Genomic DNA, 223363 nt, shown 5'->3' with positions numbered 1-223363 from the left:
GGTCGGGCGTGGTCTGGATCGAGAAGATCACGCGGCCCCCGGAGATCGAGATCGGCGACAGCGCGGGGGATTGCGCGAGGCTCGGCGCCCCGTCCGGCGCCGGCGCCGCGTCGAGAGCCCTCCGAACGTCGTCTTCCGTCACCGCCATGTCGCGTCTCCATTCGTGTTTTCTTGGGCTATGGACCTTTCGCCGGCCGAAGGTCAATCAAGTCCGGCGGGTCGAGGAAAGGAATGGCATGCCAGACGTCGAAGCCCCCTTGGCGAGGGTCGCGGGGGTCGTCCTGATGGGCGGCGAGGGCCGGCGCATGGGACGCGCGGACAAGGCGCTGATCGCGCTTCACGGCCGCCCGATTTTGGCCCACGCGCTCGATCGCTTCCGTCCTCAGGTGGCGACGCTCGCGCTGTCCGCCAATGGCGACCCCGCCCGATTTGCGGCCTTCGGTTGGCCAGTGCTCGCTGACCCGGTCGACGGTCCCGGTGGCCCACTGGCCGGGGTACGCGCCGGCCTCGCCTGGGCGCGGACTCTCGCGGGCGTCACCCACCTCGCCACCATTCCGGGCGATGCCCCCTACCCGCCCGCGGACCTCGTGGCGCGCCTCGCGGCCGCGGGCGGCGAACGCCCGGCGGCGGCGGTCTCCCCCTCAGGGTTGGAGCCGCTGCACGCCTTGTGGCCGCTCGGCTGCGCGGAGGCGCTGGAACAGCTTGTCCAAGACGGCGTCGCCGCCCCGCGCCGGGCGCTGGCGGCGCTCCGAGCGATCGAGGTTCCCTTCGCCGACGGGAGCGGGTTTCGTGACGTCGACACGCCGGAAGATCTGGCGCGTCTCGCCGCTGGGATGCCGCAAACATAGGCTCGCCCACCACTTGAGCGTGTCGGACAACGGTGGAATGCTGCGCCGCGTTGGGGCCCTCGGACGGCCCGAAGCGTCAGCCTGAGTCGGAGACCGTCGTCATGTCGTCATCCCGGTTTGCATTCGCCGGCGCCGCGGCGCTTGCGCTCGCCTGCGCCCTGATCGCCGGCCCGGCGGCGGCGAAGGACTGGTCAAAGCTCAAGATCGGGACTGAAGGCGCCTACCCGCCCTTCAACGTCGTGGGCGCGGACGGGCAGGTCCAGGGCTTCGACATCGATATCGCGAAGGCGATCTGCGAGAAGATCAAGGCGGAATGCACCTTCGTGGCGCAAGATTGGGACGGCATCATCCCCGCGCTGCTCGCCAATAAGTACGACGCGATCTTCGCCTCCATGTCGATCACCGACGAGCGCAAGAAGACCATCGCGTTCTCGAAGCGCTACTACCAGACGCCGGCGCTGTTCGTGACTGACAAGCGCAACGCCTCGATGGGCACCTCCACCGACGCGATGAAGGGCAAGACGATCGGGGCGCAGTCCTCCACCGTCAGCGGCACCTACCTTCAGGACGTGTACGAGCCGGCCGGCGCGACCGTGAAGCTCTACGCCACCCAGGACGAGGCCAACCTCGATCTCGCCTCGGGCCGGCTCGACGCGGTGCTGGGGGACAAGACGGTGATGCTGCCCTGGCTGGAAAAGTCGGAAGCGGGCAAGTGCTGCCAGGTGATCGGGCAGGACATCCGCGACGAGAAGTACTTCGGCGAAGGCATCGGAGCCGGCCTCCGCAAGGAAGACGTCGAGCTGAAGGAGCTGATCGACAAGGGCATCGCCGAGATCCTCGCCGACGGCACCTACGAGAAGATCAACGCCAAGTACTTCCCGTTCAGCCTCTACTGACAGCCGCGGCGTGACCGACCTCTTCGCGCTGCTGTCGTTCGGATCCGAAGGCTGGGGCGACGACCTTGCGCGCGGCGTGGCCGTCACGGTCGCGCTTGCGATCGCCACGCTGCCGCTCGGCCTCGCGCTGGGCCTCGGCGTGGCGCTGCTCAAGAACGCCAAGGGCCGAGTGGCGCGCGGGCTCGGCGAGCTCTACACGACCGTGTTTCGCGGCCTGCCCGAGCTGTTGACGATCCTGATCGTCGCCTTCGGCGCCCCGCGGCTGATCGCGGCCCTCACGGGCGCGACCGTGGAGATCAACAGCTTCGTCGCGGGCGTCGTGGCGCTCGGCCTCGTGTTCGGGGCCTTCTCCAGCGAGGTGCTGCTGGCCGCCATCCGCGCGGTGCCGAAGGGGCAGAGCGAGTCGGCCGCGGCGCTCGGCTTGCCGCGCCGCCTCGCCTTCCGCCTCGTCGTGTTTCCCCAGCTGTGGCGGGTCGCCCTCCCCGGCCTCTCCAACACCTGGCTCGTTCTGCTCAAAGACACCTCGCTGGTCTCGGTGATCGCCCTCGCCGACCTCACCCGGCAGACCAACCTCGCGGTCAACGCGACCAAGCAGCCGTTCTTCTTCTATCTCGTCGCCTGCCTGCTCTATCTGGCGCTCTCGGGCCTCTCGACGGCGATCGCCCGCTGGCTCGAGGCGCGCGCCGACCGCGGCTTCGCCGCCGCAGGGCGCTGAGGCCATGGAGGCGGCCCTTGGCCACGCCCTCCTGACCATCTGGGGCGCGCTGGGCTTCGACGCCGAGCTGATGGCGCGCTACGGCCCGCGGGTCGTCGACGGCCTCTGGACGACGCTCGGCCTCGTCGCGGTGTCCTGCACAGTGGGCTTCCTCCTCGCCCTGCCGCTCGGCGTCGCTCTGGTCGAAGGGGGACGCATTACGCGGGCGCTGTGCCTCGCATTCTCCACCTTCTTCCGCGGCACGCCGCTGCTGGCGCAGGTGTTCCTCGTCTATTACGGCGCCGGCCAGTTTCGCGACGCGCTCGACGCTGTGGGCCTGTGGGGCGTGTTCCGCGACGCGTGGTGGTGCGTCGTCATCACCTTCACCCTCAACACGGCGGCCTATCAAGGCGAGATCATCCGCGGCGGCGTGCGATCGGTCGCCCGCGGCCAGAGCGAGGCCGCGGCGGCGCTCGGGCTCCGGCGCGGCCAGACCTACCTCACCGTGACCCTGCCGCAGGCCCTGGCGCAGGGGCTTCGGCCGCTCGGCAACGAACTGGTGCTGATGATCAAGGCGAGTTCGATCGCGAGCGTGGTGACGGTCTACGACGTGCTGGGCGCGACGAAATACGCGTTCAGCCGCTCTTACGACTTCGAGGTCTACCTCTGGGCCGCCCTGATCTATCTCGTGCTCGTCGAAACCGTCCGCCGGGTCTGGAACCTGCTGGAACGCCGCGCCACACGCCATCTTCGGCCGCGGGAGGCGTGAGCGGTCCGACAGGCCGGCTGATCTCGAGCGCTCTTCGTCATTCCCCAGTTTATCCGGGGAATCCAGGCCGCATCACTGAGCGTGAACTGGGAAAGAGCTGATGGCTGAACGCCCCGGATAAACCGGGGCATGACGGGCGCTCCTCATGCTGGGCCAGCGTCCCAGGAGGTCTCGACCGGCCCTTCGCTCAGGCGCGGTTCGCCACCGCGGCTTCCGAAAACGTCGCCATGCCCGAATGGCAGGCCGCCGCGGCCTTGATGACGGCGACCGCCAGCGCGCCGCCCGAGCCCTCGCCGAGCCGCATGCCAAGGTCGAGCAACGGCTTCAGCTCCAGGCGCTCCAGCAGGCGGCCATGGGCCGCCTCGGCCGAGCGATGGCCGGCGACGCAGTGGTCGAGGGCGCTCGCGTCGAGCGCATGCAGCACGCTGGCGGCGGCGGTCGCCACATAGCCGTCGATGACGACTGGTACGCGCTCCATCCGCGCCGCGACGATGGCCCCGGCGATCGCGGCGAGCTCCCGGCCGCCGACGCGCCGCAGCGCCTCCAGCGGATCGCCGAGATGGCCCTTGTGCGTCTCGAGAGCGGCGCGCACGGCCTCGGCCTTGCGCCCAAGGCCCGCTTCGTCCACGCCGGTGCCGCGGCCGACCCAATCCTCCGGCTCCCCGCCGTAAAGCGCGCAGGCGATGGCGGCGGCGACCGTGGTGTTGCCGATACCCATCTCGCCCACGACCAGCAGATCGATCCCGCCGGCGATCGCCTCCATGCCATAAGCCATGGTGGCCGCGCATTCCTGCTCGCTCATGGCGGCGCGCTCGGTGATGTCGGGGGTTGGCCGGTCGGAGGCGAGGTCGAACACCTTGAGGCCGATGTCGAAGCTCGCGCAGATCTGGTTGATCGCGGCCCCGCCGCCGGAAAAGGCGCCGAGCATCTGGCTCGTCACCTCGGCGGGATAGGCCGAAACGCCCTTCGCCGTCACGCCATGGGCACCGGCGAAGATTGCGACGAGCGGACGGGCGACGCGCGGCGGGGCCTTGCCCTGCCAAGCGGCGAGCCACTCCGCGATGTCCTCAAGCCGGCCGAGCGCGCCGGTGGGCTTCACCAGTTCCGCCTCGCGCGCGCGAACCGCCGCGACCGCCTCCGCGGCCGGTCCCGGCAGGCGACCGAGCAGCGCTCGAATATCGTCGAACGGCAGACCGCTCGCGGATGCGAGCCTCGCGGCGTCCGGGGAGCGGGTCATGGCAAGCGTCCTCGTCACGTCGCCGGCGTGGGGAAATCGCCGTCACCGGAGCGTCGCAGATAGCCGATCCCGCAGTGCACGCCAAGCGCGCTCCGCGCGCGGCCATGCTAGTGAGGCGCGACCGCAACCCTATTGTCGCCCGATGACCGCCGACCGTTCGATCTCCGTGATCCTCGCCGCGCGCGACGCCGCCGCCGATGCGCTTCGTTTCTTCACCCGCCTGCCCGTCCCGCACTCCTGGGGGTCGCCGGATTCCGCCGCGATCTTCGACGGGGTCGCGCGCGCCGCGCCTCTGGCCGGGTTGGTGGTCGGCGTTGTCGGCGGAGCCGTGCTTGCAGGGCTGACGGGGCTTGGCCTCTCGCCCTTCCCCGCGGCCACGCTTGCGGTCGCGGCCAGCGTCGCGCTGAGCGGCGCGCTGCACGAGGACGGGCTCGCCGACGTCGCCGACGGCTTCGGCGGGGGGCGCGACCGCGAGCGCAAGCTCGCGATCATGCGCGACAGCCGGCTGGGAAGTTTTGGCGCGACCGCGCTGATCCTGACGCTGCTCGCTCGCGTCTCGCTCGCGGCGGCCCTCGCGGAAGGGCTGGGGCCCGCCGCGGGCCTTGCGGTCGCCGCGGCCTCCACGATCGCGCGGCCCGCAGCCGTGCTGCCGACCGTGTTGCTGCCGCCCGCCCGCGCCGACGGCGCCGGCCACGCCGCGCGCCCGGCGCCGAGCGCGGTGGCCTTGGGCTGGGCGGTCGGCGCGGCGCTGGCCGCGATCCTTGCAGGGACAGGACCCGGCCTCGCCGCGGCCGCGGGCGCCGCGCTTGCGGCCTCAGCGCTGTCCGTCCTCGCCCGGCGCCAGATCGGCGGCGTCACCGGCGACGTTTGCGGCGCGGCGGCCGCTCTCGGCGAGGCGGCCGCCCTCACCGCGCTCGCCCTGACCCTTATGTGACGCGCCCATCGAAGGAATAACGCGCCGCAGTCTTGCGCCCGGCCGAGCGGTCGGCCATCGGTTAGGGCATGCTCGAGAGCCGTCCGATCAAAAGTCCCTGCATCTCCGTCTGCGTCATGGATCCTGCGACGGGCTGGTGCGAGGGCTGCCTGCGCACCCTGGCCGAAATCGGCGCCTGGTCGCGGCTCTCGGCCGACGCGCGGGAGACGGTGATGCGCGGCCTTCCCGCGCGCCGCAGGATCTTCGCCGAGAAGCGCGCTCCGACGGAGGCCGGTCGATGAGGGAGCGCAGCATCGGCGAAATCCTCGTCGTCGCCATTCTCGCGACGATTTTGGTGTTCGTCATCGCAGACCTCGCCGGCGGCTTCGGCGAATTCCCGAACGAGCGCTGGGCGTCCGCGGTGGCCCTGATCTGCGTCGCCGTCTGGATCGGCCCCGGCGTGCTGGCGCGCTGGCGCGGCAACGCCAGCAAGGCCGTTCAGGCCATCGCGCTCTGGCTCGCCATCGCTGTGGTGATCGCCCTCGCCTATGTCTACGGCCATGGTCTCCTGGTCGATATGGGCGTGCGGGTGTAGCGGCGCCCGCCGCTCAGGTCGCCAGATCGTAGATGAAGCGGACCGCCACGAACGCGAGGAAAAGACCGAAGGCGACGGTCAGCCTGCGCTTCGACAGCCCATGCGCCAGGCGAACGCCAAGCGGCGCGACGAGCACCGAAATCGGCGCCATCAGCGCGAACCCGATCAGCGACACGTACCCGATCGAGAGCGGCGGCAGCTGTGCGAGGTGCGGCAGACCGGCCACGGCGTAGCCGAGCGCGCCGGGGATCGCGATAAGCCCGCCAAGGCCCGCCGACGTGCCGATCGCCACGTGGATCGGCCGGCCGTGCAGCTTCAGGAACAGCGCACCGAGCGCCCCGCCGCCGATGCCGATCAGGGCTGAAAGCAGCGCGATGCCGAACCCCCAGATCGACGTCGCACGCCAGCCGGGAAGATCGGCGGCGAGCCTCCAGTCGTCGCGGCCGAACAGCAGATTGGCCGACATGCCGAGCCCGAACAGGGCGAAGACCAGCTTGAGCGCGTCGGAGCTGACGAAGGCCGCGACGGCGGCGCCGCTGACCGCTCCGAGCGTGACCGGTAGCAGCCACGCGCGAAGCGCCGGGCGATCCACCGACCCACGCGCGGCGTGCGCGCGGAAGGAGCGGATCGACGTGGGGATTATGATGGCGAGCGAGGTGCCGACGGCGAGCTGCATCTGGATGTCGTCGGGAACGCCCAAGTGGTCGAACAGCACCGCCAGAACGGGCACGATCACCGCGCCGCCGCCGACGCCGAAGACCCCGGCCAGGAGACCTGTCACGACGCCGCCGAGCGCGAGGCCCAGGACAAGCTCGACGATGTCGCCGATCGGCAGCGAAGCAAGAAGGTCCACGGCGGCGCTCCAGGAGGCGGATCGCAGCGTCGCCGCAAAAATTTCAGGCGGCTTCGCTCGCCCGCGCCATGGAGCCGCTCTCGTCAATGAGGTCAAGCGCAGCGCGCAGGACCTCGACGCCAGCGCCAGCCTTTGGCGCCTCCACGCTGAGATGGCGGCGGAACGCCCGCGCGCCCGGCTTGCCGGGGAACAGCCCCAGCATGTGGCGCGTGAAGTTCGACAGTCGGCCGCCCTTCGCGAGATGCGCCTCGATCGCCGGCGTCAGGCTCTCCGCCGCCTCCTTCGCGCTGGCGAAGGGAGCCGCCCGGCCGAACAGCAGCGGGTCGACGCCCAGCAGCAGCTCGGGGTTTTGGTAGGCTGCCCGGCCGAGCATCACGCCATCAAGCGCGACGCCGTCGCGGGGAGCGAGCAGCGCCTGCGCCGCCTCGAGGTCGGCGATGCCGCCATTGATGGCGATGAAGGCCTCCGGCCGCCGCGCCTTCAGCCGCAGCACGCGGCCGTAGTCGAGCGGCGGCACGTCGCGGTTCTCCTTGGGGCTGAGGCCCTTCAGCCAAGCCTTGCGCGCATGGACGATCAGCGCGTCGCAGCCGGCGGCGAGCACGGCGTCGGCAAGCGCGTCGAGCGCCTGCTCCGGATCCTGATCGTCGATCCCGATTCGGCACTTCACCGTAACCGGGACAGACACCGCGGCCTTCATCGCCGCGACGCAGTCGGCGACCCGCGCGGGCTCCGCCATCAGGCAGGCGCCGAAGCGGCCGTCCTGGACCCGGTCGGAAGGGCAGCCAACGTTCAGATTGACCTCGACGTAGCCGAAGTCCTCGCAGATCCGCGCGGCTTCGGCGAGTTCCGCAGGCTCCGACCCGCCGAGCTGGACCGCGACCGGCTGCTCGGCCGGCGAGAACCCGATCAGGCGCTCGCGGGGACCAAACCGCACCGCGCCGGTCGTGACCATCTCGGTATAGAGCAAGGCCTCACGCGTCAGGGCGCGGTGAAACAGCCGACAGTTGCGGTCGGTCCAGTCCATCATGGGCGCGACTGAAAAGCGGCGCGCTGCGGCGGTCGTCACGGCGTCAGGCTCGATCGTTCGGGAAAGATGGGCGCTTATAGCGCAGAACGCGCGCTCTGGGCGCCCTTACCAGACCTCGTCGGTCCAGACCCGAAAGTTCTTGAGCGAATTGGGCCCGAAGGCGTTTGTCAGCGCAACGTCCGCCGCGTCGCGGCCCCGCGCCATCACGATGCGGCCCACGCGCGGCTTGTTGTGCCGGGCGTCGAAGGTGTGCCAGCGGCCGCCGAGATAGGCCTCGAACCAGGCGCTGAAATCCATTGGCGCAGGGTCTTTTGGGACGCCGATGTCGCCAAGATAGCCCGTGGCGTAGCGCGCGGGAATGTTCATGCAGCGGCAAAGCGTGATGGCGAGGTGGGCGAAGTCCCGGCACACGCCCTGACGTTCGTTCCAGGCGTCGAACGCGGATTTGGTCGCGCGCGCATGGTGGTAGCCGAAGGTGATGTGATTGTGGACGAAGTCGACGATCGCCTGCACCCGGCCCCAGCCAAGAGGCGTGTTGCCAAACAGCGCCCAGGCGTCGTTCACGAGGCGATCGGTTTCGCAGTAGCGGCTGCCGAGCAGGAAGACGAGCGTGTCGTCCGGAAGCTCCTCCACCGCGTGCTGATAGGCGTCCCATGCGGCGACGTCAGGCTCGCCGCTGTCGAGCACCACGGCGTCGGTCGTCAGAGTGAAGTCGCCGGCCGGCGCGACCAGCCGGCCGCAGATGTTGCCGAAGCCGTCCAGATAGACGGAGATCGGCGTGTAGGGATAGGACGTCACCTGGTCCGGCTTGACCAAGTCCAGCTCCCGGCTCGGATGCACGTTCAGCATCACCATCATGGGGGTGGGCTGAGGAAAGTTATGCGTGATTTCGAAGCCGACGTTGATTTTCACCGCGCAGTCCCTCTCATCCGAGGCGCTCACCGGCTAACGTGCGGCAGGTCGCGCGAGCAAACGCCGCAGTGCGCTCATTCGTTGCACTGCAGCGTTGGAATTTGCGACGGTCAGCTCGCGGCCGCGTACTGGACCGGCGTGCGAACCGAGACCCCGGGCACATGGTCCGCGATGAGCCGTTCGCACAGTTCTCGCAGCGCGCCACGGCCGCCCAAGGCCGTCGTGACGAAACGCGCGGCGGCCTTGGCCTCTGCGCGGGCGTCGGCGGGAGCCGCCGGAAAGCCCACGGCCTTCAGGCACTCGAGATCGTTGACGTCGTTGCCGATGTAGACGGTCTGCTCGCGGGTCAGGCCGTTGGCGGCGAGCCAGCGGTCAAGCTCCGGCAGCTTGTCGTCGATGCCCTGAAGCACCTCGATCTTGAGCTTCGCGCCACGCGCGGCGACCACCGGATTGGGCTCCTTCGACAGGATCAGCGTGCGGATCGAGGTCAGCTTGCGCAGCCGCTCCAGGCCCATGCCGTCGGACCGGCTGGCGAAGACGGCCTCGCGGCCGTCCTGATCCACCAGCACCCGGTCGTCGGTGAAGACGCCGTCGAAGTCCATCACCAGCGCCGCAACGCCGGCGAACCCGCTCGGCGCGCCGGACGGGGCGGGCGAGCTCTCGCCCGCAGGCGCCCGACCGTAATCGTCCTCGATGCGCTCGATGTCGTCCTCGTCAAGCGGATCGCCGCGCTGCACTTCGATGAACACCAGGTCGACCTTTCCCGGGTTCTCGACGCGGTGCACGCAGTGCAGCGGAAGATGCACGGCGACGCCGGTCTTCACCGGGATGCGCTCGTCGTCGCGGGTGACGACCCCCTCGCCCTCGACGACGATCCAGTGCTCCTCGCGGTGCTGGTGCTTCTGCAGCGACAGGCGCGCGCCGGGCGACACCACGATCCGCTTCACCGCGTAGTTCTCGCCCCCGGCGATGACCTCCCACGTCCCCCAGGGCCGGGTGTCCTTCTCCCCGACCTCGTAGCGATTGGCCATGTCAGTCTCCTAAAAATTGCGCCCCAATGCGGCATGTCAAAAAGCGTTCAAAGCGTGACCGGCCGACGACCCGCCGCATCCCCTAATGCTGCGGCGCCGAACGGCCTTTGCGAACTAAGCGTCTCATGAAGCCTGCGGCAAGGCCGGATGACGGTTTCGGCGCTTCTGGAGCCTCCGGCACGATCCGGCCTGCGAGGGAGTGGCGGAGCGGGAGAGCCGATTCGCGCAGGTCCTGCCCCATCAGCAGGGCCTCGCTCAGCCCGAACAGCCCGTCGGCCGAGGGCGCCAGCGCGGCGTTGGTCGCGTCGACGCCGAGCGCCGCCGCCACTCTGCCGTAGAGCGCGAGATCGGGATGGCTGCGCAGCCGCAGCACGTCGGCCGGCGCGCGGGCCGCCATCCAGTCGACGGCGCCGGAGCCCGCCGGCGCCGCGTCCACGGCGAGCACCAGCGGCCGCGACGGCTCGCGAACCAGGTCCGCCTCGACATAGGCGGCGAACAGCGCCCGGAAGCCTGCGTCCGACAGCGCCGCGACCACCAGATGCGAGCCGCGGAACAGCCGCGAGGCCGCAAGCGCGAAGGGCAGGAAGACCGGCGGCTCGGGTTCGCCCTCCAGAGCGAGCGAGGCGACCCGCAGCTCCGCGCCCTCCGCTCCGAACGCCGCCGCGGCCTCCTGCGCGAGACCGAGCGCTGCGGCCGTGTCGCCGAGCGCCAGCACGCGCCGGCCTTCAAAGCGGCCGCTCATGCCGCGATGACCTCGAAGCGGTTCACGTCGACCATGCCGAAGTCGCTGATCTTCAGGTGCGGAATAACGGTCAGCGGCAGGAAGGCGACCTGCAGGAACGGCTCCGACAGCGTGCAGCCGAGGGCGACAGCCGCCGCCCGCAGGGCGACGAGCCGGTCGTGCACCGCCTCGTGCGGCTCGAGGCTCATCAGCCCCGCGACCGGGAGCGCGAGCTCGGCCTTCACATCACCCTCGGCGGCGACCACGAAGCCGCCGCCAAGCGCGATGACCCGATTGGCGGCGAGCGCCATGTCTTCGGCCGTCGCGCCCACGACGCAGATGTTGTGGCTGTCGTGGCCGACCGAGGAGGCGATGGCGCCGGCCTTCAGCTCGAAGCCCTTCACGAAGCCGCGGCCGATGTTGCGGTTGACGCCGTGCCGCGCGATCACCGCGACCGCGAGCGCGTCCTGCGCGAGATCGGGCCGCACGGCGCCGCCCTCGGCCGTGAGCTCCAGCGTCAGATGGTCGGTGACGATCTTGCCCGGGACGACGCCGATCACAGGGCGCGGCCCGCCCGCCCCCTTCAGCGTCAGTTCGTCCGCCGTCACCGGCTCAGCCTTCATGCTGTCGAGGCCGACAGGCTCGGGAACCGCGCGCGCGGCGAACAGCGCGTCCGTCACCACGCGGCCGCCGGCGATCACCGTGTGCACCCGGCAGTCTTCGTAGTCGGACAGCAGCACGAGGTCCGCGCGCTTGCCCGGGGCGACGAGCCCCCGGTCGCGCAGCCCGAAGGCGTTGGCGCCCGACCAGCTCGCCGCGCGGTAGACGTGGGCGGCGGGAACCCCTTGCGCGATGGTCCAGCGGATCATGTGGTCGAGGTGGCCTTCCGCCGCGATCTCGACCGGGTTGCGGTCGTCGGTGCAGAAGGCGACGAAGGCCGAGGTCTCGGGCGTCAGCAGGGGCCAGAGCGCATGCAGATCCTTGGCGATCGAACTCTCGCGGATCAGCACCGTCATGCCCTTGCGTAGCTTCTCCAGCCCCTCCTCATAGCTCGTCGCCTCGTGGTCGGTGCGGATGCCGGCCGCGAGATAGCCGTTGAGGTCCTTGCCGCGCACCAGCGGGGCGTGGCCGTCGATGTGGCCGTCCTGGAAGGCCGCGAGCTTGGCGAGGCAGCCGGGATCCGCGTTCAGCACGCCGGGGAAGTTCATGAACTCGGCGAGGCCGAGCGCTTTGGCCCGGGCGCGGAACGGCATGAGATCGTCGACGCCGAGCTGCGCGCCCGAGGTCTCGAGCGGCGACGCCGGCACGCAGGACGAGAGGTTGACGCGAATGTCCATCACCGTCGCCTCGGCCGCCCGCAGCGCGTAGTCGATCCCCTCCGCCCCCAGCACGTTGGCGATCTCGTGCGGGTCCCAGATGATCGTCGTCACGCCGTGCGGCAGCACGCAGCGGTCGAACTCGAGGGGCGTCAGCAGCGAGGATTCGATGTGGAGGTGAGTGTCGATGAAGCCGGGCACCACGGTCAGCCCGCGGCCGTCGATGACTTCCCGCCCCTCGTACTCGCCGAAGGTGCCGACGATCATGTCGCCGGCGATCGCGACGTCGCTCTCAAACAGCGTCGCGGTGACCACGTCGAGCACCCGCGCGCCCTTGATGACGATGTCGGCGAGTGTAAGCCCCCGCCCCTGCGCAATGCGGCGGGCGATGGCGTCGGCGGCAGTCGCTTCGGCGGTCATGGCGTCTCCTGAAGCCGGGAGCCGCGATCGTGGCCCGGCCTCGGCTTCAGCTCAAGGCGCCGGCCGACGCTTCAGCGCCGCCCTTCGCCGCGATTTTAGCTGTCGCGCATGCCCGACGGCCTGCATCAGAGACATGTGAGGGAGGGATCGGCTGTCCGACGACGTGGCCCGACCTACCGCCATGACGCCACGCAAGAGCGCCGCGTCGGCCGATCGCAACAACTGACGGCGTCCTTAAGGCTGACAGGCGGATGCGACGGTCCGTTCTGGAGACGTCAGACGGGCCTTAGGCCGTCAGCTTGCGAGCCGCAGCCCGTCGGCGGCTGCCCCGTAATTGACGGGCGCGTAGGCGGGCAAATGTCCGGCTTGCAGCGCGTCGAACCGTGCCTCGACGGCGGCGCAGGCCGCCGCCTTGTCGGAAAACATCTTGTCGTCGAGGTCATAGACTTCGGGGAGCGAGGCCAGGAAGCGAAAGCCCTCCTGAAGGCGGATCAGAAGCCCCGCGTGGCGGCCACGCACCTCAACCACAAACGCGTCGCCCATATCCGCCTCTTCACCGGCCGCCGCCTGTCGCGCGCGAACTCCGCCGTCGCCCTAAACGCGGCCGACGCGATTAGGTTCCTTCGATGGTGAACCCGATTTTCAGCGTCACCTGGTAGTGCGCGACCTTCCCATCCTCGACATGGCCGCGGGTCTCGACGACTTCGAACCAGCGGATATGGTGGACGGTCTTCGCCGCATCGGCGATGGCCCCGCTGATGGCGTCCTCGATCGAAGTGGCGGACGATCCGACGATCTCGATAATCTTGTAGGTCCGATCTGACATTCAGGTCCTCGTTCCGGCTGAGCCGCTCGGCGGCTTCGCTGTTTGCAGAGCTGGAACGTCCCGGACTTGGCGATCGATCCCTCGGCGGCGCATTTTGCCGCTGGCGCCGTCAGCGCGGGCTGGAGGTTTGAGCCACGCGCTGCGGCGAAGGACAGACGTTGGGCGTTGCGAAGGACGTGGCGTCGTAGGCCACCAGCTGACCCGGGGAGCCGTCGCCCAGCGGATCGAAGGCGAGCCGGCCCGTCTTATCCAGGCGGAAGATCGCGTCGGACGGGTAGTGCATGTAGGGCCCCTGCTCCAGCGAGCGCGCAACGTTGCCGGAGCTCATGTCGTAGCCATAGGCCGCCAACAGATCGGCCGTCCGGTAGAGCCCGGGTTCGAGGTAGCGCCGCAGAGTCCGCTGGCGCCGCCCCGGGCCAGAAGGGTCGGGGCCTGCGAGCGAGGCCGGCACGGAGCGCACGAGCGTCGCCGGATCGCGCCCGACGATCGAGGCGATGAGGCCCTTCCGGCCCGGCGCGGTCGCTCCTGCGAAGGCGACGTCACGCCCGCCGGTGAGGCTCAGCCCGCCCGTAGTCTCCCTAAGGACGAACTGCCCGGGGGCCCAGATCGCGGTCATCTCAGGCGTGCTGGTGTAGACCGTCGGCCGGCCGGCGCCGTCGAGCGCGCCCACCGCGTAGACGCCGTCGTTGAGCGCGAGCACGTTGACCAGCCCATCCGGGCCCGTGTTCCCGGACGCCGCGAACACTGGCACGTCAAGCCGCGCCAGCGCAGCCAGCGCGTCGCCCACGATGCGATAGGGGTTGCGCGGATCACCGTCGGCGATGAGCGCCGCCATCACCTCTCCCCGCCGCGCGCGTAGGTCCGCCGCAGACACCGCCTTGTCGGCCGGCAGCGCGCGGTTGACGTCGTCGAGATGGACCGGCAGCACGATGGAGGTGACGACAGCCGCCGGACGGGCGACCTTGCCGCTCGCGACGTCGCGCGCGAGGGCAGCGAAATCCCTCGCCAGGGTGAAGGCGTTGAAGACCGGATCGATCTGATAGGTCGTCACCGCGCCATGGCCGAGAGCGGCGATGGCGGCCACCACATCGCCGTGGCTGATGTTCGCGTCGGCGCTATCGGACGGCTCGCCAAGATCGTCGTCCAGATTGGCGGGGCGCCCGAAGCTGAAGCTGTCCAGCACGACGAAAGGCGCCGGCGAGGCGCAGGCCTTGCGGACCACGCCTTCCACCGCCGCATCCGCGTAGCGCCGCGGGTCGAAGCTCGGGCCGCGCCACGCCGGCGGCTGGCCGGCTTCCGCCGGCAGGGCATCGCGATAAGACCCAAATCGCTCGCCGCCGACCACGCCCCCCGCGAGCCCGAGCATCGCCGCGAGCGCGACGGTCAGAAGACCTGCCGATCGGAGACGCGGCCTGGAGGCCATACGCACGATCCCTCTCGTCAATCTCCGCGAATAGGTCCCAAGGATGTCGTGGGACGTCGCCGAGACGCAACGTACGACGGGAAGCGTCTCATAGTTTCCTTATGCTGCGAAGCAGCAATCGCAGGTGCTTTGGCGCCGTGAAGAAGATCTCGCGCGGACGGTCCAGGACCAAACGCCCAGCGTATCCAGGTCGCCAGTTTCTGACCCCAGGAGGCGTTTCCATGCGCAAGGCGATCGTCGCGGCGTCGTGTCTTCTCGCGACCGCAGCCGCCGCAGGCTCGGAGACGCTGGGCGGCTGGACCACCACCTCGGAGCCGGACGAGGGACCGGCCACGCTTGTGACGGCGCTCGCCGCCGCGCGCGGAGCCTCGCAGAACGATCCGTCCTTCATCATCGTGCGCTGCCTCGGCGGGCGCACCGAAGCGCTCGTCGGGACCGCAGGAGACTGGGGCCTGCCGCGCTCGTCGCTCGAGGTGGCGACGCAGTCGGACTCCGGCGCTCGAGAGACTTCGCGCTGGGACGTCTCCACGAACGGCAAGGCCGTGTTCCGTTCTGAAGGGGTCGAGGATTTCCTGCGCCGGCTGCCCGCTGAAGGCCGGCTGACGATCGAGGTGCGGGACCGCGCGGGCGACGTTCACGCCAACGCGTTTTCGCTCGAGGGCTTCGGCGACGTTCGGACGCGGGTCGCGGCCGCCTGCGGCTGGACGCCCTGAGATCAGCCGCCGTTGGCGCGGCCGCGTTTGGGAAACAGCTCGCGCAGCGCTTTTCCGACGAGCCGGAACTCCGCCTCCAGCCGCTGGATATGGGTGTGGCCGCGCACCGCGAGGTCACGCGCTTCGATGTTCCGCCACGACAGGCACAGCTCGTACATGCCGCGCGCGCCGATGTTCGCCGCGCCGCTGCGCAGCGCATGGGCCTGTTCCCGGAAGGCCGCCGTGTCGCGGTCTTCCACCGCCTGACGCAGCGCCTGCAGCACGATCTCGGCGTCCACGAGGAACTCGTCCACGAGGTCGCCGACGAAGGCTCGCCCTCCGAGCTGCTCGAGTTCGGTCAGCGTCCTGCGGTCCACGACGGTCCGGCGCGCGGGACGGAAGCCCGGGTGCCGGGCGAGCCGGGCGACGGTCTCGTCGTCGTGAGGCGGCTCCACCAGCGCCTCGGCCTCGGCGACGGCTTCGCCGGGTCCCTCGCCCGCCATCTCGGCGATCAGCGCCAGCAACTGGGCGGGCTCGATCGGCTTGGTGACGCAGGCGTCCATTCCCGCTTCCTCGCAGCGCCGCCGCGCCTCGGGCGTGGCGTCCGCCGTGAGGGCGATCACGGGCGTGCGCGGCTTTCCGATCGACGCAAAACGGAAGAGCTTGGTGCACTCGACGCCGTCGAGCACCGGCATGTTCACGTCCATCAGAACGATGTCGAACGTCCGCTCCGCGAGCGCGTCGAGCGCCAGTTCGCCGTTGTCGACGATGCGCGCCTCATGGCCGGCGCGCTCCAGCACCTTGCGAATGACCTTCTGGTTGACTCTGTTGTCCTCGGCCACGAGCACGGACAGACGGCGTGTCGGGACGACGTCGGGCGCGACGCTGCGCGGCCGCGGATCGCCCGCGACGCCGATGGTCGCGATCCGCACCATGGCCGCCAGCCCCGTCGGGGCCGGCAGGTCGCGCGCCGCGGAGGCGCAAACGAAGCGAAGGTCGAGCGGAGGCAATCCCTCGCCGAACCGACCGTCGATGATGACCGTCTCGAGATCGTCGCCGTCGAGGCCGGCCCGCAGCGCGGTCGCGATCGCCTCGGCGTCGGCCCCGCGCCCGTCGATCACGGCGGCCCGACGTCGCCCGGCGCGCTCGTGCTCCCGCAGGGCGCGGACCGCGTCGCGCACGCCGCCGCAGGCGTCGGCCGAAACGCCTGCCTGCGCCAACGCGGCCGCGAGCTTGGCGGCCCGGCCTTGATCGGTCGCCACGGCGACGACATGGCCGGCCCGCGGCGCGAGCTCCGCGCCCTTATCCGAGGCGAGGGCGAGATTGATCTCGAACCAGAAGACGCTGCCGGCCCCGACCTCGCTTTCCACGCCGATCGATCCGCCCTGCAGCTCGATCATCTGCTTGGAGATGGCGAGCCCGAGGCCCGTGCCGCCGTGGGAGTTGATGATGCTGGCGTCGGCCTGCGTGAAGGTCTCGAAGATTCGCGCCCTCGCCTCCGGAGCGATGCCGATGCCGGTGTCGGCGACCTCGAAACGGAGCCGGACGCCGCGCTCGTCGCGTGAGATCGCGTCGACCGCGATTGTGACGCCGCCCACCTCCGTGAACTTCACGGCGTTGCCGACGAGGTTGACGAGGACGTCCTTGAGCTGGCGCTCCTCGCCCTTCAGTCGGTAGGGCGTGCGCGGCGTGACGTGCAGCGCAAGGCGCAGACGCTTGTCGCGCGCTTGCGCCGTCAGCATGCCGCGCACCTCGGCGAGCACCCCGTGCAGGTCGAAGTCCACGGCCCGGCTCGGCATGCGGCCAGCTTCGATCCGGCTGAAGTTGAGCAGGTCGTCGATCAGCCGCAGCAGCGTGCGACCGGCGTCCCCCGCGGTCCGCGTCATGTCGCGTTGCTCGTCGTCCAGGGTCGTGCCGTCGAGCAAGTCCGTCATGCCGATGACGGCGTTGAGCGGCGTGCGCAGCTCGTGGCTGACGCTGGCGAGGAACAGGCTCTTGGCGCGGCTTGCGTCTTCGGCCGCCGACTTCGCGTTGGAGAGCTTGCGGATCAGCGTCGCGGCGTAGGCCGGCAGGATGAGCAGCCCGGCGAGCAGACCGAACGACAGCCTGAGATGATCGCCCCAGTAAGGCGTCGTCACGATGACCACCGAGAAACCGGCGATCGCGATTGCCGCGCCGATCGCGAGCATCCGCAGACCGAAGCGGAAGCCGTTGCCGAAGATCACCCAGAGATAGATCGGGTAGAGGATCGCGGTCGTCTCTCCGCCGACGTGCATGCAGTAGGAGATGCCGGTCAGGTCGAAGGTGATCGCGAGGACGCGCCGCGGCAGCGACGCCGCGGGACGCCACGCCAGATGGGCGACGAAGCCGAGGCCGCCGAGGAAGAAGGCCGCGGTGATCAGGAAGGCCTCGCCCAGCGGGTCGCCGTAGAGCGCAGTCTCCGCCAGGAGGTAGATCAGCACGCAGGTCGCGAGCGCGACGCGGTTCAGCGCGATCTCGTGCTCGCCCGCTTCGCTCGCCCTAAGCCGGCGCATCACGGCGGCGAGCGGCCCGGCGGGAGCGCCGTCCCTTGCCGCGCGCTTCGCCGGCCGGGCGATCATGCCGTCCGCGCGAGAAGGGTCTCGCGCCGCACAAGGGCGACGAAGTCGTCCACGGGCATGGGCCGGCCGAAGTAGTAGCCCTGCACTTCGTCGCAACCCTCGGCGCGGAGATGCGCGACCTGAGCCGCCGTCTCGACGCCTTCCGCGACCACGTCCAGCCCGAGGCTGTGGCCGAGGTTGATGATGGCTCGGACGATCGCGGCGTCGTTGACGTCGGCCTTGAGGTTGTGAACGAACGACTTGTCGATCTTCAGCCGGTTCACGGGGAAGTTCTTGACGTAGGCGAGCGAGGAGTAGCCGGTTCCGAAATCGTCGATCGAGAACGTCACGCCGTGCTCCTGCAGCGCCTTGATCTGCGCGACCACGAGGTCGGTGTCCTGCAGCAGGATGGTCTCGGTGAGCTCGAGCTCGAGCAGGGACGGCTCGAGCCCCGACGTCGCGATGGCGTCCATCACCACCTTCTGGACGTCCTGCTTGCGGAACTGGACCGCCGAGAGATTCACGGCGACCCGGAGCGGCGGCAACCCCGCCTTCCGCCAGGCCGCGGCCTGCTGGCAGGCGTGGTTCAGCACCCACTCGTTGATGGGGGTGATGAGGCCGGTTTCCTCGGCGCTTGGCAGAAAGTCGCCCGGCGGCACCAGGTCTCCGTTCTCGCGCCGCCAGCGGATCAGCGCCTCGGCCCCGAGGATGCGGCCGGACTCGAGATCGACCTGCGGCTGGAAATGCAGCACGAACTCGCCGCGCGCCAAGGCTCGGCGCAGGTCGCTCTCGAGCACGGTGATCGCCCGCGCCGACGTGTCCATGTCGGCTTCAAACACGCGGAAGCCGTCGCGGCCGTCGGCCTTGGCCCGGTACATCGCGATGTCGGCGCGCTTCAGCAACTCCTCGAAATCGAAGGCGCTGTCGGGAAACAGCGCGATGCCGATGCTGGCGGAGGTCGTCACCTCTTCGCCGTCGAAGACGAAGGGGGCCGCCAGAGCGGCGCGGACGCGGCGCGCCAGCTCCTTCGCGTCGTCCACATGGAGGACGTTGGTCTGCAGAATGGCGAACTCGTCTCCGCCGAGCCGCGCGACGGCGTCGGTCTCCCGCACCGTTCCGCGCAGGCGGTCGGATACCGACTTCAGCAGCCGGTCGCCGACGTGATGGCCCAGGACGTCGTTTATCGCCTTGAACCGGTCGAGATCGAAAAGATGCAGGGCGAACTTGGTGTCGTTCCGCCGCGCGTGGGCGATCTCGTGCCGCACGCGGTCCTGCAGAAGGGCGCGGTTGGGCAGGTCGGTCAGAGCGTCGTGGTGCGCGAGGTGGCGGAGGTGCCCCTCGGCGCGTTTCCGGTCGGTGATGTCGAGCGCAGTCGTCAGAACCGCGACGATCTCTCCGGCGCCGTCCCGCAACGGAGACTTGGTCGTGAGAAAGTACCGCCGCTCGCCGGAGCGCGTGACGAATTCCTCCTCGTAGCTCGGCAGAGCCGCGCCGCTCTCGCAGATCAGCCGGTCGAGCGACGCGCTGCGGCCGCCTTGCTCGGGGCCGAACATCTCGACCGCGGTGCGCCCCAGCAGTTCCGGCGGCTCGACCCCCTTCATGGCGGCCTGATAGGCGTTGACGAAGATGCAGCGGCCTGACCTATCGGTCGCGCTGATCAGGGCGGGCACCGTGTCGATGACCTGGGCCAGCCTCTCGGAGCTGTCGCGCAGGGCTTTCTCGTGATCGCGCTCGCTGGACCGCAGCTCGCGCTCGAGCGACAGGGCGCGACTGGCGATCAGCACCTGCTGCCGGCGCATCTTCAGAAGGTTGCGCGCGCGGGTCAGGAACTCGTGGTGGTCGACCGGGCTCTGCAGGAAGTCGGTCGCGCCGGCCTCCAGGGCGTTCAGTCGGAAACTCCGCTCCTCGTAGACCGTGAGGACGACGACGGGCACGTCCGCGCAGCCGTCCAAGGTCCGGAAGCGGCGGGTGAACTCCGCGCCGTCCAGTTCCGGCATCTTGTAGTCGGTGATGACGAGGTCGGGCGTGTTGCCCGCGAGCCAAGCCAGCGCTTCGACGGGAGCGCCGAACGAACGACCACCCCACTTTCGATCGAAGCGGCCAGCTTCGCGAAGATGTTCCGGTTCGTAATCCGATCGTCGACGATGACAACGAGCGCCATGAAGGACGTCCCATGCCTTCCCTTCGCACCGGGCCGCCCGCCGGGATGGTCGCGCGGGCCGAGTGATCGAGATAAGTAGTCGGTCTCAGCTTAAGGAAACGAGAATCACGATGCGACCGCAGACGTGGATCGAAGTCGAATTTCTATCTTCCGGACGGTTCGGAAGTCGATTCCTCTTTAGCGCCCGCTAAAGTTCCATGACAGCGCAAGCACTCGTCATCGGCGGGGGTCCCTCCGGCCTGATGGCGGCGGAAAGCCTCGCGGCGTCCGGTCTGCAGGTCCGAGTCATCGATCGAATGCCGTCGCTCGCGCGAAAGTTCCTGCTTGCCGGGCGGGGCGGACTGAATCTCACGCACTCCGAGCCGCTGGAGCGCCTGCTCGACCGGTATGGGCCTGCGCGTCCACGTCTGGAGCGCGCCCTCCGCGACTTCCCCCCGGACCGGCTCGTGCGCTGGTGCGAGGAGCTCGGGCTTGAAACCTTCGTGGGGTCGAGCGGCCGCGTCTTCCCGAAGACGCTGAAGGCGTCGCCGCTGTTGCGGGCCTGGCTGCGCAGGCTCGAAGCGCAAGGGGTCACCTTCGCGCCCCGGCGGCTGTGGACGGGCTGGTCGAGCGACGGCGCGCTGACCTTCGAAGGGCCCGAGGGCGCCGAAACCGCGCGGCCCGACGTCGTCGTGCTCGCGCTCGGCGGCGCGAGCTGGCCGCGGCTCGGCGCGGACGGGAGCTGGACCGGCGTGCTTGAGGCGGCCGGGGTCGGCGTCGCTCCGCTGGCGCCCGCGAACTGCGGCTTCCGCGTCGGCTGGTCGAGCTTCTTCCCCGAGCGCTTCGCGGGTCAGCCGCTGAAGCGCATCGCCTTGACGTTCAGCGGCGAGACCCGCCGTGGCGAAGCCCTGGTCACTGCCGACGGAATCGAAGGCGGGCTGATCTATGCCTTCTCCGCCGCCCTTCGGGACGCGATCGCCCGCGACGGCTCCACGACCGCGACGCTTGACCTGCGGCCGGACCTCACCGAAGCGGACCTCGCCGCCCGGCTCGGGGCGGGCCGCGGCGACCGCTCGCTGTCCACGCATCTGCGCAAGGCCGCCGGGCTGCCGCCAGTCTGCGTCGGGCTGTTGCGGGAGGGCGGCGACCTCCCCCATGAGCCGGCCGCGCTCGCGCGGCGGATCAAGGCGACGCCTCTCCGGCTGATCGCCCCGCAGGGGCTTGCCCGGGCGATCTCGACCGCCGGAGGCGTCCGGTTCGACGAGATCGACGAGCGCTTCATGCTGTCGCGGCGGCCCGGCGTGTTCGTGGCCGGCGAAATGCTGGACTGGGAGGCGCCGACCGGCGGCTATCTTCTGCAAGCGTGCTTCGCGACCGGTCACGCCGCCGCCGAAGGAGCCGCAGCATGGACGCGCTCGGGTGAGAAGCGGCCGGCGCTCGCCTCGCCGTGTCTCCCCTAGACCGCCGACCTTAGGTCCGTCTCGGCCCTCTCAGGCCTTCTTTCGCCAGCGCCCGTCGTCGTCCTGCTGCCAGTAGGTCAGCACATGGCCCGCCGCCTTCAGCGTCTTCCACTGCGCGCGCGCCGCGTCGAGCGCCTCCGGGTCGTGCCCGTCAAACAGCAAGAGCGCGCGCTCGTAAGGCGCGAGGTCCGGCGGGGGCGCCGCCCCGTCGACGAGCACGCGCACGGCGGCGCCGTTGGGATTGCCGTCCGAGGTCGTCAGCCAGATCGGCTCATCCGCTCCCTCGGCGTCGGCGCCGTGGGGCAGGAAGCTCTCGTCCGAATAGGTCCACAAGGCGTCGTCGAGCGCGGAAACCCGTTCTGGCGCGGAGGCTTGCACGACAACCTTCCACTTCCGCTCGAGGCACTTCTCAAGCAGCGCCGGCAGCGCCTTGTCCAAGGGCTGCCGCGTGAGATGGTAGAAGAAGATTTCGGTCACCTCAGCGTCCCCGGCCATCCCGCCGTCGCGTCGCTCGGCGGGGATGACGCTCGGCTCACTCCTCGTAATAGTCCCGCACCAGCCGGTCGAGCAGGCGCACCCCCCAGCCGGAGCCCCAGCTGCGGTTGATGTCGCTCGCGGGGCTGCCCATGCCGGTGCCGGCGATGTCGAGATGCGCCCAGGGCGTGTCGTTGACGTGGCGCTTCAGGAACTGGGCGGCCGTGATCGAGCCGCCGTGGCGGCCGCCGGTCTGTTTCATGTCGGCGAACTTCGAGTCGATCAGCTTGTCGAACTCGGGCCCAAGCGGCATGCGCCACACCTTCTCGCCAGTGGCGAGGCCCGTCTTGTACAGACGATCGGACAGCTCGTCGTCGTTCGAGAACAGGCCGGCGTTGTCGACGCCGAGAGCCACCAGGATCGCGCCGGTCAGCGTCGCGAGGTCGACCATGAACTTCGGCTTGAAGCGGTCCTGCACGTGCCAGAGCACGTCGGCCAGCACGAGCCGTCCTTCAGCGTCGGTGTTGATGATCTCGATGGTCTGCCCGGAGAGGCCGGTGATGATGTCGCCGGGGCGGTAGGCGCCGCCGTCCGGCATGTTCTCGACGCAGCCGATCGCGCCGACGACGTTGACCTTCGCCTTACGCGAAGCCAGCGCGTGCATGAGGCCGACGACGCAGGCGGCGCCCGCCATGTCGCCCTTCATGTCCTCCATGCCGGCCGAAGGCTTGATGGAGATGCCGCCGGTGTCGAAGATCACGCCCTTGCCGACGAAGGCGACCGGCTGGGCGTCTTTGTCCTTGGCCCCGTTCCAGCGCATGATGGCGACGCGGCTCTCCTGGCTAGAGCCCTGCCCCACGGCGAGCAGCGCGCCGAAGCCCGCCTTCCTAAGCTCCTTCTCGCCGAGGATCTCCACCTCGACGCCGAGCTTCTCCAACGCCTGCGCCCGCCGGGCGAACTCGCTCGGGGTCAGCACGTTCGGCGGCTCGTTCACGAGCGTGCGCGCGGTCTCCACGCCTTCGGCGAGGCCCTCCTTCAGCTTCCAAGCCTTCTTCGCCGCCGACTCGTCGGCGACCGCGAAGGTGGCCTTGGAGAGGCCGGCGGCCTCGTCGTCCTTCTTCTTGGTTTTGTACTGGTCGAAGGCGTAGCCGCGCAGGCGGAAGCCGAGAGCGACGTCGGAGACGGCTTCGGCGTCGATCCCGGAAACGGCGTCGAGCAGGACGGTGGCGGTCTCCGCGAAGGCCGGGAGCTTGCCGCGGATCTGCCCGCCGAGCTTGACCCAGTCGGTCGGCTCCTTGCCGTCGCCGAGGCCGATCACGATCAGGCGCTCCAGGCCGGGCAGCGCCGGCGAGAGCAGCTCGAAGGCGGCGCCCTGTCGGCCCTTGAAGCGCTCCGCGGCGGCGGCCGCGCTTAGGGCGCCGAGAATCGGCGCCAGGAACTCCGCCGTCGCGGCGCCGAAGGCGAGCTCCGGCCCGGCGAGCGCCACGACCACGCCGCTCGCTCCCGCGCTCAGCTTCTGGAAGCCGATCTTGATCGGCCCGCGGGCTTGATCGGAGCTCTTGGACATCGGAAGCGGCACTCCTTGACTGCGTTCGCGCGCGCTCGAAGACCGCGCCTGCGCTGGGTTGTCCTCATCTATACGACGCGACCTCCGCATGAAAGCGTCCGCGACCGCGTCGCGCAGGAGGCGCGCTTGCGTTTCGCTCCGTTACGGCTTTGAAGTGGCGCGGGACGCGTTCGTGACCGCAGCAGGTGCGGCCGCGCGGTCGATCGTGAGCGCATGCCTGTTCTGGAACGCTACATTTTCGGCCTGACGGCGAAGGCCTTCGTCGCCAGCCTCATCATCCTGACGGCGGTGATCTGGACGACGCAGGCGCTGCGCGAGTTGGACGTGGTGACCGCGCAGGGCCAGACGATCTGGATCTTCCTGCTGATCACCGGCCTCACCATTCCCTCCCTCTCCGTGATCCTCGCGCCGATCGCGCTGTTCGGCGCGGCCGTCTGGTCGCTGAACCGCCTGAACGCCGATTCCGAGCTGGTCGTGATGTCCGGCGCAGGCGTCGGCCCAGGCCGGCTGCTGCGGCCCTTGATGACGCTGACGCTGATGGTCTCGATCGTCGTCGGGCTGATGAGCGTCTGGGCGATTCCGGAATCGCTCAGGGCGCTTCGCTTCCAGCTGACGCAGGTGAGGGCCGACGTGGTCGCCAACATCCTGCGCGAGGGCCAGTTCACGCCAATCGAAGAGGGGCTCGTCGTCCACGTCCGGGAGCGCCGCGGCGGCGCGCTGCTCGGGATCTTCGTACAGGATACGCGCGACGCGCCCCAGGAGGTCACCTACCTCGCCGAGCGCGGCCAGATCGTCGAGGAGCAGGGCTCGACCTTCCTCGTCCTGGAGAACGGTTCGGTCCAGCGGCGCGAGGCGCCGGACAAGGACCCCGCGATCGTCGTGTTCCAGCGCTACGCCTTCGACCTCTCGCCTTTTACCGGCCTGAGCGAGGTCACATCCTATAAACCACGCGAGCGCTACACTTCGGAGCTCGTGACGCCGGACGTGAACGACGCGACCTATAAGGCCCAGCCCGGCCGGTTCCGCGCCGAACTTCACGAACGGTTCGTCAATCCCTTGTACCCGGTCGCGTTCATGTTGATCGCCTTCGCCGCCATCGGCCGTCCTAGGACAACGCGTCAGACACGGGCGTACGGCGTGCTGGGCGCGATCGCGGCCATGGCGGCGCTGCGGATCGCGGGCCTCGGAGCGACCAACCTGCTCGTCGCCACGCCTTACGCCGCGTTTGCGGTCTACGGGCTTCCGATCGGCGCCGGCGCTGCGGCTCTATGGCTCGCCTTCGGGCGAAGGCCGCGCTCTCCGGCGCCGCCCGTTTCTTCGCCCCTCGCCGCCCCGGCCGGCGCGTGACCAGCGCGTTCGCCTTTCCCGTCGGCCCGCTCACCGGGACGCTGTCGCGCTACTTCGCGCGCAAGGTCGCGCTGTCGATCGTCGGCGTCATCCTCGCCACGATCCTGCTCGTCTTCGTCGTCGATTTCGTCGAGCTTCTGCGCCGGGCGGGCGACGCCCGCGGCGGCGGGGCCTCAATCACGGCGATCGCCAACCTCTCGCTGCACCGGACGCCCGCGATCATCGAGCGCGTGCTGCCGTTCGCGACCCTGTTCGGCGCGATGGGGGCTTTCGTGATGCTCAGCCGCCGGCTCGAGTTGGTGGTGGCGCGGGCGAGCGGCGTCTCGGCCTGGCAGTTCCTGGCGCCGGCCGTCGCCGTGGCCGTCGCCGTCGGCGTGGTCTCGACGCTCGCGTTCAATCCGCTCGCCGCGCACATGCAGGATCGGGCCGAGCGCCTCGAGGCGCGCCTGTTTTCATCCACCGGTCGGTCCTCGGGGCAAGCTCGCTGGATCCGGCAACGCAGCATCGACGGCCAGGCGGTGATCCGCGCCAACAGCGCGGCGAGCTCTGGCGTGTCGCTCAACGGCGTCACCGTCTTCAGCTTCACGCCGGAGGGCCAGTTCCGGGAGCGCATCGAGGCGCGCAACGCCAAGCTGGTCGACGGCGCCTGGGATCTGGACGACGTGCGGGTGGTCGCGGTGGGCCGGGAGCCGCAATCCCTGGCGCGCTATCGGCTGCCGACGAATCTGTCCGCGGCGCAGGTCCGCGAGACGCTCGGCGCGAAGACCATGGTTGGGTTCTGGAACCTACCCGGCGCCATCGCTCTCGCGGAACGCGCGGGACTGTCGCCTCTGCGCCACAGGCTTGAACTCCAAGAACTTCTTGCCCGTCCGGCGCTCCTGACCGCCATGGTGCTTATCGCCGCGACCGTCGCGCTCCGGTTCTTCCGGTTCGGGGGGGTGGCCCGAACGATTCTCGGTGGCGTGGGTGCGGGCTTCGTGCTTTATGTCGTCACCGAATTCGCCGACGATTTGGGGGCGGCGGGCCTAGTGAATCCAGTCGCGGCGGCATGGCTTCCAGCCGTTGTTGGATGTCTCGTGGGCGCCACCGTGTTGTTGCATCAGGAGGACGGATGACGCCGGCGACGCGCCCCGCCCTTCCCACATCTGGCAGTTCATTCCGACCGATGCAGCTTCTCGGCCGTTTCCTCGTCGCCGCGCTTCTCAGCACGACCGCTCTCGCCGTCGCGACGCCCTCGTTCGCTCAGAACGCGAATGAGTTCATTCCGGCTCCGCCCAACGAGAAAAAAACGAGCAAGGGCGGCATCCCGAACTTCATGTCGTCCGGCGCGTCTTCGGGCGGCGCCGTCATCGACCGCTCCACGGCCGCCCGCCGCGATCCGAACGCGCGGATGCTGATGGAGGCGAAGGAGCTGGTCTACGACTTCAACAACGAGGTCGTGACCGCGGTCGGCTCAGTCGACATCTACTACCAGGGCCGGGCCGTACAGGCCGACCGGGTCGCCTATGACCAGAAGGCGAACCGCGTCCGCGCCACCGGCAACGTCAAGCTGACCGAGCGCGACGGCACGATCGTCTACACGAACTCGGCCGACCTCAGCGACGATCTGCGCGATGGATTCATCGAGTCGATCCGCGTGCAGACCACGGACAACGCGCGGCTCGCAGCCGCCCGCGGCCGTCGCGAAGGCGGCAAGCTGTCCGTGTTCGACCGCGCCGTCTACACCGCCTGCGAGCCGTGCCGGGACAATCCCGAGAAGCCGCCGCTCTGGCAGATCAAGGCGAAGCGCATCATCTTCCGCGAAGACGAGAAGATGGTCTATTACGAAGACGCCACGTTCGAGCTCTACGGCTACCCGATCGCCTGGCTGCCGTTCTTCTCGCACCCCGATCCGTCCGTGAAGCGGAAGTCCGGCTTCCTAGCGCCGAGCTACGGTCATTCGGGCGACATCGGCTATTCGATCGAGACGCCCTACTTCTGGGCGATCGCGCCGAACATGGACGCCACGATCGCTCCGATCATCACGTCCAAGCAGGGCGTGATGATGAAGGGCGAATTCCGCCATCGCCTGATCGACGGCGCCTACAAGATCCGCGCCGCCGGCATCCACCAGCTCGACAGCGACCAGTTCGACGACAAGCTCGACCCGTCGGACCCCAACAGCCTGACGATCGGGCCCGGCGACAAGGACAACCGCTGGACCTTCCAGTCGGACGGCGAGTTCGCGATCAACGACAAGTGGAAGTGGGGCTGGGACGTCGCGCTCTACTCCGACAAATGGGTGCGCGGCGACTACGACCTCTGGGGATCGAAGCGGGAGGCCACCTCGACGCTCTACCTCACGGGCCAGGGCGATCGCAGCTACTTCGATCTTCGCGGGTACCACTTCTACGGCATGACCCGCTTCGACCAGCAGGACCGGCTGCCGAACGTCGCGCCGGTTCTCGACTACAACTACGTGTTCGAGAACCCGGTCTACGGCGGCGAGTTGGCGTTCAACGTCAACGCCACCAGCCTCTACCGCGAGGACAACGAGTTCCGCCGCGGGCGGCTCGGCGTCGGCTCGTTCAGTGACGTGGCGCTGATCGGCGCCGCGGGGACCTACAGCCGCCTTTCCGTCGACACCGAGTGGCGCAAGCGCTACGTCGACCCCATCGGCCAGGTTTGGACGCCCTTCGCCTTCCTGCGCGGCGACCTCATCTATTCAAACCCGGACTCCTCCGCCCGGGTCGGGCCGTTCTTCGACGACGGCCAGGAGGCGTTCCTCCGCGGCATGGGGGGCGTTGGCCTCGAGTATCGCTATCCCTTCATCGCGATGAATAGCCTCGGCACGCATCAGATCGAGCCGATCGCGCAGATCATCCTGCGGCCGAACGAGACCCACATCGGCGACTTCGCCAACGAAGACGCCCAGAGCCTGATGTTCGACGACACCACGCTGTTCTCGTGGAACAAGTTCTCCGGCTTCGACCGCATCGAAGGCGGCAGCCGCGCGAACGTCGGCCTGTCCTACACGCTGACCACGGCCGGCGGGGCGTCGTTCAACGTGATGGGCGGCCAGTCCTACCATCTGTTCGGCAAGAACTCGTTCGCGAACGGCGACGAGGACGCAGCACGCACCGGGTTGCAGTCCGGTCTGGACACGACGCGCTCCGACTACGTCGCCGGCGCGAGCTTCGTGCCCGTGAAGAACTTCGGGCTGGCGACGCATTTCCGGTTCGACGAGAAGAGCTTCGCCGTTCGCTCGGCCGAACTCGAAGGCCGCGCGACGCTGGGCCGTTTCCAGGGCAACTTGTCCTACGGCCGCTACGACAAGCAGCGGGAGCTCGGCTACGACGACGTCCGTGAGGGGGTGCTCGCCGGCGCGCGCGTCTTCGTCACCAAGGATTTCTATGTCGGCGGCGGCGCCCGCTACAATTTCGACCGGAACGAGTTCGACAAGAGCCAGATCGGCTTCGGCGTCAACAACATCGAAGACTGCATCAATCTCGCGTTCGACTACATCCGCGAGTACGACATCGACACCAGCGCGAGGCGTCTCGACAGCATCGATCACAAGTTCCTGCTGAGGGTCGACTTCCGGACGCTGGGCTCTGCGAGCATCTCGACCAGCCGCTCGAACGACGTGTTCGACGGCGAGAACTGATCCGGCGCCTCACGACGGTTGACGGGCCGCCCGGCGGCGGGGAAAAAGACCGCCGCATGACAGCCGCGGCCGCGACTCCAAGCGTCCGCCCGACGAAACGGAACCCGACGTCCATGCTTTCGCATCCTCGTCCCCTGCGCTCCCGCCTTCGCCGGCTCGTTCTTCCCGCAGTCGTGGGCGCGGCGCTCTCCGGCGCCGCCCTGCCCGCCTCCGCCCAGTCGATCGCGGTCGTGGTGAACGGCCAGCCGATCCTGTCGAGCGAAGTGACGGGACGCGTCGCGCTGATGAACCTCGCCGGCGGCGGCAAGGGCGGCTCCGTGGCGGCCGCCCGCCAGGAGCTGATCGACGAGAAGTTGAAGCTCACCGAGGCTAAGCGCTACAACATGGTCGTGAGCGACGAGCAGGTCGAGGCCGCCTTCGCGTCGATCGCCCAGCGCACCAAGCTGTCGCCCGCCCAGTTCACCCAGGCGATCGGCCAGCGCGGCGTGCCCGCACGGACGCTGAAGGACCGGCTGAAGGCCGAGATCTCCTGGGCGCAGCTCGTGCGCCGCAAGTTCGCGGCGCAGATCGCAGCCCGTGAGAAGGACATCGTCTCGAGCGTCGGCGCCGGGGGCAAGCCGGACAACCGCGCGACGCAGTATACGCTGCGCCAGGTCGTGTTCGTGCTGCCGAAGAACGCCTCCGAGGCGCAGGTCAACCAGCGCCGCGCCGAGGCCAACGCCGCCCGCGGACGCTTCCCCGGCTGCGAACAGGCGGTTCAGTTCGCGTCCAGCCTGCGCGACGTCGCCGTGAAGGAGCCGATCACGCGCTCCACCGCGCAGCTCGGCAAGCCGATTTCGGACAACCTCGCCAAGGTAAAGGTCGGCGGACTAACCTCGCCGGAGCGCAGCGAGCAGGGCGTCGAGATGATCGCGATCTGCGAGCGCAAGGACATCGCCGACGACAGCATGATCCGGCGGCAGGCGGCCGAGGAGCTCGGCAGCAAGCAGGCCGAAGAGCAGTCCAAGAAGTACCTCGACCAGCTGAAGAGCCGCGCCATCATCGAAGTCCGCGGGTAGCATGACCGGTCTCGTCGACGTCCCGCTCGCTCTCAGCCAGGGCGAGCCGTCAGGCGTCGGCCCCGAGATCGCGCTCATGCTGTGGGCCGCGCGCAAGAGGCGCGACGTGCCCGCCTTCGTCGCGATCGGCGATCCGGCGCTGTTTGCGGCGCGCGCCAAGCTGATCGGACTCGACGCGCCCGTGGTCGAGGCGGAGCCCGAGGCCGCCCCAGCGCTGTTCGCGGACCGCTTCCCCGTCGCGCCGATCGGCGAGCGCTGCGTCGCGGAGCCCGGCCACCCCGACGTGCGCGACGCGGCGACGGTCATCGGAGCGATCCGTCACGGCGTCGAGCTCGTGCACGCCGGCCGTTGCGCCGCGCTGGTGACCGCCCCGATCGCAAAGGCGCCCCTGGTCGAGGCGGGTTTCCCTCACCCTGGCCACACCGAGTATCTCGGCGCGCTGGCCGAAAGCCTCTGGGGCGCGCCTTGCCGCGCCGTCATGCTGCTGTGGGCCGAGGAGATCGCGGTCGTCCCCGTCACCGTCCACATCCCCCTGAGCGAAGCGCCCAAGCGCCTCACCGAGGAGGAGATCGTCGAGACGGCACGGATCGTCGCGCGCGACATGCGTCGTCGCTTCCGCGTGGAGGAGCCGCGGCTCGCCGTCTCCGGGCTGAACCCGCACGCGGGCGAGAACGGCGTGTTGGGCCCTGAGGACGACGCGATCGTCGCGCCCGCCGTTCGGCGCCTGAAGGCCGAGGGCATCATGGCCACCGGCCCGCACCCGGCGGACACCCTTTTCCACGCCGCCGCCCGCGCCCGGTACGACGTCGCGATCTGCATGTACCACGACCAGGCGCTGATCCCGGTGAAGACGCTCGCCTTCGACCGCGCGGTGAACGTCACGCTCGGCCTGCCCTTCGTGCGCACCTCGCCTGACCACGGCACGGCCTTCGACATCGCCGGCACGGGCACGGCGAACCCCGAGAGCCTGGCCAGCGCGCTCACCCTCGCCCGCCGCCTGTCCCGCGAGCCCGCGCTCGCGTGAGCGCCATCGACGACCTGCCTCCCCTCCGTGAGGTGATCAGCCGGCACGAGCTGGCCGCCAAGAAGTCGCTCGGCCAGAATTTTCTGCTCGATCTGAACCTCACGGCCCGCATCGCCCGCACGGGCGGGCGGCTGGAGGGCGTGACCGTGGTCGAGGTCGGCCCCGGTCCCGGAGGCCTCACCCGAGGGCTGCTGGCGGAAGGCGCGAAGCGCGTCATCGCCATCGAGAAGGACACGCGGGCGCTCGGCGCGCTGGCGGAGATCGCCGCGCGCTATCCCGGCCGGCTGGACGTCATCTCCGGCGACGCCCTGGAGGTCGACATGGCGGCGCTGGCGGCGGACGGGCCGGCGCGCGTGGTCGCGAACCTGCCCTACAACGTCGCGACCCCGCTGCTTATCGGCTGGGTCGCCGCCGACCGCTGGCCGCCGTGGTGGGACGGGCTCACGCTAATGTTCCAGCGCGAGGTGGCGGAGCGCATCGTGGCTCAGCCCGGCGACGACGCCTATGGCCGCCTCGGCGTGCTTTGCGGCTGGCGCTGCGAGGCGCGGATCGCCTTCGACGTCGGCCCGCAGGCCTTCACGCCGCCGCCCAAGGTGACGTCTTCGGTGGTGCGGCTCACGCCACGCGAGACTCCTCTGCCCTGCCCTGTCCGCGCGCTTGAAGCCGTGACGCAGGCCGCCTTCGGCCAACGCCGCAAGATGCTGCGCCAGAGCCTCAAGAGCCTCGGCGACGCCGCGGCCCTGCTGGCCGCCGCCGGCGTCGAGCCCACGCGTCGGGCAGAGGAGATCCCCGTGGAGGGCTTCGTGGCGCTGGCGCGCGCCTTTGAGGCGACGCGGGGCTGAGCCTGCGCGCCACGTCTGAAATCGTATAGGGTCCGCCGATCCGCCACGTAGCAAGGGACCGCCTTGGCCCGTAAGATTCCCGCTCCCCCGAAAGCTTCAAAGTCCGCCCCGCCGCGCGGCCTGCCCACGCGCGAAGAGCTCGTCGCCTTCATCAAGGCCGAGGGCGGCAAGGTCGGGAAGCGCGAGATCGCCCGCGCCTTCCGCATCACCGGCGGGGCGCGGATCGAGCTGAAGCAGATGTTGGCCGAGCTCGAATCGGAGCGGGTGCTCGACCGGCGCGGCAAGCGGATCGGGACGGCGGGCCACCTGCCGTCGGTCGTGCTCGCCGACGTCACCGGCCGCGACCGCGACGGCGACCTGCTCGCCAAGCCCGCCGATTGGGACGAGGACGAGTTCGGCCCGGCTCCGGTGATCCTGGTCGACGTCCCGACCCGCGGCCGCAAGCCGGGCCTCGCGCCCGGCGTGGGCGACCGCATCCTGATGCGCGCCGAGCCGCTCGGCGACATCGACCCCGGCGGTCCGACGCACCAGGGCCGCGTCATCAAGATCCTGTCGAAGCCTTCGGCGCGCGTGCTCGGCATCTTCCGCGAGTTGCCGGACGGCTCCGGCCGGCTCGTTCCGGTCTCCAAACGTGACGCCGGCAAGGAGCTCGCGATCGCAGCCGACGCGACCGACGGCGCGAAGGACGGCGACCTGATCGCGGCCGAAATCGTCAAGCAGGGCCGCTACGGCCTTCCGGCGGCCCGGGTGCGAGAACGGCTGGGTTCGTTGAAGAGCGAGAAGGCGGTGAGCCTGATCGCGATCCACGCCCACGCGATCCCCCACGTCTTCCCCCGCGAGGCGCTCGCGGAGGCTGAGGCCGCGCGCGAAGCGACCATGAAGGGGCGCGAGGACTGGCGGCGGCTCCCGCTCGTCACCATCGACCCCGCCGACGCCAAGGACCACGACGATGCGGTCCACGCCGAGCCGGACCCCGACCCGAACAACGCCGGCGGCCACATCGTCACCGTCGCGATCGCCGACGTCGCGGCCTATGTCAGGCCGGGCTCCGCGCTGGACCTCCAGGCGCTCGACCGCGGCAATTCGGTCTATTTCCCGGACCGGGTCGTGCCGATGCTGCCCGAGCGCATCTCCAACGACCTCTGCTCGCTGCGGGAGAAGGAGAACCGGCCGGCGCTGGCGGTGCGGATGTACGTGGGCAAGGACGGGCGCAAGCTCCGCCACTCCTTCCACCGCATCATGATGAAGTCGGCGGCGAAGCTCTCCTACAGCCAGGCCCAGGCCGCGATCGACGGCGCGCCGGACGAAGCCACCGGCCCGCTGCTGGAGCCGGTGCTGAAGCCGCTTTGGGCCGCCTACGCCTCGCTGAAGGCGGCGCGCGACGCCCGCGGGCCACTCGACCTCGATCTTCCCGAGCGAAAGCTGGTGCTCAAGCCGGATGGGACGGTCGACCGCGTGATCGTGCCGCCGCGCCTCGACGCTCATAGGCTGATCGAGGAGTTCATGATCCAGGCCAACGTGGCCGCGGCCGAAACGCTGGAGACCAAGCGCACGCCGCTCGTCTACCGCGTTCACGACGCGCCCTCGATCGAAAAGCTCACGGCGCTGCGCGAGCTGCTGGCGACGCTCGACATTGAATTCGCCCAGTCCGGAAATCTCAGGCCCGCCGCCTTCAACAGGATCCTCGCCCGGGTTGAAGATTCCGAAAATGCCAGCCTCGTCAACGAGGTGGTGCTGCGCACCCAGGCGCAGGCGGAGTACGCCTCCGAAAATTACGGCCACTTCGGCCTGAACCTCCGCCGCTACGCGCACTTCACCTCGCCGATCCGGCGCTACGCCGACCTGATCGTGCACCGGGCGCTGATCCGCGCCCTCGAGCTCGGCTCCGACGGCCTGCCGGAGACGGCGACGCCCGAGACGCTGGGCGAGATCGGCGCGCGCATCTCGGCGGCCGAGCGCCGCGCCATGGCCGCCGAGCGAGAGACGGTCGATCGGCTGATCGCGCATTTCCTGGCGGACCGGGTCGGCGCGACCTTCACCGGCCGCATTGCGGGCGTCACCCGCTCCGGCCTGTTCGTGAAGCTTGATGAGACCGGCGCGGACGGCTTCGTGCCGATCGGCTCGCTCGGCAACGACTACTTCGTGCACGACGAGGCGGCGCGGGCGCTCACGGGCAGCGCCACCGGCGAGAGCTTCCGGCTGGGCGACACGGTCGAGGTGAAGCTGGTCGAAGCGGCCCCGGTCGCCGGCGCGCTCCGGTTTGAGATGTTGTCCGAAGGACGCGCGGCGCGTCCCGCCGGCCGCGGCAAGCGCGGCCTCCGCCGCGCCGCTGCGACGGCGCGACCCTCGAAAGCCGGCCCGAAAGGACCTAAGTCAGGGCCGAAGAAGCCGCCGTCGAAGTCGGGCAAAGGACGCCGTTCATGAGCGCACACGTAACGATCGCAGGCGGCGGCGCCGAGGAAAGCCGTCCGGTCGCCCGCTCGATGGGCCGCGGCCTGATGCTTCGCTGTCCCGCCTGCGGAGAGGGTCGCCTCTTCCGCGCGTACCTCAAGGTCGTCGACGCCTGCGAAAACTGCGGCGAGGAGCTGCATCACCAGCGCGCCGACGACGCCCCGCCCTACGTCGTCATCACCATCGTCGCCCACGTCGTGGTGGCGGGGCTGCTCGCGGTGGAGGTGGCGTACAAGCCCGAGGTCTGGGTGCATCTCGTGCTCTGGATGCCGCTGACGATCATCCTGTCGCTCGCTTTGCTGCCGCCGGTGAAGGGCGCGCTCGTGGGGCTGCAGTGGGCCCTGCGCATGCACGGCTTCGGCGGCGAGGACGACAGCGCCCATCTCGCGGATGGCGGGCTCAAGCCGGAGCGCCGCCCGTGAGCGACGGCGGCGCCGAGCAGATCGCCGAAGCCGCGCCCGCGAAGGCCTCCGCCCCCGCCTCGTTCCCAAGGACGCGGCGACCCTCATCCTGGTGGACCGGCAGGCGTCCGAGCCGAAGCTGCTGATGGGCAAGCGCCACGAGGGCGTGCGCTTCATGCCCGGCAAATACGTGTTCCCCGGCGGGCGCGTGGAGCCGGAGGACGGTCGCGTCAACATCGCCGGCGCCTACGCGCCGCACGTGGAGCGCCGGCTGCAGGCGGGCGTGCAACGTCCGTCGATCACCCGCGCCCGCGCCTACGGCCTCGCCGCCATCCGCGAGCTCGCGGAGGAGACCGGCCTGCTCATCGGCGAGACCGAGACCGGCGCCTTCGAACCCCGCGGCGAGGCCTGGAAGCCTTTCGCCGAGGCCGACGTGTTCCCCTCGCTCGAGGGGCTGCACTTCGTCGCCCGCGCCATCACGCCTCCCGGCCGGCCAAAGCGCTTCGACACCCGCTTCTTCGCGGGCGACGCCAGCCTGGTGACGGCGAAGGTGGACGGGATCGTCACGGCCGACGCCGAGTTGGTCGAGCTGGTGTGGGTCTCGCTCTCGGAGGCCCGCGAACTAAACCTGCCGGCGATCACCCGCATCGTGATCGACGATCTCGCCCGCCGGATGGACGAGGGCCTGGAGCGGGACCTGCCGGTGCCGTTCTACCGCCAGGGCTCCCAGTCCGAACGCGCATATCTGTAGGTCGGCGTCAGCCCGCGTCCCATCGAATGTCCCGAGGATAAGCCCGCCGGCCGAGATCGCTCTCCGTCGGCGGGCTTATGGGTTCCGGGACGTCGCCCGGAATGACGAAGGGATTCACCGCATCAGCGAGACCGAAACCGGCTTACAAATCAGCGGACGCCGTCGGCGCAGTTGTAGTCGTCTTTGGCGTTGGCGAGCGCTTTGGTCACCGTGCCGGAGACCGTTTTGTCCAGGACAACGCAGACGTCGTAGCTCAGCGTGCCGCCCGCGGGAAAGCCGTCGAAGGGCTGCGAGGTCGTCGGCGTGTCGTAAACCTGGTTGATCGACATGCCGTAGTAAGCCGTCGAACCCCAGGCCGTCTTCTTGCTCGTCGTGGTGGCGTTGGGGTTGTCGTAGGGCAGCTCATACTGCGCCGACTGGTAGGGCCACTCGTAGTCGCAGGGGATCTTCTGGTCCTGGAATGGGCAGCCGTTGCCGTTGTTGTAGGTCGTCGAGGTGATCCCGCGGCCGTCGGCGTAGCCCTGACGAGTGCGCGTGCTGCTGTAGGGCCGCGGCTCGACGAGCCCCATCTCGAACCCTCCCGCGGTCAGCACGGAGTAGCGCGACCCCTTATTGGTGGTTTCCCAGGTCCAGGTCGAGTTCCGAGTGAGCGGGGTTGTCAAGGTGCGGAACTGGTAGCGGTCGCCCCAGAGCACCTGCTTGATCGGGCCCGGCGTCGCGCCGTCGAAGTTCAGCACCCCGTACGGCCCGCGCAGGTCGAAGCTCGCGCGGTTCGCCCCCGGCAGGTTGTCGAGCATCACCTGCGTCCGGATGCGCGGATGGTCCTTGCCCTCCTCGAAGTACCAGGTGATCCGCACGGGCAGCTGGTAGAGCTTATAGGACGCCGCCGTGAGCGGCAGCTTGGGCGAATCGCCGCCCGTGTTCGGGTCGAGCGTCGTCGCGTTGATGGTGCCGTAGCGGGGATAGCTCACCTGATACTGGATCGCGGCCTTTTTCGGCGTCGAGGTCGACAGCGGGACCCGGGTCGCCGCGAACCCGCGGCCGAGCGGCGAGTCGTCCTTGCTGAAGATCTTGCCGGCGATCGTGTCCTGCGTGTTGTCCGAAAAATCGCGGTAGCGCTCGTGCGACACGAAATAGCCGAAGCCCTCCGCGGACGACGGCGGGTTGGCCCGCATCGTCTTCCAGACCCCGTTCGACAGGTACTCGTAGGTGAACTGCACGGCGTAGCCGCCGTGGCCGGCGTTGCCCTCGCCCTCGCGTTTCAGCGAGACGGAGCGCTTGCGGCCTTTTGAATCGAGCCAGCTGTAGCGGTCGACCTTGAAGCCGTTGACCGTCGTCTGCTGGATGAGAATGTTGGCCTTCGCTGGCGCCGCCGTCCCCAGACCGCAGGCGAGCGCCAGAGCGCCAGCCCCGGCGATGCGGAAGAATGTCATTGTCCTAGTCCCCCTGTGGTGCGCGGGTCACGGCCGCATGGACCCCGCCTCGGCGGCGCATGCGGCGGAGCCTCGGAAACAGCGTCCCCCCGACGCTGTTCGCCCTGCGCGATAAGTCCAATCTAGGTCCAAAAGCATCCCCGTGGTCAATCGCTATTTTCTGCCGCCGGGCTGCGCACGGGTCGCCGCCGGAGCGTGGGGAGTGGCGCTTCCGGCGCGCCTGTGCTTTCTGCGCCCGGCCATGACCGCCGTCGCAGACCCTCTCGCCGACTTCACGCCACGCGACCGCAGGATCGGCATCACGGTGGCGATCGCCTGCGTGTCGCTGGTCGGCGTCGGGCTCAGCCTGTCCATTCCGCTGCTGTCCTTCGCCATGGAACGCCGCGGCGCGAGCGGCGCCATGATTGGGCTGAACACCGCCATGGGCGGCTTGGCCACGGTCGCGGTCGCGCCGTTCATCCCGCGACTCGCCGCCGCGATCGGGGTGCGGCCGACGTTGCTCCTCGCCCTCGCCATCGGCGCCGCCGCCATCCTCGGCTTCGCGTTCATCCAGCCGTTCTGGGCCTGGTTTCCGCTGCGGTTCGCCTTCGGCGTCTCGCTAGCCATCATGTTCGTGCTGTCGGAGTTCTGGATCAACGCGCTGGCCCCCGCTCAGTCGCGGGGACTGGTGATGGGCGTCTACGTCACCGCGCTGTCGGTCGGCCTCGGCGCGGGTCCATTGATCCTGGCCGGCGTCGGCATGGATTCGCTCGCGCCGTACCTGACCTGCGCCGCCCTGTTCGTGGTCGCGGCCGGCCCGCTGCTGTTCGCAGGCTGCTCCGCCCCGCCGCTGGAGCGCGCCGAAAAGGGCCGCGGCGTCTTGTTCTTCCTCGCGCTCGCCCCCGTCGCCACGCTCTCCGCCTTCATTTTCGGCGCGGTGGAGACCGGCGCCTTCGCCTTCCTGCCGCTCTATGGCGTGAGCCTTGGCTTCGGCGCCACCACCGCGGCTCTGCTGGTGACCGCGATGGAGGTCGGCAACGTGCTGCTGCAGATCCCGCTCGGCCTGCTGAGCGACCGGATGGACCGCCGCAAGCTGCTGCTCGGGATCGGCGTCGTCGGCTTCCTCGGCGCCTTGGCGATTCCCTTGGCCGGAGCCTCGGCGGCGCTGCTCTACACAGTGGTCGCGCTCTGGGGCGGCGTCGTGTGCGGGCTCTACACCGTCGCCCTCGCCCACCTCGGCGCGCGGTTCTCGGGGACTGATCTGGCGACCGCCAACGCGGCCTTCGTGGTGACGTACTCGCTTGGGCTGATCGCGGGCCCCCCTGTGCTGGGCGTCGGCTTCGACCTGTGGCCGCCTTACGGCGCGCCGGCCGCGATCGCCGTGCTGATGGGCGTTTTCGCCCTCGTCGCGGCCTGGCGGGTGCGCGCGCCGTCTTGACACAAGGCCGCGCCTGAGTAGGTTGCGCCCTCACATTCAGACGCTGGCGTTTCGCGCGCCCGCCCGCACGAGGTCAACGCCATGGCGAAAGCCGCCAACATCAAGATCAAGCTGCTGAGCACCGCCGACACCGGCGTGTTCTATGTGACCAGCAAGAACTCCCGCACCAAGACCGAGAAGATGGTGCTCAAGAAGTACGATCCGGTCGCCAAGAAGCACGTCGAGTTCAAGGAGACCAAGATCAAGTGATCTTGGCCTGAAGCCGTTTCGAGGCTTTGCGACGAGGCGCCCTTCGGGGCGCCTTTTGCGTTTCCGGCGAGGGTTTTAGACGATCACGACGTCGTCGGCGGTCAGCGCGGCGTGGTTTGCGAGGACGGCGAACCTAACCGCATGATAGGTCGTTCCCGAACCGTCGCGGTCGAAGAACAGCCCGCCGCTGACGATGTCGTAGAGAATGCGATCGGCGCCGTCGTCCGCCGTCGCGCCGAGATGGAAAGCCGACGCGTCGAGTTCGCCCTTCGCCAGGCCGGAAAAGACGCGGCTATCGAGGGCGATCCTGTCCGCGCCTTCGAAGTCCGAAATTCGATCCGCCTCGCTCGACAGCGGGGCGCTGCTGAAGAGGAAGACGTCGGCCCCGGCGCCCCCCTTCAGCCGATCGCGGCCTCCGCCGCCGTCGAGAACGTTGGCGCCCGCGTTGCCGATCAGGAAGTCGCGCCCGTCGCCTCCCGTCGCGTCCAGATCGGCGGTCCCCTGCAGATCGACGCGCTCGACGTTCTCAGGCAGCGCGACGGAGACGAAAGACAGCACCCGGTCCTGGCCTTCGGCCTCACGCTCGACGAGCTGGTCGGCCGCGTCGCGCAGGATGTAGAGATCATCGCCCTTCCCGCCGTACAGCAGATCGCCGCCGCCTCCTCCGTCGATCGTGTCGTCGCCGATCCCGGCGTGGAGCCGATCCGCGCCGGCTGAGCCGCGGACATGATCGTCGTCGTCGATCCCGACCACGACGACGTCCGCCGTCGCCGTCTGTCCGCCGGCGAGCGTGTAGGTGAAACTTCCGGAGAGATAGGTGTTGGCGGCACCGGATCCTGGGGCGGCGAGGTTCTCCCCTGCGGCGGCGGTAAGCGACCCATCCGAATTCAGTCGCACGCTGATGCCCGAAGGAAGCTTCGTCCACTGGCCGACGCTGGCCGCAGCGCCGTTGACGGCGACGACTGCAAGCGGGCGATCGGGATCGACGTCCGCCCCGGCGCCGTTGTCGTCGAACACGTTCCCGCTGGTGTCCTTTTGCGTCAGGACGAACGAGTCGTCCTGCGCGATAGCCTGAAAGTCCGCCGGGACGACATCGATGGTGAAGAGCGCCGGACTGGCGCTTGAGTTGCCGTCGGAGACGGTCACGCCGAACTGTATGTGGGTGTGGAACGGCGAGTAGTGCGAAAACGCGACCTGACCCGCCGCCAGCTGCGCGCTTGTGAAACTTGAGGTCGTCACGCCGGCCACCGTTACGAAAACGCCATTGGCAGGATCGACCCGGAAGCTGACGTCCGCCTCTTCGGGATCAGTGAAGCCCAGTTCGTCGGGCCGGACCACGTGGGTTGAGCCAGCGCGCATGGTCGCATGCAGCGATCCGGTCATCGTGGGAGTGATGTTCTCCGAGACGATTGGGTCATAGCGAAAATTCGAGCGGGTCAAACTCGTGGCGTCGACGCCTTCGAGCCGAAGAATCGTCGTCAGGGAGGCGCCTTGGCCGGATGTCCCGTCCCGGTCGCCCTGGAGGAGCACGTCCTCCCCGCTCTGGACGAGTCTGAGGTGCCCTGTCCTGAAAAGGCTGTCTCCCTGCTGGTTCGGAAGCTGATTTTCAATCTGCGAGAGGAGGAAGATCCAGTCGCCGCCGTCGCCGGCCTGGAAGTCGGTGATGACGCGCTCGCCGTCGCCGGCGCCGATGGTCCAGAGCTGAATGCTGTCGCGGCCCTCCCCGAGCGAGAGCTTCAGGCCGCCGCCGCCGGTGAGATTGATGAAGTCGTCGCCCGACCCGGCGTCGATGATCTCAACCGCTCCCGCCCGGTCGGCGCCGCTCGTCCAGATCGTGTCGTCTCCACTTCCGCCGAAGACGGTGTCCGCGCCGGCGCCCCCCGCGAGAACGTCGTCGCCGGCTCCGCCTGATACGCTGTCGTCCCCAGCGCCCCCGTCCAGCGAATCCGCCCCGGCCCCGCCATAGAGGCGATCCCGTCCGCCGCCGCCGAGGAGCGTGTCGGCGCCTCGGAGGCCGAGAAGCGCCTCCGCGCCGTCCCCGCCCTGGATGCGGTCCGGCCCCTCCGTCCCCTCCATTCTCGTCGCCATCGCCGCCTCCGCTCCCGCCGCACCTTCGGCCTGGGAGATCGGACCGCGGAGGATTCCGTGCGGCAAGCGCGCCAAAAGCGCGCGCGCTACTTCGCGGGAAGGCGGCCGTCCGATCGCCTACCTCGTCGGCTCCGTCGCGGGCGGTAGATCGGCGGGCGGCGTCAGAACGAGTGGAGGCGCCCGGGGCGCGTCGCGGTCATCCAGTCGGGCGCGAGGCCCAGCCACTGCAGGCCCGCGACCGCGAGGCAGAGCGCCAGCACGACGCCGATCATGATCAGGCGCTGGGTCGACTGGCGGCGGCGCGCCATGAGCGCGAGTCGCGTGAAGAGCCGGATGAGGTCCATCCGCGATCGTTAGCAGACCTAAGGCCCGCGGACAGCCTCACGCTGCGTCGGCGACCACCCGGTTGCGGCCTTCGCTCTTCGCCCGGTAGAGCGCGACGTCGGCCCGCTTCAGCAGCGACGCCGCGTCGTCGACCGCGACGTCGAAGCTCGCGACGCCGATCGAGGCGGTGACGTCGATGGTCCGCGCGCCGCGCGCGATCCGGAACGGGTCGCCCGCCATCCGCCGCCGGATGCGCTCCGCGACCAGCTGGGCGACCTTTGCGTCGGTCTCCGGCATGACCACCACGAACTCTTCGCCGCCCAGGCGGCAGGCGAGATCGATCCCCCGCACGCTCGCCTTGAGGCGCGCCGCGAACTCGCGCAGCACCTCGTCGCCGGCGTCATGGCCATAGGTGTCGTTCACCCGTTTGAAGAAGTCGATGTCCACGACCAGCGCCGACAGCGGCCGGTCGCGCGCGGTCGCCTGGTCGAGCAGGCTCTGGAGATGCATCTCCATGTACCGGCGGTTGTGGAGCCCGGTCAGCCCGTCGGTGATGGCGAGCGCCATGCTTTCCAGCAGGTTCGAGCGCAGGCGCTCGGTGTAGCGCTTGCGGCGGATCTGAGTGCGGACGCGCGCCACGAGCTCGTTGGCGTCGAGCGGGCGCAGCAGGTAGTCGTTCACGCCGACCTCGAGCCCGCGGATCACCCGGGCCGTCTGGTCGGGATGCGCGACCAGCAGGATCGGCAGCATGCGGGTGCGCTCCAGCGACCGGATCTGCGCGCAGAGCCTCAGGGCGTCAAAATCGCGCAGCTCGAGCGCGACGATCATCAGGTCGAACTCGCCCTCCGCCGCCCGGAACAGCGCCTCGTGCGGCGAGGGCTCGGACGAGACCGACTGCCCGGAGGCGAGCGCCATCGCAATGCGGGAGTGCGAGCTGTCACGGTCGTCGACGAGCAGCACCCGGCCGTGGAGTCCGTCGTCCGCCATCGCCTCGACCAGCGCGTCGGTCATCCCGATCTCGCGCGTCGTCTGGGCGCGCAGACGGAGTTCGTCTCCGAGCATCTTGAGCCGGGCGAGCGAACGGATCCTGGCGAGCAGCGCGACGTCCGCCACCGGCTTCGTCAGGAAATCGTCGGCGCCGGCCTCGAGGCCGCGGACGCGGTCCGCAGGCTGGTCGAGCGCCGTCACCATGATCACCGGGATGTGGTGCGTCTTTGGGTCCGCCTTGAGCCGGCGGCAGACCTCGAACCCGTCGAGGCCCGGCATGACGACGTCGAGCAGGACGACGTCGCACTGGGCCCTGGCGCAGATCTCCAGCGCCTCGGTCCCGTTCGTGGCGGTCATCACCTCGAAATACTCGGCGGCCAGGCGCGCCTCGAGCAGCTTCAGGTTCGCAGGCACGTCGTCGACGACGAGGATCCGAGCGGTCACGTCTCAAGCTCCTCAGGAATCGCCGAGGTAATGGCGAACGGTCTCGAGGAACTTCGCGACGGAGATCGGCTTCGACAGATAGGCCTCGCAGCCGCCGCCGCGGATGCGCTCCTCGTCGCCCTTCATGGCGAAGGCGGTGACGGCGATCACGGGGATCGCCCGCGTGCGCTCGTCCTCCTTCAGCCAGCGCGTCACGTCGAGGCCCGAGACCTCCGGCAGCTGGATGTCCATGAGGATCAGGTCGGGGTGGTGCTCGCGCGCCAGTTCGAGCGCCTCGATTCCGTTGCGGGTCTCGAGCGTGGCGTAGCCATGCGCTTCGAGAAGATCGTGGAAGAGCTTCATATTGAGCTCGTTGTCCTCCACGATCAGGACGGTCTTCGGCATGATGGCCCTGTACTCCCCGCCCGCGCGACATTGCACGGGTTCGACGCCGTCCGGGCCGGCTCTCGTCTCGACGGACCGATGTCCTCGCGAAACGGCGACGGCCTCTTCATATTTCGCAAAATGCTACAGAAGATTCCTTGAGAAAACGCGAACGCTCAGCATGAAACAACCTCAGCATCCGACGGCGGACGCAGCTCTCGACCTCGCGGCCGCGGCGCTCGGCTTTCTCGCCTCAGACTCAGAGCGCCTCGGCCGGTTCCTCGCGCTGTCGGGCCTCGCGCCTGGCGACGTGCGCGCCGCCGCCGCCGATCCCGGCTTCCTGCCGGCCGTGCTCGACTACGTCTTGGCCGACGAGACGCTGCTTGTCGCCTTTGCGGCCTCGCAGGGGACGCCGCCCGAGCGCGTGTCCCGCGCCCGCGCGGCCCTCGGCGCCGTCCACTACGACCGATCCACCTGAGGACGCAACCATGGGCGCGCCTCCCGCCCCCTTCGCCTTCTGCCGGGACTGCCTGACGCTCGCTGGATCAGCGCCGCGGTGCCGCGCCTGCGGCAGCCCACGGATCGCGCGACACCCCGACCTCGGCCGGATGACCATCGCACATGTGGACTGCGACGCCTTCTTCGCGACCGTAGAAAAGCGCGACGATCCTAGCCTCGCAGACCTCCCGGTCATCATCGGCGGAGGAAAACGCGGCGTCGTCTCAACGGCTTGCTACGTCGCGCGCATCCACGGCGTGAAGTCCGCGATGCCGATGTTCAAGGCGCTCAAGCTCTGCCCGGACGCGGTGGTCATCAAGCCGAACTTCGGAAAGTATGTCGAGGCCAGCCGTGCGGTGCGGGCCAAGATGCAGGCGCTCACCCCGCTTGTCGAGCCGCTGTCGATCGACGAGGCCTTCCTCGATCTCTCCGGCACCGAGGCGCTGCACGGCGCTCCCGCGGCGCTGGTTCTGGCGCGCTTCGCGCAGGAGGTGGAGCGCGACGTCGGCATCTCGGTGTCGGTGGGCCTCGCCTCCAACAAGTTCCTCGCCAAGATCGCGTCCGATCTCGACAAGCCCCGCGGCTTCGCGGCGCTCTCCATCGAGGAGGCGCCGGCCTTCCTCGCGCCGCGGCCGGTGAGCTTCCTCTGGGGCGTCGGCCCGGCCTTCGCCGAGACGCTGACGCGCGACGGCCTGCGCACGATCGGCGACCTGCAGCGCGCGGAGCCGCGCGACCTCGCGCGCCGCTATGGCGACGGCGGCCTGCGCCTCTCGCGCCTCGCGTTCGGCCGGGACGACCGAAAGGTCACCCCGGACCGCGAGCGCAAGAGCGTCGGGGCGGAGACGACCTTCGACAGCGACGTCGCGCGTCTCGACGACCTCGCGCCTCACCTGTTCCGCCTGAGCGAGAAGGTGGCCGACCGCCTGCGGGCGGACGGGATCGCGGGCCAGACCGTGACGCTGAAGCTCAAGACCGGCGACTTCCGGCTGCGCACGCGCGCCCACGCCCTGTCCGCCCCGACGCGGCTCGCCGGCCGCATCTTCGAGACCGCGGAGGCGCTTCTGAGGCGTGAAGCGGACGGCACCCCGTTCCGCCTGATCGGCGTCGCGGTGTCGGAGCTCGCGCCGGAGGCGCTGGCCGACCCCCGCGATCTCGTCGACGACCGCACGGAGAAGCTCGCGGCGGTCGAGGCCGCGGTCGCGACCCTGCGCGCCCGCTTCGGCCGCGAGTCGGTCGAACGCGCCTTCGCCAAGCGCCCGCCGCGGGGATGACAGGCTCCCGAGCCGCTTCCTACTTGCAGGTCGTCGCTTTAAGGAACTTCAGCTCCTTGAGCTCGCCGTCGAGGACGAAGTCGCCATAGTCGATCTTCATCGCCCGGCTGACGCCATTGTCGTAGAGGTCGAAGCTCATGGCGTAGATCGGCGTCTGCTCGCCGCCGCTGTCCTTCTTGTCGTCGCCGTCAGGCGCCTTGCCCCGCTCGAAGTAGCTTACCGAAACCGGCCAGCGCGTCGCCTTCGCAAGCTCCGGCGTCTTGGCCGCGGCTTCGAGATTCGCGGGCTCCGCGGTCTCCGGCTTCCCGATCACGGTCAGCGTGTCGTAGACCTTGTCGCCGTCCTCGGAGCCGTCATAGACCGCAGCCGACAACAACTTGTCGCCGCGCTCGGCCGCCTCGAGGATCTTGCGCAGGTGCTCGGTCGGGAACAGCGTCTCCTCGCCGAAGCCCTTGTCGGACTTCTCGGGCTTCGAGATCGTCACCTTGAGCGCGTCGGCGCCGCGCTCGGCGCGCCCGTCGGTGTCCTTCTCGAGCTGTTGGTTGAGATAGTTCTGGGCGGTGAACCGGAAGCTCTTGGCCGCCCCGTCCTCCCAGGTGGCGGAGCGCAGATCGGAGACGTTGGTCTCCCCCTCGCTGTTGCCGATCTCCGTCACCTGCCGGAACGACAGAGCGTAGCCCTCGCAGGGCGCGCCGGTGAACTCGTAGACGATGCGGCCGCGGATCTGGTCGACGCTGGAGGAGCCTCGGGTCTCACGCAGCTTCAGCTCGTAGACCGCCCGGTGAGGCGCGAGCGTCGGTTCGGCGAGCGCCGGCGCGGCGGTCGCGAAGGTCGCAGCAGCGGCGGCGGCGAGAAACACGGGGCGGATGGGGTGGATCACGTGAGGACAGCCTCGCTCGATACGTCGTCATCATCATGCGGCGCCGCCGCGCGAACGCAACGGGCGGTTTGCGATATGCGCCGCCGTCATCGTCATCGCGGTCCAGCGTGGCGGAAATGGGTCTTATGTCCGCTTGCGGCGCAGCGCGCCTTGGGCCACACCGGCGCGAACCTCGCCTGATACGGAGATTTCGCCCCATGGCCGGACAGATCGAAGCCAAGCTCGCCGAACTCGGCGTCACGCTCCCCTCGCCCAATCCGCCGGCGGCGAACTACGTGCCCGCGGTCGTGTCCGGGTCCTACCTCTACGTTTCCGGACAGCTTCCAATCGACGCGAACGGCCTGACCCTGAAGGGCACCCTCGGCGCCGGCGTCTCGATCGAGGACGCGCAGGCCGCCGCGAAGCTCTGCGCCATCAACATCCTCGCCCAGGCCCGCGCCGTGCTCGGCGATCTCGACCGCGTGGTCCGGGTCGTGAAGCTCGTTGGCTTCGTCGCCTCCACGGCGGACTTCGGAGACCAGCCCAAGGTCGTCAACGGCGCCTCGGACTTCATGGTCGCGGCGCTGGGGGACAAGGGCCGCCACGCCCGCTCCGCCGTCGGCGTCGCCGCGCTTCCGTTCGGCGCGGCCGTCGAGGTCGAAGCGATCATCGAAATCGCCTGAGCGCACCGCCCGTGGCGTCGCGGCTTTCCTGGCTGGTCGCCCGGCCGATCGCCCATCGCGGCCTGCACGACAGGGCGGCGGGGGTGATCGAGAACACGTCGAGCGCGGTCCAGGCCGCGATCGACCACGGTTTCGGCGTCGAGATCGACGTGCAGGTGACGGCGGACGGCGAGGCGGTCGTGTTCCACGACTCCAAGCTGGACCGGCTGACGGAGGCCTCCGGGCTGGTCGCCGACCGGCCGCTCCGCGAGCTCGTGACCCTAGACGTCGGCGGCGGCGCGGACCGCATCTGGACCTTGGGGGAATGCCTCGATCTGGTCGGCGGCAAGGTCCCGCTGGTGGTCGAGGTGAAGGCCTCCCGCGGCGGCGACACGCGGCTGGCGCGCCGGGTGGCCGAGCTGCTGTCGGATCGCGGCGGACCGGTGGCGGCCAAGTCGTTCGACCCGCGCGTGCTTGTTCTGCTGCGGAGCCTCGCGCCGCGCACCCCACGCGGCGTCGTAGGCGACGCCTTCGATCCGGCGGACGCCAGCTGGGCGCATCTGTCGGGCGCGCAACGCTTCGTCGCCCGCAACATGCTGCACTGGCGCGCGACGAGGCCGGACTTCGTTTCCTGGAACGTGCGCGACCTGACGCGGCGCTCGGTGCGGCTCTCCCGCAGCTCCGGCGTGCCGGTGATGGCCTGGACTGTGCGCACGCCCGAGGACCAAGCCCGCGCGGCGCTCGGCGCCGACCAGATGGTGTTCGAAGGCTTTGTGCCGGCCCCCACTCTTGGAACGGGCGTCTCGGAGGCCTAGCTTCGTCCAGGACGGAGCCTCCCCGATGCCGATGGACACGACACTCAGCGCACGCGTCGCCGCGCGCATCGACGAGATCGACCCCGCGCTCTGGAACGCCGCGGCGTTGGAGTGCGGTCCCTACAATCCGTTCGTCGACCATCGCTTCCTAAAGGCGCTCGAGGACTCCGGCTCGGTTGCGGGCCGATCCGGCTGGGCGCCGGCCCATGTGGTGCTGGAGGACGGCGACGGAGTGGCGGGTCTCGCGCCCTGCTACCTGAAGAGCGACAGCCAGGGCGAGTACGTCTTCGACCACGCCTTCGCCGACGCCTACGAACGCGCCGGCGGCAGCTATTATCCGAAACTGCAGATCTCGGTCCCCTTCACCCCCGCCACGGGCCCGCGGCTCATGCCCGCGCCAGGGCGCGATCCCCTGATGGCGCGTGCGGGACTCGCGGCCGCGCTGCGCGGACTGATGCGCCAGACGGAGGCCTCGTCGATCCACGTCACCTTCACGACGCCGGAAGAGCAGGCCGGTCTCGTGAAGGAGGGTTTCCTTCCAAGGGTCGACAAGCAGTTTCACTGGCGGAACGAGGGCTACGGCTCCTACGAGGACTTCCTCGGCGACCTCGCCTCGCGCAAGCGCAAGCAGCTGAAGCGCGAGCGCCGGGACGCGCTGGCCGACGGCGTCGTGGTGCGGCACGTCACCGGCGCGGAGCTGACGGAGGCGCGCTGGGACGCGTTTTTCGCGTTCTACATGGACACGGGGTCGCGCAAATGGGGCCGCCCCTACCTCAACCGCCGCTTCTTCAGCCTGGTTGGCCAGGCCATGCCGGAAAAGATCCTGCTCGTGCTGGCAGAGGTCGACGGACGGCCGATCGCCGGCGCGTTGAACTTCATCGGCGGCGACGCGCTCTACGGCCGCTACTGGGGCGCGCTTGAAGAGCGGCCGTTCCTGCACTTCGAGCTCTGCTACCATCAGGCGATCGACGCCGCGATCGCCATGGGGCTCTCGCGCGTCGAGGCCGGCGCGCAAGGGGAGCACAAGCTCGCCCGCGGCTACCGCCCGGTGACGACCTACTCCGCCCACGCTTTCGCCGACCCGGGACTGCAGCGCGCGGTCGCCGACTACCTCGTGCGCGAGCGGGCGGCCATCCTGGCGATGCAGGAGGAGCTGGCGGAACAAGCGCCCTTCCGTCGCGGGGACGCGCCCTCGGCTTGACCTCGCCTGCAGGCTGCGATCCTGTGCCGGCGCTGATCACACGGAGAACCGGCATGGCCGACTACGATCCGGAAAACGTCTTCGCCAAGATCCTCAGGGACGAGATGCCGTCCCAAAAGGTCTACGAGGACGACGCGACGATCGCGATCATGGACGTCATGCCGCGGGCGGACGGCCATGTGCTGGTCATTCCCAAGGCCGCCTCGCGCAACGTGCTGGAGATGGACGCGGCCGACCTCGGGCCGCTGTTCGCCGCCGTTCAGAAGGTCGCGCTTGGCGTGAAGGCAGGCCTTGGCGCGGAAGGCGTCACCATCCAGCAGTTCAACGAGACCGCCGGCGGACAGGTGGTCTTCCACACCCACGTCCACATCCTGCCGCGCTGGACGGACATCCCCCTGAAGCCTCACACCGGCCAGATGGAGAAGCCCGAGGTGCTGGCGGCCCACGCCGAGCGCATCCGCGCCGCGCTGGAGAGCTGAGATTTCCGGCGCGCTCAGATGCCGAGCGCGGCGACGCCTGCGATCAGCGCGGCTTCGCCGACCGCGACGCCCAGGGTGAGCGATCGACGGGAGAGGCCGTAAGCCGCGAGCCCGCAGCCGACCGCGGCGAGGCGCAGCCACAGCGGCGCGAGCGCCAGCCCGCCCGCCGGCGCAAGAATGAGCTTCGCGACGAGCCCCGCGACCAGCGCGGTCGCGACCATCCGCACCCAGGCGAACAGGCCGCTGTCCTCATCGAGCCGGGCCGAAAGCACCACGCCCAGGACGCGCCAGAGATCGTTCCCGACGAACGAGAGCACGATGGCGAGGAGCAAATAGCCGGGATCGAGCGCCGGGCTCACGACCGCCGCCTCTTGTCGGCGAGGCGCTGCACGAGAAAGCCCGCGGTGCCCCCGATCACGCCGGTCCAAAGGATGTCGGACGCGGGCGCGACGAGGCCGATCACCGGCGCGAGCGCCAGCCCGAGCCCGAGCGCGACGCGCTCGCCCAGCGACTGCGCGCCGCGCTCCAGCGACAACAGGAAGTAGAGCGGGGTCAGCCCAAGCAGGCCGATCGAGAGCGCGCTCGGCAGAACGCCCGCGGCGGCGTGGCCGATGGCGGTCGAGATCGACGAGCCGACCACGAGCGCGTTGGCCAGCCCGAAGAAGAACGGCATCCGCGCGGGGCGCGGCAGGGTCGGCGTGAGCCTCAAGCCTTCGAACCAGGCCGTGACGGCGACGTAATGCGCCGCGAGCAGCCGAGCGCCCAGCGAGGTGCGCTCGCTCCGCAGAACGGGGAGCAGCGCGACCACCATCGGCAGCAGCCGGACGCCGGAGACGGTCACCGCGAGCGCGGCGCCCAGAAGACCCGCCCCGTTCGCGAGCGCGCCGGCGAGCACGACCTGCGCCGGCGCGGCCCAGATCAGCGCGGTCGACACCACCGCGATCCAGAGCGGCCAGCCGAAGTCGTGCGTCATGGCGCCGAAGCCGAGAAAGCTGAGAAACAGCACGATGCCGGGCGTGTTCACCGCGGCGACCGCGCCCTTCAGCGCCCAGTCGAGATCGCTGCGGCCGGAGGAGTCGACGACGTCGAGGTCGCCTTCCGCGCTCATGCCGGGCGCGCCCGGTCGCCGGAGCGTCCGGGGCGGAGGAGGTCGTCAGGCGCGAAAGGCATCGGCATGGCTCTGAACGGGTGAGGACCGCGCCGTCGCAAAACGAAGCGGCCGCGGACCTTTCGATCCGCGGCCGCTTCTAGCACGCTGCGCGACGCTTTGGCGCGCCCGTTGGCGGGTATCAGGTCCGCACGAGCGGCGGGGTCTTGGGCGCGGGAGCCTTGCCCTCGCCGTCCCCGGCCCGGCGCTTGCGCGGCGCCTTCGGGCCCGGTTCGTCCTCGCGGGCGATCGACTCCGGCTTCGGCGTCACCGGCCCGTCGGGGAACTCGAAGAGGAGACCAGGCTCGCCGCCCTCCTTCGCGCCGACCACCACGCGCACCGCTCCGCCGCCCTTGAGCTTGCCGAACAGGACCTCCTCGGCGAGAGGCGTCTTGATCGTCTCCTGGATCAGCCGCGCCAGCGGACGCGCGCCCATCTGCGGGTCGTAACCGCGCTCGGCCAGCCAGTCCGTCGCCTCCGGCGTCAGTTCGATCGTGATGTTGCGGTCGGCGAGCTGCGCCTCGAGCTGAAGCACAAACTTCTCGACGACGTGACGCACCACCTCCATCGGCAGGTTGCCGAAGGCGATGATCGAATCGAGCCGGTTGCGGAACTCCGGCGCGAACAGGCGGTTGATCGCCTCGGTGTCCTCGCCGGACCGCTTGCCGCGGCCGAAGCCGATCGGCTCCTTGGCGAGATCGGAGGCGCCCGCGTTCGTGGTCATGATCAGGATCACGTTGCGGAAGTCGACCTGCTTGCCGTTGTGGTCGGTCAGCTTCCCGTGATCCATCACCTGCAGCAGGATGTTGAACAGGTCGGGATGCGCCTTCTCGATCTCGTCCAGCAGCAGCACGCAGTGCGGCGTCTGGTCGATGCCGTCCGTCAGCAGGCCGCCCTGGTCGAAGCCCACGTAACCGGGAGGCGCGCCGATCAGGCGGCTGACCGTGTGCCGCTCCATGTACTCCGACATGTCGAAGCGCAGGAGCCGCACGCCCAGCAGCGAGGCGAGCTGCTTCGCGACCTCGGTCTTGCCGACGCCGGTCGGTCCCGAGAACAGGTAGCAGCCGATCGGCTTCTCCGGATCCCTGAGACCGGCGCGCGCGAGCTTGATCGTCGAGGACAGCGCCTCGATCGCCGCGTCCTGCCCGTAGACCACCCGCTTGAGGCTCGTGGTCAGCCCGCGCAGCACCTCGGCGTCGTCCTTGGAGACCGACTTCGGCGGGATCCGCGCCATGGTGGCGATCGTGGTCTCGATCTCCTTCACGCCGATCGTCTTCCGGCGCTTGGCCTCCGGCAGGATCATCTGGCTCGCGCCGGTCTCGTCGATCACGTCGATCGCCTTGTCCGGCAGCTTGCGGTCGTTGATGTAGCGGGCCGAGAGCTCCACCGCGGCCTTGATCGCTTCGTTGGTGTAGCGGACCTGATGGAAGGTCTCGTAATAGGGCTTGAGGCCCTTCAGGATCTCGATCGTGTCCGGGATCGAAGGCTCGGCCACGTCGATCTTCTGGAAGCGGCGGACGAGCGCCCGGTCCTTCTCGAAGTACTGGCGGTACTCCTTGTAGGTGGTCGAGCCCACGCAGCGCAGCGTGCCGGAGGCGAGCGCGGGCTTCAGCAGGTTGGAGGCGTCCATCGCCCCGCCCGAGGTCGCGCCCGCGCCGATGACCGTGTGGATCTCGTCGATGAACAGGATCGCGCCCGGCGTCTGCTCGAGCTCCTTCACGACCTGCTTCAGCCGCTCCTCGAAGTCGCCGCGGTAGCGGGTGCCGGCGAGCAGCGCGCCCATGTCGAGCGAGAACACGGTCGCGTCCTGCAGGACCTCGGGCACCTCGTCGCGTACGATCCGCAGCGCCAGACCTTCCGCGATCGCGGTCTTGCCGACGCCGGGGTCGCCCACCAGCAGCGGGTTGTTCTTGGTGCGCCGGCAGAGAATCTGGATGGTCCGCGTCACCTCGGCGTCGCGGCCGATCAGCGGATCGACCTTGCCCTCGCGCGCCTTCTTGTTGAGGTTCACGCAGTAAGCGTCGAGCGCGTCGGCCTTTTTCTTCTGGCCGCCCTGCTCTTCGCCGGGCCCGGACGCCTCCTCCTCGGAGCCGCGCACGGGGCGCGTCTCGCTGAGGCCCGGCCGCTTCGCGATGCCGTGGCTGATGTAGTTGACGGCGTCGTAGCGCGTCATGTCCTGCTCCTGCAGGAAGAACGCGGCGTGGCTCTCGCGCTCCGCGAAGATCGCGACGAGCACGTTCGCGCCCGTCACCTCCTCGCGGCCCGACGACGTGACGTGGATCACCGCGCGCTGGATGACGCGCTGGAAGCCGGCCGTGGGCTTGGAATCCTCGGACGTGTCGCCGACGAGGTTGTCCAGTTCGGCGTCCACGTACTCGACGAGGTTGCGGCGCAGGATCTCGAGGTCGACGTTGCACGCCCGCATGACCGCCGCGGCGTCCTGGTCGTCGACGAGCGACAGCAGGAGATGCTCCAGCGTCGCATATTCGTGATGGCGCTCATTCGCGAAGGCGAGCGCCCGGTGGAGAGACTGTTCGAGGCTGCGCGAGAAAGACGGCAACGGATCACCTCACTTCTTTTCCATGACGCACTGCAGAGGATGCTGATGCTTTCGCGCAAAATCCATCACCTGCGTCACTTTGGTTTCGGCCACCTCATAGGTGTAGACGCCGCACTCCCCCGCGCCGTGATTATGGACGTGCAACATGATGCGCGTCGCCGCTTCACGGTCTTTCGAAAAGAACTGCTCTAAAACGTGAACGACGAACTCCATCGGGGTGTAGTCGTCGTTCAAAATCAGCACGCGATAAAGGCTCGGGCGCTTGGTCTTCGGCCGCGTCTTGGTGACGACCGCGGCCCCGGGGCCGCCGTCGTCAGGCCGCCGCGGCCCGTTCGCGGCCCGAGGGCCGTCATGTCCGTCCAAATCTGCGCGGACAGAAATCAGAAGCGTCGTCGCGCCGTCGTTCATTTCACCGCCGTTCGCCTTCGGCTCGTCGCTCGCGACCCGGCGCGCCGCGCGGCGCGGCGCCGGGTCGCTTCGTCGATCCTAACCCAAATTTCAGGGGGCGCCAGATCGGACGCCGACCCGACGCTTCGTCAGGTATGATCGCCGCGGACAAAAAAAAGCCCGGCGCGGGCCGGGCTTTCATGCAGATGGGTCATGCCGGGGGCGCGAGCCCGCAGGCCGTCGACCCCTTGTAACGCGGCGGCTGCGACGTTACGCCCGCCGCCGACGCGTCACAGGTCCTATCACTTGGCCTTGGAGATCGCGGTCTCGATCGGCTTGTAGCTTTCCTTCGCGAGGTCGGCGTAGAGCTCGCCGATCTTCGTCATCCGCGAGACGTAGGTCTCATAGCTGGACTTGACGTAGTCGGTCTGCAGCTCGATCGCCTTGTCCAGCGTCTTCACGCCGAACAGCTTCTCGACGAAACCGGTGCTGTCCTCGAACGACTTCTTGGAGTAGTCGGCGACCTCGACCGCGATGGCCTGGAAGCCCTTGCTCACAGCGCCCAGGCTCTTGAGCGCGACGTCAACGTTCTCTTTGCTGATCTTCTGCACGTCGTCAAAATTGGCGGTCATTGTATTGCTCCCTCCGGGCGAGCGCGCCCGTCTCCGTTCAGCAATCGATTGGCCTTTGGGGCCTCCCTCGGCGCGGACGGCGTCCGCGAGCCGTGACGGACATATATGCACTGCAACATTTTTGTCAACGAACATGTTTGCGATGCACAATTATCAATCGATTTAACCCTCCCGTAACCGCGTCTGCTTAGCGTCGTTGACTGTGCCGTTCAGAGGACGGCGCGCCGCGCAGGTCCTGGATTCGTCCAGCGCCTCTCGGACAGCGATCACGCAGACGCGCCGCTCAGCGGTCCGATCTCGAGGCGCCCCGAGCTCCGTGCGGTAGGTGCGGCGACCTCCGGCCATCGGCTGGAGACGACGAGGACAGGGCGTCATGATTGCGAGTTGCGTAACCGGCCGTGGCGGCCGCATCGTCACCGGACTTCTGGCCGCGACGGTTTTCGCGGGAGCCACCTTCGCCGGCGTCGCGGACGCCGACGCGCGGTCGAAGCGGAAAGTGAAGGCGACGTCATCCCGTCCCGCCATCGCCCAGTCGATCTCCGCGCGAGCCAACTACGCCGCGCTGGTCGTGGACGCCAAGACCGGCCGCACGCTGTTCGAGAAAAACTCGGACTCGTTGCGCTTCCCCGCCTCGATCACCAAGGTCATGACGCTCTACCTCGTGTTCGAGGATCTCGAGCGTGGCCGGATCGAGCTCGACGGGCGCATCACCATGTCGTCGCGCTGCTCCATGATGCCTCCGACCAAGCTCGGCGTGCGCACCGGCGGCACGGTGCGCGTCGAGGACGGCATCAAGGCCCTCGTCACCAAGTCGGCGAACGACGTCGCCTGCGCCTTCGCCGAGAACCTCGAAGGCTCGGAGGCGGCGTTCGCGGAGCGGATGACGCGCAAGGCTCGCGCGCTCGGCATGAGCCAGAGCACCTTCCGCAACGCCTCCGGCCTGCCGAACCCGACCCACGTGACCACCGCGCGCGACCTCGTGACCTTGGGACGCGCGATCCAGGACCGGTTCCCGCGCTACTACGGCTACTTCGGAACGCGGGTGTTCACCTTCGCGGGCCGTTCGATGCCGAACCACAATCAGCTTCTCGGACGCGTCGAGGGCGTGGACGGCATCAAGACCGGCTACACCAACGCCTCCGGCTTCAACCTGCTGTCCTCGGTGAAGAGCAACGGCCGCTCGATCGTGGCGGTGGTGATGGGCGGGCGCTCCGGCGCCTCCCGCGACGCCCACATGCGCGAGTTGATCGCGCTCAACATGCCGAAGGCGAGCCCTGGCTCACGCACTGCGCCGCTCGTGGCTGAATCCGGCGAGCGCACCCCGGTCCGCGCGCGTCCTGCGGTGATCGCCGCCATCCCGATGCCGATCCCGGCTCCGGTCGTCGAGGCCGCCCCGGCGCCCGCCCCCGTCCCCGTGCCTGTCGCCGCGCCCGCCGTCCCGGTCGCAGCGCCCGCGCCGCGCGTCGCAGTCGCCGCCGCCACCACGACCCCTTCGGCCGCCCGCATCGTGCAGACGGAGCGCATCGTCGCTCCGGATACAGAGCCGGTCGTCGCAAGTTCGGTCGGGGCCACCACCACGCCGCAGACCCTGCGCTGGGTCGTCGGCGCGCCCGCGACCACCGGCAGCGTCGCCCGGGCCCGCGAGCTTCCCCAGGAGGCGAGCGCCTACGCCGAGACGCAGGCGTCCGCGCTTCCGACGCCCTCACCGCGCCCCGTGCGCGTGGCCTCCGCGTCGAACGACATCGAAGGCGCTCCGCAGGTCGCCCCGACCGCCGAGCGGCAGCCGGTGCGCAAGGGCTGGTTCATCCAGATCGGCGCGACCACGGCGCCCGACTCCGCGCAGGCCCTGCTGTCGGACGCCAAGTCCAAGGGCGGCCGCGCGCTGTCCTCGGCCGAGCCGTTCACCGAGGTCTACGCCAAGGGCGACACGACCTATTACCGGGCGCGCTTCGCCGGCTTCAACGAGCGCTCGGCCGACGCCGCCTGCAAGGCTCTCAAGCGCAGCTCCGTCAGCTGCTTCGCCGTCAAGAACTGAGCGGGGAGGTCAGCGATGTCGCGGCCCCATCAGCATATCCTTCGCGGCGTTGACGCGGGCGGCGAGCTCCGTCGTCCCCCCCTGGTCGGGATGGATTTTCTTCATCAGCGTCCGATGCGCACGGACGATTTCTTCCGGCCGCGCCCCCGGCTGCAGGCCAAGGATCTGATACGCCTCCTGTTCCGTCATTACGCCCGACCGACGGAACCCTCCCCGGCCGCGCCGCCCGTCCGCGTCGCGCTCCGCGCCCTCACTCCCGCCGGCCGCCCCGCGGTGACGATCACCTTCGGACGCGGCTGAGCGGCGCCGGGCTCCGGGCAAGGCGACGGCCCCGAGCCCGACGGCGCCGAGACCGAGCAGCGTCATGCCGAGCACGGGCTTGCCGGACAGCGTCATGGCGAAGCCGATCGCCCAGGCGGCGCCGGCGAGAAACCGCAGCGTCTTCCGAAGGCGCTGCACGTCGGCCGCCACGAACAGGCGGCCGAGCGCCACGAGCGCGGCGAGCGCCATCGCTCCCACAAGAACCCAGATCATCGACTCACGACTTCCATAGCTGCGGCGCACGCGTCGCCCGGCGCCACCAAAGCATGACCGGGCCGCGCCCCGCCATCGCGCAGGCGCCGTGGCGCGCCGCGCCGCATCCTGCTAACCCGCTCCCCGCGAACCGGGCCCGAGACCCGGAGAAGCCCGTGAGGAGCCCGATGTCCAGACCCGCCGTCGTCACCACCGTCGCCGAACTGCGCGCCCATCTGAAGCCCTGGCGGCAGGCGGGCGAACGGATCGCGCTGGTTCCGACCATGGGCGCGCTGCACGCCGGCCACATCTCGCTCGTGCGGATCGGCCAGGCCCGCGCCGAGCGCGTGGTGACGTCGATCTTCGTGAACCCCAAGCAGTTCGCCCCCACCGAGGACCTCGCCACCTATCCCCGCGATTTCGACGGCGACCTCGAAAAGCTCGCCGAGGCGGGCGTGGACCTCGTCTTCGCGCCGGAGGCGGCCGAGATGTATCCGGAAGGCGAGGCCACAGTGGTGACGGTCGGCGGGCCGTCCGCGGGCCTCGAGAGCGATGCGCGGCCGCACTTCTTCGCGGGCGTCGCGACCGTCGTGACGAAACTCCTGATCCAGTGCGCGCCGGACGTGGCGATCTTCGGCGAGAAGGACTTTCAGCAACTCGCCGTCATCCGGACGTTAACCCGCGATCTCGCTTTGCCGACCGAAATCGTGGCGGGCGCGACCATGCGGGAGCCCGACGGCCTCGCGATGTCCTCCCGCAACCTTTACCTCAACAAGGATGATCGCAGGCGGGCGACCGCGCTGTCCGCAGCCCTCGCCGCGGCGGGGGAGGCGATCGAGGACGGCGCGCCGGCGGACGCCGCCCTCCTCTCCGCCCGCCGGGCGATCGAAGCCGCCGGCTTCACGATCGACTATGTCGAGCTCCGCGATGCCGAGACGCTCTCGGCCTCGACGCGGCCCGGCAAACCGCGGCGGCTGCTGGCCGCGGCGCGGATCGGCGGCGTCCGGCTGATCGACAACATCGCGGTCGCCGCCGCCGAGTGAGGCGAAGTTTCAGACCAACGACGACTTCGAGCGCTTGGCGTCGACGCTCCAGGGGCCGGGACCGGCGAAGACGATGTAGAGGAAGACGAAGCAGAACATGATCGCCAGCTCGCCCTTGTTGACGATCGGATAGAAGCTCTGCGGCGCGTGCGCGAGGAAGTAGGCGACGGCCATCTGGCCCGAGAGAATGAACGCCACCGGCCGCGTGAAGAGTCCGATCGCCAGCAGCACGCCGCCGACGAGTTCGAGGATGCCAGCCGTCAGGCTCACCATCGACAGTGGGTTAGGATAGGGCGTGGGGAAGCCCAGCAGCTTGACCGTCCCATGCTGAAGGAACAGCAGCGCGGACATGATGCGCAGGACGCTGAGGACTTGCGGGCGCCAGGCGGTGAGAGCGTTCATCGGGAGCTCCTGTGATCGATGCGCCCGAGGATAAAGCCATCGCGCCGCCCGGCGAACCAGCGAGGGCGCAAACACCTTCTTCCGAACGTGCAATGACGCGCATCCCGAAGGCTGGCTGGGTTATTCGCCCCGGCGCCACGCCCGCCAGTTGGTCTCGTCGTCTACGTCCGACAGCCGTCCCAGAAATCCCACGGAAGCCCCTGCGTTCGCCCGCGTATCGGCGAGCGCGTGCTCCGTCGACCACCGGACGTTTCCAAACAGCTTCGGGACTCGCGGTCGCCCGCGCGCCCCAACCAGCCAGTAGCCGCCGTCGTCCGCAGGACCGAACACGATCTCGTGCGTCCCCAGCGCGCGGAACGCCTGCGCGACATGGCGGCGCCGCACGCCGGGGATGTCCGATCCGACGATGACCGTCGGGGCGCCGCGGTTGAGATCGAGCAACCGCTGCATCCGGGCGCCGAGGTCGCCCGACCCCTGCCCGACGCGCGCGATGTCCGCGGGCCAGAACCAGGTCGCCGCCGCCACGTCCGGCGCGACCGCCAGAACCGTGCGCCAGCGCGGGTCCCGGCCGACCCGCCGCAGCAGCGCCGCCGTCGCCGTGCGGTAGAAGCGTACGGCTTCCGGCGCGCCGATGGTGCGCGCAAGCCGGGTCTTCACGCGGCCCGCCACCGGCGCCTTCACCATCACGAACAGCGTCGGACGCGCCCGAGGCTCAGCCATAGAGCCTCGCGATCCGCGCAGGCGACGCCCCGCCGAGATAGAGCGCGAGACAGAGGGCGTTCCGCGCCATGCGACGGAGATAGCCGTCCCGGCGGTAGCGCGCGGCGCTCGTCACCGCGCGGACGGGCAGGATAGTCAGCTGCCGCCGGCCGATGCGGCGAGCGAGGTCGACGTCCTCCATCAGGGGGAAATCGGCGTAGCCGCCGAGGCGATCGTAGAAGGCGCGCGAGATCAGCAGCCCCTGATCGCCGTAGGGCAAGGCGAGCAGCCGAACGCGCCAGCGCACCGCACTCTCCAGCCTCCTCGCGGCAGGCGCGTCATCGTCCAAAGCGAAGGCGAACGCTGCGGCCCCATTGTCGCCAGCGTGGATCGCGAAGCGCGCGGCGGCCGCGCTCCAGCCGGCTTCCAGATGTGTGTCGGCGTGGAGGAACAGCAGCCAGTCGCCGGTCGCGAGCCCGGCGCCCCGCCGAAGCTGCGCCCCGCGGCCCCGCGACCCGACGCTCACCCGACAGCCGAACGCCTCCGCCACCTCGCGCGTGCGGTCCGACGAGCCGCCGTCGCTGACGACGACCTCGGCGATCGCATGCCCCCCCTCCTCCAGGCTCGCGAGCGTGGCCGGCAGTTCGCCCTCGGCGTTCAAGGCCGGGATGACCACCGAAAGCCTCACGGCTCGCCCTCGGGCGGCGCGAGCCTGACGATCTCGTCGGCGTAGGCGTGCGCGAGATGATGCTGATGCAGGCTGCAGAGGACCGTGAGTCCGCGTTCCCGCGTGAGGTCCTTCAGCAGCGCGAGCACCCCCGCGGCGGAGTCGGGATCGAGACTCGCCACCGGCTCGTCCGCGAGCAGCACGGCGGTGTCCTGCACCAGCGCGCGCGCGATCGCCACCCTCTGCCGCTGTCCGCCGGACAGTTCGTCCGCTCGGGCCCCGGCCCGGTCGCCAAGCCCGACCCGGTCGAGCGCCGCCATAGCGGAGCGGGCGTCGGCGGGCCGCGGACGGCCAAGCGCGACGCGCCACAGCGGCGTGCTCGCAAGCACGCCGCCGAGCGCGTTGTCCAAAGCCGAGCGGCGCCGAACGAGGTTGAAATCCTGGAATACGAAGCCGATGCGCGCCCGCGCCTCCCTCAAGGCCCGGCCCGACAGCGCGTGCATCGGGCGGCCATCGACGTAGGCTTCGCCGGCGTCGGGCGCGACCAAACGCGCGAGGCAGCGCAACAGCGTGGTCTTGCCCGCGCCGCTCGGCCCAAGAAGCGCGACGAAGCTTCCGCGCGGCGCGGTGAGCGAGGCGTTCCGCAGCGCCGCGCGGCCGTCGTAGACCTTCGAGAGCCGGCGCACGACGACGCCGCCGGTCACGCCAGCCTCCGGCGGGCCAAAGCGCTGAAGGCGTCGATCGCCGTCACCATGACGAGGATGACAAGGATGATCGCGAACACGCGGGGCGAATCGAGCAGGTCCACGGCGTTCTTCAACTCCTGTCCCAAACCGCCGGCGCCGACGACGCCGAGCACGGTCGAGGCCCGAACGTTGAACTCCAGGATGTAGAGCGCGGTGGAGGTGAGCCCCGGCGCCACGTCCGGCAGGAGCGCGTGCAGCGCGACCTTAAGGCGCGAGGCCCCGGTGAGCGTCGCCGCCTCGACCGGGCCGGGGGCCGCTTGCTCGATCGTCTCCGACCAAAGCTTCGCGATCGAGCCCGCGGAATGCATGGCGATGCCCAGCAGACCCGCGAACGGCCCCAGACCGACGGCCGCCACGAACAGGAGGGCGAAGACGAAACTGTCGACCCCCCGCAGCATGTTCAGCAGCGCTCGCGCCGGCGCGTAGACGATAGCGCCCGGCGCCGTGGTGCGGGCGGCGAGCAGGCAGAGCGGCGCGGCGACAAGCGCGCCGAGAAGCGTGCCGAGCGTCGCCATGGCGAGCGTCTCGCCGGCCCGGCGTAGAAGGGTTGCCCCATCCTCGAAGTTGGGCGGCCAGGCCCGGGCGCCCCAGGCGGCGAGCCGAGGCAGCCCCTGCCAGAGGCGCGAGAGGTCGACCTCGGCGACCCGCCACATCAGCGCGAGCGCCGCGATTGCAAGCGCCGCCGCGAGGAGACGGCCCAGCGCCCGACCCCGGTCAGACGGCACGGCTCACTCAGGCCCTCGCGGCTTCAGCTTGCCGACGGCGACGCCGGCGTCTTCGATCAGCTTGTAATCGGCGTGCCCGGCGGCGACCCAGCCGGTGTAATGGGGCGGCATCACCGCCTTCGCCTGTTCCTCGTCGATGGCGGTGACAGCCTTGCGCAGCGTCTCGACGCGGGCTGGGTCGAAGCTCTTGCGGACCACCAGCGGATCGTTCGGCAGCGGTTCCGAGGTCCAGACCACCTTTACCTGATCAGGCTTGAGCAGCCCACGCTCCTGCATCGCGCGCAGGTTTCGGTCGTAGTCGGTGGCGAGGTCGACCTGTCCGTTCGCGACCGCGATTTCGTTCGCCGGATGAGAGGCGCCGTCGCGGTATTTGAAGAAGGTCTTGGGGTCGATCCCCTTCGTCTTGAGCCACCAGGTCGGGATCAACCAGCCGGAGGTGGAGCCGACGTCGGCGAAAGAGATGCTGAGGCCCTTCGCGTCGTCCGGCCAAGTCTCGATCTGAAGGTCCGGACGACCGACGACGATGGCGTGGTAGGTCGGCTTGCCGTCGTACTTCACCGTCGCGATCGCTTGGGCGTCGCCTTCGCGGTTGGCGAGGACGTAGCCCCAGGGGCCCATCCAGGCGACGTCAGCCTGCCCGGTCGCGAGCGCGGTCGCAATGCCAGCCCAATCCGTGGTGACGACCAGCTCGTAGTCCACCCCGAGCGTCTTCGCGAGATAGGCGAAGAACGGCTCGTAAGCCTTTCGCGTGTCTCCGGGGGTCGGCTGGAACGGGCCGACAGCGAAGCGCAGGGGTTCCGCGCCGGCCGGAGCCGCGCTCGCGGCGAGAAGGAGCGCCGCGACCGCGAGGCGTCGAACTGCAGCGCGCACGAGCGGCTCCCTCAGGTTGCGGGCAAATCGATCGGACACGTGTAGCATCCCTCCCATGGCTTTCGTATCTCAGGACATGACGATCTCCCCCGATACGACGTCGGACGGGCCCCTGTTTCTGTTCGGCGGCCCTTATTCGAACCTCGAGGCGACCGCCGCCGCGCTGTCCGAAGCGGCGCGCCTGGGCGTGCCGCCGCATCGCGTGGTCTGCACCGGCGACGTCGTGGCCTATGGCGCGGACGCGAAGGCCTGCGTGGATCTCGTCCGCGGCGCAGGGATCCACGTCGTCATGGGCAACTGCGAGGAGCAGCTGGCGGCGGGCGAGGAGGACTGCGGCTGCGGCTTCGCGCCGGGCAGCGCCTGCGACCGGCTCTCCGCAGCCTGGTTCGCCCATGCCTCGCGCGAACTCGGGCCGGACGACCGCGCGTGGATGGCCGCCCTGCCCCGCCGGCTCGACGTCCAGGTCGGCGGGCTCACCCTCGCCGTAATCCACGGATCGCTCGACCACATCGCGCGCTTCGTCTTCCCCTCGACGCCGGCCCGGGTGAAAGCGCTGGATCTCGAGGCGTCCGGCGTCGACGGGATCGTCGCGGGCCACTCCGGCCTGCCCTTCAGCCAAGTGATCGAAGGCCGGCTCTGGCACAACCCCGGCGCGGTCGGGATGCCGGCGAACGACGGCTGCGCGGAGGTCTGGTTCAGCCTGCTGACGCCCGGCGCCGAACCGCGAAGCGTCGTCATCGAACACCGGCGGCTGGAGTACGGCTGGGCCGTCGCGGCGGCCAAGATGCGCGCCGCCGGGCTGCCCGAAGGCTACGCCGCGGCGCTCGGAAGCGGCCTTTGGCCGAGCTGCGACGCTCTGCCTCCTTCAGAGGCCAGGCGGACGGGCCGCAGGGTCGACCCGGGCGGCTTCGTGTGGCGCCGCGACGCGGACGACGCGCCGGCGTGGCCGGTCTCGACCGCGGCTCCTCGGCTCGCGCCCGAAAAATTTCAGGACGGCGCCTCGACCGCGCGCGGGGAGCCCCGCGCCACGGTCGAGCTTTCCAGCTTGCGTACGCTCTGGATGAACACCGGCACGCGCTGCAATCTCGCCTGCGCGAACTGCTACATCGAGTCGACGCCGCGCAACGACCGGCTGGTCTATCTCACGGCTGCGGAGGCCAGCGCCTTTCTCGACGAGGCGGCGCGCGACCACCCCGAGCTCGCCGAAGTCGGCTTTACCGGCGGCGAACCGTTTATGAACCCCGACCTGATGGCGATGGTCGAGGACGCGCTCGCCCGCGGTCATCGCGCGCTCGTGCTGACGAACGCCATGCGGCCGATGCAGCGGCTGAAAGGGCCCCTGCTTGCTCTGAAGGAGCGCTACGGCCGGCGGCTGACCCTGCGGGTCTCGCTCGACCACTACGATCCCGCCCTGCACGAGCTCGAGCGGGGGCCGCGAAGCTTCCAGCCGACGCTCGACGGGATGAAATGGCTGGCCGATCACGGGTTTGCGCTCTCGGTCGCCGGGCGCCTGTTCTCCGGCGAGGCCGAAGGCGTGGTGCGGGCTGGCTTCGCCCGGCTGTTCGACGAGCACGGCGTCCCCATCGACGCCGCCGACCCTGTCGCCCTGACGCTGTTTCCGGAAATGGACGCCGGCGCCGACGTTCCCGAGATCACGACCGCCTGCTGGGGCCTGCTGGGCGTCGATCCGCGGAGCCTGATGTGCTCCTCATCCCGCATGGTGGTGAAGCGCAAGGGCGCGGACCGTCCCGCCGTGCTCGCCTGCACCCTCCTCGCCTATGACGAGCGCTTCGAGCTCGGCGCGACTCTGAGCGAGGCCAGCCGGCCCGTCGCGCTCAACCATCCGCACTGCGCCACCTTTTGCGTACTGGGCGGCGGGGCGTGCAGCGCAGGCTGAGCGCTCGCAATCGCCGCCGAAGACGGCCACATAGGACAGAGATGCGCCGTCCGAGCGCGATTCCGCCGTCCGAGGAGACCGCCATGGCCCGCCGCCCGACAGACCCCCGAGACGCCGCCGAGGCGGCGTTCAAGCCGAAGACCCCTGCGGCCCCGCCGGCGCCCAAAGCCGTCGCGATTCCCGGCGCCCGCGAACAGGTCACGCTCAGGCTGGACCAGGACGTGCTGCTCCACTTCCAGGAAGACGGCGCCGGCTGGCAGGACCGCATCAACGCGGCGCTGCGGGACTATGTCCAGACCCACGGGGGCTTCGGCGGCGACGAGCGCTCGATCCCGGTCGATCAGCTCTCGAGCGCGAACGATGACGGCGCCGGCTGACGCACGGCGCGACCGGGACGTCGCCGTCGTTGACGACGCCATCCACGCCGCTATGAATGCCGGACGGCCCGCGGCGCGACCCGGACAGGCCGCCGAACGCCGCAACGTCGCACGGCCCCGTAGCTCAGCCGGATAGAGCACCAGCCTTCTAAGCTGATGGTCGCTGGTTCGAATCCAGCCGGGGTCGCCAACAACTTCTTGGGATTCTTCGCGCCGGACGTTCCCCACGTTCCTCGCGCGTTCCTCGGTCCTGTTCAGGACCCGTTCCCGGCCGGCTTGGCGCGCAGCTCAGCGCGAAGCCGGGACACGCGACGGGCGGCGTCCAGCGCGCCCCTGTCGTAGATCTTCGCCGTGATCGCGGGGTCGGAATGCGCCGCCTGCTTGGCGAGATCGGAGAAGTCGGCGCCGGCCATCCGGCCCTCGGTGATCCCTCCAGACCGGCTATCGCGATTCCACACGTCGGTCGGAACTCCGGCCGCCGTGGCGATCTCGCGCCAGCGCTTCGGGAAGCTCGTCTCCACGTATGGCTTGCCGGACCGCTCGTCGATGATCAGCGGGCCGATTCGCTGCTCCATCGGCGTGAGCTCGATCTCGGCGAGCACCAGAGGGCAGAGCGTCAGGTCGAGCTCGACCTCGAGGCCGCGTTTCGTCGTCTCGAACCGTACGACGAGATCCTCGCCGATGTGCCGCCAGCACAGTCCGTCTTCCCACACACGGCCGCTCGCGACGATTCGGCCGTTGGCCTCCTCCCCTGCCTCCAGCGGCCGCCACTGGCCGATGACGTTCGACTGGCGGAACATGCCGTCGAACTGCAGCGCCTGGGCGAAGGCGACCGATCGCGCGCCCATCTCATGAGCCTTAGCGATGATCGCGACCGCCTGGTGATAGGTGGGCCGCGACTTCCGGCGGGACGGCGTCTTAAACCTCATCTTCGACAGCACGAGATCCAGACGCTCGCACTCGGGCACGCCGATCGACACCCCGTAACCGACGACGATCCGCAGCATGCGCATCAGCCCATGGGCTGATCGAACGCGCGGAGGTCCATAGACCACGGGCTCGCCCGGCTTCGCCTTGCCGATCGGCTTCGGCTTGGTCGCCGCCTCGTGCCAGCGGTGGATGTCGGCGCGGGTCACCATCGCGAGCCGCCGATCGCCGGCGCCGGCCTCAAGGCGCCGGCAGTCGTCGGTGTAGAGCCGCCGCGTGTTCCACTTCACGGCCCTGTAGGGGCTTTCGGGGTCGGACTGATAGCGCCGGACGAGGTCCGCGAGCGTGACGACGGGGCGCGTGCCCCGCTGACGCTCGTCGAGCCAGCGCAGCATGTCGGCGGTCAGCCGCTGCGCCTCCCCCGCTATGAGCGCGCGGCCTGTTTCGGTCGCGTCATCCCCAGCAATCGGGACGCTTGCGGGCTGGTAACCGGCGGCCAAGGCGGCGCGGGTTGGAAACCAGTAGTAGCGCCGGGCCCCTGATGCGTTCTCGCGCACCTTGAGGCCCGGCGCTTGCGCTCGGGGCGGTCGTTCCATCTCAGAAGGCATCCAGGTTCTCCTCGCCGTCGACGTGTGACGGCGAGGCGAGGCTACCGACGCCGTAGCGCCTGTCCAGAAAGGCCCGGACCGCGGGCCAGTAGCGGCGCCCCACGAGCTCGTCGCGCCGAGGGAATCCGAGCGGCTCGAGCGCGGCCGCCATCAGCCGGAACTTCTCGGAGCCGAGCGAGAGCCGGCGCGCGATCTCCGCATCGCAGGGGAAGAGCCCCTGACGAGTGACGGGGTCATCTGCCGGCGATCGATCCCGCTGCATCTCAGCCGCGTTGCTCATGGCGCACCGTCTGCGCTGGAGAGCTCGAGGAGCTTCGCAACGTCCCGTTCGTCTTGCTGGTGCGGCCGTTCGCCGGAGCGATTGAACCACTCCACCTTGCCGCGGACCATTCGGCCGGCAATCAGCGTTGTACGGCAGGCGCGGCAATACGTGCGTCCAGGGACGACCCGCTCACCGCACACTTCGCGCTCAAGCCAGGGTGTAGCGGTGGTCCATCGCGGCGTACGGCACTGACCGAACCTCGCTTCAAGGAACAGGACCGTCATGCGGAGCCCCGCGGGTCGAGTTCGCTGTGCGCCGAGGTGTTTGCCTCCGAAGCGACAGCGTGCGCCTCATCGATCTGGGCGCGCCCGAAGCGGGCCATCTCCCTGCGCGTCACGCTACCGGAGCCTCGTTCCAACGCGATCACGGCGAAGCCGGACGGCTGCCCGTCCGGCGCAGGCCCGAGCGCCTCGATCATGGCGTAAAAGTCGAGGCCGGGCGGCAGCGTCTCGTCTGCTAGGACAGCGCGGGGCTGAGCGCGCGAGGGGAATGGGATGACGTCAGCCATCCGCCCTGCCCCGCGCCACGATCTCCTCGAGCCCGGCGAGCGCCGCCCGCAGCACTCCATCGCCGCAGTCGTCGACCCCCTCAACTTCGGGCACCGCCCAGCGCAGGCCGGCGAGCACGCCCGCCAGCGTCGTCGGCACAGGCGCCTCCTTCTGCCGCGCGTGCAGCTCATCCAAGGTCGCTTCCAGCGCCTCCAAAGCTTGCGGATCCCCGCGACGCGCCTTCAGGTCCTCGACGGTGCGAGCGTGCCGATCGAGCAGGTCCGCGAGCGGGTCGACATCGGGAGTGGCGTCGGTACACGGCGCCATCCAGCAAGGCGTTCCGCCGGGAACGTCGTCCATCCGGCGCGGATCTGGCCCGTGCAAGCCTCGCAACGCCCGCTCCACCCGGGTGTGCGGGTCTACGAAGTCGGGCATCGAGCTCCGCCCTCCGAGATCGCCGCGGTCAGCTCCGGTGACGCGCTCCAGCACCCTGATGATGCTGTAGAGGCAGGACATCGCGGCGACGTAGGCCTTCTTGCGCTCGCCACGCCGGAATTCCTTGTACCCAGGCTCGATCATCGACAGAAATTCAGCGGCGATCGTCACCTGAAACATCGCGCCTTCGAGACTGGACGCGAGCTGATGCGCAGCGGCGTGCTGCAGGGCTTCGGCGCGGTGGTGAAGGATGGTCTCGGTGCCGTCGTTGAACGGCGCGAACTCGCCGACCGACGCGAGCTCGGACTCCGTGATCGCCGCGTTCAGCTTCGCGAACGTCCGGCCCATCTGCTCGACGACGCAGATCGGCGCCGCCGGCGCAGCGAGTGAGCTCGCCGCAACCTGATGGTCGGCTGAAGGGGACGACGGAGCCTCCCCTCGCCCGCGCTGCTGGGCCGCGCCGAGCTTCCCCGCCGCGCGTTCGAGAACGTCAGCTGCGGACATCGTCAGCCTCCGTCAGCATGGAGGCAGGGGCGAAGACGCCACGGCAGCCGCACACCGCCGCATCGGCGAGGTCGCGGTTTGAACGGGCATCGTCGCGGTGGCGATTGATGCCCCCTAGCGCGCCGGCGAGCGTTGCCCATAGACCACCGTTGCTGCGGTGATCAGAGGCGCGCGGCCGGCTCTGCAGCTTAGCGCCGGCGGCGACGCACGTGCCGAGCTGATCGACGGCGGAGAGAAGGCGGAAGGCGGTCGACATGGCGCGCTCCATCGCGGTGATGGAGTCAGATGCGCAAAATTGCGCTTAACCGTCAAGCGCTATTTTGCGCATATCCGCCGGGAAGGCCTTCATGAACGTACCTTCCGATCACCAGATAGCCTAAGAGCCCCTGGCGATCCGGGCGGTTTGGCAGATAGATGCTTTGGTTGGCGTCAGCTGGAGCGGCGTCCTCCAACGGAACGAGCCACGCCTTCCCAAGCGGGTCCTCTCGAAACTCGAGGATCGTGCTGAAATGATGATCTTGTGTGTCTTGAACGAACGTTACGAACTTCTGCCCGATAGCAGGCTTTAAGTTCATCCCCCACGTACGAAGACAGATAACAATTGTGAGATTTGGGAATCCCGAACCGAGCTCGTCCGATAGAACCTGAAAGCCAACTACATCTTGCCCTGCATACTCAGTGAAGACCGGAACCGTGACTTCAAAAATCTTATCCTCAAGCTCATAAGCAGACGGATGAGGACTGATGGGATCGATCATTCCGATTATCGGCACGCTCCTGATGCGATAAGCGGTTTCAATTCCGGCCACCAACCCGAATGACGATTCGTCAGTGTCGATATCGGCGATCTCGCCCGCAAGAATCTTCATTGAGTAGAGTTCATTGGCCGCGGCGATAAGCCTTTGGACAGTTGTAGCAGAAAGGCTTTCGTTCACAGAATTTCCGGAAAGAAATCTGTTGACCGTGGATGGGGCAAGGTCGGCTGAGCGCGCTAATGTCGTGGGCTTAATTGCCAAACGGTCCGACACTTGTCGAATCCACGCTCGGAGGCCCTCAGGGTCGAGGGATTGCGGCTTCAATCTACCTGTGCGCGGTAAGGAAATCGGTTTCTCGCTCATGTGCGCAAATATGCGCGATGCGCCAGCGTTTCGACAGGCGCAATATCGCGCTTGCCGCGCCGATTTAAATGCGCAATATTGCGCATCATGTTCAGCCAAGCACGTGCCATCTCGCAATTCGAGGATCGCCTCAAGCAGGCGGGTATCTCTGTTCGCCGGGCCTGCCGAGAAGCGGGCATCGCCCCTTCCACCTGGACCCGTTGGAAGTCTGGGACCACGTCGCCGACCTTGGCGACGTGGGAAAAGGTTGAGGATGCGGCCGAAGCTCTCATCGCCGGCGCCTCACAAGAAGTGGCGTCGGCAGACGGCCATGATCAGGCGACGGCGCCGTGACCGGCCTCGATCCGGTTTGCGACGCGGTCGAGCATGACGGGGCACATTCCGTCGAGCTCGAAGACGGCGCGATCGGCCATGTCGCGGAGGGATCTGACGATCCTGCTGCTGACGACGGGGCGGCCCTCCAACCCTGCGACCGCGAGCCCGGTGACGATCACCTCGAGCGTCGCGATCGCCTGAGCGAGTTCCCGAATGTCCCGTTCGGTGTCCGGCCGGTTGGCCGTGGCGCTGTGCATGTTCTGTCCTTCTCGACCGCCGCCGCCGTCCTGGCAGATGTCCGGCGCGGTCGTCTCCTCGTTGGGTGTCTCTGATGTCCTGCGTCGACCTCGCCGCGCCCGGCGCTCCCCGTTCGTCATCGTCTCCGTCTCCGGTCCACACAGGATCGGAGAGAACGATGCGACAGTCCGGGGTCATCTTCCGACACTTTGGGGCGACAGCCCGCCGCATGCTGGACGGGGAGCGGGTCTGCGCCTTCCTTCGCGCGATCTATCCCGAGAAGACCGCGGCGAACGTCGCCGCGGACACGGGCGTCCCGGCCCGCACGGTCGAGAAGTGGCTGGAGCGGCTGTCCTCGCCGTCCTGGCCGCACGGCCTTCGCCTGGTCGCCGCTTACGGGCCCGAGTTTCTCTGCGCCGTCATGGACACGCCGCCGGCGTGGCTGACGGAAGCGGGACGCGCCGCGGCCCGGGCGCAGCTCGAGGCTCAGATCGCCGAGATCGAAGCCCTCCGGGAGGAGCTCGCATGATCGGGCGCCTCGTTCAGCTCTGGCGGCTCTGGCGCGCAGCGCGCTGCCGGGCGACCGCCGAGCGCCTGATCCGCGACGCCATGGACGAAGCGCGCCGCCTTCGCGCTCGGGCCGATAAGCACGAGCAGCTGGCTTTCGAGATCGAGCGGCGCGACCGGAGGACGGGTCGTTGACCGAGCTCGCGGTTGGGGCGATCCGGGCGGACTCCTCCGCGCAGCCCCGCGCCGCGCTGAACTACGATGTGGTGAACGCCTACGCCCAAGACATGGCGGAGGGGGCAGTATTCCCGCCGCTGGTCGTGTTCCGCGAGCAGGCCGACGGCGTGGTTGTCTATTGGCTGGCCGACGGCTTCCATCGCCACGCCGCGGCGGGGCAGGCGCGACTGTCGATGGTGGAGGTCGACATCCGCAAGGGCGGGCTCCGCGACGCGGTCTTGTTCTCCGTCGGCGCCAACGCACAGCACGGCCTTCAGCGATCGATCGAAGATAAGCGGCGCGCTGTGCGGCGCCTGCTGGACGATGGGGAGTGGTCCCTTCTCTCGGACCGAGAGATCGCACGCCGTTGCCGCGTTACCCATCCCTTCGTCTCGAAGCTACGGGCAGAGTTCGCGCCGCGGGTGGAAACGTTACCGGCTGATCCTCTTGAGATTGGCAGTCGGGAGGGACGGGAGCCAGCGGCTGCGAAAGAGGCAGAGGTACACCCCGACGCGCCCCCGACGCACCGGGGAAATGTGCGCCAAGCCGCACCCCTCAAGCCTGAAGCCCGCCGGCCCGCGGCCGACCTGATCGCCGACATCCTCGCCCTTGGGGAAGCCGTCGAGGTCGACGCCGCTCAGGCGCGGGCGGCCGCGGGGAAGCTTCTGGCTTGGGCCGAGCTCGCCGAAGGCGGGGTGGATCGCGCCGCTGCGCCCGGAACCTGCGTCGCCGTGACGACAACGCAGGCCCCCTCGCTTTCGGTAGGGGCTCAGCCGGTGTTCGCGCTCGAGCCCGTCTCCCCGCTGAGCGGAGGGAATCGCCCCGCGCGGCGCCAGAAGGGCTCCTACACGGAGCAGTTCGAGGAGTTCTGGCTTCAGTACCCGCTGAACCGGGGCAAGAAGCCGGCCGCCGCCGCCTATGCGAAGGCAATCGCGAACGGAGCGTCTCCCATGGAGATGCTGCAGGGGGCGATGCGCTACGCCGCGGAGTGCGCGGCCAATGGCACCCCAGACAACAAGATCAAGCATGCCCAGGGCTGGTTGAACGACGAGCGCTGGACAGATGCGCCGCAACGGCTGTCTCGGCCGGGCGGCGACCGCCCGCTCTCACGCGTGCAGAGCGCGCTTGAGGGCCTCGCAGCCTTCGGAGAACCCTAATGTCTCACAGCATTACCCTGACTGGTGGAGACGGCAAGCTTCCCAAGAAGCCGTATATCGACGTTTTGTTCGAGCGCGTGTCTGGCATGCTCGATACCGTGACCGGGCCCTATAACGCCGCGGGCGAATGGTGCTTGGTTTCCTCGCACCTTTCGAAGAGCCAGCTTCCGAAGGCCAAGGAGACGTTGGCCTTCCTGGTCGAAGCCAACGAGACGTTCTCGTTCCTGCGGCCGCAGTATGAGGAAGCCACTCGTCCCGCGACGGTGGAGGACATCAAGAGCGAGATGCAGGTGCTCATCGGGTCGAGGGCCAACGGCGGCGTCGGCGACGTGCGCATCTTCGGCCGGATGCTTGGAGAGGACGTCGGGGCGGCTCAGCCGCCAGTCGGCGCGCTCGAGAAGGCCTGCAACACCCTGCGCCGCACGCACGTCCACATGCCCGCCATTGCGGAAGTGCTGGGCCAGATCAGGGTCGAGCAGAAGATGCTCGAAGCCTGGGGCTACATGGCCTCGAAGCTGCCGGAGCGGATCGAGCGCCTTCGCGACCTGATCGAGAAGACCGAGGCGGACCTCGCCCGAAGCGGGGACCGCGTCCCCCTCCCTGAAGCGGCGGAGTAATCCGAGCCGCCGGCGCCACGAGCGCCCACGACAAAGCCCCGCCCAGGTGGATCTGGACGGGGCTAAGGCATCACCTGACTTGCCACTGATAGTAGTGCAGTTCGGTAGCGCTCGCAAGATCTAGATAGCCAGCCCGCTTAAAGGGACGATCGCCGGGAACATGACCGGCGTGGGCGCTGCTGGAGGGCACCAGCTTAATGAAGCTTCGCGGCGTCGAGCCTGTTCTGGAATGGGGCAGGCACGCCGCGGGCAGGACGCTGGGCGCATAGCACCAGCACGGGACGCGCGGTCGGTGGATCGGCTGCGACGCCCTCGCCGCCAGGATGAAGCAGCAAGCGGGCCGACCGCCTGACCCCGGCCCTCCGAGAGGGGCTTGCTGATCCACTGTGACGCAGATCTTTTGCGACCGCTTTTCCCGGGGACGGGCGAAGTGTGTCCGCAGCTTAGCTGCCCTTCTCTATCCTCTGCCCAAGCACCCGAAGCCTGTGGCGCTCCACCTTGCACAGCGAGGCGGAGCCGAGCGGCGCGAGCGATAGCTCGCTCTTCCTATCCTCGACCGATCGCTGCGGCCGATCAGCCTCTGCTGAATCGCTGGCGTCTTGCCCGACCTGACGACGGGAAGGAAGAGCGGCGGCCTTCCTCGATCACCCTCGAGCTCGTGTGGTCGATCACCGGTCTCTTGAGCCATGTTTCAGCCAAACGACGAGGACCTTTTTCGGGTTCTCATACGGGGTCGCCACCACTATCCGCACCGCCTCTCTTGATCTCAGGGCCGCCTAGATCGACCATCAGCGCATTAGCCAAAGAAGCGGCCGATTGAATGCATGAAATCGAACGAGGGCCGATCCTGGCTTTGGCCGTTATCCTCGCTGCTGTCGCGGCGTTCGTGCTGATCGTTGTCGCCTCCAAGCCGGGAGACTTCTTGTACGCCATCGAGGCCGCTCTCGGGCCTCGCGCTCTAATCCAAGCGGCCGTGTTTGCGTCGGTCGGCTTCGGCGTCGTTCTGATCGTCGCCCCAATCATTCTGCGGAAGCGCGCATGGCCGATCTGGCTGCTCGCGCCTGTCGGACTGGGCCCCGCCGCATGGTTCGTTCAACAGGTACTGCGTCATCCGTAATGACGGCGGATGGCTCACTGCAGTCAGATGGCTTCCGCGCCTGAGCGAGGGCTTCAATTTGCCCCTTGCGGTAGATCGTATTGGGTCCAGAACTGACACCCAACATCGGTAGAGTCTCAGGCGTTTGCCGCCCATAGGAAGACAAGGGTCGCGAGCGCGCCAAGAACGCTCCGGCCCGCATGAAGCCCTCCCCACCGGACGATCAACGCGCGCATGTCAGGCTCGGCAGATGCCGACTGCGTGGCCATCAGCCGGGCATTGGTAGGCATGATGCCGAGCAGCGTGTACGGCCAGTTTGCGACGAGCAGGATGGCCCCCAGGATCCAAAGCCATTGTCCCGACAGCCACCAGGCGGCCAGGCCCAACAGAAACCCGATGACCGCCAGCGGCGCCTGCATTGCTAGCCCCCGCTTGTAGGAAGGCTTCCATTCCGCCAGCAGCGCATCGTCCTGCAGAAGCAGCCGCGCCGGCTGCTCCGCGACGTTGATATAGACCGCCGCCCCGGTGAAGAGCGAGGCGACGACCAGTGCCAGATGACCCACGAGCATGGGCGGAGGCTATACGCCTGCGGCGAGTTCACAAGCAGCATCGCTACAGGCGAGACATCGTTTGGATCGTGCGGCTGAGTTCGTGAGGCTGCACCTGTTGCCGTGGCGCCCTCGACCGTTCTCGCGGTCGCGGGCGAGAGTGACGCGATGATCGGCAGCAACCCGCCCGCCCCTTTGAACGAGACGGAGACGCGCGCCCTCCGCCTTCTCCTCGCCGGCCGTATCGCCGAGCTGCGCGATCGAACGGTGCTGGTGCATCTGAGAGAGCGCGGGCTTGTGCGCCTGTCACCTGAAGGCTGGGAGATCACGCTGACCGGTCATCTGAGCTACGTGCAAGCCTTGTTCGACGCGCTCTGACGGGCGGCGGGCCGTGAAGAGAGCCGTGGCCAGCCAGTGGCAGGATGACAAGTTCGGCGCTGCTTCCGACCTGCATGGTCGTCCCGGCTTGCTCATGGCGCAGACCGTTCACGACGCGCAAAGTCCCGGCGAATTCCCTGCATCATTTTGCAGGTATCCGAATTCAGGTCTTCCTCGGTCACCTGATCGTCGGGGTCGAGCAGCATATTGCTGCCGTCGACTTCATCAGGACCCAAGACATAACCTGCCGGGGCCTCAAGGACGTAGCGCTTTGGCCGATTGTCAGGAGGCTTCGCCAATCAATCCTCCGTCTCGGCATAGGCCAAAGCGGCCAAAAACTGGACGATCTCTTCCTTAATCGCGACGAAGTCCTCGCGTTGGTCAGGGGTGAATATCACCGCATTTTCGTCCGCCATCGCGTCAAAGGCGCCGCCGCGCGGAGGATTCTTGCCGGGGAAATCGAACGCGATAAACCCGTTTCCCTTTACCGCATCACGGAACTCGACGGCTGTGACCCAGCGAGCAACGATGTACCGATCGCCTTGGATCCCCTGCTGCAGGAACGAGCCCACGCTCTGGATCTTGGAAATTGTGATCAACCTGTAGTCGAAAGAGATCGTGCCGTTCTTGCCCTGCGCAGTGCCCATGGTCGCCCCCCATCCCTTCGGCGAAGCTCGCATGCACGCTCGGGGAGCCGCAAGGTCACGGGAAGTACAGCCGCCCCCCGATCAACAGCGCGGCGACCAAGGCCGCCGCTGCGACTCCCCAAACGCCGCCTGCGGAGATCTCACAAAAGATCAGCCGTATGAAGATGTGATTGCGGTCGCGCCGGAACTTGGAGGGCATCGTATCGGTCTCCTCACCAAAATCGGTGATCGAGCCGACGACAGGGGTATGGGGACCCACGAGGCCGGATGAGTCAAATCGGAGGAACGACCGGTCGTCGTTCGAAACTTGTTCGAAACCGGTTCGAACGATCGACCTCCAGCTTTATCCACAGAGAAAGCGGCGCGCCACCACTTGTGGCCACGTCCTGAGCCCCGAGCAAGGTCGGCGTCCGCAGCGGCGTCGCGCAAGATCATGGTCTGCCGTTCTAGCTCGCCTGGGTCGGGGCCGGCGCATCTTGATAGGCTATCGACCCACCCTCGTGCGCGGTAAGGTCGCTGCCGAGCCCCATCCCCGAGGAACATCATGGACGACTTCGAAGCTCTGCTGGAGCGCCTTCAGACGGCTCAAAGCGAACTGCTTACCGCCGCGGCGAAGGCCGGAGGGCTCCCTTCTGAGAACGCGCTTCGGAAGATCGCGGATCTCGAAGTTGCGATCGGGGCGGTCGAGGGGGTCATCGAGGGACGGTAACGCGGACGAAGCGAGTACCTGGGCTTGGATCAACGGCGTCGGCAACTTCTACAGGACGCAGGATGGTTGATAGCGGCGATGGCCCACTCGGTCGGATTTTTACGTTGGCCGAGGCAGCCAATTATCTGAAGTCGACCCCACGCAGAGTGGCAAAGATAGCTCGAGGCCAAGGTCTTTGCTCGCTATCGGGCAGGGAAATGCTTTTCAGCGAAAGTGACGTTCGCGCGATCTGGGACGCGATGCGCTGTCCGGCGTCGAATGACGCAGTGGTTCTCCGCGGCAGGCCTGCCGCTTCTAGTTTTCCAAGCTTGCTGTCGCTGGTCCCCAGTCGCGCGAAAAAAACGCACGAGCCGTTCACTGCCGAGCGCGCTAAGGCGCGCGTCAAAGCCCGGAGCGTCAATGAGCAAAAGGGCAAAGCCTAGCCCGGCCCGAGCATCACGGCGCGGATCGCCCAATTCTTCGCGCGCCACCTAAATTGTGCAGCGCCCGCCTGTCCTGTCATGTCCGGCTCCTGCTCTCGCTCCACGCACCTAGAACCCATGCGAACGAGCAAGATCAAGGTGCGCCGTTGTCCCAATTGCTGCCGGATGGGGTGTCGGCTGAACGGCTTAGACCCGGTGCTGTAAGGTAGCCCCTCACGGAGAAAGGCTATGTCGAAGTCGGTATCGAAATCTGAAATGAGCGATCTGGTTTGGTCGATGCCGATGCTGCGAGTCGCCGAACAGTTCGACGTCTCGAGCAGCTATCTGAAGCGCCTCTGCACTCAGCACGGCATTCCCACGCCGCCCCAGGGCTACTGGAACAAGGTCGCTCACGGGAAGCGTGTAACGAAGCGACCACGACTGCAGCGGCACTCCAAAGACGAGATCATCGTTATCCAAGGCGGCTCACACCAGTCATCGAGGGCCGCTGATCCAGATGGTCTTTCGCTTGAGGCGGCTCTTCTCCGTGTACCGAAACTCGCCAGTCTGCGGGAATCGCGCCTGCCCCATCCGTTCGTCCGAGAAGCAATCCAAAGCGACGAAGCGTTCGCCAAGGAACGGCGCCGCGACCCGGCCTCTAGACAGGTCGAAGGGGCGAATACGTCGAGTCCGGATTCCAACCGTCGTCGATATATGATTCTGAACGCCCTGATTAAGGGCCTAGAGGCGATGGGCTTCCGGGTAGATCGCGAGCGCCTTGGCTATAGCGCCAACTATCCCTCGGGCGGCCGAAGCTCGATCGACTTCTCGCTTTATGAGCGGTCCCGTCAGACGTGGATCTCAGACCCTCCGCCGCAAACGGCCCTCGACAAAATGCTCTGGCGAGAACGGCGTCTTCAACTCGTTCCGACCGGCCACTTACTCCTCCAGCTGATCGCTCATCCAAGAGGTCAAGCTCCCCTGAAGTGGGAGGAGCCCAAGCGCCTGCTGGACGAGCGCCTCCCCGAAATCTTGGCTTCGTTCGAGGTACATCGCCATGCCGACATTATGCAGGCGCAGCGAGACGCCGAACGGGCCGCGCGCGTAGCTGAACGTCAGCAAGCCCTGAAGGCGGAACAGGACCGTCGCGAAGAGGAGGACGAGGCCTGGAGGCGGTTCGAAGAACGAGCGAATGCCTGGGTTAAGGTCTCTAAACTGCGCCAATTCCTGGCGGCAATCGATATGATGAAGCTCGACGATACCGAAATTGTCGATGAGAGAACTGTCGCGGATTGGCGCGCCTGGGCGCGACGCCGCGTGGAAGCCACAGATCCCTTGAAAACTGGGTCGCAGGGGTTTCGAGGGCTGCTTTCATCCATCGCCGCCGTCGATTAGTTTGACGAACCGCTCTGCGATCAGCGCATCGCATGCGGATCGGGAGCTTCATAAGCGGCCACGGCCGCCAAGGCGGGCACCCAAAACGCCTCGGCGACGCGCTTGTGCTCTTGGGCATGGATCTCAAAGTCCGGGTCGCCGCCATCTATCGCGAAGTTCGCGTGAGTGACGATTTCGCGCGCGAGGGCCAACAGGTCAAAAACGTCTGCGATCCGTACGCCGCCGGCGCGCGGTGGCTTCAGAAGCAGGTGGGCAATTTCGCGGTTTCGCAGCTGCTGAAGCGTCGCCCGAACCTCGCCGAGAGTTTGCCCGGCTTCCAGACGGTCATAGCTCTCAATCGCGAGGTCGAGCGCCTGCCGACACGATTTCTCTTGGTGATCAGCGAACTGCTGATCGGGAAGCCATCTGCGCGCGGCTCCGATAAGGCGCGCCTGAGTGCCCTCCTCCTTCAGCCGACGCATCAGGACAGGAATCGACGCGACGTCTGATTTGGCCCCCGACGGACGCTCCATGATTTTGGCTACGGTGAGCGCCAAGAAAATGAGAGAGGATTGACGGATGACATTGAAGGTCGTCGACCCTTCGGTGCGGACCTTTCCTAGGGTGCCGACCGCCTTGTTAGCGGCCTCAAGTGAAGCCTGGACCTCGATTCCCTTCTTGATCTCGCGCCGAAGCAGCCGAGCCATCGCGACAAGGGAGTCTTGGGCCATTTTACCACTCCTTCTGCTTTGGAGGCTCGAAAACGCGCGCCGTTCCACGGCGGATGGTCGAGGCGCGTCTGGCGTTAGCCGCCGGAGCTTTCGCCGCCGGCCTTCGCCTTGTCTCGGCCGAAGTATGAATGGCCGAGGAGGGAATGGTCGAAAACCATGCGCCGCGGCCGGGCAGCCGGGGGCGCCAGGCTATAACGCGCCTGCAGGATCATCAGATCGCGCAGCGACGTGCGACACGCGATAACGACGACCGGAGGAATAGTTTTGGGGGGAGAGCCGGCCGCTGGCCGGCATCAGCCACCTTCTCATTTTGAAGCTTAATCGATACACCGCACCATCATCCAAGCCGGCTGTCGTTTGTCTTCGAAGCAGACGGCGAAGGTCCATCTGGGAGCTTCCGGAGCACCGTTACGGGGTCGAGGCGATGCCCTTCTGCCGCGGTGAACAGCAGCGCGCCGTAATGCCGGTCGGCCCCGAACGCGTTCACCGCCTTGGCGTCCTTTGAAGCCGGCGCGGGGGCGTCCTCCAGGGTTGCCTCCCGGATGCCGCCTCGGCAGAGGATCTGCTTGACCTCGAATGACCAGGAGCGATCACCGCCCGGCGTCGAAATCCACAGATCGCAGCGGCCCCGTCGGTACGGACGGCCCCGCCCACTTCCCCGCTTCTGGGAGGAGTACTCAGCTAGGGCCAAATAGCCTATTCGGGTCGCTGCACCGGCCAAGACGCCCACGCTAGCCGTCTCGTTGTGGAGCAGCGGATCGTCTCCGTCTAAGGCGTCTGCGAACTGCCTTCGGATGCGGGGGACACGGTTCAGCCACGGGTGCCAGAGCTTGAACTCCAAGCTTCGCTGATCGCCTTTCAGCCATGTAGTTTTCAATGGCGGCCCATTCCACGAGAGGCTAGGAGCACTTAGGGCGAAAGCGTCACGGTCGCCCTTACCTTTGCACTCCGCGGAGCGTCAGCCCAACACCTTTGCAGCCCTCTCGAGAGATGACGGTTGAGATAGAGCCTTCGAGCAAGAGACCCATCGGGAATTGGGCTCCCGGTTTGTCGAGATCCGCGAGTGTGTCGCCCTCGGAGAGATAGCGAAACCGACCGTTCGCGCAGTCGACCTCACGCTTTGCGAATGACACCCCCGATGGACCTTCGCGCCTTGATCTTATCTGAACAGTACTCCCGGTCTTGCGAGCATCCAGGATCCAATAATTGGCCCTGGGGTCGCTCGGAACGATCACGCTGGTGCCCTTCGGCGTCGCTGGAGCTACAGGGGCTGGCGCAATAGGCGCAGCCGGAGAGCTTTTTGTCGGTGTCGGGCTTGCCTCTGGCGCTGGTGCGGCGATCTGAGGGGCTGATGCCGGTCCTTCGGGGCGCTTTGCGAGGGCGCCAATCAGAAAGATTGCCCCGAAGATGCCGGCAACCCAGAGGAAGCCGCGCGTCCTTTTGTTCGCGGTGGACGCCGGTTCAGCAAGCGGGGGAGCCGTAACTTTTGCTGTGCGATCGAACGGGTGTCCGCACTTGATACAGACGCTCGCATGGTTGCTAACGAGGTGCCCGCAGGCTGGGCATTTTTCTAATGCGATATCGGCCATTTGTGCCCACCACCATCACTCAACGCGGACCACCTCTACCATGCGATACACCCAAGTTCGCGGTGATGGTCGCCAAGTGGGTCCCTTCAAACCGAGACGCCGCGCATGGTATCGGACGGTCGCAAGCAGTGGCGCCCGGAGAACCACCTATTCGCACGACCACAATCGCGATCGCCGCGGCGTTCCTGGCGACGTCCGAGCCGGCGGGCACTGCCCAGGAACGGACCGGCCCGGCTTCTGTGATCGACGGCGACACGATCCGCGTGGATGGCGAGCGCATTCGCCTGCGCTCCGAGGCCGGGCCGATCGACGCGCCGGAGCTTCGGACGGCGAAGTGCCAGCTTGAGCTGTTCCGGGCGGAGGCTGCGCGCGACCGGCTGAAGGCGCTGCTGAAGGACCGCGAGCCAGAGATCCGTCAGACTGGGACCGACAAGTACGGGCGCCCCGTCGCCATCGTGCGCGTCGACGGGAAGGACGTTGGGGCGATCCTGGTGCGCGAAGGACACGCCAAGCCTTGGCCCACACTGCGGCGGGCTGATCGGCCGGAGTGGTGCGGACCAGAGCGATGATGTCGGACAAGGAGGATGCTCGGGAGGACGACGCGCAGATCGCGGCGGTTCGAGCAAAGCGAGCCCTCAAGGCTCTCGACCTCGCCGTGGCGGGCGGCGCCGTGAGCGGACCTGCAGTCTTCTATCCGCCCGCGCCCGAGTATGGAGCCCTGGAGACTGATCCAGCCGCAGAGCGCCACCGCGGGGACGCTGCGAAGGGGCTGACGTGAGCACGCTCGAACGAGCCATCCAGATCGCGACCGAGGCGCACGCCGGGCAGGTCGACAAGGCCGGCGCGCCGTACATCATGCATTCGATGCGGGTCGCCTTCGCCTGCCCCGTCGGCGACGCCCGGATCGTCGCCGTCCTTCACGACGTCGTCGAGGACACACCCTGGACGCTGGAGGGGCTGCGCGCGGAGGGCTTCAGCGAAGCGGTGCTGGCCGGCGTGGACGCCGTCACGCGGCGGGAGGGCGAAACCTACATGGAGTTCGTCGACCGGGCCGCGAAGGATCCGATCGGCCGGATCGTGAAGCGCGCCGACCTGCTCGACAACATGGACACGACGCGCCTCGGCGAGATCACCGAGAGCGACAGGTCGCGCCTCGAACGCTACGCCAGGGCGCTGGACCGGATGGGCGCCTCCGCCTGAACAATCGGCCTAAACTGCAGCCGGCCACGCTCTCGTCTTCCCAACAAAATCTGACTGAACACTGTCGTACACTGTCGGCGACTCGCGTCTTGCAACGCCTGCGATTTACGGCAAGGCCGCGACGCCGCTCTACAGACAGGCGTAGATCCTCGTCGCCGTCGGAGATGTGGTCCGCATGGGGGCGCTTTGAAGGGAATGGCCGCCGGCTCGCGAGAGATCATTCGAACCTTTCGTCCCGCTCTCGATCCTCCGCAGTCTCTCGTTCCCGCGCCCTCGCAACCTCACGCGCGAGTCGGGCCTTAGCGTCGGCCACGATCGGCATCAGGCTCGCCGAGACAACAGTCTCCAGGTTGTCGAGCAAGCAAGCGTTCGCCTCCATCAGGGCTGCGCGCGAGCCGCTCCAGCTCATAGGCCGGAACCGCTCTACGAACACCGCCAGTACGCTTCCGGGGTCCGGCGCATGGGCGAGCAGAGCCTTTGCCTGCTCCGACCAGACCGTGGGCCCGCTCTCTTCGGCGCGGTGTGCGAACGCGACGAAGGAGGCCGCAAGAGTATAGCGTCCCTGGCGGTCTTGGTTGCACCAAGTAATGAGCTCATCGCACGGGATCTCGTCAGCCGCGTTCGACCGGCGATTAAACACATCGGCACCCGCCCGGTGCTCCTGGTCATCTCCTTCAAACAGGGCGTCTAGAACAGTCGTTGGCTGGACCGCTAGTAGGGCTCTCAACAAGTCACTGTTGTCGAACGAGTAGGTCTCGTAAGCCGCGACGGCCCGCTTCAGCCGGCCGGTGATCTCCGTCGCGAGGGGCGCGGCTTCTGGACCTGCAAGGCAGGCTCGCACGACCGCGGCCAGCTCGCGGGCTGCAAGCTGGTTGCCCCTCCGGAACCTGATGCGCCCCAGAAGATCTCGACCGGCCTCTAGGAGCTCAGGCTCATGCTGTCTCTGGGCCGAGCGGTCCGAGTAGAGGCGCATGTAGAGAATATTGAGAGCTACCTCGAACCCTTCCGGCTTGTCGGCGATAAGGAGGAGCAGATCTCTCAGTTCGCCGCCTCCAACTTGGTCGGTCGTTCGACCAAGCGCCAGGTTCCCATACATCCAGACCGGCACCTGATCCGAGTTGAGCGCCTGCTTTAACCGCTCGACACCGCGCGCGTCGATTTCCACCGCTGAGTGCAGTAGCGGAACGAACGGGATCAGGATCATCTGGTCGGAAGCGACGTCGAGGAGATCTTGCGCAAGGCCTCTGTCCTGCTCCCAAACTTCGGCAAGAAATCCTCGGAGCACCTGAACGTTGCGGTGCTCCGGCGGGATCTGCCCGAGACCCTCTATGAGCCTTGACCATGTCGCGCGGCTGTTCTCGGCTGCGCCTGCGAGCCCACGACCGAACGCCCAGGCCCTGGTCCCGCCACGGAGAAGGTCAGGCAATAGACCTGCGAACACCGTCTCGTCAGCGGCGACCGCCGCGCCAAGCTCGGTGGCGATCGCTTCAGGGCGCTCGAACTCGCCCGTGTTGTCGTCTTCGAGGTCAATGTCATCCAGATCAAGACCGCCCGACCTGTCGCCTAGCACAATCGCCCGGACCCGTTCCGCGAGGTTGGATGGCTTAAGCGCAGCTTCCAGAGCGGAAAGGCGACACAAGCTGTCCGGGCCCATCCGGTCCCTATCGAAACTCATAATCTGCCGGCACGCGACCCAGCCCTCTCGCCAGAACCCATCTGCGGCAAACCAGTGGGATACGCCCTCCAAGTCGTCAAACATATGGGCCCAGGTCCACAGCCCGCGGAAGTTTCGCGCCAGCAGACCGCCCAACTCGCGCTTGAGCACCCCCTCGGTGAACGCCAATCGTACGATTAGCGCCAGCGCGGCGCCGTACCACTGGGAGACGTCCTCGTCACTCCCGGGCCGGTAACCGTAATCCCGTGACCGCCCCCCGAACTCGAACCGATGGACGGAGCTGAAGTGCGTCGCTTCCAGAACTTCGTCCAGGGCGGCCAAGCCCAGCGAACGCTGCTTTACCTCGCCGGATCGGATCAGTCGCTCGATGACCCCGAGGCGCTGCTCGATGGTGGCATGCGTCCCTGACAAGTGGATCGTGAAGAGCGAGACGAACGTGTCGGAAGCGTCTTTAGCCTCCCGCTCGTCCGGGCTCTGCGTCGCCGTCAGTACCAGCAGGGAGGCGCTTCGTTCGAATAGGGGCGGGTCATAGGCCAGCGAGCGCAGCAACGACCGATATTGTCTCAAGACGGTCACGGCCACCTCGGGATTGCCGCCGCCCACCCGCTCCAGCGCCGAGAGCGCGGCCCCGGGCGACACTGGGGCGACGTTCTTGAACATCGCTCGGCCGAGGTCGTTGAGAGCCGTGGCGTCTCCCAGCAGGCCACCGGCCGCGAGCCATCGCTCGACGATGGCGATAGCGCGGGGGTGCTCGTGTAGGAACGCCAGCCGCCGCGAGAAAGACCGCGCGAGCCGATCCGCTCCGCCCATCACGAGCTGCTGATCGATAAGGTCGTACGGCGTGTCCTCGAGGGCGCGTGCCGCGAGCCGGTTCGCGATGGCGTGCGGCAGCACGGCCCGCCAAGCGCTGCGCTGCTGGACGAGGTCCCGTCGTAGCAACTCGCCCACGTGTCGGTAGAGCTCCCGTGGCGCTTGGTCCGCGAGCACCGCGAGGCGCGGCAGCTCCGCCTCATCGCCCGCCAGCGCCTCGCCTTGAAAGGAGTAGACCAGCGAGCAGGCTTGAGCCGCCAGGAGCAGAGCGTCGTTGGCGTCGTGCCTTTGGCGAAACAAGCGCTGGAAGAGCTCGTCGTCCGAGAGACCCGCAATCGTCTCGGACTGCTCGACCGTCCCGGCAAGGGCGACGGCGATCCGGGCGTTACCACCGGACGCCTCGGCGATAGTGCGCGCGTCAACCTCGGACACGTGCGGGAAGCGGCGTCGGATCAGCTTCTCGATCAGCTCGGGCGAGGATGTGTCCAGGGTGACGACCTGCGTCCCCTCGGGCTGGTCGTCGCGCACGTCGTACTCGACCGTGAGGACGCTGACCGTGCTGCCTGGTGCCGCGCACAGATCCGAGAGCCTGCGGTGGAGATCTGGAGGACAGTTGTCGACTATCAGAATGGCGCGCGTGCGGTTCGCGATCAGGTCGGAGGCGAGGCCGGTTGGCTGCGGGTCGGGGTTATCCGACAGGTTGGTGTAGACCGCGAGCGACGGCGGCAGGGGGCGCGAGCCGATGCCCGCGTCGAAGAGAGCCTGGACAAAGCGGGTTTTCCCTACCCCCGACAAGCCGACTAAGCGCACAATCTTGCGAGGTTGGGCAAGCTCGTCGCGCATCTCGTCGATGGCGTCGGCGACGGGCTGCGCGGGCGCGTCGCGGTGTGCGCCAAGGTGGAGGCGCAGCTTGTCGTCAAGCAGGTACTCGGCCTCGACGTCCTCCGCCGCGCCGCTCCACGGCCCGTAAGGACGCCAGCCGGCGAGGGCGCGGCCTACCCTCTCCTTGACCCATGTAATCAGCCCGGGGTGCTGTCGCACCCAACTCGCAAGCCGTGTGCGATCGTAGAAGTCAGTGTGGAGCTGGGCGGCATCCGCGACCCCGGTCAGGGCCTCGCGCATGGCGTTTCGCCGGTTGCGAAGGGCGATGTCGGCCGTTGACCCGTGCGAGCTGATGATGACATAGGCGCCCGCCTCGTTGGCGAGTTCCTGGATGACGGGCCGGATCGCACCATCCGGCCGCATCTCCGCGAGGATGGCCGCCCGCGGCATGTCTGGTGTCTTGACCTGGAACCCGGTGGAGAACCTAGAGATGTAGCCGTCGGTGGAGGTGTCCGCGGGCAAAGCGACCCGTACGTCGAGGCCACCGTCCGCGGCGGTCTGATTGCCGCCCCAGGTCACCGCAGCGGTCGACATTCCCCGGCTCGCTAGCTCGGCCTCGCACAAGCGGCCGACGAGCTCGCGTAGATCAACATCGTTGAGCAAGGCAATCTCGTCAGGGCTAATGTCAAACATCGCTCGTCGCGTACTCGTGTCATGGCGGGCGTGCTCATGCGCGTTCCTTACCCTTTATCACGTTAGTTTTTCCGGCCTACAGCCGGACGCTCCGCGTTGCCGCTATGGTCAGCCCGCGGAGTCTAGCGCTTTTCCGACGGCCGGTGCCGCGATTTCCCCTGCTCAACACCCGGCCTTAACCGCGGGCCGCCACGCTCTCGTTCATGACGAGACGCCCGCGGCCGCCACGCCGGGCGGCGGACTCCGGCACGCGGCGCTCGCGGGCATCCCGGAGCATTGATCCGAGAAGGAAGCCGCCCCCTACGACGCCTGGGGGCGCGATCCTCGTCAAGCCACCACGAAGTCTGAGGCTGAGAGCGTCGTCGGCGCCGAGGCGAGCGTCGCGAACTTGACCGCCGCGACGCCGCCGAGACCGTCCCGGTCGAAGAACAGCGAACCGCTCGTCGTGTCGTAGATGATCCGGTCGTCGGCTTCGGTGGCCGCGGCAAGCCCCGCGCCAGCCTGGAATTGGCCTGCAGCGAGGGCCGTTCCCGCGGTCAGTCCCCTGAACACGGCGTCGTCGAGCTGGACGAGGTCATAGACCGTCGAGAAGTCGCTGATCACATCGGCGTTGGTCGCGCCGAGGCTCTGGTCGAAGACGAAGACGTCGCGGCCGGCGCCGCCCGTCAGTAGGTCGACGCCCGCGCCTCCGCTTAACGTGTCGTCGCCGTCGCCCCCGAGCAGCGTGTCGGCGCCCGCCATCCCGTACAGCGTGTCCGCGCGCGCGCCGCCGTCGAGCACGTTGGCGTATTTCCCGCCGGTCAGCGTGTCGAGGTACTTGCCGCCGGTCAGGTTCTCGATCGAGACATAGACGTCGCCCGCCGCTTCGCCGCTGTTCAGCGAAGGCGTCGTCAGGTTCGCGACAACGTTGCCCGTGGCCCCGGCGTAGGAGGCGGTGTCCAAGCCCGCGCCGCCGTCGAGACTGTCGGCTCCGGCCCCTCCGAGCACCGTGTCGGCGCCAGCTCCGCCGGATAGGGTGTCATCGCCCCCGAGCCCGCTCAGGGTGTTGGCGTATTTCGTGCCGACGATGACGTTGGCCGCGGCGTTGCCCACGCCGTTTGCCGCCAGGCCCGTCAGCGTGAGGTTCTCGAGCGTGGTCCCGAGCGTGTAGCTGACCGAGGCGTAGACAAGGTCGATCTCCACCCCCGCCGCTTCCCCGCCAATCACGTCACCGACGTCATCGATGTAGTAGGTGTCCGCGCCCGCGCCGCCATAGAGGCGGTCTGCGCCCGTTCCGCCGTCGAGCGTGTCAGCGCCGTCGCCGCCGTAGAGCGAATCGACTCCGCCGCCGCCCGAGAGCGCGTCCGCGCCCGACAGCCCCTCGATCTTGTTCGCGCCGGCGTTGCCGGTCAGCACGTCCGCGCTGGCCGTGCCCTGCAGGTTCTCCACGCCGATCAGCACGTCGCCCTCGGCTGTCCCGCCGGACGCGGCGCCGGTCGCGAGGTTTACGGTCACTCCGGAAGTGCTGTCGGCGTAGCTGACGAGGTCCACGCCGCCGCCGCCGTCCAGCCGGTCGCCGCCGAGGCCGCCGATCAGCGTGTCGGCGCCTTCTCCGCCTTCCAGCGTGTCCGCCGCGCCGTCGTCGCTGGTCGGACCGATCGCGGCCTGCCAACTGACCCCGTCCAGCCAGAGCTCCGCGAAGTTGGCGATCGATCCGCCGATCAAGATGTCGTTTCCGCCGAGCCCGCGAAGCAGGTCGGCGCCGTTCAATCCCATCAGCGCGTTGGCGGCGCTCCCGCCTTCCAGCGTGTCGGCAAAATTGGTCCCGCTCGCGCCCTCGACCCCTACGATTGAATCTCCCGCAGCGTTGGCGCCGCTGAAACCGCCGGTCGTGAGGCTGACGCCGACCCCGTCGCTGCCGCTCGCCGCGTAGACGATCCAGTCGCGACCGGCGCCGCCGTCGATGCTGTCGGACCCTGTGGATCCGTTGGAGATGTAGTCGTTGCCGGCGTCGCCCCTGATGGCGATCGCTTTGCTGCTGAGGACGCCGATTACGTCGTCGCCGTCGCCGCCGTTCAAGGTGTCGGCCGGTCCGGCGTCATAGTTCCCTCCGAAAATCTGGTCGTCCCCGGCGTCGCCGAAGACCACGTTGACGCCCCGGCCGTAGGCGCGGATCACGTCGTCGCCGTCACCGGCGTGCGCCTCGAACGAGCCGTCGGACGCAGCCGAGAGCGTGTCGTTTCCACCCAGGCCATTCACGATGAACAGGTCGCCCGCCGCGATTGAGGGACGGGTCCAGTTATTCGGATTGTCGTCGAGCGTCGCCGAATAGGTCGTCATGCGCATCCCCCCGAAGTCGGCGCGCATGGTTCTGATGCACGCTGCGCGTGCAAACTACCTGCATTACGAGCGATCAACAGATCGGTAAAAACCCGGACGGCCTAGGCGTCGTCGTTCCGCAGCAGCTCCATCTGATAGGTCTCCGTCGCAGGCGCGACCTCAACCGGCCGATGTCTTGGCGTGAGCCCCGCGCTTTGCGTCAGCAACTGATTTGGATCAGCCGCGTTACCGCTCTACCTTGAGCGGAGAACGGTGCATGCCCATACCCTATGCCCTTGTAGCGGAAGACGAAGTCATCTGCCGCATGGACGTCGCAGACGTGCTCACTCAAGCTGGCTACCAGGTGCTTGAGGCTGGCGGTTCCGACGAGGCCATGGGCCTACTGTCCGAACATCACGCATCGGTCATACTAATGCTCACCGATGTCGACATGCCCGGCTCGATGAATGGTCTCGCACTCGCGCACAAGGTCCATGAGAACTGGGCGCACATCGACATCGTCGTGTGCTCGGGCCGTCATCAACCGAAGGATGGCGAGCTCCCGCCACCAGCCGTCTTTCTGGGCAAGCCGATCGACCGAATGAGCCTGCTCGAGCTCGCGCAGAAGGTCGTGAAGACCCCAAGGCCCGGGGTCACACCGCTCTAGCAACGGGCAGTTCGTCGACCCGATCGCAGCGCGGCGAGCGCATCTCGAACTTGGTCGCCCACGGCTTCTTCACGGCTTCTTCACGCCTGCAGCCGCCGGCATGGCGACCCGCGCCGGAATTGGCGCTGGTCGCGCCGGTCGCCGCCATCACCAGCGCGTCCGTATCCCGGTCCCAGCTGCCGACCTGCGCTTTGGGACGTCTTCGGCGCGCATCCGTCGTACGTCAAAAGCTGCGAGCACTTGTCCAATAGAATGCTACAGCACGTGCAATGTCGGCACGGCGGCCCACGGGCCGCGGGCGGGGTTTGTACGGATGGCGCCGTGGCTCCTCTCGAGCCTAGAACGTTCGGCCGGTCAGACGGAGAAGGGCCCCCGAACCTCTGAGCTGTCTGAGGAAATCGCCATCCTCGCGGGCACTGATGGCGGGCCGGAACAGGAATCGGACTGGGTTAGAGATGCCATATCGAGTGAGCTGCGGACCGTCGGTCGGCCGCGCGACAATCATCGAGCACTCGGCGAAGGCAGCGCTCGATCGGGTGCGCACGCTTCAGGAAGATGGCCAGTCGAACATCGTCGTCAGCCATCTCGAAAAGGGCGAACTAACAATTGCGGACCTCAAGGCGGCTGCCTCTAAGGATTTGCCGCAAGATCCTGTCTGAAATCGGCGGGCACGACGACGCTTGCGACTTCTCGTAAGGCCTAGGCGTCGTCGTTTCGCAAGAGTTCCATCTGGTAGGTCGCTGTCGCCGGCGCGATCTCGTCCAAGCCTCCGTCCTGGCGTGAGCCGCGCGCCACCACGATCAGGGCGTCGTCCGGGAGCGGCCGCTGCAGCGCCTTCGCCTCGGCCCAATCCGCGCGCAGCCAGACGTCGATCTCCTCCGCGGTCGTGAGGATCACCGGCATGGCCTTCGGATGGATCGGCGCGACGACGGCGTTCGGCTCGGTCGTGAGGAAGCCGTAGGCGTCGACCGTGACCTCGCCCTCGGCCTTCTTCCGCACGCTCGTCCAGGTCGTCCAGATCCCGGCGAACACGGCGAGCGGCCGGCTCTCGTCGCGGGCGAACCAGACGACCTCCTTCTTCCCGCCCGGCAGCGTGTCGTATTCGCTGAAGCTCGAGAACGGCACGACGCAGCGGTTCGCCGGGCCCAGCCAGCGGCGCCAGTGCGGCGAGGCCGTGTTGCGGATGTTCGTGACGCCAGGATCGGTCGTCCGTCCCTTCAGTGCGAACACCGGTGACGGCATGCCCCAACGCGCCAGCGCGAGCTCGCGGCCGTCGGCGCCCTCACGGACGATCGGCGCGGGATAGTCGGGGAAGATGCCCGGCATCGGCGGCAGGTTGCCGGTGCGGTCGACCATCGCGCGCGTCAGTTCGCGGATCGCCGCCTGGCCCTTGGTGAGAGAGTAGAGATTGCACATGCGATCCAGCCTGCAGCGGGCGGCGTCCTATTTCCAGACCCGCTTTCGACCCTTCGGCAAGCCGGCGCGCGTCCGGTCCCATTGGGCCTTCGCCTCCTCAATCGGGATGTCCCGAGCATAGGGCTCGCGCGGCGGGTGCTGATCCAAGACCCGCATCACCTGCTTCAGCTCGATCGTGTCACCTTCCTCCAAGCGAACTTCGCTCTTGGCGCAGGCGAACGCCGCACGAGCGATCTCGGGGTTCGGAGACGCGGCGAGCAGCCGGTGAAGAGCGCCCTTGGACCAGTGCTCGACCGTGTACTGCATCGCGGCGAGTTGCGAACGACGGTCGGCCGCACCGCTCGAAACGGCGGTCTCGCCACCAGGCGCCGGCGGGACGAAGACAACCGCGACGCGACGAGAGCCGCAGGCGGGGCACATCAGGCGCTCGCTCATCCGCGCGATCGGGAAGTTCGGCCCGCGGGTCCAGACGACGGAGGCGAGGTCCAGTTCAGCTTCGCGTTGGCACTCGCGGATCGACTTCAACCCGTCGCGCTTGCCGAGCGCGCAGCGGACCTGAAGGCGCCACCCGGCGCGCAGGGCCTCTCCGAGCGTCTCGACGCTCACCCGGCGGCGCCGGCCTTAACGCCTTCAACCACGTCCTCGGGCACGTCGCCGAAGACGCCCAGGATCACGGCGTCCTCCCAGTCGCCCATGCGGGCATCGCCGGTCCGCGAGAAGGCGACCCCTCCCCCGTCGGGAGCTTCAGCGTAGCGCTGCGCTTTGCGCTTGGTCGATTCGGCGCTCTGCGCCTGAAACGGCTGGTCCGCCTCCTTCTTTCCCTTCCCGTTGCGCCTGAAACCGAGCACGACGTGAATTGTCGTCGTGGCGTCTTTCTCGATGCCCATGTCATTCTCCGCCGCGATCCGAGCCGCGTTTGAAAAATGGATCCCATGAGAACGAAAAAAGAACAAGAGTGGGCGTTGTGGTGGCCGCTCGTTGCCGGTTTCGTCGGCATGGCCGTCATCACAGCATCTCTCATGGCGCTGATGCTGTGGGCGCTGAGGGGCTGAAACGCAAAAAAACGCCCGCCCCGGCCGAAGCCGAGACGGGCGCTGCGATCGTTCGCCTTGGCAGTCAGACGACGGAGAACGCCGAGACGTCGGCCGCGGTGAATTCGGGCGCGCCGCGAAGCGTGGCGAGCAGGACGGCCTGGCCCGAACCCGAGCCGTCGGCGTCGAAGAACAGGCGGCCGTTGCTCTCGGCGTAGATGAAGCGCGCGTCCCCGGTGGTCGCGATCCCGCGGGCGTTCGATTCAAACGACGTCGCGTCGAAGGTCGCGAGGCCGAAGCCTGCGAGGTCGATCTGGATGCGGTCGACGCCCGCCTCGAAGTCCGTGATGACGTCTCCCGCATCACCAGCGTCGGTGAAGGCGAAGACGTCCGCGCCGGCCCCGCCCGTCAGCACGTCCTTGCCCACGCCGCCGGCGAGGGTGTCGTCGCCGGCGCCGCCGTAGAGCCGATCGACCCCGTCGAGGCCGGAAAGCAGGTTGTTCTGATCGTTGCCGACGAGCTTGTTGTCGCCGTTGTTGCCGAGGCCCTTGACGGCCTGACCGATGAGGCGGAGCTCCTCAACGTTGTCCGTCAGCTGGAACGAGCCCTTAGACAGGACCACGTCGTAGCCCTCGTCGGCGAGTTCGACGACGACGTCCTTGTACGTGCTCACGACGTAGACGTCGTCACCTTCGCCGCCAACCAGGCGGTCAATCCCGCCGCGGCCGTCGAGGCGGTCGTCGCCGGCGCCGCCCAACAGCGTGTCGGCGCCGCTCGCGCCGAAGAGCTTGTTGTCGAGCTCGTTGCCGGTAAGCGTGAGGCCGGTCGCGCCAACCGCCACGATCTTCTCGACGTTCGCGGGCAGGGCGTAGTCGACTGTCGTGTACACCGCGTCATAACCTTCGCCGCCGAGCTCGGTGATCACGTCGTCCGCGCTGTCGACGTAGTAGAGGTCGTCGCCCAAATCACCGATCATCTCGTGCGCCCCGTCGCCCAGAACGCCGAGCACGTCAGACGACGCAGTGCCTGTGATCGCCGCCGAACCGCTACCCACCTGGTCTCCGAACGTGAAAATGTAATTTCCTGCGCCTTCCAGATAACCAGCCACTCTGATCCAGTACGTCTCGCCCGCTGTAGCCCCGAACGAAACTATAGAGTCGTTATAATGCCCAACTTGCCCGGAATCATCATTATAAGTAATTTGCTGTAACGATGAAAGAGATTTACTACCGTCCGTCGATCTGTACGCAACCAACGTTGTGTCAAAGTCTGACCCAAATGTATTAAACGCAACAGATCCCGTCGCATCTGCAGTGTATACAAACCATACGTTATAATCGTAGGAAAATGTCCCACCGTAGTATTCGTCTGTGTCATCAGGCGCGCCTGGCTCTCCGCTCTGCGGCGTCGCCTCGATGGTGCTCCCCGCGTAGGAGAAGCCGTCGCCAGTCACAATGACGGCATTCTCAAAATCGTCGTTCAAAGGGCGAGCCAATGTGCATCCTCCGGCACAGATCCAGCATCCACGATGCGTAACATCCCTTTATGACTCATGATTGCCGGCTTAGCATCAGCAAATGTCCTTACGGGAAGTAGTTCCCGCTTCTATCTATCGGTGTTGCTTGCAAGTCACTTTCAATATTAATGCTTCTTTAACTGTTCGTACGCAAGGCAGGAATGAAGTGGACAGGCCTTGCGGGAAGTGAGCGCCCTCTTCCACAACTGTCACCTTCTCGTATGGTCTTCCGTAACCGGAAGAAAGGTCATTAGGTCCCGAAGAGCCCGACCCCCATGGAGGTTGCGAGCAGAACGCCGGCGACGAGCGCCCCCAGCGAGAACGCGATCGCGAGTAGGACCCAGTTGCCGCGGGGGACTCTGCCCTCCACCGATCCGGGCGACGTCAAATGCAGCGTCGCGCCTAGCAGCTTCACGAACACGATGAACGTCACGAAGTCCGACGTCAGCATCCACTCCGGGCGGTCGAGCCAGCGCTGCGTGATGGCCCAGACGCCCAGCATGATATCGCCCGCCCACGCCACCCAAATGCCAAGCACCAGCTGCTCGCCGTCCCGGATCGGACGCGCCACCATGGCCTCTAGGAAGCCGGGAAGGTAGGCGAGCAACACGCCGACCGAGACGACGAGCAGGATGACGCGCGTCATCGCGTAGAGGGGGAGGAAGTCGACGATCGCGGCGAGCGCCCAGAAGCCGGCGATGACGCCCGCGCCCTGCCAGAACGTCGGGCTGCGGGCGAGGCGCCCGACGTAGCGCGCGGCGCCGGCCGCCGAGAACCGCAGTCTTGTGATCATGCTCACCGCTTGTCTCCGGCGACGATGCGTGCGGCCGCCTTAGCGGCCTCGATGGTTCGCGCGGAGCCGATGACGGCCTGGCGCGAGGTGGCGGTGACGTAGAGGCTCGAGAGCGCCTGTCGCTCGCGTGCGGTCGCCATGGCTTCGCTCGCTTCTTCGAAGCTGCGGCCGCGGGCGCTGAAGGCCGAGAGGAGCATGCGGATGACCCCCTTCATGAGGGAACTCGCTGCTGAAGGATCGCCTCCACGCGGCGGGAGTGCTCTTCGAAGCGCCGACTGTGCTCGTCGAAGGCCGCCGCGCGGAGAGCGGCGAGATGCGACAGGGCGGCCGTCGCCTTGGTGTTCTCGTCGAGCGCTTCGGCGTTCGCCTCCATCGCGCGGGTGCTCGCGTTAAGCGCCTCGACGAGCGCCCTCACCTCTTCTTCGCGCCGCGTGAGCAGCGCCTCGCGCCCCCGCCAGAGGATGCCGATCACCGTGAGGAGGATCAGGACGACTACGCCCCATGGGCCCTGCTGGAGAAGCCAGGGGAAGACTGCTGGGTCCACGAGCGGTCAGGCCACCTTGGCCGCTTCGGCGACCGCAGCGGCCGTCACGACCGCCGCCTTCGCCTCCGGCAGGCGCGCGGTGATCTTGTCGACTAGCGCAGCGTCCGACTGCTTCAGGCCGGTGACCGACTTCGGGTTGACCGCCTTGGTGCCTTCCAGGACCTCCTTGAGGATCTGCCCCGTGACCTCGGGTCCGATCGCTGAGCCGGCGAGAGCACGGCGGGCCAGAGCCGCCTTCAGCAGATTCTCGATCGTCCGATAGAGCGAGAGCGCGAGCTTCTCGTCCTTGATCGCCTTAAGGGTTTCGAGCGCCTTCGCGCCGGCGTAGGCGAGCAGCGCGGCGCCGATCGTGACGGCGGCCTCGACCGCGTAGGGCCGCAGTCCGGCCCAGACGTCGTTCAGAAATTCCATGGCTCAGGCCTCGGAAGGGTTGGCGAGCAGCGCCGCGGCGCGCTTGCGGAACAGGTCGCCGACGGCCTTCGCGCCGACGACGGAGGGATCGAAGGCAAGGCGGGAGATGTCCCACTTGCCGCGCTGGGTGATGCCGAGCGTCCCCTGCACTTCGGCGTGGCTGAGCACGGTCCGCGGCGTAATGGGGACGTCGTAGCGTCGGCAGAGGTCGGCGAGGACGGCCGGTAGTTCGTCCCACTGCGCCCGCGTCATGGGGTGCGGGCCAGCCTTGAACGGGCTCTCAACCGCTCCGGCCATGCAGCACAGCGAGACGCCGATGAACCCGCTGTTGCACTTCAGCGTGTGGGCCGCGTAGCCGCTCTTGAGCCCGCGGGCGTCGTTAAGGTCGATCGACGGCGTCCCGCGCACCAGCTTCCCGTCGGCCTCGATCAGCAGGTGATAATGCGAACGGTCTAATGCAGATGCCCTGTGAGCGCCGGCTGTCCAGTGGACTACGATCCCCTTGATCAAGGCCGCCGGCATCCAGGATGCCGGCACAGAAGAGGGCTTTGTCGCCGACGTGCCAGGAGGGGGACTTGGCGCGTCGGCGGGCGCCGGTGCGCCTTTCACTAGAGCAGCCAAGGTCGCCAGCTGCGACAGGCGACCGAAGTCGCCGTCCACTCCGTCGCGGTTCGGGCCGGCCGTGCCGATGGTGTAGCCGAGCGCCTTCAACCGACGCTGGACGTCTTCAACGCTCATGGCAGTCTCCGGACATGAAAAAGCCCCGCGCGAGGACGGGGCGATGGGGTTGATGCGATATCGCTTGCGCAGCACTGCGCTGAATGCGATTAATGCGTTATGAGACATGAACCCCATACGCAAATAATCGCTACGGCCTCCGGCGAGAAGCTCGTTGTCCTAACGAAAGCCGACTATGACAGGCTCATCGCCGCGGTTTTTGAGGCCCAAGAACACATTCGAGATATCGCGGCGTTTGACGCTGCGGTCTCTCAGCCAACTGCTAAGGTCATCGAGGTCGAGCGAGATGCCGCACTCGCGATTTTCATCCGCGCTCGGCGCAAGCAGTACGGGCTGACCCAAACGGAACTGGCCGCAGCATCGGGGGTCGGACAAGGCTTCGTGTCCGACATCGAATCCGGTAGGCGCCGGCCGTCAGCAGAGGTGCTGGCGAAGCTGGCTGCGGCGCTGTTTTTTGATCCAGCAGCCCTGGACGAGACATCGCCGGGCGCCGGCCGGTGACGGACATTCAATCTGCCGACTGGTTCCGCTGCGACGAGCCGCTTGAGTTCGAGGTCCTGAGCAAGGGCGAAGATGCGGAGCGCCGCCGGTCATTCGGCGCCCGGTGCATGCGGATCGTGCCGGCTGGCCAGAAGTGCTGGGAGCATTCCCCTCAGGGTGCTGCCCCTCAGTCGTTGACGAAGCCGTTGTCAGGCAGAGACTCGTCGTAGGGCTCCACGGCCATCACTCGTCGCAGGGCATGAGCGCCCGGCCGTGGAACATCATCACGAACGAGATCGGCGAGGCGTTGGGCGTGACCACGTTGAGGTAGAGGTGGTCCGCCTCAAGATCGATGCCCAAACCGCCATTGAGGTTGGCGAACGTCTTCCGGCTGCGTAGGTCCGATGTCATGCCGGAAAGCGTCGTCGTCGTCGGCAGCACCTCAATGCCGCCACCGCCTGCGCCGCCGGTGTTCGAGTAGACGCCAAACGTCAGCGCCCCAGGCGTGCCGACCACGTTCACGATGTCGATGTCGGTCACGACGTAGCGTCGATACGGCGACATGCGGATCCACTGATCCCCGGCCGCGTTGCCGTTGACCCGCTGGGGCGCGTAGTCCGCGTCTGGGAACCAGATCGGCCCCATTTGCGTCGCGGGCGCCGACACGTAGCGTGGCGCGCCCTGCTTGCCGGACGGGTTCGTGATAAAGATCGGATAGACGCCGCGCGGGATGTGGCTGACGAAGACGCCGTCATGGAGGAAGGCCTGGCCGTTCGCCGCCGCCTCCAGTTCCTCGCGCGAGATGTCCGAGGAAGAGCCGCCGCCAGAGCCGCCGAGGCCGGGGTTGAAGACTTTCATCCGGGCCTCCTCAGAGCGACATGTTGAAGCCGGCGGCCTGAAGGCGCGGCTTGAGAGCGGCGTGGGAGACGTCGACCACGTCGATGCCGAGATCGAGGGCGAGTGCGATGGCGATACCGGCGACCTCGCCCTGCATCATCTTGATCGTCTCGATCCGGAGATCCGTCGACATGATGTAGCTCTCGGCGCCGTTCCAGCCGAGCAGACCGTTCACGCAGTGCTGCTTGTGCGGCTTGAAGAACCGCCACGGAACGAGCCACGTGCTGGTCTGGTGGGGCTCCGGGCCGCCTTCCTTCCAAGAGATCGCCGTCTCCGGGTCCCAGTACCAGAAGTGCTGGTGGCTGTCGGCGTTGTAGCCGGCGTGGCAAGTCGGGTCCGGCGGGATCCTCTGAAAATTGTTCCACGTCGCGGTGTAGATGCCGCGGGCACGACGGCAGGACCGGATGTAGGGCTGCGGCGGCCAGCCGGGGACGCGCCAGTAGTTCGTCTGATAGACCTCCCCCGGCAGCGCGTACTTGTTGAGGTTCGTTTTGAGCTGGGCGCTGGTCAGCGGGCTTGAGTAGGCCGCGAAGATCTTGCCCGCGGTCGCGAGGAACATCTGATCCTTGAACCAGCGGGCTTGGTTCGGCGTCCGCAGCAGCGGGTATTTCCGCGCCAGCAGGATCTCGTTCATGTTCGTCGGGTTGGTCGTGTGGAGAGAGTCGTCTTCGGGGCGCGTGTCGCACGGATGGCTCGACGCGATGTGCCCGATGTTCGTCGCGTTCCGCTGCAACAGCTCGCTGATGAAGTCGGTGTAGTTCTCCATCCGCCAGCCCAGGGCGAGGAGCGGCGCCTCAAGCGTCGACCAAGGGCGGCGGTTCGCCTTGGTCGACATCATGAAGCGCCAGTTGAAGCCCATGGTCGTGAGCGAGCCGTAGCCGTCCGGCAGGCTCGGGCGATGGGTGCGCGAGCGGTTGAGGTTGCCGTTCGGGAGGCGAATCGGGAAGTCCACCTTCAGGTTGTCCGTGACCGCGAAGACGGCGTTGCCCGAGTTCTCCTCGTCCCACTGCAGACGGTCGATGCGGCCGTACTCATGGGGAATGCCGACGTCGTCATGCGATGCAAGCCAGCTCTCGTAGGAGTAGTCCGTCCACTGCTTGCAGAGGACGGTGTCGCCGTTGCTCAGGCTGACGCTCTTGACCCGCTTCGTCACCGGGTCCTTGTCGACGCCCGTGATGTCAACCGACTTCACGACCGTGATGTTCGGATGGTTGATCAGCGTCGTGTTGATGACGTGGAGCACCCAGAGCGGAGAGACGTTCCGCGGCAGGCCGTTCGCGGGGTGCAGGCCCGCGGGCGCGTTCGTCCCGTCCCAGACGGCGCCCTGGCTCTCGGCGTAATCCTTCACGTCGAGCCAGAACTTGTTGGCGCGCCCCGCTGGCGGTCGGCCGGAGTAGTCCACCTGAAGCACGCCGGCGACGCACATGCCGCCGAGTTCGTTCGTCCACTCCTGGACGTAGACCTCGTAGCCCTTCTCCGCGATCGTGCGGCCGGCGATGAGGCCCGCGATCTGTCCGCCGCAGATGAAGGCGTCGACTGTGATGGTCGCCATGGATCAGGCCCCCGCAAGCGCTGCGACGAAGGCGGCGTCGGCGTCCACGAGGCCGTCGCGCTGCGTCTTGGTGAGGAAGGGCAGAAGACCGCCGCCGTAGACCGGGCCCGGCCAGAACGACACGGCCGCGTTGTTGGTCGAGGAGCCGGCGCCGAGCTTGAAGGTGTAGGCGTCGGTGTAATCGAGAGGCGACGAGACGACGAAGTCGGCTTTCTTGTGAGTCGCGATCGTGTTGATCGCGTCGTTGCGACTGGCGAAGACGTGGCCGCCGCCGCCCGCCGTGTGCTCGGGGTTGTAGTAGATGTCCGCGTAGGCTTGCCCCGACCCGGCCATGTTGGCGGAGAAGTCGGTGATGCGCATGCGGGTGCCGTTAAGGTGGTTCAGGGAGAACCGCAGGCGCTGCGACCCGGCCGCGATCTGCGCGGAGGTGTGGGTCTCCGGCCCGATCTCGACATAGCCCGTGTGGTCGCCGGGGGTGACGCCGGCCGAGAAGCCGACATTGGTCTCGATGTAGTCGTCGGTCCCGTCGAAGGCCCAGTTCGACCACGGCACATGCGTCGGGGAGCCGAACGCGCTCGCGATGGCGCCGGGGCGCGCCCAGTCGAGGAGGCTGTCGGTGAGGTTCGGGGCGCGCGCCGTGAGCAGTGTGGCGCCGGCCGCCCGCGCCTTCTGGATGATGCCAAGGAGCCAGAGCGTCCGGAAGCGGTTGCGGATCGCGGTCTGCTGCGCCGTCGTCATGCTGCCGGAGTAGCGGGCGAGGTGCTCTTCCGCCGCCTGCGCCGCGCCGGCCGTAAAGATCGGGTTGTCCGGCGTCGTCGTCGTGAAGTGGCAGGAGAACCGCGCGCCATCCTTGTTGGAGATGATGCTGAAGGCGCCCGGCACGAAGTCGTTCGGGCTCTCCGCCTCGATGTAGCCGAGCCGGCCGATCCTCCACTTCGCGTCCGACATCGCGGCGATCGACTTGTCGCCGTCAACGATGCCGATCTCGGCGTCAGAGTCCTCGGACAGATTCTGGATGAAGACGCTGTAGACCTCGGGGGCGCTGGGGATGATGACCCTCCCCGTGGTCCCGATCGTCTCCTTGACGATGTCGTGGGGGTAAAGGTCAGGGCCAGCAGCCATTTGCTTGATCCATGCTTCGAGGTCGGCTGAGGACAGCGTGCGGGGGGCTCCGCCGGCGTCGCGCGTGAAGAAGTCGAGATTGGCGGGGTCGGCGACGGGCGTGGCGGAGGCGAAGCCGCCGTCCGTGATGTCGTCGACCGCGACGTAGAGGACCGCGAGCACGCCGTTCGTGACGCCCTGGCCGTTCGCGGCGTAGCGTCGGACAGCGACCGTGCCCGCGGGCAGCGCGACCTCAGCCTTGGTCGCGTCGGTCGAGATCGTGGTCGCGTACTCCTGGAAGCCGTCCGCGACGCTGATGATGTGCGTCTCGCCGAGCTGCAGGGTGCTGATGCCGACGAGGTCTTTGTCGAAGGCCCGCACGCGAAGGTTCGCGCGGTTGAACGCTACGTCGTCAACGAGGCGGATCACGCCCATGCGGACGCGGTAGACGCGGCCCGGGACGATGTAGTCGAGCCCGATGGGCCCAGCGCCGTTGGCGCCGGTGATCGCGAGACCCCTGCCCCGCACGGTCGGCGCGATCACGAAGTTCGGGCCGCCGTCGAGTACCTTGCCGGCAGTCGCCGGAGCGATCGTCGGCTGGTAGGTCCAAGTGTGCGGCTCTTCGGCGGGGCGCGCGAGGATGCGATTCCGGAACAGCGCGTCGAGGAGTGCCGCGTTGCTGAGGATGTCCGCCTGACGCGGAGTGCCGGCGCCGGGGTTCAGGCAGCAGTAGCGCGGGCCGTCCGCGATCAGTTCGTAGCGCTTACCGACCTGAAAATCGCCGGCGCGGAGCGCGGCGCCGTTCATGTCGGTCACCGACCGATCAAAGGTGTCTCCGTTGATACGGGCGACGACCGGGCCGGTGTTTTCGATCGTCGGGACGTAGATCAGCCGGGCGTTGTTGTTGCGCAGGTCTGTGTCACTGATCGGGAGGCCAGACGTCGTGCCGATGATGACGTTGGCCTCGGTGTTCGCCGCGAGCGCAAGGCGGCGAGTCTGCGCGATTGAGGGCTCGCGGGCGGTGTAGAGCCCGGTCGCGCCGGACATCAGCACCCACCGCGACCCGGAATAACGGGCGCTGTAGACGCGTCCGGGCTGCAGATCGTCGGCCGTGAGCGCGGTGTCGCCCTGGCCCCGCAGATCCTTCGCGCCGAGGTTCGAGACGTTGAGCGTCGGCGACGCGGTGTTCGCGGCCAGGACCCGGAAGTAGATGAGCGCGCCGACCCTGAGAGAAGCGAGAGCCGGCGTCGGGTTGATGACGAGCGTGTCCGCCGTTCCGCTGCCATCCACGACGGCGAACGGCACGACGCCCGCCAAGGCCTCGACGGCGGTCACCCGCGCGATCAACGAGGTGATGTCCAGACCGCCGGTGATGTCGTCGGTGACGTCCTTCACGAACAGCGAGATGACGCCGGTCGACTGGCCGTTCGAGATGATGCGGGTCCCGGCGCGGCCGTAAACCGCGGTCGGCGCGATCGTGTAGTCGAGCGCCGTCATCCCCGTTGGAATGGGCGCGCCGTCCTTGCCGATGAACGCAAACAGCGAGCGCGGGCCCTGACTGGTCACAGGGTTCGGGTCGGTCTTCAGATCGACGTCGCTGATCGCATTGCCGTTGCCATTCAGGTTGAACCAGCGGAGCTTCACCGGCTGCGCGGTCGAGGGATTGGCGAGCCGGACGTAGCGGGTGGAGACGAGGTAGGTGCGCCCGTCCTCGATCTCGAAGTCGGTCGCCTGGACGAGGTCCCGCCAGCCGGTCTGATCGTCGATGTCCTCCGGCCGGATCCGCCAGTAGGACCCGAGCGCGGTCGTCGTCTCCTTCACGCCGAATGCCGGCGGCGGGAGTGCAACAGCCTTGCCGGCCGTCTGGTTCGAGAACAGCGCAGGCGCGTCGCCGGGACGGGCGAAGGCTCTCCCCTTCATGTCACTCAGCGGTGTGATGGCCGCGAGCGCTGCGGTGGCGTTCCCCGCAGCGGCGGAGTACAAGGTGTCCTTCTCGGTCGTAAAGGCGGCCGTGGTCTGGTCGAGAACCGTTTTGCGGCCCTGGAAGACCAAGTTGAGGCCACTCTGGATCGCGGCCAGCAAGCCCGTCCACGTGAAGTAGCCGATCGCGCTCGAGTTCTGGCTGTCGAGGATCGGGAAGCGGTCGCCGGCGGCCGGGTTCGCCTTGACCGACCCGGCGAGGAGGTTCGTCCGGGTGTCAAACGCTTCGCCGATCCGCGCCCGCAGGCTCGCCCACGAAATCCTGCCCATAACGAAGCCGGTGGCGGCGTCGAGCAGCGCGAGGATGTCGCTGTCGGCCGGCGAGGTCTTGGGAGGGGAATTTGCGATCGCAGCCGCGACGTTCTGGGCGTCGGTGACGTCGGCGCCGGCCTCGACGGCGTCCAGCTTGGCCTTGTCCGCCGAAGCCATGAAACCCGCAGCATTCGTAGTCGCCGCCCCGTGGCTGTGAGCAGCAGCGGCCTTGCCGTCTAGCGCGCCCTGTAGTCCGGATACCGTCGAGATCTCCTGGACGCCCGTGTGCGTGCCGCGGTCCCGCAGCTGTGCGTCAGTGGAGTTCGCGGTGGCGGCGGTAGCGATGCCCGCGAGCTTGTTCGCAAGCGGCGTGATCTGTCCCTGCAGCCCGGAGTCGTTCAGGCCGCGCGTCACGACCTCGGACGCGATCCGGTCCTCAAGCTTCTTCAGCGTGTCGCCGGACGTGGAGGCGCCACCGAGTAGCGCGGCGACGGCGGCGGCGACGGCGGCTGGGATATCGCTTGCGCGGACGACGCCGGCTCCGGGGTTCAAGCAGCGCCAGCGCGCCCCGCCGTCCGCCACGAACAGGTACAGTTTGCCGACCTGGAAATCGCCGGCGACCAGACTGCCGTTGTTCATGTCGCGGACCGGACGGTCCGTCGTGTCGCCGTTGATCCGCGCGAGCACCGCCCCGGTGTTCACCGCCGCCGGCACATAGATCAGCAGGCCGTTGTTCGAGAGGAGATCCGTCGGCGTGATTGCCGGCCCAGAGGTCGTCCCGATGATCAGGTCGCCAGTGGCTGCAGGATCGAGCGTGATCCGCCTGGGCTGAGAAAGACCAACCGAAGCGGCGCTATAGGCGCCAAGTGCGCCGGTGACGAGGTCCCATCGCGTGCCGGTGTACCGGGCGGCGTAGACCCGCCCTGCCTGCAGGTCGTTGGCGACGAGGCTTCCGCCCGTCATGCCGCGAAGGTCCTTCACGCCGAGGCCGGACACGTTGATCGTGACAGCGCCGGTGTTCGGGCCGTTGACCCTGAAGTAGACGAACGACCCGACCTTCAGCGACGGCAGTGCTGGCGTCGGGTTGAGGATCAGCGCATCGACGGTGCCTGCCGCATCTGCGACAGCGTAGGGAAACAGGCCGGCGATGGCCTCAAGCGCCGCGATGCGGGCGGAGAAGTCCGCGAGCTGCGCCACGGCGGAAGCCGCGAGCGTCATGCCGGCATCGACCCAGGCCGATGCGCCCTTCACCCAGATCTTGTTGTTCGCCGCCGTGCTGTCGGCGTAGACGAGCGCGAGCCGACCCACCGCGCCCGTCGCGTAGTCCGCGTCCATCGCGGCCTTGGTCGCATAGAGCGTGGCACTCCCGATGACGACGCCGTTCGCGATCAGATTGACGGCCTGCTCGATTACGCCGCCGAGCGCGCGAGCGTCGGCCTTCCACACCTTCCGCGGCCCGGACGAAGGCAGGTTCGGGGTCTCAAAGTCCCGAAACGTCAGCTGGAAGCTGTCGATGATCGACGCCATGAGGCGGGCTCCACGCAAAAAGCCGCCACGGCGTGCCGGGCGGCTTGGTCAGGTCGGAATGGGGGTTAGTTCAGTCGCGGAAGGCGATCATCCGGAACGACAGCGTGACGCTCGAGATGGCGACGATCGCTGGGAACAGGATCTGCACGGGCACCTGGCCCGCGGTGGTGACACGCGCGGTGGAGATGATGACGTAACCGGCGGGCACCGCACCCTCCGGCCAGAGCAGCACGCGGTCGGCGACCTTGGCCGCGGGGACTGCGACGTTCAGCGAGCGCGCTGCCAAGGACACGCTGACGACCGTGTTGAACGTGACGGAGGAGACGCCGTAATCGATCCTCGGCGTGGCGCTCGCAGCAGCCTTAGCCTCAGCTTTGGCGTCGGCCGCCATGGCCGCAGTCCCCGCGACCGCGCTACCGACGGACTGCGTGGCCTTCTGGACCTCGTCGACCCCGTCCGTCCAGTCGCGCACCTCCCCCATCATGACGAGATCCCCGCCTTGAAGTTGTCCAGGAAGTCCCCGGCGACGGCCGTGGTGATGACGAACCCAGGCCGCGAGGCGGCAAGCAGATCGCTCCCAAGCGAGCCGGTGACGATCGTCGCTCCCGCAACTTTCAGGGTGAGCGCGGCGCCCGCCTTCTCAAGTCGGACCTCGGATCCAACCGCCGGAATCGCCGCTGACTGACTGGCGATCGTGACGTTCGATCCGCCGGCGACCCGCTTCATCAGCTCCCACATCGTGCCGCGGTAGCGCGCCCAGATGTAATTCGAGCTGTCGACGACGATCGCGACGATGCCGTTGGTGGAGGCGGCCGCCGCAAGCCATTCCGCGGACACCCACATGTTCGGCGCGAAGGTGTCGGGCGCCGCGTAAAGCGTGGTTCCGGAGATCGCCGCCTGAACCTTGCCGCTCACGACCTGAGCCGATCCGGCCGTGCCGCCGATCCGGGTCCAGTTCGCAGGAGCGACCGTCGTCAGCGCACCGTCGGAGTAGGCGAACGCGTCGCTGAAGGTCTGGCCCGGGATGGTCACCACTAGCGGACCAGCCGGAGCGACAGAGGCGATGCCCGAACCGTTCAGGGCGTCGCCGTAGTAGTGCTTCACCTGCGGCGTCAGCGTCTCCGCGAACGTGCGCACGTCGCCCGCAAGGCCCGCCTGAACGTCCAAGGTCGGCATGTTCGCGACGGGGGTGCCGGGCACGCCGCCACGGAGGCGCAAGAACCGAGTGTGCGTGTCGTTCGTCTTGCCGCGCTGCGAGATCTCGACCGTCGAGCCCGAGAGCGAACTGACCTTCAGGTTCTCCGGCGTGCCGGGCGCAACGTTGTCTGAGATGATCGTGATGGTAGCGGTGGGAGACCAATCTCCGTCGTCGCCGCCACCGCCAACGTAAGCGGTCTGGACTTCGTAGTTGCCGTCCTCGACCGCATCGCTCAGGACCTGCAGTACGGCGTCGTCGGGCGCGGTCATATTCCGCCAAGTGCTCGCCCCAACCTTGCGGAAGCGGCCGGTCAGCGAGAGGTTCGGCCATCCCTCGACGGGAGGAGAGGTCGCGCTGATCTTGGCGACCAACGTCCCGCCGATGGTCTCGCGTATAACCGCGACCGTCGGCTGCGGCGGCTTCGGAAGGTCATCCGCGTCGTCGCTGTTGTCCGGGATCGCCGGGCGCCGGCCTTCCTTGCTCGTGTCCCAGTCGTAGCGCGCCGGATCCACGCTCTGGAACTCCACCCGATACGAGCCGTTCGTGAACATCTCGTCGTGGAAATCGGTGATCTCGCACGGCACCATCCGGGTCGACGCGCGGCGCCCGTAGTTCAGCATGAAGAATCGTCGGCCGCGCAGGTTCTCGCCATAGGGGCGCAAGACCATCGTCCCGCGGATCTTGCAGCGCGCCTTGTCGAACTCGATCTGGGCGAGCCGCCGTCCCTGCGTCCAGGACTGGCACCACTCCGCCTCGACGTCGCGCGCGACCGGCTGCGCGCCGGCGTCGATCTCCGCTTGGTTGACCCAAGGGTCCGCCGCGACCTTGCCGTAGTTGTGGTCCGGCGAGTTGATCTGGACGTTGAGCTGCGTGATGCGCTCGTCGGCCATCCGGCCGCGCCGGATGTCGATGTCGTAGATGTGGAGGTCTTCGATGACCACCGCGGGCTCATAGTACCAGCCGGCGTAGACGACGATCGCGCCGTCGCCGCGCTCCGCGAGCCACCCGTCGCACGAGCGCAGCATCGCGCCGACCACGCCGCTGCGGGCGGTCTTCGTGTCGAAGTGGCCGCCGATCGTGTAGCGGGGCTCAACCGTCCCGTCGCCGCGCAGCACCTCCTCGTCGCACTTGTCCATCGCCGCGCGCCAGTAGGCGGCGACCGGCGCGTAGACCCGGCCCACGGGGCGGCCATAGCCGGCGGGGCAGTGGCAGTAGAAGTTGAGCAAGCAGACGAACGGGTTGCGCGTCCACTTCCACGTCGTCGGGTCCGTCTCGATCTGGGTCGGATCGCGCGGATCCCAGCAGCGCTGCCAGCGAGCGACGACGCTGAGCCGCGGGAGGCCGAACGGCAGGCGCTTCGTGTACTGCTTCTCGGACGGGGTGTCCGTCAGCAGAAGCGCCGAGGCGATGGTGTCGCCACGATGGTCGGGCGTCCAAGCGTTCGGCAGCGCCGAGACCATCTGGCTGTACGGCGTCTCGGTCCGGAGACCCCTGCGCCAGAAGATCTGAACGATGAGATCGGGCGGGATATAGCCGCGGTAGCGGCCCTTCCCGTAGTTCACCGGGCCGTCGACCTGCCCGGCGTCGAAGGTCACGATGTCGTCGTGCAGGTAGAAGGTCTCGTAGCCGTCGATCTCGCCCTGGTGGAAAGCGATGACGTCGTAGGACTTCGCCCCCTTGCTCTTGTAGGCCGCATAGGCGCCGCCGTTGCGGTCGCGCCCGTAGCCGTAGATCGCAGGCGGCAGCGCCTGCTTCATCGACTGCTTGCCGTCGGCGGGCTCCGGCACTTTCGGCTTCTCGGCGAGCAGCAGCTGCGCGCCTAGAAGGACGCCCGAGAGGATGGTCGAGCCGACGAAGCCGGCCAACGTCGTGCCGAGGAACGCGGCGCCGGCGGTCGCCGATGACACGCCGATCGTCGCGAGGACGGCCGCTCCAATCGCCTGGGGCATCTGTCAGACGTCCCACACGAGATGCGGCTGCACGCGGATGCGCGAGGCGTCGAGTTCAACGAGGCCTTCGCGGGTCCGGATGGACCAGCGCGAGGCGGTTCGAATGCAGCCAAAGGTCAGGTCACCGCCCTTGGCGCGCGGCACGCGCACCAGACCGATGGCGCCGAGGCGCGCTGCGGCCGCAGTCGTCAGAGCGAGGCCGGCTCGCGCCGCCTCCGAGCTCACATAGGCGTCTACCCCGCCCTCTCGCTGAAGGAAGCGATAGGCGGACACGGGGCCGGAGACGCGGCCCAGTAGCGGTTCAAGCGCGAAGTCCGGGCGGACCACGGCGACCCAGCGCGCGAGGAACAGCAGGCAGTGGCTGTCCTGCCAAAAGCGCACGTCCTCGCTCACCTCGTCGAGATACTCGTCGAGGCGTTCTTCGGTGATCGGCATGGGCATCTAGAACTTCGGGAAGACCTTGACGCTGCCCTGCTCGAGCCCGCCGATTTCCGAGAAGAAGGCGTCCGTCGGGTGCAGCTGCCGGTGCTGAGCGTCGCTCCACGAGTACAACTGCGAGCTCGACCGGGTGATCTGCTGAGAGCCGACCTTCAGGGACAGCGTCTGGCTCCCGCTGCTCAGCTCGCCGTCCTCCATCGATCCGCCGCTGTCGCGCGCGCCGAACTCGCCGGCCTCGCCGTTCCAGATCCAGGTCGCGCCGCCGATCATCTGGAGCTTGTGGTCGTAGGTGACACGGCCGATGAACACCTCGGCGCCCTCGGCGAGATCGGCCTCGACGTCGAACATCTCGGCGATGTCGCTCGGCACGCCTGGCAGGGTGAACGAGACCTCGTCGGAGACCCCGTTGATGGTCTGCTTGAGCGCCGGGATCGGCCCGAGGCCGGGGAAGCAGGTGTAGTAGGCGCCGTCCACATCCTCGACGCCGTCGGCCGGCAGATAGACCCCGATGTTCGCGGACGTCAGCCGGCTGATCGAGCCGTCGGTCCAGACGATCCTCGCCACCACATCGAAGCCGCTCACGTTCGCATACGCCTCGATCGGAGCCGGCTCCGGCGGGGGCAGCGCGCTCATACCGTCGCGCCCGAGAGGACGCGCAGCTCCTCGAGGAAGGTCACGGACGAGAAGGAGACGATGTCCTCCTCGTAGCTCATGCCGTTCGGGTCAGCGAGGCGCATGAGGCAGCGTGGGTTGTCGAAATCGAGCTCTGTCCCGGCTGCGGTGGGCTCGCGCAGCGGCGGGTTGATCTCGATCGTGTAGTCATAGCCGACGACCTGCCCGCTCACGACGACGTCAGCCATCGCGTTAACCCCGGCGACCTCGTAAAGCCGCGCTTCGGCGACCGGATGGACGATCGTGAAGGGTTCGGCGCCTTGCAGCGGCTGCGCCCCCAGGATCCGCACCTGAATTTCGGTCGCGCCGTGGGCGGCCGCCGCGGTCAGCGACGCGCCGATGGTCTGTCCGGCGTAGCCTGCGCCGTCGCTGAAGAACGTGCCGTCGCTGTGCGGGATCTGATCGGCCGGCACGCCAAGCGCCTGGGCGAACCACAGGCGACGGAGCACCGGCACGACCATGACGCCGGAGCCGTTGCGTTGGCGGGCCCGCAGCGCCCGCCATGCGCGGTACTCCTGCTCCGTCTCCAGCCAGATGTCGGCGTAGGTCAACTTCCACAGCCCGCCGCGGCCCACGCCGAAGCGGTCCGGCGTGTCGTTCGCGAGCGATCGGAGCCCCTCGATCGACCCGCCGACAACGTCGCACTGCATCTTCCCGCACTCGAACAGGTCGATCGGATAGACGTCGCGGCCGGCCATCAGTTCGTGTGCCCGTGCTTGCGGTAGAAGGCCTGCGTCGAGGGGTAGGACTGGTTCGAGACCTGGACCGCCTTCGCCCCGGCCCGGGCGCTCTCGCTCTTCGCGACTGGCTTCGCCGTCTGGACCATCTTCGCCTGCAGCAGCTTGTTATCGAGTTCGAGCCGCACGACCGTCTCCGAGCCGCCATAGGACGGCGCGGGCGGAGGCGGAGCGGACGGAACGGAGCCGAGGACGCTCCACCCGTTGTCGTTCGCGAGGTCGTAGTTGTCGTTCCCAACGTAGCCGCCGTCCGCGAAGCCCGGCATGCCGTTCCGCAACGCCTCCAGCGCCCCGACACCGATCCGGCTCGTGCTGGCCGCGTCGAAGACGTATTCGCCGCGGTGGACGACGCCAGCCGGCTCATGCTTCCCGCCGTGGCCGGTGTAGCCGCCCTCGTCGAAGCCGAAGATCGAACCGACCACGCCGAGAATCCCACCGATGCCGCCACCTCCCCCGCCGCCGGCGGACCCGATGCCGCCGAGGATCGTGTTGAGCACCGAGCCGAACATCCCGAGGAAGCCCTGCCCGATCTGGCCGGCCCCCTGGACGATCGAGCCGAGCGCGCCAGTGAATCCAGTGCTGAACGTGTTCGCCGCGCCCTCGGCGGACGTGGCGAGCAGGTTGGTCGAGGCGCCGAGCTTCGACGCGTCGGCGGCGACGCCCTCCGGGCTGATGGTCGTGTTTGCGAACTGGGTGAAGCTGTTGCCGAGCGTCCCGAGCCCGTCGTTCGCTGTGCCGGCGGTCTGCGCCAGAGTGGCGAGGTTGTCGTTCGCAGCAGCCGCGCCGGGCATCGCCGCGCCGCCGGCGGTGAGCGTCGCCTGCGCCGGCGTGCTGTAGGCCTCGCGCAACCAGCCCGGAGCGTTCGCCCCGCGGCCGCCCGCGCCCCAGACGCCGGGCGAGCCAAAGCCGACGTGCATGCTGCCCGGCTGCATGTAGCCGGGGCCGGCGCCGAAGCCGGTCACGCCGTTCGCGCGCGCCTGCCGCACGATGTCCTGGTAGACCGGCACGTCCGCCGGGTTGTTCCAGTCCAACCGCCGGCCGTTCTGCGAGAAGAACACGTCCGCGGCGTTGCCGTGGTCGTGGCGCGTCGAGCCGACCCGCGGCCCGCCTGAGCCAATGCCCGCTTGTCCGCCGGAGAAGACCTCCATCTGGATGCCCTTCTGGGGCAGGAAGGAGAAGGCGTTTACGAGCTTCGGGTCGAGCGGCTGGTTCCGGGTCGCGCTCTGGTTCGCGTATTTCAGCCAACCGCCGGCGTCGAAGGCCTGCGCCACCCGCGCGTTGACGCCGTTGTCGTTCGTCGCGGCGCCGGTGATCGCCGCGAGCGGGGCCTTCGTGACATCGCCGCCGGCGCCGAGGCCGAGGAGGCCGCCGACACCTGGCGCGGTTGCGCCGACGGTAGTGACGAACAGCGCCGAGGCGGCGGAGGAGCCGTCTCGCTTCCCGCCGAACACCCCCTTCAGGCCTAGGCTGTCACCGACCATCGAGAAGGCTTGGTCGTAGAGGTTGTCCCAAGCCTTCTTCGACGCGTCGTCGAGCAGCCGGCGACCAGCGGCCGCGAAGGATTTGCCGATCCCCTCGCCCGAACGGAGGCTGTCGCCGAGCGTGGACCAAGCGTCCTTGCCGACCTCCTTCATCTCGCGCAGCGCGTCGTTGATCTCGAGCTGCTGGCGAAAGTAGTCCGCGGCCGCGACCCGCACGCCGTCGATCTCGATCGCCTGCCGGCCGGCTTCCGTCGGCGCGCCGTTGTGCAGCAGCCCGGCATCCGTCAGCTGGCGATCGATGTTGGCGTCGCCGTCCGTCATGAACAGGCGGCGACGGTCGTCGCTGATGCTCTGCGCGAGGTTCGCCTGCCGCCGGACCTGCGCGAGCCGCGCGAGCTCGTCGGCCTCGCGGCGGATGCTCTCGGTCGTCTCGGCGGAGACGCGGTTGTAGTCGCCCGTCAGCTCGAACGCGCGCTGCCGCGCCTCGTTGGTCAATTCCATCACCGTGCGGAGGCGGTCATTCTCCTGAGCGGATTGCCCGATCGACTCGGCCTCAAGCTCCGCGGCGGCCAAGCGCTGGCGCGACGCCTCGTTCTGCCCTGCCGCGTAGTCTCGATCGGCCTTCGCCGCGTCTTCCATCACCCGGGCGGCCGCGGCCCGCGCCTCGGCCTCGCCGTCGAACGCGCGCTCGAGATCTCCAGCGACCTGGACACGAGCACGCGCAGCCTCGATCTCCGCGCGCTGAGCGGGCGTGCGCGCGTTGATGGCGGCGAGGTCCAGCTCCCGAAGCCGCCGCGCCTTCTCGGCGGGCGGCAGATAGCTTTCGATCGCGGCGGTGACGCGGGCCAGAGCCTCCCTGTTGACGTTCAGGTCGGCCGCGCCGCGCGCGATGGCCGGATCACTGATGGAGGCCGCCAGCTTGGCCTGCTTTTCCAGAAGGTCCTGGTAGTCGGAGGGCCCGCTAACTATCCCCCGTGCGATCCCGCCGGCCTCAATCGCCTTCTGATTGGCCGCGTCCTGAAGGTTCTTCTCGAGATCGGCCTGGCGCTTCCGGATGCGCTCCTCGGCGTCGCGGATCGTCTGCTGATCCAGATCATTGCCGCCGGCGCCGCCGCTGAACCAACCCATGATCGGGTTGTCGCGGCGGTACTGCATCCTCCCCCGCGCGGCGTCGATCATCCGGCGGTCATCCGCTTCGGACGGCTGCTGAGCAATCCCTGCCAGCCACCTGCCATAGGCGTCCGTCGCGTCATCGATGTTCTTCTTGACGGTGTCCCACACCGTGCTCTGCTCGCGCAGTTTGTTGGTCGGCTCCGCCATCGCGGAAGAGAACTGACGGAACATCTCCGCGGCGGCGCCCGTCCGATCGCCCATGCGGTCCAGCCGCTGAATGGTCTGGAGAGACCGATCGTCGAGGAAGGCGAGCTTCTCGTTCAGCTCCTGCGCGCCCTTCGCCGAGTTGGCGAACGCCCGCGTGATCTCTTCCCCTGCCGCCGCGACATCCTGGTGGGAAACCGCCGCGAAGGCTTCAACGATGTCCCCGGACAGCTGCTCTGCAAGCTGCGGGCCAACGTTGCCGGTCGCCATGAGAGCGGCGACGCGCTCGCGAGCGACGCGTACCGAGACGTTCCCTGCCGCGGCCGCCCGCTGGGCGGCGGCCTCAGCTTCCGCGACCGTCGTTCCGGTCAGGCGCCCGAGCCCCTGAAGCGACTGCTCAAGCTGCTTGGCGGAGGTGCTCGCTCGATCGAACGCATAGGCCGCGTAGACGCCGAACGCGACCGCCGCGGCGCCGGAGACAGTCAGCGGGGTCACCATCGCCCACACCGATGCAGCCACCTCCTTCAGCGCCTTCATCGCCCCGCCGGGGGCGGACTGCAGGATCTGGAAGGTCTGCCCGGACTGTGTCGCGATGACCTGCAGGATGCTCGACCCCGACATCAGCATCGTCACGCCGTCGTTCACTTGGAACGACAGGTTCTGCCACTGATGCCCGAGCAGCCCGACACCTTTGGACGCGTCGGTCGCCGTCTTGCCCATGCTCGAGATGCGCCGGGAAGCTTCGATGTTGGCGAGGTTTTGTCCGCCCATCGCCCCGAGGCGATCCCAACCTCCAGATCGATAGGACGCCTGGGCGGAAGCCGCTCGCTGCGCCTCCCGCGCGGTTTCGGCCAATGCAGCCCCCGCCTGACGGGCCGCTGCCGTCGTCCCATTGAGGACGCCGATCTGTTCCGCGAACGCGCTCTTGGTCCGCGCGAGTGCGGCGGCCCTCTCGCCGTCGGAAATGGCGCCGACCCGATGGGCGCGATTTATCTCGTCGAGATCGCTTCGATACCGCTCCTGCGCTGCGAACAAAGGGGAAAAGCGCGCGCGCAGCTGGTCGAGCTGCGTGCCGTAAGCCTGGACGTCTTCCCCGCGCTGCGCGCCACCGAAATCGGACCGGACGCCCACCATGTTGTCGATGCGCGACTGAACCGTCGGGGCCTTCTGCACCCCCGCAGCCATCTCGTCGAACTTTTGCCGGGCGCGCCCCGCAGCTGCCGCCAGCTCGTCGGTCGTGATGACGCCCATGCTCGCCATGGTGCGGTAATCGGCAATCTCGGCGGTCAGCTTGGCCTGAGCAGCCGCGAGAGGGTTTAGTTCGGATCGCAACTGGGATGCGGCGGTCTCCATCCGCACAAGTTCGCGCTCAAAGGCGGCTCCCGAGTCGGACGCCGCCTTCGTGGTGTTGAGGATCAGGCCGAGTTCGCGATTAAGGGAGGCGTGGACCTGTACATGCGCCTGATCCAGCGGAGAGTTGGTCGCGGCGCCGGCCGTTTCCAGCGCGCGCTGCATCCGCTCAATGTTCTTTGCTGCGGCGTCCGCGCTCACAGCGCCAACGTCCATCGCCTTGATTGTGCGGTTCAGGTCCTGTTCGAAGCGCAGGTAAGCTTTTGCGACGCCATCAACGCGAGCCTGGGAGCTCGCCCACGCGCGCTGCGAAGCCTCCTGCTTACGGGTCGAGACGTCGGTCGCCGCCCCCGACTGATCAGCCGCCTTTGCGAGTCCCAAGTGTGCCGACTTGACGGCATCCATGTCTGCCCGGAGCTTGTCCAGACCGACCGAGCGCCCACGCACGGTCAACTCGCGGATGGCCGTGAGGGACATCGACATGGTGCTATCCGGTTGTGGAATCTTGACGCCTCACGCAGCATGGCGGCCATCGCCACCACCTGCTCGCGGGCGCATCGATGTTCAGGTCATAGCTCTAAATTTTGCCGCCGCTTCAGCACCGGCCCACTGAATTGATTAGAGCAACATTATTCAATTTTAGTTTCGTGCATCAGTCGACAGCACTATATTTTACACGATATGACGTATTTTTCTGATCATAAGGGGGATGCGACTTGAGCGTGTTTTTAATGATCGTCGGAATCCTAGGATGGGTAGCAGGGGCCCTGATTTTGCTAACTGCGCAGGGCGCAATTCATGAAGGAATCGCGATAGTTTCTATGGGACTCTCCACTCTAACTATCGGCATCAGCGCAATACTAGGGTGGCTATCCAAGATCTCTGGGCAGCTGCAGTCGATCGAAATCAGTGCGAACGATGTCCGCATGGCTCTGGTGTCCCCCGAAGATTACACGCCTTCGCAAGCCACTCACCCCGAGCCTCAGAACGGTTACATCGTTCCCCGGCCTGATCTTAAGGATCCGCGATACCGTACTTTCTAGCCGCTACCAAACGCCAAGAAAATGAAAGGCGTTGCTGCGACCATTTTAGGAATCGGCGGGGCCCTCCATCTTCTCCGCGATTTTGGTCAGTAGGTCGCGGATCGCCGCCCCGTCCTTGATCGACACTGCGCCGCCGATGTCGTCCTTGCCCTTCGGCTTCCGCCGCTCGAGGAACTCGTCGTCCATCGCCCGGATCATGCGCTCGAACCGGTCGAACTCGTGGGTCGTCGCGATGCCGCTGCGGATGGCAAACCGGTCGATCGCCTCGAACGGAATGCGGCCCTCCCCCATCCCGATCGAGCGGCTCGGGCTCAGCCGGAAGAACGCGTCGAAGAAGAACGCGCTTTCCGGCCACAGATCGGGCTTGTTGAGGTAGTCGGCCGGGAGCGGCCGGCCCTTCTTCTCAAGTTTCGCGATGGCCTTGCCTTCGCCGGACCACTTCAGGTGCCAGCGGAGGCAGTCTCGGAGTTTCCCTCCACAGCCTCTTCGTCGTCGCCGTTCTCTTCGGCCACGATCGACGCCGCGTAGAGGATGCCCCCGCGCAGGGCCACGAAGTCCGGGTCCGCGATGAGGTCGGTCGCGGCTTCCTTGCTGAACGCCAGCGGGTTGCCGTCGTCGCCCTCGATGCCGTCCCAGTCGAGCAGGATGGTGTCGATGATGCACCGGCTCTCGATGCGCGTCTGATCCTCGACGCTCAGGCCGTTGCGGCGGTTCTTCCGCGGGACGGCCAGGATCAGCTTGTTCTGCAGCCGGCGGTAGTCGGTGTTCCCAATGCCGCGGACCTTGAAGCGGACACCTTCGAGCTCGGGGATGTCCCCGACCCAGGCGCCCTCTTCGAGCTTCGCGGCGTCGATCTTGATGGCGGACAGCTTCATTGGGAGTAGCGCCTTTCAGGTCGCGTGAGAGCGGCCCGCCATAGGCGGCGCCGCGCAGATTACGGGGTGAGGAGAGCCGCCAGCGCTTCCGCAAGATCCGAGTTGATCGCGAGGCTGTAGTTGCGGCGGATGAGGTTGTCGTTCTGGCCGACGTTCAATCGGCGGGACGCCACGAGCGCCCGGAAGTAGATCGTCGTGGACGAGTACCCGGTGTCCGGGGCGTCCGGCAGGACGATCTTGAAGGCATAGTTCTTCTTGGTCTTGGAGGCCGCGATCAGCGCCGCCTGGCCCGCGTCGAGCGGGTCGTGGAAGCAGCGCAGGGCCAAGGTGCCCGCGTCGTTGGCGCCCTTCGCTTTCCGGACACGACCGTCCTTCAGCGTGGTGCCCGAGACGATGTTCGCCTCGTCGCCGAACTCGCCCAGGTCCTCGACCATGTCGATCTCGGCATAGGTGAGGGCGGCGAACTCGGAGGTCGTGTCGACAGACGGGAGGACGACGGGCCCGATGTAGATGCGGGCGTCGGTCGCAGTGATGATGTCGCCCATGAGAGGGGCTCCTTCTAAGGGACGGCTGACGTCTCACGACGCTGGCGGGCGGCCTTGCCTAAGGGCCGTTTGGCGGAACTGACGAGCGCTGCTGCGCGCCGTCAGGATGCGGAAAGGGCGGCGGCCTTCGCGGCGCGCTTGGTCGCGGCGGCGTCGGCGGGGACGAGGGCTTCGGCTGCGAGGGCGCCCTTCACGGACGGATCCTCGACGTTCAGGTTGACGTCCTTGGTCTCGCCCGGCTTGAAGCTGGTGAACGTCGGATCGGTCGGGGTGCCGCCGGTCGCGAAGTCCAGGCTGCCTTTGGTCGTGTTGGTGTACTTCGGCATCGGATCCTCCGTCAGCCGGTGAACGTGAACGCGTACGGGATGACGAGGGCGGTCACGAAGTAGTTGCCGTCGTCGTTCGCGTCGCCGACGTAGGTGTCGCCGGGGACGAAGGTCCGGACGCCGGAGAACTTCCGGTCCCGAAACAGGGTGGCGATCTCCTCGGCCCAGGCTGACGCCTTCGCGAGGCCCTCGCCGATCTCGACCGCGATTACGACGCGGATGCCTCCCTCCTCCCGGTAGAGACGGCGGTTCACGATCGGCCGCCCCTTGTCGGAGGCTGGGAACTGCAGCCGCAGGTAAGGAGATCCGCTCTCAGGCGCGTCGCCCTCGACGTTCGCGTCTAGGATCGCCGACTTGTTCCAATTGCTCTCAAGCCGCGCGGTGACCGCGGCGATGACGTCCGGATGAGCCATGATCAGTCCCGCCCGGTGACGACGATCGCGGGCAGCCGCGTCTCGCGTTCGATCGTGTGAGCCGACCGCTTCGCCGCCGACGCCGACTTGCCGCCCTTCCGACCTCCGAGCGCGACGTAGTCGAGCAGCGTGGAGCGATAGGTGAAGCGCACCTTCGCCAGGTTGCCGAACCGGCGCTGTGCGAGCTCGGCGACGACCTGGAACACCCCGTCCGGCGCCTGATCGGACAGGCCCCGTTCGATCTTCCGCGCGTACGGCACGCCCGGCAGGAACACGTATTCGCTCGCGGCCGGGTACTGCGCGCCGGCCGGCACCTCGACGCCGCCCGCCAGCAGGTGGAACGACTCCCGGTATTCGCCAGTCAGCACCGGAGCGTGGTTCACGAGCTGCTCGGCGATGTAGACGAACACGTCGTCGAGCATCTCGAAGGCGAAGACGACGGTGCCGTCTGGGCGCACCGCGTCGATCGACCCGCCCGGACGCCCGTCCACGAACGTCGCGTGCGGCGGGACCCGGCCCAGCGCTTGGCGGTTGACCTCCTGCGCCTCCGCGAGCTGTGCGCGCGCAAAGCTCGCCAACTGCCGGCTCTGCGCGGCCGGCGATAGCTCCTCATCGACGATGGCGCGGATGTCGAGGTCGATCGGATCGACCTTCGTCCGCAGCGACATCAGCCTCTCACCCGCAGCTCGTACGCGATCAGCACGCCGGCGACCCGTCGCGTCTGATCGTCCACCGCCTGCACCGTCATCTTGCGGGCGCCCTGCAAGATGGCGTCGGTCGAGCCGGACTTGATCGGCATCGGGAAGTCGCCGAGGTCGTCCGCCATGAAAATCACCTTGCTGTCGCCCTGCTGGACGTTGCCGGTGAGCTCCTGAGGCTCGTAGCCGGTGACCCGCGCCTTGAACGTGACCTCCGGGCCGCCGCCGCCCGACAGCCCGCGTCGGAGCGTGACGGGGCCTCCGTTGCGGCCGATCTGGCGACGATAGGCGGCCTTGGCCTGCTCAGGCGTCATCAGCGCACCCGCGCGAGCCGGTAGGGCCGGAGAAGCGTCTCAGCCTCGGGAGAGGCGAGTTGGCTCCGAGCCCCCGGCACCCAGAACGTGATCTCTCCGACGCCGTCCACGTCCTCGCTCTTGACGAGCGGGTCGCGGCCCTGCGTAGACAGCGCAGCGCCGACGAGTTGGATCACAGCGCGCTCGACATCGGCTGGAAGGTCGGCGCCGGTCTCGCCGGGCAGCACGTAGCCCGCGACGTAGCGGACAGCGAGGACGGAGCCGCCCCAGAACATCCGGCGGCCTGATGCGGCGCTCAGGCGCCACAGGAATCCCCGGTCGGTCTCATAATCCGCGGAGGAGATCGCCGAGCCGTTCCAAGTCACCGTCTCGACGGAGCTTACGGGGCCCCGCTCCAGCAGCAGGGCTCGGTTGAGATCGCAGGCGCGGATGGTTTGCAGCACCGTCTCGCGGGCGAAGGTCCGCCGACAGAACCGCTCAGCGGCCGCGCTCGCCTGGTCGATGAACCGCTCGACTTGGGCATCCGACGGCGTCTGCGACCCAAGGCCCAGATCCATCCGGACATGCTCGACCGTCGTCAGCCTCCGCGACGTGGCAGATTCGACGACGGTCAGCATCCGATGCCCGCCTTACTTGGAGTCGCCGGACTTCGCGTCCGGCTCGGCGACAGAGACGCCCTGCTCGCGCAGGTTCTTCGCGACGGCTTCGCTCTCGCTCAGGCCCGGGTCGTTGAAGTCGATCCGGTTCTGGTCGAGCGTCGTGTCCTTCCGCGGGTTGTCGTCCACGGCCGGATGCGACGGGTCGAAGTCGGTCACCTGGACCGGCGCGCCCGAGGTCGAGAACTCGGTAGCGGCGGGGATGTTCGCCGGCGCGGCGCCGGCCTCTTCGGCGGGCTTGTCGCCTGCCGTGGTCTTGGTCGTGGCCATCAGCGGCCTCCGTCAGCTTGAGGAAGGCGCGACGGGCCGGTCGACCCGCCGCAGTGGCGCGGCGCTTAGGACGCCGCGACCTTGAGGGCCCGCATGGGCTCGGGGTTGTAGACGCCGCCGCCGACGCGCTTCGTCGTGTAGAAGTGGACGAAGGGCTTGTTGGTGTAGGGGTCGCGGAGAACGTTGATGCCGATCCGGTCGATGACCAGGTAGGTCTTCTCCATATCCCCGTAGAGGGCGGCGATGTTGCCCGCGGCGACCGCCGGCATGCCGGGGACCTCGACGACCGGGGAGCCGTTGATGGTCTGCGGCTCGCCAGCGACGTAGGCGGGCTGCCAGAGGTAGTTCCCCTGCCCGTCCTTCAGCTTGCGCGCGGCGCCGAGGGAAAGCCGATTGATGTACAGCTTCGCGCCCGCCGCGAACTCGGACGGGAGCGAGTACATCAGGTCAATGAAGCCGTCGCCGGTCAGCGCGGCGGCCGCGCCGGTGGGGACCACGGGGATCGCGCCCCACGGGTGACGAGCGGCATTCGCGGCGCCGGTCACGTAGGTCAGGAGGCCGTGGGGCTTGTTGGTGCCGTCGCCCGAGAGGAAGGCGATGCCTTCCTGGCGGGAGAACTCCACCTCGACCTCAGCCGCGAGCCACTGCTCGAGGTCGAGGGCCGCGTCCTGCAGCAGCTGCATGGAGATCGCGGGGTTCGCGTAGAGCTCGCCCGGGGTGAAGTCCAGCGACCCGATCGCCGGCGTCGTGGTGGCGGGACGCGAGGCCGTCTCCCCCACCCAGCCGGAGCCGACGGCGCGGTCGTTGAACAGCTTCTTGAAGCCGGCGACCGAGATCGAGATCACCCGAGCGTTCTCGCGGATCTTGGAGATCTGCTTGAGCTTGTCTGTGACGGTGCGATCCCACTCGACCGGCGCGAAGTAGCCGCCCTCGGTGTCCGCGCTCTTGGTGAGCGCCGCGCTGACCTCGCCGCGGCGCATGTGTGCCTTGAAGGCCGCGAGCGCCTCGGGCGACGTCGGCTCGATGTCGCCCACCAGCTTGCCGGGGCCGGCCTTCTCGGCCGCCAGCTTGATCGCGAGCTCGTCGCACGCCGCCTGGAGCTTGCCGACGGCCTCGTTGATGCGGTCGACCTTCTCGGTCATGACGACATCGTCGACCTTCGCCTTGAGCTTCTCGTCGTTGGAGGTCTTGAAGTCCTCGAACGCGGAGAGCAGCTCGGCGACGACCTTCTTCGGGTCGGTGGCGTCCGCCCGCACCCGCGCGGCGACGATCGCCCGCGGAACCGGGCGGGCCGAGCCGAGTAGATCAGGGGTCGAGCCCAGTTTCGGCAGACGGGCAAGCCGCCCGCTGATGTCGGCGCGGACCGGGCCGACGACGGCGCGCGGCACGGTGAGGGAGGAAGCGGGCAGCACCAGCATGGCGCTGTAGACAGCCACTTCGCGAGCGGCGTGGGCGACGTCGGGCGCCATGACGGCGAAGCACGTCGCCAGGAGCGCGACGCCGAGCGCCGCGACCAGGAGGGTCTTCATTGATGTGCTCCTTGAGAGCGTAGAAGGTCTCGGAGACCGGCGAGATCGCCGATCAGGCTCAGGTCGTCGACAGCGCCCGGCGTGTCGTCTTCAGGGGCAGCGCCTGGCGTGCCCTTGATCCGGTTGATGCGGTCGCGCGCTTCGGTGCGCGTCAGACCCGCGTGGACAAGCTGGAGCTCCATGGCGCGCAGATCGTTGACCTGCTTCGCCTGCTCCTTGGTCTTGTCATCCTTCGTCATCTTCTCCGACGGCAGCAGCTCGTCGGCGAAGCCGCGCTCGATCGCGACCGAGCCCGACATGTAGGTCTCGTCGTCCATCCACTTGGCGACGGCGGCGGCCTCCTTGCCGGTCCGCGCCGCGTAGACGGCGGCCATCGCGCTGTCGAAGGGCTCCAGGAAGGCGGAGGTCTCCTCCATGTCGTGCCGGTTCCCGATCGCCACGACCCAGCAGTTGTGGATCATCAGGAACGACGCGGCGCCGATCTGGATCGTGTCGCCGGCCATCGCGATGATGGACGCCGCAGACGCGGCCATGCCCATCACCTTCACGGTGATCTTCTGGGGATGCTCGCGGAGTACGTTGTAGATCGCGATGCCCTCGAACATGTCGCCGCCGGGCGAGTTGATCTGCACCTCGACGTCGCGGTCGCCGATCGCGCGAAGCTGCGCCGACACCTTGCGCGCCGAGATCCCCTCGCCCGACCAGAAGTCCTCGCCGATCATCCCGAAGAGGGTGATGACGTTGTCGTTCCGCTCCACCGCATGGATGCCGGCGGCCTCCGCGGTCCATTTGTCGAGGACCGTCTGGGGCGTCAGGGCGGCCACGTCTCGGCGCGCCGGTTCAGGAAGCGCGCCCGGGCGCTCGCGCGCCATCACCTTCCCGATCACGCTGCGCGGGCGGCGCGCGACGCCGCGCTTGCGGGTCTCCTCCGCGCGCTCGACGGCCTTGGGCGTCTCCGCCGCAGCCGCGTCAGGCTGAATCGCGGGCGGCCGCGTCCGTTCGCCCTCGGCCTTGCGGCCGGGGTCGCGATCTTCCTCAGCCATGCCGGCCTCCTAGTTGTCGTTGAGGGCGGGCCCGCCGTTGTGGCCCATCATCGTGTTCTGCGGCTTCTCCCGGACCGGGAGGTCGAGGGCGTCTCGGACCTCGTCCCAGTGCATCCAGGGCTGATGCCCGCCGGCGCCGAGCGCCTTCGCGAAGAACTCGCCCTGCTGCTGCATCGAGCCGCGCAGGAGTGCGCCCGGGTTGAACTTCGCTGCGAACTGCTCCTTGTCGTCGCCGACGAGCAGCGTGCGGCTGATCGCCTGCTGCCAGGCCTCGAACCACGGGTTCAGCCCGTAGCGGACGAAGAACTGGCCCAGGACGTCGATGCCAGAGCCCCAGCTCGTCTCGTCGATCATCAGCAGCGGCCGCGGCACACCGAAGATGCGGGCGATCTCCTCGACCTGACGAGCCCGCGTCTCGTTCGACTGCGAATCCTTGGCGTTCGCCCCGATCGACTTCGGCTCGACCCCATCCTCGAACAGGGGCGTCCGACCCGCGTTGTCGGCTCCGCTGTACCAGGTGTCGAAATCGTTGCGGAGACGCTCAAACGCCTCGTCGCTCATCGTCTCGGGAGCCGAGAGGTAGATGTTCGAGAACGTGCCGTTCTTAAACAGCCGCCCGATCGCAAGGTCAGCAGAGATCGCAAGCGCGATCGCGTCGGCCGCCTGCTTCACCAGCGAGATGCCGCGGATACCGTCTCGGGTCATCCCGCGGATGTGCAGGATCTCGCTCGCATCGAAGTCCCGGGCGCCGCGGTCACTCGGCGTGTAGCGGTAGCCGACCGACCAATCGTCGTTCTGCTTCGGCTTCACGTGCGCCGGGTTCAGCGGGATCATCCGCAGGATCGTCCGCGGATCGTTGGGGCGCCGCACCACCAGGGCGTAACCGTCGCCCTCCGTCAGCGCCCAGTGCTGCAGCAGCGTCCGGAAGTCGAACGCCGACTGGAAGTTGTTCGGCTCGCGGTGCAGCAACGGGAAAAGCGGGTGGTCCTTCGCCTTCTCCTTCGTGCCGTTGTCGATCAGGTGCAGCGGCAGCATGCCGACGGTCTGCGAGATCAGGCTCACCGACCGGTGCACCGCCGGCACCTTCATCGCCTTCTCGGTCGTCACGCTCACGCCCGACGGCGTCATCGTGCCGAGGCAGAGGAACTCCCGGAGCCGCTCGTCGTCGAGCGAGATGAACTGCCCAACGTCCGCGCGGGGCCCGGCGCGGCGGCCCTCCTCTGCGGGCTTCGCGGCGGCCCGCCCGCGGAAGAGGTCCATGATCCCCATGCTCGGCTCGTCCTCACAACATCCTGAGGCCGCGCCTCTCGTAGACGGACCGCGTCTTGGCCGGCTGGGGGTTCAGCGACATCGGCACGATGGCGTCGAAGAGCGCCATGACCGGGTCGATCTTATCGTCGCCTGCGTTCTGCTTCGTCGCGCGGATGGCGGTGGCCGTCGGCTCGATCTTCAGGTTGCCGACGGCCCATCGCATGAGGCCGGAGCCCGCATGCACGAGCGTCCCTCGGACCAGCTTCCGCTCCGCGGTCTTGATCGCGTTCATGAGGCCATACCCTTGCGGGATGCCCTGCAGCAGCTCGTTCTCCTGGGTCACGCCGATCGTGCCGAGCGCGGAGATCATGTCGCCCAGCCCGGCCGGGTCGACGCCGACGTTCGCGATCAGCCCCGCGTCTTTCACGCGCTCGATCAGGCTGACGATCTGCTCGATGTCGTCGAGCTCGTCGTCAACGATCGTGAGCTCGCCGGCCTTCTCGAAGTCGAGAAGCCGACTTGCGATCGACTGCCGGCGCTGCAGCACGCTGCGGTGGCACCATGCGTGCGACCACGCGAGCCACCGCTGCTTTAGCGGGTCGGTTTCCTCTCCCTGCAGGCGTTCCCGCCCCAGCGCGCAGAAGCCGAAGAGGTCGTCCAGGCCGCCGCCGTCGAGGCCGATGGTGATGACGTCGCAGTGGTCCAGCAGCGTTTCGAATGTCAGGTCGTCGGCGCGGCGATCCCAGAACTCGGCGCCTGGCCATCGGTTGGCCCGCAGGTTCGAGCCGATCTGGATGTTCAGGTGCTTCGCGAGGAACGTCTGCAGCGCATTTCCCGCGCCGCGCCGCGCCTTGCGAAGCTCGTCCTCGAGGAAGCTCTTGCGGACTGACCGGCCGAGGTTCGGATTGGTGACGAACCACCACGCCGGATCGAGATAGGCCTTCTGAGCGACCATCTCCTCCGGGAACTCGTAGAGCACCGGCAGGCTCTTGGCGTCCTCGACCGTGCCGTCGCGGACATCGCGGAAATAGTCCAGCCGCTCCTTGAAGACCCCTGCCGGCGGATCGTCCGACTGCGTCGACAGGTAGATGATGAAGCCTTCGGGCCGGGAGGCTAGGCCGCCCGTCGCCTCCTGCAGCATCGCGCTCGCGTGCACGCGCTTGCCGAAGATCCAGAGCTCGTCGATCAGCACGAAGGCGGCCTTCTTGCCGCCGACAGTGTCGGTGTCCGCCGCCACCACCTTCAGCACCGCCCGCGTGATGCGGTGGGTGATCTGCCGGAAGTTGTCCTGGACGTGGAGGAGCGTCTTCAGCTCGTCGTCGGCCCGGACCATCGCGGCCGCCGGCTCATAGCTGTTCTTCGCGATCTCGATCGTCGGCGCCAGGATCAGCAGTTCGGCGGAATGCCGCCAGTTCCGGATCAGCGCCGTGAGCATGATGCCCGCGGCGATCGTCGATTTGCCGTTCTTCTTGCTGATGAGCAGGAAGAACTCGCTGATCAGGCGCTCGGCGCTCTCCGCGTCGTAGGCGCCGAAGATTGCGCGGACAAAGTCGAAGACCCATTCCTCGCAAGCCTCCCCGAAGGTCGGCTGCCCAGGCAGGTCGACGACCCGCAGCGACTTGAAGACTGCGAGCGCCGCCTCCGCCTCATCGGGGAAGAGCGGCCCAAATGGGATGAGCGACCGGCGCGAGACGATCCGCTCGGCCCAGTCGACGCAGGCGGTCGACCAGACCGGAACCGTCACTCGTTGACGACCACAAGTTTCGGAGCGGACGGCACCGCGTACTTGCCGCCGACCTGCTCAGCAGCGCGCTGCTGCTCCTCCTTCTTGCCCAGCTTCTCAGGGCGGGCCTCGGCCGCCGGTTCGGTGACCGCGGGTCCGCTGGCGTCGCCGCCCCAGCCTCGCGAACGCACCCCCTCCGCCGCGCTGGCGGCTCCAGTCATCTCCTCGAGCTTCTTGATCGCCGAGACGTTCCCGGCGCGCGCCGACTTGTAGAGGAGGTCCACGACCTCCCGCCGCTTGCGCGATGCGCCCGTGGCGAGCTCGTCCACGAAGTGCTTCTCGAGCGTCTCGCGGCTGCATCCGACCGCTCTGGCGACGGATTCGTGGCTCTCGCCGACCGAAACCAACTGCTCGACCGTGCGCCGAAGCGCCAAAGTCGGCTTGAACGCGGGCCTCCCTCGACGTGCAGCCATGAGCTGACGAACTCCGATTTTCCAGCAGGTTCAGGAAACCGCCCCGTTTTTCGGAGGCGGCCAGAAAAATTGTGCGAATGCGACCCGATGCGGTGCGCGGCCCCTAGGCCCCGAACTTTTGACCCCCCTACCCCTTACGAGGCTCAGAGGCGGCCGGTGGCGGGCATCACGAGCCGAGGCGCTGGACCTTCGCGGTGCGGACGCCGTGGTCGTCGGTGACCTGCATGGTCAGCTGGCGCCCGTCCCCTTCGATCTGATCCGACGCGAGGATGAGGCGGATGAAGCCCTTGTCTGCCGCCTTGTCGGAGCCGACCACCTCGTAGGTGCGGGGCAGCAAGGCGAGGACGTGGGGCAACACCTCGGGCGTCATGTCGATGTAGCCGGTGCCCTTGGTCACGACGTGGCTCGCTCAGTGTTCAGCACCACGTCCAGCTTCGCGCCCCGGTCCAACATGATCACGGCGATGTTGCGCTCCTGAAGCCGAAGCGGGGATGCTTCGAGGGTCCGGCCGATCGCCCCGAACTCCTCACTGGTCATTTCATGCGGCACCGTCAGGACAACCGTGTCGCCCTCCTCCAAGCGGAGGCGCTGGACCTGAGCGAGCACGAGCTCGTCGGTGGTGCGCAGCCGGGCGATCAGCTCCCGCATGATGGTCGATGCGCCATGGTCGTTCTCGTCCGTGAGGCGATCAGCTTCCCGCTCCGCCAGACCGATGAGTTCGTTCTTGGTCACGACGTCATCCTCTTCGCCCTCTCGCTCGCCGTCTTCAGCCCATGGTGCGACCCGCAGAGGCAGCGCCCGTTCTTCGGGTCGAGGGCGGCTCCGCCATCCCGGCGCTCGTCTATGTGGTCGGCGAAGAGCCGGTGAGCCGGTGAGGCCCGGTCGCAGCGCACGCCGTTCTCCACCCACTCGCAGCGGTAGCCTGCGCGGCGCTTCACCTCCTGAGCCCAGGCTCGGTGCTCAGGCGTCAGAAGCTCGGCGTCAGCGCGCTTTGGCGGCGGCTTGCAGGTGCGGGTGTCGATGGTGCGGAGGCGGGGCGCGATCGTCTTCAGCGCCACCGCACACCTCCGTCTGCAAAGCCACTAGGCTCGACAGTTGAGCCGCCTCAGTTCACGCTCTCCGTCGCCCCATTGAGCAGGAGATGTCTCCCGTGCGCCGAGTCGCCCTTTCCGTTCTGCTCGCCGTCTTGAGCGGCTCATCGGCCTTCGCCAAGGACATCGGCGTGCCGGAGATCTGTAAGGCGACGATCGCGAAGGTGATGGGTCGCGACCCCCGGATTATCCGGACAGACACTCAGGAGAGCGGCATCTACTACCTGAGCTACGTCCGGGACGATGGCACCCTTTGGTCCTACCGGTGCCGCCTTGAGGGGAACCAAGTCATCTGGGCGTCCGACAAGGGGCGGTGGAGAACCCACCCCGACGACGAGACGCTGACCTATCGTCTCTCACAGGACCGGCGGAGCCTGACCATCTCCGAGAAGTTCTCGGATGGTTCGAGCACGGAAGCTTCCTTCAAGGCGGCGGACTTCTAGCCCCGCCACCGGCACGTCCAGCGCGCCACGTACCAGCCGCGCGGCCGCTCCCCGCCGTCTGCGTCCATGGCGGCGCAGGTGGTGAGCGAGCCCATGCCGCGGGTGCGGGTAATGCGGCAGGCGCCGGGCTCGGCCTGAAGGCACAGGGCCACGATCAGCTCGACCATGCCCATGCGCGCGCGCCTCAGATGTGAAAAAGCTGCGTTCAGGGCCCGAAGTGAAACGCAAAAACCGCGCCTAGGTGTTGACCTAAACGCGGTTTCTGCGTATAAAGAACGGGTCAGGCAATCACGCCTGACGTCACCTGAGGAGCCGAAGATGCCGTTCATCTTCGAACTTAGGTGGAAGGAACTGAAGATCACCCTGATCTTCTGGTTCTAACCACCGAAGGCCCGGGGGGTGTTAGCGCACTCTCCGGGTCGCTCAGGAAGATAACTCCGAACTGGAGCCGCTTCAATGACCGCCGACGACCTCCGCGCACTGCGCGACCGGGCCAACCTCACGCAATTGGGGATGGCGAGCCTCGTCGGGCTCAGCCTCCGTGCCTACCAGGACATCGAGAACGGCGTCAGCGAGTTCCGCGACCTTCACCGCGTCGCGATCGAGCGCGTCGCTCTGGACCTTGCTGTGGAGCGCGGCGATCCGATGATCGCCCCGCCCAGCATCCGCGCGGCGGCGATGGACTTCTGCAACATGCTGCGGGGCGTCGGCGAACCCCCTCCATCCCCGAACTCTCCGTCGCGCGGCGCCAAACTGCGCGCCAACATCGCGGCCGGCCTTAAGAAGTCGAAGGGGGCCTAAGCTGCCGCTCGAAATAGCCCTGAGCGGTTGATAGTGGCAGCCGGCGCTGCGGCCCCGACTGCCTGTCTCCGTCCGCCCGGAGACCGAGCCTACAAGGGCGCTCCGCTACCCGATGTCGGGCCGCAGCCCTTTCCATGTCGGGTTCGCATCGTCACGCCCGTTCGCACGGGATCGAAATTTGGAAGCAGAGGCGGGATTTGAACCCGCGACCTTCAGGGTATGAACCTAACGAGCTACCGGGCTGCTCTACTCTGCACCACCGATCGCGGAGGCTCCGGCGAGGCCTTCAGGCCGCCGCCGCAGAACGCTCCAACATATCGATTTGTGAGGCGCTACCTGGGGAAAGCGGCCCAGTCTCGCGCCTCGTTGCGCGCGACCCGGTGGCCGGCGCGCTTCCTCATTTCGGCATCCGAGAACGTCCGGATGTCGAGGCTGGCGGCCGCCGTGGCGATCGCCTTCGCCGCCCACTCAGGCGGCACTGAAAACCATTCCCCAGCCACACGCTTGCCTGCGCGCTCCAGCAGGTCGTGGGTCTTCTGCTCGACGCGAAGCGCGAGAGGCCGCCCAGCAGTCCAGATGACCGCATGGAGCTTCATCTTGCGCCAGTTCCCGACCTGCAGCGCATCGAACCTGGCGCCAACGTCGGCCGCGATGCCTATCTTCACCGGCTCCGGCGCATCATCGAAGCCGATGATGTAGACCGCGCAGTAGCCGATCTCACGACAGGCCTTGCCTACCCCGCGAGGCGTCACTGCACGCCCTGCCTTCGTGATGCGGTCAGGCAACCTCGCGCTCCGCGTTCAGGAGCTTCCTGCGGCGGCGCTCATTCTGTTCGCGGGCCCAATCGAGGTCCCGTGCTTCGGGGTTGTCCGTGAGCTCCGTCCCCGGTGACCGCCAGCCCCCGTGGGAACGCGGTTCGTCCGAGCCTATCGGTGAGATACCACGGCCCGGCGTAAGTTGTGACACCCTGTCGAGATCGGGCATGCGCAGGAAAACGTTGCTCCTACAGAGGTTAGCAGCAAGTCGTTCAAGTGCTTTCGCAATTCGGCGATATGCCGTCCTCCGGTTCAGCCCCCTCTTGTCGCACCACTTCGAGAACGACCGTCCCCTGAGGACCGATTGAACGTAGCCCCGGAGGAGCGTGCGGTCGCCTTCGGGCATCCGGCTCTTGTGCCAGTCGAAGATGACCTCCTCCCACCGGGTGATCTCGGCGGCGCTCGGCGGCAGGCGCTTGCTCCTCATCTCGCGCTCTTCGGCGAGCCGCTTCGTGCCCCATTCGACCATGTCGCCGTAGGTGTGGGTATAGCCCGGCCAGAAGCCCGGCGAGGCGCTGGGGCCCAGGCGAGCGGCGGGCATGCGCCATTCGATGTCGCCGGCCTCGACGAGGCGGGCGAAGACGATTTCGGGCGTCCAATCCGTCAAAGCAGCCTCCTTTGTGCAGGCGGATCCAGCTCGGATTCCAGCCGGTCGGTGATCAACACGCGCATGACTTGGCGTTTCGGGCCGATGCCCATCCGGCGCGCCCTCGCCCTCACCTCTTCGAGCGAGATGCGGTCGAAGGCCTCCATGAAGGCCCCGCCCCTGTCCGAGAGATCGGGCCGCAGCCGGACCACGTCGGACACAGCGAGGATCGTCTCGCTCCAGAGCGAGGCCTTGTTGTTGGCGCTCTGGACGATCGTCCGGAGCACGAAGACAACGTGGCCGTCGCCCTGGCTCTCCGCCAGCTTGGTCAGCGCGCGGCGCGCGCGAGTCTCCCTCGGCCGGCACCGGCGCGACCGCTTCACGATGCTGATGCCGAGCTGATCGCAAAGGACATCGATCCGGGCCAACCGTCATGGCTCCTTGAACCGCATGATGGAGCCGGACGAACTCGCGCTCTACGTAGGCCTCGCCGCGGCGCCAAGCACCGCCTTCTCGGCCGGGAGGTGGGTGAGAGCCGACGGGCCACTCATCCGCTGACCTCATCAACTTTTAAAGAAGCGATTCCATTGCAATACAGCAAGTCTCTGCGCAAAACTTTTATCTCTGACGCGGGAGCCCGAAGCACTTTATGGAAGCATTTATCTTTTGGGCATTGGTGCCGGCTGTCACCGTTTCGACTGTGATCGTTGCGGCCATATCTGTTGGCAACATTTTTGCTAATGGCCGCCATGCGGACGCCGGCCTCGGCGCGCTCGCCACCCTCGCGGGCGGCGGAGCTGCACTGGTCGCAGCTTTCATCGCCTTGGGGCCAGTAAAAGACCAGCTTACAGAGCTTCGCCAGCAAAACGCGGAAATTTTGCGGCAAAGTGCGGAGAACGCTTTGAGCAGCGTCTCCTCGGAATTGACCGACCTAAAAAACGAATTTCAGTATAGCAGGCAGGTCGCATATCGACTTTCTGCACTCTCTCGCACCCCCACCAAATCGCGGGAGGAACGAAAGGCTCTCTACGAAACGACCCTGAGCTACGTACGCCAAGTCACAGCAAAAGTTGACGATGCCGCAATTGAGAAGGAGGTCGGAGGCTTCTTGTTCGATGCACTGGAGGAAATGGAACGGGTCTCCGCCCTGACTGACGCAGCCTTAAGGGTTGCCATTGAATTTGAAGCCCGAAAACCCGATCAAACTCAAGACCCGAAGCAGGTAGAATATTTCACCTCCCAGGTTTTCGCGTCGCTTCAATACCTTCTCATAAGAACTGTCATCTGGACAAATGAGTGCGCACGCCTGATGCGCGATTTGCAAAGTCGACGCGACCACCTCCGACATGTGGTTCGTGGCGAACCAGTTAAGCAAATTCTAAATTAGAGGTGTTCCCATCCAACGCCTCACTTATAATCAAACCTACACAGAGAGAGCAATACGTCGAGGTAATCAGCTCGGCCAGGGCAGGCAGCGACGACGGAACTCACGCCAGCCTGAATAAGGCCGGGCACGGTCCGACGTGTTGTTGCGCCGCGCGTTTCAGGTTGGCGCCGTAATCGACCGCGGCGCCGTGCAGCGGCACCTCGTGGGCCCGCGCCTTCCATGCGGGGAAGGCGTCGTCGAGCGCGGTCACGGACCACCTATGTGCGCGGCGTCGAGACTCGTGCTCATGTTGGCGGGATGAACATAGACCGCAATCTGACCATCTTGGCCGTGTGCTGCGTCACTCTGGGCGCTGCCCTCGGAATGACTGTTCATGCGCTGATCACCACGCCCGACCCTGGGAAGTGGATGGAACAGTGGGGAGGCTTCTTGGGCGCTTTGATCGGTGCCGCGGCTACGATTGCAGCAGGTGCATTGGCGTGGTTCAGCGCCACAAGGCCCGAGCGACTGGCTCGTCACGCCATCCGAGATCTTTTGGTGAACTTTCTCGCGCCGCTTGCTGCAGCGTGGGAAGGGTTTGGCCTTCTCGAACGAGAACCGTCCGTGGGGCTTCACTCGGTCATCGGTCACTCGCTTCAAGGGGCTTTTGCCCGCTATGATAGCGAAGCAATTCTCCGACAAGCAGAGCTGCTTCCACCCAGCGAACGAAGGTCCGTCGCTTCTCTCGACCGCTACATTATTTCTGCGAGCGAACAGGTTGACACCTTCCATGATTTGCGCCGAAGCATCACAGAATGGAACCCTCTGCCCGCGGATGCCCAACACTTCATCAATCTTATGCAGATTTCGTTCACGCATATTGTTGATCATGCAGAGCAACACTGTTCCGGGGCACAAAGACTGTTCATAAAAGTTTCTTTGATCAATACCGGAAATGAAACTTTTGCGGATGTTGTTCGTAGTTGGATCGATCGCGCGTCCAAGCATGGTTGATTTCCTCAAAGAGCCCTTACGCGAACGCGGGTTTCCGCCGTGTCTTCGTAGAGCTTCCAGTCGTGGCCGCTGACGATATCGCGTCGTCGCTCCACACGAGCCCGTTCAGGGCGTCGCCGACGAGCTTGCGGAGGTTGTCGCCGTCGGGCCGCGAGGTCTTTCACTTCGCCCCCGGCGTCGCGCTTCTTCGCCATCGCCGACTTTGGCTAAGGCCATGCGAGCACGACCTCGAGCTTGATCAGCCCAGACAGCGGTCGGCCATCGCTTGCCCGCGATATCCTTTATCTCGGCCATGAAGTTCCGCTACTTCTTCGGCGTGAACGTCACCGCGCCGCCTGCGCTAAAAGCAGATGCCACTGCGGATCGACGGGCCTCGGAGGAGCGATGGAGGATCTTGAGACCTACGCCGACGACGCTCTCCTGAAGCTGAGCGTGGCTGCGACCGTGGCCTACCCGGACGGCAGCATGAAGGCAGGTGGGCTCCGCCGGCTGGCGGCCCGCGAGCTTCTTGAGATCGATTTCGTGAATGGGCGCTACTACACCACTCTCCGCGCGATCAAGGAAATGCGTGAGCGATGTCGCGTCCCGGCAAAATCGCCCGAGCCGACCTCCGGAAGCGCACGCGTCTCGCACACGCCTGACAGGGTAAACGACTTGGGAAAGACACCGAGTCAGGTCGCGTTGGAGGCGACAGTCCGTGAGCTGCGAGGCAACCTTAAGGCCAAGCGGCAGACCTGACGCCTGTCCGTTAGGCCGGGCATTTGTCGGGGCGCCGGCATCGTCACGCATATGGCGCATGCGTCCTCGCGCATCTCGATCACTCGGATGAACACCGGCACGGCGGAGGCCGTAGCGAGCGCGCAGGCGATCAAGGCCGGCATCACTTTCGCCACACTCGACGTCACCGCGGTTCAGGCCCGGCCCGACGCGCTCGGCCACGTGCGGTCGTACCAGAAGTGGCCCGAAGACGCGGTCGGCGGCTGAACGCGATCTAGTGGCGGGCTCGGCCCGCCTCAACTGCCGCGAAGGCCGCCTGGTGATCCTCCGGGGATACCGACGCGCCGTTGATCGCAAACTCCACGCTCACGAGGTCGCCGCACAGGCCGGTCTTACGCCTCTCCCGGAAGACGTCGCCGGCCGCGGACATGCGGTCGTCGATCGAATAGCCGCCTGAAGCGACCAGATCGACAGCGCTGCGGCTCCCGTCAGGCTGCCGGACGAAAAGCTGGGCTCATGTCGCTCATGAGTCTCCGTCGTCATCGGTCGCTCTAACGAAACACTTAGCTTTCTGGAGTGACTAGCATTCCATTATGTGCTCTTGGATCTAAACCCACTATCCGATGATACAAATTCGCTGCATAGACAACGTTATCACCGGTTAGAACAGGAGATGTATAGTCGCCATGGGCTACTCTTGGCCATATTTGTATTAGTCCTGCGTGGCTTGCGAATTCATCAGGTCTAACATGGGCGTTCAAGGGACCTTGAAAAACTAAAAATACAACATTTCGAACAGTAAATGTTGTCACGGACAGATTTGGATCAACCCTCTCCGGCAGTATTTCCCCGGTTGATGTGTGAAGGCATCGACAAACGATGGTTCCCGAAGGGAATGTTGGCTCGCATCGGCCAATATAAACCTGCCACTTGTCAGAAAGTCGTCTGTGCTGCCGGATGAACGATCGTTCGACTTGAGGGATCGATATAAGTCCTGGCACTGCATATTGGTACGACATGGAAACCATCCCGCTCCAGGTTGCCAGAATATCTGTCGCCGCGCCGTCCAAACCAGACCAGTTACCTTCAAGTAACTCTTTTAGCACAGCGCTCGCGTTATTCTGCAAAGTACTCATCCATCCCGAGTTGCATTCCCTACAAGCTATTTTTATTTGGTGAGATAATGCTCCTCCCGGTCTGTCCAGTTTGCCCTTGCGCATCGTAGGGGCGTTAGTCTGTGTTTCACGATCAAAATTAGCGTGGGACGTCATGTGGTTTGTACGCGTGAACGGCTCTTTGATAAACGAGTTAAGCCACCTTCCAAAAATGTGCTCAGCCGTCAATCGCCCGGGCCCATTGCAGTAAACGCAGCTTTTTGGAGTACTCTGTTTTTTCGTGATCCGCTTGAATCTCGGAAGATCGTCACTTTTCATTTTTATAATCCGATAATACCGCTGGAAGACGCACGAATTGAGCTGAGAGCTCTCCTTCTCGGAAGATCTGGCGCTCTGAGCTTGATTCAGTTCAGGTGACATTTCCACACTTTCGCAGCCTTTGAAACGCGGCCGCCGCAAGGCGGCTTTTTTGTATCCAGAGACTAGACATGATCGACGACCGCTCACTTCAACGAGCGATTGCGACTGCGCGCCCGTACGCCGGCACGATCGACGGCGACGTCGGGCCCGCGACCCAAATCGCGAGCCACGCGCCGGTCCTGCAGCGCCGCGGGGCCGCGGCCGTCGCGGGCTGGAGGGCCGGACGGTGGCGCATCGCCGCCGAACAGGCGATCTTTCAGGATCTCGACCTCTATCCGAAGTGCAGCACAGTCGACTGCCTCGGCGGACCGAACACGCTACGCCTGGAAGTACTGGCGGAACGCGCAGCGAGAGACCGCCATCCCGGTGCCCAAGGAAGCGAGGTCGCGCCGGCCGCGATGCCGCCGGCAAAAGCAACCATCTGGCCGACGCAGGCCGGCGTGCCATGGCGCCTTCGGCTACAGCCAGACCAACCTCGATCTGCTGTGCTCCATGCGCCTAGCGTGGGAAACCAGGGTCATCGCCAAGACGATGACACTTCGCAGGAAGGTCGCCGCCAGCGCAAAGCGAGCGCTCGAGCACAGACACGCGACGCTCGGCGAGACCAAGCTCCGCGAGCTCGGCCTCGACCTGTTCGGCAACTCGCTGAACGTCCGGAAGATGCGCGGCGGCTCGGGGAGTTTGCGCCAGGCCGCCTCTGCTTGAAGCTGGCGTCCCGCAACCACATATCTCGGACACGACACCCGCCCGAAGGCCCAATCGGCGATCGTGGTCGTTATCTAAGGCCATATTTTGGGGTGGCGCCCCGTTGGCGGACGTAAACCGCATCATTGATCATCCGGCGGTGTGATGACCCCAAGCTCGGCGGGCTCTCAGAGCCGAGCAGGACGATCTCCAAAAGCTTTGCCCGCTTCGCGCGGCAGCTGGAGATCGGCATCATGGCTAAGCTCGCTCTCGACTTTTTCCCCCTCGCCTCTGCGGTCGACGATCCGTGGAGCTACGCCGCGTTCCTGACGCTGCTTGTCCTCTCCCTCCTCAGAAGCAACGGGCCTACCCCGAAGGAGTGATCCTCTGCTAGGATCACCATCTCGGCTGCTTTGGTCCTGATGGATGTCGGCGCGAGCCGGCTTCTACACCGCGAGTATGGACGAGACGAATACAGGCCGCCCGAGGAACGGGCGGCCCGGTGGTCAGTGCCTTAGCTCTGACTTCTAAGCTGATGGTCGCTGGTTCGAATCCAGCCGGGGTCGCCACGCCTTAGCGTGTTGGCGATGGACGATCTCCCGCTGGCGCGCCGCTTCAAGCCCACGCCGCCGTCGGGCGCCAGGTTCCGGCCTTCGCCGCCGCCGCGCCAGGCGCCTCCGCCTCGACCTTACCTCTTTCGCATCCTGCCGGAGGCTTTCGGACGCCTTCGCCGGACCGCGCCGGAGGCGTGGGACGCGCGATCGACGGATGCGCGGCGCGTCCCAGGTCTCGGATGGGCGGCTTTCGCCTCTCCCCCGGCTTGCCGACACTCTCGCGGACCGCCTCGGAAGACAGGCGATCTCTTGCGTGCGGCAGCGACGGACAGGACCTCTTCCATGGCGCGAAAGACGGCGTTGATCCTTGGCGCGACCGGACAGGACGGCGCCTATCTCGCGGAGCTGCTGCTTTCCAAGGGCTACCTCGTCCACGGTTTGAAGCGCCGGTCTTCGTCCTTCAACACGGGACGAATCGACCATCTCTACCAAGACCGGCACGAGGAGGACGTTCGCTTCACGCTGCATCACGGCGACATGACGGACGCGACGAACCTCATCCGCATCGTCCAGGAGGTCCAGCCGGACGAAATCTACAACCTTGCCGCGCAGAGCCACGTCCAGGTCAGCTTCGAGACGCCGGAGTACACCGCGAACGTGGACGGGCTCGGCACGCTGCGCGTGCTCGAAGCGCTGCGGATTCTGGGGCTGACCAAGTCCTGCCGCTTCTACCAGGCGTCTACCTCCGAACTCTTCGGTCAGGCCGCCACCGTGCCGCAGGACGAGCGGACGCCGTTCGCTCCGCGCAGCCCCTACGCCGCGGCGAAGCTCTACGCCTACTGGATTACGGTGAATTACCGCGAGGCTTACGGCGTCCATGCCTCCAACGGCATCCTGTTCAACCACGAGAGCCCGATCCGCGGCGAGACCTTCGTCACTCGGAAGATCACGCGGGCCGTTGCGGCGATCGAGCAGGGTCTCCAGCCGATGGTGTATCTCGGAAACCTCGACGCCAAGCGCGACTGGGGCCACGCGCGGGACTACGTCGAGGGCATGTGGCGGATCCTGCAGCAGGACGAGCCCGAGGATTACGTGCTCGCCACCGGCGAGACCCACACGGTGCGGGAGTTCGTGGAGGCGGCCTTCGGCTACGTCGACCGCGAGATTGAATGGAGCGGCTCGGGGCTGGATGAGATGGGCCGCGACGCGCGCACCGGCGAGCGGCTGATCGCGATCGACCCGCGTTACTTCCGTCCGACCGAGGTGGACATCCTGCTTGGCGACCCGACCAAGGCCCGGCTGAAGCTCGGCTGGAAACCGACGACGGGCTTCGCCGCCCTCGTCGGCGAGATGGTCAGCTCCGACCTCGAGGCCGTCCTGACGGAAGCCAGGCGGAACGACCGCTATGGCTGACGCGCTCCCCACCCCGTCGCCCTCGTTCGAGCTTGAGGGCAAACGGATTTTCGTCGCCGGCCACCGCGGCATGGTCGGCTCGGCGTTGATGCGCAGGCTCGCGCGCGAAGGCTGCGAACTGCTGACGATCGATCGCGCCGAGCTGGACCTGCGCCGCCAAGCGGACGTGGAACGCTGGATGGCTCGCTGGCGGCCCGACGGCGTGATCGTCGCCGCGGCCCGCGTCGGCGGGATCGCGGCGAACGCCCGCGAACCCTACGAGTTCCTCTACGATAACCTCATGATCGGCGCGAACCTGATTTCAGCGGCCGCGGCGGCCGGCGTCGAGAAGCTGCTGTTCCTCGGCTCGAGTTGCATCTACCCGCGGCTGGCCGAGCAGCCGGTGCATGAGGAACAGTTGCTCGCCGGTCCGCTGGAACCGACCAACGAAGCCTATGCGATCGCGAAGATCGCCGCGCTCATGCTCGCCCGCAGCCTCAACCTCGAGCACGGACGGCGCTTCGTCACCGCGATGCCGACGAATCTCTACGGCCCGGGCGACAACTTCGACCCCGCAAGCTCGCACGTGCTGCCCGCACTGATGCGGCGCATCCACGCCGCGAAGGAGGCGGGCGACGCGGCCGTCACGATCTGGGGCTCGGGCGCGCCATTGCGGGAGTTCCTGCACGTCGACGATCTCGCTGAAGCCTGCGTCCTCGTGCTCCAGCGCTATGACGAAGCGGCCCCCATCAACATCGGCTCCGGCGAAGAGGTCAGCATCCGCCAGCTCGCGGAGACGATCGCGAGCGTCGTGGGCTACCGCGGCGCATTCATCTTCGACCGCTCGAAGCCGGACGGCGCGCCGCGCAAACTGCTCGCCGCCGACCGCATCCGCGCGCTCGGCTGGCGACCTCGCATGACCCTGGCCGAGGGGATCGCGGCTATCTACCCGCTATGGCGCCGGCAGGCGGCGCACGGCTTTCCCGCGCAGGCGCTGGCGTAGGCTCCGGGCGGTCGACCCGCAGAATGTCGCGGGGCTCGAGTCGCGTGAATTCGTCCGCCGGCAGATCGACATGGGCCTCGCCGACGACCCGGGCGATGCGGAAGGACGGCTCCGGGATCTGCGCGGGACCGACGGCGAGACGTGAGCCGGTCTCGGTCAGCGCAGCCGTCGCCGCGCGAAGCTTCCGCTCGATGCGCGCGAGGTTAAGGTCGAGGTCGAGCAGCGCGCCTGCGTTGTCCTTCGCCTGCTGATCGCTCAACTCCTGAATCTTCTGCTCGATCTGCAGCTTGTTCTGTCGCGCGCGGGCGAGGTACGAGTCGAGGTCAAGCGCGTCCCGCCGGGTCGCGGACAGCTGGCGTTTGGACGCCAGCAGCCGCGGCAGCGGCGCGAGCCCCTTCTCCACGAGTCCTTGGGCAGTGTTCACCTCCTGCTGGAGCAGGCCGATCTCATCCTCGTGGAGGGCGATGCTGCGCCTCAGGGCGGCTATCTCCTGATCAAAATTCGCCCCCTGGCTGCGAAGCGCCGCCTGTTGGCCTGCGAGCACGGTCTTCCGAACCTCGAACAGCGCCTTCTCGTTGTCGATGATCGCAGTCAGGTCGGCGGCCGGCACGAAGGGATCGCCGAGCGTCGCCGCGTCGGGAGCGAAGGGCCCCCGGGCGATCTCCGCCGCAATCCGGGCGCGGTGGACACGGGCGGCGACGCGGGCGAGCCGCTGGTCGGCGACCTCCTGCTCCGCCGCGATCACCTGCAGCATCAGTGAATCCGTCGCGAGGCGCGGCCTCCGCAGGCCGCCGGCGACCGCGACAAGTTCCAGCGCCACCATGCCCGGCCGAAACGCGTATTGCCCCGGCCGCTCGAAGTCGCCCGCGGCGAACACCGGCGCGTACTCGGCGACTTCGACCAGCGGCGGGCTGCGCGTCGGCGCTCGTTCGGCGAGGCGGGCGGCGAGGTCCTGCGCGAGGTCGGCGACGGTGCGATCGGCGGCGGCGAGGCTGCCGACGAGCGGGTAGCTGATCGCGCCGTCCGGCCCAACTCTGAACTTCCCGGTCAGGTCGGCCTCGCCTACCACGGTGATCTGCAGCAGATCGCCGGCGCCGAGTCGGTACCCCACCGGTCGGTCGGCGGCGCCGGCGCCCGTCGGTTGGAATAGCGCGATCGCCGCGAGCACGGCGGCGGTCAGGACGAGCCACCCTCCTGGGGCCGTACGAGGGAGGCTCACGGTCAAGCTCCCGTCGTCTTGAGCATGCGCGGCTGCGCCGACGCCGCCGAGCCGAAATCCACGCTCTCCGGAGCCGCGGAAGGCCGTGCCGGGGCGATGACCGGCGCCGGGCTCGGCGCGGCCGCCCCCTTGGCGCCAAGCGCGACGCAACCGGCGATGGGGATGTTGCGGAGCGCGAACAGACGGACGGCATCGGACACCGCCTCGCGGGAGGTCACGCCCACCGTCTCGACGAGGATAACGGCGTCGGCCAGAGCGCCGACCTGCAACGCCGCCCGCGCCTGGCAGAGCGGAGGGGCGTCGACGAGCACGACGTCGAACCGCTCTCGCAGAACGCGGATGCGGCCAGCGAGGTCGAGCGCGGAGGCCTGTCCGCGGACACGGACCTCGTCCAACGCCCCGAAACGGGCCGCGCTGCAAGCGTCCGCCGACAGGCGAACGCCAGACACATCCTGCGCCGACCCTACGAGCGGCGGTCCGGGCGGGCTGGCGCGCGTGGCGAACGCGCGCGCGACGCTCTGGCCGCCCGGCTCCGCATCGAGGACAGCGACCGACAGCCCCTCGTCGGCGAGGCTGCGGGCGACGGCGACGCAGAAAGCCGCGCGTCCGGCGACGTTGGCGTCGGCCGAGGTCGCGAGCACCACCTTGCGGCCCGCTTGCGGCTGATCGAGCCGCAGCGCCGCGCCGATCCGCGCGATCGCCGCGGCAAGCCCCGAGCCGCGGGCTCCGGCCGCCGCGCCGAGCAGCGGCGCTCCGGCCACCCGCTCGAGCTCTTCCGTCGACCGTACCGCGCCGTCGAGCCGTTCCCGCAGCAACGCGCAGCCCACGCCCGCCGCGCAGCCGCTCACGAGGCCGAGGGCCAGCAGCGGCAGGAGCTTCGGGGTGGTGGGAGCTTGAGGCGGCTGGGCCCGCGACAGCAGGCTGGCGTCCGAGGTCGCAAGCCCCTCCTGCTCGATGGTCTGCTTGTAGCGGTTGAGGAAGCTCTCGTAGATCGAGCGGTTGGCGGCGGCCTCACGTTCCAGCTGGCCCAGGACGACGCGGTTCTGCCCCACCTCGCCCGCCGCGCGCTCAAGCTCGGCCACCTCGTTCGCCAGCGCCCGCTCCTTGCCGCGCGCGACCTCGACCTCGTTCGCGAGGCTCGCCACCACGCGGCCGATCTCAGCGTCGATCTCGGCGCGGACCGAGACGAGCTGTCGGCGCCGCGCGGGGAGCTCCCCGCTCTTCAGCGCCCCGCTCTGTTCGATGTCCGCCACCTGCCGGACCAGCTCGGTCTCTCGAGTCCTGAGCGACTGCACCGTGGCGGAGCCGAGCGCTTCGCTGAACGCTAAGGCGTCCGGGCTGTCCCGGACCACCAGGCGGACCGCCTCAAGTCTCGCCTCGGCTCCGGCTCGTTGCGAACGGGCCCCGGCGAACTCCGCGCTCAGCGCCGCGAGCCGTTGTCCGTCCGCGGTAAGACCGTTGATCTCTTCAAGCCGCTTGGTCCGCCGAAAGGACTGCGCGGCGGTCTCCGACTCCGTCAGCCGGTTGCGGAGATCCTCGAGCTTTTCCCCCAGCCAGGCGCTCGCCCGCCGCGTCGCCGCGGTCTGCACCGCGATCTGGTGATCGAGGTAGGCCTCGGCGTAGGCGTTGGCCGCCTTGGCGGCGAAAACCGGGTCCGAGGACTGCATCGATATGAAGATCGTGAAGGACCGGCCGTCATTGTTGACGCGCAGGCCCTGCATCAGCCGGTCGACAGCCGGATCGGAGCGTAGCTCTTCGACGGACGGCTCGGGCCCTCCGCCGAACAGCCGATCCCACCAGTTCGGCGCGGCCGGCGAGGGAGGCACGGACTTGAGATTGAGACGCTTCGCCACCTCCGCGGCCATCGACCGCGAGGCGATCAGGTCGAGTTCGGTGCGGAGCACCGCATTCTCCTGAGGCAGACGCGACACGACCGCGTCGACGCTTAAGACCTGAACCTTGCGGGCGTCGAGCGCCACCACCGCTTCCGCGACGTAGCGCGCGGGCAGCGCGAGGTAGGCCCCGACGGCGCAGACGAGACCGAGAACGACCGGGAGGAGGAGCGCGACGCGCCGACGGCGCGCCACGTCGGGCAGCGACGAGCGAGGTTCGCCCGCAGCCTGTTCCGCGACGATCATGACCCCCGCTCCCCCTCCCAGTCGCTCCGCGATCAGCAGGGCGCGGACGGCTGATGCTGGGCGCTGGTCATGAAGGCGACCTCCGTCCGGTTCTTGGCCTTCAGCTTCCGCATGATGTTACGGACGTGGACCTTCACGGTGCTCTCCCGCATGTTCAGCTCGTAGGCGATGATCTTGTTCGCCTTGCCCTGCCGGAGCGCGTCCACCACGGCGGCTTGCCGCGCCGTAAAGCGTCCGGCCATGGCCAGCGGGTTCGCGTGCGACGCTTCGCAGATCAGCTTGCGCGAGGACGTGAGGCTGCTTGCGGGAATGTAGGTCCCGCCGACCGCGACCAGCTTCATCGCTTCGACCGCGACGCTGAGGCTGACGCTGGTCGGAACGTAGCCGCAAGCCCCGAGGTCCAGCGCCTCCAGGATCTGGGGGGCGTCCTCCTCGTCGCCCATCAGGACGATCCGACATCCAGGAGCCGCCTCCCGGAGTTGCGCCATTGCGTTCATCACCACGTCGTCGGAGGCGCGGCGCCCGCCGATGCCGAGCATGATGAGGACCTCGCCGTCGTCGTCGTCCGAGAGCGACGCCATCCAGTCGATCACGCTGGCGAAAGCCGCGATCCGGCCGCTCGGCCATCGCGCCTGCAGACAGCTCGCCACGCACTCGAGCACGATGTTGCGCAACTCGATGACGACGATGCTATCCCACCGATTGGCGATGCTAGTGTCGCTGACAATCGCATCGCCCATTACATATCCGTCAAACGTCATAACAGCTTCCCCATGTTCTGACTATTTGATTACACGGACCAAGATCCGAGACGGAATCGAAAAAAATCATCTGAAAACTGATCTCTTAACGATACCTCGAGCTCCCATCCGGTGATTTCAACTCAGGATGTCCGCACCCAAACTGACCATCCAGTATTCGCCAAACGGCTTAGGTGTCCGATACTAACCAATGAAAATCGCTTACAATTAATCTGGGTTAAGAGAAACCCTTCATAATTGCAGCGACCGGGCGGCGCACCACCCCCGGTTATCTAAGCAATTTTGACATGCCGTATTGCTCGCTCCCCTGAATGGCATAGACCCCGAGGCTGCGGAAGGATTGCCCCTTTTAAGCAGCAAAAGCCGCAGCGGGCCGGGCCCGCCGTCGCCCATCTCCGCCGGGCGACAGCGCTTTCAAGCAACAGGCATGGGGGATCGAAGTATATCGGCGGGCGCGGCGCCGCGGCGGCTCACGCCGCAGGACGGCAGGCGACGCACAACCCATCCGCGAAGTATTGAAGCCGGGAGATCCGTCGAAGAGCGGCGTTCGCCATGCGGGACTGGGGCGACTTCTCCGCCCAGTACACCCTCCAGTCCATCGGCTCGAGACCGACCATCGACAGCAGCCGGCTGAGAGTGGAGACCGAGTAATAGGCGACGTGCTCGGGGTGCACGATCTCGTTCCGGCCGAAAAGGCGGGCGGCGAGCTTTATCGAAGCGTGGTTGGGGGTGGTGATGAGGATGCGCCCGTCCGGCCGGCAGACGCTGCGCAACGACGTCAGGAAGTCGCCGGCGTTCGCCACGTGCTCGAGCGTCTCGCCGGCGACGACCACCTCGTACTGGCCGGGCGTGCAGGCGGAGAGCGGCTTCTCGCAGTCGGCGACATAGAGGTTCTCGTAGCCCGCGGCGCGCAGCATCGCGATCCCCTCCTCCGAAAGGTCGACGCCCGCCAGCTCGCGGGCGCAGGCGTGCAGACGCGGGTGCAGAAGCTCCCCGCGCGTCAGCCGGTCCTGCGTGAAGGGCATGTCGGCGCAGCCCACGTGCAGCACGTGTTTGCCGCGCGCGTAGCGTTCGATGAAGTCCACCCGGTCGACGGGGGTGAGAATCGGCAGCTTCATGGCGTGGTCCTCCCTGCGCCGCGCCCGCGGCCTGCGCACGGTTCGTCTCCGTCGGATCGCCTCTCGAGGCCTCGACGCAGGGCGGTCCGGCTGATGGCCTGCCGGTAGATCCGCTCGAGGTCCCGAGCGCTTCGGCCCCAGCAGAACGTCGTCTCGACCAGCGCGCGGCCCCGCGCGCCCATGGCGTCGCGCGCCTCGTCCGAGAGCTCGAACAGCGCGCGCAATCCTGCCGCGAGGTCGTCGACCGCACAGTCGATCGGCATGGCGGCGCCCGCCGCGAAACCTTCGGGCAGGTTGCATTGGCTGGTGATCAGGGCGGGCAGGCCGTAGCCCCACGCCTCCAGCACCGCGAGCGGCTGCCCTTCGCTGACGGACGGCAGCACGAAGGCGTCGGCCCTCGCGAAGGCCGCGGCTTTCGCCTCGCCGTCGAGATGCCCCACCAAACGCACGGACGCGCCGATCCCGAGCGCGCTGACGAGGTCGACAAGCCCCGCTTCGTAGGCCGGCGTTCCGGAGCCCGCCACCACAAGGTCCCACGCCCACGCCTCCGGCGCGTGTTTCGCGGCGGCCCAGGCGGCGAGCAGGATCGCGAGCCCCTTTTTCGGCGTGAGGCGGCCGAGGTAGAGCAACGTCCGCCGTCCTGACGCGCGCGCCGCGGCCCGGCGCGGCGCGTAGCTTTCGACCGCCGGCGCATGCGCGCCGTTCGCCACGGTGCACACCAGATTGCGCAGGCCGAAGGCGCGGATCGCCTCGCGTTCGGAGGCGCAGAGCGCATGCAGCCAAGCTGCCCCGCGGAGGTGGCGGGCCTCGTAGGCGAACAGCGCCGCCGCCTTCTTCCAGCGGCTGTTGGCGAGCGCCCAAGGGTCGAGCATCCCGTGAGGGCTGACCACATAGGGACGGCCGGTTCTGGACGCCCACCGGCTCGCGGCGACGGAACCGTACATCCACAGACCATGCACGTGCAGCACGTCGAGGTCGGCCGCGACGAGCGCAGGTCCAAGACGCGGCCCGAAGCCGAACGACCTTGGTCCCACCACATCGAACAGGCGCAGCTGCGCGGGCTTCCACGCCTCGAGATCAAAGGCCACGGCCGATCGGTCGGCGGCGAACACCTGGACCGACACGTCCGGCGGGCGGTGGAGCGCGGCGCAGAGCGCGCGCAGGCTCGCCGGCACGCCGCCGCCGCCGTTTCCGACCGCTCCGACGAGCATGCCGACCCGGATCGGCTGAGCGGCCGCAGGGATCGGATCGGCCAGCGTCGAAGGGTCGATGTGGAGGTTCATGGCGCCCTACACCGCCGCAGCGAGGGGAAGGGAGAGGTCGGCGGCAGGCGCGCCGTCGATCGCCTCCGCCAGCCGCCGACCATAGGCCGGAAGATCGAATTCCCGGGCTCGGCGGCAGGCGTTCTGCGAGAACCGCTCGTAGAGCTCGGCGTCGGCGGCGAAGGCCGTCAGCGCGGCTTCAATGGCGTCCACGTCGCGGATCGGCACCACGTAGCCGTCCACCCCGTCGCGCACGACGCTGCCGGCGTTCGGCGTGGTGACGACCGGCAGGCCCGCCGCGAGCGCCTCGTAGATGACGGTCGCCGATCCCTCGCAGATCGAGGGCAGCAGGAAGACGTCCGCCCAAGCGTAGTGCGCGGCGATCTCGGTCCGCGGGACGGCCCCCGTCAGGCTGACGGCGTCGGCGAGCGCGGCCAGCGCCGGGCCCACGACGTCGCAGGCGCCCACCATCCGGAACTCCGCGAGGGCCCCGAGGCGCCGGGCGGCCTCGAACACGTAAGGCGCGCCTTTCCTGAGGCCGACCCCGCCCACCGTCAGCACGCGCAGCGGCCCAGCCGCTCTGCGGCGCGGCGCGCCGCCCTCGTGCATGTCGACGCCGTAGGGCACCACCACGCAGCGCGCCGGATCGACCCCGCTTGCGATGAGACCGTCACGCACGAAAGCGGAGCCGCAGACGACCATGTCGGCCGACGCCCACTCCTGCCGCTCGCGCGCGGCGTAGTCCTCGGACAGGCCATCGAAAGCCGAGACGGCGCTCCATCCCGGGAACCGCTCCTCCTCCTCGAGCACGAGGCGGTCCAGGATCAGCTTTGGGGCGACGATCTGCTCGACGACCGTCTTCAGGCCCCGCGCCCGCATCGCGACGAGAACCTCGAGGCATTCGCCGCTGAAGCCGTAGACGCCGCCCGCTTCCCCCACGCCGTGACTCTGGACGTGGCTCACAAGGCGCCGCGACAGCTCGCGGCCAGCCCAAAGATGCGCCTCGGTCCGCTCGGTCGGCGTCTTCGCCCGCGCCCGGCGCATGCCGAAGCCGACGCCGACGCTCGGGAAGGTGACGACCGCGGATTCCGGCACAGCGAAGGGCACGCGGCCGGTGAGCCGCCGCAGGGCCGTCGGCATCACCCCGCCAGGGACGGCGCGCAGCAGCTTCGGCCAGCCTTTGGTGGCGCAGATGTCGGTGTAGAAGCGCTGCAGCCGGCCCTGCGCGTGCAGCATGCGCGGCACGGCGTAATGCATCCGCGCGCCGAGTTGGCTGACGATCAACTTCATCGCGCCGTCCTCGCCGGATCAGCCCCGAAGACGCTGGGCGCGCCGGACGCCGGACGGATTGCGCAGGATTCGATGACCGTCCGCCAAGCCGCTAGGCCTCGGCGTCGCGAGAAGCGTTCGTCGAACATGCGGCGGGCTGCGACGCCAAGACGGGCGGTGAGCTGCGGGCTGTCGGCGAGGCGCTCGATGTGCGCGGCGAGAGCCTCGGAAGCCCCAACTGGAACCGAAGCGCCGCAGCGGTGGCGTCGGAGCAGGCCCGCCACTTCGCCGTCGACGTCGCCCACGAACAGCGTCGGCCGTCCGGCGGCGGCGATCCCGTAGAACTTGCTCGGGACCACAGAAAGCTCGAACTCGGGCAACAGGGTGACAAGATGGACGTCGGCCGACGCGAGCGACTCCGACAGCCGAATGAGCGGCTGGAGCGGCCTGAAGGTCACGGACGCGAGGCCTCGGCGGCGGGCCTCCTCCTCGACCCACGCCCGTTGGTGCCCGCCGCCGACAAAGAGGAAGGCGACGTCATCGCGATGGCGAAGCCGCGACGCCGCGTCGAGCACGGTCCGGAAATCATGGGCGCGGCCGAGATTGCCGGAATAGCCGACCACGAATTTTCCGGAGAGCCCCCACTCCTCGCGGAGGCGCGAGGCCTCGCGCGGCAGCGGCGCGATCGCCTGCCCGTCCGACCAATGGGGGACGACGGCGACCCTGGCTTTGCTCCCACCTTGGGCGCGGAGCCGCGCCGCCATGCGTTCGATCGGGGCCACGGTGACCCGGGCGCGGCGGAGCGTGAGGTTTCTAAGGGCCAGCGCCACGCGCCCGGTCAGACCGGTCGGGGGGAGCACGCCGGCGTCGAACGCCGCCTCGGGGAACAGATCGTTCGACCAGTTCACCAGCACCGCCCGCTTCGCGGCGATCGCCGGCCAGGCCGAGACCGACATCAGCGGCGGATCGGTGCAGACCACGCAGACGTCTCCCCGCCGCGCCCGCGCGGCCAGCTTGGCCGCCGCGGCGATGTGGAAGGTCGCGTAGTCCAGCGCGCGGCCGAGCAGCGTCGCTCGGCCGAACCGCGCGCCGCCGACCCGGAACACCCGCACGCCTTCGACGGTCTCCATAGCAGGCAACCGCCGCGTTGCGTCGTCGTGCCAGGCGTCGCTCGCGAGCGCCTCCACCTCGAACCCTTCCGCCGCAAGGCCAAAGGCCAGACTGGCGGCCATCCGGCTGGTCGCCGACTGGTCCGGGGCGAAGAAGCGATTAAGAATGATGACTTTCATGCGCGTTCCCCAACCGCGACCCACGCGGCGGGGATCAGGGGACAGCTCAGGCCCCGACGCGCCAACCGGACCGTGCGGATGAAGCGGCGGTTGCGCATCGCTCCTTCGGAGGAGGGTTCTTCGGGTTTGAACGGGGCGCCTACGCCGTTCGGGGAGCCCCCTTGCGCCGCCGCGCCCCGTCGGCCGCCTAGGGCGCCGGGCCGTTGCCCGCCCGGAAGCCGCTCCAGCGGTCGCCCCGGGTGCTCCAAAGGACGCCGCGGCCGGCCCAGTAGCCGATGGATCCAGGGCTCAGCAGCGGGCCGCGCACGAAGACGTTGCCGCGCAGGCCGGCGCCGAGCAACCGGCCTCTCCCCGACGGAACGCTGCGGAACAGACGCCCCGCCCAGATGAGCTTGAGGCCCGTCACCATGCCGTAAGGCGCGCCTAGGACGCGGTTACGCTCGAACACCGGCGCGATGACGTCGCCGCCGCGGCTGTCCCACAGGTCCGTCGCCAGACCGATGTGGGCGACGTCGCGGATGTCATTCCGCCGGAACACGTTTCCAACGCCGCCGAGCACATCGGGGTGGCTGTCGTAGCCGAAGGTCAGCCCGGTGTAGATCCCGTTGTTGACCGCGCGGATGCGGTTGCCTTCCACCAGCGTGAAGAACGGGGCGGACACGCTGTCCTGCGGCGTCCCCGAAGTCGCGGCCGCCATGACGCCATGGCGCATGCGCGAGATGTCGTTGTCGGCGACGACCATGTCGAAGCACAGGCCCCAGACGAGCACGGCGGTCGAGTTCGAGTCATGCGCTGCGTAGGTCTTCCGGCCCTGAAACCGGTTGCGGTAGACCACAGCCCGCTCGGCCACGGGAGTGACGTAAAACTGGCTGCTCGTCCGGTCGGGCTGCACCGTCCAAGGACGGTCGAAGGTCACCACGTGGCCCTCGATCGACAGAACGCGGCGCCGCTGCCCCGCCCCGCGGCCGGCCGCGATCACCACGTCGCCGCGGGTCGCTCCGGGCGCGGGCGAAAGTCGGGGGATCGTCACCGTGGTCGGCGACAGCGCGGAGGCGCGGCCGAGAAGGGCCACGCCGCCGAACTCGAAGATGATCTGTTCGCCCTTGTTGCAATCGACCGCCGCGCAGTCGCGCGGCGCGGCGTTGCGCGTCTCGTTGCCGCTGAAGTAGGCGTCGCGGACGCTGCCGAAGTGGCCCTGGGCCACGAACAGGCGGCCGATGCCCGACCCGTCGGCGCGCGAAGGATCGGCGTTGACGAGCAGGTTGCCGATGAGCGCGAGCCCTCGCCCGCCCCAGCTGGTGACCGCGGCCTCGGCGTCGCTGGTCATGCGGAAGACGTTGCCGGTCGCGAAGACCTGCTCGCTCACCCCAAGGAAGCTGCCGGCGCCGGTGATCTCGTTGCGGTCGATCACGAGGGCGCGGGCGGTGATCCGCAACGTCTCGCCGCCCCAGGAGTTGAGACGGGAGTCGGCGATGCGGATCCGCGCGCCGCCGAGCGCGATCAGCGCGCGATCCTGCGCCGACACCCGCCGATCAGCGTCGATCGTGAGGGCCTCGAACGCGACGTCGCGAACATCGCCGCCCGCATAGAGGAAGCCCTGGGCGTCGAGCCGCGCCGCAAGCCTGAGCGCGGTCGCGTCTCGCCCCACGCCGAGCCAGCGGACGCCGGAGGGCGCGCGGAAGCTTCGCCGCGAGAGGTAAACGCCCCGCCCGAACCGCAAGGTGCTCGGCGCCGCCCGCTCCGCAGCATCGAGCGCCGCCTCGATCGCGGCGCCGTCGTCGCTGGCGCCGTCGCCGCGGGCTCCGAAGTCCGCCACATCGACCACGGTCCGCGCGTGTTTTGACCAGACCGGCGCGGCTCGGATCTTCAACGTCAGAGGGCCGCTCCAGCCCAGCCGGCCGCCGCGGCCATTGTGCGCCCAGACCTCATAGGAGCCGGGCGGCAGCGCCGGCGTCCGAACCTCGACGCGGTAGGGATTGGCGGTCACAATTGGCAAGAACCGACCGTCGTTGGCGGCGGTCTTCAGGTAAATCGCCGCGCGCGAGCCGTCGGGATCGGAGAGGTTGCGGCCGTACACGGCGAACCGCTCGCCGGCCGCCGCGGCGTCGGGACCAAGCCACCAGGTCTCCGTGCGGTTGATCGCGAAGGCCGGCCCATAGCCCTTCGCGGAACGCGCGCGCAGCAGGTGCATCGCTCCGACCGGGAGCGAGGATGGCAGCGCGAGCGTCGCCGCCGCCGGCCCCACATAGTCGGGCGCGAGGCGGACGACGGCGCCGGCCCGACCCCTCGCCTGGCTGAAGACCTCGAAAACCGTGCCGGCGGCGAAGTCGGATCCGGCAAGCGTCACCGTCTCGCCGGGGCCGGCGGTCCGCAGGCCGTCGCCGATCGCAGGGCCGCTCCCGCCCTCAAGCGCGAATGGCGGATTGTAGGGGTCGGCGCCCGGCGGAAGCAGCGGAGGCGGGCGAGGCGCGACGGCGGCCTGCCCGGTTCCCTCCCCCACGACCTGAAGGGCTGCGACCACCGCGGCGAAGGCGAGACCCATGACCAGGCCCGCGCCGCAGAGTTTCCCCAGAGCGCGGCTAGGCATGCTCCATCGCGGCCGCGAACGCCGGCTCTCGCGCCTCCCCAAGACGGCGCTCCCAGGCGAGCGCGCTTGCGACGATGCTGTCGAGATCGTCGTGCTGGGCCACCCAGCCGAGGATCTCGCGGATCCGCGAAGGGTCGGCGACCAGCGCCGCCGGATCGCCGGCCCGCCGCGCCGCGGGCCGCACAGGGAAATCCACGCCGGACGCGCGCTTTACCGCGTCGATCACCTCACGGACCGACGCGCCGCGCCCATAGCCGCAGTTCGCCACGAGGTTTTCGCCGCCCTCATCGAGATGTTGGAGCGCGAGCATGTGGGCCTGAACAAGGTCCGAGACGTGGACGTAGTCGCGCACGCAGGTGCCGTCCCGCGTCGGATAGTCGTCGCCGAAGCAATCGAGCCCCCAGCGAAGGCCGACGGCCGCCTGCGCCGCGAGCTTGATCAGGTGGGTCGCCCGGGCGCCGGACTGGCCGGCCCGGCCGAGAGGATCGGCGCCGGCGACGTTGAAGTAACGCAGCACCGCGTAGCGCAGGCCGTAGGCCGCGCCGGCGTCCGCGAGCATGCGTTCCGTCATCAGCTTCGAAGCGCCGTAGGGCGAGACCGGGGTCAGGGGCGCGTCCTCCCCAAGCGGCTCCGAGGAGGCCTCGCCGTAGACGGCGGCGGTCGAGGAGAACACGAAGTTCCGCACGCCCGCCGCCACTGCTGCGCCGATCAGTTCCCGCGAGCGGACGGTGTTGTTGAGGTAGTAGGCCAGCGGGTCGGCGACCGAGTCCGGAACGACGATCGAACCCGCGAAGTGCACGATCGCGCTGACGCGGTAGGTCCGGGCGATCGACGTCACCAGGTCGGCGTCGCCGACGCATCCCCGCACCAGGGGCACGCCCGCCGGCACGGCCTCGGCGAGCCCGGTGGACAGGTCGTCCAGCACGACGACCGGGCGTCCGGCGTCGCGCAGCGCGAGGATCATGTGGCTGCCGATGTAGCCGGCGCCGCCGGTGACGAGGACGGTTGACGATTTCATGGGTGCTCCCGCGCCCGCGCCGGTGGGCCTCCTCGCGAGGCCGCGGACGTCGCCGATCACGCTAGCGGCGTGTCCTCCCCGCGCGCCTCCGCTCTTCGGCGTGCGCGGCCGGCGTTCGTCGCCGAACGGCGTAGATGCGGCGCCCGCTTTTGCGCCGAAGCTCGCGCCTTCCGGCGGCCGTCCATCTGCATTCTGCGCCTTTCGGACAGGGGCGCCGCCCCTTGGTCAGGCTCCCAGCGCGGAGCGAATCCGGCGCGCCGCCGCGCGGGACCGCACCTCGACGCGTCCGATACCGCGCAACACGTGGAACCGCGCGCGCTCGAACTCCTCCCGCCGCAGCCACTGATCGTAGCGCTCGGCGATCTCGCCGCTGAGGGCCTCGACCCAGAGCTCGGCGATCCGCTCGCGGGTGAAAGCGCGCCCCCGGGCCACGCCGTTGGCGACGAAGCGGCGGTAGTCCTGGGGCCGTCGCCTCAGCCGGTCGACCGCGGCCACCGCGTCCTCCAGCCTTTCGACGCGAATGTAGTCCATGCCCGGCGTTCCGACCTGCGCATAGGCGGAATCGAAGCCCCCGATGAAGGGCGCCTCGGCGAGCCAGGCGTTGACGAGCTTGCTGGGGGGCTTGCCGGGATAGGTCCGGCGATCGAAGCTGCGGACGCCGATCAGCACGTCGATCTCGCTCACGTCGTTCCAGGCGCTGGCGTGGGGAACCACGAAGTCGACGCCGACGCCCTCGAAGGCCCGCCGCCATTCGCGCTCGTTGAGGGCCAGGTTGCCGTTGAAGGTCTGCCCGACGTAGGCGACGCGCTCGACGCCCCGGCGCTCAGGGTTGCGCCTCTTCAGCCGAGGTTGGGGCCAGAGGGGCAGGTAGGTCGCGCCGGCGCCCGCCTGCAGCCGGTTTTGTACGAGATGATGATGCGCCCAGCGCCGAGCCGGGAAATCCGCGCGCGCGCAGACGACGAAAGCGTCGGCCGAGCCGCCGATGCGGGCGAGATGCGCCGAATGCACGACGTTGATCGCGTCCCGGCGCAGGACGTTGGAGCATCGCACGGTGAGCTGGCCTTGCTCCGCCAGGATCAGGTAGCTCTGCAGGCACCAGCAGAGATCGCCGTGCGACGAGATGCCGGCGGCGAGGTCCGGCGTCCGCTCGAAGCAGTCGCCCATCGAGCTGACGGCCCGCAAGCGCGCCATCTGCGCCGAGGACCTGTCGACGACAAAATTGATCGCCGGCGTCATAGGCGGGTCACGGCCCCTTCGCCGACTGCTGCGGAACGAGCCCCGCTCGCAGCGCCAGCCGGCGCAAGCCGTCGTTGATGACGCTTGCGATCTTCCGGTCCAGCCGTTCGTGTCGGAACAGCTGGCCGACGGGGGGCAGCAGGCGCATCCGCGGGCGGAGCGCGAAGCCGAAGCCGAGCACGTCGCGGCCGATCGCCATGTCGCCCCGGCAGCATCGAGCGACGCCCGTCCAGTAGGCGGCCTCCGCGAGCCGACGCCGCGCCAGGGCATGGTGCCGCCGGGCGTTCGGGATGCGAGGTCCGTGATGCTTGAACAGCGTGTCGAAGGCGAGCGCGCGCTGTTCGTAGTCGACGAGAATCCGCGCGTAGTAGGCGCGCGACATGTTGGAGCCGTGCAGGCGGTAGACCGCCTGCGTCAACGGCGTATCAGCGACGTCGCCATAGGCCGCGAGCCGCATCCACATCTCCATGTCGCCGGCGTGAGGCAAGTTTCGGTCGTAGCCGCCGACCCTCTTCTGAACCGAGGTGCGGACGATCGCCGCCGGCGTCGGGACCAGGTTTCTGACCTTTTCGCAATGCTCTTGGATGAACGCCTCGCCCGATCTCACGCGCCACTGGGGCGGCGCGTCCGGGTCCGAGAATGTCGGCTCGGGATCGTCCTCGTGCAGGTCGACGCTCCTGCCGTAGGTGAGCGCCACCTTGGGGTGGGCGTCCATGACGGCGGCCGCCCGCGCCAGCGCGCCCGGGGCGAGGAAGTCGTCCGCCGACAGCAAGAGCAGGTAGGGGGCGGTCGCCCAGGCGATGCCCTCGTCGTAGGTCGCGAGCGCGCCCCGGTTCCGTTCGTGGACGATCACCTCGATGCGGGGATCGCCCGCGGCCAGCGCGCGCGCCGCTTCGGCGGAATCGTCCGGCGAGGCGTCGTCGATGATGAGCATGCGGACGTCGCGCAGCGACTGCGCCTGTACGCTCTCGATGCAGTCCTTGAGGTAATGGCCGTAGCGATAGCAAGGGATTGCGATGTCGACGACGGCCATGGCGTTGACGTGTCCCGCTCTCTGGCCGCCCGCGATGGGCGTTCCGGCGCGAGGAAGGCTAGCCGCGGGCGCGCGGCTGTCGCCACGCGCCCCTTCGGCGGAGGCGGGGCCTCCAAAGCGGTAGTCCGCACGCCCCCGTCACGCCGTGGTCGGCTTGAAGACGACGTCGACCCAGTAATTTGTCTTCGAGAAGGTTTGGGTCGGGAAGGTTCCGCTCGGGCCGTATTGGTAGACGCCGTTCGCCGCGCCCGGGGCGTCGGCCGGGGCCGTCAGCGAGCCGCTGACGCGCGCCGTTGCGAAGTAGTTGGCGTCGGCCGAGTAGAAGCCGGCCGTGTGGTAGGACGCGACGTAAGTCGTTCCCGCCGTGATCGTTATCGGGGTCGCGAACAGGACCGTCTGCCAACCGCTCCCGGTCTCCGACGTGAAGGTGACCATGGCGAGTTGCGCGCCCGCCGCGCTCCACAGCCGGCCTTCGTGAGGGCCGACGTTGCTGGGCCCTTTGTAGAAGCGGATGCCGGTGATGGCGCCCGCGACGCTCGCCCGGAAGCGCACGCCGAGCTCGACCGGCGTCGTGTCGTTCTCCGTGACGACCGCGGGCGTCGCCGTATCCGGAAACAGCGTCTCGCCGTCGATCGGAGGCGCGGGCGGCCCCGCCGCGAAGGTGAGGTCGACCCAATAGTTGGTCCCGTCGAAGGAGGAGTCGGGGAACGTTCCCGCAGGTCCATAGGCGAAGACGCCGTTCAAGGCGGCGGGCGCGCTCGCTGGCGCCGTCAGATTTCCTCGCACCCGGGGGACGCCGAAGTAGCCGGGATCGGCCGAGTAGAACGCGTCCGTGTGGTAGGAGACGACGTAAGGCGTCCCAGCCGTCACATCGATGGGCGTGGCGAACAGCACCTGCTGCCAGCCGCGCAGGGTTTCATTGGCGAAGGTGGCCGAGCCGAGCGACGCGCCGGCGGCCGTCCAGAGCCGCGCCGTGTGGACGCCGACGTTGAGATCTCCCTTGTAGAAGCGGACGCCCGTGACCTTCCCGGACACCGCCGGCACGAACCGCAAGCCGAGCTCGACCGGGGTCGTGTCTTCGACAAAAGGGTTTGTCGGCGCGTCGGCGTAGGTCCAGAGACTCTCCGTCGTCGGCGCGAGGACCGTAAGCGTGCGGCCGGCCGACGGCGTCTCGGTGTTGCAACTGTCGTCGGTGGCCCGCGAGCGGATGACGTAGCTTCCCGGCGCCTGAGCGTTCCAGGCGAAGGTCCAGGACGCGCGGCCGCTCGCCTTGTTCCAGGTGACGCCGTTGTCCATCGACACCTCGACCCCCGCCACCACGCCGCCCACGTCGGACGCCGTGCCCCGCACGACGACGCGCTGGCCTTCCCGCGCGCGCGCCCCGACGGCCGGCGACGTGATCGTCGAGACGGGCGGCGTTACGTCGCTGGACGCAGGGGTCACGACGACGTCAGCCTGCGGCGTGGCGGGCTGGACCCCCATGTCGGCCAGCAGGTTCACCGTCGCCTGCTGCACGTTGAGATCGACGGGCGTCGCTTCGTTGTCGTGGTTGGAGTCGAGACCCCAGGCCCAGTAGACGGTCCCCGCCCCGAACACGAGCCCCCCGCCGTTCGGCGCGCGGTAGAGCGTCAGGCTGTGGGTGGCGGTCGCCGCGCCGATGGTCGAGCCGTAGTCGCGCAGGTAGGTCGTGACGTTGCGTGCGGTCTGCGACAGGTCGATCAGGCCGCCCGGCCGAAAGCCGTTGTCGCGGTCCTCGTCCCATTCATAACCGAGGTAGTTCTTCACCAGCGACCCGGTCTGCCCGGACGGCAAGCCGGCGAAGCTGGTGTTGCGCCAGAACCGGAAGCGGGAGTGCTCGTAGGGAACCTTGATCGTGTCGAGCCGATAGCTGTCGACCTGGAAGATCGTGCCGGTCAGCGCATTTTCCGGCCGTCCGCCGTCGGAGGGCGGCGAGAACCGGGGGTCCCGCCATGTGCCCGTCCAAGTCGGCGACGGGTCGATCTTGGCGTTGGCGCGGCTCTCTTTGTAGCAGACGAGCGTACGGTAGGGCGTCGCCGGGCCGGCCACGCTCGATTCCCAGCGGGTCTTCCAATAGCACTCGTTGCCGCTGAAGAAGGCGAGGTTCACCCCGGCGTCGCGCGCCGCCTCGACATTGGCGCGCTGCGGTCCGGACCAGTACTCGTCATGGCCGACCGACAGGAAGATCTTGTGGAGCAGGATCTCGCCGCCGCGCCGGTCGCTGTCGACGCCGGTGGAGTAGGAGACGTCATAGCCATTGCGCTCGAGCCAACGGATCATCGGGTATTCGACGCCGAAAATCCAATCCTGCGGCCCGCTCTGGAAGTCGTAGCCGCGGGTGTTGTAGGGCCGGTTGTAGCTCACCTTATAGGCGCGGAAGGCCGGCAGATCGCCGCCATAGAGGCTGTATCCGCCCCAGGAGTTGTAGGCGCACCAGGTGGTGTCGGAGGTCTGGAACAACAGGTCGCTCGCCACGCCGTCGTCGCGCACGACGAAGGGGATGTGGTTGACGCCGGGCGTGGCGTCCTGCCGGACGAGCTTGGCGATGTAGAGCCCCGTCACCTCGGCGGACGGCACGGTCCAGGTGGCCGACACCGCCCAGTTGCCGCAGTCCACGAGGCCGATGGTCGGATCTCCGCCGGGGTTCGGCTGGATCTGCGCGGTCGCGAGCTGGCGCTGGATGGCGGTCACCTTCCGCGCGCCATTTCCGCCGTAGTAGCCGAGACGGTAGATGTCGATCCGGTAGTTGAGCGAGTTCGTCCGGATCTTGAAGCTTACCGTCTGCCCGCGGTTGACGCTGATATCGGTCGCGAAGCCGACGATGTTGTCGTCGCCGATCCCGTCGATCATCCATTCGCTGGGCGGGTTCCCGAGCTTGGCGTTCTCGACCGTGATCTTGTTGCTCGCCGCCTGAAGCGCGTCGGCGCCGGCCGCCATGCGCAGCGCGGCCTCATAATCGATGAATGCTCTGGACGTGAGGTTGCTTTCGGAACCAGCCCGCATCGTCGCCCCCCACAGCCGCCCCCGGCCGCATGATGTTGATGGATATGAAGTTATTGAGCCCCGTTCCGAAGTATTTTTCGGATCGAAGTACCCGCAAAGATTGGCTTGAGGGGTAGGCGCTCCGCGGCCTCTCGCCCAAAAGACGTAGTGTGGCTTCGAAAGCCGTAGCCCGCGGTCGCAAGCCTCCGAATGGCCAGGGGCGGAGGTAGCCCCGCGACGTCGCCGCCGGACTGGAGGCTCCGCAAGGCGTAGGGTTCCTTTCTGCGCTTCGTCCATCGGCCCCGTTGCGGGGGCCGCCGACGGGCCGCCTAGATCCGCCTCGGTTCAACCGGGGCGATGCGATGAGCGGCGTGATTCCGACGCCAGTCGATGTTGCAATTCTCTGCCAAGGAATGGCGGACGTGGAGGGCTGCGCGGCGAGCGTCCGGGCGCAACGGCTCGGCGGGCTGCGCATAATGATCGTCGGCGACCGCCCGGAAAACGACCGGATTGCGCGCGACCTCGCGGCCTCGCGTCCGGACGTCGTCGCCCTCCCCCACGACGACGCCTCCGCGGTACGGCGCTGGGCGACCGCGGCGCAGGCGCCGTTCCTGCTCACGCTTTCAGCGGGCCACAGGCTCGTCGCCGGCGCCGTCGACGCGGCGCTCGCTCTGATGGCGTCACGCCCCGATGTCGTCGCCGGCTTCAGCCGATGCGCCGAGGCGGACGAGGCCGCGCCTCCCGCCATCGACGCCTGGCGCGTCGGCGACGGCCTCTCCGCGATCCGCCGGATGTGCGGAGCCGCGGGCGCGCCTCTTGGTGACGGGCCGGTGGTCATTCGCGCGCCGCGCGCCGCGCCCTTTGGGCGGCTCGGAGACGATGGCGCGCGGCTGGGCGCCTGGCTGCGGCTCAGCCTTCGGGGAGCGATCGCAGAATGTGCTGCGCCGCTCGCGGTCCGAACGTCCGCCGGCTTTGTCGACGAGGGCGCCCTGCTGCGCAGCCTGGACGCCCGACGCGAGGCGTTCGCCACGTTTTTTCGGACGGACGGGCGACGATTGGCCGACGCCGCGGCGCTCGCCCGGCTCGCGAACCTCCGGCTGGCGCAGCAGGCCTATTGGGCGGCCTGCGCCGAACGGGCGCGCGGCAACTCGACCGCGAGCGGCGACCTGCTGCGGTTCGCCCGCCGGCTGGCCCCGGCGGCCGGCCCCCGCGCCTGGGGGGCGCTCGACGCCGGAAGACCGCCGCCCGCGCCGGAGGCTGGTCGGCTCAAGGCGTTCTGCCGGAGACTTGCGCTCGAGGTGTTTCCTTGAGCGGGACCGGTCCGGGTCGCCGCGCCACGGTCGTCCGGCGCATCGCGCTTGCGGTCTCGGCCATGTGGATGTCGCGGCTGGTGGCCATCGCGCTCGGCCTCGTGCTGATGCCCGCGCTGTTCAAGAACTTACCCAAGGCGGAGCTCGGCGTGTGGCTGCTGCTCAGCCAAAGCGGCGTCATGCTGCTCATGCTCGATCTCGGGCTGACCTCGACGCTCACCCGCCGCTTCGCCTTCCGACGGGGCGAGGCGACCGGTGGGCCGGAGGAGCCGCTCACCGCGGCGCACGCGCACGCCTTCGCCGGTCTGATCGCGACCGGACGCGTGCTCTACCGGGGGATAGCCGCAAGCGTCGGTCTGCTCGCCTGGGGCGGCGGCCTGCTGTTCATCGCGACGCTCCCGCTCGACGAGGCGCTCCGCCGCGAGGCTGAAATCGCCTGGACGATCATCTGCGTCAGCCAGTCGATCGCCCTGTCGAACGGCCTCTGGACCTCGGTCATCGCCGGCCTCGGCCACGTGGCGCCGATCGCGCTGCTCTCCACCGGCATGACGAGCCTCACCCTCCTCGCTCAAACCGCGATGGTGTGGGCGGGCGGCGGGCTCGTTGCGCTCGCCGCCATCGGGGCCGTCGGCAACGTCGTCTTCCGCGTCGCCGCGATCGTCTACCTCCGGCGCAACGAGCCCGCGGTGAGCGCCGACAGCGGGACCTGGAGCCGGGCCGAGGCGGAGACGCTGCTCTCGCCCTCGCTGAAGTACTTTCTGACCGAGATCGGCGCGATCCTGCTGACGCGCACCGACCAGTACTTCATCGCCGGCTATCTCAACCCCGAAAGCATTCCGGCGTACTTCGCCTCCTACACGCTCGCCTTCAACGCCGCGCTGATCGCGATCGCGATCGGCGACGCGGCGAACATCTACGTCTCTCAGCTTTGGCGCACGACCGCGCGCGACCGCGTCGCGCCGCTCGTGTTGAAGAGCATGCGTATCGGCATGGGATTGATGGCGCTCGCGACCGCGCTGCTGCTGTTCGCCGGCGACGCCATCATCGCCGCCTGGCTCGGCGTGGGCCACTACGCCGGTCTGCCGCTGATGGCCACGTTCTGCGCGATGCTGCTGGTCTACACCCAGCAGAGCCTGCTGTTCGGTTTCTCGCGCGCCACCGAGAACGAGATCTACGCCGCAATCTACCTCGCGGCGGGCGCGCTTAACGTCGCGCTCAGCTTCGTGCTCGCTCCCGCTCTTGGCCTCGTTGGCGTCGCGCTCGCGACGTTGCTCGCCCAGCTCGCGACAACAGGCTGGCAAATTCCCGCGACGGCGCTCCGCCGGCTCGACATCCCGTGGCGGGTCTACGTCGCGCAGGTCCTCGCGCCCGTCCTCGGGTTGTTCCTCGCGGCGGCGGCCTCGATGGCGGCGGCTGCCGCCTCGACGGCGCATGTCGGGCCCCTGCCGCGCGCGCTCGCCTGCGCCGGCGTCGGCGGTCTGGTGGCCCTCCTCGGCTTCTGGACGCTGGTTCTCGACCACAACCTCCGCGCCATGGCGCTCGGGCGAGCGCGGCGCGCCTTCGGGCGCCGGCTCGTGACCGACGCTTGAGGTAGCCGGGCTCTCCCCGCCTACCTCCTTCGCGGTTCTCCCCCTCTCCGCGGCCTCAAAGGCGGAGGTCCGCTCGGCTGAAATCATAGCTCCCGGCGCCGTTCGCGCGCCGTCTAGCGTTCGGGCGACCACGGCGGTCCGCCGCCCGACGACAGGCGACGCGACTGCGCGCCCCGGACCGACGGGATGGGATTCCATGACCTCGTACGCTCCCCAACTGCTGAACGCCTTCCTCCTGACGGTCGTGCTCGTGGCGACGCTGCGGGCGGCGGCGGTCCCGCTCGGATTGGTCGACCGCCCGGACGAACGGAAGCGCCACGTGGGCCAAGTGCCCCTGGTCGGCGGCCTCGCGATGTTCCCGGCCTTCGTCGTGGCCTCGCTCTCCCTGGCGCCGGACCTCAGGGTTCCGTGGAACGCCTTCGCGGGCTTCGCGGCCTTCGTCGCCATCGGCGCGGCCGACGACCGCTTCAGCCTGCGGGCGGCGCCCCGTCTTCTGATGCAGTTCGGGGCGGCGGCGCTGGCGGTCGCGCCCGCAGGCGTCTTAGTGGAGCGCCTTGGCGGCGTCTCCGACGCCGGGCTCGTCCTTGGCGCGTTCGCCCTCCCCTTCACGCTGGTCTTCGTCGTCGGGCTCGCCAACGCGTTCAACATGGCCGACGGGCTGGACGGGCTCGCAGGCGGCGTCGCCGCGGGCGCGCTGTTCTGGCTGGCGATCACCGCCATGGCGCTCGAGCGCACGGCCGCCGCGATCCCGCTCCTGCCCCTGCTGTTTTCGGTGCTCGGCTTCCTCGTGTTCAACCTGCGCCACCGCTGGCGCGCCCGGGCGTCCGTGTTCATGGGCGACGCCGGCAGCCTGCTGCTCGGCGCGGGCGTCGCCTATTTCGTGGCGACCTTCGCCAGCGGGGAAGGCCGTGTCGCGCCGTTCGCCGCGCTGCTATGGACCTGCGCCCTGCCCATCGTCGAGACGCTCAGCCTCATCGTTCGCCGCATCGTCGCGCGGCGAAGCCCGATGGCGGCGGACCGTCGCCATCTGCACCACATCCTGGTCGACGGCGGCGTCCCGGCGGCCCGCGCGACGGCGCTGATCGTCGGCGTGTCGCTGATCCTTGGGGCCGTCGGCTTCATCGGAGCCGTCGCGCAGATCGACGACGCCGCGCTGCTGGCCGGCTTGGCGGCCGTCGGCGTCGCGCACTCCCTGTTCGTCGCCTACGCCCCCAGCCGCCTCCCGGCTTGGCTCGTCAGGCCCGCGCGCGGCGACGCGGCGCTGCCCTCCCGCACCCCCGCGAACCAGCAGGGCGCATGACGCATGCGCCAGACCCATCTCGAAAGGGCTATCGGAATGATCCCCGTCTCCGTCGTCATCCCGACGCGCAACGAAGCGGCGAACCTCGCCTACTGCCTCGAGGCCCTGCGCGGCTTCGACCAGGTCGTCGTCGCCGACAGCGCGAGCTCTGACGCGACGGTCGCGATCGCCGAGCGCTACGGGGCCTCCGTTGTGCCTTTCAACTGGAACCGAGCGTACCCGAAGAAGAAGGAGTGGTCGCTCCAGCATCCGATCGTCCGCAACGACTGGGTCCTGATGTTGGACGCGGACGAGATCGTCTCTCCGGAGCTCGTCGACGAGATCGCGGCGCTGATCGCCAAGGGCCCGCCCTGCGCCGCCTACTTCATCGAAGGGCGCTTCGTGTTCCTGGGCAAAGCGCTCCGCTTCGGCCACCGCAACTGCAAGATCATGCTGGTCGATCGCCGGAAGACCCGGTTCCCCCATCCCGACGATCTCGACGTGCCCGGCGGCTGGGAGGTCGAGGGCCACTACCAGCCGCTGATCGACGGCCGGATCGGCCGCATGCGCTCCTCGCTGCTGCACTGGGACCGGAAGCCCGCCGCCGCCTACTTCGGACGCCACGATCTCTACGCCGACTGGGAGGCGCGCCTCGCCGAACGCGGCGTTTTGGCCAAACTTGCCGAGAACGAGAGCTGGACGCGGCGTGCCCTCAAGACCGCCTTCCGCGTCACGCCCTGCCGCTGGCTGGCGGCTTTCCTGCATTCCTATGTGTTCAAGCTCGGCGTCCTAGACGGCGCGGCGGGCTTCCACTTCGCAATGGCCCGGGCCTTCTACTACTGGCAGATCGCCCTGCGCCGTCGCACGCTCGTCGCCGACGCCCGCAACGCGGGCGAGGCGCGGAACGTCGGGGACGCGCCGATCGCGCCTCTTCCCGTCGCCGGCCGGGAAGGCTGAGGGACGATGGGGCGCCCCCTCCCCAGGGCCTTGCTCCACGCTCCGACCGCTTTCACGGCCGTGCTGGCCGGGCCGTCGCGATGATCTGGGCGGAACGCGCGACCACCGCCCTGGTCGCCGCGGCGGCTTGCGCCGCAGGCGCGCTCTCAGCCGCGGGCTATGTGCTGCAAACACCGGACGCCCCAGGTCCCGCCGACGTCATCGTGGTGCTTGGAGGCTTCGGGCCGCCGCGCGCGGAACGAGCCGCGCGCCTCTTCGCCGACGGAGGCGCGCAACGGATCCTCGTGGCCGGGGCCGGCGATTGCGAAGCGATCCGGGAGATGTTGATCGCCCGCGGCGCGCCGCCCGGCGCCGTCGAGACGGAATGCGCATCGCGTTCGACTCTCGGCAACGCGAAGCAAGCGGCTCCGCTGCTGGCAGGCGCGCGGTCGGCGATCCTCGTCACGCACTGGTATCACCAGCGCCGCGCGCTGGCGTGTTTCCGCGCGACCGCGCCCTCCATCGTCTTCGCCGGGGCGTCGGTCCGTCGCGAGCTGCCGCGCTGGCGGCTCGGCTGGACCGGAGAGCCCGGGGCGGTGCTGGCCGAATACGCCAAGATCGCGTGGTATGCGCTGCGCTACGGCATTGTGGCCTGGAGCGCTCCCCGGGGGGGCGCGCCGTGACCTGGATGCTAGTGGCGATCCTGGCCGCTCTTTGTCTCGGCCTGCTGGTCGACGGCTTGGTCCGACGCGGCGGCGTCTACGAGTTTCCGTTTCTCGCCGCCGCCATGTCGACCGCCTTCGTGCTCCCGCAACTGCCCGGACTGGTGGACGGCCCCTTCCTGCCGGACGGCGGGTTCGCAGCAGCCGTGGTGTTCACCGTCGCCTGCCTCGGGGCGGCGCCGCTGGGATGGCGCCTGGCGCGTCGCCCGCTCCTGCGCCAAAGCGTTCCGCTCGACGAAACCCGCCTGCTGCTCGCCGCCGCGGGGCTGTCGGCGGCGGGCGCAGGGTTTTACGTCGCGGTCGGACGGCTCCCGCCCGAGGAGACGGTGTCGGTCGCGATCAGCGGCTTCCCGGTGGTGCTGCTGTTCTTCTCCAAGATGCTGGTCTACGGCTTCGCGATCGCGGTTCTCTGCGCCGCCCGCCGCCCTTCGCTGCCGGCCCTCGCGATCGCGCTCGCGGACTCGGCGCTCTACCTCGACCGCGTCTACGTAACGGGCAAACGCGGCGAGGCCTTCGAGTTCGTCCTGCTGATCGCTCTCGCCGTCTGGTTCCAGCGGCGGCGCGCCCTGCCCCGCGCCGCCGTCGCGGTGGCGCTCGTGCTCGGCATGACCGCGCTCGGCAGCACCGAGGATTACCGCAAGATGACCCGGCGGGGCGAGACGCCAGGGATCGCCGAGATCGCTTCGATCGACTTCATCGGCAACTTCAAGACCCTGCTCGCGGACGGCGGTTATGAGTTCCAGAACGCCGTGATGCGGATCGACCTCACGTCCCGCAACCAGGCGTTCGACTACGGGCTGTTTCACTGGAACGAGCTCGTCATGACCTTCGTCCCGTCGCAGCTTGTGGGCGAGGCGCTGAAGCGCTCGCTGATCGTCAACGTGTCCGGAGCTTCCGACCGCTTCTACGAGGCCAAGTTCGGGACCACCGACACCGGAATGGCGGACGCCTTCGGCTCGTTCTGGTGGTTCGGCGCCCTGAAGTTCTTCGCCGTAGGGTGGATCATGCGCCGCATCTACCTCAGCGCCATGGCGGGGGACGCCGCGAGCCAGCTGATCTACATGCTGAGCGCGCTGCCTGCGATGCACATCTTCTCGCACCACACCAACTGGATCGTGGCCGCCTGGGTGCAGATGGCGTTGTTCGTCGGGCCTGCTCTCGTCTTCGCGGCGCGCCGTCGGCCGCGCGGCGCGACCGCGGCGGCCTGAGATGGCCGACATCCCCCCGCCCCCACCCGGCCCCGCCTCATTCCGCGCGCTCAACCGGCCGACGTTCGGTCGTCGCCAAAGGCTCGCCCGTCTGGCGTGGCGCGCCTTGTGGCTCGTGGCGGCGCGATGGACGCCGCCGCCGCTGTTCGCCTGGCGCGCCGCCGTGCTTCGGTGGTGCGGAGCCCGCGTCGCCCCGGGGGCGCGCGTCTACCCCAGCGTCTCGATCTGGTGGCCGCCGAACCTCGCCATGGGCGCTCACGCGTCCCTTGGGCCGGGCGTCATCTGCTACGACGTGGCGCCGATCACGATCGAGCCCTACGCCATCGTCTCGCAACGGGCCCATCTGTGCGCCGGCGGCCACGACATCGACGACCCGGCCTTCCCGCTGGTCGCCCGTCCCATCGTCATCGGCCGGGGGGCCTGGATCGCGGCGGAGGCCTTCGTCGCCCCCGGCGTCGTGGCGGGCGAAGGCGCCGTGCTCGGCGCCCGCGCGGTCGCCACGCGCGATCTCGCGCCGTGGACGGTCTACGCCGGCAACCCCGCGACCGCCCGCCGCCAGCGCCGTCGCGATGGGGCCGTCCAACCCGGTCGGCCGAGCGCGGCGGCGGCCGAGTAAGCGCTGCGGCCCGGTAAACCTTTGGAGGTAGCGCCTCGCATGGGGTCATGACCAAGGCGGTAAGCGTTCAAGCTTCGAAGTGCGGTTGTATCCCTCTTTTCATGATCTATCCCTGGATGAAACCCACTCGTAGCTTGCCCTCACAACTTCACAAGCGCGTTATCGGGGACGTTTCATGTGCCTGAAAAATGTAACGATGGGAGAAGGCACAGTCGTGTACCATCCCGATCTCGTAAACCTCTATGACTGTTCGATCGGATCCCGCACCAGGGTCGGTCCTTTCGTCGAAATTCAAAAAAATGTCGAGATCGGATCTTCCTGCAAGATTTCGTCGCACTCTTTTATTTGTGAGGGTGTGACGATCGAAGATCAGGTGATGATCGCCCACGGGGTGATGTTCACCAATGGCCTGTACCCGGAAGCGACCAACGGCGACGGGTCGATGCAGCAGGACGGCGACTGGGAGCTGTCGACCACCCTCGTGCGCAGCGGCGCGTCGATCGGCTCCAACGCCACGATTGTGGCCGGCGTCACGATCGGCCTTGGCGCGCTGGTGGGCGCGGGCGCGGTGGTGACGCGGGACGTGCCGGACTTCGCGATCGTGATCGGCGTTCCCGCCCGGGTCGTCGGCGACGTCCGCGACCGCGCCGAGCGCTCCCGGATCATGCGCTCCCACCGTGGACCTGCGGCCGCGAACGAGAGTGCGCAGTCATGATCGGCGTCGGGGTCGTAGGCTACGGCTACTGGGGTCCGAACCTTGCGCGCGTCATCGGGGAAACCGACGGCTGCCGGCTCGCCGCCATCGCGGACGCCTCTCCTGCCGCCGCGGCGCGCGCCGCCAAGCGGCATGCCTCGGCGGCGATCATGAGCGATTGGCGCGCCCTGGTGGCGCGCGCGGACGTGGACGCGGTCGTCGTGGCGACGCCCGTGCACACGCACTTCGACATCGCCCTCGAAGCGCTGCGCGCGGGCAAGCATGTGCTCGTCGAAAAGCCGATGACCCAGACCGCGCGGCAGGCGGAAATTCTCATCGACGCGGCCGCCCGCCGCGGCCTCGCCCTGATGGTCGACCACACCTTCGTCTACACGCCGGAGGTGCAGAAGATCAAGAGCATCGTCGAGAGCGGCGACGCTGGGGAGATTTTTTACTACGACTCGACGCGCATAAACCTTGGCATGTTCCAGTCCGACGTGAACGTAATCTGGGATCTCGCCGTCCACGACCTCGCCATCCTCGACAGCCTGTTCGGCCTGACGCCGCTCGCGGTCTCGGCCAGCGGCGCCGGCCACATCCTCGGATCGCCCGAGAACCTCGCCCACGTCACCATCTTCTTCGAGGGCGCCATGACGGCGCACCTCAACGTCAACTGGCTCGCGCCGGTCAAGGTGCGGCAGACCTTCATCACCGGCAGCCGGAAGATGATCGTCTACGACGATCTGCAACCGAGCGAAAAGGTAAAGGTCTACGACCGCGGCGTGACCTCGGACGGCGAGCAGGACGACGCCTATCAGCGCCGCGTCTCCTACCGCGTCGGCGACATGTGGGCGCCGCACGTGCCGATCCGCGAGGCGCTCCGGACGGAATTCGATCATTTCCGCGACTGCATCCTAACCGGCTCGACGCCGCTGACCGACGGCCAGAGCGGGCTCGCGGTGGTGCGCATGCTGGAGAGCGCGACGCTGTCCATGCGCCAGCGCGGCCATCCGATCGAGCTCGAACTCGGAGAGGTGGCGTGATGATCCCGCTTATGGACATGACGGCGCAGTACGCGCCGCTCGCCGCGGAGATCGAAGCGGCCGTTCTCGGCGTGCTGCGCAGCGGCCGCTACGTCCTGGGACCCGAGGTCGAGGCCTTTGAGGCCGACTTCGCCGCGTTTTGCGGGGTCCAACACGCCGTCGCTGTCGACACCGGGACCTCGGCGCTGCACCTCGCGCTGCTCGCGGCGGGGATCGAACCCGGCGACGAGGTGATCACGACCCCGGCAACCTTCGTCGCAACCGTCGCCGCCGTGCTCTACGCGCGGGCCGTTCCGGTGTTCGTGGACATCGATCCGGTCACCTGGACGATCGACCCCGCCCGGATCGAGGCGGCGATCACGCCCAGGACGAAGGCTGTGCTGCCGGTGCATCTGCATGGACGGCTCGCGGACATGGCGGCGATCCGACTGATCGCGGAGCGCCATGGCCTGATCGTCATCGAGGACGCGGCGCAGGCGCACGGCGCGGAGCGGGACGGCGTGCGGGCCGGCGCGTTCGGCGACATCGGCTGCTTCAGCTTCTACCCCGGCAAGAACCTTGGCGCCTGCGGCGAGGGCGGCGCCGTCGTCACGCGTCGTCCGGAGCTCGCGGACGCCGTCCGCTGTCTCCGCGACTGGGGCCAGGAGGGGCGCTACAACCATGTCCGGCCCGGCTTCAATCACCGCATGCACGCGCTTCAAGGCGCGGCGCTCGGCGTGAAGCTCAGGCGGCTCGAGGGCTGGACGGAGGCCCGACGCGCCTTGGCCCGGCGCTACGACGCCGGCCTGGCGGGTCTCGGGATCGGCCTGCCCGCGCCGAGCGACGGCGCGGACCACGCCTACCATGTCTACGCGATCCGGACCTCGGAGCGGGAGGGCATGCAGCGCGCGCTTGCAGACGCCGGCGTCGGCACAGGCATCCACTACCCGCGACCGGTCCACCTTCAGCCCGCCTACGCCTCGCTTGGGCATAGGGAGGGCGACTTCCCGCACGCGGAAGCTCTCGCGCGGGAGACGCTGTCGCTTCCGATCTTTCCCGAACTCAGCCCCGCCCAGATCGAGCATGTCTGCCGGTCGGTCGCGGAGGCGTCCTGCGACGTCCGGGCGGCCGCCGAATGACCGCAGCGCCACGCCTCGCAGGCGACCCTCATGGAGATGCGCGCATGCTCGATCCTCATGGCGTTCTGAACGGCAAACGGGTCCTCGTCACCGGCGGGGCGGGCTTCGTGGGGTCCCACATCGTGCGCCTGCTGGCCGGCCTCGGCGCGAGCGAGATCGTGGTCGTCGACAACATGTGCCGCGGACGGCCGGGGAATCTCGCAGGCCTGCTCGACGACCCGCGAGTGAGCCTGGTCAGGGGCGACATCCGCGACCGCGCGCTGATGGGCAGGCTGATGGAAGGCGCCGACACCGTCTTTCATCAGGCGGCGCTCCGGATCACGCAATGCGCCGTCGAGCCTCGCGCGGCGCTTCAGGTGATGGTGGACGCGACCTTCGATCTGATCGAGCTCGCGCTCTCCGCGGGAGTCCGCAAGATCGTCATGGCGTCCTCGGCCTCGGTCTACGGCCACGCCACAACGTTCCCGACCGCGGAGGACCATCACGGCTACGACAACCGGACGCTCTACGGGGCGGCGAAGATGTTCGCCGAGGGCATGCTGCGCGCGTTCGCCGACACGAACGCGCTGAACTACGTCGCGCTGCGCTACTTCAATGTCTACGGCCCCGGCATGGACATCCACGGCCGCTACACCGAAGTGCTGATCCGGTGGATGGAGCGGATCGAGGCCGGCGAGCCGCCGATCATATTCGGAGACGGCCTACAGACGATGGACATGCTTCATGTCCATGACGCGGCGCGCGCGAACATCCTCGCGGCCGTCGCCGACGCCTCGGACGTGGCCCTCAACGTCGGCAGCGGGACCGAGACCTCTCTGCTCGAGCTTGCGACCCGGCTCGCTGAGGTCATGGGGCGGCCCAGCCTGAAGCCGACCCACGGCCCGGAGCGCGGCGTCAATCCCGTGCCCCGACGGCTGGCGGATGTGTCCCGCGCCCGAGACCTCATTGGCTTCGAAACGCGGACGCCGCTCGCCGACGGGCTTGCGGGCCTCGTCGCTTGGTGGCGCGCCGAAAACGGCGCGCTGGGCGCGCAGGGAGCGGCGGAATGATACCGATCACACGCCCGGTGCTGGGCGGCGCCGAAACCATCGCCGCCACGCGCGTCATCCGCTCCGGCTGGATCACGCAGGGTCCGGAGGTGGCCGCGTTCGAGGCCGAGTTCGCCGCGCGCGTCGGCGCGGCCCATGCCTGCGCGGTGGCGAACTGCACGGTCGCCCTGCACTTGGCGCTTCTCGTTCTGGGGACCGGCCCCGGAGACGAGGTCATCCTGCCTAGCCACACTTACATCGCCTGCGCGAACGCCGTCCGGCACTGCGGGGCGACGCCGGTGTTCGTCGACGTGGAGCCCGGGGGGTTCAATATCGACCCCGAAGCCATAGCCGAGGCGATCACGCCGCGGACCTGCGCGATCATGTGCGTGCACCAGATCGGCATGCCCTGCGATCTCGCCCGCATCCTGCCCATGGCGCGTGCGCTGGGCATACCGGTGATCGAGGACGCCGCCTGCGCGATCGGATCCCGGATCGAGGTCGACGGTCGCTGGGAGGAGATCGGCAAGCCGCACGGAGACATCGCCTGTTTCTCCTTCCATCCCCGCAAAATCCTGACCGTCGGCGACGGCGGGATGATCACGACCGCGAACCCGGATTGGGATCACAGGCTCCGGTTGCTCAGACAGCACGGGATGAGCGTGCCGGACACGGTGCGCCATGCGAGCCCGCTGCCGATCGTCGAGAGTTATCCGGTGGTCGGCTACAACTACCGCATGACCGACATCCAGGCCGCGATCGGCCGGGCCCAGCTGAAGCGGCTCGACGACATCGTCGCAAGCCGACGGTCGCTCGCCGCCCGCTACCGCGTGCTGCTGCGGGACATCGCCGTCGAGTGCCCCGAGGAACCCGCTTGGGCGCAGTCGAATTGGCAGAGTTATTGCGTGCGCCTTCCCCGCGACGCGTCCGTCTACGACGTGATGGCGCAGATGCTGCTCGACGGCGTCGCGACGCGGCGCGGCGTCATGTGCATCCACCAGGAGGCCGCCTATGCCGACGCGCCCACGCCGCATCGGCTGTTCTTCTCGGAGCGCGCGCGCGAGGAGTGCATCCTGCTGCCGCTGTTTCCGCGCATGTCCGAAAGGATGCAGCGGCGGGTCGCGCTGACGCTCGACGCCGCGATCGCGAAGACCCGTCGCTCGACCGCGAAGGCCTTCGTGGCGCCTCCGGCGACCCTGCGGGGACTGGCCATTTGATCTTGCTCTCGACCAACTCTTCGGCGGAGGAGCCGGGGATGCCGCTCAACGGAAGCTCGGATCTTCCGGGGCTGATGACGCCTCCCCCGCGGCTGCGGCCCGGCTTCGCCCCCGGGCGCTTGATCCAGCTCGCGCGTGAGCGAATTGCGCGCCTCGACCTCGATCTTGGCGGGCTCACCGTGCTTACGGAGGCAGCGACGGGCGTCTACGGCGTCACGCCGATCATCGCGGCGATGGCGGGGGCGCGGCGCGTCTACGCGGTGGCGCGCGACAATCGCTATGGCGCCTGCGTCGACGCGATCCGGTGGTGCGAGCGGCTTGGTGTGCTTGCGGGCGTCGCGCAGAGGGTCGCCGTCCTCGAACGCCTGCCGGAGGCGCTGCTCGGGGAGGTCGACATCGTGACGAACAGCGGCAATCTTCGCCCTATCCAGGCCGCGACGATCGACGCTTTGCCCCAGCGTGCGGTCATCGCCCTGATGTTCGAAGCCTGGGAGTTCCGCGAGGCCGACATCGACCTCGCCGCCTGCCGTCGGCGCGGCATCCCGCTCGTTGGGGTCAACGAGCGGCACAGCGACGTCGACGTTTTCAGCTACCTAGGACCACTTGCGGTCCGCCTCATGCACGATGCCGGCGTGCCGGTCTACGGCAGCAAGGTCGCGCTGCTCTGCGACAACGATTTCGCGCTCTATGTCGCCGCGGGACTGATCGGCCAAGGCGCGCAGGTGACCGAGGCCCGCTCGGCCTCCGGCTTGAGAGGCGAGGGCTACGACGCCGTGCTCGTGGCGCTCAAGCCTTCGGAGACGGCCGACCGCATCGACGCCCAGGACGCAGCGCATCTAAGCTCGATCGCGCCGCACGCCATCGTCATTCAACTCTGGGGGGACATGGACCGCGTCGCGCTCTCGCGGCACGCCCTCGCCGTGTGGCCTGCGGAGGCGCCGTCGCTGGGGCATATGGCGATTCTACTGTCCGACATCGGCCCCGACCCGGTGGTGCGCCTGCAGGCCGGCGGCCTGAAAGCGGCGGAGATCACCTTTCGCCGAACGACCGCCGATCGGCCGGGTCTCGCTGAAGCCGTGTGATCCGGCCTAACGAACGCCGTTGCCGTTTGACAACATACGTTTGACAATTCACGCAGTGCGCTTGGAGATCGTGAGCGCATGTGAAGTCGCTCCCGCGCCAGTTACGTCTGCCAACACGTCCTCGAGAAGCTCAAATTTATTTAGTTCAAGGCTACATCGGTTTCGTTCAATACGGATATCGACGAGTTGCATATGAATAGCTGCGCGCAATCCGCCAATATGTCTGTCTATGACATTCTGCATGATCTGTTCCAGGCGACCTACGATGCGGCGGTCGTGCGCGGACAGTGTTAAAACATAGACTTTGCAGTCGCCTGTGCTATATTCGATGTAGATCCGCCAATTAGTTCATCAGGCAGCGCATCGACCCCGCCATGCTTTTGTCTGGGCCTAACGGTCCCCTGGTTCGTAAGTTTGAGGCTCTGGCGAATTGGAGCGTCGACGAACAGGCAGCGATACGGAGTCTCGGGGCCCGCCGGAAACGTGTGGAGGCTCACCAGCAGCTTGTCCGCGAGAACGATCCGATCGAGGACGTCTTCGTGGTGCAGTCCGGCTGGACCTGCATCTACAAGCTTCTTCCCGACGGGGGGCGTCAGGTGCTCGCGTTTCCGTTTCCGGGCGACATCGTAGGCGTTAGCTCTCTCACTCTCGGCCGCGCGCTGATTGCGCTCGAAAGCATCAGCGAAGCGGAGGTCTCGCCACTTTCGGCGGCCGCCCTCGCCCGCGTTCGGGCCAACTACCCGCGGGTCGCTCGGGCGCTGGACTGGTCGAACGCGCGGGACGTCGCGATCCTAACTGAGCATCTGGTCAATCTGGGACGTCGCAGCGCCCTGGTGCGGATCGGGCACTTCATCCTCGAGTGCGCGGAGCGGCTCCGGCTGCTTGGCGTCGACACCGACCGGGGGTTTGATCTCCCGCTGAACCAGTATCTTTTGGCCGACGCTCTCGGATTGACCTCCATCCATGTCAACCGTGTGCTGCGACAACTCCGCGAAGCGGATCTCGCCACCCTGCGCTCCGGTAAATTCGTCATCCACGACATCAAGGCTTTGCGAGAACTCGCGGGTTTCGACGGCGCCTACCTCGCGCCTCCGCCCCGGATGCCCTGACGGCCAGCCGTCGCTCGCCCGCGGCACTTCCCCCGACGTCAGCGTCCGGCGAAACGAACCCAGCGGGCTCTCTATTCACAACGCCGTACGCCCGAATTGCGCCGATCTACCAAAATCAGACAGCTTACGCTGACCTCTATTCCGGTTAGTTTTTCCGCTATCGGGGCGAATACAAAAATATCCTAAGTTGCGTCTTGCTCCGCCTTGTTCACATCAGGCAGGAGAACGTCCATGTACCTTGGACCCGAGGCGTCGAAAGCACGGGCGCGGGAAGCTGCGGCGGCGCGCGCCAATCGCCTGGAGATCGTCAAGGCGCTGTCGATCGGGCAGATTGACCGCCGCGACCTGTTCCGCTGGGGCATCTTCACGGCGACCGGCGCGCTCGCCTGCGTCAACGGCCTCAGTCCCTATGCGACGAGCGCCTATGCGCAGGTGCCGACCGGCACGCCGCGCAGCCCACTGTTCGGAGCCAAAAAATTCACGACGGCGATGTACCGGGCGCTGCCGCAGAATCCGATACCGCTCGTCGCGACCGGCGCGGGGCACGCGCTCTGGGCCACGGACGACGGCGATCCCGAGCCGCCCGCGATGCGGCTGTCCTATCACGAACTCTACAACCAAAGCCGCGGGGCCGCGTGGGTGAACCCCATGACCGGACGCGGGCCGATCGAAGGCCGGCCGCCCGGCGAATTCTTCGCGCATCAGCGCTGGGCCGAGTTCTTCCCCAAGGTCGGCTACCTCATGTCGCTAGGGCAAATCCAGGAGAGCGGGCACTACGCCGACGGCTGGCCGGACCAGGAGGAGAACGCCGTCTGGTCGTTCGGTCCTCGTAAGCCCGGCGCCCGCTGCGAGCTTCGGGGAAGCCGAACGGGATACGGCTATCCATGCCTGATCAAGGCGCGATACGGCGAACCGATCCTGAACCGCATCTACAACGACCTGCCGAACGACCGGACGGCCAACGGCGGCTTCGGCCGCAACGAGATTTCGACGCATCTACACAACGCCCACAACGGCGCGGAAAGCGACGGCGCCTGCAACGCCTATCACTTCCCCGGCACGTTCTACGACTACCTCTGGAGCAACACTCTGGCGCGGCGCGACCGGCCCGATCTCTGGCTAAGGTCCGACCCCAATCACCTGCTCAAGGCGTCAGGCCCCGACGACGGCGACGGCCTGGTCCCGGTCGCCGGCGACTTCCGCGAGATCCAGAGCTCGCTCTGGTTCCACGACCACCGCTTCTTCTTCACCGCGGAGAACGTCCACAAGGGCAACTTCGCGGTCTACAATCTCTACAGCGGCCCAGACCGCGGGCGCGAGGACCTGAACGACGGGATCAACCTGCGGCTACCGAGCGGATCGTTGCTGCCGTGGGGCAACACCGACTTCGACGTCAATGTGGCGATCTCGAATCCGGCCTTCGATCCGGACGGGCAGCTGTTCTTCGACATCTTCGACACCGAGGGTTTCCTCGGCGACATGCTCTGCGTCAACGGGCAGTACGCGCCATACTTCGAGGTGCTGCCGCGGCGTTACCGCTTCCGCATCCTGAACGCGTCGATGGCGCGGTTCGTCAAGCTTGCGCTCGCCGTGAACCGAAGCTCGAAGTTCGCGCGACAGACGCCAGTGCCCTTCCATGTGATCGGGAACGACGGCAATCTGCTCGTGCGTCCTGTGGCGACCACCCAGACCGATGAGATGGGCGTCGCCGAACGCTTCGACATTGTCGTCGACTTCTCGACCTTCAAACCCGGCGACAGCCTGTATCTGCTCAACCTGCTCGAGCAGGTCGACGGGCGGAAGCCGAAGCGCGCGGTCACCCTCGCGAGCGCTTTCGGAAACCTCGCAACCGACCCCTGCGTCGGCCCGTTCCTCGAGTTCCGGGTGGTGGACGAGGTCCGCAGCGTCGACGACCGCAGCAAGACCTACAAGCTGGACGACGGCATCCAGGACCTCAGCGTCGACTTCAATCATCCCGACTGGACGTCCGGGCGAAACACGCTCACGCAGCAGGTGCCAGTGGTGGCTCCAGTGCGCGAGCGGGTGTTCACCTTCGGCCGCTCCGGCGGTGGGGACAGCCGAAGCAAGACGACGGGGCAATGCACCCCGGACTGCCCGGAGACGGCGACCTTCCCATGGTCGATCAAGGTCAACGGTCAAGCGGCGCACACCTTCAACGCCAACCGTATCTCGGCGTTAATTCCGCGGCCCGGCGAGGTGGAGCACTGGACCCTCGTCAACGACGGCACCGGCTGGGACCACCCCGTGCATCTGCACTTCGAGGAAGGCGTCACGATCGACCGCGGCGGCGCCGCCATGGCGCCGACCGAACTGCTGGCGCGAAAGGACGTGTGGCGGCTGCGACCGGGCGGACGGGTCAAATTCCAAGTTCGGTTCGGCGAGTTCGGAGGGTCCTACGTGGCGCACTGCCACAACACGACCCACGAAGACTTTGCGATGCTGATGCGGATGCAGCTCCAGACGCCGGCCCCGAACGACCCGGCCTATAGGGGCCAGCCGCAATACGTGCCCACCATGACGCCGCTGCCGACTCCGGACGGCGTGGTGTGGAAGTATCCGGAGATCCTGCCCGAGGCGGACCCAACGAAGCGTCAATTCACGGCGACGCTTCAGGCCGCGTTGAAGTAGCCCAGGAGCGACGGCTTTGACCCGCCTGCACCTTCTTCGCACGCTGGCGCTGCTCCTGGCGTTGACGTTTTCGCCTCCGCATGACGCGGAGGCGAAGCGCTGGGGCGCCGATTACCTGTCGAACGCGACCGTCGTCGACCAGAACGGCCGCACGCTGCGCTTCTACGACGACGTCATCAAGGGAAAGACCGTCGTCATCAGCTTCATCTTCACCTCGTGCCGCTCGATCTGCCCGCTCGTCACCGCCCGCCTTGCGCAACTGGAGCGCCAGCTCGGCCCCGCCGCTGGACGGGACGTCTTTTTCGTCTCGCTCAGCATCGATCCGACCACCGACACGCCCGAACGGCTGAAAGAGTTCTCGCGCAACTTCGAACCCGGCCCCTCCTGGGCGTTCCTCACTGGTGACGAAAGCGTGGTGAAGGCGATCGGCTACCGCCTCGGTGAGCGCACTGAGCAACTTGCCGACCATCGCAACCAGATCCTGCTCTACAACGACCGGACCGGCGAGTGGCAGCGCTCGTCCGCCTTCGCCGATCTCGACGCCCTGGCGCTTCAGATCCTCGCGATGGACCCGCTGGTCCGCGCGACGAAAACTCCGGGCGACGACATCTTCGGCGGCGGCGACGGGCCGATGCGGCCGGAGTTCCCTGGGCAGGCGCTGTTCGTGAAGTTCTGCGCGGCCTGCCACACCGTCGGGGCAGGAAGACGGGTCGGCCCCGACTTGCGGGACGTGAACGTCCGCCGCCCCCGCGAGTGGACGGCGCGTTACGTGCAGAACCCGGAGGCGATGCGCGCCGAGGGCGATCCCCTTGTCCAGGCGCTGCGCGCGGAATATCCCCACGCCGAGATGCCGGGGCTGAACCTCGCGCACGAAGACGTCCAGGATCTGCTGCTCTACGTCGATCTGAAGTCAAGCGAATGCTCCGCGAGCGAGCACCAAGCAGCCAAGTGACGGGCAGGCTGCAGCCGCTCGCCCTCGGCCTAGGCCCGCCGGTCAGTGCGCCGCGAGAGGCATCATGGCACCTTCTACGTACAGCCGGGGAAGTCTCGCCGTACCCCTAAATGGGTAGACCCCGGTGAACGGCGGAACAGTATAAAGTAATCGTAGACGCTCAAATCTTGTTTTATTGAAAGCGCTGCGCCATGCGCGCCGTTCGCCCTCGCAAGCTGTTCGCGTATCTCGCCGTGTTCGCCCTCGCGCTGGCGCTGCCGCCGATCGTGTTGGCGGCGATCGCGACGACCTATTTCGCCAAGTCCGAGCGTACCCGGCTCGAAACCGTCGTGGACAAAACGAACGCGGACGTGACCCGCGCCATCGAGGCGCGGATCGGCGGCGTTGTGGCCCTGCTGCAGGCCCTGTCGACCTCGCCTCACCTCACGCTCGGCGATTTCGCGGCGTTCGACGCGCAAGTCCGCCCGACCGCGGCCGCCCAGAACGTGGTCATCTGTCTTGTCAGCCTCGATCACCTTGAGATGGTCGACACCTCCGAGCCGTTCGGGCCGCCCCGCGCAGCCTCCAATGATCCCAACGGGGCCCATTTTGGTCCGAACGGCGCGACGCCCTACGTCTCGGGGCTCGAGACCTCCCCATCCGGTGGAGCGATGAGGTTGCGCGTCGTCGTTCCCATCATCCGGGACGGCGAGACGCTTTATCATCTCAGCGCTCAGATCAGCCCCCGTGACCTGTCCCAGACCCTGCGGGAAAGCTTGGAGCCAGGCCTGTTCCACGCGATCGTCCTGGACCGGAACGGCGTCATCGTCGGCCGCTCGGCGGACGAAGACCAGTTCGTGGGACGACCGCTGACGAAGCTCGCGGAGGCCGCGGGAGCCGGCAAACAGGGCGCCTGGAAGGGCCTGAACCCGAGCGGCGTTCCGGTCTTCGCCTACTGGCGGCGGTCGCCACGGTCGGGATGGCTCGTCGCGACGAGCGTCAGCCAGGCCGCGCTCCGGGCCCCGTTGTACGAGTCGCTGTTGCTGCTGGGCGGTCTCGCCGCCGCCATGGCCGCAGTCGCCGGCGCGCTCGCCTTCTGGGTCGGCCGCAAGGTCGCCCGGTCGCACGAGGCGCTCGGCGAGCTGGCCGCGCAGCTCGGATCGGGCCGCCCGCTGGCGCCGCCGACGACGCCGCTGGTCGAGGCGAACATGGTGGGTCGCGCAATCGCGCAGGCTTCGCAACGACTGCATGACCAGGCCCGCCTCATTCTGACGGCCCGAGACGGGCTGGAGCGCCAGATAGCCGAGCGGACCAGCGAGCTGGCGCTCAAGACGACGCTGCTCGAGTCCACGCTCGAGAACATGGATCAGGGGCTCGTCGCGCTGAACGGCAAGGGCGAGGTCACGGTGTGCAACGACCACGCCCGTCAGTTGCTGCGGGCCTCCCAGGCCGAGGCCGAGGGACGCCAGCCGGGCGCGGAGCTGCGCCGGCTGCGCGACGCGCACATCGCGCGGGAGGGGGCGGCGGTCGGCCCTTCGATGGTGTTTGAGCATCATCCAGAGGGCGGGGCGTTCCTTGAGATCCGGTCGACGCCGGTCATCGACGGCGGCGAGATCTTCACCATCACCGACGTGTCGGCGGCGCGGCGGCAGGCCGACGAGTTGCGCGCCGCGAAGGAGGCCGCCGAACGCGCCAGCGTCGCGAAGTCGGAGCTGCTGGCCACCATGAGCCACGAGATCCGGACGCCGCTGAACAGCATGCTCGGCTCCGCCGACCTCCTTGCGGTTCAGCCGGCGATCCAGCCGGCCCAGAAGCGCCTCGTGCTCCGCATCATAAAGGCCGGAACCACGCTCGCGACGATGATGGAGGACATTCTGGATCTCGCGAAAGTCGAGAGCGGACGGGTCACCATCCGAACGCGCCGTTTCGAACTGTCCGAACTCGTGCACGACGTCGAAGTCCTCACCAGCGCCGCCTTCGCCAAAAAGGATTTCCGGCTGCAGATCGTGATGGACCCCGACCTCCCGCGGTTCTTCGAAGGCGACGACAACCGGCTGAAGCAGGTGCTGATCAACTACGTCAGCAACTCCGCCAAGTTCACCTTCGCGGGCTCCGTCCAGCTGCAGATCACCGGAGAGAGGACCGAGAGCGGCGAATGGATGCTGCGGTTCACCGTTACCGACACCGGGATCGGGATCACGCGGGAGCAGCAGAAGAACCTGTTTCGCCGCTATTTCCAGGCCGACGCGTCGATTCAGCCCCGCTTCGGCGGCTCGGGTCTCGGCCTCGCGATCAGCAAGCGCCTGGTCGAGGCCATGGACGGCGAGGTGGGGATCGAAAGCGAGGTCGGCCGGGGCACCACGCTCTACTTCACGCTCGCCCTTCGCGAGGCCCCGGAACCCGGCGTCGACGCCGGGACCTCCCTCCCCTCGCCCAGTTCCCCCACGCGCAGCGCGCGCATTCTCGTGGCGGAGGACATCGCCGTGAACCAGGAGGTGGCGCGCGAGCTGCTGCAATGCCTCGGCCATCAGGTGACCATTGTCGGAAGCGGCGAAGAGGCGATCGCAGCGGTCCAGGAGCATGCGTTCGATCTGGTTCTGATGGACATCTTCATGACCGGAATCGACGGCCTCTCGACGACGCGCGCGATCCGCAATCTCGAACATCCCGCTCGCGCTTTGCCGATCATCGCCTGCACAGCCAACGTCCTGCCGACGCAAATCTCGGAATTCCAGCAGGCGGGCCTCGACGGCTTCGTCAGCAAACCTCTTCGTCTCGGCGAGCTTTACTCGGTCGTCGACCGCTTCGCGGCCGTCTCTGCGGAGCCTGTAGACATCGAGCCGCAGCGGCTGGCGAACCGCCACGAGGCCGAGACGCTGATCCGGCTGATCGGCCCGGACCGGACCATCGCGGCCCTGGAGCCGTTCGACGACGCCCTGTCGCAACTGCTCTCGCGCGCCAGCAGCGGCGGCGCCATCCAGCCGGCGGAGGTCGCCCAGATGGCCCACAGCCTGATCTCGACGGCGAGCCTGTTCGGCATGACGGAGCTCGCCTCCGCCTGCCGTGAGATCGAAGTGGCCTGCGTCGCGAAAACGCAGGCGCGCCAGCGGATCAGGCAGTCGAAACCGCTCATCGTGGCGTCGCAGCGCCGCTTGAGAATTCTTCGCGATCATGTGACCACTTTGGTGCGACCCTCGCCGCCGCCTAGCCAAGGCGGCGTCACTTGGTCCAGCGGAGCCGAGGAAGCATCATGATCCCATCGCGCTCGGTCGCGCTCATCGCGGATGACCATGAGCTGTTCAAAGCCGGGCTCGCCGCCGTTCTCAAGGACGAGCTAGGCTTCGACGAGGTCGTGGACGTGGACACGCTCGACGAGGCGATTGAGCAGCTTCACCGCCATCCGGAGATCAGCCTCGCGACCTTCGACATCAGCATGTCCGGCGTCATGAACGTCGCGAGCCTGCAGATCGTCCGGCAGGAGTTTCCTTATCTTCAGCTCGCCGTGGTCTCGGGCTCGGACTCCCGCGAGGATATCCTCAAGGCGCTGTCGATCGGCCTGAACGGGTATGTGCCGAAGACGATGAGCATCGACGACGTGGTCAACGCGCTGCGCGTGATCAAGTCGGGGCAGGTCTATGTTCCGCCGCTCATGGTGAAGCCGGAAGCGGCGTTGTCTCCTGCCCCCGTCAACTACCCGCATCCGACTGAGATCGCCGATCCGGCCCAGCTCACGCCGCGCCAGCGGCAGGTGCTGGAGTTCATCGCCCAAGGCAAGTCGAATAAGGAGATCGCGCGGATCCTCCACCTCTCCGACGGCACCGTGAAGGTCCATGTCAACGCGCTGTTCCGCACGCTCGGGGTGCACAACCGGGTGTCCGCCGCGGCCGCGCTGAACACCTTCTCCAGGCCGTGAGGCCTGATGCTACAGCCGAACCGCGCGGCCGAGGGGCGCGAGAGCGCGGGCGCCTCTGACAGGCGCCTCATCCGGCGTATGTAAAAACCCCAAGTATACCCCTAGAATAACCGTCGCTCTTCGGAACCATTTGCAATTTCGACCGCGCATACCGCGCTGTTCCGTCTGCGATCAACGCTCGTTCAGCGAGCTCATACGGCTCGTCTTGCTAGGGTTCGCAACGAAAGTTCGACGAACTAGATATATCTGCATAGCGCGCGAACTTACCTCTTATTAATTCAGACATACTGGCGTCCTTAGCCGCAGTGTGGAATTGATCAAACAGAGCGATCACAAGCATTCGCTCCAGGGGGTCAATCCAGACCGTCAGCAACAGCCGTTCCAGCTGCGCCTCGTAGGCGCGGAACGAACGCGCATGCTTCAAGATACGTGACAGGGGCTAGGGTCATGTCTACGAGCTTTACAGTCAACCAAGACGACTTGGCGTTTATTCTTGCGCAGATCAAGATCGCGGAACGTCATTCGGCCGGCGAGTCCCTGCAGGACATCATTGGGCCGGACTCGACGCTGTTGCCTTACGGGCTGCGGACGGTCGACGGCACGCTGAACAATCTCTTGCCGGGCCACGAAACGATTGGCGCCGCTGACACAGTGCTGCCGCGGATGCTCAACCCGACCTTCCTCAACGAAGGCGACGACTCGATGGCGGTCGGGCCGGGGATCGTGCTGACTAACAATGACTACGGGTCGACCGGCAGCGTCGTGGACGCGGACCCCCGCATCATCAGCAACCTCATCGCCGACATGTCGCCGGACAACCCCGCGGCGGTCGCGGCCTGGTACGCGAACCCGCTCGCCCAGGCGCTGTACGAGGAGGCGAACGGCGGGCCTCCCCCGGAAGGCTACGTCCCCACGATCGACGAGCTCGCGCTCATCCCGAACCAGTCGCCCGACATCGGGCTGTCGCCTCCGTTCAACGCCTGGATGACGTTCTTCGGCCAGTTCTTTGATCACGGCCTCGACCTGATCACCAAGGGCGGCAACGGTACGGTCTACATCCCGCTGCAACCGGACGATCCGCTCTACGATCCGGCGCATCCCGAACTGAACTTCATGGCGCTCACCCGCAGCACGCAGGTCAACGGGCACGAGACCGTCAACACCACGACCTCCTGGATCGACCAGAACCAGACCTACACCTCGCACCCCTCGCATCAGGCCTTCCTGCGGGAGTACGCCTTCTCGGTCGATTCTGACGGCGACGGCACGCCGGACTCCCATCCGGTCTCGACCGGCACCCTGCTTGAGGGCGCCCACGGCGGCATCGCGAACTGGGCCGAGATCAAGGCCCAGGCCCTCATGCTCGGCATCCGTCTGACGGACAACGACGTCCACGACGTGCCGCTGCTGCGCACGGACCCTTACGGCAAGCTCATCCTTGGGCCGAACGGCTTCGCGCAGATCGCGACGCCCACCGGCTTCGTCGAAGGCGTCGAAGGCGGCCTGCCGCTGCCGGCCAACACCGTGCGCACTGGCCACGCTTTCCTCAACGACATCGCTCATCACGCCATCCCCGGCGCGACCGACCACGACCATAACCCCGGAACGCCGCCCGTTCAGCTCGTGGCCGACGGCGACCGCCTCGACGTCAATGGCGACGGGTCGATCAACGCCGCGGATCTCACCGCCGGCGCAGGGCGGATCCAGGACGCCAACGGCGACTCCGTGATCGATCTCGCCGACCTCGCGGACGTCAATCTCGACGGCGTCATCGACGGCAAGGACCTGGTGGCGGACGACAACAATCCGCTGACCTACGACGACGAGATGCTCGACGCCCACTACGTCACGGGCGATGGGCGCGGCAACGAGAACATCGCCCTGACGGCGGTCCACACCGTGTTCCACGCCGAGCACAATCGCTTGGTCGAGGCCAACAAGGCGACGATCCTCGAAACCGGCGACCTCGCCTTCATCAACGAGTGGCTGGTCAACGACATCACTGAAATCCCGGCCGACACGAGCGCCCTGGTGTGGGACGGCGAGCGCCTGTTCCAGGCCGCCCGCTTCGTCACCGAGATGGAGTATCAGCACCTGGTGTTCGAGGAGTTCGCGCGGAAGGTGCAGCCGGCGGTCAACCCGTTCGTCTTCACCAACACCGCCGACATCGATCCCTCGATCACCGCCGAGTTCGCGCATGTGGTCTACCGCTTCGGCCATTCCATGCTGACCGAGACGGTCGGGCGCATGGACGCCGACATGACGTCGGACGACATCGCGCTGTTCGACGCGTTCCTCAACCCGCAGCAGTTCGAGGGAAGCGGCGTCACGGCGGCGGAAGCCGCCGGCGCGATCATACGCGGCTCGACCCGTCAGATCGGCAACGAGATCGACGAGTTTGTCACCGACGCGCTGCGCAACAACCTCGTCGGGCTGCCGCTGGATCTCGCCGCGCTGAACATCGCGCGCGCCCGTGAAACGGGCGTTCCGTCGCTGAATGAGGCGCGCGCGCAGTTCTACGAAGACACGGGATTCGCGCAGATCAAGCCGTACGAAAGCTGGCTCGACTTCACCGGAAACATCAAGAACCCGCTGTCGATCGTCAACTTCATCGCAGCCTACGGCACGCACGAGAGCATCACCTCGCAGACCACGCTCGCCGGCAAGCGCGCGGCGGCCACCGCCCTGGTGCTCGGCACGACGGAGGTCGTGAACGGAGTCACCTACGCGCCCCCTGCAGACCGCGATGACTTCCTCAACAGCACCGGCGACTGGGCGGGGGTGGAGACGGGCCTCAACAAGGTGGACTTCTGGATCGGCGGCCTCGCCGAACAGAAGATGGAGTTCGGCGGCATGCTGGGCTCGACGTTCACCTACGTGTTCGAGGCCCAGCTCACGAACCTCCAAAACGGCGACCGTCTTTACTACCTGAGCCGCACCCAAGGCCTGAACCTGCTGAACGAGCTCGAGGCCAACACCTTCTCGCAGCTGGTGATGCGCAACACCGACCTGGGCGACCCCGGTTCGTCGCATCTGCCGGGCGACCTATTCGGCCGCTCCGACCTCATCCTGGAGCTTAACCAGGCGGTGCAGATCGGCGCCGACCCGGTGTTCGATAACCCGACCACGCAGACGCTGACGCCAAAGGTGACGCGGCGGGCGCCGGGCGCGGACGTGGACGGCGACGGCCATGCCGACGGCGGCTACCTCCAGTTCCGCGGCGGCGAGCACGTCGTCCTCGGCGGCACCGAAGGCAACGATACGCTGCTCGGCGACAAGGGAATCGACGCCCTCTGGGGCGGCGCGGGCAACGACTACCTGAACGCCGGCATGGAATCCGACCAGGTGTTCGGCGGCGACGGCGACGACATCATCATCGATCCCTTCGGCGACGACTTCCTGCGCGGCGGCGACGGCAACGACGTGATCAGCGGCGGCGCCGGCCTCGACATCCTTCACGGCGGCCGAGGTCAAGACGCGATCTTCGCGGGCGCCAACACCACCGAGGTGTTCGCCGGCGAAGGCGACGACTTCATCCTTGGCGGAGCCGGCTCCGACAACCTGATGGGCAACGAGGGCGACGACTGGATCGAGGGCGGCGACGGCTTCGACGGTTTGACCGGCGAGAACTCTCAGCTGTTCTTCAACAGCACGATCGTCGGCCATGACATCCTGAACGGTCAGGGCAACGACACCGACTACGACGGCGAGAACGGCGACGACATCATGTTCGAGGGCGCCGGCATCCAGCGCAACAACGGCATGGCGGGCTTCGACTGGGCGATCCACAAGAGCGACCCTGTCGCCGCCAACTCTGATCTCGGCATCCCGATCTTCGTGACCCAGCAGGCGCTGATCCTGCGCGACCGCTTCGACTCGGTCGAAGGCCTCTCCGGCTGGAAGTTCGACGACATCCTGACAGGCACCAACCGCCCCGTCGGCGGGGGCGGAACCATCGGGGGCAACGGCGCCGAAAACGTGCTCACCCAGGCGGGCGTCGACCGGATCGCCAATCTGCAGCAGTACTTTGGGCCCCGCCTGCTCGATCCGAACGGCGTCGTCTTTGACCCATCGACAGGCGGCGACATCATCCTCGGCGGCGACGGCAACGACCTGATCACCGGCAAAGGCGGCGACGACATCATCGACGGCGACCGCTGGCTGAACGTCCGGATCAGCGTGCGGGACCCGCAGGACCATGACGTCGAGCTGTTCACGGTCAACAGCCTGTCCTCGCTGAGGGCGAGGCTGCTGTCCCGCGAGATCAATCCCTCGCAGCTTGTGGCGGTCCGCGAGATTTTGGACGTCAACGCGACCGACGACGTCGACACCGCCGCCTTCACGGGCAACGCGTCGAATTACGTCATCAACGGCCTCGCCCCGGACGGCAGCATCACGGTGACCGACACGACCGGCATCGACGGCGTCGATCGGCTGTGGGGCATCGAGCGCCTGCAGTTCGCCGACGTGACCATCGACATCAACGGGAGCGGCAACGCCGTCCCGTTCGGCTCGGTCACGATCAGCAACCTGTCGCCCGAACAGTCGCAGGAGCTGACCGCTTTCGTGGACGTGGACGACGTGAACGGGATCCAGCCCGGCACCATGACGGTGACCTGGCAGGTCTTCGTCACCCAGAACGGCATCGACTCCTGGGTCGACATCGCAGGCGCCACGGGCGAGACCTTCACGCCGACCCAGGCCGAAGTCGGCCTGCAGATCCGCGCCATCGCGAGCTTCGTGGACGGTCTCGGCCTCACCGAGCGCGTGTTCTCGGAAGCGACCGACGCGGTCATCAACGTCAACGACGCGCCGACCGACATCACCGCGGCGACGGCGCTCGAGGTGACCGAAAACGGGGTCAACGGCGTAATCGTGGGCTCCGTGCTGGCGGCCGACCCGGACGGACCCGCAGGGCTGGTCTACTCGATCATCGACGATCCCGAAGGGCGCTTCGCGATCGACGCGGCGGGCCAGATCACGGTGGCGGACCGGACCCTCATCGACTTTGACCAGAACGCGTCCCACACCGTCACGGTGCGGGTCTCGGACGGCGAGTTCACCTTCGAGAAGGCGTTCACGGTCACCGTGCACGACGTAGCGCCGGAGCAGGTTTCGGGCGACGCCCGCAACAACGTCATCCACGCCGGGGCGGGCGCGGACAAGCTCGACGGCCTCGGCGGCGCGGACACGCTCAAGGCCGGCGTCGGCGACGACATCTACTACGTGGACAACCTTGGCGACCTGGTCCTGGAGGACGCGGGCGAAGGCGATGACCTCGTCTACGCCTCGAAGTCCTGGACCCTCGGCTCCGGCTCTTCGGTGGAGACCATCCGCACGAACTACGGGGCCGCGGCGGTCGGCATAGCGATTGGGGGCAACGAGCTCGCGAACGCCCTATACGGCGGCGCCAAGGCGGACACCCTGTCCGGCGGCGACGGCGCGGACCGCCTCGACGGCGGGCTCGGGGCCGACGAAGCGCGAGGCGGCGCCGGCAACGACACCTACATCGTCGGCGCGGCTGGCGATCGGGCGGTCGAGGCCGCGGGCGGCGGCAGCGACACGGTCTACAGCACCGTGGACTGGACGCTGGAAGCGGGTTCCGCGGTCGAGACCATCCGCGCGCGCTACAGCGCGGGCGCTCCCGGCCTGACGTTGACCGGTAACGAACTCGCCAACAAGATCTTCGGCGGGGGCGCGGCGGACATCCTTGTCGGCGGCGGCGGGAACGACGTCCTGACGGGCGGCTTGGGCGCCGACCAACTGCGCGGCGGGATCGGCAACGACACCTTCTACGTCGACGCGACCGGCGACGTGGTCACGGAACTTGCCGGCGAGGGAACCGACACCGTCTACGCCTCGTCGAGCTGGACGCTCGGCGCCGGTTCGGCGGTCGAGACGCTCCGGAGCGACTATGGCTCGGCCGCGACGGGGATCACCCTCACCGGCAACGAACTCAACAACAAGATCCTCGGCGGCGCCCAAGCCGACACGCTCAACGGCGGCGACGGCGACGACGCGCTGACCGGCGGCGGCGGGGCGGACCAACTCAACGGCGGGCTCGGAAACGACGCCTTCTATGTCGACTCCTCGGGCGACGTCGTGCTGGAGGCCGTGGGCGAAGGCCAGGACACGGTCTACGCCGCGACGAGTTGGACGATGACCGCCGGCTCATCGATCGAAAGTCTGCGCGCGAACTACGGCGCCGGCGCCGGGGTCTCGCTCACGGGCAACGAGTTGGCGAACACGCTGGTCGGCGGCGCCGGAAACGACGTGCTGAACGGCGGCGGCGGCAACGATATCCTCAGCGGCGCAGGCGGCGGCGACGACCTCTTCCGCCTCACCGCCAACTTCGGAAACGACCGCATCAACCAGTTCGACGCGGTGGCAGCCGGAGGACAGGACCATATCGACCTGTCGTCGCTCGGCGTCACGGCTCAGAACTTTGCGGCCAACGTCTCCTTCTCGCAGGTCAGCAGCAGCACCCTGGTCACGGTCGCGGGCGGCACGGTCCTGCTCGTGGGGGTCAACATCGCAAACGTCGACATCACGGACTTCGCGCTCGCCTAGCCCGGCGCGAAGGGATGGGAAGCCGAGCGCCGCCCGCGGCGTTCCGGCTTCCCGTTTCCCCGACGTTTCCACCCCCCGCCAGATCTCAGCTTCCGCCGACGGAGGGACCCGTGTCTCCGAACCTCGCCTCCTACCGATTCATCCGATCCAACGCCGGCGCGCTGGTCGCCGTCGCCCTCGTCAGCGGCGCCGCCAACGTCCTAACCCTGTCCGGCGCCGTCTTCATGATGGAAGTCTACGACCGGGTGCTGCCGAGCCACAGCCTGCCGACGCTCGTCGGCCTCGGCCTGGTCGTGCTGCTGCTCTACGCGTTCCTCGGTCTCTTCGATCTTCTGCGCGCTCGCATCCTCGTCCGCGTGGCCCTGCGGCTGGACGAAACCCTGAACGCCGTGGTGTTCCGAAGCACCGTCCGCCGGGCGCTGCTGTCGTCGGGCGACGGCGACGGCATGCAGGCCCAGCGCGACCTCGACCAGGTGCGCGCGTTTCTCTCCGGCAGCGGACCGGGCGCGCTGTTCGACCTGCCATGGATGCCGATCTACCTTGCGGTGTGCTTCGCCTTCCACCCCTGGCTCGGCCTCACCACTCTCGCTGGCGCGCTCATCCTGATCGCCGTCACAGGGCTGACCGAGCTGCTCACGCGCGGCGCGGCGCAGCAGGCGGTGGCCGCCGGCATGGCGCGCGAAGGCGTAAGCCAGGCCAGCCGCCGCAACGCCGAAGTGGTCGAGGCGATGGGGATGGGCGGGCGGCTCTGCGCGATCTGGGGGGAAGCCAACGCGCGCTTCCTCAAGCACCAGCGGAGCACCTCGGACGTTTCCGGCGGCTTCGGCGCGCTGTCGAAGGTCCTGCGCATGGCCCTTCAGTCTGCGGTCCTCGCCGTCGGCGCCTACCTCGTGATCGACGGCCAGGCCACCGGCGGCATCATGATCGCGAGCTCAATTCTGACCGGGAAGGCGCTCGGCCCGGTCGACCTCGCGATCGGAAACTGGAAAGGCTTCGTCGCGGCGCGGCAGGCCTGGCGCCGGCTGAAGGAAACGCTGCGGACCACGCGTCCGACGGCGCAGACCATGAAGCTCCCCGCGCCCCGCGCGCGGCTTAGCGTCGAAGCCGCCGCCACCGCGGCCCCAGGCGGACAAGTCCTGCTCGTTGACGACGTCTCCTTCGCCCTGGACGCGGGGTCGGCGCTGGGCGTGATCGGCCCCAGCGGCTCCGGGAAGTCGTCGCTTGCCCGCATGCTCGTCGGCGTCTGGCCGGCGCGCCGCGGCAAGATCCGCCTCGACGGCGCCTCGCTCGACCAATGGGACCCCGATCAGCTCGGGCCCCACGTCGGCTACCTGCCGCAGGATGTGGAGCTCTTCGCCGGCACGATCGAGCAGAACATCGCGCGCTTCGGCGCGGCGCCAGACCCGGACGCGGTGATCGCCGCAGCCCAGGCCGCGGGCGTCCACGAGATGATCCTGCGCCTGCCGGGCGGCTACAACTGCCAGATCGGCCACGGCGGCGCGGCCTTGTCCGCCGGTCAGCGCCAGCGCGTGGCCCTCGCCCGCGCCCTGTTCGGTTCGCCCTTCCTCGTCGTCCTCGACGAGCCGAACTCCAACCTCGACACCGAAGGCGAGGCGGCGCTCAGCCGCGCGATCCAAGGCGTCCGCGACCGCGGCGGCGTGGTGGTGGTCGTGGCGCACCGATCCAGCGCCCTCGCGCCCGCCGATTTCATCCTCGCGATGAAGGACGGCCGCGTTCAGTCCTTCGGCCGGAAGGACGAGGTCCTGCCCAACTTCCAGCGGCCGACCCCGGCGATGCCGCGGGTCGCAGCCGGCCCTTCCCTCACCGTCGTTCCCGCAGGAGCCGTGTGATGAGCGCCCCAACCTCGTCCGTGCAGAAATCGATCCGGCGGCACGTCCTCGCCGCGGGCGCAGCTTTCGCGCTTCTGACCGTCGGCGTCGGCGGCCTGAGCGCCAGCGTCGAGTTCTCCGGCGCCGTGGTGGCGCCGGGTTCGGTCGTCGTGGACCGCCACGTCAAGAAGGTCCAACACCCGACTGGCGGGGTGGTCGGCGCGATCAACGTCCGCGACGGCGACCGCGTGAAGGCCGGCGCGGTCGTCCTCCGCCTCGACGAAACGGTGGCGCGGGCGAGCCTCGCGATCGTGGAGAAGGGGCTCGACGAGCTCGCCGCCCGCCAGATGCGCCTCGTCGCCGAGCGCGACGGCGCCGCCGAGATGGCCGTGAGCCTGCGCATGGCCTCCCGCCGCAGCATGCCCGAGGTCGAGGACCTTCTCGGCGGCGAGCTGAAGCTGTTCGCCGCGCGCCGCGAGGCGCGCCTGGGGCAGGTTCGGCAGCTCCGCGAGCGAATTGAGCAGACGCGCGAACAGATCCATGGCCTCGAACAGCAGGCCGCGTCCAAGGCCGACGAGACCGATCTCATCCGGAAGGAGCTCGTGGGCGTCGAGAGCCTCTACCGTAGCCAGCTCGTGCCGCTCACCCGCGTAACCAACCTGCGCCGCGAGGAGACGCGCCTGCGCGGCGAGCGCGGCCAGCTCATCTCGGAGACCGCGCAGGCGCGCGGCAGGCTGAGCGAGATCGAGCAGCAGATCATCCAGATCGACCAGGATCTCCGGAGCGAGGTCTCGAAGGAGCTGCGGGAGATCCAGGCCAAGCAGGCTGAACTTGTCGAACGCAAGACCGCCGCCGACGACGTGCTCGCGCGCATCGACCTGCTGGCTCCGCAGGACGGCGTCGTCCACCAGCTCGCCGTGTTCAACCCCGGCGGCGTCATCGGCGCGGCCGAAACCGTGATGCTGATCGTGCCCGACGGCGAGGACCTGATGGTCGAGGCGAAGGTCGCGCCCCAAGACGTCGACCAGGTGCGCGTCGGACAGAAGGCGTTCATCCGGATGTCCGGCCTCAACCAGCGGACGACGCCCGAACTTGCGGGCGAAGTGGCGATGGTCGCGGCCGATGTCGTGGTGGACCAGCGCAGCGGCGCGTCGCACTTTCCCGTACGGATCGCGCTCGCGCCCGGCGAGCGCGCCCGGCTCGGCGAACGCGCGCTCGTGCCCGGCATGCCGGCGGAGGCCTTCGTGCAGACCGACTACCGCACGATGCTGTCGTACTTCACCAAGCCCCTCGCTGATCAGGTGGCGAAGGCGTTCCGGCAGGACTGACCCGAGGAGCGGCCGTCCGGCGCGGAGGCCCGGTCAGTGCGTCCAGGGTTCGGGGCGGCCGGCGCGGAAATTGTCGGAGTAGGAGAAGGTTCGCGGCGCGGCCGGCTTCGGCTCCTGAACGCGGAAGGCGAGACCCTCGCGCTCGGCGTAGGCGATCGCCTCCTCCTTGGTGTCGAACCAGAGCTTCACCTGCGCACGGGTGTCGCCGGAGGAGGTCCAGCCCATCAGCGGCTCGATCCGCCGCGGCTCCGCCGCATCGTGCTCCAGGAGCCAGCGCTTGGTCTTCCCGACGCCCGACTGCATCGCGGTGCGCGCCGGCTTGTAGATGCGTGCGGTCATGGCGGGGTCCTCGGGCGGGTCCTTAGCAGTGGTCGTGCGCGAAAAACGACTGGTCGGGGCGACATGATTCGAACATGCGACTTCCTGCTCCCAAAGCAGGCGCTCTACCAGGCTGAGCTACGCCCCGAAGTCTCAATTCCGTGGGTTTATGGCCCCCGCGACCCTCTTCCGCAAGCGCCAAAGCCCAATGCTCCCCTGATCAGAGTGAACTTCCCCGCAGCGACTTCGCAGCCGCGGCGAATCGGCGGTTGCGCTGCGGAATGACTGAAGCTTACTCTCTGGGGCGAAGCGGGGGGATGACGCTTTGCAGGTCAAGAGGTTGCTCCGTCTGATCAGCGCGGCCGATCAAGCCGACAAGAGGGCCTACGCCGAGACAAAGAAAGCCGTCGGCGATTTCATCTTCAAAGAGCGGAATGACGTCGTCACGGCCATCGACCGCTGCACGAAACTCGGACACATTGATCTCGCAAATCTGCTCTCGCGGAAAATCGATGGACTACGTTCGAGCGACAGCATCCTCACCGCCGCCGGAATCGGGCTTAGGGAGCATGCGGTGCGCTGGAAGCTTGCGCTCGCCTCCGGGGACACCTTCGCGGCGGTCGGCCTCGCCGCCACTCTGAGCCCCGCGCCCCGGAGCCTTCGCCAGCGCGAGATCACCCGCGCCGACATCCTCGAAGCCGGCAAACACGCCACCGCGGCGATCCCCCGCATCATTCATCAGGTGTGGATCGGGCCCAAGCCCTGCCCTGTCGGCTCGCCGGAGCGCTGGCGGGCGTGGTGCGCCAAATATGGCTACGAGTACCGTCTCTGGACGCAGCCCGACGTCGAGACCCTCGCCTGCTACGGCTCTCACGCCTACGATTTCTTCCTGAAGCAGGGACGTTACGCCGGCACGGTGGACGTGATCCGCGCGGACATATTGCATGACGTCGGCGGTCTTTACGTCGATATGGACATGTTTCCGGTGGACGTCGGCGCAGCCTACCACGACTTGCTTGGCATGACCGGGATGATCTGCATCCCCGCCAAGGGATACAGGCGGCTCAACATGGGGGCGCTGTTCCTCACCAATTCAATCCTTGGCTCGACTCCTGGTCATCCCATCATGAAGCGCTACAAGGACGCGATGTCCCCGACGGTCGCCAGCTTCGACGGCAACGTGGCCGCGTGGTGGTCGGTCGGCGGCTGCCTGTTGACCTCTGCGCTGGCGTCGTCGGTCAATGTCATCGCGCCGATCCACCTCGTTGGATCAGCCCCGAGGACCGACGTCGAAGCAATCTACGCGTCGATCGGCAAGATCGAAGCGTCCGAGTCGACGGTGTTGTTCTACAGCTGCAAGTTCTGGTGACGGCGGGCGTTCCGGCGCCCGGTCGTCGGATCCGTCCGGGAGCGCCGCCCCGTTTGGCAGGCGCCGAGAGCCGCGGGGTAGCCTGATTTTGCTCTTTGTTCGGGGGATGTCTTGGCTCAACTGATCGCGTCGGCGGGACCGATAAGCGCGTTCCTGAACGAGGGGATAGGCGACTACCTCCTCATCACCTTCAATGACGCTGCGGACGCGCTGAAGACCGACGGGCGGTCGTTCTGGGGTCAAGCGCTCGTTGAGAAGAACGGCGTCGCCGCGATCGGCGTCGTCACAACTGAGAAGAACTGGTACGCGCCTTCCGCCATGGAGGAGGTAGCCGCCAAGCTAAAGCCAACTCTTGCGCGCTACTCCAAAGTGCTCTGTTACGGCAACAGCATGGGCGGCTATGCCGCCATCCGGTTCAGCAAGTTGCTCGGGGCGACGCATGTCCTGGCGATCGTTCCGCAGGCGGGCATCGATCCGTCCGTCGTAACGCCGTTCGACCGCCGGTACACGACCCATTTCGGTAAGGGCGGCGGCGGGATGATCGAGCCGGGGCACGTCGCCGGCAAGATTTGGATCGTTTACGACCCGCTCTATTCCCATGACAGCGGCCACGCCAAGCTGCTGAAGAAGGCCGAGCCAGACGCCAGAATGATCCGCGTTCCTCTGCGCGGCCACGGCGTCATCCATCTCACGAAGGGCTCGAAAAGCACATTGAACCTTTTCGACGCCGTCTTCGCGGATCGTTATCTGGATGTCGTCCGGATGTACCGGAAGCGGAAACGTGAAAGCTGGGTCTATTATTACACCATGGCCACAGCCATGGTGCGCCGTCGGCCGGCGGAGGTCCTGCGGCTACTGAAGGCGGACAAGAGGTTCAGCGTCCCGATTGCGAACCGCACGCAGTTGATCGTTGCCGCAAACGCCCGGATCGGACGTCGCGACGAGGCGCTGTCCGCCGCGATCGCTTACGCGCGCATGCATCCCACGGATCTGAAGACTCCGCTCAAGATCCTGGACTCGATGCTCGCTTACAAAGCGCCGGAGCAGGCTTCAGCCTTCATCGACGTCTTGGACCAGTCGGGGTTTCAACATCCGGCTTTCGAGCGCACCCGCCGTCTCGTCGAACAGGGGCTGAGGCGGGCCGCCGTCGCCGTCAGGGTCGCTCCGTTCGCCTTGGCCGTCGAATGGCTCTCGGCTCTCTTCGACGTGCTGAACAGCGAGTTCGCCGCCTCCCTGCTGTGACACGCCAAGCGCGCTGGGTTCCGGTCCAGTCGCACTCACGCGCCCGGCCACGGCCCTCGGCCATCTCGCCGGGCCCCCGTCTGCCGAGGCGGCGGGTGCGCCGGAGGGCGACGCGCGCTTAGGCTACCGGGCGGCGGGCGGCGCCACGTCCAGGATCTTGTCGAGCTTGGACAGGAAGCCGTCGAGATGGACGCTCCAGGGCGCCTTCGCGGCCGGCTGCGCTTCAGCCCAGGCGTGGTACTCGAGCCCGCGCGCGATGGCGAGATGCGCGTAGGTCAGCCGCAGCGTGTCGGCGCCGTCGGAGATCGGCAGGAGTTCGATCACCTTGGCGCCCGGCTGAGCGACCACGATGTGCGCCAATCCCGAGCCATGCCCGCCCACGATCACCTTCGCCCGGCTGATCGTGGCGATCTGCTCCGCCAGCGGCGCCTCGGACAGCACGCAGATCCGAAAGCCGCGGGCGGCCAAAGCGGCCTCGAGGGCGGCCTCGTTCTCGATCTTGCGCCGGCTGGCGTCGCTGCGCGAGACGTAGATGCGGTCGTACGCGTCGGCCGAGGCCTCCGTCAGGGCGCGGGAGACGATGCGGTCATAGATCGGCGCAATGCGCTTCCAGCGCGGAAACGAGCGCAGCCCCACCTTCGCGACGAGGAGCTTTTCGACGAAGACCGGCCGGCTGCCGCGGACGACGTCCGCCACGTCAAGGCCCGCAAGCCGCAGCGTCTCGAGTTCGTAGCCCTGCCCCTTCTCGCCCAGCAGAAGCCGCGGCTTCGGGGCGCCGTCCGCGAGCAGCCAGGACAGCTTCGGCGCCTGCTCGACGAGCCAGGGGTACAGGCCCTTCGCCCGCCCGGAGACATGAAGCGCCAAGGGGATGTGCGCGACGTCGGCTTTCGCGACCTTGGGCACGGCCGCGCCTTGGCTCAGCAGGATGGAGCCGTCATCGCTCCAGACCTGCCCGCTCCCATCGACAAAGACGTTCTCATAGAAGCCGACGCGCGGCTTGGAGGGCTTCGCCTGCCCATCGCGGAACTTCGCGAGATCGGCTTCGAGACGCTCGATCTGCGCCGCCGGAACGCCCGGGGCGGCGTGGACCGCCGCCGTTCCCTGGGCGGTCAGGCCGGGGCTCTCGCGGTAGCCGTGCTCGTAATCTGCGGCGGGCGTCGTCTCCCCGCCCGCCGTGCGGATCGCCGCTTCCACCTCCGCGAGCAAACGCGGGTCCGTGAGCTTCTGCTTGATGGCGCGGGCGGACTGCAGGAAGCGGGGGTCGGCGACCGTCGCGGGATCGGCCGTCAGCACTCGCCACGCCTGTTCGGGCATGTCAGCGGCTGCGAGGTCGTGCGCGATCCGCCGCCGCATCACTACGGTCATCGGAAGCCACGCGGCCGCGAGCCCCACCTCCTGGATGGCGGCCGTGGCCTTGAGCGCGCGCGCGGCGGACAGGCGAAACACGAGCAGCCGAACATCCGCCGCGAGGTCGCGCTTCGAGCTCGTGAGTTCGAGGACCTTGGTCCAGTCGCCGGCCGCGAGGCTCGCCTCGGCTTCGGCCCGCAAAAGCGCTTCCCGCGTTTCGCGGGGCGGCGCCGCCTCCGGGCTGGCGGAGCCTCGTCCGGACCTGAGGGCGCCGAGCCGCTTGAGAAGAGCTATCATGACCGTCTTTGAATCAGAGTTTATCGTCGAATAAGGGCATGTAAGATTTTGCGTTGCGGCGAGTGGCTGGACAAGTCCGCGAACCGAGCCGGGCCCGCGCGGCCAGTATGTATGAGGCGATCGTATCACGCGAATGAAACTCACCAAGGCGGCCCGGCACGAAGAGATCCTCGCCCAGATCACCCAGCAACCCAGCCTTCGGGTCGCCGATCTCGCGGCTCGGCTGCGGGTGTCGACGGAGACGATCCGGCGCGATCTCGACGAGTTGACCGACCAAGGGCTCGTCAACCGCACCTATGGCGGCGCGGTGCCGATGCGCGGGGCCGAGCCCTCGGTGGGCGAGCGGCACGGCCTGTTCATCGCGGAGCGCGAACGCATCGCGCGGGCGGCCTCGTCGCGGATCAAGCCCGGCGCGCTTCTGATGATCGGCTCGGGCGCGACGACGACGCACGTCGCCCGCCGCATCGCGGTCGAGCACAAGGGGCTCACCGTCGTCACCCACTCCTTCAGCGTGGCGACCGTGCTGTCGCTCAATCCCACGATCACCGTGCTCATGGCGCCCGGCAACTACCTCGCCAGCGAAGGCGCGACGGTCGGCGTCCACACGGCGCGCTTCCTCCACGATTTCTCCGCCGACCTCGCCATCCTCGGGGCGAGCGGCCTGACCTCGGAAGGCGCGACCGACGCGCGGCTGGAGCCGGCGGCGATCTTCAGCGTGCTCGCCTCGCGGGCCGCCGAAACCCTGGTCGTGGCGGACCGCTCGAAGTTCGACAAGGTGTTCCCCGCTCGCTACGCGAGTTGGCGGGAGCTCGGCGCCCTGGTCTGCGACCAGCCGCCAGCGGGACCATTGGCCGAAACGCTCCGCCGCTACGGGGTCGAAGTCGCGGTCGCCTGACCCCCGTCTGTGGCGATCCAGTCAGAGTTTGTTGCGTTCGCCACACTTCCGTGAAATGTCTTTTGGGAGGCTCCACGAGGCGACGGATGTACGACGACGACTTTCTGGCGCGGCTCACCGCGCGGTTGCGGGAAGCGCTGCCCCGTTGGGGCGTCGGGCCGGACGCCGCGCTCAGGCTGCTGACCATCTCCGAGAACGCCACGTTCCTTGCGGACGAGGACGGGCGGCGCATCGTCTTCCGCGTCCACCGGCCGGATTACCATACGCTCGAGGAGATCCGCTCCGAACTCGCCTGGATCGAGGCGCTGCGCGCCGACGGCGTCGCCGCCACGCCGGAGCCGCTGCGGATGCGGGACGGCGAGCTGCTCGGCGCGTTCGAAGACGAGGGCAGCCTCCGCCATGTCGTCGCCTTCGAGCATATGAGCGGCGGCGAGCCGGAGCCGGGCGAGGACATGCCGCACTGGTACCGTACGCTCGGGACTATCACCGCTGGGCTCCATGGCCATGTCCGCGGCTGGCGCACGCCGGCCGGCTTTCGGCGCAAGCTGTGGGACTTCGACGCCATGCTGGGCGACCGCCCGCTGTGGGGCGACTGGCGTGAGGGGCTCGGTCTTGAGCCCGAGGCCCGCGCCTTGATCGAGCGCGCCTCCGCCGTGCTGCGGCGCGAGGTCGAGGCTTACGGCGCGGCGCCCGAGCGCTTCGGCCTGATCCACGCCGACCTCCGACCCGCGAACCTGCTGGTCGACGGCGACCGTCTCGGCGTCATCGACTTCGACGACTGCGGCTTCTCATGGTTCATGTACGACTTCGCCGCAGCCGTAAGCTTCATGGAGCACGAGCCGTTCATTCCGGAGCTGCAAGACGCCTGGCTCGAGGGCTACGCCGCGGTCGCGCCGGTCTCGCGCGAGGAGCGCGCGATCATGCCGACCTTCCTGCTGCTCCGGCGGATCCTGCTCACCGCCTGGGTCGCCTCGCATGCCGAGACGCCCACCGCCCAGTCGATGGGCGTCCCTTTCACCCACGGCACGCTCGAACTCGCGGAGCGACACCTGGTCCAGCGCGGCTGAGACCCCGAGGAGACGTCATGACCACGTCCGCGAAAAGCCGGCCGGCCGACGCCGCGCCGACGGCGAGCCGCCAGATCCTTGCCCTGAACGCCTTCGACGCCGCGCGCCCGTCGGACCTGCCGCCGGAGACGGCGGCGCTCGTCGCCCGCCGCCAGCGGTCGTTCGGCCCGACCTCGGTGCTGTTCTACGATCGTCCGCTGCACGTGGTCTCGGGCGACGGGGTCTGGCTGCAAGAGGCGGACGGCACCCGCTACCTCGACGTCTACAACAACGTCCCCTCGGTCGGGCACTGCAACCCGAGGGTCGCGGAAGCGGTGGCGCAGCAGGTCGCGACGCTCAACATTCACACCCGCTATCTCTACGACGTCGTTCACACCTACGCCGAGCGGCTGCTCGCGACCTTTCCCGAAGGTCTCGACAAGGTGGCCTTCACCTGCACCGGCAGCGAGAGCAACGACCTGGCGCTCCGGATCGCGACGGCGGCGACGGGCAAGCACGGCTTCGTGGTGACCGAGATGGCCTACCACGGCAACACGACCGCCGTGACGGACGTCTCGCCCTCCTCCCGCCCGGGCCAGCCGCTCGCGCCGCACGTCCGCGCCATCCCTGCGCCGATCGGGCCCGGCGACGTAGCGGGCCGCTTCGCCGCCGATCTCGAAGCCGCGATCGCGGATCTGGAGGCGAGCGGGCACGGGTTCGCCGGGCTTCTGGTCGACACCATCTTCTCCAGCGACGGCGTCGCCGCCGATCCTGCGGGCTTCCTCGCGCCCGCGGTCGAGGCGACGCGCCGGGCGGGCGGCCTGTTCATCGCCGACGAGGTGCAGCCCGGCTTCGGCCGCACCGGCGGCGCGATGTGGGGTTTCCAACGTCACGGCGTCACGCCCGACGTCGTCACCATGGGCAAGCCCATGGGCAACGGCATTCCGATCGGCGGCGTGGTGGCGCGGCTCGACCTGATGCAGCGCTTCGCGGCGAGCGTGGGCTACTTCAACACCTTCGGCGGCAATCCCGTCGCCTCGGCGGCCGCGCTCGCCGTGCTCCAGGAGATCGAGGAGCGCGGACTGGTCGCGAACGCCGCGGACGTGGGCGGCTACATGCTGGCCCGGCTGAACGCTCTCGGCCAGCGCCACGGGGAGATCGGCGAGGCGCGCGGCGCAGGCCTCTACCTCGGCGTCGAGTTCACCACGGACGGCGCCCCGGCGCCGGAGATCGCGAGTTACGTCATCAACGCCCTGCGGGAACGGCGCATCCTGATCGGCGCCGCCGGCCGCTACGGCAACGTCCTCAAGATCCGCCCTCCCCTGATCTTCGAGCGCGCCCACGCCGACATGCTGGTCGAGGCGCTGGACGACGCGCTGGCAAGCCGCTGAGGGTCGCGGGCGGCGCGGTTGCGGCCGCCCTCAGGTCGCAGGCGCCAACCGCGCGACCGGAGCTTCGCGGATCGGCAGGTTGATCAGCCCCGACATCACGCTGAGAGCGATCGCGATCCACCACACCACGTCGTAGCTCCCCGTGCGCTCGTAGAGCAGGCCGCCGAGCCACACCCCAAAGAACGAGCCCACCTGATGGGAGAAGAACACGAAGCCGTAGAGCATCGTGAGGTAGCGCGTGCCGAACAGCGTGGCGACGATGCCCGAGGTCGGCGGGATGGTGGAGAGCCACAGCAGGCCGATCCCAGCGCCGAAGGCGAGCGAGGTGGCCGGCGTCACCGGCAGCGTGATGAAGCCGACGATCAGCACGCCGCGGGCGAAGTAGATCGCGGCCAGCAGCACCCTCTTCGGCATCCGCTCCGCCAGCACGCCGGACGAGAGCGAGCCTGCGATGTTGAACAGGCCGATCAGGGCGAGCGTCCAGCCTCCGATCGTCGGCGAAACGCCGTGGTCGATGAGGTACGGCGGGAGATGCGCGGTGATGAAGGCGAGATGGAAGCCGCAGGTGAAGAAGCCGACGACGAGCAGCCAGTAGCTCGGCGTGCGCGCGGCCTCCGCGATCGCCTCGCGGATGGTCTGCTCCACGACCCGCGAGCCGTCTCCCGGCGCCGCCTTCGGCGCGGCGAGCGCCAGCGACAGCGGGACCACGAGCAGCATCAGCGCGGCGAAGATCAGAACGGTCGTCTGCCAGCCGTAGGACGTGACGAGCGCCGAGGCGAAGGGGGTGAAGATGAACTGGCCAAAGGAGCCGGCGGCCGTGCCGAAGCCGAAGCCGAGCGTCCGCCATTCCGCCGGCAGCAGCTTTCCGAAAGCGCCGATCACCAGCGAGAATGAGGCGCCGGACAGGCCGAAGCCGATCAGCACGCCGGCGGACAGATGCATGCCGAGCGGATCGCTTGAGAGCGGCATCAGGGCGAGGCCGGCGGCGTAGAGGAGCCCGCCCAGCATCAGCACCCGCACCGCGCCGAAGCGGTCCGCGACCGCGCCCGCAAAGGGCTGGCCGACGCCCCAGAGCAGGTTCTGGATCGCGAACGACATCGCGAACACGTCGCGGCCCCAGCCGTGGCTTTCCGAAATCGGCGTGAGCAGCAGCCCTGCCGCCGAGCGCGGCCCGAAGGTCAGCGCGGCGATGGCGCAGCCGCACAGGATGATGACGAGAGGCGAGCGCACGGCGCGGGCGGCGGCGATCATGGCGGCGTCCTGAACAAGAGTCCCGGCGCGAAGCTTAGCGGCGCCCTGGGGCGGCGGCTCATGAAACTCCCTGATCCGCCGCATTGCAGGAATTGATCGGGAGCGGCGCAGGCGGGCGCCTCGCAATCATTACTGCCTAAGCTCGGCGTTCCAGCCGAACTCCGTCAGATCGATCTGATCCGTGTCGAACGCTGCGTCGAACCCTTGTTCCCAAGGGAACAGGCCAGATGGATCGGGCCACACGAGTTGGAGGCAAGGAAAGTCGTCCCCGCAATAGAACCAGCGGCTCCAGCCGAGATATTCAGCGTAGCGCCGCCGATCGATCGGAAAGAGACAGGCGGGGACATTTGCGAAAACCTGATCCGTGTGACGACCAACCGGAAGAGTTTCACCCTGCCCAGCCCGGCGGAAAAGATCCCACAAGACATCGTGGGCAACGTCGCTCCTCATGCCGAAAATGAGGATCTCGGGTTGGTTGACGCTTAGCCAGAAGCCAGTGCTAAACGAAAAACCGGGCGCCTCGCCGTCGGCCAAGACTTGAGTCCGAAACCACCCGTGCTCCCGGACAGCGGCAACGAACGCGGTCTCGGGCCCGTCGAGAGTTTCTGAGGGTTTGTCGAGGGCCGTAAGCATTCGCGGAGGATATCTTTCGAAGGCGTCCTGACAAGTCGGCGCAGCCTTAGCCCGCGTGACGGATCGGCTCTTGGCTGGCCTGGCAAGGGGCGACGGGCGCGCGGACGTTCTCAGGCGACGCCGCTGGCATGCCACGTGACGTTTTCGTGGCGCCCAGCCCTTTTATTCCGGCCTGCGACGCATTATCATAGTTATGCTCGAAATGAGCATATTGGAACGGTTCGATCTTGGGAGGACGCCATGTCCCCGCTCGCCGCCCTCGCCTCCGACGTCGCCCGCCCGCGCTTCAGCGCGGAGCCGGCGCGACGTTTTCCACCGGTCGCCATGCCGTCGCTCGAATGGACCCCCGAGGTGGAGGCTGCGACCGCGCATCTCTACGAGCGGGTGAAAGCCGTCATTCCGCCGGTCGAATGGCCGTTCTTCGCCCCCTACGTGAAGGCGATCAACGAGCTCAAGAAGGTCCGCAACGCGGTCATCCTGGCGCACAACTATCAGACGCCGGAGATCTACAACTGCGTGGCCGACGTCGTGGGCGACAGCTTCCAGCTGGCGCGCGAGGCGACCAAGACCGACGCGGACGTCATCGTCCAGTGCGGCGTGCACTTCATGGCCGAGACCTCGAAAATCCTGAATCCCGACAAGACCGTGCTGATCCCGGACGCCCGCGCCGGCTGTTCGCTCGCGACCTCGATCACCGCCGCCGACGTGCGCGCGCTGCGCCTCAAGCACCCGGGCGTGCCGGTCGCCGTGTATGTCAACACCACCGCCGAGGTGAAGGCGGAGGCCGACATCTGCCTGACCTCCGGCAACGCCGTCGCCGTGGTGGAGTCCCTCGGCGTCCCGGAGGTCATGGTGCTGCCCGACCAGTACCTCGCCGCCTGGATCGCGACCCAGACCAAGGTCAAGATCATCACCTGGAACGGCGCCTGCGAGGTGCACGAGCGTTTCACGGCCGAGGAGCTGCGCGCCTACCGCGAAGCCGATCCGGACGTCACCATTCTGGCCCATCCGGAATGCCCGCCGGACGTGATCGCGGAGGCCGACTTCACGGGCTCCACCGCCAAGCTCGCCGACTACGTGAAATACAAGTCGCCGAAGAAGGTGGTGCTGATCACCGAGTGCTCGATGGCGGACAACATCATGAGCTCGGCGCCCAACACCGAGTTCGTGAAGCCGTGCAACCTCTGCCCGCACATGAAGCGCATCACGCTGCCGAAGATCCTCGAAAGCCTCGTGCACATGCGCGAGGAGATCGGGGTCGACCCGGTGATCGCCGAGCGCGCCCGCGCCAGCGTCGAGCGCATGGTGAACCTGAAGATCTGAGGGCCGCCTGTCATCCCGGCCGAGGCGTCAAGCTGAGAGCCGGGATCGCTCGCGGAATGAAACCCTGACACACGACGTCATGCCCGCCTTCGCGGGCATCCACGGCTAACCCACGCTCGCGGACGGAACGCCGAAGTCGTGGATGCCCGCAAAGGCGGGCCTGACGGGCGGCCTCGACTTTGGGGCGCGCCGCCTCTTTGAGGTTTCTGACATGACCGACGCCCCCGACCCTCTCGATCCCGACGCGCTCGCGCCCCTTTCCTGGGCGGGCGTCGACGACGTCGTCATCGTCGGCGGCGGGCTGGCGGGGCTCTTCACCGCGCTGAAGCTCGCGCCCCGGCCGGTCACCATCGTCACCGCCGCCCCCCTCGGCGACGGCGCTTCCTCCGCCTGGGCGCAGGGCGGCATCGCAGCCGCCGTTGGCCTTGGCGACAGCGCCGAGTCCCACGCGGCTGACACGGTCGCCGCCGGCGCGGGCATCGTCGACGAGGCCATCGCGCGGCTGATGACCAGCGAAGCCCCGGCCCGCATCGCCGACTTGCTGGCCTACGGCGTGCCGTTCGACCGCGACCTCGAAGGCAAGCTGCAGCTTTCACGTGAAGCCGCCCACTCCGAGCGCCGCATCGTACGCGTCAACGGCGACCTCGCAGGCCGCGCCATCATGGGCGCGCTGGTCGCGGCCGTGCGCCGCACGCCGTCGATCCGCGTGCTGGAGGGCCTCGTCGCGGAAGAGCTTGTGACCGAGGGCCGCTTCGTGGTCGGCGTCATGGCGCGCCCGGCGGGGGCCGCGAAGCCGGTGCGCATCATCGGACGCGCCGTGGTGCTGGCCTCCGGCGGCGTCGGGCATCTCTATTCCGTCACGACCAACCCAATCGAGGCCCGCGGCGGAGGCCTCGCCATGGCGGCGGAGGCCGGCGCGACGCTGGCCGACCTCGAGTTCGTGCAGTTCCATCCGACGGCGATCGCCGTCGGCCGCGACCCGGCCCCGCTCGCGACCGAGGCTCTGCGCGGCGAAGGCGCGATCCTTGTCGACCGCGCCGGCCATCGCATCATGGAGGGCGTGCACGACGACCTCGATCTCGCCCCGCGGGACATCGTGGCCCGCGCTGTGTTCGAAGCCGTTCGCAATGGCGGGGCCTTCCTCGACGCGCGCGACAAGGTCGGCGAGCGCTTCCCCGTCCGGTTCCCCACCGTCTACGCCGCCTGCATGTCGGCGGGCGTCGACCCCGTCACACAGCCGATCCCGGTCGCGCCCGCCGCGCACTACCACATGGGCGGCGTGCTGGTGGACGCGAACGGCCGCTCGTCGCTCGACGGGCTCTGGGTCTGCGGCGAGACCGCCTCCACCGGCGCCCACGGCGCGAACCGCCTTGCGTCGAACTCGCTGCTGGAGGCCGTCGTCTTCGGCGCCCGCATCGCCGAAGACATTCTGGGCCTGCTCCCCGCCCCTCCCGCGGCCGCGCGCGTCGCGCGGTCGCGCGCGGCGTCGCCCGCGACGCTCGCGGATGGCGCGGCGGTGGCCGAGCTGCGCCGGACCATGGCCGACCACGTCGGCGTGGTGCGGAACGCGGTGGGCCTCGGCCGCGCGGTCGAGACCTTCGCCCACGTTCGCCGCGCAGCGAAGGACGCCGACACCCGCAACATGGCGACCGCCGCTCTCCTGATCGCGGTCGCCGCCGAAAGGCGGCGCGAGAGCCGGGGCGGCCACTTCCGCTCCGACGCGCCGGACGCGGTCCCGGCGCTCGCCCATCGCTCCCTCCTGACCCTCGACGAGGCGCTGGAGCGCGCCGAGACGCCGCTCGCGAAGGCGGCCTCGTGACCGCCTCGCCTCCGCTCGGCGGGCTGGACCCGATCGCCGTTCGCCGGGCCGTCGAAGCGACGCTCGCCGAGGACCTCGGCCGCGCCGGCGACATCACCACCGCGGCGACCATCCCCGCCTCCGCCACAGCCCGCCTCGTCATCGCGGCGCGCCAGCCCGGCCGGCTCGCGGGGCTTCAGCTGGCGCAAGCCGCCTTCGCCGCGCTCGACCCGTCGATCGCCTTCACGGCCGAGCTCGTGGATGGAGCAGCGCTCGCACCCGGCACAGTGATCGCCCGCGTCGAAGGCCCCGCAAGGCCCGCGTTGTCGGCGGAGCGGACCGCGCTCAACTTTCTCGGCCGGCTGTCCGGGGTTGCCACGGCGACCGCGGCCTACGCCGACCTTATCGCCCACACCAAGGCGAAGATCTGCTGCACGCGGAAGACGACCCCGGGCCTGCGCGTCTTCGAGAAGTACGCGGTGCGGTGCGGCGGCGGCGCGAACCACCGCTTCGGCCTCGACGACGCCATCCTGATCAAGGACAACCACATCGCCGTCGCAGGCTCGATCGAGGCCGCTCTCGACGGCGCCAAGGCCTACATCGGCCATCTGGTGAAGATCGAGATCGAGGTCGACACCCTCGAGCAGCTCGACCGCGTCATCGCCCACGGCGGCGCCGACGTGGTGCTGCTCGACAACATGGGCCCCGACTTGTTGCGCGAAGCGGTCGGGCGCATCGGCGGCCGCATGGCGGCGGAGGCCTCAGGCAACGTCAGCCTGGAGACGGTGGCGGCGATCGCCGAAACCGGCGTCGACCTGATCTCCGTCGGCCGCATCACCCACTCCGCCCCAACGCTCGACCTCGGGCTGGACGTGGCGGTGGGGTGAATTCCCAATCCAACGAAGGCCGAGAAGCGTCCTGTTACGAAGGGAGATCAGCCGACGTGATCACCGACGTTCTGGAAAGCATCGACCTCCCTGATGGTTCGGGCAGCGTCGTGCTTTTCTACCCGAAGTGCGCGGCAGCTACCGATGGTCAGACCCTGGTTCGGATTGATTTTACCGGACGGGTTGCCTGGAGAACAAAACCGAGCAGAACACTGGACAGCTTCGTTGGCATCTCAATCGACGGTGAAGCGCTGATCGCGACGACGTCCAGTGGCTTCGCAATGTCCATCGATGTGGAGAGCGGACAGGCGTGTCGCGAGGTCTTCACTAGATAGGCGCCGCGGGAGATCGACGAGGACGTCTCTCGAAGAACGCGTCAGCGCTCATTCGCTTCGAGACGATCGAAACGAAAGCCATGGGGCAGCCGCCCGCGGTACTTGTCCAGCCGGGCGAGCAGATTCGCATGAGAGCGAGCCCGCGCGACCTCGAAGGCGCGTGATCCCACCACATGGATGTCGATCTGATCGCCCGCCTTCAGCTCCAGCGCCTCGACGACGGCGGACGGCAGCTGAACCGCGAGGCCATTTCCCCACTTCGCGACCTGCATGGCCCGCCTTCGATGATACACGTCACCCTATGTATATCATCGAGCCGTCGCCTCATCACACCCCGATCGACAGCCCGGCCCGCTTCCGCTCGGCGAGCAGCCCGAGATAGATCTGCGCCATGGAGACGCCCGCGAGCGCGGTGATCCCGGCGTGGTCGTAGGGCGGGGAGACTTCGACCACGTCGAACCCTTTCAGGTCGAGCGCGCCGAGACGGCGCAGGCACGAGATCGCCCAGGCCGAGGAAACGCCGGCCGGCACCGGCGTGCCTGTGCCCGGCGCGAAGGCCGGGTCGAGGCAGTCGATATCGAAGCTGACGTAAGTGGGCGTGTCCTCCACATGGCCGAGGATGCGGCTCGCCACAGCCATCGACCCCATCTCGCCGGCGAGCAGGCCGTCGACGATCGCGATGCCGTAGTCCTGCGGCGCGTGGGTGCGGATGCCGATCTGGATCGAGCGTTCGGGCACGATCAGGCCGTCGCGGACCGCGCGCGTGATCAACGTGCCGTGGTCGATGCGGGAGCCGTCGTCGTCCCAGGTGTCCTGATGGGCGTCGAACTGCACCAGCGCCACCGGCCGGCCGAGCCGCGCCACCAGCGCCTTCAGCACGGGATAGGTGAGGAAGTGGTCGCCCCCGAGCGTGACAAGGTGGGCTCCGGTCGCGATCCGCTCCGCCGCCTGCGCTTCGATCGCGGCCGGCATCAGCTCCACCCGACCGTAATCCAGGGAGCAGTCGCCGGTGTCCGCCACCGCCATGTCGGAGAAGATGTCGAAGCCGAAGGGATAGGCCGGGTCGCCGACGTTGACGGTGGAGGCCTCGCGGATGGCGCGGGGCCCGAAGCGGGTCCCCGGCCGGTTGGAGACCGAGGTGTCCAGCGGCACGCCCCAGACGGCGACGTCGAAGCCCTCGGCCGAGCGCGCGTAGGGCCGCCGCAGGAACGAGGTCGCGCCGGCGTAGTTCGCCTCTGTGGACTCGCCGTAGCGGCGGGCGGGGTTCAGCGCGTCGTCGACGGGGCGGGGGCGCAGCGGATCGGCGTTCAGCTCAGCCATGCGGACAGGTCTCCGTGCTGGTCCCCCGTGCGCGAGGGCCTCGATCGACGTCAGGCTTCCATAGCAGCGCGGCGCGCCGATGACGACGCGGCCGCGGGCCGTCAGCCCCGCTCCATCCAGCGGATCAGCAGACCGGCGGGGATGACCCACAGCAGCCCGAAGAACGCGAAGAACGCGAGCTGGAGCGCGGGGTGCGACCCGGCGAGCTTGAGTTGGCCCACGAACATCACGATCAGCGCATAGATTGACACGCCGACGACCAGAACAGCCGTGCCGATCAGCTTCTTGGCGCGGGGGCGCATCGCGGGCTCCGTCGAGGGGGTGGGCGAAACGCCGTCTTGTTCAAGGCGCACCGCGGACTTAAAGCGGTCTCCAAGCTTCCGATCAAGCTCAACCGGCGTCCGAGGAGGCCGCGAGGTCCGCATGTCCGCATCCCCCGTCCCCCCGCCCGCGCGTCCGCGCCGGTTCCTGCGCGGCTGGCTGCTGCTCACCCTGGCGCTGGTCGCGCTGATGGTCGTCGTGGGCGGCGCCACCCGCCTGACGGGCTCCGGCCTCTCGATCACCGAGTGGAATCCGATCACCGGCGCGATCCCGCCGCTGGGCGAGGCGCCGTGGGCGGAGGCTTTCGAAAAGTACCGGGCCAGCTCGCAATACAAGCTGCTGAACGAGGGCATGTCGCTCGGCGAGTTCAAGTTCATCTTCTGGTGGGAATGGGGCCACCGCCAGCTCGGCCGCTCCATCGGCCTCGTCTTCCTGCTGGGGCTCGGCTTCGCCGCCGCCACGCGGCGCGTGAGCCTGAAGGAGGGCCTCACCCTGTTCGCCATGGGCCTGCTGCTCGGCCTCCAGGGCGCGGTCGGCTGGATCATGGTCGCGTCGGGGCTGCAGGAGGGCATGACCGCCGTCGCGCCGGTGAAGCTCACCCTGCACCTCGGGCTGGCCCTCGCCTTCTTCGCGACGCTTGTGCTGTTCCTCGTGCATCTCAGGCAGTTCGGCCGCGACGGCGGCCTGCTGCGGCCGGGCCTACGCGCCGGCGCCTACGCCGTGCTGGCGCTGTCCTTCGTGCAGATCCTCCTCGGCGGGCTGGTGGCGGGCTCGAAGGCCGGCTTCTCGTTCAACACCTGGCCCCTGATGGACGGCGGGTTCGCGCCCTCCGCCGCGACCCTGTTCGCGACGACGCCGTGGTGGGAGAACTTCGTCGACAACGTCGCGCTGGTGCAGCTCAACCACCGCATCGGCGCCTACGTGCTGCTGGCCGCGACGATCGCCTACGCGCTCGCCGTCACCAACGCCAAGCTCTGCCGCCGAGCGTCGAACCGCGCGGTCGCGCTCGCCTTCCTGATGACGCTGCAGGCGGCGCTGGGCGTGCTGACGCTCATCCACGTCGTCCCGCTGGAGCTCGGCCTCGCGCACCAGTTCGGCGCGGTCGTCGTGTTTGGGCTCGCCGTGATGAACGCCGGGCTGCTGCACGAGCGCGCGGCGCGCGAACGGGCGAAGGCGCTCGCGCCGCAGGGACTGGCCCAGCCGGCTGAGTGAGGCGCCGCTTCGCAGAACGGCGCTCAGTCCCTCTCAAAGCTTGCGGGGCAAAGAGGGATACGTGCGCGCCTTTGAAGCGTCCCGCCCGTCACACGGCGGACAGCGCCTGCTCCAGGTCGTCGATGATGTCCTCCGCGTCCTCGATGCCGACCGAGAGCCGCACGACCTCCGGCCCGGCGCCGGCCGCCGCGAGCTTCGCCTCGTCGAGCTGGCGATGGGTCGTCGAGGCGGGATGGATGATCAGCGAGCGCGTGTCGCCCACGTTCGCGAGGTGAGAGAACAGCTTCACCTTGGAGACCAGCGCCACGCCCGCCTCGTAGCCGCCGACGAGCCCGAAGGTGAAGACCGCGCCGGCGCCTCTGGGCGCGTACTTCTGCGCGCGGGCGTGATGGGCGTTCGAGGCAAGGCCGGGGTAGTTCACCCAGGCGACTTTGGGATGGGCCTCGAGATAGCCCGCGACCTTCAGCGCATTGTCGCAATGGGCGCGCATGCGCAGCGGCAGCGTCTCGACGCCCGTCAGCAGCAGAAAGGCGTTGAACGGCGACAGCGCCGGCCCGAGGTCGCGCAGCGAGAGCACGCGGGTTGCGATCGCGAAGGCGAAGTTGCCGAAGGTCTGCCCGAGCACCACCCCGCCGTACTCGGGCCGCGGCTCGCTGAGGAAGGGGTAGCGCCCGCTCGCAAGCCAGTCGAACGTCCCGCCGTCGACGATCAGCCCGCCGATGGAGTTGCCGTGGCCGCCGAGAAACTTGGTGGCGGAGTGCACGACGATGTCCGCGCCGTGCTCGAACGGCTTCACGAGGTACGGCGTCGCCAGCGTGTTGTCGACGATCAGCGGCACGCCCGCCCGCTTCGCGATCTCGGAAATCGCCGCGATGTCGGTGACGCTTCCGCCGGGGTTTGCGATCGACTCGACGAAGATAGCCTTGGTCTTCGGCGTCACCGCGCGCTCGAAGGCCTCCAGGTCGTCCGGATCGGCCCAGGCGACGTTCCAGCCGAAGCTCTTGAAGGCATGGCCGAACTGGTTGATCGATCCGCCGTAGAGCTTCGTGGCGGCGACGAACTCGTCGCCCGGCGTTAGCAGCGCGTGGAACGTAAGCAGCTGCGCCGCGTGGCCGGACGCGACGGCGAGGGCCGCCGTGCCGCCTTCGAGCGCCGCGATGCGCTCCTCCAGCACCGCGTTCGTGGGGTTGCCGATGCGGGTGTAGATGTTGCCGAAGGCCTCAAGGCCGAACAGCGCCGCGGCGTGGTCGACGTCGTCGAAGGTGAAAGACGTCGTCTGGTAGATCGGGGTCGCGCGGGCGTTGGTCGTGGGGTCGGGCTGCGCGCCCGCGTGGACGGAGAGCGTCGCGAAACCGGGCGCGCGCGGGCCAGGGGCGTCGTCGTCGGGCATACGTTTCTCTCCCGTGGGATGCTGACGTATTCGTCAATCTATCTGTATTATAGGAAGAAGCGCCGTCAATCAGCTCCCCCGGCGCGAGCGGGCAGTCCCAGCTCCATGATGTCGATCTTGGGGCAGCGGTTCTGAACGACCTGCAGGCCTGCGGCCTCGGCCCGCGCGGCGGAGGCGTCGTCGCGGACGCCAAGCTGGGTCCAGAACACCCTCGGCAGAGGCTTCAGCGCTAAAGCCTCATCGAGGATCCCGGCCACATGCTCGGAGGCGCGGAACACGTCGACCATGTCGATCGGCTCCGGAATCTCTGCGAGCGAGGCGTAGGTCATCAGGCCCGCGATCTCCTTGCCGCCGTGGCCGGGATTGACCGGAAACACGCGGTAGCCGCGGGCGGCGAGGAAGGCGGCGACGATGTGGCTATCGCGCGAGGGATTGGGGCTCGCCCCGACCACGGCGATGGTGCGGACGGAGTTGAGGATCTGGCGGACGGCGTCGGATGAGGTCTGGGTCATGCCCAAAGACTTAAGGCGTTGGCCCGAGCTGCGCAGCCCCCTACTCGCTGTACGGCGCCGACGCCTTCCAGGAGCGCGACGCGCCGGAATAGCACGCCGCGCTCCTCGCCCCTTACGGAATGAGCCGGTCGCTCCGCAGCCGCTCGAACAGCGCGTAGAAGGCGTCGTCTGTCGGCTGATAGAGGGAAAAGCCCAGGCGGCGGCTCTTCGACATATCGGTGACGACCTCGATGGGGCGGCCGAGGTCGGCGTCGGTGTGCCAGGGCGAGACCAGCCGGTCGAGGTCGGGCTCCGCGAGGCCGTGCTGCGCGGCGATGTCCCGCCAGACGGCCGCGTCGTCCGCCATCTGCTCCTCCAGCGGCCGCACCACGCCGTCGAACGGCGCGGCTTCGAGCTCGAACCACGCCGCGATGCGCTCCCACATCCAGCTCCAGCGGAAGACGTCGCCGTTCACGACGTTGAAGTCCTCGTTCGCGGCGGCCGGCGTCTCGGTCGCCCACAGCATGTGGCGGGCAAGCAGACGCGCGTCGGTCATGTCGGTGAGGCTGCGCCATTGCGTCTCGCTTCCGGGAAAGCGGAACGGACGCCCCGTGGCCTTGCAGATCGAGGCGTAGACCGCGAGGGTCGTGCCCATGTTCATGGCGTTGCCGACCGCCTTGCCGATGATCGTGTGCGGGCGGTGGACGCTCCAGGCGAACCCGTCGCGGGCCGCGGCGGCGAAGACCTCGTCCTCCTGCGCGTAGTAAAAATTCTCGACGTCGAGCCGCCCCTGCTCCTCGCGGAACGGGGTCTGCGGAAGCGTCCCTTTGCCGTAGTTCTCAAATGGCCCGAGGTAGTGCTTCAGGCCGGTGACCAGCGCCACATGGCGCACCGACCCGGCCGGACGCAGAGCTTCGAGCAGGTTGCGCACCATCGCCGCGTTGACGCGGATGTTCTCCGCCTCGGTCTCCTGCCGGAGCCATGTGGCGATGAAGACATGGGTGGGAGCCGCGCCGGCCAGCGCCTCACGCAGCGACGGCGGATCGAGAAGGTCGCCGGCCAAAGCGGTGACGCCCGATTGCGTGGCGGGGCGCCGGGCGAGGCCCAGCACCGGCCACCCCGCCTGGGACAGGACCTCGGCCGTCGCGGCGCCGACGACGCCGCTCGCGCCGACCACCAGGGCTGTGTTCGTCATGATCGCTCCTCTTCAAGACGAGCGATCTAGGTTTCTCGGACGGCCGCATCCAGGGCGTGGCCGCACGCGGACGGGTGCGTGGAAGCAAAGTCGGCGGGCGCCGAGCCAGCCGCGTTCGACCTCGGCGGTACGCGCGCTCCTCCGGGAGTCGCAAATGTCACATCAGAAGGCGCCGCGGCCGGTCGCTCAGTTCTCGTCTTCGCCGAATAGCGCCTTGATCTTGGCGACATAAGGCTTCACCGCCTCGACGTTGCCCGGCAGGGGCTGGAAGCTCTCGAGCGCCGCGAACTGCTCGTCGAGGTCCTTCAGCGCCGCCTGCTTCTCGTCTTCGGAGAGCGCAGCGTCGTTCTGGATCTCGGCCTGAACCTTCTTCTTCTCCTCGGCGAGGTCGGTGTCGCCGCCTTCCGGATCGCTTGCCCCGAAGGCGAGCAAAACCGACTGCGCCACGTCCGCCCAATCGGAGTAGGTGGCGAACTGGTGCTTCTTGAGGATCGCGTCGATCTCGGCCTTGGCCTCGGGCTTGTCGAGATAGCTCGCGAGCGCGCCGATCGGATCTTCGGCCTCGCCCACCTCGGCTTCGTCGCTCTCCGGCTGGTCGGTGCTGTTTTCCTGCGCCTTGGTCTGGGGGTTCTGCGCCGCCAGCTTCTCGCGCAGCTTGTCGAACTCCGGCCACGCCGCGAGGAAGCTCTCGACCAGCTTGCCGTTGAGCGGCACCTGCTTCGGTTCGACGTCGCCGGTCTGCTCGACGGCGGCGCTCGGCTGCTCTTGGGCCCAGGCCGGGGCCACGGAGGCGCCCAGCGTCATGCCGGCGAAAACGGCGGCCCGCAGCAGGCTCGCAGCGACGATGTTCATTTCGGACGTCCTCCGGAAGACGCGGGCGCCTCCTTGGGGTCTTGCGCGCCGCGGCCCGACCGGCGAAAGCCTCGCCTGCCTGGACCTCGACGCGCCCGACATGCGGGCAGGCTTTGTCGATTCGGGACTATGACGGGACAATGGGGACGCCACCATGACGGAAATGCCACGCCCGACGTCCGATCTCGCGCCGCGCATGACGATCGCGGACATGCAGGCGTTTTTGGAGGCTGAGTTTCCGCAGATCCGGCTCGGCGTCGACTACGCGATCGAGGCGGTGGGCCATGGCTCGGCGCGCATGCGGCTGATCTACGCCGAGCGTCATCTGCGGCCAGGCGGAACGATCTCGGGACCTGCGATGATGGCGCTCGCGGACGTCGCGCTCTACGTCGCGCTGCTCGGCGCCATCGGCCCGGTGAAGCTCGCCGTGACGACGAACTTTTCCGTCAACTTTCTCAAGCGGCCGGACCCTCGCGACCTGATCGCGCACTGCCGCTACCTCAAGATCGGCCGGAGCCTGGCGGTGGGCGAGGCCGAGCTGCGCTCCGACGGTGAGGACGAGGCGGTGGCGCATGTGGTCGCGACCTACTCCATTCCCCCACGCGGATGACCGCCACGCGACGGCGCAAACCCCTCTACCTGTAGGACCGCAGAGGAGGTTATATGATACCATTTTTGCAAGTGATTGATTTTGTTTGGTTTTCTCTTATGCGGCTGAGTTGATTTTTCCCGCTGCGTTGGGTATCACCTGCCCGTCGCGCCAGACCCCGTCCGGCGCGCTTTCGTTTTCAATCGAGGTTCACCCCATGCGCCCCCAGCTGGCCCGCTCTTATGTGGCCAAACCGGACGAGGTCGAGAAGAAGTGGGTCGTGATCGACGCGAAGGGCCTGGTCGTGGGCCGTCTTGCGTCCGTGATCGCGATGCGTCTTCGCGGCAAGCACAAGCCGACCTTCACCCCCCACGTGGACGACGGCGACAACGTCATCGTCATCAACGCCGCCCAGGTGGTGTTCACGGGCAAGAAGCGTCAGGACAAGCCCTACTACTGGCACACCGGCTATCCCGGCGGCATCAAGGAGCGCAAGGCGCACCAGATCCTCGACGGCCGCTTCCCGGAGCGCGTGGTGGAGAAGGCGGTCGAGCGCATGCTCCCGCGTGGCCCCCTCGGCCGCAAGCAGCTCGGCAATCTCCGCGTCTACGGCGGCGAGACCCATCCGCATGAAGCCCAGCAGCCGACGGCTCTCGACGTCGCGGCCCTGAACAGCAAGAACAGCCGGAGCGCCTGATCATGGCCGAGAACATCCAGTCGCTCAGCGACCTCGGCGGCGCGCTGACTGCGTCCGCCCCCGACGCGCCGAAGTACGAGAAGAAGGTCGACCAGTTCGGCCGCGCCTACGCCACCGGCAAGCGCAAGGACGCGGTCGCCCGCGTCTGGATCCGCCCCGGTTCGGGCCGCATCGAGATCAACAAGCGCGCGCTCGAGGTCTACTTCGCCCGTCCGGTGCTGCGCATGATCCTGCAGCAGCCGCTCGACGTGGTGAACCGCAAGGGCCAGTACGACGTGACCGTGACGGTCGCCGGCGGCGGCCTCTCCGGCCAGGCCGGCGCGGTGCGCCACGGCCTGTCGAAGGCGCTCACCTACTTCGAGCCGGAGCTGCGCGGTGCCCTCAAGAAGGGCGGCTTCCTGACCCGCGACAGCCGCGTGGTCGAGCGCAAGAAGTACGGCCGCGCCAAGGCGCGTCGGAGCTTCCAGTTCTCGAAGCGCTGATCGCGGACCTTCGGTGTTCGCGCACGGAAAAGGCGGGCTCAGGCCCGCCTTTTTTCATGCTCTCCGCCAGACGTCGCTCCGTCGCGGCGCCCTTCCCGCTCAGGCTCGCCCCAGCGCCCGCAGGCCCAAAAACGGCGTGCCGGCGAGCAGCGCGTCGACGGCGGCGCGCGTCTGGAAATGGCCGTTCAGCGAGACCCGCGGCAGCGCCGTCGGCGTCGCGGCGTGGCGCTTGAACAGGTGCCCCGGCCGCGTCGTGACGGCGGTGACGAAGCCGAGGTCGCGCGCGATGTCGTACTCCCGGGCTCCCGCCGCCGACAGATCTCCGACGGGATAGGCGAAATGCGCCGGCGCTTCGCCAAGCTTGAGCCGGATCGCCTCGCGGCTGTCCGCCATCTCGGCGCGCGCCACATCCTCCGGATGCTTCGCCAGCATCGGATGCGTGACGGTGTGCGCGCCGATCGTGACTAGGGAGTTCTTCGCGACCTCTTTCAGCTCGTCCCAGCGCATGCAGAGATCGCGCGCGAAGGCGAGCACGTCGACGCCTTGCTCCTCCGCCAGCCGCCGAACCTCGGACCGCAGCCGCTCCTCCGGACCGGAGCGCAGCCGCCAGTAGATTGCGTCCCACGCCGCCGCCTTCTCTTGCGCGCAGGCGGCGGACAGCACCGCCTCGCCTCGCCCGAGATCCACGACGACGCGCCGCGCGCGGACCAGCGCCTCCTCCAGCGCCAGCCACCAGATCTCGGCCTCGCCGTCGGCGAAGGCCGATGCGACGTAGAGCGTGGCGGGCGCGCCGTGCCGTTCGAGCACCGGCAGCGCGAAATCGCGCACGTCGCGGTACCCGTCGTCGAAGGTCACGTGCAGGAAGGGGCGCAGCGACACCCCGACCGAGACCCGTCGCCACGCCTCGTCGAGCGAGACGAAATCGAAGCCTAGTTCGCGCGCACGGCCGAGCGCGTCGTCGAGGAACTCGGGCGTGACTTCGAGGAGCCGGTTGGGCGCGAAGGCGCGCTCCCGCCACGGGCGCACGTGGTGCAGCGTCAGCACGACGCCCAGCCCTCTCGCGCGCCGCGCCAGCCAGCTGTTGGCGCCGCTCGCATGAAGCCCCGCGAACGCCGCGCGAAAGGCCGTCGTCCGCACGCCCGCCATCAGTCCCCCAGGAATCATCGCCCCGCCCACCGCCCCCGGTTCTGGAACGGAGCATGCACAAATCTAGACAGTGATGATTACGCAGATCTTAATTCAGTCGCCAAGTAATCCATCAATTTTTAAGTGGCTGTCTTCATCAGGCGTAGACAACTCTGCGGTATGGTCGCGAAAGGATCACGAAGAGAACCATTCCACATCCATGCGGCGGATAAAGACCACTGGGGCCTTACGACGTCTGCGCCAGGACGCGCGCGGCTCGACCGCTGTCGAGTTCGCGCTGATCGGACCGGTCCTGCTGCTCTTCGTGTTCGGAACGATCGAACTTGGACTGATGATGGCGGCCCAGCACGTGTTGGACGACGCCGTTTTCATGGGCTCGCGCACGTCGAAGACCGGTTATGTCGCGTCGACCTCGACACAGACGGCGACGGTCGCAGCGGCCATCAGAAAGGCCGCTCAGCCCTATCTCGATCCAGGGAAGATCGTGGTCACTTCCAAGTCCTATCCCGACTACAGCTCGATTAATCCGGAACCGTTCACTGACACCAACAAGAACGGCGTGCGAGACGCGGGCGAGCCCTACACCGACGTGAATGGAAGTGGATCCTACGACGACGGAAAGGGTACGGCGGGATACGGAACCGGCGGCCAGATCGTGGTTTTCACAGCAACATATGCGTGGCCGGTTAGCACGCCGATGATCGCCGACCTTATCGCGACCAACGGCGTCCGGACGCTCAGCGCGCGAGCGGTCGTCCGCAACGAGCCTTACGGTACGCCATGACGCTCCATTTCCTTTGCCGCCAGCTTCGCGACCTAAAGCGATCCGAGTCCGGCGTCGCAGCGATCGAGCTGGCTCTGGCGGCGCCGCTCTTGGCCCTCCTGCTACTCGGCGGCATAGATCTCACGCGTTATACTCTGGCCGTCCATAAGGTGATGGGCATCGGCTTCGCGGTCTCCGACGTAGCGTCACAGTACAAAGCCAAAGAGTTAAACACTCAGGCCCTCAATCAGATATACCGGATCAGCAGCGAGAACTTTTCATCCTACGTGTCCGGCTCGACCGGTGTGACGATGCTAACGTCGGTGTACCTCGCCGACGACGGCTCCGTGAAAGTGCGATGGCAATGCAAGAGCGCCTCGGTCGCCGACTGGCGCAGCAAAATCGGCTCTCCAGGCGGAGCCGCTGCTTTCGATAAAAACATGCTGATCGATTCCAACGACAACATCATAATCTCCGAGGTATACTATAAGTATTCGCCAATGTTCACTTTATTCTCGACAACAAAAATTGATATTTACAGTAAAGCGATGTTCCGTCCACGTTTGGGCGGCCTGACCGATAATCCATGCAGTTGAGGCATGACGCCCGTGTCGAAGACATTCTATAGCCTCCACCGTTTTATCAGGTCCGACAGCGGCGCCACCGCGCCATTGCTCGGTCTGATCGGCTTGGTCCTAATAGGCTGCATGGGAATCGCTATCGACATCGGACGCTCGATGATCGTTCGCACCCGTCTCTACGACTCGCTCGACGCCGCCGGCCTCGCGGTCGCAAACCGCATCAGCACGGTAAATCCCACCGCCGAGGCGACGAAGTTCGTCAAGGCGAACTTCGTTGACAATTTTGCCGGCGCGCGCGTCACAGCGGTCACAGCGACGCCCAACGCCGACAAGTCGGTCCTGGCGTTGACGGCCACAGCCACCATGCCGACGTCTTTCATGAGGCTGTTCGGTCAGGACCTCGTCACCGTGAAGGCGACATCCGAAGTGACTCGCAAGTTGACGGGGCTTGAGGTCGTTATGGTGCTCGACAACACCGGTTCGATGGAAGTAAGCAGCAGCATGCCGGCACTGAAGGACGCTGCGAATCTTCTAGTGGACCAGTTGTTTGGCGACCAGACGACGGCAAAAAATCTCTACGTCGGCTTAGTGCCGTTTTCACAAGCGGTTAACATCGGCACCAGCGTTGCACGCACTGCGTGGGTGAAACCATCGACGCTTTTGAATACGACCCATCCTTACTATCCATCATACTGGACTGGCTGCGTCGAAGCTCGAACCAACGGGTTGGACCAGACCGACGATCCGCCGGTTCTGCTCAGCAGCGCTCTTTTTTCGTCCTACTACAGCCCCGACTCTTCCCAGAACAATTGGATCGTTAAGAACTGGCTCGGTACGAGCCTCGACATCCGCTACTTGAATTATCAAACGCAACGAGGACCTGGAGCCTTCTGCCCGACACCGATGACAGGAATGACTAACGTCAAGGCCGACATCAAGACCGGCATCACGGCGATGAAGGCCCAAGGATCTACCATGATCAACCTCGGAGCCGTCTGGGGCTGGCGCATGCTGTCGCCGCGCTGGCGTGGGTTCTGGGACGGCCTGATGCTCACGAAGTCGCTGCCGCTCGATTATGGCACCAAGAACATGCAGAAGGCCGTGGTGTTGATGACGGATGGCCAGAACAATTTCGGCGATAACAATTACACTGCCTACGGATATCGTACCGAGGGGAAACTCGGTTTTACAGGATTCGATCAGGCGAATGCAGAGCTCGACAAGCGCCTATTGAACGTCTGTTCAAAAATGAAGTCAGCGGGCATTAGTGTGTATACAGTCGCCTTTAACATCCCGGCAGGCGAATCGGCGGTCAAGAAGATGCTCGAAAGCTGCGCGACGATGACCTCGTACTATTTTGACGCCAAGGATCAGGCGGCGCTCAAGCTTTCATTTCAAAAGATTGGCGACTCGCTCTCCAATCTCCGCGTGAGCAAATGACGGGCCTCGGGGCGCTAGCGCGGCCTTAACCTCGCCGTGCGCCTGTCGGAGCGTGAAACTGGAGCGGACCCCAGCATGACCAGCGTCGACATGATCGAGGGACGACCGCTGCTCCGCAGCGCCGACGCAGCCGCCGGCGCCGCCTTCGCGTCGATCGAGATCCATCGCGACGTCGCGGCCGTCGAGTCGCTTTGGACCGACCTCCTTGGCCGCGCCCTCGCCACGCCCTACCAGACCCCCGCGTTCCTCCGGGCGTGGAGCGACCACGCCGCGGGGCATGAGCGGACGGCGCCGCTGATCGCGGTCGCGCGCGACGGGGACGGCGTCGCCGTCGCCCTGCTGCCCTTCGGCGTGCGCCGGTCGTTCGGGCTCGCTACCGCGGTGTTCCTCGGCGGCACGCACGTCAACTACAACATGCCCGTCGTCCGCCGCGACCGGCTCGCGGCCTTCGGCGCCGGCGAAGTCGCCCGCTTGGTCCGGGAAACCGCGCGGGCCGGCGGAGTGGACCTGTTCGTCCTGCGCAATCAGCCGACGGCGTGGAACGGCGTTTCGAACCCCTTCGCGACGCTGCCCCGCCAGGCCGCGCCGGACGAAGGCTACAGCGGCCCTCTCGCCGAGAGCCTTGAGCTACACCTCAAGCGCTTCGTCTCCGCCAAGACGCGCTCCGCGCAGCGTCGCAAGATGCGCCGGTTCGAAGAGCAGGGCGTCGTGCGGCTGTACCGCGCCGAGAGCGCGGATGACCGCGAACGCGTCCTCGACGCCTACTTCCGCCAGAAGGCCCAGCGCCTCGGCGCCCGCGGCGTCGACAACCCCTTCGCGGCGCCGGGCGTCGACCGGTTCATCCGGACCGCCGCCGGCCTGGACGGCGGCCGACGCACCGTCGACCTCTACGGCTTCGACCTCGCCGGAGAGGTCATCGCCACCTTCGCGGTGATCTGCGACGCCGACCGGATGTGCGGGATGTTCAACTCGATTACGAGCGGCGATCCCGCCCGCTACAGCCCGGGCGAGTTGCTGCTCAACTTCATGGTCGAGGACGCCATCTCGCGCGGCATGACGCGGTTCGACCTCGGCGTCGGCGCGGCGGCCTACAAGCAGATGTACTGCCCCGACAGCGAGCCGCTGTTCGACTCGATCTTCGGCGTCACCGCCCTCGGACGCGCGGTCGCGGCGGCCGCCGCGGCCAAGACCGCCGCCAAGGCGCGCATCAAGGCCAATCCGACGGCCTATGGTCTGATCGAGCGGCTCCGCAAACTCCGGGCGAAGCCCGTGGGCGCTACGGAGACCGCCGCCGCCAAAGAGCCCGTCGACTGAACGCGGCGGGCCCCTGCGCCGCCGTCAGGCGGCCCTGACGGTCGCAAGGAAGCTGTGGACCTCGGACCGCAGCGTCTCCGCCTGGTGGGCGAGTTCGCCGGACGCGGAAAGGACCTGGGAGGCGCCCGCGCCCGCTTCGTCCGCCGCGCGCGCCACGTCCCCCACCCCCGCTGAAACGTCGTTCGCGCCGCGCGAGGCTTCCGAGATCGCAACGACGATTTCGCGGGTCGTCGCGTTCTGCTGTTCGACCGCGGCGGCGATGGCGCCGGCGACCTCGCTCAGGCCATGGATCGTGCCCGAGATCGCGGCGATGGCCGAGGCCACCTGCCCGGAGCTCGCGCGGATCGCCGTAACCTTGCCGTCGATCTCCGCGGTGGCGCTGGCGGTCTGGGTGGCGAGTTGCTTCACCTCCGCCGCGACGACGGCGAAGCCGCGGCCCGCCTCGCCGGCGCGCGCCGCCTCGATGGTGGCGTTGAGGGCCAGGAGATTGGTCTGCGCCGCAAGCGAGGCGATCATATCGACCACCACGCCGATGCTGCCGGCGACGTCGGTGAGTTCGGCGACCACGCTCGCCGTCGCTTCCGCCTGGGCGACCGCGTCGACCGACATGTGCGCTGAGCGCTCGACCTGCCGGCCGATCTCCTGGACCGAATGGCCCATCTCCTCGGCCGCCGCAGCCACGGAGGTGACGTTCACGGAGGCTTCCTCCGAGGCCGTCGCCACCGCGCTCGAGCGACGCGAGGTCTCGTTCGCCGATTTCGTGAGCTGCTCGGCGGTGGCCTGCATCTCGGTGGCCGCCGACGAAACGCCGCCCACGACCGCGCCGATCGCGTTCTCGAACCGGTCCGCGAGGTCGGTCACGATCTGCCGACGGCTAACCTCGGCGTCCAGGCGCGCCTGGGCCGTCTCGGCCTCGAGGGCGCGGTTCCGGAGAAGGCCCTCCTTGAAGGTCTGCACGGCCGCAGCCATCGCGCCGATCTCGTCGCGGCGCGCGCGATCGGGGACCTCGGCCGTCAGGTCGCCTTCGGCGAGCCGCCGCATCACCAGCGTCATCCCGCCGATCGGTCGGACAACGCGGAAGCGGCTCGTCAGAAGCGAGACCAGCGCGACCAACGCCCCGAAGCCCAGCGCGCCATAGGCGGCGAGCCGGCCGCCGCCGATCGTGTCCTGCAGCTCCTGGCTCTGCGCGGCGACGTCGGACTGCAGGTCTTCAACGAACGCGCGCAGCTTGCCGTCGGCCTCGCCGGCGTTTCGGCTCATGGCCCCCGTGAACAGCGCGACCGCGTTGTCCCGGTCGCCGGCCTGCGCCATCGCCACGACGTCGTCCCACAGGCCGCGCCCGCGCGTGAGCTGCACCTGGAGGCTGCGGAAAAGATCGATATCCTTCTGGTCCCAGAGGCCGCCTTCGACGAGCTTCGTCGCGGTCTGGATCTCTCGGACGGCCGAGTCGAGGGCGTCGCGGGCCGCCTGCTCCTCCGTCCTGTCGGCGTTGAGGACGCGGTATTGCGCGACGCGCTGTTTCGCGAGGGCGGTGTCGAGCCGCGCTATCGCGGACAGCGCCGGCATGCGCTTTTCGACGAGAACTTGCGTGACGTCGCCGATGGCGTTGAGCGACGTCAGGCCAAAAATACCCTGCCCGACGATCACTGCGAACAAGACGCCGAACATTGCCGTCAATAGAGTCTTGATCGAGATCGTCATCGTCGTCTCTCCACCGTCGAAGCATAAATCTCGGCGGGAAACATCTAAATCTCTATTAAACTTAATCCTTCTGAAAGAAGATGATACACCGACAACAACCGGCGCCCTGCTTAGTATGCCGCCCGACCGGATCGGGGTTGCTGGCGGCCCGCCGCGCTCAGGCGGCGAGGCGAGAGCCGTCGTCGGGGCCGATGTCGCGCTTCAGGAGAACCACGACGTCCTCGATGCCCGTCGCCTTCAGCCGGTCGTGCGCGTCCACCGTCGCGACATCTCCGGCGCCAGTGTTGGAGACCAGGATCGCGGCCTCGCAATGGGGCGTGAAGGCGTCCGCGCCGCCCACTCCGCCGGGCGTCGACAGCAGGACGAAATCGTAGGTCAGCGCGAGCGCTTCAAGCACTACGCCGAGGCGCCCCTGGGCCGCCGCGTCCAGCGACGCATAGGATGAGCCGCCCCGCGGCACCACGTGCACCCGCGAGCCGCGATCGCGATGAATCGCTTGCGCGAAGGTTACGGAGCCTTCGAGCAGCTCCGCCAGCCCCGGTCCTGCGACCTCATCGCCGAGGCGCGGCGCGCCGCCCCCGGCGTCGATGGCCACCACGCGGCGGCCGGACTCGGACAGGATGCGCGCGAGATTCGTCGCGACGTCGTCGACGGACACCTCAGGGCGCGCGCCCGTCGCGAGGATCCGCAGCGCGCCGCTGGAGGTCGGCATGGCCGCGAGCTGCCGGGCGAGCGCGGACACCAGCGCGGCGTCCGCGACTTCGATCGATTCAGCCCGGGAGGGCGTAAGGCCGGGCGGCGGCGCGACCGGCGCCGGAGCGGCCGGCATGTCACCGGGCGTCTGGTAGGCCGCGCCCTGAAGTCGGCCGAACACGGGCGTCTCGCCGACAGCGGGAGGCGGCGGAGCGGCGTCCTCGTCTTCGGGACGACGGCCCGCGGCGCTGAAGACCTCGGCGGTCGCGGCCGCGAACAGCGCCAGTACGAAGGCGCCGAGGGTCGCGAGCACGATGGTCGGGATCTTCTTGGGGAAGTAGGCCTCGCTCGGCGCCGCCGCCTTGGTGATGATGCGGGCGTCGGCCAGCAGCGCGTCGGGGTTCTCGCGCGCCGACGTCTCGCGGTAGCGGGTCAGCATCTGCTCCAGCAGATCGCGCTGGGTCCGCGCCTCGCGATCGAGCGCCCGCAGCTGGACGTCCTGGTCGTTCGCGGTGGCCGCGACCGACTTCTGGTCTTCGAGCCTGGCTTCCAGAGCCGCCACGCGGGCGCCGGCGGACTTGGCCTCGTTCTCGAAGGCGCGGGCGAGCTTCTCCGCCTCGGTGCGGATTGAGACGTCGAGGCCGGTGAGCTGCGCCGCGAGTTCGCGCATCCGGGGATGCTGCGACAGCAGCGTACGGCCCTCGCTCGCGATCTGCGCCGCGAGCTGCGAGCGCTGCTGCGCCAGCGAGCGGACAACGTCGGAGTTCGCGATGTCGAGCGCTTCCGAAGGCCGCCCCTGGCGCAGGAGGTCCCGGATGAGATCGGCCTTCGCGCGGGCCTCGCCCTGCTGGGTGCGCGCCGCGCCGAGCTGGGTGTTGATCTCGCCCAGCTGCTGCGCGGTCACCGTCGTGCCGCCGCTCCCAACGAGCAGCCCGGCCTTGGCGCGGAACGCCTCGACCTTGCCCTCAGCCTCGCTGACGCGGTCGCGCATCCGCTCGATCTCTTCGGAGAGATACTGAACGGCCTGGCGATTCTGGTCGCGCTTGGCCCCGCGCTGGATGTCGAAATAGGCGTCCACGAAGCCGTTCGCGACGTCGGCGGCCCGGTCCGGGTTGGTTGAGACGAATTCGATACCGACTACGCGGGCGCCGGAGACCGGATAAACGGACAGGTTCCTGGCGACCTTGTCGACCACCTGCTCGCGCACCGGCTGATCGCCGTCCGCGTCCCCGAGGCCGACGAGTCCCACGAGCTTCTGCAGGAACGAACCGTCGCCGGCGGAAAACTCCTTGTCCCGGCCGAGATCGAGCTTGGCCGCGACCTGGCGCACGAGATCGCGCGACTGGATCAGCTGGACCTGGGTGGCGACCGCCTGCTCGTCGGGAAGCTGGGGCGCCGGCGCGCCGCCGCCGGGCGCGAGTTGGTCGCGGTTCTCGATCAGAACGAGCGCAGTCGCCCGGTAGTACGGGCTGGTGAGCTCGACGAAGAGGAAGGCGAGCACGGCGACGACGAGCGCCGGTCCGACGATCCAGAACCTGCGGCGCCACAGCCCACGGCCAAGCGCGCGCAGATCGATCTCTCCCCCGATGGGGCGATCGTCCTCCGCCGCAGTGCTCGTTCGGTTGGACATGTCCGTTCCCGATTCCTGATCGAACGCGTTTCTTCCGATCAGAAAGCCATCGTTATGGTTGCCGCATGGTTAACTCGCCGCGGGCCTGTTCACCGGAAGACAACCGATTGTTAACCCTACTGGGGGTAACGAAGCGTAAACCTTCAACGCGAGGTTCGCTTAGCCGATGTCGACCCGCCTCACGCTCACCCTGTCGTTCGCCGCCGCGCTGCTCGGAGCCTGCTCCGGCCCGCGGGCCGTGCCCCCGCCGCTCGCAGCGGCCTTCGACGAGCCCTACGTGCTCGCGACCGGCGACCGTTTGCGCGTCAGCGTGTTCGGCCAGCCGAACCTCTCGAACAGTTACACGGTGGAAGCGGACGGTCAGATCGCCATGCCGCTGGTCGGCCGCTACGCGGTGGTGAACAAGACGCCCGACCAGGTCCGCACCGGGCTCGAGGCCAAGCTGAAGAGCGGTTTCCTGCGCGACCCCAACGTCTCCGTCGAGATCGAGGGCTACCGGCCGTTCTACATCCTGGGCGAGGTCAACAACGCCGGCCAGTACCCCTACGTCGTCGGCATGACGGCCGAGAACGCGGTCGCGATCGCCAGCGGATTCTCGCCGCGCGCCGAGAAGAAGAAGGTCGAGCTCACCCGCCGCCACGGCGACCGGGTGTTCAAGGCGGAGGTGCCGCTGACCTATCCCGTCCGCCCCGGCGACACGATCACGGTGGAGGAGCGCTGGTTCTAAGCTGGTCGATGCTCTCCGGCCGGAGCGCCGCAACGGTCCTCATGCTGAGGAGCCCCACGTGGGCGAGGCGTCCCGAAGCACGCAGTCGGATGTCGCTTCGCCCAAGAGCGCGGCCTCGAACTAGGCAGCCTTTTTGCCGCTCTCGGCGATCTTCACCAGATCGCGCAGCAGCTTGGCGGCGCCCTTCAGGCGCTTCTCCACCGTCGGCCACTCGCGCTTGAACACGATCTTCATGTCGGGGCGGACCTTGGCGTTCGGTCCCTCCTCGCGCGCGATGTGCATGACGAGGCCGTCCGGGTTCGCGAAGGAATTGTCGCGGAAGGCGAGCACGACGCCCTTCGGCCCGGCGTCGATCTTCTCGACATTCGCCCGTCGGCAGAGCGCCTTGATGGCGGCGATCTCGAGAAGTTGTTTGACCTCGCTCGGCAGCGGCCCGAAGCGGTCGACCAGTTCGGCGGCGAAGGAATCGAGCCCCTCGTCGGTGTCGATCTCGGCGAGGCGGCGGTAGAGCGACAGGCGGATCGCGAGATCTCCCACGAACTCTTCGGGGATCATGACCGGCGCGCCGAGCGTGATCTGCGGCGACCACTGGTCGGCGACAACCTCAGCCCCGCCCTCCTTGAGACTCTCGACCGCGTCCTCCAGCATCTGCTGGTAGAGCTCGTAGCCGACTTCCCTGATGTGGCCGGACTGCTCTTCGCCGAGCAGGTTGCCCGCCCCGCGGATGTCGAGATCGTGGCTTGCGAGTTGGAAGCCGGCGCCAAGACCCTCGAGCGACTGCAGGACCTTCAACCGGCGCTCAGCGTTCACCGTCGGCACCTTGTTGGCGGGAACCGTGAACAGCGCATAGGCGCGCGTCTTGGCGCGACCCACGCGGCCGCGGAGCTGGTAGAGCGCGGCGAGGCCGAACATGTCGGCGCGGTAGACGACCAAGGTGTTGGCGTTCGGGATGTCGAGGCCGGATTCGACGATCGCGGTCGAAAGCAGCACGTCGTAGCGGCCCTCGTAGAAGTCGGTCATCGCCTGCTCGAGGTCGCCCGCCGCCATCTGGCCGTTGGCCACGATGAACTTTACCTCCGGCACCTGGGATTCGAGGAAGCTGCGGGCGGCGGCGAGGTCCTCGATGTGCGGGCAGACGAAGAAGGACTGGCCGCCGCGGTAACGCTCGCGCAGCAGCGCCTCGCGCACGATCAGCGGATCGAACGGCGCCACGAACGAGCGCACCGCGAGGCGGTCGACAGGGGGCGTCGCGATCATCGACAGCTCGCGCACGCCGGTCAGCGCCAATTGCAGGGTGCGAGGAATCGGCGTCGCCGAGAGCGTCAGCACGTGCACCTCGGCGCGCAGCGTCTTCATCTTCTCCTTGTGGCCGACGCCGAAGTGCTGCTCCTCGTCGACGATCACGAGGCCGAGGTCCTTGAAGCCGATCGTCTTGCCGAGCAGGGCGTGGGTGCCGACCACGATGTCGATGTCGCCGGACGCGAGTCCCTTCTTGGTCTCGTTGAGCTCCTTCTGCGAGACGAAGCGGGAGGCCTGACGCACCTTCAGCGGCAGGCCGCGGAAGCGTTCGGCGAATGTCTTGAAGTGCTGTCGGGCGAGCAGCGTGGTGGGTACGATCACCGCGACCTGCCGCCCGGTCATCGCCACCACGAAGGCCGCGCGCAGCGCGACCTCGGTCTTGCCGAAGCCGACGTCGCCGCAGATCAGCCGGTCCATCGGACGGCCGGCGGCGAGATCGTCCAGCACGGCGTCGATCGCAGCCTGCTGGTCCTCGGTCTCGTCATAGGGGAAGCGGGCGCAGAACTCGTCGTAGAGCCCCTCCGGAGGCACGGCGCGGGGCGCCTCCTTGGTCATGCGGGCGGCTGCGATCTTGATCAGCTCGCCCGCCATCTCGCGGATGCGGTTCTTCAGGCGCGCCTTGCGCGACTGCCAGCCGGCGCCGCCGAGCCGGTCGAGCACGGCTTCGGTCTCCTCGGAGCCGTAGCGCGTCAGCAGCTCGATGTTCTCGACCGGCAGGAACAGCTTGTCGTTGTTGGCGTAGTGCAGCTCGACGCAGTCGTGGGGGGCGCCCGCGGCCTCGATGGTCTTCAGCCCCACGAAGCGCCCGATGCCGTGGTCGACGTGCACCACGAGGTCGCCCGCGGCGAGGCCGGCCGCCTCCGTCAGGTAATCCTGGGGGCGGCGGCGCTTGGCCTTCGCCCGCACCAGACGGTCGCCGAGAATGTCCTGCTCGGCGACGACTGCGACCTCGTCGGTCTCGAAGCCCTGCTCCAGCCCGAGCACGCCCAGCGCCACCGCGTCCTTCGGAAGCGCCATGGCGTCGCGCCAGCTTGCGACGTTGCGGGTCGCCTTCAGCCCGTGGTCGCCGAGAACGGTGCCGAGCCGGTCGCGCGCGCCCTCGCTCCAGGCGGCGACGACGACACGCTTGCCGTCTTCCTTCAGCGCGCGGATGTGCTCGGCGACGGCGTCAAAGACGTTGGCGTTTTCGTCCGCGCGCTCGGCGGCGAAGCTGCGGCCGGCGCGGGCTCCGGCGTCATAGATCTTGCCGCCCTGGCCTTCCGGCAGCGCGAATGGCGTCAGCTTCAGCGGCGCCATTTCGTCAAGGCGCGCGCGCCATTCGGCGGGCGCGAGATAGAGCGCGTCAGGCTTCAACGGCTTGTAGGCGCCGCCGCTCTTGTCCTGCTTCGCCTGCGTGACGCGGGCGTCGTAGTAGTCGGCGATCAGCGCCAGACGCTCGCCGGCGGCGTCCTCGGCCAGCGGATCCAGCACGAAGCGGGCGTCGGCCAGATGGTCGAACAGCGTCGCCATCCCGTCGTGGAACAGCGGCGCCCAGTGCTCAAGCCCAGCGTAGCGCCGGCCCTCGCTGATCGCGGCGTAGAGCTGGTCGTCCCGGCCCGGCGCGCCGAAGGTCGCCGCGTAGGACTGGCGGAATCGCCGGATGGTCTCGGACGTGAGCTGCACCTCGGACATCGGCACGAGGTCGAGCGCGCGCAACTGTCCGGTGGACCGCTGAGTCTCCGGATCAAACGGCCGGATCGACTCCAGCGTGTCGCCGAAGAAGTCGAGCCGGATCGGCTCCGCGTGCCCGGCGGGGAACAGATCCACGATGCCGCCGCGGATGGCGTATTCGCCGTAGTCCCGGACAGTCGAGGAGCGCAAAAAACCGTTGATTTCAAGCCATTCGGCGAGAGCCTTAAGGTCAACTATATTGCCAGGCGCCGCCGAAAAGCTCTGGCGCGCGACGCTTTCCGGCGTCGCGATGCGCTGGAGCGCGGCGTTGACGGTGGTCAAAACGAGCCGCGGCGCGTCGCCGCCGCGGGTCCGCGCGAGACGGGCGAGCGTGGTCGTGCGCTGGGCGACGACGGCGGCGTTGGGCGACACCCGGTCATAGGGTTGGCAGTCCCAGGCGGGGAACACCAGCAGCTCCACGTCCGGCGCCATAAAGGCGAGCGCCCGCTCCAGCGCCGCGAGCCGCGCGCCGTCGCGCGCCACAAGCACCACGCCCGGGGCGTCGTGGCGCTTGCCGCGCGCCGCTCGGGCGAGGTCCGCCAGGATCAGCGCGTCGAACCCATCCGGCACATTGGTGACGGTGGCGGGCGCAAGAGTCAGCAGGGCGTCAGGCTTCAGGGTCATGATGTCGCTTAAGGGCGGAGAGGCGGTGCGTGCTTCGTAACGAAGCGGGCGGCTGCTCCTCAGCACGAGAGGGTGGGATCGACACGACGCCTGACCCCCTCATGCCCTCAAAGCACGCAGTAGGCCTTGGGCCGCAACTCCTCACCCGATGTGCTCGGTCGTCGGAAAGGCCTGGTGGAACGCCAGCAGGCGGCGGTAGACGGGCGTGTCGTAATTCCCGGGGACGGCTTCATTGTTCGAGATCCAGGCGAACAGGTCGCGGTCCGGAACCTCGATCAGCTTTTCGTAGACGTCGAGTTCATCCTCCGTGAGCCGGTCGATCTCGGCGTCGGCGAAGCGACCCATCAGCAGATCCATCTCGCGGGTGCCGCGCCTCCAGGAGCGGTAGAGCGCACGGCGTCGGCGGGGGTCGAGACCCTCTCCGGTGCGTGTCGTGCCTGTCATCGCGGCCTCGCGGGTTGCTGGACGCTCGTTCGATATATGTCCGCGCCGCGGTGGTCCTAGCAGCCACGGCGCCGCATGTCAGCTTTGAGAACGGCTGCCGTCGTGCCGGACGGCCGCAGACCGCTCGGGGATGCTCATCAGAGAATGTTGCCGAGGTCCCTTCACCCGGATGGCGGAACGATCCCGGCCCTGCGTTCGCTTCGGCCGGGATGACGGCGCCGCTGTCCCTTGCCTTCCCCGCCGGGCTCGGCTTTCCCTGAAACCGCATGCGCGATTCCCGGCTCGATCCCCTGTTCGCCGACGTGACCTCTCTGCCCGGCGTCGGGCCGAAGGTCGCGAAGGCGCTGACGCGACTGCTCGGGACTTCGGCCGCCGGCGGGGCGCCGCGCGTGGTCGACGTTCTGTTCCATGCGCCGACCGGCGCGATCGACCGCCGTGCGCGACCGACGATCGCGGAACTGGTTCCCGGGGAGATCGCGACCGTCGAGGTGGTGGTGGAGCGCCACCAGCCGGGACGTTCCCCCCGCGCGCCGCACCGCGTGGTGGTGGCGGACGCGACGGGCGCCATGACGCTCGTGTTCTTCAAGGCGCAAGAAGCCTACATCGAGCGTCTGCTGCCGCTTGGCGAAACCCGCTGGATCTCGGGAAATCCCGAGCTGTTCGACGGCATGGTGCAGATGGTGCACCCCGCCCATGTCCTCGACGCCGAAGGCCTCGCCAAGCTGCCGCCGGTGGAGCCCACCTACCCGCTGGTCGAGGGCTTGAACCACAACCTGGTCGCCCGCATCGCCCGCGCGGCCTTCGAACGCCTCCCGGCGCTGCCCGAGTGGCAGGATCCCGCCTTCGTCGCGCGCCGCGGCTTCGGCAGCCTCGCCGCGAGCCTGAACGCCCTTCACCGCCCGATGACTCCCGGAGACGTCTCCGCGGACGGGCCGGCGCTGACGCGCCTCGCCTACGACGAGGTCTTCGCCAACCAGCTCGCGCTGCAGATGGTGCGCGCGCACATGAAGCGGGCGAGCGGCCGCGCGACCGTGGGCGACGGTCGGATCGCGGCGAAGATCACCGCCGCCCTGCCCTTTCGGCTCACGGGCGCGCAAGCCCGCGCGCTCGAGGCGATCTATGCGGATCTGGGGGCGCCCATGCGGATGCTGCGCCTGCTTCAAGGCGACGTCGGCTCGGGCAAGACCGTGGTGGCGCTGCTTGCCGCGGCGGCCGCCGTCGAGGCTGGGCGGCAGGCCGCGCTGATGGCCCCGACAGAAATTCTGGCCCGGCAGCACTTGGCGACGCTGGAGCCGCTGGCGGCTGCTGGCGGCATGACGGTGGCGCTCCTGACGGGCCGCGAGAAGGGCCGCGAGCGCGCGCGGCTGCTCGAGCGCCTGGCCGCGGGCGAGATCGACCTTCTGGTCGGCACCCACGCGCTGTTCCAGGACGAGGTCGCGTTCCGCGATCTTGCGCTCGCGATCGTCGACGAGCAGCACAAGTTCGGCGTCCGCCAGCGGCTCGCCCTCGCCTCGAAGGGGAACGCCGTCGACGTGCTGGTGATGACCGCGACGCCGATCCCGCGCACGCTGGTGCTGACCACCTTCGGCGACATGGACCATTCGATCCTCGATGAAAAGCCGCCGGGGCGAACGCCGATCGAGACCCGGCTGTTCAATCTCGACCGTCTGGACGAGATCGTCGCCGGCGTCGGCCGGGCGATCGCGAGCGGAGCGCGGGTCTATTGGGTGTGCCCTCTCGTGGAGCAGTCGGAGACCCTCGACGTCGCCGCGGCGGAGGACCGGTTCGCCGCGCTGGCCGAGGTCTTTCCCGGCCGCGTCGGCCTCGTGCACGGCAAGATGAAGGGCGCGGAGAAGGACGCGGCCGTCACGGCCTTCGTGGAGGGACGGACCGCGATCCTGGTCGCCACCACTGTGATCGAAGTCGGCGTCAACGTGCCGGAGGCGACGATCATGGTGATCGAGCACGCCGAACGCTTCGGTCTGTCCCAGCTTCACCAGCTCCGCGGGCGCGTCGGCCGCGGAGCTGACAGGTCCATGTGTCTGCTGCTGTGGAAGGAGCCGCTGGGCGAGACGGCGAAGCAGCGGCTTGAGACCATGAAGGCGACGGACGACGGCTTCGTCATCGCCGAGAAGGACCTGGAGCTGCGCGGCGAAGGCGAGGTGCTGGGCGCGCGGCAGTCCGGCATGGCGGTGTTCCGCTTCGCCCGCATGGAGCGCCACGCCGAGTTGGTGCGCATCGCCCACGACGACGCCGGGCTGGTGCTGGCGAAGGATCCGAACCTGACCTCCGAGCGCGGGGCCGCGCTGCGCCTGCTGCTGCACCTGTTCGAGCGCGACGCGGCGGTGCGCCTGCTTCGGGCGGGGTGACGGACCTTCCGCTGCCCCCCAAGGCCGGGACAAGGAGAGCCGGCTATCCCGCGACCGGCGCTGAAAGCTCCGGCTTTTCACCGCCGGGCATGTTCGGCGCGATCGTCGGGGGCGCGGCCGGGGCCGCGCCGTTGGGCTGAATGATGCCCATGGACATGATGAGCTTGAACGCGTCGTCGGTGGAGACGTCGATCTCCGTCACCTTCGAGGCTTCCATCATCACCAGGTAGCCGGTGGTCGGGTTCGGCGTGCAGGGCACGAACAGACAGAGGTGCTCGGGACCTGGCAGCCCCTCCGCGAGAGCCCCGCGCGCCGGCTCGGTGATGAAGCAGAGCGACCACATGCCCGGCCCCGGCCATTCGATCAGGCCCACGCGACGGAAGCTCGTGCCGTCCTGCTTGAACACGGTCTCGAAGATCTGCTTCACGCCCTTGTAGAGCGAGCGCACCACGGGCATGCGGTTCAGCACCTGCTCGCCCGACTGCACCACGGTGCGGCCGACGAGATTCGCGGTAAGAAAGCCGAGAATCGTGAGCCCGAGGAACGCCGCCAGCACGCCGAAGCCGGGCACCGCGACCGGCAGATAGCTGTCGGGGTTCCAGGCGGGCGGGATCAGCGGCTTCACCCAGCCGTCGATCAGGCCGATCAGCCAGAGCGTGATCCAGATCGTGATCGCCACAGGTCCGGCGACGACTAGGCCAGTCAGAAAGTAGGTTCGGATGCGCGCCGCGCCCTTCGGCTTCGGCGCCGGTTGCGGCTCGGCCAGTGCGGCGAGCGTCGCGTCGAGCTTTTCCTTCATGCGCTCAGGCGCTCCGTGATCCGCGCGCGCGCCGGCTTGCCGCCGACGCTTTCGCAACGCACAAACAGTCTCATAGCATGTGGAGCGACGATGGGGCGAAACGAGGGAGGAGCGACGTCGGGAAGCCGCGCGGCGCGCGTCCTCTGGCTTGTGCTCGGGTTCGCCTTGCTGGGACTTGGGGTCGCAGGGCTGATCCTGCCGGTGATGCCCGGAACGGTCTTTCTCATCCTTGCGGCGGGATGTTTCGCGCGCGGCTCGCCACGCCTCGAAGCCTGGCTGCTGGCGCATCCCAGACTTGGCCCGACCGTGGTCGCGTGGCGCCGGGACCGGGCAATCCCCTTGAGGGCCAAGGTTTTAGCCTTCGCCGGCATGGGGCTTTCGGTCGTGCTGGTGAGCGTGTCAGGCGCGCCGCCGATCGCGATCGGATCGACGCTCGCACTGGTCGCGGCGGGAGCGCTTTACGTCGGCACCCGCCCGTCCCGGCCTCGCGCTGGCGAACGGTGATTTTCCCTTTCGCCACGACGACATAGTGTTCTTTCCGCGGCGTTGCGAGGCTGTTAACTCCAGCGCAGGATGGTCCTGACGAATGAGTCGTGGGCGGACGGTCCCGGCTCTCGTCGTTGAGGATCATCGCATGGTCGGTGCGGGACGACCTTTATCGCTCGGTGCGAAGGGCGCCGCGACCACCCTCCCCCACTTGATCCGGTCCGACCAGCTCGCCGCCGTACGGCGCAGCGTGCTTCTGTCGATCCCCGTCAACGTCGTGTTGGGGATCACCTCCGCTTTGGTCGCCTGGAACTCCGGCCAGACCAAGGCCGGGCTGATCTGGTTCGCCGCGTCCTGCGTCCCCAACAGCTTCCGCATGATGCTCTGCCGACTGGCGGAGACGACAAACCCGGCCGTCGTCGATCGACGTCTTAAATTGCACTCCGCGGCCGCGCTGTCGTCCGGCTTGGTGTGGGCTTTCATCCCCACGCTTTGCGCCGGCTACACCTCGCCGCAGACCCTA

General features: G+C 68.1%; 212 protein-coding genes, 3 tRNA genes and 1 pseudogene (1 of these 216 running past the window's edge). 97 read left to right on the top strand and 119 right to left on the bottom strand.

Annotated elements, in window-relative coordinates:
- Positions 1-236 precede the first annotated feature (236 nt).
- The 4 genes from mobA (at position 237) to METY_RS07115 (ending at position 3207) form a co-directional block, all read left to right on the top strand.
- On the top strand, positions 237-848 hold the full coding sequence (mobA, locus tag METY_RS07130) for a molybdenum cofactor guanylyltransferase (protein ID WP_103120686.1): 612 nt from the start codon (positions 237-239) through the stop codon (positions 846-848).
- 101 nt (positions 849-949) lie between these two features.
- On the top strand, positions 950-1744 hold the full coding sequence (locus tag METY_RS07125; protein ID WP_103120685.1) for a lysine/arginine/ornithine ABC transporter substrate-binding protein: 795 nt from the start codon (positions 950-952) through the stop codon (positions 1742-1744).
- A 10-nt stretch (positions 1745-1754) separates the two neighbouring features.
- Positions 1755-2459 carry an ABC transporter permease gene (locus METY_RS07120; RefSeq protein WP_103120684.1) on the top strand — a complete coding sequence of 235 codons (705 nt, stop codon included), beginning with the start codon at positions 1755-1757 and terminating at the stop codon, positions 2457-2459.
- A gap of 4 nt (positions 2460-2463) precedes the next feature.
- Positions 2464-3207, top strand: coding sequence for an ABC transporter permease (locus tag METY_RS07115; RefSeq protein WP_103120683.1), 744 nt, complete (start codon positions 2464-2466; stop codon positions 3205-3207).
- A gap of 187 nt (positions 3208-3394) precedes the next feature.
- Here the strand turns inward: METY_RS07115 and cobT are convergent, their stop codons facing one another.
- On the bottom strand, positions 3395-4444 hold the full coding sequence (gene cobT, locus METY_RS07110; protein ID WP_103120682.1) for a nicotinate-nucleotide--dimethylbenzimidazole phosphoribosyltransferase: 1050 nt from the start codon (positions 4442-4444) through the stop codon (positions 3395-3397).
- Between the two features lie 142 nt (positions 4445-4586).
- Here cobT and cobS point away from each other — a divergent pair, with 142 nt between their 5' ends.
- The 3 genes from cobS to METY_RS07095 all read left to right on the top strand — a co-directional run bounded on the left by cobS (position 4587) and on the right by METY_RS07095 (position 5952).
- Positions 4587-5378 (top strand): adenosylcobinamide-GDP ribazoletransferase, encoded by a 792-nt coding sequence (cobS, locus tag METY_RS07105; protein WP_103120681.1) that lies wholly within the window; start codon positions 4587-4589, stop codon positions 5376-5378.
- A gap of 68 nt (positions 5379-5446) precedes the next feature.
- A complete protein-coding gene (locus METY_RS07100) occupies positions 5447-5659 on the top strand; it encodes a DUF1289 domain-containing protein (protein ID WP_103120680.1) in 213 nt (70 codons plus the stop codon).
- On the top strand, positions 5656-5952 hold the full coding sequence (locus tag METY_RS07095) for a hypothetical protein (RefSeq protein WP_103120679.1): 297 nt from the start codon (positions 5656-5658) through the stop codon (positions 5950-5952). The genes METY_RS07100 and METY_RS07095 overlap by 4 nt, the downstream gene beginning before the upstream one ends.
- A gap of 13 nt (positions 5953-5965) precedes the next feature.
- On the opposite strand, the gene METY_RS07090 is transcribed toward METY_RS07095, so the two are convergent.
- From METY_RS07090 to METY_RS07045, 9 genes are all read right to left on the bottom strand, one after another.
- On the bottom strand, positions 5966-6805 hold the full coding sequence (locus tag METY_RS07090) for a sulfite exporter TauE/SafE family protein (RefSeq protein ID WP_103120678.1): 840 nt from the start codon (positions 6803-6805) through the stop codon (positions 5966-5968).
- 43 nt (positions 6806-6848) lie between these two features.
- Positions 6849-7871 carry a tRNA dihydrouridine(20/20a) synthase DusA gene (gene dusA, locus METY_RS07085; RefSeq protein WP_103120677.1) on the bottom strand — a complete coding sequence of 341 codons (1023 nt, stop codon included), beginning with the start codon at positions 7869-7871 and terminating at the stop codon, positions 6849-6851.
- Between the two features lie 66 nt (positions 7872-7937).
- Positions 7938-8744: a transglutaminase-like domain-containing protein gene (locus METY_RS07080; RefSeq protein ID WP_103120676.1), complete on the bottom strand. Its 807-nt coding sequence runs from the start codon at positions 8742-8744 to the stop codon at positions 7938-7940.
- Positions 8745-8854: 110 nt separating this feature from the next.
- On the bottom strand, positions 8855-9775 hold the full coding sequence (locus tag METY_RS21200) for a cupin domain-containing protein (protein ID WP_200819615.1): 921 nt from the start codon (positions 9773-9775) through the stop codon (positions 8855-8857).
- A gap of 82 nt (positions 9776-9857) precedes the next feature.
- A complete protein-coding gene (locus tag METY_RS07065) occupies positions 9858-10517 on the bottom strand; it encodes a hypothetical protein (protein WP_103120675.1) in 660 nt (219 codons plus the stop codon).
- Positions 10514-12232 (bottom strand): adenine deaminase, encoded by a 1719-nt coding sequence (gene ade / locus METY_RS07060; protein WP_103120674.1) that lies wholly within the window; start codon positions 12230-12232, stop codon positions 10514-10516. Before ade ends, METY_RS07065 begins: the two co-directional genes overlap by 4 nt.
- Positions 12233-12526: 294 nt before the next feature.
- Entirely contained in the window at positions 12527-12775 is a 249-nt protein-coding gene (locus tag METY_RS07055; RefSeq protein WP_103120673.1) for a hypothetical protein, read from the bottom strand.
- 70 nt (positions 12776-12845) lie between these two features.
- On the bottom strand, positions 12846-13058 hold the full coding sequence (locus tag METY_RS07050) for a dodecin (RefSeq protein ID WP_103120672.1): 213 nt from the start codon (positions 13056-13058) through the stop codon (positions 12846-12848).
- A 109-nt stretch (positions 13059-13167) separates the two neighbouring features.
- Positions 13168-14481 carry a S8/S53 family peptidase gene (locus METY_RS07045; protein WP_103120671.1) on the bottom strand — a complete coding sequence of 438 codons (1314 nt, stop codon included), beginning with the start codon at positions 14479-14481 and terminating at the stop codon, positions 13168-13170.
- Between the two features lie 221 nt (positions 14482-14702).
- Here METY_RS07045 and METY_RS07040 point away from each other — a divergent pair, with 221 nt between their 5' ends.
- On the top strand, positions 14703-15194 hold the full coding sequence (locus METY_RS07040; RefSeq protein WP_103120670.1) for a hypothetical protein: 492 nt from the start codon (positions 14703-14705) through the stop codon (positions 15192-15194).
- Positions 15195-15196: 2 nt separating this feature from the next.
- Here the strand turns inward: METY_RS07040 and METY_RS07035 are convergent, their stop codons facing one another.
- Positions 15197-17773 (bottom strand): ATP-binding protein, encoded by a 2577-nt coding sequence (locus tag METY_RS07035; protein WP_103120669.1) that lies wholly within the window; start codon positions 17771-17773, stop codon positions 15197-15199.
- A complete protein-coding gene (locus METY_RS07030) occupies positions 17770-19764 on the bottom strand; it encodes a putative bifunctional diguanylate cyclase/phosphodiesterase (protein WP_244593557.1) in 1995 nt (664 codons plus the stop codon). Before METY_RS07030 ends, METY_RS07035 begins: the two co-directional genes overlap by 4 nt.
- Before the next feature lie 346 nt (positions 19765-20110).
- On the opposite strand from METY_RS07030, the gene METY_RS07025 reads away from it, so the two are divergent.
- The gene (locus METY_RS07025) at positions 20111-21352 is read left to right on the top strand and encodes an NAD(P)/FAD-dependent oxidoreductase (RefSeq protein WP_103120668.1); all 1242 of its coding nucleotides are present in this window, start codon (positions 20111-20113) and stop codon (positions 21350-21352) included.
- A gap of 30 nt (positions 21353-21382) precedes the next feature.
- On the opposite strand, the gene METY_RS07020 is transcribed toward METY_RS07025, so the two are convergent.
- Together METY_RS07020 and METY_RS07015 are read right to left on the bottom strand one after the other, a co-directional pair.
- Positions 21383-21829, bottom strand: coding sequence for a DNA polymerase III subunit chi (locus tag METY_RS07020; RefSeq protein WP_103120705.1), 447 nt, complete (start codon positions 21827-21829; stop codon positions 21383-21385).
- Positions 21830-21884: 55 nt separating this feature from the next.
- Positions 21885-23393, bottom strand: coding sequence for a leucyl aminopeptidase (locus tag METY_RS07015; RefSeq protein WP_103120667.1), 1509 nt, complete (start codon positions 23391-23393; stop codon positions 21885-21887).
- A gap of 213 nt (positions 23394-23606) precedes the next feature.
- Between METY_RS07015 and lptF the strand changes: the two genes are divergently transcribed.
- The 9 genes from lptF to METY_RS06970 all read left to right on the top strand — a co-directional run bounded on the left by lptF (position 23607) and on the right by METY_RS06970 (position 34913).
- Positions 23607-24740, top strand: coding sequence for an LPS export ABC transporter permease LptF (gene lptF, locus METY_RS07010; RefSeq protein ID WP_103120666.1), 1134 nt, complete (start codon positions 23607-23609; stop codon positions 24738-24740).
- Positions 24737-25855, top strand: a complete 1119-nt coding sequence (lptG, locus tag METY_RS07005) for an LPS export ABC transporter permease LptG (RefSeq protein ID WP_103120704.1) — start codon at positions 24737-24739, stop codon at positions 25853-25855. The genes lptF and lptG overlap by 4 nt, the downstream gene beginning before the upstream one ends.
- Entirely contained in the window at positions 25852-28386 is a 2535-nt protein-coding gene (locus tag METY_RS07000) for an LPS-assembly protein LptD (protein ID WP_244593554.1), read from the top strand. Before lptG ends, METY_RS07000 begins: the two co-directional genes overlap by 4 nt.
- A 113-nt stretch (positions 28387-28499) precedes the next feature.
- Positions 28500-29444 (top strand): SurA N-terminal domain-containing protein, encoded by a 945-nt coding sequence (locus METY_RS06995; RefSeq protein ID WP_103120664.1) that lies wholly within the window; start codon positions 28500-28502, stop codon positions 29442-29444.
- A 1-nt stretch (position 29445) separates the two neighbouring features.
- On the top strand, positions 29446-30468 hold the full coding sequence (gene pdxA / locus METY_RS06990) for a 4-hydroxythreonine-4-phosphate dehydrogenase PdxA (RefSeq protein WP_103120663.1): 1023 nt from the start codon (positions 29446-29448) through the stop codon (positions 30466-30468).
- Positions 30465-31310 (top strand): 16S rRNA (adenine(1518)-N(6)/adenine(1519)-N(6))-dimethyltransferase RsmA, encoded by an 846-nt coding sequence (rsmA, locus tag METY_RS06985; protein ID WP_103120662.1) that lies wholly within the window; start codon positions 30465-30467, stop codon positions 31308-31310. The genes pdxA and rsmA overlap by 4 nt, the downstream gene beginning before the upstream one ends.
- A gap of 63 nt (positions 31311-31373) precedes the next feature.
- Positions 31374-33734 carry a ribonuclease R gene (gene rnr / locus METY_RS06980; protein ID WP_103120661.1) on the top strand — a complete coding sequence of 787 codons (2361 nt, stop codon included), beginning with the start codon at positions 31374-31376 and terminating at the stop codon, positions 33732-33734.
- On the top strand, positions 33731-34183 hold the full coding sequence (locus METY_RS06975; protein WP_103120660.1) for a DUF983 domain-containing protein: 453 nt from the start codon (positions 33731-33733) through the stop codon (positions 34181-34183). Before rnr ends, METY_RS06975 begins: the two co-directional genes overlap by 4 nt.
- 91 nt (positions 34184-34274) lie before the next feature.
- Positions 34275-34913 carry an NUDIX hydrolase gene (locus METY_RS06970; RefSeq protein WP_244593553.1) on the top strand — a complete coding sequence of 213 codons (639 nt, stop codon included), beginning with the start codon at positions 34275-34277 and terminating at the stop codon, positions 34911-34913.
- A gap of 149 nt (positions 34914-35062) precedes the next feature.
- Here METY_RS06970 and METY_RS06965 read toward each other — a convergent pair whose 3' ends face one another.
- Positions 35063-36346 (bottom strand): hypothetical protein, encoded by a 1284-nt coding sequence (locus tag METY_RS06965; RefSeq protein WP_103120658.1) that lies wholly within the window; start codon positions 36344-36346, stop codon positions 35063-35065.
- Positions 36347-36587: 241 nt separating this feature from the next.
- Here METY_RS06965 and METY_RS06960 point away from each other — a divergent pair, with 241 nt between their 5' ends.
- Both METY_RS06960 and rpmG read left to right on the top strand, forming a co-directional pair.
- A complete protein-coding gene (locus tag METY_RS06960; protein WP_244593552.1) occupies positions 36588-37763 on the top strand; it encodes an MFS transporter in 1176 nt (391 codons plus the stop codon).
- Between the two features lie 81 nt (positions 37764-37844).
- Positions 37845-38012, top strand: a complete 168-nt coding sequence (gene rpmG, locus METY_RS06955) for a 50S ribosomal protein L33 (protein ID WP_103120656.1) — start codon at positions 37845-37847, stop codon at positions 38010-38012.
- A gap of 75 nt (positions 38013-38087) precedes the next feature.
- On the opposite strand, the gene METY_RS06950 is transcribed toward rpmG, so the two are convergent.
- The 4 genes from METY_RS06950 to METY_RS06935 form a co-directional block, all read right to left on the bottom strand.
- Positions 38088-40100 carry a cadherin-like domain-containing protein gene (locus METY_RS06950; RefSeq protein WP_103120655.1) on the bottom strand — a complete coding sequence of 671 codons (2013 nt, stop codon included), beginning with the start codon at positions 40098-40100 and terminating at the stop codon, positions 38088-38090.
- Between the two features lie 161 nt (positions 40101-40261).
- Complete coding sequence (locus METY_RS06945; RefSeq protein WP_103120654.1) at positions 40262-40444, bottom strand: hypothetical protein; 183 nt, start codon at positions 40442-40444, stop codon at positions 40262-40264.
- A 37-nt stretch (positions 40445-40481) separates the two neighbouring features.
- The gene (locus METY_RS06940) at positions 40482-41855 is read right to left on the bottom strand and encodes a PleD family two-component system response regulator (protein ID WP_103120653.1); all 1374 of its coding nucleotides are present in this window, start codon (positions 41853-41855) and stop codon (positions 40482-40484) included.
- Positions 41856-41867: 12 nt separating this feature from the next.
- Positions 41868-42239, bottom strand: coding sequence for a response regulator (locus tag METY_RS06935; protein WP_024816295.1), 372 nt, complete (start codon positions 42237-42239; stop codon positions 41868-41870).
- Between the two features lie 160 nt (positions 42240-42399).
- Here METY_RS06935 and METY_RS06930 point away from each other — a divergent pair, with 160 nt between their 5' ends.
- On the top strand, positions 42400-42696 hold the full coding sequence (locus METY_RS06930) for a DUF3572 domain-containing protein (RefSeq protein ID WP_103120652.1): 297 nt from the start codon (positions 42400-42402) through the stop codon (positions 42694-42696).
- A gap of 10 nt (positions 42697-42706) precedes the next feature.
- Positions 42707-43987, top strand: a complete 1281-nt coding sequence (locus METY_RS06925) for a DNA polymerase IV (RefSeq protein ID WP_103120651.1) — start codon at positions 42707-42709, stop codon at positions 43985-43987.
- A 19-nt stretch (positions 43988-44006) separates the two neighbouring features.
- On the opposite strand, the gene METY_RS06920 is transcribed toward METY_RS06925, so the two are convergent.
- Positions 44007-44867: a cell envelope integrity EipB family protein gene (locus METY_RS06920; RefSeq protein ID WP_103120650.1), complete on the bottom strand. Its 861-nt coding sequence runs from the start codon at positions 44865-44867 to the stop codon at positions 44007-44009.
- Positions 44868-45064: 197 nt separating this feature from the next.
- Here METY_RS06920 and METY_RS06915 point away from each other — a divergent pair, with 197 nt between their 5' ends.
- From METY_RS06915 to METY_RS06900, 4 genes are read left to right on the top strand one after another with little or no spacing between them, the layout of a single operon-like run.
- Positions 45065-45529 (top strand): RidA family protein, encoded by a 465-nt coding sequence (locus METY_RS06915; RefSeq protein ID WP_103120649.1) that lies wholly within the window; start codon positions 45065-45067, stop codon positions 45527-45529.
- 11 nt (positions 45530-45540) lie between these two features.
- Positions 45541-46323: a glycerophosphodiester phosphodiesterase family protein gene (locus tag METY_RS06910; protein WP_103120648.1), complete on the top strand. Its 783-nt coding sequence runs from the start codon at positions 45541-45543 to the stop codon at positions 46321-46323.
- A gap of 25 nt (positions 46324-46348) precedes the next feature.
- Positions 46349-47524 carry a GNAT family N-acetyltransferase gene (locus METY_RS06905; protein ID WP_103120647.1) on the top strand — a complete coding sequence of 392 codons (1176 nt, stop codon included), beginning with the start codon at positions 46349-46351 and terminating at the stop codon, positions 47522-47524.
- 53 nt (positions 47525-47577) lie between these two features.
- Positions 47578-48003, top strand: a complete 426-nt coding sequence (locus METY_RS06900; protein ID WP_103120646.1) for an HIT family protein — start codon at positions 47578-47580, stop codon at positions 48001-48003.
- Between the two features lie 14 nt (positions 48004-48017).
- Here the strand turns inward: METY_RS06900 and METY_RS06895 are convergent, their stop codons facing one another.
- The 5 genes from METY_RS06895 to METY_RS06875 all read right to left on the bottom strand — a co-directional run bounded on the left by METY_RS06895 (position 48018) and on the right by METY_RS06875 (position 52729).
- Complete coding sequence (locus METY_RS06895; protein WP_103120645.1) at positions 48018-48362, bottom strand: AzlD domain-containing protein; 345 nt, start codon at positions 48360-48362, stop codon at positions 48018-48020.
- Positions 48359-49111: an AzlC family ABC transporter permease gene (locus METY_RS06890; RefSeq protein ID WP_103120644.1), complete on the bottom strand. Its 753-nt coding sequence runs from the start codon at positions 49109-49111 to the stop codon at positions 48359-48361. Before METY_RS06890 ends, METY_RS06895 begins: the two co-directional genes overlap by 4 nt.
- A gap of 181 nt (positions 49112-49292) precedes the next feature.
- Positions 49293-51710, bottom strand: a complete 2418-nt coding sequence (gene clpA, locus METY_RS06885) for an ATP-dependent Clp protease ATP-binding subunit ClpA (RefSeq protein ID WP_103120643.1) — start codon at positions 51708-51710, stop codon at positions 49293-49295.
- A 9-nt stretch (positions 51711-51719) separates the two neighbouring features.
- Positions 51720-52118, bottom strand: a complete 399-nt coding sequence (gene clpS / locus METY_RS06880; protein WP_103120642.1) for an ATP-dependent Clp protease adapter ClpS — start codon at positions 52116-52118, stop codon at positions 51720-51722.
- 281 nt (positions 52119-52399) lie between these two features.
- Positions 52400-52729 carry a phasin family protein gene (locus tag METY_RS06875; protein ID WP_103120641.1) on the bottom strand — a complete coding sequence of 110 codons (330 nt, stop codon included), beginning with the start codon at positions 52727-52729 and terminating at the stop codon, positions 52400-52402.
- Positions 52730-53102: 373 nt separating this feature from the next.
- Between METY_RS06875 and METY_RS06870 the strand changes: the two genes are divergently transcribed.
- Entirely contained in the window at positions 53103-54764 is a 1662-nt protein-coding gene (locus tag METY_RS06870) for a D-alanyl-D-alanine carboxypeptidase (protein ID WP_103120640.1), read from the top strand.
- A gap of 9 nt (positions 54765-54773) precedes the next feature.
- Here METY_RS06870 and METY_RS21755 read toward each other — a convergent pair whose 3' ends face one another.
- Entirely contained in the window at positions 54774-55298 is a 525-nt protein-coding gene (locus METY_RS21755; protein WP_444849071.1) for a DnaJ domain-containing protein, read from the bottom strand.
- Positions 55299-55465: 167 nt separating this feature from the next.
- Here METY_RS21755 and panC point away from each other — a divergent pair, with 167 nt between their 5' ends.
- Positions 55466-56320, top strand: coding sequence for a pantoate--beta-alanine ligase (gene panC / locus METY_RS06860; RefSeq protein WP_103120639.1), 855 nt, complete (start codon positions 55466-55468; stop codon positions 56318-56320).
- Positions 56321-56329: 9 nt separating this feature from the next.
- On the opposite strand, the gene METY_RS06855 is transcribed toward panC, so the two are convergent.
- From METY_RS06855 to METY_RS06830, 6 genes are all read right to left on the bottom strand, one after another.
- Positions 56330-56722 (bottom strand): DoxX family protein, encoded by a 393-nt coding sequence (locus METY_RS06855; RefSeq protein WP_103120638.1) that lies wholly within the window; start codon positions 56720-56722, stop codon positions 56330-56332.
- A 120-nt stretch (positions 56723-56842) separates the two neighbouring features.
- On the bottom strand, positions 56843-57442 hold the full coding sequence (locus tag METY_RS06850) for a TIGR04282 family arsenosugar biosynthesis glycosyltransferase (protein ID WP_103120637.1): 600 nt from the start codon (positions 57440-57442) through the stop codon (positions 56843-56845).
- Positions 57435-58109, bottom strand: coding sequence for a TIGR04283 family arsenosugar biosynthesis glycosyltransferase (locus tag METY_RS06845; protein WP_103120636.1), 675 nt, complete (start codon positions 58107-58109; stop codon positions 57435-57437). The genes METY_RS06850 and METY_RS06845 overlap by 8 nt, the downstream gene beginning before the upstream one ends.
- Positions 58106-58792, bottom strand: a complete 687-nt coding sequence (locus METY_RS06840) for a phosphonate ABC transporter ATP-binding protein (protein ID WP_103120635.1) — start codon at positions 58790-58792, stop codon at positions 58106-58108. The genes METY_RS06845 and METY_RS06840 overlap by 4 nt, the downstream gene beginning before the upstream one ends.
- Positions 58789-59559, bottom strand: a complete 771-nt coding sequence (gene phnE / locus METY_RS06835; RefSeq protein ID WP_103120634.1) for a phosphonate ABC transporter, permease protein PhnE — start codon at positions 59557-59559, stop codon at positions 58789-58791. The genes METY_RS06840 and phnE overlap by 4 nt, the downstream gene beginning before the upstream one ends.
- Positions 59560-59562: 3 nt before the next feature.
- On the bottom strand, positions 59563-60468 hold the full coding sequence (locus METY_RS06830) for a phosphate/phosphite/phosphonate ABC transporter substrate-binding protein (RefSeq protein WP_244593551.1): 906 nt from the start codon (positions 60466-60468) through the stop codon (positions 59563-59565).
- A gap of 37 nt (positions 60469-60505) precedes the next feature.
- Here METY_RS06830 and METY_RS06825 point away from each other — a divergent pair, with 37 nt between their 5' ends.
- From METY_RS06825 to METY_RS06815, 3 genes are all read left to right on the top strand, one after another.
- Entirely contained in the window at positions 60506-62326 is a 1821-nt protein-coding gene (locus METY_RS06825; protein WP_244593550.1) for a radical SAM protein, read from the top strand.
- 83 nt (positions 62327-62409) lie between these two features.
- Positions 62410-62703: a BrnA antitoxin family protein gene (locus METY_RS06820; RefSeq protein ID WP_103120701.1), complete on the top strand. Its 294-nt coding sequence runs from the start codon at positions 62410-62412 to the stop codon at positions 62701-62703.
- 113 nt (positions 62704-62816) lie between these two features.
- Positions 62817-62893: transfer RNA gene (locus METY_RS06815), tRNA-Arg, on the top strand.
- Positions 62894-62957: 64 nt separating this feature from the next.
- On the opposite strand, the gene METY_RS06810 is transcribed toward METY_RS06815, so the two are convergent.
- The 6 genes from METY_RS06810 to METY_RS20825 form a co-directional block, all read right to left on the bottom strand.
- Complete coding sequence (locus METY_RS06810) at positions 62958-64238, bottom strand: hypothetical protein (RefSeq protein WP_244593549.1); 1281 nt, start codon at positions 64236-64238, stop codon at positions 62958-62960.
- Entirely contained in the window at positions 64228-64518 is a 291-nt protein-coding gene (locus METY_RS06805; RefSeq protein WP_244593548.1) for a hypothetical protein, read from the bottom strand. The genes METY_RS06810 and METY_RS06805 overlap by 11 nt, the downstream gene beginning before the upstream one ends.
- Before the next feature lie 262 nt (positions 64519-64780).
- Positions 64781-65068, bottom strand: a complete 288-nt coding sequence (locus tag METY_RS06800; protein WP_103120631.1) for a hypothetical protein — start codon at positions 65066-65068, stop codon at positions 64781-64783.
- The gene (locus METY_RS06795) at positions 65061-65987 is read right to left on the bottom strand and encodes a hypothetical protein (protein ID WP_103120630.1); all 927 of its coding nucleotides are present in this window, start codon (positions 65985-65987) and stop codon (positions 65061-65063) included. Before METY_RS06795 ends, METY_RS06800 begins: the two co-directional genes overlap by 8 nt.
- Entirely contained in the window at positions 65974-66243 is a 270-nt protein-coding gene (locus tag METY_RS06790) for a hypothetical protein (RefSeq protein WP_146035682.1), read from the bottom strand. Before METY_RS06790 ends, METY_RS06795 begins: the two co-directional genes overlap by 14 nt.
- Positions 66244-66295: 52 nt before the next feature.
- Complete coding sequence (locus tag METY_RS20825) at positions 66296-67015, bottom strand: hypothetical protein (protein WP_146035681.1); 720 nt, start codon at positions 67013-67015, stop codon at positions 66296-66298.
- 168 nt (positions 67016-67183) lie between these two features.
- Here METY_RS20825 and METY_RS20820 point away from each other — a divergent pair, with 168 nt between their 5' ends.
- Positions 67184-67438, top strand: a complete 255-nt coding sequence (locus METY_RS20820; protein WP_146035680.1) for a helix-turn-helix domain-containing protein — start codon at positions 67184-67186, stop codon at positions 67436-67438.
- Here the strand turns inward: METY_RS20820 and METY_RS06785 are convergent.
- Positions 67420-67677, bottom strand: coding sequence for a hypothetical protein (locus METY_RS06785; protein ID WP_103120628.1), 258 nt, complete (start codon positions 67675-67677; stop codon positions 67420-67422). The genes METY_RS20820 and METY_RS06785 overlap by 19 nt on opposite strands.
- A 158-nt stretch (positions 67678-67835) precedes the next feature.
- On the opposite strand from METY_RS06785, the gene METY_RS06780 reads away from it, so the two are divergent.
- The 5 genes from METY_RS06780 (at position 67836) to METY_RS06765 (ending at position 71271) form a co-directional block, all read left to right on the top strand.
- Positions 67836-68186, top strand: coding sequence for a hypothetical protein (locus METY_RS06780; protein ID WP_146035679.1), 351 nt, complete (start codon positions 67836-67838; stop codon positions 68184-68186).
- Positions 68183-68359: a hypothetical protein gene (locus METY_RS21050; protein ID WP_160147323.1), complete on the top strand. Its 177-nt coding sequence runs from the start codon at positions 68183-68185 to the stop codon at positions 68357-68359. The genes METY_RS06780 and METY_RS21050 overlap by 4 nt, the downstream gene beginning before the upstream one ends.
- Positions 68356-69537 (top strand): ParB N-terminal domain-containing protein, encoded by a 1182-nt coding sequence (locus METY_RS06775; RefSeq protein WP_103120626.1) that lies wholly within the window; start codon positions 68356-68358, stop codon positions 69535-69537. Before METY_RS21050 ends, METY_RS06775 begins: the two co-directional genes overlap by 4 nt.
- 86 nt (positions 69538-69623) lie before the next feature.
- Positions 69624-70154, top strand: coding sequence for a hypothetical protein (locus tag METY_RS06770; RefSeq protein ID WP_210201900.1), 531 nt, complete (start codon positions 69624-69626; stop codon positions 70152-70154).
- An 820-nt stretch (positions 70155-70974) separates the two neighbouring features.
- A complete protein-coding gene (locus METY_RS06765; RefSeq protein ID WP_103120624.1) occupies positions 70975-71271 on the top strand; it encodes a hypothetical protein in 297 nt (98 codons plus the stop codon).
- A gap of 116 nt (positions 71272-71387) precedes the next feature.
- Here METY_RS06765 and METY_RS06760 read toward each other — a convergent pair whose 3' ends face one another.
- Positions 71388-71819, bottom strand: coding sequence for a DUF1772 domain-containing protein (locus tag METY_RS06760; RefSeq protein ID WP_103120623.1), 432 nt, complete (start codon positions 71817-71819; stop codon positions 71388-71390).
- Positions 71820-71966: 147 nt separating this feature from the next.
- Here METY_RS06760 and METY_RS06755 point away from each other — a divergent pair, with 147 nt between their 5' ends.
- Positions 71967-72176: a hypothetical protein gene (locus METY_RS06755; protein WP_146035678.1), complete on the top strand. Its 210-nt coding sequence runs from the start codon at positions 71967-71969 to the stop codon at positions 72174-72176.
- A 92-nt stretch (positions 72177-72268) separates the two neighbouring features.
- Here METY_RS06755 and METY_RS20815 read toward each other — a convergent pair whose 3' ends face one another.
- Genes METY_RS20815 through METY_RS21045 form a run of 3 tightly spaced genes read right to left on the bottom strand, consistent with a single transcriptional unit; the run spans position 72269 to position 73022 of the window.
- The gene (locus tag METY_RS20815; RefSeq protein WP_146035677.1) at positions 72269-72475 is read right to left on the bottom strand and encodes a hypothetical protein; all 207 of its coding nucleotides are present in this window, start codon (positions 72473-72475) and stop codon (positions 72269-72271) included.
- A complete protein-coding gene (locus METY_RS06750) occupies positions 72476-72823 on the bottom strand; it encodes a hypothetical protein (protein ID WP_103120621.1) in 348 nt (115 codons plus the stop codon).
- Between the two features lie 55 nt (positions 72824-72878).
- Positions 72879-73022 (bottom strand): hypothetical protein, encoded by a 144-nt coding sequence (locus METY_RS21045; protein ID WP_160147322.1) that lies wholly within the window; start codon positions 73020-73022, stop codon positions 72879-72881.
- 345 nt (positions 73023-73367) lie between these two features.
- Here METY_RS21045 and METY_RS21195 point away from each other — a divergent pair, with 345 nt between their 5' ends.
- Complete coding sequence (locus METY_RS21195) at positions 73368-73532, top strand: hypothetical protein (protein WP_200819614.1); 165 nt, start codon at positions 73368-73370, stop codon at positions 73530-73532.
- Between the two features lie 650 nt (positions 73533-74182).
- Positions 74183-75328 (top strand): hypothetical protein, encoded by a 1146-nt coding sequence (locus METY_RS20810; RefSeq protein WP_146035676.1) that lies wholly within the window; start codon positions 74183-74185, stop codon positions 75326-75328.
- A gap of 20 nt (positions 75329-75348) precedes the next feature.
- Here the strand turns inward: METY_RS20810 and METY_RS06740 are convergent, their stop codons facing one another.
- Positions 75349-76038, bottom strand: a complete 690-nt coding sequence (locus METY_RS06740; RefSeq protein ID WP_103120619.1) for an AbiU2 domain-containing protein — start codon at positions 76036-76038, stop codon at positions 75349-75351.
- 1828 nt (positions 76039-77866) lie between these two features.
- Here METY_RS06740 and METY_RS21040 point away from each other — a divergent pair.
- The gene (locus tag METY_RS21040) at positions 77867-78196 is read left to right on the top strand and encodes a thermonuclease family protein (RefSeq protein ID WP_160147321.1); all 330 of its coding nucleotides are present in this window, start codon (positions 77867-77869) and stop codon (positions 78194-78196) included.
- A gap of 205 nt (positions 78197-78401) precedes the next feature.
- The gene (locus tag METY_RS06725; RefSeq protein ID WP_103120616.1) at positions 78402-78827 is read left to right on the top strand and encodes an HD domain-containing protein; all 426 of its coding nucleotides are present in this window, start codon (positions 78402-78404) and stop codon (positions 78825-78827) included.
- A gap of 217 nt (positions 78828-79044) precedes the next feature.
- Here METY_RS06725 and METY_RS06720 read toward each other — a convergent pair whose 3' ends face one another.
- Both METY_RS06720 and METY_RS06715 read right to left on the bottom strand, forming a co-directional pair.
- Complete coding sequence (locus tag METY_RS06720; protein ID WP_103120615.1) at positions 79045-82827, bottom strand: hypothetical protein; 3783 nt, start codon at positions 82825-82827, stop codon at positions 79045-79047.
- A gap of 327 nt (positions 82828-83154) precedes the next feature.
- Positions 83155-85146, bottom strand: a complete 1992-nt coding sequence (locus METY_RS06715) for a calcium-binding protein (protein ID WP_160147320.1) — start codon at positions 85144-85146, stop codon at positions 83155-83157.
- A 256-nt stretch (positions 85147-85402) separates the two neighbouring features.
- Here METY_RS06715 and METY_RS06710 point away from each other — a divergent pair, with 256 nt between their 5' ends.
- On the top strand, positions 85403-85792 hold the full coding sequence (locus METY_RS06710) for a response regulator (protein ID WP_103120613.1): 390 nt from the start codon (positions 85403-85405) through the stop codon (positions 85790-85792).
- Here METY_RS06710 and METY_RS20805 read toward each other — a convergent pair.
- The gene (locus tag METY_RS20805; RefSeq protein ID WP_146035675.1) at positions 85779-85940 is read right to left on the bottom strand and encodes a DUF4113 domain-containing protein; all 162 of its coding nucleotides are present in this window, start codon (positions 85938-85940) and stop codon (positions 85779-85781) included. The genes METY_RS06710 and METY_RS20805 overlap by 14 nt on opposite strands.
- 319 nt (positions 85941-86259) lie before the next feature.
- Here METY_RS20805 and METY_RS06705 point away from each other — a divergent pair, with 319 nt between their 5' ends.
- Positions 86260-86451 carry a hypothetical protein gene (locus tag METY_RS06705; RefSeq protein ID WP_103120612.1) on the top strand — a complete coding sequence of 64 codons (192 nt, stop codon included), beginning with the start codon at positions 86260-86262 and terminating at the stop codon, positions 86449-86451.
- 40 nt (positions 86452-86491) lie between these two features.
- On the opposite strand, the gene METY_RS06700 is transcribed toward METY_RS06705, so the two are convergent.
- From METY_RS06700 to METY_RS06660, 9 genes are all read right to left on the bottom strand, one after another.
- Positions 86492-87208 carry an SOS response-associated peptidase gene (locus tag METY_RS06700; protein ID WP_103120611.1) on the bottom strand — a complete coding sequence of 239 codons (717 nt, stop codon included), beginning with the start codon at positions 87206-87208 and terminating at the stop codon, positions 86492-86494.
- A 27-nt stretch (positions 87209-87235) separates the two neighbouring features.
- Positions 87236-87814: a hypothetical protein gene (locus METY_RS21370; RefSeq protein ID WP_103120610.1), complete on the bottom strand. Its 579-nt coding sequence runs from the start codon at positions 87812-87814 to the stop codon at positions 87236-87238.
- Entirely contained in the window at positions 87811-88095 is a 285-nt protein-coding gene (locus tag METY_RS06690) for a hypothetical protein (RefSeq protein WP_103120609.1), read from the bottom strand. Before METY_RS06690 ends, METY_RS21370 begins: the two co-directional genes overlap by 4 nt.
- Before the next feature lie 229 nt (positions 88096-88324).
- Complete coding sequence (locus tag METY_RS21365; protein WP_244593547.1) at positions 88325-89215, bottom strand: calcium-binding protein; 891 nt, start codon at positions 89213-89215, stop codon at positions 88325-88327.
- Between the two features lie 790 nt (positions 89216-90005).
- Entirely contained in the window at positions 90006-90554 is a 549-nt protein-coding gene (locus METY_RS06680; RefSeq protein ID WP_146035673.1) for a hypothetical protein, read from the bottom strand.
- Positions 90551-90763 (bottom strand): hypothetical protein, encoded by a 213-nt coding sequence (locus METY_RS06675; protein ID WP_103120606.1) that lies wholly within the window; start codon positions 90761-90763, stop codon positions 90551-90553. Before METY_RS06675 ends, METY_RS06680 begins: the two co-directional genes overlap by 4 nt.
- Entirely contained in the window at positions 90760-91092 is a 333-nt protein-coding gene (locus METY_RS06670; protein WP_103120605.1) for a hypothetical protein, read from the bottom strand. The genes METY_RS06675 and METY_RS06670 overlap by 4 nt, the downstream gene beginning before the upstream one ends.
- A 6-nt stretch (positions 91093-91098) precedes the next feature.
- Positions 91099-91503: a hypothetical protein gene (locus METY_RS06665; protein ID WP_103120604.1), complete on the bottom strand. Its 405-nt coding sequence runs from the start codon at positions 91501-91503 to the stop codon at positions 91099-91101.
- A 3-nt stretch (positions 91504-91506) separates the two neighbouring features.
- Positions 91507-92241 carry a peptidoglycan recognition protein family protein gene (locus tag METY_RS06660; protein ID WP_103120603.1) on the bottom strand — a complete coding sequence of 245 codons (735 nt, stop codon included), beginning with the start codon at positions 92239-92241 and terminating at the stop codon, positions 91507-91509.
- A 99-nt stretch (positions 92242-92340) separates the two neighbouring features.
- Between METY_RS06660 and METY_RS06655 the strand changes: the two genes are divergently transcribed.
- Positions 92341-92742, top strand: a complete 402-nt coding sequence (locus tag METY_RS06655) for a helix-turn-helix domain-containing protein (RefSeq protein WP_103120602.1) — start codon at positions 92341-92343, stop codon at positions 92740-92742.
- A gap of 222 nt (positions 92743-92964) precedes the next feature.
- On the opposite strand, the gene METY_RS06645 is transcribed toward METY_RS06655, so the two are convergent.
- The 26 genes from METY_RS06645 to METY_RS06520 all read right to left on the bottom strand — a co-directional run bounded on the left by METY_RS06645 (position 92965) and on the right by METY_RS06520 (position 121389).
- Positions 92965-93579, bottom strand: a complete 615-nt coding sequence (locus tag METY_RS06645) for a hypothetical protein (protein WP_103120600.1) — start codon at positions 93577-93579, stop codon at positions 92965-92967.
- Between the two features lie 10 nt (positions 93580-93589).
- The gene (locus METY_RS06640; RefSeq protein ID WP_103120599.1) at positions 93590-95170 is read right to left on the bottom strand and encodes an FAD-dependent oxidoreductase; all 1581 of its coding nucleotides are present in this window, start codon (positions 95168-95170) and stop codon (positions 93590-93592) included.
- A gap of 3 nt (positions 95171-95173) precedes the next feature.
- The gene (locus METY_RS06635; protein WP_103120598.1) at positions 95174-100030 is read right to left on the bottom strand and encodes a hypothetical protein; all 4857 of its coding nucleotides are present in this window, start codon (positions 100028-100030) and stop codon (positions 95174-95176) included.
- 70 nt (positions 100031-100100) lie between these two features.
- Positions 100101-100514, bottom strand: coding sequence for a hypothetical protein (locus METY_RS06630; protein WP_103120597.1), 414 nt, complete (start codon positions 100512-100514; stop codon positions 100101-100103).
- On the bottom strand, positions 100511-103177 hold the full coding sequence (locus tag METY_RS06625) for a hypothetical protein (protein ID WP_200819613.1): 2667 nt from the start codon (positions 103175-103177) through the stop codon (positions 100511-100513). Before METY_RS06625 ends, METY_RS06630 begins: the two co-directional genes overlap by 4 nt.
- A gap of 3 nt (positions 103178-103180) precedes the next feature.
- A complete protein-coding gene (locus tag METY_RS06620; RefSeq protein WP_103120596.1) occupies positions 103181-103618 on the bottom strand; it encodes a DUF6950 family protein in 438 nt (145 codons plus the stop codon).
- Entirely contained in the window at positions 103619-104197 is a 579-nt protein-coding gene (locus tag METY_RS06615; RefSeq protein ID WP_146035672.1) for a hypothetical protein, read from the bottom strand.
- Between the two features lie 47 nt (positions 104198-104244).
- Positions 104245-104985: a hypothetical protein gene (locus tag METY_RS06610; RefSeq protein ID WP_103120594.1), complete on the bottom strand. Its 741-nt coding sequence runs from the start codon at positions 104983-104985 to the stop codon at positions 104245-104247.
- The gene (locus tag METY_RS06605; protein ID WP_160147318.1) at positions 104985-109337 is read right to left on the bottom strand and encodes a phage tail length tape measure family protein; all 4353 of its coding nucleotides are present in this window, start codon (positions 109335-109337) and stop codon (positions 104985-104987) included. The genes METY_RS06610 and METY_RS06605 overlap by 1 nt, the downstream gene beginning before the upstream one ends.
- Before the next feature lie 923 nt (positions 109338-110260).
- Positions 110261-110632, bottom strand: coding sequence for a phage tail assembly chaperone (locus METY_RS06600; RefSeq protein WP_444849072.1), 372 nt, complete (start codon positions 110630-110632; stop codon positions 110261-110263).
- 23 nt (positions 110633-110655) lie between these two features.
- Entirely contained in the window at positions 110656-111090 is a 435-nt protein-coding gene (locus METY_RS06595) for a hypothetical protein (protein WP_103120591.1), read from the bottom strand.
- Positions 111091-111149: 59 nt separating this feature from the next.
- Complete coding sequence (locus METY_RS06590) at positions 111150-111635, bottom strand: phage tail tube protein (protein WP_103120590.1); 486 nt, start codon at positions 111633-111635, stop codon at positions 111150-111152.
- A 101-nt stretch (positions 111636-111736) separates the two neighbouring features.
- Positions 111737-111961 (bottom strand): hypothetical protein, encoded by a 225-nt coding sequence (locus tag METY_RS06585; protein WP_103120589.1) that lies wholly within the window; start codon positions 111959-111961, stop codon positions 111737-111739.
- 11 nt (positions 111962-111972) lie between these two features.
- Positions 111973-112374: a phage tail terminator-like protein gene (locus METY_RS06580; RefSeq protein WP_103120588.1), complete on the bottom strand. Its 402-nt coding sequence runs from the start codon at positions 112372-112374 to the stop codon at positions 111973-111975.
- A gap of 2 nt (positions 112375-112376) precedes the next feature.
- Positions 112377-113042 (bottom strand): hypothetical protein, encoded by a 666-nt coding sequence (locus METY_RS06575; protein ID WP_200819612.1) that lies wholly within the window; start codon positions 113040-113042, stop codon positions 112377-112379.
- Positions 113042-113386, bottom strand: a complete 345-nt coding sequence (locus METY_RS06570) for a hypothetical protein (protein WP_103120586.1) — start codon at positions 113384-113386, stop codon at positions 113042-113044. Before METY_RS06570 ends, METY_RS06575 begins: the two co-directional genes overlap by 1 nt.
- The gene (locus METY_RS06565) at positions 113386-114003 is read right to left on the bottom strand and encodes a hypothetical protein (RefSeq protein WP_103120585.1); all 618 of its coding nucleotides are present in this window, start codon (positions 114001-114003) and stop codon (positions 113386-113388) included. The genes METY_RS06570 and METY_RS06565 overlap by 1 nt, the downstream gene beginning before the upstream one ends.
- Before the next feature lie 12 nt (positions 114004-114015).
- Positions 114016-114312: a hypothetical protein gene (locus tag METY_RS06560; protein ID WP_103120584.1), complete on the bottom strand. Its 297-nt coding sequence runs from the start codon at positions 114310-114312 to the stop codon at positions 114016-114018.
- Positions 114313-114377: 65 nt separating this feature from the next.
- The gene (locus tag METY_RS06555) at positions 114378-115841 is read right to left on the bottom strand and encodes a phage major capsid protein (RefSeq protein ID WP_244593546.1); all 1464 of its coding nucleotides are present in this window, start codon (positions 115839-115841) and stop codon (positions 114378-114380) included.
- On the bottom strand, positions 115838-116884 hold the full coding sequence (locus METY_RS06550; protein ID WP_244593545.1) for a head maturation protease, ClpP-related: 1047 nt from the start codon (positions 116882-116884) through the stop codon (positions 115838-115840). The genes METY_RS06555 and METY_RS06550 overlap by 4 nt, the downstream gene beginning before the upstream one ends.
- 9 nt (positions 116885-116893) lie before the next feature.
- On the bottom strand, positions 116894-118153 hold the full coding sequence (locus tag METY_RS06545) for a phage portal protein (protein WP_244593544.1): 1260 nt from the start codon (positions 118151-118153) through the stop codon (positions 116894-116896).
- Positions 118154-118166: 13 nt separating this feature from the next.
- The gene (locus tag METY_RS06540) at positions 118167-119879 is read right to left on the bottom strand and encodes a terminase large subunit (RefSeq protein ID WP_103120583.1); all 1713 of its coding nucleotides are present in this window, start codon (positions 119877-119879) and stop codon (positions 118167-118169) included.
- Positions 119876-120331, bottom strand: a complete 456-nt coding sequence (locus METY_RS06535) for a hypothetical protein (protein WP_146035671.1) — start codon at positions 120329-120331, stop codon at positions 119876-119878. Before METY_RS06535 ends, METY_RS06540 begins: the two co-directional genes overlap by 4 nt.
- Before the next feature lie 166 nt (positions 120332-120497).
- Positions 120498-120728 (bottom strand): hypothetical protein, encoded by a 231-nt coding sequence (locus METY_RS06530; protein ID WP_103120581.1) that lies wholly within the window; start codon positions 120726-120728, stop codon positions 120498-120500.
- Positions 120725-121063 carry a hypothetical protein gene (locus tag METY_RS06525; RefSeq protein ID WP_103120580.1) on the bottom strand — a complete coding sequence of 113 codons (339 nt, stop codon included), beginning with the start codon at positions 121061-121063 and terminating at the stop codon, positions 120725-120727. Before METY_RS06525 ends, METY_RS06530 begins: the two co-directional genes overlap by 4 nt.
- Positions 121060-121389 (bottom strand): HNH endonuclease signature motif containing protein, encoded by a 330-nt coding sequence (locus tag METY_RS06520; RefSeq protein WP_103120579.1) that lies wholly within the window; start codon positions 121387-121389, stop codon positions 121060-121062. The genes METY_RS06525 and METY_RS06520 overlap by 4 nt, the downstream gene beginning before the upstream one ends.
- 92 nt (positions 121390-121481) lie before the next feature.
- On the opposite strand from METY_RS06520, the gene METY_RS06515 reads away from it, so the two are divergent.
- On the top strand, positions 121482-121865 hold the full coding sequence (locus tag METY_RS06515) for a hypothetical protein (RefSeq protein WP_103120578.1): 384 nt from the start codon (positions 121482-121484) through the stop codon (positions 121863-121865).
- On the opposite strand, the gene METY_RS21035 is transcribed toward METY_RS06515, so the two are convergent.
- Entirely contained in the window at positions 121862-122038 is a 177-nt protein-coding gene (locus tag METY_RS21035; protein WP_160147317.1) for a hypothetical protein, read from the bottom strand. The genes METY_RS06515 and METY_RS21035 overlap by 4 nt on opposite strands.
- 283 nt (positions 122039-122321) lie before the next feature.
- Between METY_RS21035 and METY_RS06510 the strand changes: the two genes are divergently transcribed.
- Positions 122322-122666, top strand: a complete 345-nt coding sequence (locus METY_RS06510; RefSeq protein WP_103120577.1) for a helix-turn-helix domain-containing protein — start codon at positions 122322-122324, stop codon at positions 122664-122666.
- 179 nt (positions 122667-122845) lie between these two features.
- Here the strand turns inward: METY_RS06510 and METY_RS06505 are convergent.
- From METY_RS06505 to METY_RS06490, 4 genes are all read right to left on the bottom strand, one after another.
- Positions 122846-122922: transfer RNA gene (locus METY_RS06505), tRNA-Met, on the bottom strand.
- Between the two features lie 76 nt (positions 122923-122998).
- Positions 122999-123451, bottom strand: a complete 453-nt coding sequence (locus METY_RS06500) for a GIY-YIG nuclease family protein (RefSeq protein ID WP_103120576.1) — start codon at positions 123449-123451, stop codon at positions 122999-123001.
- Positions 123444-124088: a hypothetical protein gene (locus METY_RS06495; protein WP_103120575.1), complete on the bottom strand. Its 645-nt coding sequence runs from the start codon at positions 124086-124088 to the stop codon at positions 123444-123446. The genes METY_RS06500 and METY_RS06495 overlap by 8 nt, the downstream gene beginning before the upstream one ends.
- Positions 124085-124495 carry a hypothetical protein gene (locus METY_RS06490; protein ID WP_103120574.1) on the bottom strand — a complete coding sequence of 137 codons (411 nt, stop codon included), beginning with the start codon at positions 124493-124495 and terminating at the stop codon, positions 124085-124087. The genes METY_RS06495 and METY_RS06490 overlap by 4 nt, the downstream gene beginning before the upstream one ends.
- Positions 124496-124716: 221 nt before the next feature.
- Between METY_RS06490 and METY_RS20800 the strand changes: the two genes are divergently transcribed.
- Positions 124717-125454 carry a hypothetical protein gene (locus METY_RS20800; protein ID WP_146035670.1) on the top strand — a complete coding sequence of 246 codons (738 nt, stop codon included), beginning with the start codon at positions 124717-124719 and terminating at the stop codon, positions 125452-125454.
- Positions 125455-125554: 100 nt separating this feature from the next.
- On the opposite strand, the gene METY_RS21030 is transcribed toward METY_RS20800, so the two are convergent.
- Positions 125555-125704, bottom strand: coding sequence for a hypothetical protein (locus METY_RS21030; protein WP_160147316.1), 150 nt, complete (start codon positions 125702-125704; stop codon positions 125555-125557).
- A gap of 11 nt (positions 125705-125715) precedes the next feature.
- Here METY_RS21030 and METY_RS20795 point away from each other — a divergent pair, with 11 nt between their 5' ends.
- A complete protein-coding gene (locus METY_RS20795) occupies positions 125716-126447 on the top strand; it encodes a hypothetical protein (RefSeq protein WP_146035669.1) in 732 nt (243 codons plus the stop codon).
- 16 nt (positions 126448-126463) lie between these two features.
- On the opposite strand, the pseudogene METY_RS21750 reads toward METY_RS20795, so the two are convergent.
- A pseudogene (locus METY_RS21750) lies at positions 126464-126592 on the bottom strand (RusA family crossover junction endodeoxyribonuclease); the annotation flags it as partial.
- A 239-nt stretch (positions 126593-126831) separates the two neighbouring features.
- On the opposite strand from METY_RS21750, the gene METY_RS06480 reads away from it, so the two are divergent.
- From METY_RS06480 to METY_RS06460, 6 genes are all read left to right on the top strand, one after another.
- On the top strand, positions 126832-127185 hold the full coding sequence (locus tag METY_RS06480) for a hypothetical protein (RefSeq protein WP_103120572.1): 354 nt from the start codon (positions 126832-126834) through the stop codon (positions 127183-127185).
- A gap of 87 nt (positions 127186-127272) precedes the next feature.
- The gene (locus METY_RS06475) at positions 127273-127431 is read left to right on the top strand and encodes a hypothetical protein (protein WP_244593543.1); all 159 of its coding nucleotides are present in this window, start codon (positions 127273-127275) and stop codon (positions 127429-127431) included.
- Positions 127432-129230: 1799 nt separating this feature from the next.
- The gene (locus tag METY_RS21025; protein WP_160147315.1) at positions 129231-129404 is read left to right on the top strand and encodes a hypothetical protein; all 174 of its coding nucleotides are present in this window, start codon (positions 129231-129233) and stop codon (positions 129402-129404) included.
- A gap of 233 nt (positions 129405-129637) precedes the next feature.
- Positions 129638-129766, top strand: a complete 129-nt coding sequence (locus tag METY_RS21580) for a hypothetical protein (protein ID WP_255400840.1) — start codon at positions 129638-129640, stop codon at positions 129764-129766.
- 513 nt (positions 129767-130279) lie between these two features.
- Positions 130280-131350 (top strand): GDP-mannose 4,6-dehydratase, encoded by a 1071-nt coding sequence (gmd, locus tag METY_RS06465; RefSeq protein WP_103120569.1) that lies wholly within the window; start codon positions 130280-130282, stop codon positions 131348-131350.
- Complete coding sequence (locus METY_RS06460; protein WP_103120568.1) at positions 131343-132332, top strand: GDP-L-fucose synthase family protein; 990 nt, start codon at positions 131343-131345, stop codon at positions 132330-132332. Before gmd ends, METY_RS06460 begins: the two co-directional genes overlap by 8 nt.
- Here METY_RS06460 and METY_RS06455 read toward each other — a convergent pair.
- The 12 genes from METY_RS06455 to METY_RS06400 form a co-directional block, all read right to left on the bottom strand.
- Positions 132271-133551, bottom strand: a complete 1281-nt coding sequence (locus tag METY_RS06455) for a polysaccharide biosynthesis/export family protein (protein WP_160147314.1) — start codon at positions 133549-133551, stop codon at positions 132271-132273. The genes METY_RS06460 and METY_RS06455 overlap by 62 nt on opposite strands.
- A gap of 2 nt (positions 133552-133553) precedes the next feature.
- Entirely contained in the window at positions 133554-135689 is a 2136-nt protein-coding gene (locus tag METY_RS06450) for a GumC family protein (protein WP_103120566.1), read from the bottom strand.
- Between the two features lie 32 nt (positions 135690-135721).
- Entirely contained in the window at positions 135722-136429 is a 708-nt protein-coding gene (locus METY_RS06445; protein ID WP_160147313.1) for a LuxR C-terminal-related transcriptional regulator, read from the bottom strand.
- A gap of 491 nt (positions 136430-136920) precedes the next feature.
- Positions 136921-137568: a class I SAM-dependent methyltransferase gene (locus METY_RS06440; protein WP_103120564.1), complete on the bottom strand. Its 648-nt coding sequence runs from the start codon at positions 137566-137568 to the stop codon at positions 136921-136923.
- Complete coding sequence (locus METY_RS06435; protein WP_103120563.1) at positions 137565-138851, bottom strand: glycosyltransferase; 1287 nt, start codon at positions 138849-138851, stop codon at positions 137565-137567. Before METY_RS06435 ends, METY_RS06440 begins: the two co-directional genes overlap by 4 nt.
- A 6-nt stretch (positions 138852-138857) precedes the next feature.
- Complete coding sequence (locus METY_RS06430; protein ID WP_103120562.1) at positions 138858-140120, bottom strand: glycosyltransferase family 4 protein; 1263 nt, start codon at positions 140118-140120, stop codon at positions 138858-138860.
- Positions 140117-141388: a glycosyltransferase family 4 protein gene (locus METY_RS06425; RefSeq protein WP_103120561.1), complete on the bottom strand. Its 1272-nt coding sequence runs from the start codon at positions 141386-141388 to the stop codon at positions 140117-140119. Before METY_RS06425 ends, METY_RS06430 begins: the two co-directional genes overlap by 4 nt.
- Before the next feature lie 187 nt (positions 141389-141575).
- Positions 141576-143975, bottom strand: coding sequence for a glycosyl hydrolase family 28-related protein (locus tag METY_RS06420; RefSeq protein ID WP_146035667.1), 2400 nt, complete (start codon positions 143973-143975; stop codon positions 141576-141578).
- Entirely contained in the window at positions 143968-144993 is a 1026-nt protein-coding gene (galE, locus tag METY_RS06415) for a UDP-glucose 4-epimerase GalE (RefSeq protein WP_103120559.1), read from the bottom strand. The genes METY_RS06420 and galE overlap by 8 nt, the downstream gene beginning before the upstream one ends.
- 225 nt (positions 144994-145218) lie before the next feature.
- Complete coding sequence (locus METY_RS06410; RefSeq protein ID WP_103120558.1) at positions 145219-146229, bottom strand: hypothetical protein; 1011 nt, start codon at positions 146227-146229, stop codon at positions 145219-145221.
- A gap of 7 nt (positions 146230-146236) precedes the next feature.
- Entirely contained in the window at positions 146237-147262 is a 1026-nt protein-coding gene (locus METY_RS06405) for a glycosyltransferase (RefSeq protein ID WP_103120557.1), read from the bottom strand.
- A 138-nt stretch (positions 147263-147400) separates the two neighbouring features.
- Positions 147401-150217, bottom strand: coding sequence for a N,N-dimethylformamidase beta subunit family domain-containing protein (locus METY_RS06400; protein WP_244593542.1), 2817 nt, complete (start codon positions 150215-150217; stop codon positions 147401-147403).
- Positions 150218-150684: 467 nt separating this feature from the next.
- On the opposite strand from METY_RS06400, the gene METY_RS06395 reads away from it, so the two are divergent.
- The 21 genes from METY_RS06395 to METY_RS06295 all read left to right on the top strand — a co-directional run bounded on the left by METY_RS06395 (position 150685) and on the right by METY_RS06295 (position 182433).
- Positions 150685-151572, top strand: coding sequence for a hypothetical protein (locus METY_RS06395; RefSeq protein ID WP_146035666.1), 888 nt, complete (start codon positions 150685-150687; stop codon positions 151570-151572).
- Positions 151569-153161, top strand: a complete 1593-nt coding sequence (locus METY_RS06390; protein WP_103120554.1) for a lipopolysaccharide biosynthesis protein — start codon at positions 151569-151571, stop codon at positions 153159-153161. The genes METY_RS06395 and METY_RS06390 overlap by 4 nt, the downstream gene beginning before the upstream one ends.
- Positions 153162-153357: 196 nt before the next feature.
- On the top strand, positions 153358-154461 hold the full coding sequence (locus METY_RS06385) for an MraY family glycosyltransferase (protein ID WP_103120553.1): 1104 nt from the start codon (positions 153358-153360) through the stop codon (positions 154459-154461).
- A gap of 36 nt (positions 154462-154497) precedes the next feature.
- Positions 154498-155397: a glycosyltransferase family 2 protein gene (locus tag METY_RS06380; protein WP_103120696.1), complete on the top strand. Its 900-nt coding sequence runs from the start codon at positions 154498-154500 to the stop codon at positions 155395-155397.
- A gap of 80 nt (positions 155398-155477) precedes the next feature.
- The gene (locus tag METY_RS06375) at positions 155478-156059 is read left to right on the top strand and encodes a YdcF family protein (protein ID WP_103120552.1); all 582 of its coding nucleotides are present in this window, start codon (positions 155478-155480) and stop codon (positions 156057-156059) included.
- Positions 156056-157306 carry a hypothetical protein gene (locus METY_RS06370; protein WP_103120551.1) on the top strand — a complete coding sequence of 417 codons (1251 nt, stop codon included), beginning with the start codon at positions 156056-156058 and terminating at the stop codon, positions 157304-157306. The genes METY_RS06375 and METY_RS06370 overlap by 4 nt, the downstream gene beginning before the upstream one ends.
- 1 nt (position 157307) lies before the next feature.
- Positions 157308-157922, top strand: coding sequence for a putative colanic acid biosynthesis acetyltransferase (locus tag METY_RS06365; protein WP_103120550.1), 615 nt, complete (start codon positions 157308-157310; stop codon positions 157920-157922).
- A 175-nt stretch (positions 157923-158097) separates the two neighbouring features.
- A complete protein-coding gene (locus METY_RS06360; RefSeq protein ID WP_103120549.1) occupies positions 158098-158637 on the top strand; it encodes an acyltransferase in 540 nt (179 codons plus the stop codon).
- The gene (locus METY_RS06355) at positions 158634-159659 is read left to right on the top strand and encodes a Gfo/Idh/MocA family protein (protein ID WP_103120548.1); all 1026 of its coding nucleotides are present in this window, start codon (positions 158634-158636) and stop codon (positions 159657-159659) included. The genes METY_RS06360 and METY_RS06355 overlap by 4 nt, the downstream gene beginning before the upstream one ends.
- Positions 159659-160777 carry a DegT/DnrJ/EryC1/StrS family aminotransferase gene (locus METY_RS06350; protein WP_103120547.1) on the top strand — a complete coding sequence of 373 codons (1119 nt, stop codon included), beginning with the start codon at positions 159659-159661 and terminating at the stop codon, positions 160775-160777. The genes METY_RS06355 and METY_RS06350 overlap by 1 nt, the downstream gene beginning before the upstream one ends.
- A 44-nt stretch (positions 160778-160821) precedes the next feature.
- A complete protein-coding gene (locus tag METY_RS06345) occupies positions 160822-161826 on the top strand; it encodes an NAD-dependent epimerase/dehydratase family protein (protein WP_103120546.1) in 1005 nt (334 codons plus the stop codon).
- Complete coding sequence (locus tag METY_RS06340) at positions 161823-163022, top strand: DegT/DnrJ/EryC1/StrS family aminotransferase (protein ID WP_103120545.1); 1200 nt, start codon at positions 161823-161825, stop codon at positions 163020-163022. Before METY_RS06345 ends, METY_RS06340 begins: the two co-directional genes overlap by 4 nt.
- 38 nt (positions 163023-163060) lie before the next feature.
- Positions 163061-164104 (top strand): hypothetical protein, encoded by a 1044-nt coding sequence (locus tag METY_RS06335; protein WP_103120544.1) that lies wholly within the window; start codon positions 163061-163063, stop codon positions 164102-164104.
- Positions 164105-164589: 485 nt separating this feature from the next.
- Positions 164590-165213 carry a Crp/Fnr family transcriptional regulator gene (locus tag METY_RS06330; RefSeq protein WP_160147312.1) on the top strand — a complete coding sequence of 208 codons (624 nt, stop codon included), beginning with the start codon at positions 164590-164592 and terminating at the stop codon, positions 165211-165213.
- A 231-nt stretch (positions 165214-165444) separates the two neighbouring features.
- A complete protein-coding gene (locus METY_RS06325) occupies positions 165445-167862 on the top strand; it encodes a multicopper oxidase domain-containing protein (RefSeq protein ID WP_103120542.1) in 2418 nt (805 codons plus the stop codon).
- Positions 167863-167878: 16 nt separating this feature from the next.
- The gene (locus METY_RS06320; RefSeq protein WP_103120541.1) at positions 167879-168814 is read left to right on the top strand and encodes an SCO family protein; all 936 of its coding nucleotides are present in this window, start codon (positions 167879-167881) and stop codon (positions 168812-168814) included.
- 191 nt (positions 168815-169005) lie between these two features.
- Positions 169006-172047 (top strand): ATP-binding protein, encoded by a 3042-nt coding sequence (locus tag METY_RS06315; protein ID WP_103120540.1) that lies wholly within the window; start codon positions 169006-169008, stop codon positions 172045-172047.
- The gene (locus tag METY_RS06310) at positions 172044-172706 is read left to right on the top strand and encodes a LuxR C-terminal-related transcriptional regulator (RefSeq protein ID WP_244593541.1); all 663 of its coding nucleotides are present in this window, start codon (positions 172044-172046) and stop codon (positions 172704-172706) included. The genes METY_RS06315 and METY_RS06310 overlap by 4 nt, the downstream gene beginning before the upstream one ends.
- 480 nt (positions 172707-173186) lie before the next feature.
- A complete protein-coding gene (locus tag METY_RS06305) occupies positions 173187-179276 on the top strand; it encodes a peroxidase family protein (RefSeq protein WP_244593540.1) in 6090 nt (2029 codons plus the stop codon).
- 110 nt (positions 179277-179386) lie between these two features.
- Entirely contained in the window at positions 179387-181126 is a 1740-nt protein-coding gene (locus METY_RS06300; protein ID WP_103120538.1) for a type I secretion system permease/ATPase, read from the top strand.
- On the top strand, positions 181126-182433 hold the full coding sequence (locus METY_RS06295) for an HlyD family type I secretion periplasmic adaptor subunit (protein ID WP_103120537.1): 1308 nt from the start codon (positions 181126-181128) through the stop codon (positions 182431-182433). The genes METY_RS06300 and METY_RS06295 overlap by 1 nt, the downstream gene beginning before the upstream one ends.
- 33 nt (positions 182434-182466) lie before the next feature.
- On the opposite strand, the gene METY_RS06290 is transcribed toward METY_RS06295, so the two are convergent.
- Both METY_RS06290 and METY_RS06285 read right to left on the bottom strand, forming a co-directional pair.
- A complete protein-coding gene (locus METY_RS06290) occupies positions 182467-182772 on the bottom strand; it encodes an ETC complex I subunit (protein ID WP_103120536.1) in 306 nt (101 codons plus the stop codon).
- Positions 182773-182822: 50 nt separating this feature from the next.
- Positions 182823-182899 (bottom strand) — tRNA-Pro (locus METY_RS06285).
- Between the two features lie 426 nt (positions 182900-183325).
- On the opposite strand from METY_RS06285, the gene METY_RS06280 reads away from it, so the two are divergent.
- Both METY_RS06280 and METY_RS06275 read left to right on the top strand, forming a co-directional pair.
- Positions 183326-184120 carry a glycosyltransferase family 32 protein gene (locus METY_RS06280; RefSeq protein WP_146035665.1) on the top strand — a complete coding sequence of 265 codons (795 nt, stop codon included), beginning with the start codon at positions 183326-183328 and terminating at the stop codon, positions 184118-184120.
- Positions 184121-184438: 318 nt separating this feature from the next.
- Positions 184439-185362, top strand: coding sequence for a hypothetical protein (locus tag METY_RS06275; protein WP_146035664.1), 924 nt, complete (start codon positions 184439-184441; stop codon positions 185360-185362).
- A 123-nt stretch (positions 185363-185485) separates the two neighbouring features.
- Here the strand turns inward: METY_RS06275 and METY_RS06270 are convergent, their stop codons facing one another.
- Positions 185486-187006: a glycosyltransferase family 61 protein gene (locus METY_RS06270; protein ID WP_103120533.1), complete on the bottom strand. Its 1521-nt coding sequence runs from the start codon at positions 187004-187006 to the stop codon at positions 185486-185488.
- Between the two features lie 133 nt (positions 187007-187139).
- Here METY_RS06270 and METY_RS06265 point away from each other — a divergent pair, with 133 nt between their 5' ends.
- The 3 genes from METY_RS06265 (at position 187140) to METY_RS06255 (ending at position 190338) form a co-directional block, all read left to right on the top strand.
- Positions 187140-187901, top strand: coding sequence for a DeoR/GlpR family DNA-binding transcription regulator (locus METY_RS06265; protein WP_103120532.1), 762 nt, complete (start codon positions 187140-187142; stop codon positions 187899-187901).
- Between the two features lie 86 nt (positions 187902-187987).
- Positions 187988-188968 (top strand): phosphotransferase enzyme family protein, encoded by a 981-nt coding sequence (locus tag METY_RS06260; RefSeq protein ID WP_103120531.1) that lies wholly within the window; start codon positions 187988-187990, stop codon positions 188966-188968.
- A 17-nt stretch (positions 188969-188985) separates the two neighbouring features.
- Positions 188986-190338 (top strand): aspartate aminotransferase family protein, encoded by a 1353-nt coding sequence (locus METY_RS06255; protein ID WP_103120530.1) that lies wholly within the window; start codon positions 188986-188988, stop codon positions 190336-190338.
- Positions 190339-190368: 30 nt separating this feature from the next.
- Here METY_RS06255 and METY_RS06250 read toward each other — a convergent pair whose 3' ends face one another.
- Positions 190369-191589, bottom strand: a complete 1221-nt coding sequence (locus tag METY_RS06250; protein WP_103120694.1) for an MFS transporter — start codon at positions 191587-191589, stop codon at positions 190369-190371.
- Positions 191590-191718: 129 nt separating this feature from the next.
- Complete coding sequence (locus tag METY_RS06245; protein WP_103120529.1) at positions 191719-192222, bottom strand: DUF4262 domain-containing protein; 504 nt, start codon at positions 192220-192222, stop codon at positions 191719-191721.
- A 240-nt stretch (positions 192223-192462) separates the two neighbouring features.
- Here METY_RS06245 and nadA point away from each other — a divergent pair, with 240 nt between their 5' ends.
- From nadA to METY_RS06225, 4 genes are all read left to right on the top strand, one after another.
- Positions 192463-193545 (top strand): quinolinate synthase NadA, encoded by a 1083-nt coding sequence (gene nadA, locus METY_RS06240; RefSeq protein ID WP_103120528.1) that lies wholly within the window; start codon positions 192463-192465, stop codon positions 193543-193545.
- Positions 193546-193756: 211 nt separating this feature from the next.
- On the top strand, positions 193757-195364 hold the full coding sequence (locus METY_RS06235; RefSeq protein WP_103120693.1) for an L-aspartate oxidase: 1608 nt from the start codon (positions 193757-193759) through the stop codon (positions 195362-195364).
- Positions 195361-196230 (top strand): carboxylating nicotinate-nucleotide diphosphorylase, encoded by an 870-nt coding sequence (gene nadC, locus METY_RS06230; RefSeq protein WP_103120527.1) that lies wholly within the window; start codon positions 195361-195363, stop codon positions 196228-196230. The genes METY_RS06235 and nadC overlap by 4 nt, the downstream gene beginning before the upstream one ends.
- Before the next feature lie 56 nt (positions 196231-196286).
- On the top strand, positions 196287-196565 hold the full coding sequence (locus METY_RS06225; protein WP_103120526.1) for a hypothetical protein: 279 nt from the start codon (positions 196287-196289) through the stop codon (positions 196563-196565).
- 41 nt (positions 196566-196606) lie between these two features.
- On the opposite strand, the gene METY_RS06220 is transcribed toward METY_RS06225, so the two are convergent.
- From METY_RS06220 to METY_RS06210, 3 genes are all read right to left on the bottom strand, one after another.
- A complete protein-coding gene (locus METY_RS06220) occupies positions 196607-196837 on the bottom strand; it encodes an AbrB/MazE/SpoVT family DNA-binding domain-containing protein (protein ID WP_103120525.1) in 231 nt (76 codons plus the stop codon).
- A 55-nt stretch (positions 196838-196892) separates the two neighbouring features.
- The gene (gene speB, locus METY_RS06215; RefSeq protein ID WP_103120524.1) at positions 196893-197885 is read right to left on the bottom strand and encodes an agmatinase; all 993 of its coding nucleotides are present in this window, start codon (positions 197883-197885) and stop codon (positions 196893-196895) included.
- Positions 197886-197986: 101 nt separating this feature from the next.
- Positions 197987-198187: a DUF2842 domain-containing protein gene (locus METY_RS06210; RefSeq protein WP_020184769.1), complete on the bottom strand. Its 201-nt coding sequence runs from the start codon at positions 198185-198187 to the stop codon at positions 197987-197989.
- 121 nt (positions 198188-198308) lie between these two features.
- On the opposite strand from METY_RS06210, the gene METY_RS06205 reads away from it, so the two are divergent.
- Positions 198309-199418, top strand: coding sequence for a COX15/CtaA family protein (locus tag METY_RS06205; protein WP_103120523.1), 1110 nt, complete (start codon positions 198309-198311; stop codon positions 199416-199418).
- Between the two features lie 88 nt (positions 199419-199506).
- Here METY_RS06205 and METY_RS06200 read toward each other — a convergent pair whose 3' ends face one another.
- The 4 genes from METY_RS06200 to METY_RS06185 all read right to left on the bottom strand — a co-directional run bounded on the left by METY_RS06200 (position 199507) and on the right by METY_RS06185 (position 203346).
- Complete coding sequence (locus tag METY_RS06200; protein WP_103120522.1) at positions 199507-200808, bottom strand: O-acetylhomoserine aminocarboxypropyltransferase; 1302 nt, start codon at positions 200806-200808, stop codon at positions 199507-199509.
- 65 nt (positions 200809-200873) lie between these two features.
- Positions 200874-201320: a CoA-binding protein gene (locus METY_RS06195; protein ID WP_103120521.1), complete on the bottom strand. Its 447-nt coding sequence runs from the start codon at positions 201318-201320 to the stop codon at positions 200874-200876.
- Between the two features lie 112 nt (positions 201321-201432).
- A complete protein-coding gene (locus METY_RS06190) occupies positions 201433-202494 on the bottom strand; it encodes an SDR family oxidoreductase (RefSeq protein ID WP_103120520.1) in 1062 nt (353 codons plus the stop codon).
- A 186-nt stretch (positions 202495-202680) separates the two neighbouring features.
- Positions 202681-203346, bottom strand: a complete 666-nt coding sequence (locus METY_RS06185; RefSeq protein WP_103120519.1) for a hypothetical protein — start codon at positions 203344-203346, stop codon at positions 202681-202683.
- Between the two features lie 154 nt (positions 203347-203500).
- Between METY_RS06185 and METY_RS06180 the strand changes: the two genes are divergently transcribed.
- The 3 genes from METY_RS06180 to rpsI all read left to right on the top strand — a co-directional run bounded on the left by METY_RS06180 (position 203501) and on the right by rpsI (position 205114).
- On the top strand, positions 203501-203956 hold the full coding sequence (locus METY_RS06180; RefSeq protein ID WP_444849070.1) for a PaaI family thioesterase: 456 nt from the start codon (positions 203501-203503) through the stop codon (positions 203954-203956).
- Positions 203957-204152: 196 nt separating this feature from the next.
- Complete coding sequence (rplM, locus tag METY_RS06175; RefSeq protein WP_103120518.1) at positions 204153-204632, top strand: 50S ribosomal protein L13; 480 nt, start codon at positions 204153-204155, stop codon at positions 204630-204632.
- 2 nt (positions 204633-204634) lie between these two features.
- The gene (gene rpsI / locus METY_RS06170) at positions 204635-205114 is read left to right on the top strand and encodes a 30S ribosomal protein S9 (RefSeq protein ID WP_103120517.1); all 480 of its coding nucleotides are present in this window, start codon (positions 204635-204637) and stop codon (positions 205112-205114) included.
- 99 nt (positions 205115-205213) lie between these two features.
- Here rpsI and METY_RS06165 read toward each other — a convergent pair whose 3' ends face one another.
- Positions 205214-206278, bottom strand: coding sequence for a polysaccharide deacetylase family protein (locus METY_RS06165; RefSeq protein ID WP_444849069.1), 1065 nt, complete (start codon positions 206276-206278; stop codon positions 205214-205216).
- Between the two features lie 55 nt (positions 206279-206333).
- On the opposite strand from METY_RS06165, the gene METY_RS06160 reads away from it, so the two are divergent.
- From METY_RS06160 to METY_RS06145, 4 genes are all read left to right on the top strand, one after another.
- Positions 206334-207044 (top strand): TadE/TadG family type IV pilus assembly protein, encoded by a 711-nt coding sequence (locus METY_RS06160; protein ID WP_244593539.1) that lies wholly within the window; start codon positions 206334-206336, stop codon positions 207042-207044.
- Positions 207041-207619 carry a TadE/TadG family type IV pilus assembly protein gene (locus METY_RS06155; RefSeq protein WP_103120514.1) on the top strand — a complete coding sequence of 193 codons (579 nt, stop codon included), beginning with the start codon at positions 207041-207043 and terminating at the stop codon, positions 207617-207619. The genes METY_RS06160 and METY_RS06155 overlap by 4 nt, the downstream gene beginning before the upstream one ends.
- Before the next feature lie 12 nt (positions 207620-207631).
- On the top strand, positions 207632-209044 hold the full coding sequence (locus METY_RS06150) for a TadE/TadG family type IV pilus assembly protein (protein ID WP_244593538.1): 1413 nt from the start codon (positions 207632-207634) through the stop codon (positions 209042-209044).
- A gap of 75 nt (positions 209045-209119) precedes the next feature.
- On the top strand, positions 209120-210358 hold the full coding sequence (locus METY_RS06145) for a GNAT family N-acetyltransferase (RefSeq protein WP_103120512.1): 1239 nt from the start codon (positions 209120-209122) through the stop codon (positions 210356-210358).
- 24 nt (positions 210359-210382) lie between these two features.
- On the opposite strand, the gene METY_RS06140 is transcribed toward METY_RS06145, so the two are convergent.
- Positions 210383-212059, bottom strand: coding sequence for a methyl-accepting chemotaxis protein (locus METY_RS06140; protein ID WP_103120511.1), 1677 nt, complete (start codon positions 212057-212059; stop codon positions 210383-210385).
- Positions 212060-212216: 157 nt separating this feature from the next.
- Complete coding sequence (locus tag METY_RS06135; RefSeq protein WP_103120510.1) at positions 212217-214382, bottom strand: GumC family protein; 2166 nt, start codon at positions 214380-214382, stop codon at positions 212217-212219.
- Positions 214383-214548: 166 nt separating this feature from the next.
- On the opposite strand from METY_RS06135, the gene METY_RS06130 reads away from it, so the two are divergent.
- Positions 214549-215109, top strand: a complete 561-nt coding sequence (locus METY_RS06130) for a polysaccharide biosynthesis/export family protein (protein ID WP_103120509.1) — start codon at positions 214549-214551, stop codon at positions 215107-215109.
- A gap of 120 nt (positions 215110-215229) precedes the next feature.
- On the opposite strand, the gene mfd is transcribed toward METY_RS06130, so the two are convergent.
- Complete coding sequence (gene mfd, locus METY_RS06125; RefSeq protein WP_103120508.1) at positions 215230-218742, bottom strand: transcription-repair coupling factor; 3513 nt, start codon at positions 218740-218742, stop codon at positions 215230-215232.
- Between the two features lie 141 nt (positions 218743-218883).
- A complete protein-coding gene (locus METY_RS06120; RefSeq protein WP_103120507.1) occupies positions 218884-219186 on the bottom strand; it encodes an FAD assembly factor SdhE in 303 nt (100 codons plus the stop codon).
- A 266-nt stretch (positions 219187-219452) separates the two neighbouring features.
- Here METY_RS06120 and recG point away from each other — a divergent pair, with 266 nt between their 5' ends.
- Positions 219453-221555 (top strand): ATP-dependent DNA helicase RecG, encoded by a 2103-nt coding sequence (gene recG / locus METY_RS06115; RefSeq protein ID WP_103120506.1) that lies wholly within the window; start codon positions 219453-219455, stop codon positions 221553-221555.
- Between the two features lie 43 nt (positions 221556-221598).
- Here the strand turns inward: recG and METY_RS06110 are convergent, their stop codons facing one another.
- Positions 221599-222354: a DUF502 domain-containing protein gene (locus METY_RS06110; RefSeq protein WP_103120505.1), complete on the bottom strand. Its 756-nt coding sequence runs from the start codon at positions 222352-222354 to the stop codon at positions 221599-221601.
- A gap of 90 nt (positions 222355-222444) precedes the next feature.
- Here METY_RS06110 and METY_RS06105 point away from each other — a divergent pair, with 90 nt between their 5' ends.
- Positions 222445-222858 (top strand): YbaN family protein, encoded by a 414-nt coding sequence (locus tag METY_RS06105; protein WP_103120504.1) that lies wholly within the window; start codon positions 222445-222447, stop codon positions 222856-222858.
- Positions 222859-222988: 130 nt separating this feature from the next.
- Positions 222989-223363: the start of a putative bifunctional diguanylate cyclase/phosphodiesterase gene (locus tag METY_RS06100; protein ID WP_103120503.1), read on the top strand. It continues 1614 nt past the right edge of the window; only the first 375 of its 1989 coding nucleotides appear in the window; its start codon is at positions 222989-222991; the stop codon falls past the right edge of the window.

Origin of the sequence: Methylopila sp. Yamaguchi (genome assembly GCF_002897035.1) — a bacterium.
In the GTDB taxonomy this organism is placed as follows: Bacteria; Pseudomonadota; Alphaproteobacteria; order Rhizobiales; family Methylopilaceae; genus Methylopila.
The sequence above is the reverse complement of the archived record's forward strand: the minus strand, read 5'-3'. Positions and strand labels throughout refer to the sequence as shown.

Bases quoted from the DNA above. Each gene is read 5' to 3' on its own strand.
- METY_RS06635 (WP_103120598.1), bottom strand. From the start codon at position 100,030: ATGGCGTCGATCATCGACAGCTTCCAGCTGACGTTTCGGGACTTTGAG.
- METY_RS06850 (WP_103120637.1), bottom strand. From the start codon at position 57,442: ATGGCTGAGCCTCGGGCGCGTCCGACGCTGTTCGTGATGGTGAAGGCG.
- METY_RS06235 (WP_103120693.1), top strand. From the start codon at position 193,757: ATGACCGACGCCCCCGACCCTCTCGATCCCGACGCGCTCGCGCCCCTT.
- METY_RS06270 (WP_103120533.1), bottom strand. From the start codon at position 187,006: ATGATAGCTCTTCTCAAGCGGCTCGGCGCCCTCAGGTCCGGACGAGGC.
- METY_RS06245 (WP_103120529.1), bottom strand. From the start codon at position 192,222: ATGCTTACGGCCCTCGACAAACCCTCAGAAACTCTCGACGGGCCCGAG.
- METY_RS06625 (WP_200819613.1), bottom strand. From the start codon at position 103,177: ATGCCCCAGGCGATTGGAGCGGCCGTCCTCGCGACGATCGGCGTGTCA.
- METY_RS07095 (WP_103120679.1), top strand. From the start codon at position 5,656: ATGAGGGAGCGCAGCATCGGCGAAATCCTCGTCGTCGCCATTCTCGCG.
- METY_RS06675 (WP_103120606.1), bottom strand. From the start codon at position 90,763: ATGAAGGGGGTCATCCGCATGCTCCTCTCGGCCTTCAGCGCCCGCGGC.
- METY_RS21200 (WP_200819615.1), bottom strand. From the start codon at position 9,775: ATGGCCAATCGCTACGAGGTCGGGGAGAAGGACACCCGGCCCTGGGGG.
- METY_RS06105 (WP_103120504.1), top strand. From the start codon at position 222,445: ATGGGGCGAAACGAGGGAGGAGCGACGTCGGGAAGCCGCGCGGCGCGC.
- METY_RS06595 (WP_103120591.1), bottom strand. From the start codon at position 111,090: ATGAAGCTGTCCGCCATCAAGATCGACGCCGCGAAGCTCGAAGAGGGC.
- METY_RS06930 (WP_103120652.1), top strand. From the start codon at position 42,400: ATGAAACAACCTCAGCATCCGACGGCGGACGCAGCTCTCGACCTCGCG.
- METY_RS06195 (WP_103120521.1), bottom strand. From the start codon at position 201,320: ATGACCCAGACCTCATCCGACGCCGTCCGCCAGATCCTCAACTCCGTC.
- METY_RS06965 (WP_103120658.1), bottom strand. From the start codon at position 36,346: ATGACATTCTTCCGCATCGCCGGGGCTGGCGCTCTGGCGCTCGCCTGC.
- METY_RS06155 (WP_103120514.1), top strand. From the start codon at position 207,041: ATGACGCTCCATTTCCTTTGCCGCCAGCTTCGCGACCTAAAGCGATCC.
- METY_RS06110 (WP_103120505.1), bottom strand. From the start codon at position 222,354: ATGAAGGAAAAGCTCGACGCGACGCTCGCCGCACTGGCCGAGCCGCAA.
- METY_RS07045 (WP_103120671.1), bottom strand. From the start codon at position 14,481: ATGGCCTCCAGGCCGCGTCTCCGATCGGCAGGTCTTCTGACCGTCGCG.
- METY_RS06250 (WP_103120694.1), bottom strand. From the start codon at position 191,589: ATGATCGCCGCCGCCCGCGCCGTGCGCTCGCCTCTCGTCATCATCCTG.
- METY_RS06510 (WP_103120577.1), top strand. From the start codon at position 122,322: ATGACCGCCGACGACCTCCGCGCACTGCGCGACCGGGCCAACCTCACG.
- METY_RS06400 (WP_244593542.1), bottom strand. From the start codon at position 150,217: ATGGCGGCCGGCGCCGACGCGCTTCAGGCGGCGAGCAACAAGATCACG.
- METY_RS06825 (WP_244593550.1), top strand. From the start codon at position 60,506: ATGACGATCTCCCCCGATACGACGTCGGACGGGCCCCTGTTTCTGTTC.
- METY_RS06655 (WP_103120602.1), top strand. From the start codon at position 92,341: ATGAGACATGAACCCCATACGCAAATAATCGCTACGGCCTCCGGCGAG.
- METY_RS06900 (WP_103120646.1), top strand. From the start codon at position 47,578: ATGGCCGACTACGATCCGGAAAACGTCTTCGCCAAGATCCTCAGGGAC.
- METY_RS06290 (WP_103120536.1), bottom strand. From the start codon at position 182,772: ATGACCGCACGCATCTACAAGCCGGCGCGCACCGCGATGCAGTCGGGC.
- recG (WP_103120506.1), top strand. From the start codon at position 219,453: ATGCGCGATTCCCGGCTCGATCCCCTGTTCGCCGACGTGACCTCTCTG.
- METY_RS06220 (WP_103120525.1), bottom strand. From the start codon at position 196,837: ATGCAGGTCGCGAAGTGGGGAAATGGCCTCGCGGTTCAGCTGCCGTCC.
- METY_RS07035 (WP_103120669.1), bottom strand. From the start codon at position 17,773: ATGATCGCCCGGCCGGCGAAGCGCGCGGCAAGGGACGGCGCTCCCGCC.
- METY_RS06935 (WP_024816295.1), bottom strand. From the start codon at position 42,239: ATGCCGAAGACCGTCCTGATCGTGGAGGACAACGAGCTCAATATGAAG.
- METY_RS06260 (WP_103120531.1), top strand. From the start codon at position 187,988: ATGTACGACGACGACTTTCTGGCGCGGCTCACCGCGCGGTTGCGGGAA.
- METY_RS06645 (WP_103120600.1), bottom strand. From the start codon at position 93,579: ATGAAAGTCTTCAACCCCGGCCTCGGCGGCTCTGGCGGCGGCTCTTCC.
- METY_RS06535 (WP_146035671.1), bottom strand. From the start codon at position 120,331: ATGGCTGCACGTCGAGGGAGGCCCGCGTTCAAGCCGACTTTGGCGCTT.
- METY_RS06570 (WP_103120586.1), bottom strand. From the start codon at position 113,386: ATGACGCCTGAGCAGGCCAAGGCCGCCTATCGTCGCCAGATCGGCCGC.
- METY_RS06710 (WP_103120613.1), top strand. From the start codon at position 85,403: ATGCCCATACCCTATGCCCTTGTAGCGGAAGACGAAGTCATCTGCCGC.
- METY_RS06945 (WP_103120654.1), bottom strand. From the start codon at position 40,444: ATGGACCTCATCCGGCTCTTCACGCGACTCGCGCTCATGGCGCGCCGC.
- METY_RS06135 (WP_103120510.1), bottom strand. From the start codon at position 214,382: ATGTCCAACCGAACGAGCACTGCGGCGGAGGACGATCGCCCCATCGGG.
- METY_RS06265 (WP_103120532.1), top strand. From the start codon at position 187,140: ATGAAACTCACCAAGGCGGCCCGGCACGAAGAGATCCTCGCCCAGATC.
- METY_RS06580 (WP_103120588.1), bottom strand. From the start codon at position 112,374: ATGGCTCATCCGGACGTCATCGCCGCGGTCACCGCGCGGCTTGAGAGC.
- METY_RS06545 (WP_244593544.1), bottom strand. From the start codon at position 118,153: ATGGGGATCATGGACCTCTTCCGCGGGCGGGCCGCCGCGAAGCCCGCA.
- METY_RS06765 (WP_103120624.1), top strand. From the start codon at position 70,975: ATGCATGAAATCGAACGAGGGCCGATCCTGGCTTTGGCCGTTATCCTC.
- METY_RS06995 (WP_103120664.1), top strand. From the start codon at position 28,500: ATGCTTTCGCATCCTCGTCCCCTGCGCTCCCGCCTTCGCCGGCTCGTT.
- METY_RS06210 (WP_020184769.1), bottom strand. From the start codon at position 198,187: ATGCGCCCCCGCGCCAAGAAGCTGATCGGCACGGCTGTTCTGGTCGTC.
- METY_RS06165 (WP_444849069.1), bottom strand. From the start codon at position 206,278: ATGATTCCTGGGGGACTGATGGCGGGCGTGCGGACGACGGCCTTTCGC.
- METY_RS21045 (WP_160147322.1), bottom strand. From the start codon at position 73,022: ATGCCCTCCAAGTTCCGGCGCGACCGCAATCACATCTTCATACGGCTG.
- METY_RS06180 (WP_444849070.1), top strand. From the start codon at position 203,501: ATGACGGAAATGCCACGCCCGACGTCCGATCTCGCGCCGCGCATGACG.
- METY_RS06780 (WP_146035679.1), top strand. From the start codon at position 67,836: ATGCGACAGTCCGGGGTCATCTTCCGACACTTTGGGGCGACAGCCCGC.
- METY_RS06445 (WP_160147313.1), bottom strand. From the start codon at position 136,429: ATGGGCGATGCGATTGTCAGCGACACTAGCATCGCCAATCGGTGGGAT.
- clpS (WP_103120642.1), bottom strand. From the start codon at position 52,118: ATGAACGACGGCGCGACGACGCTTCTGATTTCTGTCCGCGCAGATTTG.
- METY_RS21755 (WP_444849071.1), bottom strand. From the start codon at position 55,298: ATGATCTGGGTTCTTGTGGGAGCGATGGCGCTCGCCGCGCTCGTGGCG.
- METY_RS06925 (WP_103120651.1), top strand. From the start codon at position 42,707: ATGGGCGCGCCTCCCGCCCCCTTCGCCTTCTGCCGGGACTGCCTGACG.
- METY_RS06750 (WP_103120621.1), bottom strand. From the start codon at position 72,823: ATGGGCACTGCGCAGGGCAAGAACGGCACGATCTCTTTCGACTACAGG.
- METY_RS06805 (WP_244593548.1), bottom strand. From the start codon at position 64,518: ATGAGCAACGCGGCTGAGATGCAGCGGGATCGATCGCCGGCAGATGAC.
- METY_RS06620 (WP_103120596.1), bottom strand. From the start codon at position 103,618: ATGCCCATGCCGATCACCGAAGAACGCCTCGACGAGTATCTCGACGAG.
- METY_RS06460 (WP_103120568.1), top strand. From the start codon at position 131,343: ATGGCTGACGCGCTCCCCACCCCGTCGCCCTCGTTCGAGCTTGAGGGC.
- METY_RS06425 (WP_103120561.1), bottom strand. From the start codon at position 141,388: ATGAAAGTCATCATTCTTAATCGCTTCTTCGCCCCGGACCAGTCGGCG.
- METY_RS06790 (WP_146035682.1), bottom strand. From the start codon at position 66,243: ATGTCGACCGCCTTCCGCCTTCTCTCCGCCGTCGATCAGCTCGGCACG.
- METY_RS06365 (WP_103120550.1), top strand. From the start codon at position 157,308: ATGGCCGACATCCCCCCGCCCCCACCCGGCCCCGCCTCATTCCGCGCG.
- METY_RS06145 (WP_103120512.1), top strand. From the start codon at position 209,120: ATGACCAGCGTCGACATGATCGAGGGACGACCGCTGCTCCGCAGCGCC.
- METY_RS20810 (WP_146035676.1), top strand. From the start codon at position 74,183: ATGTCGAAGTCGGTATCGAAATCTGAAATGAGCGATCTGGTTTGGTCG.
- METY_RS06630 (WP_103120597.1), bottom strand. From the start codon at position 100,514: ATGATGGGGGAGGTGCGCGACTGGACGGACGGGGTCGACGAGGTCCAG.
- METY_RS06275 (WP_146035664.1), top strand. From the start codon at position 184,439: ATGGAGGAGGTAGCCGCCAAGCTAAAGCCAACTCTTGCGCGCTACTCC.
- METY_RS06740 (WP_103120619.1), bottom strand. From the start codon at position 76,038: ATGGCCCAAGACTCCCTTGTCGCGATGGCTCGGCTGCTTCGGCGCGAG.
- METY_RS06760 (WP_103120623.1), bottom strand. From the start codon at position 71,819: ATGCTCGTGGGTCATCTGGCACTGGTCGTCGCCTCGCTCTTCACCGGG.
- METY_RS06870 (WP_103120640.1), top strand. From the start codon at position 53,103: ATGATTGCGAGTTGCGTAACCGGCCGTGGCGGCCGCATCGTCACCGGA.
- METY_RS20800 (WP_146035670.1), top strand. From the start codon at position 124,717: ATGGAAGCATTTATCTTTTGGGCATTGGTGCCGGCTGTCACCGTTTCG.
- METY_RS06550 (WP_244593545.1), bottom strand. From the start codon at position 116,884: ATGGCTGAGGAAGATCGCGACCCCGGCCGCAAGGCCGAGGGCGAACGG.
- METY_RS20805 (WP_146035675.1), bottom strand. From the start codon at position 85,940: ATGGCGGCGACCGGCGCGACCAGCGCCAATTCCGGCGCGGGTCGCCAT.
- METY_RS06480 (WP_103120572.1), top strand. From the start codon at position 126,832: ATGGAGGATCTTGAGACCTACGCCGACGACGCTCTCCTGAAGCTGAGC.
- METY_RS06795 (WP_103120630.1), bottom strand. From the start codon at position 65,987: ATGTCCGCAGCTGACGTTCTCGAACGCGCGGCGGGGAAGCTCGGCGCG.
- pdxA (WP_103120663.1), top strand. From the start codon at position 29,446: ATGACCGGTCTCGTCGACGTCCCGCTCGCTCTCAGCCAGGGCGAGCCG.
- cobS (WP_103120681.1), top strand. From the start codon at position 4,587: ATGACCGCCGACCGTTCGATCTCCGTGATCCTCGCCGCGCGCGACGCC.
- METY_RS06875 (WP_103120641.1), bottom strand. From the start codon at position 52,729: ATGACCGCCAATTTTGACGACGTGCAGAAGATCAGCAAAGAGAACGTT.
- cobT (WP_103120682.1), bottom strand. From the start codon at position 4,444: ATGACCCGCTCCCCGGACGCCGCGAGGCTCGCATCCGCGAGCGGTCTG.
- METY_RS06605 (WP_160147318.1), bottom strand. From the start codon at position 109,337: ATGCAGCGCGCGCTGGAAACGGCCGGCGCCGCGACCAACTCTCCGCTG.
- METY_RS06295 (WP_103120537.1), top strand. From the start codon at position 181,126: ATGAGCGCCCCAACCTCGTCCGTGCAGAAATCGATCCGGCGGCACGTC.
- METY_RS06950 (WP_103120655.1), bottom strand. From the start codon at position 40,100: ATGGCGACGAGAATGGAGGGGACGGAGGGGCCGGACCGCATCCAGGGC.
- METY_RS06315 (WP_103120540.1), top strand. From the start codon at position 169,006: ATGCGCGCCGTTCGCCCTCGCAAGCTGTTCGCGTATCTCGCCGTGTTC.
- METY_RS06380 (WP_103120696.1), top strand. From the start codon at position 154,498: ATGATCCCCGTCTCCGTCGTCATCCCGACGCGCAACGAAGCGGCGAAC.
- rplM (WP_103120518.1), top strand. From the start codon at position 204,153: ATGCGCCCCCAGCTGGCCCGCTCTTATGTGGCCAAACCGGACGAGGTC.
- METY_RS06770 (WP_210201900.1), top strand. From the start codon at position 69,624: ATGCTCGATACCGTGACCGGGCCCTATAACGCCGCGGGCGAATGGTGC.
- METY_RS06200 (WP_103120522.1), bottom strand. From the start codon at position 200,808: ATGCCCGACGACGACGCCCCTGGCCCGCGCGCGCCCGGTTTCGCGACG.
- METY_RS21035 (WP_160147317.1), bottom strand. From the start codon at position 122,038: ATGGGCATGGTCGAGCTGATCGTGGCCCTGTGCCTTCAGGCCGAGCCC.
- galE (WP_103120559.1), bottom strand. From the start codon at position 144,993: ATGAAATCGTCAACCGTCCTCGTCACCGGCGGCGCCGGCTACATCGGC.
- METY_RS06720 (WP_103120615.1), bottom strand. From the start codon at position 82,827: ATGTTTGACATTAGCCCTGACGAGATTGCCTTGCTCAACGATGTTGAT.
- METY_RS06185 (WP_103120519.1), bottom strand. From the start codon at position 203,346: ATGAACATCGTCGCTGCGAGCCTGCTGCGGGCCGCCGTTTTCGCCGGC.
- METY_RS06430 (WP_103120562.1), bottom strand. From the start codon at position 140,120: ATGAAGTTGATCGTCAGCCAACTCGGCGCGCGGATGCATTACGCCGTG.
- rpsI (WP_103120517.1), top strand. From the start codon at position 204,635: ATGGCCGAGAACATCCAGTCGCTCAGCGACCTCGGCGGCGCGCTGACT.
- METY_RS07050 (WP_103120672.1), bottom strand. From the start codon at position 13,058: ATGTCAGATCGGACCTACAAGATTATCGAGATCGTCGGATCGTCCGCC.
- METY_RS21025 (WP_160147315.1), top strand. From the start codon at position 129,231: ATGACACTTCGCAGGAAGGTCGCCGCCAGCGCAAAGCGAGCGCTCGAG.
- gmd (WP_103120569.1), top strand. From the start codon at position 130,280: ATGGCGCGAAAGACGGCGTTGATCCTTGGCGCGACCGGACAGGACGGC.
- panC (WP_103120639.1), top strand. From the start codon at position 55,466: ATGTCCAGACCCGCCGTCGTCACCACCGTCGCCGAACTGCGCGCCCAT.
- METY_RS06810 (WP_244593549.1), bottom strand. From the start codon at position 64,238: ATGCCTTCTGAGATGGAACGACCGCCCCGAGCGCAAGCGCCGGGCCTC.
- METY_RS06785 (WP_103120628.1), bottom strand. From the start codon at position 67,677: ATGCACAGCGCCACGGCCAACCGGCCGGACACCGAACGGGACATTCGG.
- mfd (WP_103120508.1), bottom strand. From the start codon at position 218,742: ATGACCCTGAAGCCTGACGCCCTGCTGACTCTTGCGCCCGCCACCGTC.
- METY_RS06450 (WP_103120566.1), bottom strand. From the start codon at position 135,689: ATGATCGTCGCGGAACAGGCTGCGGGCGAACCTCGCTCGTCGCTGCCC.
- METY_RS06855 (WP_103120638.1), bottom strand. From the start codon at position 56,722: ATGAACGCTCTCACCGCCTGGCGCCCGCAAGTCCTCAGCGTCCTGCGC.
- METY_RS06915 (WP_103120649.1), top strand. From the start codon at position 45,065: ATGGCCGGACAGATCGAAGCCAAGCTCGCCGAACTCGGCGTCACGCTC.
- METY_RS07100 (WP_103120680.1), top strand. From the start codon at position 5,447: ATGCTCGAGAGCCGTCCGATCAAAAGTCCCTGCATCTCCGTCTGCGTC.
- METY_RS06660 (WP_103120603.1), bottom strand. From the start codon at position 92,241: ATGAGCGTTGAAGACGTCCAGCGTCGGTTGAAGGCGCTCGGCTACACC.
- METY_RS06340 (WP_103120545.1), top strand. From the start codon at position 161,823: ATGATACCGATCACACGCCCGGTGCTGGGCGGCGCCGAAACCATCGCC.
- METY_RS06640 (WP_103120599.1), bottom strand. From the start codon at position 95,170: ATGGCGACCATCACAGTCGACGCCTTCATCTGCGGCGGACAGATCGCG.
- METY_RS07040 (WP_103120670.1), top strand. From the start codon at position 14,703: ATGCGCAAGGCGATCGTCGCGGCGTCGTGTCTTCTCGCGACCGCAGCC.
- METY_RS06130 (WP_103120509.1), top strand. From the start codon at position 214,549: ATGTCGACCCGCCTCACGCTCACCCTGTCGTTCGCCGCCGCGCTGCTC.
- METY_RS06610 (WP_103120594.1), bottom strand. From the start codon at position 104,985: ATGGCCGGCCGCGACGTCTATCCGATCGACCTGTTCGAGTGCGGGAAG.
- METY_RS06205 (WP_103120523.1), top strand. From the start codon at position 198,309: ATGTCCGCATCCCCCGTCCCCCCGCCCGCGCGTCCGCGCCGGTTCCTG.
- METY_RS21195 (WP_200819614.1), top strand. From the start codon at position 73,368: ATGGACGACTTCGAAGCTCTGCTGGAGCGCCTTCAGACGGCTCAAAGC.
- METY_RS06255 (WP_103120530.1), top strand. From the start codon at position 188,986: ATGACCACGTCCGCGAAAAGCCGGCCGGCCGACGCCGCGCCGACGGCG.
- METY_RS06335 (WP_103120544.1), top strand. From the start codon at position 163,061: ATGCCGCTCAACGGAAGCTCGGATCTTCCGGGGCTGATGACGCCTCCC.
- METY_RS06820 (WP_103120701.1), top strand. From the start codon at position 62,410: ATGGCCCGCCGCCCGACAGACCCCCGAGACGCCGCCGAGGCGGCGTTC.
- METY_RS06325 (WP_103120542.1), top strand. From the start codon at position 165,445: ATGTACCTTGGACCCGAGGCGTCGAAAGCACGGGCGCGGGAAGCTGCG.
- METY_RS06475 (WP_244593543.1), top strand. From the start codon at position 127,273: ATGAACACCGGCACGGCGGAGGCCGTAGCGAGCGCGCAGGCGATCAAG.
- METY_RS06555 (WP_244593546.1), bottom strand. From the start codon at position 115,841: ATGAAGACCCTCCTGGTCGCGGCGCTCGGCGTCGCGCTCCTGGCGACG.
- METY_RS06140 (WP_103120511.1), bottom strand. From the start codon at position 212,059: ATGACGATCTCGATCAAGACTCTATTGACGGCAATGTTCGGCGTCTTG.
- METY_RS21580 (WP_255400840.1), top strand. From the start codon at position 129,638: ATGGCTAAGCTCGCTCTCGACTTTTTCCCCCTCGCCTCTGCGGTCGAC.
- METY_RS06440 (WP_103120564.1), bottom strand. From the start codon at position 137,568: ATGAAGCTGCCGATTCTCACCCCCGTCGACCGGGTGGACTTCATCGAA.
- ade (WP_103120674.1), bottom strand. From the start codon at position 12,232: ATGACCGCCGAAGCGACTGCCGCCGACGCCATCGCCCGCCGCATTGCG.
- nadA (WP_103120528.1), top strand. From the start codon at position 192,463: ATGTCCCCGCTCGCCGCCCTCGCCTCCGACGTCGCCCGCCCGCGCTTC.
- METY_RS07115 (WP_103120683.1), top strand. From the start codon at position 2,464: ATGGAGGCGGCCCTTGGCCACGCCCTCCTGACCATCTGGGGCGCGCTG.
- METY_RS06560 (WP_103120584.1), bottom strand. From the start codon at position 114,312: ATGGCCACGACCAAGACCACGGCAGGCGACAAGCCCGCCGAAGAGGCC.
- METY_RS06665 (WP_103120604.1), bottom strand. From the start codon at position 91,503: ATGGAATTTCTGAACGACGTCTGGGCCGGACTGCGGCCCTACGCGGTC.
- METY_RS06385 (WP_103120553.1), top strand. From the start codon at position 153,358: ATGACCTCGTACGCTCCCCAACTGCTGAACGCCTTCCTCCTGACGGTC.
- METY_RS06435 (WP_103120563.1), bottom strand. From the start codon at position 138,851: ATGAACCTCCACATCGACCCTTCGACGCTGGCCGATCCGATCCCTGCG.
- METY_RS06690 (WP_103120609.1), bottom strand. From the start codon at position 88,095: ATGGGCATCGAGAAAGACGCCACGACGACAATTCACGTCGTGCTCGGT.
- mobA (WP_103120686.1), top strand. From the start codon at position 237: ATGCCAGACGTCGAAGCCCCCTTGGCGAGGGTCGCGGGGGTCGTCCTG.
- METY_RS06420 (WP_146035667.1), bottom strand. From the start codon at position 143,975: ATGCCTAGCCGCGCTCTGGGGAAACTCTGCGGCGCGGGCCTGGTCATG.
- METY_RS06890 (WP_103120644.1), bottom strand. From the start codon at position 49,111: ATGAGCGCGGAAGGCGACCTCGACGTCGTCGACTCCTCCGGCCGCAGC.
- METY_RS07065 (WP_103120675.1), bottom strand. From the start codon at position 10,517: ATGAGCGGCCGCTTTGAAGGCCGGCGCGTGCTGGCGCTCGGCGACACG.
- speB (WP_103120524.1), bottom strand. From the start codon at position 197,885: ATGGCTGAGCTGAACGCCGATCCGCTGCGCCCCCGCCCCGTCGACGAC.
- METY_RS06590 (WP_103120590.1), bottom strand. From the start codon at position 111,635: ATGGGCGACATCATCACTGCGACCGACGCCCGCATCTACATCGGGCCC.
- rpmG (WP_103120656.1), top strand. From the start codon at position 37,845: ATGGCGAAAGCCGCCAACATCAAGATCAAGCTGCTGAGCACCGCCGAC.
- METY_RS06755 (WP_146035678.1), top strand. From the start codon at position 71,967: ATGATCGGCAGCAACCCGCCCGCCCCTTTGAACGAGACGGAGACGCGC.
- lptF (WP_103120666.1), top strand. From the start codon at position 23,607: ATGCCTGTTCTGGAACGCTACATTTTCGGCCTGACGGCGAAGGCCTTC.
- METY_RS06360 (WP_103120549.1), top strand. From the start codon at position 158,098: ATGTGCCTGAAAAATGTAACGATGGGAGAAGGCACAGTCGTGTACCAT.
- METY_RS07125 (WP_103120685.1), top strand. From the start codon at position 950: ATGTCGTCATCCCGGTTTGCATTCGCCGGCGCCGCGGCGCTTGCGCTC.
- METY_RS06190 (WP_103120520.1), bottom strand. From the start codon at position 202,494: ATGACGAACACAGCCCTGGTGGTCGGCGCGAGCGGCGTCGTCGGCGCC.
- METY_RS06700 (WP_103120611.1), bottom strand. From the start codon at position 87,208: ATGTGCAATCTCTACTCTCTCACCAAGGGCCAGGCGGCGATCCGCGAA.
- METY_RS07055 (WP_103120673.1), bottom strand. From the start codon at position 12,775: ATGGGCGACGCGTTTGTGGTTGAGGTGCGTGGCCGCCACGCGGGGCTT.
- METY_RS21050 (WP_160147323.1), top strand. From the start codon at position 68,183: ATGATCGGGCGCCTCGTTCAGCTCTGGCGGCTCTGGCGCGCAGCGCGC.
- METY_RS07000 (WP_244593554.1), top strand. From the start codon at position 25,852: ATGACGCCGGCGACGCGCCCCGCCCTTCCCACATCTGGCAGTTCATTC.
- METY_RS06800 (WP_103120631.1), bottom strand. From the start codon at position 65,068: ATGGCTGACGTCATCCCATTCCCCTCGCGCGCTCAGCCCCGCGCTGTC.
- METY_RS07025 (WP_103120668.1), top strand. From the start codon at position 20,111: ATGACAGCGCAAGCACTCGTCATCGGCGGGGGTCCCTCCGGCCTGATG.
- METY_RS06375 (WP_103120552.1), top strand. From the start codon at position 155,478: ATGATCTGGGCGGAACGCGCGACCACCGCCCTGGTCGCCGCGGCGGCT.
- METY_RS07015 (WP_103120667.1), bottom strand. From the start codon at position 23,393: ATGTCCAAGAGCTCCGATCAAGCCCGCGGGCCGATCAAGATCGGCTTC.
- METY_RS06565 (WP_103120585.1), bottom strand. From the start codon at position 114,003: ATGCTGACCGTCGTCGAATCTGCCACGTCGCGGAGGCTGACGACGGTC.
- METY_RS06310 (WP_244593541.1), top strand. From the start codon at position 172,044: ATGATCCCATCGCGCTCGGTCGCGCTCATCGCGGATGACCATGAGCTG.
- METY_RS06960 (WP_244593552.1), top strand. From the start codon at position 36,588: ATGACCGCCGTCGCAGACCCTCTCGCCGACTTCACGCCACGCGACCGC.
- METY_RS06410 (WP_103120558.1), bottom strand. From the start codon at position 146,229: ATGACGCCGGCGATCAATTTTGTCGTCGACAGGTCCTCGGCGCAGATG.
- METY_RS06715 (WP_160147320.1), bottom strand. From the start codon at position 85,146: ATGACGACCTATTCGGCGACGCTCGACGACAATCCGAATAACTGGACC.
- METY_RS21365 (WP_244593547.1), bottom strand. From the start codon at position 89,215: ATGATCGGTGATTTGGGCGACGACCTCTACTACGTCGACAGCGCGGAC.
- METY_RS06405 (WP_103120557.1), bottom strand. From the start codon at position 147,262: ATGGCCGTCGTCGACATCGCAATCCCTTGCTATCGCTACGGCCATTAC.
- METY_RS06975 (WP_103120660.1), top strand. From the start codon at position 33,731: ATGAGCGCACACGTAACGATCGCAGGCGGCGGCGCCGAGGAAAGCCGT.
- METY_RS06585 (WP_103120589.1), bottom strand. From the start codon at position 111,961: ATGCCGAAGTACACCAACACGACCAAAGGCAGCCTGGACTTCGCGACC.
- METY_RS06355 (WP_103120548.1), top strand. From the start codon at position 158,634: ATGATCGGCGTCGGGGTCGTAGGCTACGGCTACTGGGGTCCGAACCTT.
- METY_RS06905 (WP_103120647.1), top strand. From the start codon at position 46,349: ATGCCGATGGACACGACACTCAGCGCACGCGTCGCCGCGCGCATCGAC.
- METY_RS06350 (WP_103120547.1), top strand. From the start codon at position 159,659: ATGATCCCGCTTATGGACATGACGGCGCAGTACGCGCCGCTCGCCGCG.
- METY_RS06160 (WP_244593539.1), top strand. From the start codon at position 206,334: ATGATTACGCAGATCTTAATTCAGTCGCCAAGTAATCCATCAATTTTT.
- METY_RS06345 (WP_103120546.1), top strand. From the start codon at position 160,822: ATGCTCGATCCTCATGGCGTTCTGAACGGCAAACGGGTCCTCGTCACC.
- METY_RS06120 (WP_103120507.1), bottom strand. From the start codon at position 219,186: ATGACAGGCACGACACGCACCGGAGAGGGTCTCGACCCCCGCCGACGC.
- METY_RS06575 (WP_200819612.1), bottom strand. From the start codon at position 113,042: ATGTCGCTGCGGACGAAGGTCGATCCGATCGACCTCGACATCCGCGCC.